The organism is Burkholderia sp. Ed8 (assembly GCF_040761425.1).
Taxonomy (GTDB): Bacteria; Pseudomonadota; Gammaproteobacteria; order Burkholderiales; family Burkholderiaceae; genus Burkholderia; species Burkholderia seminalis.
In genome coordinates, this window is the sequence record NZ_CP142885.1 from 1012643 (window position 1) to 1240910 (window position 228268).

Annotated in this window: 211 protein-coding genes, 1 pseudogene and 1 riboswitch (2 of these 213 cut by a window edge); of the genes and pseudogenes, 123 read left to right on the plus strand and 89 right to left on the minus strand. The window is 67.4% G+C overall.

Translation table 11 applies throughout. The annotated features are described in order from the left end of the window. The 6 genes from VXM69_RS04805 to VXM69_RS04830 all read right to left on the minus strand — a co-directional run. Positions 1 to 181, minus strand: partial view of an ABC transporter permease gene (locus tag VXM69_RS04805; RefSeq protein ID WP_034185572.1) — the 5' end (the start) only. It extends 662 nt beyond the left edge of the window; 181 of the gene's 843 nt are visible here — the first part of the coding sequence; its start codon is at positions 179 to 181; the stop codon falls past the left edge of the window. After that, positions 178 to 1098, minus strand: coding sequence for an ABC transporter permease (locus VXM69_RS04810; protein WP_069704541.1), 921 nt, complete (start codon positions 1096 to 1098; stop codon positions 178 to 180). The genes VXM69_RS04805 and VXM69_RS04810 overlap by 4 nt, the downstream gene beginning before the upstream one ends. A 4-nt stretch (positions 1099 to 1102) precedes the next feature. After that, on the minus strand, positions 1103 to 2200 hold the full coding sequence (locus VXM69_RS04815; RefSeq protein ID WP_034185574.1) for an extracellular solute-binding protein: 1098 nt from the start codon (positions 2198 to 2200) through the stop codon (positions 1103 to 1105). A gap of 150 nt (positions 2201 to 2350) precedes the next feature. After that, the gene (locus VXM69_RS04820) at positions 2351 to 3823 is read right to left on the minus strand and encodes an aldehyde dehydrogenase family protein (RefSeq protein ID WP_367189087.1); all 1473 of its coding nucleotides are present in this window, start codon (positions 3821 to 3823) and stop codon (positions 2351 to 2353) included. Beyond that, positions 3820 to 5514: a 5-guanidino-2-oxopentanoate decarboxylase gene (locus tag VXM69_RS04825; RefSeq protein WP_367189088.1), complete on the minus strand. Its 1695-nt coding sequence runs from the start codon at positions 5512 to 5514 to the stop codon at positions 3820 to 3822. The genes VXM69_RS04820 and VXM69_RS04825 overlap by 4 nt, the downstream gene beginning before the upstream one ends. Before the next feature lie 203 nt (positions 5515 to 5717). Next, entirely contained in the window at positions 5718 to 6653 is a 936-nt protein-coding gene (locus tag VXM69_RS04830; protein WP_034185575.1) for a LysR family transcriptional regulator, read from the minus strand. A 126-nt stretch (positions 6654 to 6779) separates the two neighbouring features. On the opposite strand from VXM69_RS04830, the gene VXM69_RS04835 reads away from it, so the two are divergent. The 11 genes from VXM69_RS04835 to VXM69_RS04885 all read left to right on the plus strand — a co-directional run bounded on the left by VXM69_RS04835 (position 6780) and on the right by VXM69_RS04885 (position 23091). Next, positions 6780 to 7424, plus strand: a complete 645-nt coding sequence (locus VXM69_RS04835; protein WP_034185576.1) for a glutathione S-transferase family protein — start codon at positions 6780 to 6782, stop codon at positions 7422 to 7424. Positions 7425 to 7459: 35 nt separating this feature from the next. Then, on the plus strand, positions 7460 to 9517 hold the full coding sequence (locus VXM69_RS04840; RefSeq protein ID WP_124668765.1) for a pyridoxamine 5'-phosphate oxidase family protein: 2058 nt from the start codon (positions 7460 to 7462) through the stop codon (positions 9515 to 9517). A gap of 122 nt (positions 9518 to 9639) precedes the next feature. Continuing rightward, positions 9640 to 9843: a DUF2970 domain-containing protein gene (locus VXM69_RS04845; protein ID WP_034185578.1), complete on the plus strand. Its 204-nt coding sequence runs from the start codon at positions 9640 to 9642 to the stop codon at positions 9841 to 9843. A 599-nt stretch (positions 9844 to 10442) separates the two neighbouring features. Further along, a complete protein-coding gene (locus VXM69_RS04850; protein ID WP_124668766.1) occupies positions 10443 to 12674 on the plus strand; it encodes a TonB-dependent siderophore receptor in 2232 nt (743 codons plus the stop codon). Positions 12675 to 12733: 59 nt separating this feature from the next. Beyond that, a complete protein-coding gene (gene pnuC / locus VXM69_RS04855) occupies positions 12734 to 13369 on the plus strand; it encodes a nicotinamide riboside transporter PnuC (protein WP_059558612.1) in 636 nt (211 codons plus the stop codon). A 36-nt stretch (positions 13370 to 13405) separates the two neighbouring features. Continuing rightward, positions 13406 to 14596 carry a phosphotransferase enzyme family protein gene (locus VXM69_RS04860; protein WP_367189089.1) on the plus strand — a complete coding sequence of 397 codons (1191 nt, stop codon included), beginning with the start codon at positions 13406 to 13408 and terminating at the stop codon, positions 14594 to 14596. A gap of 240 nt (positions 14597 to 14836) precedes the next feature. Then, positions 14837 to 16147, plus strand: coding sequence for a TolC family protein (locus tag VXM69_RS04865; RefSeq protein ID WP_059558606.1), 1311 nt, complete (start codon positions 14837 to 14839; stop codon positions 16145 to 16147). Between the two features lie 26 nt (positions 16148 to 16173). Beyond that, positions 16174 to 17643 (plus strand): efflux RND transporter periplasmic adaptor subunit, encoded by a 1470-nt coding sequence (locus VXM69_RS04870; protein ID WP_069704549.1) that lies wholly within the window; start codon positions 16174 to 16176, stop codon positions 17641 to 17643. A 125-nt stretch (positions 17644 to 17768) separates the two neighbouring features. After that, the gene (locus tag VXM69_RS04875) at positions 17769 to 20981 is read left to right on the plus strand and encodes an efflux RND transporter permease subunit (protein WP_367189090.1); all 3213 of its coding nucleotides are present in this window, start codon (positions 17769 to 17771) and stop codon (positions 20979 to 20981) included. Continuing rightward, positions 20981 to 21664: a heavy metal response regulator transcription factor IrlR gene (gene irlR, locus VXM69_RS04880; protein ID WP_006490455.1), complete on the plus strand. Its 684-nt coding sequence runs from the start codon at positions 20981 to 20983 to the stop codon at positions 21662 to 21664. Before VXM69_RS04875 ends, irlR begins: the two co-directional genes overlap by 1 nt. After that, a complete protein-coding gene (locus VXM69_RS04885; RefSeq protein WP_367189091.1) occupies positions 21661 to 23091 on the plus strand; it encodes a heavy metal sensor histidine kinase in 1431 nt (476 codons plus the stop codon). The genes irlR and VXM69_RS04885 overlap by 4 nt, the downstream gene beginning before the upstream one ends. 79 nt (positions 23092 to 23170) lie before the next feature. Here VXM69_RS04885 and VXM69_RS04890 read toward each other — a convergent pair whose 3' ends face one another. Continuing rightward, a complete protein-coding gene (locus VXM69_RS04890) occupies positions 23171 to 23458 on the minus strand; it encodes a DUF4148 domain-containing protein (RefSeq protein ID WP_034185587.1) in 288 nt (95 codons plus the stop codon). A 323-nt stretch (positions 23459 to 23781) separates the two neighbouring features. On the opposite strand from VXM69_RS04890, the gene VXM69_RS04895 reads away from it, so the two are divergent. After that, positions 23782 to 23994: a hypothetical protein gene (locus VXM69_RS04895; RefSeq protein ID WP_367189092.1), complete on the plus strand. Its 213-nt coding sequence runs from the start codon at positions 23782 to 23784 to the stop codon at positions 23992 to 23994. 201 nt (positions 23995 to 24195) lie between these two features. On the opposite strand, the gene VXM69_RS04900 is transcribed toward VXM69_RS04895, so the two are convergent. Further along, entirely contained in the window at positions 24196 to 25356 is a 1161-nt protein-coding gene (locus VXM69_RS04900) for a porin (RefSeq protein ID WP_034185955.1), read from the minus strand. Positions 25357 to 25672: 316 nt separating this feature from the next. Here VXM69_RS04900 and VXM69_RS04905 point away from each other — a divergent pair, with 316 nt between their 5' ends. Together VXM69_RS04905 and VXM69_RS04910 are read left to right on the plus strand one after the other, a co-directional pair. Further along, a complete protein-coding gene (locus tag VXM69_RS04905; protein WP_226251916.1) occupies positions 25673 to 25948 on the plus strand; it encodes a DUF4148 domain-containing protein in 276 nt (91 codons plus the stop codon). A gap of 84 nt (positions 25949 to 26032) precedes the next feature. Continuing rightward, a complete protein-coding gene (locus VXM69_RS04910; protein ID WP_069245859.1) occupies positions 26033 to 26536 on the plus strand; it encodes a hypothetical protein in 504 nt (167 codons plus the stop codon). A gap of 14 nt (positions 26537 to 26550) precedes the next feature. On the opposite strand, the gene VXM69_RS04915 is transcribed toward VXM69_RS04910, so the two are convergent. Together VXM69_RS04915 and VXM69_RS04920 are read right to left on the minus strand one after the other, a co-directional pair. After that, on the minus strand, positions 26551 to 27276 hold the full coding sequence (locus VXM69_RS04915) for a ZIP family metal transporter (RefSeq protein WP_034185591.1): 726 nt from the start codon (positions 27274 to 27276) through the stop codon (positions 26551 to 26553). 163 nt (positions 27277 to 27439) lie between these two features. Then, a complete protein-coding gene (locus VXM69_RS04920; protein ID WP_367189093.1) occupies positions 27440 to 28735 on the minus strand; it encodes an O-acetylhomoserine aminocarboxypropyltransferase/cysteine synthase family protein in 1296 nt (431 codons plus the stop codon). A gap of 148 nt (positions 28736 to 28883) precedes the next feature. Between VXM69_RS04920 and VXM69_RS04925 the strand changes: the two are divergent. Further along, positions 28884 to 29541: pseudogene (locus VXM69_RS04925) on the plus strand (O-methyltransferase). Positions 29542 to 29550: 9 nt separating this feature from the next. Here the strand turns inward: VXM69_RS04925 and VXM69_RS04930 are convergent. From VXM69_RS04930 to VXM69_RS04945, 4 genes are all read right to left on the minus strand, one after another. Next, positions 29551 to 30702: a DUF1176 domain-containing protein gene (locus VXM69_RS04930; RefSeq protein WP_367189094.1), complete on the minus strand. Its 1152-nt coding sequence runs from the start codon at positions 30700 to 30702 to the stop codon at positions 29551 to 29553. Positions 30703 to 30898: 196 nt separating this feature from the next. Then, positions 30899 to 31714: a nucleotidyltransferase domain-containing protein gene (locus tag VXM69_RS04935; RefSeq protein ID WP_367189095.1), complete on the minus strand. Its 816-nt coding sequence runs from the start codon at positions 31712 to 31714 to the stop codon at positions 30899 to 30901. 55 nt (positions 31715 to 31769) lie between these two features. Next, complete coding sequence (locus VXM69_RS04940; RefSeq protein ID WP_049036771.1) at positions 31770 to 32993, minus strand: RtcB family protein; 1224 nt, start codon at positions 32991 to 32993, stop codon at positions 31770 to 31772. A 62-nt stretch (positions 32994 to 33055) separates the two neighbouring features. Next, entirely contained in the window at positions 33056 to 34195 is a 1140-nt protein-coding gene (locus VXM69_RS04945) for a slipin family protein (RefSeq protein ID WP_034185957.1), read from the minus strand. Positions 34196 to 34860: 665 nt separating this feature from the next. Between VXM69_RS04945 and rtcR the strand changes: the two genes are divergently transcribed. After that, positions 34861 to 36477, plus strand: coding sequence for an RNA repair transcriptional activator RtcR (gene rtcR / locus VXM69_RS04950; protein ID WP_049036766.1), 1617 nt, complete (start codon positions 34861 to 34863; stop codon positions 36475 to 36477). A gap of 28 nt (positions 36478 to 36505) precedes the next feature. On the opposite strand, the gene VXM69_RS04955 is transcribed toward rtcR, so the two are convergent. After that, positions 36506 to 37099 (minus strand): nuclear transport factor 2 family protein, encoded by a 594-nt coding sequence (locus VXM69_RS04955; protein WP_049036765.1) that lies wholly within the window; start codon positions 37097 to 37099, stop codon positions 36506 to 36508. A 129-nt stretch (positions 37100 to 37228) separates the two neighbouring features. On the opposite strand from VXM69_RS04955, the gene VXM69_RS04960 reads away from it, so the two are divergent. Further along, positions 37229 to 37771, plus strand: coding sequence for a MarR family winged helix-turn-helix transcriptional regulator (locus tag VXM69_RS04960; protein WP_034185598.1), 543 nt, complete (start codon positions 37229 to 37231; stop codon positions 37769 to 37771). A 40-nt stretch (positions 37772 to 37811) separates the two neighbouring features. Here VXM69_RS04960 and VXM69_RS04965 read toward each other — a convergent pair whose 3' ends face one another. Further along, entirely contained in the window at positions 37812 to 39023 is a 1212-nt protein-coding gene (locus VXM69_RS04965) for an IscS subfamily cysteine desulfurase (RefSeq protein ID WP_059558576.1), read from the minus strand. A gap of 273 nt (positions 39024 to 39296) precedes the next feature. On the opposite strand from VXM69_RS04965, the gene VXM69_RS04970 reads away from it, so the two are divergent. The 4 genes from VXM69_RS04970 (at position 39297) to VXM69_RS04985 (ending at position 42533) form a co-directional block, all read left to right on the plus strand. Then, the gene (locus VXM69_RS04970) at positions 39297 to 39824 is read left to right on the plus strand and encodes a flavin reductase family protein (RefSeq protein WP_226193648.1); all 528 of its coding nucleotides are present in this window, start codon (positions 39297 to 39299) and stop codon (positions 39822 to 39824) included. A gap of 36 nt (positions 39825 to 39860) precedes the next feature. Continuing rightward, positions 39861 to 41339, plus strand: a complete 1479-nt coding sequence (locus VXM69_RS04975; RefSeq protein ID WP_367189096.1) for a 4-hydroxyphenylacetate 3-hydroxylase family protein — start codon at positions 39861 to 39863, stop codon at positions 41337 to 41339. Between the two features lie 45 nt (positions 41340 to 41384). Then, the gene (locus VXM69_RS04980; protein WP_011356002.1) at positions 41385 to 41771 is read left to right on the plus strand and encodes a hypothetical protein; all 387 of its coding nucleotides are present in this window, start codon (positions 41385 to 41387) and stop codon (positions 41769 to 41771) included. 72 nt (positions 41772 to 41843) lie between these two features. Continuing rightward, a complete protein-coding gene (locus tag VXM69_RS04985; RefSeq protein ID WP_049035523.1) occupies positions 41844 to 42533 on the plus strand; it encodes a DUF2848 domain-containing protein in 690 nt (229 codons plus the stop codon). Between the two features lie 20 nt (positions 42534 to 42553). Here VXM69_RS04985 and VXM69_RS04990 read toward each other — a convergent pair whose 3' ends face one another. Both VXM69_RS04990 and VXM69_RS04995 read right to left on the minus strand, forming a co-directional pair. After that, positions 42554 to 43306 carry a bifunctional 2-polyprenyl-6-hydroxyphenol methylase/3-demethylubiquinol 3-O-methyltransferase UbiG gene (locus VXM69_RS04990; RefSeq protein ID WP_049035525.1) on the minus strand — a complete coding sequence of 251 codons (753 nt, stop codon included), beginning with the start codon at positions 43304 to 43306 and terminating at the stop codon, positions 42554 to 42556. A 13-nt stretch (positions 43307 to 43319) separates the two neighbouring features. Beyond that, positions 43320 to 43946 (minus strand): LysE family translocator, encoded by a 627-nt coding sequence (locus VXM69_RS04995; RefSeq protein ID WP_049035527.1) that lies wholly within the window; start codon positions 43944 to 43946, stop codon positions 43320 to 43322. Positions 43947 to 44115: 169 nt separating this feature from the next. Here VXM69_RS04995 and VXM69_RS05000 point away from each other — a divergent pair, with 169 nt between their 5' ends. The 3 genes from VXM69_RS05000 (at position 44116) to VXM69_RS05010 (ending at position 46609) form a co-directional block, all read left to right on the plus strand. Continuing rightward, positions 44116 to 44916, plus strand: a complete 801-nt coding sequence (locus tag VXM69_RS05000; protein ID WP_034185606.1) for a helix-turn-helix domain-containing protein — start codon at positions 44116 to 44118, stop codon at positions 44914 to 44916. A gap of 124 nt (positions 44917 to 45040) precedes the next feature. Continuing rightward, on the plus strand, positions 45041 to 45460 hold the full coding sequence (locus VXM69_RS05005) for an ATP--cob(I)alamin adenosyltransferase (protein ID WP_034185607.1): 420 nt from the start codon (positions 45041 to 45043) through the stop codon (positions 45458 to 45460). Positions 45461 to 45559: 99 nt separating this feature from the next. Then, complete coding sequence (locus tag VXM69_RS05010; protein ID WP_080287694.1) at positions 45560 to 46609, plus strand: LysR family transcriptional regulator; 1050 nt, start codon at positions 45560 to 45562, stop codon at positions 46607 to 46609. 27 nt (positions 46610 to 46636) lie between these two features. Here the strand turns inward: VXM69_RS05010 and VXM69_RS05015 are convergent, their stop codons facing one another. The 6 genes from VXM69_RS05015 to VXM69_RS05040 all read right to left on the minus strand — a co-directional run bounded on the left by VXM69_RS05015 (position 46637) and on the right by VXM69_RS05040 (position 53466). Then, entirely contained in the window at positions 46637 to 47182 is a 546-nt protein-coding gene (locus tag VXM69_RS05015) for a LysR substrate-binding domain-containing protein (protein WP_124668780.1), read from the minus strand. 22 nt (positions 47183 to 47204) lie between these two features. Beyond that, complete coding sequence (locus tag VXM69_RS05020; RefSeq protein ID WP_367189097.1) at positions 47205 to 47999, minus strand: polysaccharide lyase family 7 protein; 795 nt, start codon at positions 47997 to 47999, stop codon at positions 47205 to 47207. Between the two features lie 357 nt (positions 48000 to 48356). Beyond that, positions 48357 to 48854: a shikimate kinase gene (locus VXM69_RS05025; RefSeq protein WP_367189098.1), complete on the minus strand. Its 498-nt coding sequence runs from the start codon at positions 48852 to 48854 to the stop codon at positions 48357 to 48359. A gap of 214 nt (positions 48855 to 49068) precedes the next feature. After that, positions 49069 to 50403, minus strand: a complete 1335-nt coding sequence (gene argG, locus VXM69_RS05030) for an argininosuccinate synthase (protein ID WP_034185610.1) — start codon at positions 50401 to 50403, stop codon at positions 49069 to 49071. Between the two features lie 330 nt (positions 50404 to 50733). After that, positions 50734 to 51804, minus strand: coding sequence for an FUSC family protein (locus tag VXM69_RS05035; protein WP_124609035.1), 1071 nt, complete (start codon positions 51802 to 51804; stop codon positions 50734 to 50736). Between the two features lie 129 nt (positions 51805 to 51933). Next, complete coding sequence (locus tag VXM69_RS05040; RefSeq protein ID WP_059558532.1) at positions 51934 to 53466, minus strand: sensor domain-containing diguanylate cyclase; 1533 nt, start codon at positions 53464 to 53466, stop codon at positions 51934 to 51936. A gap of 587 nt (positions 53467 to 54053) precedes the next feature. Here VXM69_RS05040 and VXM69_RS05045 point away from each other — a divergent pair. From VXM69_RS05045 to VXM69_RS05060, 4 genes are all read left to right on the plus strand, one after another. After that, entirely contained in the window at positions 54054 to 55589 is a 1536-nt protein-coding gene (locus VXM69_RS05045; protein ID WP_367189099.1) for an amino acid permease, read from the plus strand. 263 nt (positions 55590 to 55852) lie between these two features. Continuing rightward, positions 55853 to 56098 (plus strand): DUF3717 domain-containing protein, encoded by a 246-nt coding sequence (locus VXM69_RS05050; RefSeq protein WP_031399027.1) that lies wholly within the window; start codon positions 55853 to 55855, stop codon positions 56096 to 56098. 171 nt (positions 56099 to 56269) lie between these two features. Further along, on the plus strand, positions 56270 to 57187 hold the full coding sequence (locus VXM69_RS05055; RefSeq protein WP_021157347.1) for a LysR family transcriptional regulator: 918 nt from the start codon (positions 56270 to 56272) through the stop codon (positions 57185 to 57187). 109 nt (positions 57188 to 57296) lie between these two features. Next, positions 57297 to 58094 carry an alpha/beta hydrolase gene (locus VXM69_RS05060; RefSeq protein WP_059558527.1) on the plus strand — a complete coding sequence of 266 codons (798 nt, stop codon included), beginning with the start codon at positions 57297 to 57299 and terminating at the stop codon, positions 58092 to 58094. Positions 58095 to 58131: 37 nt separating this feature from the next. On the opposite strand, the gene VXM69_RS05065 is transcribed toward VXM69_RS05060, so the two are convergent. Both VXM69_RS05065 and VXM69_RS05070 read right to left on the minus strand, forming a co-directional pair. Beyond that, positions 58132 to 58485: a hypothetical protein gene (locus tag VXM69_RS05065; protein ID WP_367189100.1), complete on the minus strand. Its 354-nt coding sequence runs from the start codon at positions 58483 to 58485 to the stop codon at positions 58132 to 58134. Positions 58486 to 58677: 192 nt separating this feature from the next. After that, positions 58678 to 59298 (minus strand): TetR/AcrR family transcriptional regulator, encoded by a 621-nt coding sequence (locus VXM69_RS05070; protein WP_034185615.1) that lies wholly within the window; start codon positions 59296 to 59298, stop codon positions 58678 to 58680. A 93-nt stretch (positions 59299 to 59391) separates the two neighbouring features. Here VXM69_RS05070 and VXM69_RS05075 point away from each other — a divergent pair, with 93 nt between their 5' ends. Further along, on the plus strand, positions 59392 to 60633 hold the full coding sequence (locus VXM69_RS05075) for a glycosyltransferase (RefSeq protein WP_367189101.1): 1242 nt from the start codon (positions 59392 to 59394) through the stop codon (positions 60631 to 60633). Positions 60634 to 60648: 15 nt separating this feature from the next. Here VXM69_RS05075 and hutC read toward each other — a convergent pair whose 3' ends face one another. From hutC to VXM69_RS05090, 3 genes are all read right to left on the minus strand, one after another. Beyond that, positions 60649 to 61344, minus strand: coding sequence for a histidine utilization repressor (gene hutC / locus VXM69_RS05080; RefSeq protein ID WP_034185960.1), 696 nt, complete (start codon positions 61342 to 61344; stop codon positions 60649 to 60651). A gap of 182 nt (positions 61345 to 61526) precedes the next feature. Further along, complete coding sequence (locus VXM69_RS05085; RefSeq protein WP_059558519.1) at positions 61527 to 62654, minus strand: porin; 1128 nt, start codon at positions 62652 to 62654, stop codon at positions 61527 to 61529. A 127-nt stretch (positions 62655 to 62781) separates the two neighbouring features. After that, on the minus strand, positions 62782 to 63096 hold the full coding sequence (locus tag VXM69_RS05090) for a hypothetical protein (protein WP_367189102.1): 315 nt from the start codon (positions 63094 to 63096) through the stop codon (positions 62782 to 62784). Between the two features lie 549 nt (positions 63097 to 63645). Between VXM69_RS05090 and VXM69_RS05095 the strand changes: the two genes are divergently transcribed. The 4 genes from VXM69_RS05095 (at position 63646) to VXM69_RS05110 (ending at position 66793) form a co-directional block, all read left to right on the plus strand. Beyond that, entirely contained in the window at positions 63646 to 64419 is a 774-nt protein-coding gene (locus tag VXM69_RS05095) for an ABC transporter substrate-binding protein (protein WP_034185618.1), read from the plus strand. 173 nt (positions 64420 to 64592) lie between these two features. Beyond that, on the plus strand, positions 64593 to 65282 hold the full coding sequence (locus VXM69_RS05100) for an ABC transporter permease (protein ID WP_034185619.1): 690 nt from the start codon (positions 64593 to 64595) through the stop codon (positions 65280 to 65282). Next, positions 65279 to 65992 (plus strand): ABC transporter permease, encoded by a 714-nt coding sequence (locus VXM69_RS05105; RefSeq protein ID WP_034185620.1) that lies wholly within the window; start codon positions 65279 to 65281, stop codon positions 65990 to 65992. Before VXM69_RS05100 ends, VXM69_RS05105 begins: the two co-directional genes overlap by 4 nt. Before the next feature lie 33 nt (positions 65993 to 66025). Further along, on the plus strand, positions 66026 to 66793 hold the full coding sequence (locus VXM69_RS05110) for an ABC transporter ATP-binding protein (protein WP_034185621.1): 768 nt from the start codon (positions 66026 to 66028) through the stop codon (positions 66791 to 66793). A 45-nt stretch (positions 66794 to 66838) separates the two neighbouring features. Here VXM69_RS05110 and VXM69_RS05115 read toward each other — a convergent pair whose 3' ends face one another. Both VXM69_RS05115 and VXM69_RS05120 read right to left on the minus strand, forming a co-directional pair. Further along, positions 66839 to 68065 carry a Xaa-Pro peptidase family protein gene (locus tag VXM69_RS05115; protein ID WP_034185622.1) on the minus strand — a complete coding sequence of 409 codons (1227 nt, stop codon included), beginning with the start codon at positions 68063 to 68065 and terminating at the stop codon, positions 66839 to 66841. A gap of 75 nt (positions 68066 to 68140) precedes the next feature. After that, positions 68141 to 69028 (minus strand): hypothetical protein, encoded by an 888-nt coding sequence (locus VXM69_RS05120; protein WP_367189103.1) that lies wholly within the window; start codon positions 69026 to 69028, stop codon positions 68141 to 68143. 119 nt (positions 69029 to 69147) lie between these two features. Here VXM69_RS05120 and VXM69_RS05125 point away from each other — a divergent pair, with 119 nt between their 5' ends. From VXM69_RS05125 to VXM69_RS05150, 6 genes are all read left to right on the plus strand, one after another. Further along, complete coding sequence (locus tag VXM69_RS05125) at positions 69148 to 70065, plus strand: LysR substrate-binding domain-containing protein (RefSeq protein WP_049035786.1); 918 nt, start codon at positions 69148 to 69150, stop codon at positions 70063 to 70065. Positions 70066 to 70208: 143 nt separating this feature from the next. After that, positions 70209 to 71216, plus strand: coding sequence for a glycine betaine ABC transporter substrate-binding protein (locus VXM69_RS05130; RefSeq protein ID WP_367189104.1), 1008 nt, complete (start codon positions 70209 to 70211; stop codon positions 71214 to 71216). Between the two features lie 27 nt (positions 71217 to 71243). Then, positions 71244 to 71402 (plus strand): hypothetical protein, encoded by a 159-nt coding sequence (locus VXM69_RS05135; protein WP_185733030.1) that lies wholly within the window; start codon positions 71244 to 71246, stop codon positions 71400 to 71402. Between the two features lie 24 nt (positions 71403 to 71426). Next, positions 71427 to 71861: a cupin domain-containing protein gene (locus VXM69_RS05140; protein ID WP_049035781.1), complete on the plus strand. Its 435-nt coding sequence runs from the start codon at positions 71427 to 71429 to the stop codon at positions 71859 to 71861. A 304-nt stretch (positions 71862 to 72165) separates the two neighbouring features. Continuing rightward, on the plus strand, positions 72166 to 72303 hold the full coding sequence (locus VXM69_RS05145) for an HHHH-motif protein (RefSeq protein WP_006488624.1): 138 nt from the start codon (positions 72166 to 72168) through the stop codon (positions 72301 to 72303). Between the two features lie 62 nt (positions 72304 to 72365). After that, a complete protein-coding gene (locus VXM69_RS05150; RefSeq protein WP_034185626.1) occupies positions 72366 to 72830 on the plus strand; it encodes a DUF3761 domain-containing protein in 465 nt (154 codons plus the stop codon). 108 nt (positions 72831 to 72938) lie between these two features. Here VXM69_RS05150 and VXM69_RS05155 read toward each other — a convergent pair whose 3' ends face one another. Beyond that, positions 72939 to 74294, minus strand: a complete 1356-nt coding sequence (locus tag VXM69_RS05155) for a polyhydroxyalkanoate depolymerase (protein ID WP_367189105.1) — start codon at positions 74292 to 74294, stop codon at positions 72939 to 72941. Between the two features lie 287 nt (positions 74295 to 74581). On the opposite strand from VXM69_RS05155, the gene VXM69_RS05160 reads away from it, so the two are divergent. The 9 genes from VXM69_RS05160 (at position 74582) to VXM69_RS05200 (ending at position 85731) form a co-directional block, all read left to right on the plus strand. Further along, complete coding sequence (locus tag VXM69_RS05160) at positions 74582 to 75244, plus strand: glutathione S-transferase family protein (protein ID WP_034185628.1); 663 nt, start codon at positions 74582 to 74584, stop codon at positions 75242 to 75244. 236 nt (positions 75245 to 75480) lie between these two features. Beyond that, positions 75481 to 76731, plus strand: a complete 1251-nt coding sequence (locus VXM69_RS05165) for a cyclic nucleotide-binding domain-containing protein (protein ID WP_034185629.1) — start codon at positions 75481 to 75483, stop codon at positions 76729 to 76731. 13 nt (positions 76732 to 76744) lie between these two features. Next, positions 76745 to 77509, plus strand: a complete 765-nt coding sequence (locus VXM69_RS05170; protein ID WP_034185630.1) for a flagellar motor protein — start codon at positions 76745 to 76747, stop codon at positions 77507 to 77509. A 57-nt stretch (positions 77510 to 77566) separates the two neighbouring features. After that, the gene (locus VXM69_RS05175; RefSeq protein WP_367189106.1) at positions 77567 to 78238 is read left to right on the plus strand and encodes a flagellar motor protein MotB; all 672 of its coding nucleotides are present in this window, start codon (positions 77567 to 77569) and stop codon (positions 78236 to 78238) included. A gap of 152 nt (positions 78239 to 78390) precedes the next feature. Beyond that, complete coding sequence (locus tag VXM69_RS05180) at positions 78391 to 80253, plus strand: methyl-accepting chemotaxis protein (RefSeq protein WP_367189107.1); 1863 nt, start codon at positions 78391 to 78393, stop codon at positions 80251 to 80253. A 423-nt stretch (positions 80254 to 80676) separates the two neighbouring features. Beyond that, positions 80677 to 81654, plus strand: coding sequence for a hypothetical protein (locus tag VXM69_RS05185; protein ID WP_367189108.1), 978 nt, complete (start codon positions 80677 to 80679; stop codon positions 81652 to 81654). 57 nt (positions 81655 to 81711) lie between these two features. Then, the gene (locus tag VXM69_RS05190) at positions 81712 to 82551 is read left to right on the plus strand and encodes a hypothetical protein (protein WP_367189109.1); all 840 of its coding nucleotides are present in this window, start codon (positions 81712 to 81714) and stop codon (positions 82549 to 82551) included. 11 nt (positions 82552 to 82562) lie between these two features. Further along, a complete protein-coding gene (locus tag VXM69_RS05195) occupies positions 82563 to 84800 on the plus strand; it encodes a UvrD-helicase domain-containing protein (RefSeq protein WP_367189110.1) in 2238 nt (745 codons plus the stop codon). Between the two features lie 460 nt (positions 84801 to 85260). Beyond that, a complete protein-coding gene (locus VXM69_RS05200) occupies positions 85261 to 85731 on the plus strand; it encodes a hypothetical protein (protein ID WP_367189111.1) in 471 nt (156 codons plus the stop codon). Between the two features lie 297 nt (positions 85732 to 86028). Here the strand turns inward: VXM69_RS05200 and VXM69_RS05205 are convergent, their stop codons facing one another. The 3 genes from VXM69_RS05205 to VXM69_RS05215 all read right to left on the minus strand — a co-directional run bounded on the left by VXM69_RS05205 (position 86029) and on the right by VXM69_RS05215 (position 89642). After that, positions 86029 to 87270, minus strand: coding sequence for an amidohydrolase family protein (locus VXM69_RS05205; RefSeq protein WP_059558514.1), 1242 nt, complete (start codon positions 87268 to 87270; stop codon positions 86029 to 86031). A gap of 12 nt (positions 87271 to 87282) precedes the next feature. Next, complete coding sequence (locus VXM69_RS05210; protein WP_034185635.1) at positions 87283 to 88599, minus strand: MFS transporter; 1317 nt, start codon at positions 88597 to 88599, stop codon at positions 87283 to 87285. A gap of 131 nt (positions 88600 to 88730) precedes the next feature. Next, complete coding sequence (locus tag VXM69_RS05215; protein WP_069245868.1) at positions 88731 to 89642, minus strand: LysR substrate-binding domain-containing protein; 912 nt, start codon at positions 89640 to 89642, stop codon at positions 88731 to 88733. Positions 89643 to 90017: 375 nt separating this feature from the next. Between VXM69_RS05215 and VXM69_RS05220 the strand changes: the two genes are divergently transcribed. The 3 genes from VXM69_RS05220 (at position 90018) to VXM69_RS05230 (ending at position 91406) form a co-directional block, all read left to right on the plus strand. Further along, the gene (locus VXM69_RS05220; RefSeq protein ID WP_034185637.1) at positions 90018 to 90221 is read left to right on the plus strand and encodes a cold-shock protein; all 204 of its coding nucleotides are present in this window, start codon (positions 90018 to 90020) and stop codon (positions 90219 to 90221) included. 279 nt (positions 90222 to 90500) lie between these two features. Continuing rightward, positions 90501 to 90725: a hypothetical protein gene (locus tag VXM69_RS05225; protein ID WP_034185638.1), complete on the plus strand. Its 225-nt coding sequence runs from the start codon at positions 90501 to 90503 to the stop codon at positions 90723 to 90725. A gap of 270 nt (positions 90726 to 90995) precedes the next feature. Next, the gene (locus VXM69_RS05230; RefSeq protein ID WP_034185639.1) at positions 90996 to 91406 is read left to right on the plus strand and encodes a TIGR02594 family protein; all 411 of its coding nucleotides are present in this window, start codon (positions 90996 to 90998) and stop codon (positions 91404 to 91406) included. A gap of 145 nt (positions 91407 to 91551) precedes the next feature. Here the strand turns inward: VXM69_RS05230 and VXM69_RS05235 are convergent, their stop codons facing one another. From VXM69_RS05235 to VXM69_RS05255, 5 genes are all read right to left on the minus strand, one after another. Further along, a complete protein-coding gene (locus VXM69_RS05235; protein WP_059558509.1) occupies positions 91552 to 92982 on the minus strand; it encodes an efflux transporter outer membrane subunit in 1431 nt (476 codons plus the stop codon). 16 nt (positions 92983 to 92998) lie between these two features. After that, the gene (locus VXM69_RS05240) at positions 92999 to 94573 is read right to left on the minus strand and encodes a DHA2 family efflux MFS transporter permease subunit (RefSeq protein ID WP_034185641.1); all 1575 of its coding nucleotides are present in this window, start codon (positions 94571 to 94573) and stop codon (positions 92999 to 93001) included. 13 nt (positions 94574 to 94586) lie between these two features. Next, complete coding sequence (locus VXM69_RS05245; protein ID WP_059558506.1) at positions 94587 to 95681, minus strand: HlyD family secretion protein; 1095 nt, start codon at positions 95679 to 95681, stop codon at positions 94587 to 94589. Between the two features lie 68 nt (positions 95682 to 95749). Then, entirely contained in the window at positions 95750 to 96181 is a 432-nt protein-coding gene (locus VXM69_RS05250; RefSeq protein WP_034185643.1) for a MarR family winged helix-turn-helix transcriptional regulator, read from the minus strand. Positions 96182 to 96288: 107 nt separating this feature from the next. Beyond that, positions 96289 to 97209: a LysR family transcriptional regulator gene (locus tag VXM69_RS05255; RefSeq protein ID WP_034185644.1), complete on the minus strand. Its 921-nt coding sequence runs from the start codon at positions 97207 to 97209 to the stop codon at positions 96289 to 96291. Between the two features lie 91 nt (positions 97210 to 97300). On the opposite strand from VXM69_RS05255, the gene VXM69_RS05260 reads away from it, so the two are divergent. The 3 genes from VXM69_RS05260 to VXM69_RS05270 all read left to right on the plus strand — a co-directional run bounded on the left by VXM69_RS05260 (position 97301) and on the right by VXM69_RS05270 (position 99596). After that, entirely contained in the window at positions 97301 to 97729 is a 429-nt protein-coding gene (locus tag VXM69_RS05260; protein ID WP_226226866.1) for a MarR family winged helix-turn-helix transcriptional regulator, read from the plus strand. Positions 97730 to 97906: 177 nt separating this feature from the next. Next, positions 97907 to 99154 carry an aconitase X gene (locus tag VXM69_RS05265; RefSeq protein ID WP_367189112.1) on the plus strand — a complete coding sequence of 416 codons (1248 nt, stop codon included), beginning with the start codon at positions 97907 to 97909 and terminating at the stop codon, positions 99152 to 99154. Next, positions 99147 to 99596 carry a DUF126 domain-containing protein gene (locus VXM69_RS05270; RefSeq protein ID WP_034185647.1) on the plus strand — a complete coding sequence of 150 codons (450 nt, stop codon included), beginning with the start codon at positions 99147 to 99149 and terminating at the stop codon, positions 99594 to 99596. Before VXM69_RS05265 ends, VXM69_RS05270 begins: the two co-directional genes overlap by 8 nt. A gap of 20 nt (positions 99597 to 99616) precedes the next feature. On the opposite strand, the gene VXM69_RS05275 is transcribed toward VXM69_RS05270, so the two are convergent. The 3 genes from VXM69_RS05275 to VXM69_RS05285 form a co-directional block, all read right to left on the minus strand. Further along, entirely contained in the window at positions 99617 to 100099 is a 483-nt protein-coding gene (locus tag VXM69_RS05275; protein WP_226193645.1) for a hypothetical protein, read from the minus strand. Between the two features lie 116 nt (positions 100100 to 100215). Beyond that, entirely contained in the window at positions 100216 to 100761 is a 546-nt protein-coding gene (locus VXM69_RS05280) for a hypothetical protein (protein ID WP_301741963.1), read from the minus strand. Positions 100762 to 100853: 92 nt separating this feature from the next. After that, positions 100854 to 101936: an AraC family transcriptional regulator gene (locus VXM69_RS05285; RefSeq protein WP_367189113.1), complete on the minus strand. Its 1083-nt coding sequence runs from the start codon at positions 101934 to 101936 to the stop codon at positions 100854 to 100856. A gap of 75 nt (positions 101937 to 102011) precedes the next feature. Between VXM69_RS05285 and VXM69_RS05290 the strand changes: the two genes are divergently transcribed. After that, positions 102012 to 104045, plus strand: coding sequence for an NADPH-dependent 2,4-dienoyl-CoA reductase (locus tag VXM69_RS05290; protein WP_034185650.1), 2034 nt, complete (start codon positions 102012 to 102014; stop codon positions 104043 to 104045). Between the two features lie 24 nt (positions 104046 to 104069). On the opposite strand, the gene VXM69_RS05295 is transcribed toward VXM69_RS05290, so the two are convergent. Both VXM69_RS05295 and VXM69_RS05300 read right to left on the minus strand, forming a co-directional pair. Beyond that, positions 104070 to 104480: a DUF2471 family protein gene (locus VXM69_RS05295; protein WP_034185651.1), complete on the minus strand. Its 411-nt coding sequence runs from the start codon at positions 104478 to 104480 to the stop codon at positions 104070 to 104072. 138 nt (positions 104481 to 104618) lie between these two features. After that, positions 104619 to 105512, minus strand: coding sequence for a LysR family transcriptional regulator (locus tag VXM69_RS05300; RefSeq protein WP_034185652.1), 894 nt, complete (start codon positions 105510 to 105512; stop codon positions 104619 to 104621). An 86-nt stretch (positions 105513 to 105598) separates the two neighbouring features. On the opposite strand from VXM69_RS05300, the gene VXM69_RS05305 reads away from it, so the two are divergent. Further along, positions 105599 to 106378 (plus strand): NAD(P)H-dependent oxidoreductase, encoded by a 780-nt coding sequence (locus VXM69_RS05305; protein ID WP_124609058.1) that lies wholly within the window; start codon positions 105599 to 105601, stop codon positions 106376 to 106378. 139 nt (positions 106379 to 106517) lie between these two features. Here the strand turns inward: VXM69_RS05305 and catC are convergent, their stop codons facing one another. Genes catC through VXM69_RS05320 form a run of 3 tightly spaced genes read right to left on the minus strand, consistent with a single transcriptional unit; the run spans position 106518 to position 108920 of the window. Beyond that, positions 106518 to 106808: a muconolactone Delta-isomerase gene (gene catC, locus VXM69_RS05310; protein ID WP_034185653.1), complete on the minus strand. Its 291-nt coding sequence runs from the start codon at positions 106806 to 106808 to the stop codon at positions 106518 to 106520. Between the two features lie 43 nt (positions 106809 to 106851). After that, positions 106852 to 107754 (minus strand): catechol 1,2-dioxygenase, encoded by a 903-nt coding sequence (gene catA, locus VXM69_RS05315; RefSeq protein ID WP_034185654.1) that lies wholly within the window; start codon positions 107752 to 107754, stop codon positions 106852 to 106854. 32 nt (positions 107755 to 107786) lie between these two features. Continuing rightward, a complete protein-coding gene (locus tag VXM69_RS05320) occupies positions 107787 to 108920 on the minus strand; it encodes a muconate/chloromuconate family cycloisomerase (RefSeq protein WP_034185655.1) in 1134 nt (377 codons plus the stop codon). A gap of 91 nt (positions 108921 to 109011) precedes the next feature. On the opposite strand from VXM69_RS05320, the gene VXM69_RS05325 reads away from it, so the two are divergent. Then, the gene (locus VXM69_RS05325; RefSeq protein WP_034185656.1) at positions 109012 to 109905 is read left to right on the plus strand and encodes a LysR family transcriptional regulator; all 894 of its coding nucleotides are present in this window, start codon (positions 109012 to 109014) and stop codon (positions 109903 to 109905) included. Between the two features lie 129 nt (positions 109906 to 110034). Here VXM69_RS05325 and andR read toward each other — a convergent pair whose 3' ends face one another. After that, positions 110035 to 110994 carry an anthranilate 1,2-dioxygenase regulatory protein AndR gene (andR, locus tag VXM69_RS05330; RefSeq protein WP_034185657.1) on the minus strand — a complete coding sequence of 320 codons (960 nt, stop codon included), beginning with the start codon at positions 110992 to 110994 and terminating at the stop codon, positions 110035 to 110037. 213 nt (positions 110995 to 111207) lie between these two features. Here andR and andAc point away from each other — a divergent pair, with 213 nt between their 5' ends. The 5 genes from andAc (at position 111208) to VXM69_RS05355 (ending at position 115920) form a co-directional block, all read left to right on the plus strand. Beyond that, positions 111208 to 112479, plus strand: coding sequence for an anthranilate 1,2-dioxygenase large subunit AndAc (gene andAc, locus VXM69_RS05335; RefSeq protein ID WP_049029683.1), 1272 nt, complete (start codon positions 111208 to 111210; stop codon positions 112477 to 112479). Between the two features lie 14 nt (positions 112480 to 112493). Then, positions 112494 to 112970, plus strand: coding sequence for an anthranilate 1,2-dioxygenase small subunit AndAd (gene andAd, locus VXM69_RS05340; RefSeq protein ID WP_006490977.1), 477 nt, complete (start codon positions 112494 to 112496; stop codon positions 112968 to 112970). Positions 112971 to 112987: 17 nt separating this feature from the next. Further along, a complete protein-coding gene (andAb, locus tag VXM69_RS05345) occupies positions 112988 to 113314 on the plus strand; it encodes an anthranilate 1,2-dioxygenase ferredoxin subunit AndAb (protein ID WP_006479527.1) in 327 nt (108 codons plus the stop codon). Continuing rightward, positions 113304 to 114524, plus strand: a complete 1221-nt coding sequence (andAa, locus tag VXM69_RS05350) for an anthranilate 1,2-dioxygenase system ferredoxin--NAD(+) reductase (RefSeq protein WP_367189114.1) — start codon at positions 113304 to 113306, stop codon at positions 114522 to 114524. The genes andAb and andAa overlap by 11 nt, the downstream gene beginning before the upstream one ends. A 109-nt stretch (positions 114525 to 114633) precedes the next feature. Next, positions 114634 to 115920, plus strand: coding sequence for a DUF445 domain-containing protein (locus VXM69_RS05355; RefSeq protein WP_367189115.1), 1287 nt, complete (start codon positions 114634 to 114636; stop codon positions 115918 to 115920). An 83-nt stretch (positions 115921 to 116003) separates the two neighbouring features. On the opposite strand, the gene VXM69_RS05360 is transcribed toward VXM69_RS05355, so the two are convergent. Together VXM69_RS05360 and VXM69_RS05365 are read right to left on the minus strand one after the other, a co-directional pair. Further along, entirely contained in the window at positions 116004 to 116303 is a 300-nt protein-coding gene (locus VXM69_RS05360) for an addiction module antidote protein (RefSeq protein WP_034185660.1), read from the minus strand. Between the two features lie 3 nt (positions 116304 to 116306). Beyond that, a complete protein-coding gene (locus tag VXM69_RS05365; RefSeq protein ID WP_367189116.1) occupies positions 116307 to 116645 on the minus strand; it encodes a type II toxin-antitoxin system RelE/ParE family toxin in 339 nt (112 codons plus the stop codon). A 338-nt stretch (positions 116646 to 116983) separates the two neighbouring features. Here VXM69_RS05365 and VXM69_RS05370 point away from each other — a divergent pair, with 338 nt between their 5' ends. The 11 genes from VXM69_RS05370 (at position 116984) to VXM69_RS05420 (ending at position 132750) form a co-directional block, all read left to right on the plus strand. After that, complete coding sequence (locus VXM69_RS05370; RefSeq protein ID WP_034185662.1) at positions 116984 to 118624, plus strand: acetolactate synthase large subunit; 1641 nt, start codon at positions 116984 to 116986, stop codon at positions 118622 to 118624. A 29-nt stretch (positions 118625 to 118653) separates the two neighbouring features. Further along, entirely contained in the window at positions 118654 to 120087 is a 1434-nt protein-coding gene (locus VXM69_RS05375; protein ID WP_034185663.1) for an aldehyde dehydrogenase family protein, read from the plus strand. 233 nt (positions 120088 to 120320) lie between these two features. After that, positions 120321 to 121904: a Na+/H+ antiporter gene (locus tag VXM69_RS05380; RefSeq protein ID WP_034185664.1), complete on the plus strand. Its 1584-nt coding sequence runs from the start codon at positions 120321 to 120323 to the stop codon at positions 121902 to 121904. A gap of 476 nt (positions 121905 to 122380) precedes the next feature. Continuing rightward, complete coding sequence (locus VXM69_RS05385; protein WP_367189117.1) at positions 122381 to 123514, plus strand: response regulator; 1134 nt, start codon at positions 122381 to 122383, stop codon at positions 123512 to 123514. 126 nt (positions 123515 to 123640) lie between these two features. Beyond that, positions 123641 to 125317, plus strand: coding sequence for a methyl-accepting chemotaxis protein (locus tag VXM69_RS05390; protein ID WP_034185666.1), 1677 nt, complete (start codon positions 123641 to 123643; stop codon positions 125315 to 125317). Continuing rightward, the gene (locus VXM69_RS05395; RefSeq protein ID WP_034185667.1) at positions 125314 to 125826 is read left to right on the plus strand and encodes a chemotaxis protein CheW; all 513 of its coding nucleotides are present in this window, start codon (positions 125314 to 125316) and stop codon (positions 125824 to 125826) included. Before VXM69_RS05390 ends, VXM69_RS05395 begins: the two co-directional genes overlap by 4 nt. After that, positions 125823 to 127202 carry a CheR family methyltransferase gene (locus VXM69_RS05400; RefSeq protein ID WP_034185668.1) on the plus strand — a complete coding sequence of 460 codons (1380 nt, stop codon included), beginning with the start codon at positions 125823 to 125825 and terminating at the stop codon, positions 127200 to 127202. Before VXM69_RS05395 ends, VXM69_RS05400 begins: the two co-directional genes overlap by 4 nt. A 46-nt stretch (positions 127203 to 127248) precedes the next feature. Continuing rightward, positions 127249 to 127953, plus strand: a complete 705-nt coding sequence (locus VXM69_RS05405; protein ID WP_034185669.1) for a chemotaxis protein CheW — start codon at positions 127249 to 127251, stop codon at positions 127951 to 127953. Next, positions 127950 to 130259, plus strand: a complete 2310-nt coding sequence (locus VXM69_RS05410; RefSeq protein ID WP_059558466.1) for a hybrid sensor histidine kinase/response regulator — start codon at positions 127950 to 127952, stop codon at positions 130257 to 130259. Before VXM69_RS05405 ends, VXM69_RS05410 begins: the two co-directional genes overlap by 4 nt. After that, entirely contained in the window at positions 130256 to 131275 is a 1020-nt protein-coding gene (locus VXM69_RS05415) for a chemotaxis response regulator protein-glutamate methylesterase (RefSeq protein ID WP_034185671.1), read from the plus strand. Before VXM69_RS05410 ends, VXM69_RS05415 begins: the two co-directional genes overlap by 4 nt. Before the next feature lie 50 nt (positions 131276 to 131325). Continuing rightward, positions 131326 to 131429: riboswitch (Fluoride riboswitch) on the plus strand. Between the two features lie 79 nt (positions 131430 to 131508). After that, positions 131509 to 132750, plus strand: a complete 1242-nt coding sequence (locus tag VXM69_RS05420) for a voltage-gated chloride channel family protein (RefSeq protein WP_034185672.1) — start codon at positions 131509 to 131511, stop codon at positions 132748 to 132750. A 125-nt stretch (positions 132751 to 132875) separates the two neighbouring features. Here the strand turns inward: VXM69_RS05420 and VXM69_RS05425 are convergent, their stop codons facing one another. Beyond that, complete coding sequence (locus VXM69_RS05425; protein ID WP_367189118.1) at positions 132876 to 133589, minus strand: riboflavin synthase subunit alpha; 714 nt, start codon at positions 133587 to 133589, stop codon at positions 132876 to 132878. Positions 133590 to 133796: 207 nt separating this feature from the next. Next, complete coding sequence (locus tag VXM69_RS05430; RefSeq protein ID WP_367189119.1) at positions 133797 to 135659, minus strand: ABC transporter ATP-binding protein; 1863 nt, start codon at positions 135657 to 135659, stop codon at positions 133797 to 133799. 489 nt (positions 135660 to 136148) lie between these two features. Between VXM69_RS05430 and VXM69_RS05435 the strand changes: the two genes are divergently transcribed. After that, positions 136149 to 137030: a Dyp-type peroxidase gene (locus VXM69_RS05435; protein ID WP_049028163.1), complete on the plus strand. Its 882-nt coding sequence runs from the start codon at positions 136149 to 136151 to the stop codon at positions 137028 to 137030. A 97-nt stretch (positions 137031 to 137127) separates the two neighbouring features. On the opposite strand, the gene VXM69_RS05440 is transcribed toward VXM69_RS05435, so the two are convergent. Beyond that, complete coding sequence (locus tag VXM69_RS05440) at positions 137128 to 137529, minus strand: OsmC family protein (protein WP_034185676.1); 402 nt, start codon at positions 137527 to 137529, stop codon at positions 137128 to 137130. A gap of 81 nt (positions 137530 to 137610) precedes the next feature. Beyond that, positions 137611 to 138534, minus strand: coding sequence for a LysR family transcriptional regulator (locus tag VXM69_RS05445; protein WP_034185677.1), 924 nt, complete (start codon positions 138532 to 138534; stop codon positions 137611 to 137613). Positions 138535 to 138994: 460 nt separating this feature from the next. Between VXM69_RS05445 and VXM69_RS05450 the strand changes: the two genes are divergently transcribed. From VXM69_RS05450 to VXM69_RS05475, 6 genes are all read left to right on the plus strand, one after another. Further along, complete coding sequence (locus tag VXM69_RS05450; protein ID WP_226251889.1) at positions 138995 to 140059, plus strand: helix-turn-helix domain-containing protein; 1065 nt, start codon at positions 138995 to 138997, stop codon at positions 140057 to 140059. After that, positions 140008 to 141324, plus strand: coding sequence for an Nramp family divalent metal transporter (locus tag VXM69_RS05455; protein WP_049028188.1), 1317 nt, complete (start codon positions 140008 to 140010; stop codon positions 141322 to 141324). The genes VXM69_RS05450 and VXM69_RS05455 overlap by 52 nt, the downstream gene beginning before the upstream one ends. 81 nt (positions 141325 to 141405) lie before the next feature. Further along, a complete protein-coding gene (locus VXM69_RS05460) occupies positions 141406 to 141996 on the plus strand; it encodes a phosphatase PAP2 family protein (RefSeq protein WP_034185680.1) in 591 nt (196 codons plus the stop codon). Between the two features lie 435 nt (positions 141997 to 142431). Next, a complete protein-coding gene (locus tag VXM69_RS05465) occupies positions 142432 to 143220 on the plus strand; it encodes an SDR family oxidoreductase (RefSeq protein ID WP_034185681.1) in 789 nt (262 codons plus the stop codon). A 37-nt stretch (positions 143221 to 143257) separates the two neighbouring features. Further along, positions 143258 to 144274: an NADP-dependent oxidoreductase gene (locus VXM69_RS05470; RefSeq protein WP_367189120.1), complete on the plus strand. Its 1017-nt coding sequence runs from the start codon at positions 143258 to 143260 to the stop codon at positions 144272 to 144274. Between the two features lie 195 nt (positions 144275 to 144469). After that, a complete protein-coding gene (locus tag VXM69_RS05475; RefSeq protein ID WP_034185683.1) occupies positions 144470 to 144988 on the plus strand; it encodes a hypothetical protein in 519 nt (172 codons plus the stop codon). A 9-nt stretch (positions 144989 to 144997) separates the two neighbouring features. Here the strand turns inward: VXM69_RS05475 and VXM69_RS05480 are convergent, their stop codons facing one another. The 4 genes from VXM69_RS05480 to VXM69_RS05495 all read right to left on the minus strand — a co-directional run bounded on the left by VXM69_RS05480 (position 144998) and on the right by VXM69_RS05495 (position 149455). Next, on the minus strand, positions 144998 to 146050 hold the full coding sequence (locus tag VXM69_RS05480; RefSeq protein WP_034185684.1) for an AI-2E family transporter: 1053 nt from the start codon (positions 146048 to 146050) through the stop codon (positions 144998 to 145000). Between the two features lie 236 nt (positions 146051 to 146286). Continuing rightward, positions 146287 to 146871: a YSC84-related protein gene (locus VXM69_RS05485; protein WP_034185685.1), complete on the minus strand. Its 585-nt coding sequence runs from the start codon at positions 146869 to 146871 to the stop codon at positions 146287 to 146289. A 64-nt stretch (positions 146872 to 146935) separates the two neighbouring features. After that, positions 146936 to 147322 carry a YqjD family protein gene (locus VXM69_RS05490; protein ID WP_034185686.1) on the minus strand — a complete coding sequence of 129 codons (387 nt, stop codon included), beginning with the start codon at positions 147320 to 147322 and terminating at the stop codon, positions 146936 to 146938. A 285-nt stretch (positions 147323 to 147607) separates the two neighbouring features. Further along, positions 147608 to 149455, minus strand: coding sequence for an ExeM/NucH family extracellular endonuclease (locus tag VXM69_RS05495; RefSeq protein WP_367189121.1), 1848 nt, complete (start codon positions 149453 to 149455; stop codon positions 147608 to 147610). A gap of 207 nt (positions 149456 to 149662) precedes the next feature. On the opposite strand from VXM69_RS05495, the gene VXM69_RS05500 reads away from it, so the two are divergent. From VXM69_RS05500 to VXM69_RS05535, 8 genes are all read left to right on the plus strand, one after another. Then, entirely contained in the window at positions 149663 to 150016 is a 354-nt protein-coding gene (locus tag VXM69_RS05500) for a YciI family protein (protein ID WP_034185688.1), read from the plus strand. 125 nt (positions 150017 to 150141) lie between these two features. Beyond that, complete coding sequence (locus tag VXM69_RS05505; RefSeq protein ID WP_124609066.1) at positions 150142 to 150561, plus strand: YciI family protein; 420 nt, start codon at positions 150142 to 150144, stop codon at positions 150559 to 150561. 38 nt (positions 150562 to 150599) lie between these two features. Beyond that, the gene (locus tag VXM69_RS05510) at positions 150600 to 151016 is read left to right on the plus strand and encodes a VOC family protein (protein WP_367189123.1); all 417 of its coding nucleotides are present in this window, start codon (positions 150600 to 150602) and stop codon (positions 151014 to 151016) included. After that, positions 151013 to 152281, plus strand: a complete 1269-nt coding sequence (locus VXM69_RS05515) for an RNA polymerase sigma factor (protein ID WP_049029219.1) — start codon at positions 151013 to 151015, stop codon at positions 152279 to 152281. The genes VXM69_RS05510 and VXM69_RS05515 overlap by 4 nt, the downstream gene beginning before the upstream one ends. Before the next feature lie 225 nt (positions 152282 to 152506). Then, positions 152507 to 152929, plus strand: coding sequence for a rubrerythrin family protein (locus VXM69_RS05520; RefSeq protein ID WP_006497294.1), 423 nt, complete (start codon positions 152507 to 152509; stop codon positions 152927 to 152929). A 120-nt stretch (positions 152930 to 153049) separates the two neighbouring features. Next, positions 153050 to 154387, plus strand: a complete 1338-nt coding sequence (locus VXM69_RS05525; RefSeq protein ID WP_034185966.1) for a heterodisulfide reductase-related iron-sulfur binding cluster — start codon at positions 153050 to 153052, stop codon at positions 154385 to 154387. Between the two features lie 28 nt (positions 154388 to 154415). Continuing rightward, a complete protein-coding gene (locus VXM69_RS05530) occupies positions 154416 to 154997 on the plus strand; it encodes a DUF3501 family protein (RefSeq protein ID WP_367189124.1) in 582 nt (193 codons plus the stop codon). 700 nt (positions 154998 to 155697) lie between these two features. Next, on the plus strand, positions 155698 to 156639 hold the full coding sequence (locus tag VXM69_RS05535) for a DUF6566 family protein (RefSeq protein ID WP_034185693.1): 942 nt from the start codon (positions 155698 to 155700) through the stop codon (positions 156637 to 156639). 147 nt (positions 156640 to 156786) lie between these two features. On the opposite strand, the gene VXM69_RS05540 is transcribed toward VXM69_RS05535, so the two are convergent. After that, entirely contained in the window at positions 156787 to 158313 is a 1527-nt protein-coding gene (locus VXM69_RS05540; RefSeq protein ID WP_034185694.1) for a mannose-1-phosphate guanylyltransferase/mannose-6-phosphate isomerase, read from the minus strand. Positions 158314 to 158741: 428 nt separating this feature from the next. Here VXM69_RS05540 and VXM69_RS05545 point away from each other — a divergent pair, with 428 nt between their 5' ends. The 10 genes from VXM69_RS05545 to VXM69_RS05590 all read left to right on the plus strand — a co-directional run bounded on the left by VXM69_RS05545 (position 158742) and on the right by VXM69_RS05590 (position 171541). After that, positions 158742 to 160115: an undecaprenyl-phosphate glucose phosphotransferase gene (locus VXM69_RS05545; protein WP_034185967.1), complete on the plus strand. Its 1374-nt coding sequence runs from the start codon at positions 158742 to 158744 to the stop codon at positions 160113 to 160115. 63 nt (positions 160116 to 160178) lie between these two features. Next, positions 160179 to 161591, plus strand: coding sequence for a UDP-glucose/GDP-mannose dehydrogenase family protein (locus VXM69_RS05550; RefSeq protein ID WP_367189125.1), 1413 nt, complete (start codon positions 160179 to 160181; stop codon positions 161589 to 161591). Positions 161592 to 161621: 30 nt separating this feature from the next. Beyond that, complete coding sequence (locus VXM69_RS05555) at positions 161622 to 162065, plus strand: low molecular weight protein-tyrosine-phosphatase (RefSeq protein ID WP_034185696.1); 444 nt, start codon at positions 161622 to 161624, stop codon at positions 162063 to 162065. Next, entirely contained in the window at positions 162059 to 163237 is a 1179-nt protein-coding gene (locus tag VXM69_RS05560) for a polysaccharide biosynthesis/export family protein (protein ID WP_034185697.1), read from the plus strand. The genes VXM69_RS05555 and VXM69_RS05560 overlap by 7 nt, the downstream gene beginning before the upstream one ends. A 50-nt stretch (positions 163238 to 163287) precedes the next feature. Continuing rightward, positions 163288 to 165513, plus strand: a complete 2226-nt coding sequence (locus tag VXM69_RS05565) for a polysaccharide biosynthesis tyrosine autokinase (RefSeq protein ID WP_034185698.1) — start codon at positions 163288 to 163290, stop codon at positions 165511 to 165513. 64 nt (positions 165514 to 165577) lie between these two features. Beyond that, a complete protein-coding gene (locus VXM69_RS05570) occupies positions 165578 to 166537 on the plus strand; it encodes a glycosyltransferase family 2 protein (protein WP_367189126.1) in 960 nt (319 codons plus the stop codon). 43 nt (positions 166538 to 166580) lie between these two features. After that, on the plus strand, positions 166581 to 167717 hold the full coding sequence (locus VXM69_RS05575; RefSeq protein WP_367189127.1) for a glycosyltransferase family 4 protein: 1137 nt from the start codon (positions 166581 to 166583) through the stop codon (positions 167715 to 167717). Between the two features lie 10 nt (positions 167718 to 167727). After that, entirely contained in the window at positions 167728 to 169194 is a 1467-nt protein-coding gene (locus VXM69_RS05580) for an O-antigen ligase (RefSeq protein ID WP_034185701.1), read from the plus strand. After that, entirely contained in the window at positions 169191 to 170375 is a 1185-nt protein-coding gene (locus VXM69_RS05585) for a glycosyltransferase family 4 protein (RefSeq protein WP_034185702.1), read from the plus strand. The genes VXM69_RS05580 and VXM69_RS05585 overlap by 4 nt, the downstream gene beginning before the upstream one ends. Next, on the plus strand, positions 170375 to 171541 hold the full coding sequence (locus VXM69_RS05590; RefSeq protein ID WP_175900403.1) for a glycosyltransferase family 4 protein: 1167 nt from the start codon (positions 170375 to 170377) through the stop codon (positions 171539 to 171541). Before VXM69_RS05585 ends, VXM69_RS05590 begins: the two co-directional genes overlap by 1 nt. 129 nt (positions 171542 to 171670) lie before the next feature. Here VXM69_RS05590 and VXM69_RS05595 read toward each other — a convergent pair whose 3' ends face one another. Continuing rightward, a complete protein-coding gene (locus VXM69_RS05595) occupies positions 171671 to 172906 on the minus strand; it encodes an MFS transporter (RefSeq protein WP_367189128.1) in 1236 nt (411 codons plus the stop codon). A 154-nt stretch (positions 172907 to 173060) separates the two neighbouring features. On the opposite strand from VXM69_RS05595, the gene VXM69_RS05600 reads away from it, so the two are divergent. Then, positions 173061 to 173531: a winged helix-turn-helix transcriptional regulator gene (locus tag VXM69_RS05600; protein ID WP_367189129.1), complete on the plus strand. Its 471-nt coding sequence runs from the start codon at positions 173061 to 173063 to the stop codon at positions 173529 to 173531. Between the two features lie 144 nt (positions 173532 to 173675). Here VXM69_RS05600 and VXM69_RS05605 read toward each other — a convergent pair whose 3' ends face one another. The 3 genes from VXM69_RS05605 to VXM69_RS05615 form a co-directional block, all read right to left on the minus strand. Continuing rightward, on the minus strand, positions 173676 to 175115 hold the full coding sequence (locus VXM69_RS05605; protein ID WP_367189130.1) for an MFS transporter: 1440 nt from the start codon (positions 175113 to 175115) through the stop codon (positions 173676 to 173678). A 126-nt stretch (positions 175116 to 175241) separates the two neighbouring features. Next, positions 175242 to 176015, minus strand: a complete 774-nt coding sequence (locus VXM69_RS05610; protein WP_367189131.1) for an AraC family transcriptional regulator — start codon at positions 176013 to 176015, stop codon at positions 175242 to 175244. A 25-nt stretch (positions 176016 to 176040) separates the two neighbouring features. After that, complete coding sequence (locus VXM69_RS05615) at positions 176041 to 176382, minus strand: FKBP-type peptidyl-prolyl cis-trans isomerase (RefSeq protein WP_034185706.1); 342 nt, start codon at positions 176380 to 176382, stop codon at positions 176041 to 176043. A gap of 583 nt (positions 176383 to 176965) precedes the next feature. On the opposite strand from VXM69_RS05615, the gene VXM69_RS05620 reads away from it, so the two are divergent. Further along, a complete protein-coding gene (locus tag VXM69_RS05620; protein WP_034185970.1) occupies positions 176966 to 177883 on the plus strand; it encodes a metal-dependent hydrolase in 918 nt (305 codons plus the stop codon). A gap of 433 nt (positions 177884 to 178316) precedes the next feature. Beyond that, complete coding sequence (locus VXM69_RS05625; protein ID WP_034185707.1) at positions 178317 to 179798, plus strand: sigma-54 dependent transcriptional regulator; 1482 nt, start codon at positions 178317 to 178319, stop codon at positions 179796 to 179798. A gap of 1024 nt (positions 179799 to 180822) precedes the next feature. Here VXM69_RS05625 and VXM69_RS05630 read toward each other — a convergent pair. Then, positions 180823 to 181605, minus strand: a complete 783-nt coding sequence (locus VXM69_RS05630; RefSeq protein ID WP_034185708.1) for an ABC transporter substrate-binding protein — start codon at positions 181603 to 181605, stop codon at positions 180823 to 180825. A 234-nt stretch (positions 181606 to 181839) separates the two neighbouring features. Here VXM69_RS05630 and VXM69_RS05635 point away from each other — a divergent pair, with 234 nt between their 5' ends. Continuing rightward, positions 181840 to 182259, plus strand: a complete 420-nt coding sequence (locus VXM69_RS05635) for an antitoxin Xre/MbcA/ParS toxin-binding domain-containing protein (RefSeq protein ID WP_367189132.1) — start codon at positions 181840 to 181842, stop codon at positions 182257 to 182259. A 2-nt stretch (positions 182260 to 182261) separates the two neighbouring features. Next, complete coding sequence (locus VXM69_RS05640; RefSeq protein ID WP_080287698.1) at positions 182262 to 182957, plus strand: RES family NAD+ phosphorylase; 696 nt, start codon at positions 182262 to 182264, stop codon at positions 182955 to 182957. Between the two features lie 45 nt (positions 182958 to 183002). Here VXM69_RS05640 and VXM69_RS05645 read toward each other — a convergent pair whose 3' ends face one another. Beyond that, the gene (locus tag VXM69_RS05645) at positions 183003 to 183734 is read right to left on the minus strand and encodes a metallophosphoesterase (RefSeq protein ID WP_034185711.1); all 732 of its coding nucleotides are present in this window, start codon (positions 183732 to 183734) and stop codon (positions 183003 to 183005) included. A 137-nt stretch (positions 183735 to 183871) separates the two neighbouring features. On the opposite strand from VXM69_RS05645, the gene VXM69_RS05650 reads away from it, so the two are divergent. Continuing rightward, on the plus strand, positions 183872 to 184525 hold the full coding sequence (locus VXM69_RS05650; RefSeq protein WP_034185712.1) for a DUF1345 domain-containing protein: 654 nt from the start codon (positions 183872 to 183874) through the stop codon (positions 184523 to 184525). A gap of 6 nt (positions 184526 to 184531) precedes the next feature. Here the strand turns inward: VXM69_RS05650 and VXM69_RS05655 are convergent, their stop codons facing one another. Next, on the minus strand, positions 184532 to 185200 hold the full coding sequence (locus VXM69_RS05655) for a glutathione S-transferase (protein WP_367189133.1): 669 nt from the start codon (positions 185198 to 185200) through the stop codon (positions 184532 to 184534). 85 nt (positions 185201 to 185285) lie between these two features. Further along, on the minus strand, positions 185286 to 185993 hold the full coding sequence (locus VXM69_RS05660; protein ID WP_059558432.1) for a class I SAM-dependent methyltransferase: 708 nt from the start codon (positions 185991 to 185993) through the stop codon (positions 185286 to 185288). A 306-nt stretch (positions 185994 to 186299) separates the two neighbouring features. On the opposite strand from VXM69_RS05660, the gene VXM69_RS05665 reads away from it, so the two are divergent. Beyond that, on the plus strand, positions 186300 to 187952 hold the full coding sequence (locus tag VXM69_RS05665; RefSeq protein ID WP_200086684.1) for a DUF3459 domain-containing protein: 1653 nt from the start codon (positions 186300 to 186302) through the stop codon (positions 187950 to 187952). 70 nt (positions 187953 to 188022) lie between these two features. On the opposite strand, the gene VXM69_RS05670 is transcribed toward VXM69_RS05665, so the two are convergent. From VXM69_RS05670 to VXM69_RS05690, 5 genes are all read right to left on the minus strand, one after another. Next, a complete protein-coding gene (locus tag VXM69_RS05670) occupies positions 188023 to 188616 on the minus strand; it encodes a thiamine phosphate synthase (RefSeq protein ID WP_367189134.1) in 594 nt (197 codons plus the stop codon). Between the two features lie 22 nt (positions 188617 to 188638). Next, positions 188639 to 189982 carry a hemolysin family protein gene (locus VXM69_RS05675; RefSeq protein ID WP_034185715.1) on the minus strand — a complete coding sequence of 448 codons (1344 nt, stop codon included), beginning with the start codon at positions 189980 to 189982 and terminating at the stop codon, positions 188639 to 188641. A gap of 76 nt (positions 189983 to 190058) precedes the next feature. Further along, the gene (locus VXM69_RS05680) at positions 190059 to 190841 is read right to left on the minus strand and encodes a sensor histidine kinase (RefSeq protein ID WP_367189135.1); all 783 of its coding nucleotides are present in this window, start codon (positions 190839 to 190841) and stop codon (positions 190059 to 190061) included. A 67-nt stretch (positions 190842 to 190908) separates the two neighbouring features. Then, complete coding sequence (locus VXM69_RS05685) at positions 190909 to 191832, minus strand: DMT family transporter (protein ID WP_059558428.1); 924 nt, start codon at positions 191830 to 191832, stop codon at positions 190909 to 190911. A 41-nt stretch (positions 191833 to 191873) separates the two neighbouring features. After that, a complete protein-coding gene (locus VXM69_RS05690; RefSeq protein WP_175868104.1) occupies positions 191874 to 192731 on the minus strand; it encodes a LysR family transcriptional regulator in 858 nt (285 codons plus the stop codon). Positions 192732 to 192847: 116 nt separating this feature from the next. Between VXM69_RS05690 and VXM69_RS05695 the strand changes: the two genes are divergently transcribed. From VXM69_RS05695 to VXM69_RS05705, 3 genes are all read left to right on the plus strand, one after another. Further along, positions 192848 to 193231, plus strand: a complete 384-nt coding sequence (locus VXM69_RS05695) for a tautomerase family protein (protein ID WP_034185719.1) — start codon at positions 192848 to 192850, stop codon at positions 193229 to 193231. A gap of 125 nt (positions 193232 to 193356) precedes the next feature. Then, positions 193357 to 195003, plus strand: coding sequence for a CHAD domain-containing protein (locus VXM69_RS05700; RefSeq protein WP_367189136.1), 1647 nt, complete (start codon positions 193357 to 193359; stop codon positions 195001 to 195003). Positions 195004 to 195037: 34 nt separating this feature from the next. After that, on the plus strand, positions 195038 to 195874 hold the full coding sequence (locus tag VXM69_RS05705) for a TOBE domain-containing protein (protein WP_200086658.1): 837 nt from the start codon (positions 195038 to 195040) through the stop codon (positions 195872 to 195874). Positions 195875 to 196041: 167 nt separating this feature from the next. Here VXM69_RS05705 and VXM69_RS05710 read toward each other — a convergent pair whose 3' ends face one another. The 4 genes from VXM69_RS05710 to VXM69_RS05725 form a co-directional block, all read right to left on the minus strand. Then, positions 196042 to 196743: a sulfate/molybdate ABC transporter ATP-binding protein gene (locus VXM69_RS05710; protein WP_034185722.1), complete on the minus strand. Its 702-nt coding sequence runs from the start codon at positions 196741 to 196743 to the stop codon at positions 196042 to 196044. Positions 196744 to 196798: 55 nt separating this feature from the next. Beyond that, positions 196799 to 197476 (minus strand): molybdate ABC transporter permease subunit, encoded by a 678-nt coding sequence (gene modB / locus VXM69_RS05715; protein WP_034185723.1) that lies wholly within the window; start codon positions 197474 to 197476, stop codon positions 196799 to 196801. Between the two features lie 10 nt (positions 197477 to 197486). Further along, positions 197487 to 198287 carry a molybdate ABC transporter substrate-binding protein gene (gene modA / locus VXM69_RS05720; RefSeq protein ID WP_034185724.1) on the minus strand — a complete coding sequence of 267 codons (801 nt, stop codon included), beginning with the start codon at positions 198285 to 198287 and terminating at the stop codon, positions 197487 to 197489. 129 nt (positions 198288 to 198416) lie between these two features. Next, entirely contained in the window at positions 198417 to 199115 is a 699-nt protein-coding gene (locus VXM69_RS05725; protein WP_049028951.1) for a phosphatase PAP2 family protein, read from the minus strand. 259 nt (positions 199116 to 199374) lie between these two features. Here VXM69_RS05725 and VXM69_RS05730 point away from each other — a divergent pair, with 259 nt between their 5' ends. Together VXM69_RS05730 and VXM69_RS05735 are read left to right on the plus strand one after the other, a co-directional pair. After that, on the plus strand, positions 199375 to 200484 hold the full coding sequence (locus VXM69_RS05730) for a PHB depolymerase family esterase (protein ID WP_069705000.1): 1110 nt from the start codon (positions 199375 to 199377) through the stop codon (positions 200482 to 200484). Between the two features lie 78 nt (positions 200485 to 200562). After that, on the plus strand, positions 200563 to 200739 hold the full coding sequence (locus VXM69_RS05735) for a DUF3563 family protein (protein WP_069245880.1): 177 nt from the start codon (positions 200563 to 200565) through the stop codon (positions 200737 to 200739). A 107-nt stretch (positions 200740 to 200846) separates the two neighbouring features. On the opposite strand, the gene VXM69_RS05740 is transcribed toward VXM69_RS05735, so the two are convergent. From VXM69_RS05740 to VXM69_RS05760, 5 genes are all read right to left on the minus strand, one after another. Continuing rightward, on the minus strand, positions 200847 to 201266 hold the full coding sequence (locus tag VXM69_RS05740) for an organic hydroperoxide resistance protein (protein WP_034185184.1): 420 nt from the start codon (positions 201264 to 201266) through the stop codon (positions 200847 to 200849). 154 nt (positions 201267 to 201420) lie between these two features. Next, complete coding sequence (locus tag VXM69_RS05745; RefSeq protein ID WP_059558420.1) at positions 201421 to 201873, minus strand: MarR family winged helix-turn-helix transcriptional regulator; 453 nt, start codon at positions 201871 to 201873, stop codon at positions 201421 to 201423. Between the two features lie 197 nt (positions 201874 to 202070). Then, entirely contained in the window at positions 202071 to 202880 is an 810-nt protein-coding gene (locus VXM69_RS05750; RefSeq protein WP_034185728.1) for a BPSS1780 family membrane protein, read from the minus strand. Further along, positions 202871 to 203869: a homoserine kinase gene (locus VXM69_RS05755; protein WP_034185729.1), complete on the minus strand. Its 999-nt coding sequence runs from the start codon at positions 203867 to 203869 to the stop codon at positions 202871 to 202873. The genes VXM69_RS05750 and VXM69_RS05755 overlap by 10 nt, the downstream gene beginning before the upstream one ends. A gap of 101 nt (positions 203870 to 203970) precedes the next feature. Then, positions 203971 to 204366, minus strand: coding sequence for a hypothetical protein (locus VXM69_RS05760; protein ID WP_021160838.1), 396 nt, complete (start codon positions 204364 to 204366; stop codon positions 203971 to 203973). Between the two features lie 129 nt (positions 204367 to 204495). On the opposite strand from VXM69_RS05760, the gene VXM69_RS05765 reads away from it, so the two are divergent. Then, the gene (locus tag VXM69_RS05765) at positions 204496 to 206022 is read left to right on the plus strand and encodes an AMP nucleosidase (RefSeq protein ID WP_034185973.1); all 1527 of its coding nucleotides are present in this window, start codon (positions 204496 to 204498) and stop codon (positions 206020 to 206022) included. Positions 206023 to 206112: 90 nt separating this feature from the next. Here the strand turns inward: VXM69_RS05765 and VXM69_RS05770 are convergent, their stop codons facing one another. From VXM69_RS05770 to VXM69_RS05785, 4 genes are all read right to left on the minus strand, one after another. After that, positions 206113 to 206676, minus strand: a complete 564-nt coding sequence (locus tag VXM69_RS05770) for a Tautomerase enzyme (protein WP_367189137.1) — start codon at positions 206674 to 206676, stop codon at positions 206113 to 206115. Positions 206677 to 206825: 149 nt separating this feature from the next. Further along, positions 206826 to 207818, minus strand: coding sequence for a GlxA family transcriptional regulator (locus VXM69_RS05775; protein ID WP_367189138.1), 993 nt, complete (start codon positions 207816 to 207818; stop codon positions 206826 to 206828). 136 nt (positions 207819 to 207954) lie between these two features. Continuing rightward, the gene (locus tag VXM69_RS05780) at positions 207955 to 208254 is read right to left on the minus strand and encodes a hypothetical protein (protein ID WP_034185731.1); all 300 of its coding nucleotides are present in this window, start codon (positions 208252 to 208254) and stop codon (positions 207955 to 207957) included. Between the two features lie 390 nt (positions 208255 to 208644). Then, positions 208645 to 209403, minus strand: coding sequence for a TIGR00730 family Rossman fold protein (locus tag VXM69_RS05785; RefSeq protein ID WP_034185732.1), 759 nt, complete (start codon positions 209401 to 209403; stop codon positions 208645 to 208647). Position 209404: 1 nt separating this feature from the next. Between VXM69_RS05785 and polA the strand changes: the two genes are divergently transcribed. The 3 genes from polA to VXM69_RS05800 all read left to right on the plus strand — a co-directional run bounded on the left by polA (position 209405) and on the right by VXM69_RS05800 (position 215041). Further along, complete coding sequence (gene polA, locus VXM69_RS05790; RefSeq protein ID WP_367189139.1) at positions 209405 to 212158, plus strand: DNA polymerase I; 2754 nt, start codon at positions 209405 to 209407, stop codon at positions 212156 to 212158. Between the two features lie 277 nt (positions 212159 to 212435). Then, the gene (locus tag VXM69_RS05795; RefSeq protein ID WP_049036581.1) at positions 212436 to 213770 is read left to right on the plus strand and encodes an NAD(P)/FAD-dependent oxidoreductase; all 1335 of its coding nucleotides are present in this window, start codon (positions 212436 to 212438) and stop codon (positions 213768 to 213770) included. Positions 213771 to 214165: 395 nt separating this feature from the next. Beyond that, on the plus strand, positions 214166 to 215041 hold the full coding sequence (locus VXM69_RS05800; RefSeq protein ID WP_034185735.1) for a dienelactone hydrolase family protein: 876 nt from the start codon (positions 214166 to 214168) through the stop codon (positions 215039 to 215041). A 54-nt stretch (positions 215042 to 215095) separates the two neighbouring features. Here the strand turns inward: VXM69_RS05800 and VXM69_RS05805 are convergent, their stop codons facing one another. Both VXM69_RS05805 and VXM69_RS05810 read right to left on the minus strand, forming a co-directional pair. Next, positions 215096 to 215965 (minus strand): sulfurtransferase, encoded by an 870-nt coding sequence (locus VXM69_RS05805; protein ID WP_059558411.1) that lies wholly within the window; start codon positions 215963 to 215965, stop codon positions 215096 to 215098. A gap of 117 nt (positions 215966 to 216082) precedes the next feature. Then, the gene (locus tag VXM69_RS05810; protein WP_034185737.1) at positions 216083 to 217189 is read right to left on the minus strand and encodes an aromatic ring-hydroxylating dioxygenase subunit alpha; all 1107 of its coding nucleotides are present in this window, start codon (positions 217187 to 217189) and stop codon (positions 216083 to 216085) included. A 270-nt stretch (positions 217190 to 217459) separates the two neighbouring features. On the opposite strand from VXM69_RS05810, the gene VXM69_RS05815 reads away from it, so the two are divergent. The 4 genes from VXM69_RS05815 (at position 217460) to folE2 (ending at position 221584) form a co-directional block, all read left to right on the plus strand. Then, entirely contained in the window at positions 217460 to 217753 is a 294-nt protein-coding gene (locus VXM69_RS05815) for an exodeoxyribonuclease VII small subunit (RefSeq protein WP_034185738.1), read from the plus strand. Next, the gene (locus tag VXM69_RS05820) at positions 217750 to 218634 is read left to right on the plus strand and encodes a polyprenyl synthetase family protein (RefSeq protein ID WP_367189140.1); all 885 of its coding nucleotides are present in this window, start codon (positions 217750 to 217752) and stop codon (positions 218632 to 218634) included. The genes VXM69_RS05815 and VXM69_RS05820 overlap by 4 nt, the downstream gene beginning before the upstream one ends. An 81-nt stretch (positions 218635 to 218715) precedes the next feature. Further along, on the plus strand, positions 218716 to 220620 hold the full coding sequence (gene dxs, locus VXM69_RS05825; protein WP_034185740.1) for a 1-deoxy-D-xylulose-5-phosphate synthase: 1905 nt from the start codon (positions 218716 to 218718) through the stop codon (positions 220618 to 220620). Between the two features lie 154 nt (positions 220621 to 220774). Beyond that, a complete protein-coding gene (gene folE2 / locus VXM69_RS05830; RefSeq protein ID WP_011355803.1) occupies positions 220775 to 221584 on the plus strand; it encodes a GTP cyclohydrolase FolE2 in 810 nt (269 codons plus the stop codon). Positions 221585 to 221672: 88 nt separating this feature from the next. Here the strand turns inward: folE2 and tsaD are convergent, their stop codons facing one another. After that, a complete protein-coding gene (gene tsaD / locus VXM69_RS05835) occupies positions 221673 to 222713 on the minus strand; it encodes a tRNA (adenosine(37)-N6)-threonylcarbamoyltransferase complex transferase subunit TsaD (protein ID WP_367189141.1) in 1041 nt (346 codons plus the stop codon). 121 nt (positions 222714 to 222834) lie between these two features. Between tsaD and VXM69_RS05840 the strand changes: the two genes are divergently transcribed. From VXM69_RS05840 to rpoD, 5 genes are all read left to right on the plus strand, one after another. Beyond that, positions 222835 to 224064 (plus strand): NAD(P)/FAD-dependent oxidoreductase, encoded by a 1230-nt coding sequence (locus VXM69_RS05840; protein ID WP_367189226.1) that lies wholly within the window; start codon positions 222835 to 222837, stop codon positions 224062 to 224064. A 105-nt stretch (positions 224065 to 224169) separates the two neighbouring features. Then, positions 224170 to 224382, plus strand: a complete 213-nt coding sequence (rpsU, locus tag VXM69_RS05845) for a 30S ribosomal protein S21 (protein ID WP_006479415.1) — start codon at positions 224170 to 224172, stop codon at positions 224380 to 224382. A 194-nt stretch (positions 224383 to 224576) separates the two neighbouring features. Beyond that, positions 224577 to 225023, plus strand: coding sequence for a GatB/YqeY domain-containing protein (locus VXM69_RS05850; protein WP_006479409.1), 447 nt, complete (start codon positions 224577 to 224579; stop codon positions 225021 to 225023). A 70-nt stretch (positions 225024 to 225093) separates the two neighbouring features. After that, positions 225094 to 226959, plus strand: coding sequence for a DNA primase (gene dnaG, locus VXM69_RS05855; RefSeq protein WP_367189142.1), 1866 nt, complete (start codon positions 225094 to 225096; stop codon positions 226957 to 226959). 88 nt (positions 226960 to 227047) lie between these two features. Then, positions 227048 to 228268: the 5' portion of an RNA polymerase sigma factor RpoD gene (rpoD, locus tag VXM69_RS05860; protein ID WP_367189143.1), read on the plus strand. It continues 1200 nt past the right edge of the window; the window shows 1221 of its 2421 coding nt (coding positions 1–1221); the start codon lies at positions 227048 to 227050; the stop codon falls past the right edge of the window.

Below are 228268 nucleotides of genomic sequence, written 5' to 3' on the forward strand. Positions count from 1 at the left end.
CGCGGTACCAGTGCAGGCTGAAATCGCGCGGCGGGAATTCGAGCGTGCCGGACGAGCCGAACGACATCGTGATCATCGTCAGGATCGGCATCGCGGCGGCGAACAGCACGAGCGTCGCGAGCGCGCCGGTCGAGCGGCTCAGGCGGCCGGGCAGCGGCGCGCGCGGCGAAAGGGCATTCATCGGGTCACCTCGTCATGTTGCACGGCGCGCACGAGGCGCTGGGACACGGCCATCACGACCAGCGTCGCACCCATCAGCACGACACCCGACGCCGAAGCGGCCGGCCAGTTCAGCAGCGGCGCGACCTGGTCGTGCACGAGCACCGCGAGCATCGGCACGCGCCGGCCGCCGAGCAGGAGCGGCACCGCGAATGCGCTCGCGTTGTACGCGAACACGAGCAACGCCCCCGACACGAGCCCCGGCATCGCGAGCGGCAACGTCACGTGCCGCAGCGTTTGCCAGCGCGTCGCACCGAGCGTCGCGGCCGCTTCGTCGTACGAGCGGGACACGGCGCGCAGCGCGCTCGACAGCGGCAGCACGGCGAGCGGGAATGCCGTCTGGATCAGCCCGAGCAGCACGCCGTGTTCGCGGTACAGGAGCTGCAGCGGCCGTTCGACGATGCCGGCCGCCAGCAGCGAGCGGTTGAGCAAGCCTGCCGGGCCAAGCATCACGAGCCAGCCGTAGCCCTGCAGCAGCAGGTTGACGAGCAGCGGCAGCAGTACGCCGGCGAGCATGAGTCGCCGCGCGAGCCGCGATTCGGCGCGCGCCATCGCCAGCGCGACGGGGATCGCGAGCAGCATCGCGCACACCATGCTCTCGAACGCGAGGCGCAGCGTGAGCCACAGCGAATGCATGAAGTACGGATCGGCGAGATCGGCGTAGTTCTGCAGCGTGAATGTGCGCCATTCGTCGCCCGGCGTACCGACGCTCATCCGCAGCACGGTGAGCGTCGCGGCCGCGAGCACCGCGAGGAACGCGAGGACCGGCGCGAGCAGCAGCCACGGCGGCACGCCGGGCCGCGCGGCGGCGGCCTGAGCGCCGCCGGCCTGGCCGGCGGCGACCGGCTCCGCGTGACGGGAGGAGGGCAGCGAGGCCATGTCGTCAGGCCGCGAAGAGGCTGGTATAGCGTTTGATCCACGCCGGCTGGACGGCCGCGAGGGCCTTGTCGTCGTGCAGGATGGCCTTCTCCGCGATCTGCTGCGGCGACGGCACGAACGGGCGGCTTTCCGCCGGGATCACGGCCTTCGCGTTCACCGGCCCGTTCAGCACGTCCGCCGCCATCCGGCCCTGCACGCCCGCGTCGAGCGTGTGGTTGATGAACGCATGGATCAGATCGAGGTCGCCGGGGTGCGCTTTCGGAATGACCGTGAACATCAGTTGCGTCGCGAAGCCTTCCTTCATCCCGTACGTCACACCCATCTTGTAGTCGGGTTTGCGGATCTGGTCGGGGAAGAACGCGGGCGAATAGATGCCGCCGATGTCGAGCGAGCCGGTGCGGAACAGGTCGGCGATCTGGTTCGGGTTCTCGCCGAGCGTCATCACGCGATCCTTGAGCGCCGCGAGCTTGCGGAAGCCGGGCTCGATGTTCTGCTGCGAACCGCCGGCCAGCTTCGCGGCGACGATCGCGAGATCGACCGCCTCGGCCCATTCCGGCGGCGGCAGGAACAGGCGGCCCGCATATTTCGGATCCCACAGCGCTTCGTAGCTCGCGGGTGCGGTCTTGATGGTCGACGTGTTGTAGATCAGTCCGTCCGACCACAGCAGGTAGCCGATGCCGAACCCGTTCGCGCCCGTGCGGTACTGCGGCGCGACGTCCTTCAGGTTGGGCAGCCGGTTCAGGTCCGGCTTCGCGAGCAGGCCCGCGTCGGCGAGGCCCGCCGCACCCACGCCGGCCAGCGTGATCACGTCGTAGGTCGGCCGCTCGCCGGCGGCCTTGACCTTGGCGACCATGCCCGACGTGCCGTCCGCACGGTCGGCGATCACGCGCGCGCCGGTCTGCTTGCTGAAGGTTTCCGCGATGTTGCGCAGCGCGGCCGCGCCGGTATCGTCAGACCACGTGAGCAGCCGAAGTGTCTTTCCCGCGAAACTGCTCGACTGTGCTTTCGCAGTACTGATGAATGGCATCGGAAGGGCGGATGCGGCGAGTGCCGTGCCGAGGGTTTTGATCACCTGCCTTCTGCCCGCCTTGAAGTGTTGCATGGCCGTCTCCTGATGAACGATGCCGGGTGGTTCGATGCCGGTCGCCGAACGGCGGCGCGGGGTGTGGATGAACTGTAGGGAGGTCAAATTTCCGCAACAAACGAAATATCCGCATGCGCGGCATGAGATAAACGCATGAGCCGGGCGGCCTCAGCGGGCCGGCATCATGACCTGTTTGATCTCCTGGAACGCAGCCAGCCCGAACGGACCGAGCTCGCGCCCGACGCTGCTGCGCTTGTAGCCGCCCCATGAGGTTTGCGGATAGATCAGCTGCGGTGTGTTGATCCACACGACGCCTACCTCGAGTGCGTCGGCGACCCGCTTGCCGCGTGCCGTGTCGCGCGTGACGATGGTCGCGACGAGCCCGTATTCGGTATCGTTGGCGGCCGCGATCGCGTCGTCCTCGGTATCGAATGTGCGGACGCACAGCACCGGCCCGAAGATTTCGTCGCGCCACAGCGCGCTGTCGGTCGGCACGTCGGCGAACAGCGCGGGCCGGACGAAATAACCGGGGCCGGCGGGCACGTCGCCGCCCGCCACCAGCCGCGCGCCGTCGGCGCGGCCTTGCGCGAGGTAGTGCTTCACGCGTTCGTATTGCGCACGGTTCGTCAGCGGGCCCATCTGCACGCCCTCGGCGAACGGCGGGCCGACGACGGTCGCGTCGATCCGCCGCGCGAGACGCGCGATCAGGTCTTCGGCGAGCGGCGCGGCGACGAGCACGCGCGAGGTCGCCGAACACATCTGCCCGGCGTTGAACAGGCCGCCGCCGGCGATCAGCTCGACCGCCTGGTCGGGATCGGCGTCGTCGAACACGACGATCGACGACTTGCCGCCCAGTTCGAGGCCGATGCCCTTGATCGTGTCCGCGGCGGCTTTCATGACCTGCGCACCGACCCCCGTGCTGCCGGTAAACGACACCTTCGCGACGAGCGGATGCGCGCTCAGCGGGGCGCCGACGTCGTGACCGGTGCCCGTCACGACGTTCAGCACGCCGGGCGGCAGGCCCGCCGCGGCGGCGATCGCGGCGAGTTCGAGTTCGGGCAGCGGCGTGATCTCGGACGGCTTCAGCACGACGGTGCAGCCGGCTGCGAGCGCGGGCGCGAGCTTCCACGCCGTCGTCACCATCGGGAAATTCCACGGCACGATCAACGCGGCGACGCCGGCCGGTTCGCGCCGGATCCACGCGCGGTGGTGGTCGTCGGGTAGCGCGACCTCGGTTTCGCCGTCCATGTCGAGCCGTTCGGCGAGGCGGGCGTAGTAGTCGAACGTGGCGATCACGTCGGCGACGTCGATCTCCGCTTCCGCGAACGGCTTGCCGTTGTTGAGCGACTGCAGTGTCGCGAGCCGCGCGCGGTGCGCGTCGACGCCGCGTGCGATCGCGCGGAGCAGGGCCGCGCGCGCGGTGCCCGTCGTGCGTTTCCAGCGGGGAAACGCGCGGGCCGCGGCCCGGACGGCGCGCTCGACGTCCGCGTCGTCGCCGGCATCGACTCGCGCGAGGACCGCTTCGGTCGACGGATCGACGACGGGCAGCGTGGCGCCGCCGACGCCGGGTCCCCACACGCCATCGATGAGGAGCCCGGTATGCAGCGGCGGATCGAAACGAAACGCGGCGGCCGGACTCATGGCTGCACCTGACCGAACCACGCCGCTTCGTCGATCTCGATCACAGTCGGAATCGCGTGCGCGGCGGCGTCGCGCAACGCGGCGGCCAGTGCGGCGGGCGTCGCGGCCGCGTGCGCCGCGCAGCCGAAGGCGCGCGCGAGCGCCACGAAATCGGGCGCGTACGGATCGACGCCGACCGGCGTGATGTCGCGCGCGATCATGTATTTGCGGATCTCGCCGTAACCGCGGTTGTTCCAGACGATCACGATCACCGGCAGGCGGGCCTCGACCGCGCTCGCGAGCTCCGGCAAAGTGAACTGCAGGCCGCCATCGCCGATCAGGCAGACGACCGGGCGCGCCGGCGCGGCGAGCTTCGCGCCGATCGCGGCGGGCAGCCCGTAGCCGAGCGTGCCGTAGCCGGTCGACGAGTTGAACCAGCTGCGCGGCGCGGGCGCGTCGTGGGTGAAATTGCCGACGTAGACGGGGCTCGTCGAATCGCCGGCGACGATCACGCCCGGCAGCGTCGTGACGACCGTGTCGATCAGTCGCGCCTGCGCGCGCACGTGGCTGTCGTGGCCGGACGCGATCTCGGCGCGCACGGCCGCCACGCGTGAGGCACCCCAGCCGGCTTCCGGTGTCGGCGCGGGTTTTTCGTGCAGACGGGTCGACAGCGTGCCGAGCGCGAGCCGCGCATCGCCGGCGATGGCGATCTCCGCGCGGGCATTGCGCATCAGCTGCTGCGCATCGATGTCGATGCGAATCAGCCGTCCGTCGATCGCGAAGCGACCGTCGAACGTGACGTCGTAATCCGTTTCGCCGAGCTCGGTGCCGACGGCGAGCACCACGTCGGCATCGCGGATCGCCGCGCGGGTGGCCGGCAGCGACTGGGTGGAGCCGATCAGCAGCGGATGGCCGGGCGGCAGCAGGCCCTTCGCGTTGATCGTCAGCGCGACGGGCGCGTGCAGGCGTTCGGCGAGTTCGCGCAATTCGGCTGCCGCCTGCACGGCACCGCCGCCCGCCAGGATCAGCGGCCGGCGTGCGTGGGCGAGCAGGTCCGCGGCCGCCGCGAGCGCACCGGCATCAGGCGCGGGGCGCGCGGGCAGCGCGGGCGGGGTGGCGGGCAGCGCGGGCGCCGGCATCACGATCACGTCGAGCGGAATCTCGATATGCACGGGCCGTGGCCGCGCGCTTTCGAAGACGGCGAATGCGCGCGCGAGGACCTGCGGCAGGTCGGCCGCGTCCAGCAGCGTGTGCGAGAACGCGGTGAGCCCCGCGAAGACGTTGCGCTGCGACGGCAGCTCGTGCAGGCGGCCGTCGCCGCTGCCGAGCTCGCGCCGCGCGTTGACGCTCGAGATCACCAGCATCGGGATCGAATCCGCGTAGGCCTGTGCCATCGCGGTCGCGATATTGGTCATGCCGGGCCCGGTGATGATGAAGCAGACGCCCGGCCGGCCGGTGACGCGGGCATAACCGTCGGCCATGAAGCCGGCGCCCTGTTCGTGGCGCGGCGTCACATGGCGGATCGACGACTCGGCGAGCCCGCGATAGAGCTCGACGGTATGCACGCCGGGAATGCCGAACACGCATTCGACGTCGTAACGTTCGAGCAGGCCGACGAGTGCTTCGCCGCAAGTGCGGGGGCGCGCAAGGGACGGTGCCGGCGGGGCCGTGCGGGCCGCGGCGATGCAGGGAAGAGGGACTTGGCGGTTCATGGATCGTGACGTGCCGATTGGGAGGGTGAGTGGCCCGTACCGCAAACGAGGGGGCATGAAGCGGATTGTCGGCGTCGATCCGGGGCGCCAACAATCGATTAGTTTTCATGCCGCGCATGAGCGCCGTGCATGGCGGCGCCTGATCGCGGGGACGTCGTGATTCGTCGGATGAATGGCGTGCGCGGGCACGCAACCGGCGCGCGCTAGCGTTCGCGTTTCGTCTTGCGTGCCGGCCGTGTGTCGCCAATCCTCTCCTTCATCGCATCGATGAACGCCCGCACCTTCGGCGTAGGCAGCCGCGTCGACGGATACACCGCATGAATTCCGGCCGGTGCCGAGCGCCACGCGGGCAGCAGCCGCACGAGCCGGCCGGCCGCGACGTCGTCCGCGGTCGAGAAATCCGTCAGCAACCCGAAGCCGCCGCCCGCGAGCACGATCGCGCGGCATGCGGTCGCGGTGTTCGATACGACCGGTGCGGCACAGCGGACGGCCGCGCTGCCGCCGTTCGCGTTGTCGAGTTCGAGCGTGTGCGGGCGCGGCAGCGTCGACAGCATCACGAACGGCAGCGCGGCGAGCGCATCCGGATCGCGCGGCAGCCCGTGCCGGGCGACGAACGCCGGGCTCGCCACCAGCCATTTCTCGTACGTGCCGAGCTGCACCGCGCGATAGTTCGAATCGGCGAGGCGGCCGATGCGGATCGCGACGTCGAGATTGTCCGCGACGAGATCGACGACGCGGTCGTTCGCCACCAGTTCGACGTCGAGCCCCGGATGCCGGTCGCGCAACGCGACGACGGCCGGTGCGACGACCAAAGCGCCGTAGTCGATCGGCACGCTCACGCGCAGCGTGCCGCGCAGCGGCCCAGCGTCGGACGATACCGCGTCGAGCGCGGTTTCGGTCGCGCGCACGATGTCGCGGCACGCGTCGTAGAACACGCGCCCCGCATCCGTCACGCTCAGCCGCCGCGTCGTGCGCACCAGCAGGTTCGTGCCGACCTCGGATTCGAGGCGCTGCATGTGCGTGCTGACGACCGTCTTCGCGAGGCCGAGCCGCTCGGCCGCGGCCGTCAGCGAGCCGGCCTCGACCACCGCGACGAAGATCGCCAGCCGGTTCAGGTTCACGTCGCGCAGATCGGCCATCGTCGATTGTCCTATGAAAGAGGATAATGTTTCCGCGATTATCCGTCTTCTGGCGACGAACGGCGAGCGCTACGCTGGAGCCGTTCGTCGCCGATTCCCGGCGGCGCGAGAATCCGGAGTGTTTCCATGTCTGCCGCCCGCAAGCCTGCCTCGCCGATCCGCGTCTATTCGTTCCTGTTGTCCGGCCACGCGCACCGTGTCCGATTGTTCCTGTCGCTGCTCGGGTTGCCGTCCAAAACCATCGACGTCGATCTCGCGGTCGGCGCGCAGCGCGAACCGGCTTTTCTCGCGTTGAATCCGCTCGGGCAGGTACCGGTGATCGACGACGGCGGCACCGTGATCGCCGATTCGAACGCGATCCTCGTCTACCTCGCGAAGCGCTACGGCGACGCGCACTGGCTGCCCGACGATCCGGTCGGCGCGGCCGTCGTGCAGCGCTGGCTGTCGTATGCGGCCGGCCCGATCGCGTCGGGCCCGGCTGCCGCGCGGCTCGTGACCGTGTTCGGCGCGCAGCTCGATCCGGAGGCCGCCAAGCGCACGGCCGCGAAGGTGCTCGACGTGATCGATCGCGAGCTGGCCGGCAAGCCGTTCGCGGCCGGCGCGCAGCCGACGATCGCGGACATCGCCGCTTATACGTACATCGCGCACGCACCGGAAGGCGGCGTGTCGCTCGAACCGTATCCGCACGTGCGCGCATGGCTGGCGCGTATCGAGGCGCTGCCGGGCTTCGTCGCGATGCCGACGACTCGCGCGGGCCTGCTCGCCGCGTAACCTCTCCTTCAACCAAGCCTAGTCAGGAGCATGCGATGAACGCGCCGACCGCCGTCGTACCGGGTTGGGAACTCGACACCGTGCCGTTTCACGCGGGCGAGCTTGCCGTGCAGCAGCGCGCAGGCGTGACGGACGCGGCGGGTGCGGCCGGCCGGCGCGGCATCCGGCGCTTCATGCCGGACCAGCACCGCGCGTTCTTCGCGCAACTGCCGTTCTTCGTGCTCGGCGGCGTCGATGCGCACGGCCAGCCATGGGCGACGCTGCGCGCCGGTGCGCCGGGTTTCGTCACGTCGCCGGACCCGCGCACGCTGCGCATCGCGGCGCGCGCGCTGCCGGGCGATCCGCTGGCCGGTACCTGGCAACCGGGCGCGGCGCTCGGCGGGCTGGGGATCGAATTCGATACGCGGCGGCGCAATCGCGTGAACGGCGTCGTGCGCGCGGTCGATGGCGATGCGCTGACGATCGCCGTCGAGCAGAGCTTCGGCAACTGCGCGAAGTACATCCAGGGCCGCAAGCCCACGTTCATCGCACGCGAAGCCGATGCGGCCGTCGCGCCCGACGTGTCGGACGCATTGAGCGACGCCGACCGCGCGCTGCTCGCGCAGGCCGATACGTTCTTCGTCGCGAGCGCGAACACGTCGGCGGAGGCGGGCGCCGCGCGCGGCGCGGACGTGTCGCATCGCGGCGGGATGCCGGGCTTCGTGCGCGTCGACGATGCGAACACGCTGACGACGCCCGATTTCAGCGGCAACCGCTTCTTCAACACGCTCGGCAACCTGCAGCACGATCCGCGCGCGGGGCTGCTGTTCATCGATTTCGACAGCGGCGACTTGCTGGTTGTCGCCGCGCGCGCGGAGATCGTGTGGGACGGGCCGCTCGTCGCGTCGTTCGACGGCGCGCAGCGTGTCGTGCGGTTCCATGTGCGGGAAGTGCGGCGCCTGCGTGCGGTGCTGCCGTTCCGGTGGTCGGCGGTCGAGCGCGCGCCGCAGTTCGCGACGACGGCGGCGGCTTCGCCGGGCGCCGCGCAGGCGGTCCCGGTGCCGTCCGTCGTGCCTGCATCGGCACCCGCATGGCGGCCGTTGCGCATCGCGAAGATCGTCGACGAAGCGCGCGCGATCCGGTCGTTTCATTTCGAACCGGCGGACGGCGGCGTGCTGCCGGCCTACGAAGCCGGGCAGCACCTGACGTTGCGCGTCGCGCTGCCGGGCGGCGATGCGCCGGCGATTCGCAGCTACACGCTGTCGGATGCGCCGGGTGGCGCGCATTACCGGATCACCGTGAAGCGCGAAGGGCGCGTATCGGCGTGGCTGCACGATCATGCGCTGGCCGGCATGACGTTCGACGCGCAGATGCCGCGCGGCCGCTTCACGTTCGATCTCGCGAGCCCGCGCCCGGCCGTGCTCGTGTCGGCCGGCATCGGCATCACGCCGATGGTCGCGATGCTGCGCCGCGCACTGGTCGACGACACGCCGTCGCGCCGCGTGGTGTTCGTGCATGGCGCACGCGATGCGGCCGACCGGCCGTTCGCGGCGCAACTCGCGGCCATCGCGGCCGCCGACGCGCGCCTGTCGCTGCACTGGTTCGACAGTCATCCTGATGAACGCTCGGCCGCGCGGGCCGGCCGCATCGACGTCGCGCAGCTGAAGCGGATCCTGTCGTTCGACGACTACGACTTCTACCTGTGCGGGCCCGCGGCGTTCATGCGCGACCTGTACGACGGGCTGCGCGCACTGAACGTGCCGGACGAACGCATCCGCTTCGAGGCGTTCGGGCCGTCGAGCGTCTCGCGTCGTGTGGCGCGCGAGACGCTCGCGCGAGCGGCGCCGGGCGTGCCGGTCGTGTTCCGGCGCACGGCGCGCGAAACCGCGTGGACACCTGCCGACGGCACGCTGCTCGAATTCGCCGAGGGGCAGGGCGTGGCCGTGCCGTCCGAATGCCGTTCCGGCTCGTGCGGCACCTGCGCGACGCGCGTGCTGTCCGGCGCGGTCGACTATGCGCAAGCGCCCGACGCGCCGGTCGAACCGGGCTGCGCGCTGCTGTGCGTCGCGCGGCCCGCGCCAGGCGCCGCGGAGCCGCTCGTGCTCGACCGCTGACGCACCCTGCGACACGCCGCCGCAGACGGCCTGCTGCGCGAAAAGCGCGCGCAACTGCTTCTTTTTTCGGATGCCGGTCGGATCGACGATAGCGTTAACCGATTCGATGAAAGGAGCCCATCATGAAACTGCTCGGCATGGTCCGCCTGGTCCTGTGGAGTTTCTTCGGCGTGCGCAACAGCAAGTCGCACGCGACCGATCTCGCGAACGCCAACTTCACGTTGCTGCCGTTCGTGGCGATCCTGCTTGCGCTGCTGGTCGGCGCGGTGATCTACGGCGTCGTGCATCTCGTCGTCGATCCGACCGTGACGATGCAGGGGTTCTGAGCGGTGTCGAACCGGTAGCGGGCCGTGATTCCCGCGCCGGTTTTCGTCCGTTCGACCGGCGCGTGACCGCACCGGTCGTCGAGGTCGCCGCGCACGATGCGCGGCGCGATCGCGCCGCCGCCGCCGGCGCGCCCTCCGCAGCCTATTTCCCCCATCCCGCCGTTCCCGCCTCCCGTTCCGCCCGATTCCACGGCCATCGGTCCCGCCCGGGGTAAAATGCGCGCCACGCCGCGATGTCGCGCGCGACGGGCAGGCCGCCGTTCCGACGAACGGTCGGCGCAAGCGCCCGCCGCCCGCACCGGGGCGTTCGAAGCGTCCCCCGCATGACACGACCGCGCGATGCCGCCGGCCGCCCGCCCGCTCCCGACGAATCCGTCGGCGGCTGCGTCGGTGCCCGGCGCGTCACCTGAATCCGATGTCCCATCCCGCGTCTTCCTGGCTGACCGGCATGCGTGCGTGCCATATCGTCCGGTTCGTCTGATGAATGGCGTGTCGCCGCACGCGGCCGGTGACGGTGCGGATTGCGTCCGCGGGGGCATGCTTCGCAGCTTCGTAACGGGTTTCGACAGGGTCGAGTGGCGAGTTTTCCATCCAGAACAATGACGGTGAATCGAACAACAGCGGCGTCCGCACGGCGGCGGCGCACCAAGGTCGGGCTCGGAGTCGGCCTCGGCATCACGCTTTTCGCGGCGCAGGCCGCCGCGGCACCGGGTGACGCGCCCGCACCGGACGCCGACGCGGCCGGCACCGCGACGCTGCCCGCGATCACGGTGAGCGGCGAGCGCGGCGGCACGCTGCGCGCGCGCAATGCGTCGGTGGCCGGGCTCGACGACGCGCCGCTGCGCGACACGCCCGCGTCGGTGAACGTCGTCACGCGCGCGCTGATCGACGACCAGCAGGCGAAGCGGCTGAGCGACGTCGTGCGCAACGACGCATCGGTCGTCAACGACTACGCGCCGGTCGGCTATTTCGAAGGCTTCGCGATCCGCGGTTTTCCGGTCGATCTCGCGAGCGCGATCCGGATCGACGGGCTGACGGTGTCGGGCGAGCAGAACGTGCCGCTCGAGAACAAGGAGCGCGTCGAGATCCTGAAGGGGCTGGCCGGCATCGACAGCGGCGTCGTCGCGCCGGGCGGCGTGATCAACTTCGTGACCAAGCGCTCCGCGAACGTCGCGAGCGTGACGGGCGGCGTCGACAGCCGCGGCTCGACGTCGGCGGCCGTCGATCTCGGCCGCCGCTTCGGCCCCGACCATCAGTTCGGCTTCCGGATCAACGCCGCGAAGGAGAACATGCACGCCTACATCGACGGCACGAACGGACGGCGCACGTTCGGCTCGATCGCCGCCGACTGGGACATCAGCCCGCGCGCGAGCCTGCAGCTCAACGCCGAATTCCAGCAGTGGATCCAGCGCTCGGCGCCCGGCTACCAGTTGCTCGGCGGCACCGTCGTGCCGTCGGTCAAGACGACGTCGAAGGCGCTCGGCACGCAGCCGTGGGCGAAACCGGTGACGACCGATGCGCTGAACCTGAACGCCCGCTTCGACTACCAGTTCAACGACGACTGGAAGGCGTACGTCGCCGCGGGCCGCAGCCGCACGATGATCGACGACAACAGTGCGTTCGCGTACGGTTGCTATTACGCGGCAAGCTGCACGGCCGGCGCGACGTCGCCGTTTTTCTTCGGCGCGAACGGCGACTACGACGTGTACGACTTCCGCAGCCCCGGCGAATACCGGCGCAACGACGACCTGCGCGCCGTCACGACCGGCAAGTTCGCGACGGGACCGCTGCGGCACGAACTGACGCTCGGCGTAAGCGTGCAGCGTCGCGTCGTGCACATGGCGACCGCCGTGTACGACTATGTCGGCAGCGAGAACATCGACGGACCCGACGTCACGTTTGCACCGTCGCCGAATACGCCCGGGCCGTCGTATCCGCAGCTCGATTCGTGGCAGTACGGCGTGTTCGGGCTCGACCGCATCAGCATCGGCGAACACTGGCAGGTGCTCGCGGGCGGCAAGGAAGTGCTGCTGCGCCAGCGCAGCTGGAGCAGTCCCGACGGCGACACGACGCACACCGACCGCTCGGTGTTCCTGCCGCAGGTCGCGCTCGTCTACAAGCCGGTCAACGTGCTGTCGCTGTATGCGTCGTACAGCAAGGCGCTGTCGCTCGGCGACCAGGCGCCGGTGCGCGCGACCAATGCGTATGCGTTCCTGCCGCCGGTCGAATCGCACCAGATCGAGGTCGGCGCGAAATACGACTGGCTCGACCGGCTGAGCCTCACGGCCGCCGTGTTCTCGATCAGCAAGCCGTTCCAGTTCGCCGACCCGGATGCGTCGGGCACCGCCTACACGTTCGTGCAGCGCGGCACGCAGCGGCACCAGGGGATCGAGCTCGGCGCGGCCGGGCGCGTGACCGAGCGGCTGGGGCTGACGGCCAGCGTCGCGGCGATCCGCGCCCGCGCGTACGATTCGGGGTCGCCGGCCTACGAAGGGCACCAGATCATCAACGTGCCCGCGCTGCGCGCGTCGCTGTATGCGGATTACGCGGTGCCGGGCGTGGCAGGGCTGAACGTGCTCGGCGGTGTCGAGTACAGCGCGGCGCGCAACGCGAACGAGGAAGGCACCGCGCGCGTGCCGTCATGGTTCGTGTTCAATCTCGGCGCGCGCTATACGACGAAGATCGGCGGCCATCGCACGGTACTGCGCGTGTCGGTCGACAACCTGTTCAACAAGTTCTACTGGCGCGACGCGGGCGAGCAGCAGGGCGATGCGTACCTGTTCCCGGGGGCGCCGCGCACCGCGCGCGTGTCGTTGACCTATGATTTCTGATGACCGGGAACCGGCTGCGTGACGCGCGGCCCCGGCAGCCAACCAGGAGAGCACAGACGATGTCCCCACTCGAAATCGCCGGCGTGATCGTCAGCGCGCTCGCGATCTGGCTGACCGCGAAGCGCCGCATGCTGTGCTGGCCGGTCGGGCTCGCGTCTGTTGCGCTGTACGGCTGGATCTTCTTCGATGCGAAGCTGTATTCGGACATGCTGCTGCAGGGCGCGTTCGCGGTGCTGCAGGTGTACGGCTGGCAGCGCTGGCTCGCGCAGCGCGCGAGCGAAGCCGGCGGCGGCGGCGCGGCGCCGGCCGGCGACGTCGCGCCCGTCACCGGCGTGCGGCCGCGCCAGATGCTGCCCGACCTGGTCGCGGCCGTCATCGGCAGCGCGCTGCTCGGCGGCATGATGGCACGCTGGACCGACGCGGCGCTGCCGTTCGTCGACGCGTCGCTGACCGCGTTCAGCCTCGTCGCGCAATACTGGACCGCGCGGCGCTATATCGCGTCGTGGGGACTGTGGATCGTCGTGAACGTCGTCTACGTCGGGATGTTCGTGTTCAAGGAACTGTATCTGACGGCCGGACTCTATGCGCTGTTCATCGGGCTGGCCGTCGTCGGCTGGCGCGACTGGAGCCGGACCGCCGCCGCGTTGCGCGCGGCGGCCGGCGGCGCGCTGGCGCCGGGCGGCGGCGCGCGCTGATTCACGCACGGATTCAACCACGGAGCAACGTCGTTCATGTCATTCCCCCTCGAGCCGGACGGCCCCCTGTCGCGTGACGTCGCACCGCCGCAATTCGGCGTCGACGGCGAGCAGGCCGAACGCGACTGGCCGCTGATGACGCACGACGAGGTGGCGGCCATACTCGCGCGGATCGATGGTGCGGGCGAGCCGGCGCGGCTGACGTGGCACAGCCCGCGGCAGTTCGCGGCGGCGGTGCTCGTGCGGATGGCGGACGGGCGCGGATTGTTCGTCAAGCGTCATCATGCGAGCCTGCGCGATGTCGCGGGCCTCGAGGAAGAGCATCGCTTCATCGCGCATCTGCGCGAACGCGGCATCCCCGTGGTGGACGTGCTGGCCGGTCGCGACGGCGCGACCGCGTTTGCGTCCGGCGAGTGGACGTACGAGGTGCACGTGCTCGCGCCCGGCGTCGATCCGTATCGCGGCGTGATGTCGTGGCAACCGTTCATGCATCCTTCGCACGCCTACGCGGCCGGCCGCGCGCTGGCCGAGCTGCATCGCGCTTCGGCCGGTTACGCTGCGCCGGCGCGCCCCGTACGGACGCTGCTGTCGAGTTTTCGCGTGCTGTCGTCCGCCGATCTGGCCGGCGCGCTCGAACGCTGGGTCGAGGCGCAGCCGCTGCTCGTGCGTGCACTCGGTTCGCGCGACTGGCGCGGCGACGTGGCCGACGCGATCGGCCCGTATCACGCGCGCCTCGTGCCGCTGCTGACCGCGTTGCCGCCGTTGTGGACGCACGGCGACTGGCATGCGTCGAACCTGCTGTGGACCGGGGCGGGCCCCGGCGCACAGTTGCGGACCGTGCTCGATTTCGGCCTGTCGGATCGTACGTGCGCGGTGATGGACCTCGCGCTCGCGATCGAGCGCAATACGATCGACTGGATGGCGCCGGCCGATGCGCGGCGCATCGAGTACGACCAGATCGACGCGCTGCTCGACGGTTACGAAGCGCTCGAACCGCTGAACGACGACGCGTATGCCGCGCTGGTCGCGCTGCTGCCGATCGTGCATACGGAGTTCGCGCTGTCGGAAGTCGCGTATTTCGGCTGCATCATCGATGCGCCGGCGATCGTCGACATCGCGTACGACGGCTACCTGATCGGGCACGCGCGCTGGTTCGGCGAGCGCGACGGGCGGCAACTGCTCGACTGGCTCGTGCAACGCCGGCGCGCGAAACAACCCGTCACCTGATTCGCGTGCGGGGCGGCGGCCCGCGCGTGCCGAAGTCCCAAGCCTCCGCAGTCTTTCGCGCGGCCGTCGCGCCGCGCGCTCACCGAACTTTCCCGATCGTCAAAACGGGGCACCGTCCCCGCGGGGCGCCGCGCGTCTGCGTGCGGCTGCGTCCAACATGACGGAAATATCATCTTCGCCTCATGTTCGCACTGCGGCCCGACCGTAGCATCGGTCGCAACCGTTACCGCAGAACCGAACATGCTCAAGCTCCCTCTCTCCGCGGCCGTCGCCTTCGCGATGGCCGCGACGGCGTATGCGCAGCCGTCGCTGCCGCCGCCGGCGACAGCTGCCGCCGGCAGCGCCGCACCGATCGGCGCACCGCCGTCCGACGCACGTCCCGCCCCGTCGTTGACGCTTTCCGATGCACTCGCCGTCGCGGCCCGGAACAATCCGGCGCTGCGCGGCGCGCGCGCGGACGTCGATGCGTCGGCCGGCGCGCTGCTGCAGGCCGGCGCGCGCCCCAATCCCGAAGTGTCGTTCCTGCAGGAGAGCTTCCGCAGCAACGAACGTACGTCGACCGCGCTGATCAACCAGACCATCGAACTGGGCGGCAAGCGCCGCGCGCGGCTCGACGTCGCGTCGTACGGCCGCGAGTCGGCCGGCGCGTCGCTCGACGAGCAGGGTGCGGTCGTGCGCGCCGACGTGATCGCCGCGTTCTACGGGCTGCTCGCCGCGCAGCGGCAGCTCCAGGTCACCGAGGAATCGGCCGCGATCGCCGCGCGCTCCGCGGATCTCGCGGGGCGCCGCGCGCAGGCCGGCAAGGTGTCGCCGGTCGAGGCGACGAAGGCGCAGGTGGCGGCGGCCGGCGTGCAGATCGAAGTCGTGACGGCGCGCGGCAAGGTGGACGTCGCGCGCGAGAAGCTGAACGCGGTGATGGGCGAAGCGCGCGGCGACCGGCTCGCCGTGCTCGGCGACCTCGAAACCGTGCCGCCGGTCGAGCCGCTGCCCGCGCTGACCGCGCAGCTCGACGATGCGCCGCTCGCGCGGATCGCGCGCGCCGAGATGCTGCGCTCGAATGCGGCCGTGTCGCTCGAACGTGCGAGGCGCATTCCGGACGTGACGGTCAGCGCGGGCGTGAAGCGCGTGACGACGGGCGGCGTGCCCGACAACCAGGCCGTGGTCGGCGTATCGATCCCGATTCCGCTGTTCAACACGAACAAGGGCGCGCTGCTCGAGGCGACGCACAAGGCCGAGCGCGCGAATGCCGATCTCGATCGCGAACGCATGCGCCTGCGGCTGGCGCTCACGCAAGCCTACGCGAATTTCGAGGCCGCCGAGCAGGAAGCGCAGCGGCTGAAGTCCGATATCCTGCCGGCCGCGCGCGTCGCGCTCGACGCGATGTCGCGCGGCTACGAACTCGGGAAGTTCAGCTTCCTCGACGTGCTCGATGCACAGCGCACGCTGTTCCAGGGGCAGTCGCAATACGTGCGCGCGCTCGCCGACGCCCATTCGGCCCGCGCCGATATCGGCCGCCTCGTCGGCACGCCGCTCGCGGCCGTCGCGCAATAAGCGGCACTCTTACCGGAAGGATCATCATGTCACGCAGCAGAATCTTCGTTATCGCGGCGGCCGTGCTCGGCGGCGCAGGGATCGTGATCGGCGCGCTCGCCGTTACACGCGGCGGGAGCAACCCTTCGGCGCCCGCGGGCGCCGAAGCCGCGCAGCCGGCCGATGGCGCCGGCGCGCACGGCGGTGTCGTGCTGAAGCGCGGCAAGCTGTCCGTCGAGATCGTGATGACGGAAAAGCCCGGCGACGCGCGGCTCGTCGTCTATCCGTTCGTCGACGGCAAACCGGCCGACCAGGGCGTCACCGTGTCCGGCACGCTGGTGCGGTACGACCGCACGCGCGAGCCGTTGCGTTTCGACGCGTCGGGCCCGAAGTTCGTGTCCGCCCAGTCGATCGCGAAGCCGCACGTGTTCGACGCGACGATCGACGTGAAGGCCGGCAGCGACGCCGCATCGTTCCCGTTCGCGCGCGCCGACGGCGCGATCGCGCTGACCGACGCGCAACTGACGGCGTCGAGGATCGCACTCGCGAAGGCCGGCCCCGCGCAGATCGCGACGCCATTCCAGCTGCCGGGCGAGATCAAGTTCAACGAGGACCGCACCGCGCACGTCGTGCCGCGCGTGGCCGGCATCGTCGAGCAGGTGTCGGTATCGCTCGGGCAGAACATCGCGAAGGGGCAGGTGCTCGCGGTGATCGCCAGCACCGACCTGGCCGACCGCCGCAGCGAACTGCTGACGGCCGAGCGCCGGCTGTCGGGCGCGCGTGCGACCTACGCGCGCGAACGGACGCTGTGGCAGGAGCGCATCTCGGCCGAGCAGGACTACCAGCAGGCGCAGGTGCAGTTGCGCGAGGCCGAGATCGCCGTGCAGAACGCGCGGCAGAAGCTCGCCGCGCTGAATGCGCCGGCCGGCGCGGGGGCATTGAACCGCTACGAACTGCGTGCGCCGTTCGCGGGCACGATCGTCGAGAAACACGCGACGCCCGGCGAGGCGATCGCCGCGGATGCGAGCCTGTTCGTGATTTCCGACCTGTCGACCGTCTGGGCCGAGATGGCCGTGCCGGCGCAGCGGCTGAACGACGTGCGCGTCGGCCGCGACGCGACCGTCAGCGCGACCGCGTTCGAATCGCGTTCGAGCGGCCCGATCGCATACGTCGGCTCGCTGCTCGGCGAACAGACGCGTACCGCGCCCGCGCGTGTCGTGCTGCCGAACCCGGACGGCGTGTGGCGCCCGGGGATGTTCGTGAACGTGTCGGTCGACGCGGGCAAGCAGGGCGTACCGCTCGCGGTCGCGAGCGAGGCGCTGCAGGATGTCGACGGCGCGCCGTCGGTGTTCGTGCGCTCGCCGAAGGGGTTCGTCGCGCAGGCCGTCGAGACGGGGCGGCGCGACGAGCGCGCGACCGAGGTGCTGAAGGGGTTGAAGCCGGGCCAGGAATACGCGGCGTCGAACAGCTTCGTGCTGAAGGCCGAACTCGGCAAGGGGAGCGCCGAACATGAATGAGCGATATGTGTGCGCCATTGCGCGGATGGCGGCCCGACTGGCGGCCCGCTTTCCGGCGCGCCGCGTGACCGGCCGGGCGGCTCGTCCGGTGCGGGCGACCGTTCCCCGTTTCAAGGAATTCCGACATGTTTGAGCGCCTGATCCGCTTTGCGATTGCGCACCGCTGGCTCGTGATGCTGGCGATCGCGGCCGTGGCCGCACTGGGCGTGTTCAGCTACCAGAAGCTGCCGATCGACGCGGTGCCCGACATCACGAACGTGCAGGTCCAGATCAACACGTCCGCGCCCGGCTATTCGCCGCTCGAGGCCGAGCAGCGCATCACCTATCCGGTCGAGACCGTGATGGCCGGGCTGCCGGGCCTCGAGCAGACGCGCTCGATCTCGCGCTACGGGCTGTCGCAGGTCACCGTGATCTTCAAGGACGGCACCGACATCTACTTTGCGCGGCAGCTCGTCAACGAGCGCATCCAGGAGGCGAAGGACAAGCTGCCGGCCGGCATCGCGCCCGCGATGGGGCCGACGTCGACGGGCCTCGGCGAGATCTACCTGTGGACCGTCGAGGCCGACGCCGGCGCGCGCAAACCCGACGGCACGCGTTATACGGCGGCCGACCTGCGCGAATTGCAGGACTGGGTGGTCCGGCCGCAGCTGCGCAACGTGCGCGGCGTGACCGAGGTCAACTCGATCGGCGGCTACGTGAAGGAGTACCGCGTCGCGCCGAACCCGGCGAAGCTGATGTCGTACGGGCTGACGCTCGCCGACGTCGTGCGCGCGCTGGAACGCAACAACGACAACGTCGGCGCCGGCTACATCGAAAAACGCGGCGAGCAGTACCTGGTGCGCGTGCCGGGCCAGGCGCGCACCGTCGACGACATCGCGAACATCGTGCTGACCAACGTCGGCGGCGTGCCGGTGCGGATGAAGGACGTCGGCGTGGTCGACATCGGCCGCGAGCTGCGTACCGGCGCCGCGACGTCGAACGGCGAGGAGGTCGTGCTCGGCACGGTCTTCATGCTGATGGGCGAGAACAGCCGGACGGTGTCGAAGGCCGTCGCCGCGAAGATGGCGGACGTGAACCGCACGCTGCCGGCCGGCGTGAAGGCGATTCCCGTGTACGACCGCACCGTGCTCGTCGAGAAGGCCGTCGCGACGGTGAAGAAGAACCTGCTCGAAGGCGCGATCCTCGTGATCGCCGTGCTGTTCCTGTTCCTCGGCAATATCCGCGCCGCGCTGATCACCGCGCTCGTGATTCCGCTGTCGATGCTGATGACCTTCACCGGCATGGTCAACGCGAAGGTGAGCGCGAACCTGATGAGCCTGGGCGCGCTCGACTTCGGGATCATCGTCGACGGCGCGGTCGTGATCGTCGAGAACTGCGTGCGGCGGCTCGCGCATGCGCAGGCGGCGGCCGGGCGGCCGCTCACGCGCGAGGAGCGGTTCGCCGAGGTGTTCGGTGCATCGCAGGAAGCGCGCCGCGCGCTGATCTTCGGGCAACTGATCATCATGGTCGTGTACCTGCCGATCTTTGCGCTGACCGGCGTCGAAGGCAAGATGTTTCACCCGATGGCGATCACCGTCGTGATGGCGCTCGCCGCCGCGATGGTGCTCACCGTCACGTTCATCCCGGCGGCCGTCGCGCTGTTCATCGGCGAGCGGGTCGAGGAGAAGGAGAACCGGCTGATGGGCTGGGCGCGGCGCGCGTACGAACCGGTGCTTGCCGCGTTCATGATGCGCCCGGCGCGCGTGATGATCGGCGCCGGCGCGATCGTGCTGGTCACGCTCGGGCTGGCCACGCGGCTCGGCAGCGAGTTCATCCCGAGCCTCAACGAAGGCGACCTGGCCGTCTCCGCGCTGCGGATTCCCGGCACGAGCCTGTCGCAGTCGGTGGAGATGCAGAGATCGATCGAGAAGACGCTGAAGGCGCGCTTCCCCGAGATCGAGCGCGTGTTCGCGCGCACCGGCACGGCCGAGATCGCGGCCGACCCGATGCCGCCGAACCTGTCGGACGGCTACATCATGCTGAAGCCGGCCGACCGGTGGCCAGACCCGAAGAAGCCGCGCGACCAACTGGTGCGCGAGATCGAGGCCGCGCTCGCCGCGCTGCCGGGCAATGCGTACGAGTTCTCGCAGCCGATCCAGCTGCGCTTCAACGAACTGATCTCGGGCGTGCGCAGCGACGTCGCGGTGAAGATCTTCGGCGACGACATGGCCGTGCTGAACCAGACCGGCGAGCAGATCGCGGCCGCGCTGCGGAAGGTGCCGGGCGCGTCGGAGGTGAAGGTCGAGCAGACGACCGGGCTGCCGGTGCTGACCGTCAACCTCGACCGCGACAAGCTCGCGCGCTACGGCGTGAGCGTCGCCGACCTGCAGGACTCGGTGGCCGCGGCCGTCGGCGGCCAGAAGGCCGGCACGCTGTTCCAGGGCGACCGCCGCTTCGACATCGTCGTACGGCTGCCCGACGAGCTGCGTTCCGACATCGAGGCGATCAAGCGGCTGCCGATCGCGCTGCCCGCGCCGGCGGCGGGCGCCAGCGGGCCGATTGCGGCGGCGCCGTACGTGCCGCTCGCGGAGCTCGCGACGATCGACGTCGCGCCGGGCCCGAACCAGATCAGCCGCGAGGACGGCAAGCGGCGCGTCGTCGTCAGCGCGAACGTACGCGGCCGCGACGTCGGCTCGTTCGTCGCCGATGCGCGCGAGCAGCTGCAGCAGGACGTGCGCGTGCCGGCCGGTTACTGGGTGTCGTGGGGCGGCCAGTTCGAGCAGCTGCAGAGCGCGAGCGAGCGCCTGAAGCTCGTCGTGCCGCTCGCGCTGTTCATGGTGTTCGTGCTGCTGTTCGTGATGTTCAACAACGTGAAGGACGGGCTGCTCGTGTTCACCGGCATTCCGTTCGCGCTGAGCGGCGGCGTGGTGTCGCTGTGGCTGCGCGGGATTCCGCTGTCGATCACGGCGGCGGTCGGCTTCATCGCGCTGTCGGGCGTCGCCGTGCTCAACGGTCTCGTGATGATCTCGTTCATCCGCAACCTGCGCGACGAGGGGATGCCGCTCGACGCCGCGGTGCGCGACGGCGCGCTGACGCGGCTGCGGCCGGTGCTGATGACCGCGCTCGTCGCATCGCTCGGCTTCCTGCCGATGGCGTTCGCGACCGGCACCGGCGCCGAGGTGCAGCGGCCGCTCGCGACGGTCGTGATCGGCGGTATCCTGTCGTCCACGGCGCTGACGCTGCTGGTGCTGCCCGTGCTGTACCGCGTCAGCCATGCGGTGTCGTGGCGCGCCGCGTTTCGCGGCGGCCTCGGTGCGGGCGTGCTGCGCCGGCTGGGTTTCTTCAAGGGTCATGCGTGATGCGAATTCTGATTGTCGAGGATGAACCGAAGACGGGCGCGTATCTGCGCAAGGGTCTCACCGAGGCCGGCTATGTCGTCGACTGGGTAGAGGACGGCATCACGGGCCAGCATCAGGCCGAGACCGAGGAGTACGACCTGCTCGTGCTCGACGTGATGCTGCCCGGCCAGGATGGCTGGACGCTGCTGCAGAACCTGCGGCGCAGCAAGTCGACGCCGGTGCTGTTCCTCACCGCGCGCGACGATGTCGGCGATCGCGTGAAGGGGCTCGAGCTTGGCGCCGACGACTATCTCGCGAAGCCGTTCGACTTCGTCGAGCTGACCGCGCGCATCAAGTCGATCCTGCGGCGCGGCCAGCCGCGCGACTCGAACACGCTGCGCGTGGCCGATCTCGAGCTCGACCTGACGCGCCGCAAGGCCACGCGGCAGGGCGACACGATTCTGCTGACCGCGAAGGAGTTCGCGCTGCTGTGGCTGCTGATGCGCCGCGAAGGCGAAATCCTGCCGCGCGCGACGATCGCGTCGCAAGTGTGGGACATGAACTTCAACAGCGACACGAACGTCGTCGATTCGGCGATCAGGCGGCTGCGCTCGAAGATCGACGACGCGTACGAGCCGAAACTGATCCACACGGTGCGCGGCATGGGCTACGTGCTCGAAGCGCGCGGCGGCGCGGCCGCATGATCGCGCATCTGCTGCCGCGTACGCTGCGCGGACGCCTGACCGCGCTGATCATCCTGTCGACGTCGGTGATCCTCGCGTCGAGCGGTGTTGCGCTCTACGAGGCGCTGAGCAATCGCGTCGAAACGACGGCGGCCGAGCAGATGGCCGGCACGTCTGCCGCGCTGGGCGCCCACCTGGCCGGGGTGCGCACGCCGGCCGACGTCGCGCGCAACGCCGACATCTGGATCGACCAGTTGCACGGCCATCCGAACATGGATCTCGCGATCTTCGACGCCATGGGCACGCGCCTCGTCGGCACGCCCGGTTTCCGCCCGTATGCACCGCTGATGTCGCTGGAGGCCGGGCGCGTGCCGGTCGGCATCGCGCCGCTCGGCGCGCGGCACCAGTACCTCGTGACGAACGTGCCGCTCGCCGGCGCGGGGGCCGGTGGCCCGGTGGTGCGCGTCGCGGTGCAGTACGACCGCAGCGCCGACCTGCTGCTGCTGCGCACGCATGCCTATACGATCGTCGTGATCGAGGTGTTCGGCGTGGTGCTCGCCGCCGCGATGGCCTACGGTATCGCCGCGCTCGGCTTGAGCCCGCTGCGGCGGTTCGCGGCGCGGGCCGAGCAGATGTCGACGAGCCGGCTCGCGCATCCGCTGCCGGAACTCGATACGTCCGGCGAGCTGAAGGAACTCGAGCATGCGTTCAACGGGATGCTCGAACGCCTGAACGAGTCGTTTACGCGGCTGAGCCAGTTCTCGTCGAATCTCGCGCACGACATGCGCACGCCGCTCACGAACCTGCAGGCGGCCGCGCAGGTCGTGCTGTCGCAGCCGCGCGGCGCGGACGAATACCGGAGCGTGATCGAGTCGAGTATCGACGAATACCAGCGGCTGTCGCGGATGATCGAGGACATGCTGTTTCTCGCGCGCTCGGAACAGGCCGGCACGTCGATCGGCGTGCGGCGCCTGAATGCGGCCGAGGAGGCGGAGCGGGTGGCCGGCTACTACGAGTCGCTTGCGGAAGACGAGGGGGTGACGGTGAAGGTCGATGGCCACGCGTGGGTCGACGCGGACCTCACGCTGTACCAGCGTGCGCTGAGCAACCTGCTGTCCAATGCGCTGACCTATGCGCCGCGCGGCAGCGTCGTGACGATCGATTGCGTCGAGCAGGGCGGCGCGACGACGATCGCCGTGTCGGATACGGGGCCCGGCATCGCGGCCGAGCATGTCGGGCGGATCTTCGAGCGCTTCTATCGTGTCGATCCGTCACGGCACAATTCCGCGTCGGGCACCGGGCTCGGCCTCGCGATCGTCCGGTCGATCATGGACAATCACGGCGGCGAATGCGGCGTCGACAGCGATCCCGGCCGCCGCACGACGTTCTGGCTGCGCTTTCCGCGCCGGCCGGCCGAGCCGAACCGACCGGCGGCCATCGGCACCTGACAGCGCGGGCGGCCACGTTCGCGCGTTCGCCCGGTGGCGGCCGCGCGCGGCGTGCTGCCCGCACGCGTGTGGCCGAGCGTCATTGCCGTGCGGTCAGGTTGTCGTGGTTGTCGGTCTGCGGCTTCTTCTCGCCGCCGTGCACCGAAATCCCGTGAAGCTCCTTGTTGCGCGCGACGATCTCGCCGGTCGGCGGGTATTGCGTCTTGCCCGTCGGCACGACGCCGTCGTGCTGCGCCTGCTTCAGTTCGTTGACGACCTGCGTGCGGCTCTTGCCCTGCGGTTGCGTTTGCGCGAACGCGGCCTGCGTGGCCATGCCGAGCGACAGCGTGGCGGTGACGAACAGTGCTGCGAGTTTTGCCGTTTTCATCGAGTGTTCTCCTTGATCAGGTCGCCGGGTGGCGAACCATGGACCCAGTATGCGAAAGCGGCCGTGCGTCATCGTGATCGCGAGATGAAAAAAACGTCAGATTGCGCGAGCAGGCAGCGTGCCGTCGGGATCCGGCCGGCATGATGCAACCGTCATGTTCGCGTCATGGGCGCGACGAGCGGGAAGCGGAACATGAAGCCTGCCGATGGCCGACGTGGCCGGCGGCATGCGTGCCGTTCGCGACAGCAGCATGGAAAGCGGGCGGTCCTGTTCAGACATTCATTCCGGACCGAAAAGTGCATCGTCCCGCCATCCGTCTAGCCTTGATCGCAGTCCTGATCGTCCCGCTGTTCGCGGGCTGCGTGTCGACACGTTCCGGCACGACCGAGGCCAGGCCCACCGCTGCGCGCAAGGCGGTGCCGGCCGACCTCATGCCGGGCGAGCAGATCGACTATGCGGGCCACCGCTGCGGCAATCCGAATCTGTACGTGAAAACGCATCCGTGCCTGTTCCCGCGACCCGATCCCGCACCGTGATCGTCCGGCTGGCGACAAAAAGAGGCCCGGCACTCAGCGAGTCCGGGCCTAATGCGTGATCGTGCCGTGCGGCAGCGACCCGCTGCGTGGGTGGTAACGGGCGCGGCCCGTCACGTCTTCGATCGTAGCGGCGCGATGCGTCGCGAACCTGATTGCAACATGAAATTTCCGTCACGTTGCGCGCAAGGATGGCGGCCGCGATCAGAACCGGTGCCGCAACCCGAGATTGACGATGCCCTGCGTGCGCGTGCCGCCATAGCCGTACGAGCCGATCGATGCCTGCGCCGTTTGCGTGCCGCCGTCGAGCGTGCGCTGTTCGCCGTTCGCACGCTGCCAGGCGCCGACCGCATAGAGATCGGTGCGCTTCGACAGCATGTAGTCGGCGCCGGCGGACACCTGGTGGTAGGTGGCGCTCGTATCGCCGCGGGCGCGCGTGTAGCTGTAACCGACGCCGACGAGCAGGCCGGGCGTCGCCTGGAAGTTGAAGAAACCGCGCGCGGTGTCGTATTTCTGCGTGCTGCGGAACGCGGACATCGCATCGGCCTTGTACTGCGCATTGCTGTAATCGATGCCGACCGCGAACGGCGCGAAGTTGTAGCGCAACGCGCCGCGCGCGATGTCGATCGATTTCGCGGAGAGGTAGCCGCCGTTGACCAGCGATCCGTCGAACGTGCCGTCCGACGTGCCGTTCCAGCTGGTCCGGATGCCGTTCTCGAGCGACGAGCGGTTGGCTGCGGAGTAGTAGCCGCCCGCGACGTCGAGCGGGCCGTAGCTGTACGACAGGCCGGCCGACCAGGTCTGGCCCGCACCGCTCTTGCCGGCCACGCCGCCGAGCGCATACATGCCGACGAACTGGAAACCGCCGATCACGGGCGACGTGTATTTCACGGCGTTGTCGGTGCGCGACGACGTGTCGTAGTTGTCGACGTCGCCGGGCGTCGCGTACACGCTGCCGAAATAGAAATCGCCGGTCACGGGCCAGGCGACGTCCGCGAGCGCGTCGTACTGGCGGCCGAGCGTCAAGGTGCCCCAGCGTGCGCTTTCCAGGCCGACGAACGCCTGCCGGCCGAACATCCGGTTGCCTTGCCCGAGCGCGCCCGTGTTCGGATTGAAGCCGTTTTCCAGCGTGAAGATCGCTTTCAGGCCGCCGCCCAGATCCTCGGCGCCTTTCAGCCCGAAACGGTTGCCGAGCAGGTTGCCGTTGCCGAGGCCGACGAGGTTCTTGCCGTCGGCATTGGCGTTCCAGACATAGGTCAGCGACGTATCGAACAGGCCGTAGAGGCTGACTTCCGCGGCATGGGCCGGTTGGGCAGTGGCGAGCAGCGCCCCCGAGAGCATGGCGAGCCGAACTGGATATTTCATGGTGCTTCCCCTGAAGTTCAAGATGATCGTTTCGCGCATCGTTCGACTCCGGTGCCCGGGCTTGCGGCGGCGGCCCGGAATATCGCGATCGCGCTGGCGATTCTGGAAAGCGTTCGGATCGTGGAGGTGAGGGACAAATGAGAAAAATGTCATCGCGGTGTCATGCACGCCCGAACATTCGAATTATTTAATGTGTACTGCGATGCAGAAGTCGCTCGCATGGTGACGAAACCGTCATGCGGCGATCACGCATCCGCACCAGCGCGGGATCAAAGTGAAGGCACCTGTCACGCCTTTTCAGCAAGGAGCACACCCCATGAACATTCCGCGCCCGATGATCGTCGCCGTCATTGCCGCACTGTCGGCCGCAGCCCTCTCGCAGACCGTGTCGGCACAGCCGAAGAGTCGTCAGGAAGTGGTTCGGGAACTGGTGCGCGCGCGTCACGACGGCGTGATCCCGAGCCCGAATCACGACTATCCGGCGAGCCCGGCCGTTGTCGCGCGCAATCGGGAAATCCATCGTTCGACGGTGCATCGCGGCGAGAAAGCGCCGATGGTCGATGCGCACGACAACGGTTTCGCGGTGCTTTGATCAACGATTCACGGCCGGCCGGGGCCGTATCCGTCGGCCGGCTTCATCCATGCAGAGGAGCGAGTCATGCCAGAGGAGCGAGTCATGCGTCATATCGCGAAAGGAATCGTGCTGGCGGGGTGCCTGATGACGACGGCTGCGATGGCGGCCGGCTGGCCCGAGCGTGCGCTGTCGCACGCGCCCGCCCACGACGTCGGCCCGCGGGCGAACGAGCGGATGCGGTGCGAATTCGCGGCCGTGCCTGCCGGCGCGTGGACGGCAACGTTCACGCAGGGGCAATGCGAGGTCGACAACGGGCGGCTGACGTTCGTGCCGGCCGAAGCGGGGAGCGGGGCGGCTGCGACGGAGAGGCGTATCGTGCTCGGCGAGGTCCGTACCGCGTCGCATCAGTCGCGCAAGTTGAAGGAACAACTGCAGTTGACGACGCGCGACACGGTCATCGCGCTGAACGTGCTGACCGACGACGGCAGCCGCAAGTCGCGCGAACATGCGATCGACCTGTGGACTGCGTTGCGCAACGAGGGCGTCACGCCCGTGAATGGCACGCGCGTCGTCGATACGTATCCGGCCGGCGCGACGACGTGGTAGCCGCCGCGCGCGGCTTATCCCGCCTTGACCGACCCTTCGATCAGGAAGAACACGATGAAGCCGATGAAGAACGCGGCCGTCGCGAACGGCGTTTCGGGCACCTCGTGCGCTTCGACGAGCAGTTCCTCGGTCACGAGGTACAGCAGCGCGACGGTGCCGAGCCCCAGCAGGGCCGCGTAGATGTTCGCCGGCAGGCCGGCGAATGCCGCATTGCCGGCCACGGCCGAGAGGCTCAGCAGTGCGGCCAGCCCGACCGGTACGACGATCGACAGCGTCCGGCCGATGCCTGCCGCGGCAAGCGCCGCGCTGACCGACAGCGCGAGGAACAACACTTCGAGCGTCAGCGCGACGGTCAGGATGATGCCGCTTTCGTCGCTGGCGGAGAACGCGATGCCGAGCACGAGGCCGTCGACGACGAGGTCGATCGCGGTAACGATGATCAGGCTCACGGGCAGCCGCGCGTCCTCGAAGCGTGCCTCGATCGTGCCCGACAGCGCGCGGATCGCGAGCATCAGCGCGAGGCCGAGCACGAACCCGACGACGACCGGAAACAGCGCATGCGCGCGGTCCTGCGGCAGCAGTTCGAGCGCCGCGGCCGCGAACACGATGCCGCCGGTGAAATGCTGGATGACGCTCGACGTTTTCGGGCCGGGCGCCCGCCATGCGGCCGCAAGCGCGCCGAAACAGGCCGCCAGCACGGGCGGTAAGGTGAGCAGCGCAAGCTTCGCGGTCGGTGTCATGGGGCCTCTCGGTCGGTCGGCGTGCCGCGCGGGAGCGGCATTGCACGGATCGTACGTGCCGGGCTGTGCCGCGGCATCAACCGGGGATTGAACACCTTGAAGCCGCTTCAGAGTCAAGCGGCTTGATGCAGGGCGCACCGGCCAGCCGGCACGCCCGTTCGCGTCAAAGCTGCGCGAGCGCCTGGTCGAGGTCGGCGAGCAGGTCGTCGACATGCTCGATACCGATCGACAGTCGCACCGTTTCTTCCTTCACGCCGGCCTTCGCGAGTTCGGCGGGCGACAGTTGCCGGTGCGTCGTCGAGGCCGGGTGCGTCGCGAGCGACTTCGTGTCGCCGATGTTGACGAGTCGCGTGAACAGCTTCAGCGCGTCCTGGAACTTCGCGCCGCCGTCGCGGCCGCCCTTCACGCCGAACGTCAGGATGCCCGGCGCGCGGCCCGACAGGTAGCGGGCGACGAGTGCGTGGTCGGGGTGATCGGGCAGGCCCGCATGGTTCACCCATTCGACGTGTTCGTGGCGCGCGAGATGCCGCGCGATCTTCAGCGCGTTGTCGCTGATCCGCTCGATGCGCAGCGCCAGCGTCTCGATGCCCTGCAGGATCTGGAACGCGTTGAACGGCGAGATCGCCGCGCCCATGTTGCGCAGCGGCACGACGCGCGCGCGGCCGATGTACGCGGCCGGCCCGAACGCTTCCGTATAGACGACGCCGTGGTAGCTGACGTCCGGCTCGTTCAGCCGCTTGAAGCGGTCGGCGTGTTCGGCCCACGGAAACTTGCCCGCATCCACGATCGCGCCGCCGAGGCTCGTGCCGTGCCCGCCGAGATACTTCGTCAGCGAGTGCACGACGATGTCCGCGCCGTGCTCGAACGGGCGCAGCAGGTACGGCGACGGCACCGTGTTGTCGACGATCAGCGGAATGCCGTGCCGATGCGCGACGTCCGCGAGCGCGGCGATGTCGGTGACGTTGCCGAGCGGGTTGCCGACCGATTCCGCGAAGATCGCCTTCGTGCGTGCGTCGATCAGCGGTTCGAACGACGCGGGGTCGCGCGGGTCGGCGAAGCGCGTGGTGATCCCGTATTGCGGCAGCGTATGCGCGAACAGGTTGTAGGTGCCGCCGTACAGCGAACTTGCGGACACGATGTTGTCGCCGGCTTCGGCGATAGTCTGGATCGCGTAGGTGACCGCGGATTGCCCCGATGCAAGCGCCAGCGCGCCGATGCCGCCCTCGAGCGCGGCGATCCGCTGCTCGAGCACGTCCGTCGTCGGGTTCATGATGCGCGTGTAGATGTTGCCCTGGACCTTCAGGTCGAACAGGTCCGCACCGTGCTGCGTGTCGTCGAATGCGTACGCAACGGTCTGGTAGATCGGGACGGCGACCGCGCGCGTGGTCGGGTCGGGGCGATAACCGCCGTGCACGGCGATCGTTTCGAGGCGCCAGTTCGGCTTGGTCTGATCGGTCATGGGTGCTCCGCTTGTTGTTGTGAAGGTCGAGGGGCCTGCCGTCCGGCGATTATAGGAGCACGTGCGCTGCGGTTCTTAGAACGAATGGTGGGTTGCTTATGCGAGCGTCGCGCATAGAATGCCTTTTTCCGCAGACGAAAGGTGCGCGATGGATCAGGATCGGTGGAGCCAGGTGGATGCGTATTTCTCCGCGACGCTCGTGCCGTCGGACGACGCGCTCGACGCCGCGCGACGCGGCCGGGCTGCCGGCGATCAACGTCGCGCCGAACCAGGGCAAGCTGCTGCAGTTGCTGGCGACGATCCGCGGCGCGCGGCGGATTCTCGAAGTCGGTACGCTCGGCGGCTACAGCACGATCTGGCTCGCGCGCGCGTTGCCGCCCGGCGGCACGCTCGTGACGCTCGAACTGAACCCCGCGCATGCGAAGGTCGCGACGCAGAACATCGCGCGCGCCGGGTTCGCGTCGGTCGTGTCGGTGGTGGTCGGCAACGCGAAGGACAGCCTCGCGCGGCTCGTCGACGCCGGCGAGGCGCCGTTCGATTTCGTCTTCATCGATGCGGACAAGGACAACAACGCGGTCTATCTCGACGCGGCGCTGAAGCTGTCGCGGCCCGGCACGGTGATCGTCGTCGACAACGTGGTGCGGGGCGGGCGCGTGGCCGATCCGGACAATCGCGAGCCCGACGTGATCGGCGTGCGCGACGGGTTCGCACGCCTCGTGGCCGAGCCGGCGCTCACGACGACGGCCGTGCAGACGGTCGGGCAGAAGGGCTGGGACGGCTTCTCGATCTCGATCGTCGGCGCGTGACCGGATGCGTCAGTGCGCGCTTGCGGTCGCGTCGGCGCGCCGATACAGGCGCGGCCACTGGTCCTGGAACAGGCCGTTGCAGGTGCCGTGCGTCGCGATGTCGGCGAGCTGGAAGCGCCGGCCGTCGAAGATCCACGACGCGGTCGACCCGCAATCGCCGGCACTGCGCAACCGGACCTTGCTCGACAGCATCGCGCTGGCCGGATCGTAGCCGGCGTCGGTCAGTTCGTTCGGGAAAGACGCCGAATCGAGGCCCGCATTCGCGTTCTCGCCGAAGTTCATGGCCGTCGGCGTGTACGGTGCGGCGCGGCGAATGCGATACCACAGGTCGGTGTGGTTATACATGCTGCTGGTCTGGCACGGGATCGCGACGAGCGCCTCGTCGGCCGAGATCGCGACGGCGGTCGACGCCTTCCTGCGATCGCTCGCCGACATTTCGTCTTCGACATCGGCCGCGCACTGCTTCACGTCGGCGCCGAATTTCGCGAGCACCGCGTCGACGAGCGGGCGCTGTTCGGCGGCCGACAGGTTCGCGACGGGCGGCGGCGCCGGCGTGACGGCGGGCGGGAGCGCCGGCGCGAGCGGGACCGACGACGCGGGCCGGGTGCCCGGGCGCAGCAGCGCGGTGACGGTGCCGACGCGGCCCTGCGTATCGTCGATCAGCAGCAGCGCGGCATTCAACCCCGACAACGGCGTGCGCGCGGTGTGCGCGGAAGCCGGATCGCCGAAGCTCAGCGCCTGTGCATTGCGCGATGCAGACAGCCACGCGGCGACCGTTGCCGGATCGTTCGTGCGGATCCGGAACGGGTGGGCCTGGTCGTCGTTCGGGTCGCCGAAGGCATGCCATTGGGCCGGCACCGCATCGAACGGGCGGCCGTCGACGCGTGCGGTACGCAAGTCCAGCGGTGCCGACGCGTAGAGGTCGAGCGACGGTTGCGCATCGGGGCCGGCATCGCGCGTCACGCGCAGGATCAGGCTGGGGCGTGCATCGTCGGTATCGTCGGCGTGACTCTCCGCGACGCAGCGATTGCCGTTGTCGCAGACGACCGACCAGCTCTTGAAGTCACGCTCGACCGGCGGCCGCGCGAGCGGACGAGCCTGCGTGACGATCGGGGAAACGGCGAGGAGCACGGCGAGGGCAAGCGGAAAACGGTGCGACATGACGGTTCGTATCGACTGGGAAAGGGCGGGCGGAAGATGCCGGACTGCAAGCGCATCGTCAGCAAGCGGTGCAGGTCGAGTGCAGTGGCGCGAACGGTATCCAGTATACCGCTGCAACGGGCGGCACTTGACGCGGCGACGCGTCAGGCGGATGGACGAACGGCGCGATGCCCGCCGGCACCGCGCCGTTCGTTTGTCATCGGCTGTCGACCACGTCGCGCAGGAACGTATCGAGCGTCGCCACGTCGCCCCACGGCCGCTTGTATGCGCGATCGTGTTCCGCATCGGCGAGCATCGACTCGACGAGCGCGTGGATCGCGGGCCGGCGCGGCCCGTACTCGCTTTCGTTCGCGCGCATCTTCAGTGCGAGCAATGCATCGAGTTCCGCGCGCACCGCCGGCTCGTGCACGGTGCCTTCGACGAGATCCGCGAAGCGCATCGGCGGCATGCCGAGCCCCATGTCGATCCAGCGCACCGCGAGCAGCGGCCGCAGTACGTACAGGTACTTCTTGTAACGCACCGTGTCGCCTTGCAGATAGCCACGAAAGTTCTTCTTCGCCATCGCAAGGTAGTGGTGGCGTCCGCGCACCGGAGAGAAGAACGCCGCCGCCAGCGACCGCAGTCGCGGCGCCCAGCGCGCGTCTTCGCGATACACGACCGGCGAGTCGAGCCATTCGAGCAGCGTGGGATTCGAGCGGCGCAGCAGTTGCAATGCCTTGCGCAGCTCCCAGCCGTTCACGTCGAGTTCGTCGTCGAGCGGCCGTTCGATCACGTCGCGTCGTGCTTCGACGCTCAGGTACCAGTCGCGCCGGTGCACATACACGAAGCGGACGTCGTAGTCGCTGTCCGGCGACGCGAACCCCCAGCCGCGGCTGCCCGATTCGCACGCGAACAGGACGCTCACATCGTGGCGACGCTCGACTTCCGCGAGTTCCGCCATCACGCGCGCCCGCACGGCCGGGGCGACCGGGTGCGCGCTGCGCACGGGCGTCAGGTTTTTTTCCGTTTTCATGATTGTCGTTTCCGTTTCGTTGCGCGCGGCCGCCGGCCATCGGCCGCGCACCGCGCTATCCTTTCACGCACACCACCTGGCGCAGCGTGTGCACCACTTCGACGAGGCTGCGCTGGGCCGCCATCACCGCGTCGATGTCCTTGTAGGCCATCGGGATTTCGTCGACGACGCCCGCGTCCTTCCGGCATTCGACGCCCTGGGTGGCCTTGACCTGGTCGTCGGCCGTGAAGCGGCGCTTCGCTTCGGTGCGGCTCATCGTCCGGCCCGCGCCGTGGCTGCACGAGCAGAAGCTTTCCGGGTTGCCGAGCCCGCGCACGATGAAGCTTTTCGCGCCCATCGAGCCCGGGATGATCCCCAGTTGCCCCTTCTGCGCGGACACCGCCCCCTTGCGCGTCACGAGCACGTCTTCGCCGAAGTGGCGTTCGCGCTGCACGTAGTTGTGGTGACAGTTCACCGCGTGTTCTTCGAGCGCGAACGGCTTCGCGATCACGCCGCGTGCTGCCGCGATCACCGCGTCCATCATCGCCTGCCGGTTGCGCCGCGCGTAGTCCTGCGCCCAGCCGACGGCCTCGACGTAATCGTCGAAGTGCCGGCTGCCTTCGGTGAAATACGCGAGGTTGCGGTCCGGCAGGTTCGCGATGTGCTGGCGCATGTCGGCCTGCGCGAGTTCGATGAACAGGCTGCCGATCGCATTGCCGACGCCGCGCGAGCCGCTGTGCAGCATGAACCACACGTGGTCCGCTTCGTCGACGCACACTTCGATGAAGTGATTGCCGGTGCCGAGCGTGCCGAGATGCGCGTAGTGGTTCGTCTTTTCCAGCTTCGGATACTTGTCGACGATCCGCTGGAAGCCCGGCTGCAGCGACTTCCACGAGTCGGTCACGGCGGCCGGCGTGCGATCGCCCCACGCGCCGGGATCGCGGCGCCCGGGCGCGCGGCCGTGCGGTACCGCGCGTTCGATCGCGCCGCGCAGCCCCGCGAGCGAATCCGGCAGATCCGACGCCGTCAGCGTCGTGCGCGCGGCCATCATCCCGCAGCCGATGTCGACGCCGACCGCGGCCGGGATGATCGCGCCCTTCGTCGGAATCACGCTGCCGATCGTCGACCCCTTGCCGAGGTGGACGTCCGGCATCACCGCGATGTGGCGGAAGACGAACGGCATCTGCGCGGTGTTGCGCAACTGCGCGCGCGCTTCGTCCTCGACGGCGACGCCTTGCGTCCACATCTTCACCGGCTTGCCGTTGGCCAGTTCCATCACCTGATAGTCCATGTTGCTCATTTGCTTCACCTGATTCATTCGATTGTCCGGCGCGACACACGCGTGCCGCGCCGTGTCCTGCATTACGTGCCCTTGATGCTGACGAGTCCGTTCAGCACCTGGTCGAGACCGCCGAACACCGAGATGCGGTCGATCCGTTCCGCGACGCGCTCGAGCGTTTCCAGCTCCTTGAGCCGCAGCGCGGTCGGGTTTTCCTCCATCACCTTCGCGGTGTTCAGCAGCGAACGCGTGGCCGCCGTTTCCTCGCGGCGGCGAATCACGTTCGCCTGGGCGGATTTCTCCGCTTCGACCACCTGCGCGAGGATCGTCTTCATGTCGCCCGGCAGCACGATGTCCTTCACGCCGACGCTGCGCACGTCCACGCCCGAATCGCCGAGACGGGCGCGCACCTGCGCGATCACGACCGCGTCGATCGACTGCTTGTCCTCCAGCAGCTCGTCGAGCGAGCGTGTGCCGACCGCCGAGCGCAGCGCGAACTGCAGCTCGCGATACAAGTGCTCGACCGGTTTTTGCAGCTGGCCGAACGCATGCAGCACGTCCGCGTAACACCACGTCGCCGACAGGTTCAGCCGCAGCGCAACCTTGTCGCGCGTCAGGATTTCCTGCCCGCCGACTTCGATCGCCTGCAGGCGCAGATCGACGAGTTCGACCGCGACGTCGCGGTTGAAGCGCCAGAACGCCGACGTACCCGCGTCCAGCAACCGCTCGATCTTGCCGTCGATCTTCAGCACGCCGACGTGGTACGCCGGCACCTGCGCCACCAGCACGCCCGTCAGGCCCGCCACGCCGCGCGCCCGCAGCGCCGGTTGCGCGATGCGTTTGACGAGCGCGGCCGGCAGCATGCTGTCCTGCGTGAGATCGACGCGTTCGAGACGATGCGCGGCCAGGCCGCGCCAGTACAGCCGGCGCGTGCCCGGTGCCAGGATCTCGACGAGCACGTCGTCTTCATAGCGCAGGCCCGCTTCGTCGTCGGCGAGATCCATCGCGACGAAGTATCGCGCGAGCACGTCGGGCGCGTCGTGGCGCAGATAGTCGGCCAGCGCGGTGTCGGCGAGCGGCGCGTCGAGACGCGCGGTCTGCACCGACAGACGCTTGAACGGATCGAAGGCCTTGAACACGCCCGGTTCCAGCACCTTCACGAAATCGCCTTCGCTCATCAGCAGCGCGCGTTCGTTCTTTTTCACTACATGACGCTTCCACATATTTTTGTCCTTTTTTTCAACGACCGCCGGATCGCGCATCGTGCGGATCGCGGTGCGACGCAACCGGGCGGACGGCGCGCTGGCCGGCGCCGACGCACACGGTGACGCATCCTGCATCGCGTCGTCGTGCGCATTCGCGCGGGCCATGCGGCCGCCCGGCCGATCGCGCGGAACCGCAACCGGTCCGACGCGCGGCGGGCCTGTCGGCCCGCACCGGCGGGTACTGCTTTCATCACGAGACTGTCCTTGCGGACAGGGTTCGAGCGGGATTCGAACCCGCCACCGGCCGGCTTTCGCCGGCTGCTCCACCTGACTGAGCTTCCGAACGACGGGCGCTCCGGGATTCGAACCCGGACGAGGCATCCTGGCGCGCGCCCCTTTGCCTTCATCTGTCCATGGCGGCATGCGCTGCCGCGACGAACGAGGTTCGGCGGCGGCGCACCAGCAGGGCGTGTGAACCCTGGCTCGCGGGCCAGCGGGACATCCGGCGTCTTCTATTTAGCGAGGAGCGTGCCAGTGGCTGCCTTGATGCTCGAATAATTTTTCAAGTGGTTGAAAACAAATGGGAATTTATTTCATTAACCGATTTTCGGTGATGCCGGGCGTGCGGATTCATCATGGAAATCCGATACAATCGGATCGCTTCTTATCCCATGAGATAAAAAATGCGCAAGACCGTCGCGATCGGTTTTCTCGGCACCGTGCTGGACCAGGGCGGCCGCGCGCCGCGCCGTTACCGCAAATGGCGGCCGACGATTTCGCTGTGCGAGCAGCCCGACCTGCCGATCGACCGGCTCGAACTGCTGCATGCGCCGGGCTACACGCGTCTCGCCCACCAGGTGCGGGACGATCTCGCGCGCCTGTCGCCGCATACCGACGTGCGGCTCGTGCCGGTCACGATCCACGATCCGTGGGATTTCGAGGAGGTCTACGCGACGCTGCACGACTACGCACGCGCGTATCCGTTCGACCTCGAGCATGAGGATTACCTGATCCACATCACGACCGGCACGCACGTCGCGCAGATCTGCTGGTTCCTGCTGGCGGAGGCGCGCTACCTGCCCGCGCGCCTCGTGCAGACGGGGCCGCCGCAGCGGACCGACGAAGGGCCGAGCGGGCCGGGCACGATATCGGTGATCGACCTCGACCTGTCGCGCTACAACCGCATCGCGCAGCGCTTCACGCGCGAGCGCGACGAAACGGTGTCGTTCCTGAAGGCCGGCATCGCAACGCGCAACGCGCGCTTCAATGCGCTGATCGAGCAACTGGAGCGCGTCGCCGTGCGGTCGCGCGCGCCGATGCTGCTGGTCGGGCCGACGGGCGCCGGCAAATCGTTTCTCGCGAAGCGCGTGTACGAGCTGAAGCGCGGCCGCCATCGGCTCGCGGGGGCGTTCATCGAGATCAACTGCGCGACGCTGCGCGGCGACGCGGCGATGTCGACGCTGTTCGGTCACGTGAAGGGCGCGTTCACGGGCGCGCAGTCGGCACGGGCGGGGCTGCTGCGCGCGGCCGACGGCGGGCTGCTGTTCCTCGACGAAATCGGCGAACTCGGGCTCGACGAGCAGGCGATGCTGCTGAAGGCGATCGAGGAGAAGCGCTTCCTGCCGGTCGGCGCGGACGTCGAGGCGAGCAGCGATTTCGAGTTGATCGCGGGCACGCATCGCGACCTGCGGCAGATGGTGGCGGCCGGCACGTTCCGCGAGGATCTCTATGCGCGGATCAATCTGTGGACGTACGAATTGCCGGGACTGGCCGAGCGCCGCGAGGACATCGAGCCGAACCTCGAATTCGAACTCGACCGTTTCGGCCGCGAGCAGGGCGAGCAGGTGCGATTCAACGTGGAGGCGAAGCGGCGCTATCTCGCGTTCGCGGCGTCCCCGCGCGCGGTGTGGGCCGGCAACTTCCGCGAACTGTCGGCCTCGGTCACGCGGATGGCGACGCTGGCCGATGCGGGGCGGATTACCGAGGCACTCGCCGAGCAGGAAGTCGAGCGGTTGACGCGCACCTGGTCGTCGCCGCGCGACGCGGGCGCGGCCGACCCGTGCGTCGACGCGGTGTTCGGTGCGCGCGCCGCGGATCTCGACCTGTTCGACCGTGCGCAGCTCGAACGCGTGCTCGACGTGTGCCGCGCGTCGGCGAGCCTGTCGGAGGCGGGGCGCACGCTGTTCGCGGTGTCGCGGCGGAGCAAGAAGCAACCGAACGATGCGGACCGGCTGCGCAAGTATCTCGCGCGGTTCGGGCTCGATTGGGAGGCGGTGCGGCAGGCGCTTGACGCGGCATGACGCGCGGCGGCGCGGCCGGCGCGATCGGTCAGGCCGCCGCCGCCGCCGCGTCGTGAAACGGTGCCAGGAATCCCCAATCCGGGTGTGCCGCCGCGATATCCGCCAGCCCGCGCGCGAACGCATGCGCCGGCAGCCACGGATACCCGAACGCCGCATGCAGCCCGTCGAGCTTCGACGACCGCGGATCGTCGATCGTGTCCATTCGCGCGATGTGGATGTGCAGCGCGGCGATCCGGGCCGCGTCGTCGCGGGTGTCGTCGCCCGCGAACTGCCAGCGGTACGTGCCATGCCCGATCCGCAGCGCGCCGGTGTCCTTCTGCCGCATCACGACGAGCCACGGCATGTTGGCGACGCGATGCGCGTCGACGTCCGGCTCCGCGCAGACGTAACAGGTCCGGCACCGCTCGAACCGCTCGCCGAATTCCTCGACCAGCGTGCGCGCGATGGCGGCCGCGCCCGTCACGCGCGGCGGAAAATCGATATCGTCGCTGGCGAGCGAAAAGCTCAGTTCGGCATCGGCTGCGAAGCAGTCGGCGATCAGTGACGGACGGTTCAGGTCTTTCGCGCGCAGATAACATTCGAGCAGCGCGCGGACCGTCGCGGGATGAAGCGGAAAGGACATGATCGAGTCTCCGGTGCCGGACAATCGGGCAGCATGCGGGTCGCCGGACCCGGCCGGGAGCGCATGTGCCTTTACCGTATAATTTCGTTTCAAAGCTAAATTCGCATGACTGCACGGAGCGTCGACGTCATGGCCAAGCAGCAAGAGGAGTCCGTTCTGACCATTACCAACCCGGCCTGCCTGATCGACGGCACGGACACGGAATTTCGTCACCTGATCAACGGGTTGCTGCCGTTCGCGGCGCGCCTGCTGTCGGTCCGCGACGGTTTCGGCTCGATCGCCGGGCTGACCGGCATCCAGTATTCGTTGCTCGTGTCGGTCGCGCACCTGTCCCACGACGACGTCGTGACCGTCAACCGCCTGGCCGATCACCTGCACCTGAGCGGCGCGTTCGTGACGATCGAAACCGGCAAGCTCAAGAAGCTCGGCCTGATCGACAAGCGGGCGGACCCGGACGACAAGCGCAAGATGCGCGTCACGGTCACGCCGGCCGGCACGAAGCTGCTGAAAGCGCTGGCGCCCACCCAGCAGCGAATCAACAACGTGCTGTTCGAGGGCGTGACCAAGACCGAGTTCAAGGTGCTGTGCTCGGTGATCGACCGCCTCGTCACCAACGGCGATCGCGCAACGCTCGATCTCGCGCACATGATCGCGCGCCAGGAAAAAAGCTGACGCACGCCGGCCGCGGGCCGGCGCGACGCGTCGGCCATGCTCAGTGCGCGGCCCACTCGATCGTATCGAGGTCGACCCCTTCCAGATGCATGTCCCATAGCGGGCTCAGCGCGCGCAGCTTGTCGACCGTGTCGCGCACCTGCGCGATCACGCTGTCCACTTCGGCTTCGGTCGTGAAGCGGCCGAGCGTGAAGCGGATCGAGCTGTGCGCGAGTTCGTCGCTTCGGCCGAGCGCACGCAGCACGTAAGACGGTTCCAGCGACGCCGACGTGCACGCGGAGCCTGACGATACCGCGACGCCCTTGATCCCCATGATCAGCGATTCGCCCTCGACGAAGTTGAAGCTCACGTTCAGGTTGTGCGGAATCCGGCGCGCCAGGTCGCCGTTCACGTAAACCTCGTCGAGCGTCGACAGGCCGGCCAGCAGCCGGTCGCGCAACGCGCCGACGCGGCGGCTTTCTTCCTCCATCTCTTCCTTCGCAAGCCGAAACGCTTCGCCCATCCCGACGATCTGGTGTGTCGGCAGGGTGCCCGAGCGCATCCCGCGCTCGTGGCCGCCGCCGTGCATCTGCGCTTCGATGCGCACGCGCGGCTTGCGGCGCACGTACAGCGCGCCGATTCCCTTCGGGCCGTACACCTTGTGCGCGGTCACCGTCAGCAGGTCGACGTTCAGTGCATTCACGTCCACCGGAATCTTGCCGGCCGCCTGTACGGCGTCGCAGTGGAACACGATGCCGCGGGCGCGGCACAGCGCGCCGATCTCGGCGATCGGCTGGATCACGCCCGTTTCGTTGTTCGCGAGCATCACCGACACCAGAATCGTGTCGGCGCGCAGCGCCCGCCGCAGCGCATCGAGATCGAGCAGACCGTTTTCCTCCACGTCGAGGTAGGTGACGTCGAAGCCCTGGCGTTCGAGTTCGCGGCACGTATCGAGCACGGCCTTGTGTTCGGTCTTCACCGTGACGAGGTGCTTGCCCGTGCCTTGATAGAAGTGCGCGGCGCCCTTGATCGCGAGGTTGTTGCCTTCGGTGGCACCCGATGTCCACACGATTTCGCGCGGGTCCGCGCCGAGCAGCGCGGCGACGTGCGCGCGCGCTTCCTCGACCGCTTGCTCGGCGTCCCAGCCGTGGCTGTGGCTGCGCGAAGCGGGGTTGCCGAACTGCTCGTGCAGGAACGGCACCATTTTGTCGACCACGCGCGGATCGACGGGCGTCGTCGCGCTGTAGTCCATGTAGATCGGGCGGGATGGCATCGAATGGGCTCCGGGAAGCGGGATCTCTCGCGGGTCGCTAAAGCCGCAGGATACGGTTGCCGCAGTGTACGTGGACATTCGCGGGCGTCGCGCAACATCCATCACGCCAGTAGGGTTGTCTTTTAAACAAAGCTTTCAAGATCAGGGTTTACGACAGCTTGAACCGGCTTTTGTGTTTACATTCAATAAAAGCTAAATCACAAAGCTAAATTGAAGTGATTCGTTGGTCGGATTCCGCCGCGGAATCCGGCGATGCAACCCCAGGAGAACGAGATGAGCGAGAACCATGCCGGAACCGGCGCGGGCGCCGACGAGCAGCGACGCTTTCGTACCGCGTTGTCGATGTTCGCGACGGGCGTCGCGGTGATTACCGCCCCGCGCAAAGAGGGGATGCCGGTCGGCATCACGGTCGCGTCATTCAATTCGGTGTCGCTGGATCCGCCGCTGATCCTGTTCTCGGTCGACCGCCGCAGCCTGAGCCTCGGCGACCTGGCCGGCGCGGACGGCTACGCGGTCAACGTGCTCGACGAGACGCAGCAGCACCTGTCGAACTGTTTCGCGAAGGCGAACGGCGACAAGTGGGGCTGGCGCGCCGGCGCGGCGCCCGCCGACGGCGCGGTGCTGCTGCCCGACGCACTCGCGACGTTCGAATGCGAGCCCTATGCGCAATACGACGGCGGCGACCACGTGATCTTCGTCGGCCGCGTGACGCGGCACCGCGCGCGCTCGGAAGGGCGCCCGCTGATCTTCTTTGGCGGTCGCTACCGCGCGCTCGACGGCGCGCATGCGCCGTCCGTGTGAACGCAACCCACGATTCATTCCACCCAGGAGGACATCATGATCAAGAACGGGACTCAGCACATCGCGTCGCTGCGCGACGGGCGGCAGGTCTACCTGAACGGCCAGCCGGCCGGCGACGTGACCGCGCATGCGGCATTCCGCAATTCGATTCGCAGCTACGCGAGCCTGTACGACCACCAGGCGCGCGACGAGAACGTCGAGAAGATGACGTTCGTGTCGCCCGGCACGGGCAACCGCGTGAGCCGGATCTGGCAGCTGCCGACGTCCTATGACGAACTCGTCGAGCGCCGTGCCGCGCTGGAAGCGTGGTCGGAGCTGCATTACGGCTTCATGGGCCGCTCGCCCGACCACGTCGCGTCGTGTCTTTCCGGCATGTATATGGGCGCCGACGTGTTCGAACAATACGACCCGGCGCGCGCCGGCGCGCTGCGCGACTACTACCGTTATGCACGCGACAACGACCTGTTCCTGACCTACGTGATCGTGAATCCGCAGGCGAACCAGTCGAAGGCCGCACACGAGCAGGAGGACAAGTACCTCGCGGTCGGCATCGTCGATCAGGATGCCGAAGGCATCACGGTGCGCGGCGCGAAGATGCTCGCGACGAGCGGGATCATGGCGAACGAGGTGTTCTGCAGCTGCATCCAGCCGCTGCGCGAAGGCGACGAGATGTACGCGCTGTCGTTCGCGGTGCCGATGAACGCGAAGGGTATGAAGATCCTGTCGCGCAAGTCGTACGAGGAGCACGCGACGTCGGTGTTCGACAACCCGCTGTCCAGCCGCTTCGACGAGAACGACGCGGTGCTGTACTTCGACGACGTGAAGGTGCCGTGGGAACGGATCTTCGTCGCCGGCAACACGGCGATGTGCGCGAAGCAGTTTCATGCGACGCCCGCGCACGTGTACCAGAACTATCAGTGCCAGGTGCGCCTGATGACGAAGCTGCGCTTTCTCGTCGGGCTCGGCCTGAAGATTTCCGAGGTCAACGGCACGAACACGTTCCCGCAGGTACGCGAGACGCTGGGCCAGCTCGCGGCCGAAGCGTCGATGGTCGAGGCGTGGGTCTACGGGATGGAAGCGAAGGGCACGGTCGTCAACGGCTTCTACGTGCCCGACCGCAACATGCTGTACGGCTCGCAGGTCGTCACGCAGCAGCTGTATTCGAAGGTGCTCAACACGCTGCGCGAGCTCGCGGGCGGCGGAATGATCATGCTGCCGTCCAGCGTGCGCGATTTCGAGAACCCCGACCTGCTGCGCATCATCGAGAAGACGCAGAAGTCGCCGGTGTGTTCGTCCGAGGAGCGCGTGAAGTTCTTCAAGCTCGCATGGGACGCGGTCGGCTCCGAATTCGCGTCGCGCCACAACCAGTACGAGCTGTTCTACGCCGGCGCGTCGTTCGTCACGAAGGGCCACGCATACCGCACGTACGACTGGCAGCGCGCGTCGCATCTCGTCGATTCGATGCTCGGCAGCTATTCGCTGAACCAGGAACGGTCGACGCCGCACGCCGCTTGACGCGTCGTGCCCGACTTCACCCGCTATCGCATTCAGGAGAGACAGATGGCCATCAACAAGCTTCACGACGAATTCCATACGCTGGACATGCAGCGCGACTGGCGGCTGCCGGAAGGGTATGACCCGGCATCCGGCGCACAGGAGCTGATTCTGTCCGGCGCGCTCGATACCGAGCGCAAGCGCGGCAGCCGCACGCGCCTGCTGCGCCTGCCGGCGGGGCTGCATACGAAGAAGCCGTTCGTGCACGACTACTGGGAAGAGGTGTTCCTGGTCGAGGGCGACCTGACCGTCGGCAACGACGAGCACGGCAACGGCGGCACGCCGTTCAAGGGCTACACGTATGCGGTGCGGCCGCCCGGCGCATGGCACGGCCCGTTCAAGTCGAACGGCGGCTGCGTGCTGCTCGAGATCCACTACTACGACCCGGCCTGAGCGCGGCCGGTCGACGACACACGGCGAGCGGCGCCGCGCGACGCGTGCGCGCCCCGCCACAAGGAGCATTCGATGAAAACCATTACGTTCGCGATCGACGGTCGCGACGGCCGCACCGAGCGCGCGATCGCGATCGACACGCTCGTGATCGCGGGCTGGACCGGCCGTGACACGGCGGCCATGGAGCGGCACATCCGCGAGCTGGAGGCGCTCGGCGTCAGGCGCCCGGCGGCGACGCCGGTTTTCTACCGCGTTGCGGCCGACCGCCTCGACCCGTCGCCCGCGATCCAGGTATCGGGCGGGCAGAGCAGCGGCGAAGCGGAATTCGTGCTGGTGCGCGCCGGCGGCGAGACCTTCGTCGGCATCGCATCCGACCACACCGACCGCGAAGTCGAGACATACGGGATCACCGTGTCGAAGCAGATGTGCGGCAAGCCGTGCGCGAGCACGCTGTGGAAGTTCGACGACGTGGCCGGTCACTGGGATCAGCTCGTGCTGCGCGCGTACGCGACGATCGACGGCGAGCGCGTGCTGTATCAGGAAGGCCAGGTGACGGCGATGCGCGCGCCGGACGATCTGCTCGCGCAGTTCGCGCGCCACGGCGGCCGTTTCGAGAACGGCACCGCGATGCTGTGCGGAACGCTGGCCGCGATCGGCGGCATCCGGCCGGCCGAGCGGTTCGAGATCGAGCTGGAGGATCCGGTGCTGGGCCGCACGATCCGGCATGCGTATGCGGTGGACACGCTACCGGTCGCGGGCTGACGCCACCGGCACACGCGCGCTCATGCGCGGCAGATCGCGATGATCTCCGCGCTGATCGTTTCGTCGAAAGGCGCGCGTTGCCAGTCGCCGCACCACTCGGCCGATGCGAAACCGGCTGCCGACACGCGCGCCTGCAGGGCGGGCTGCGCGATGAAACGCAGCCGGCTCGTGTTCGTCAGCACCGTGTCGTCGCGGCGGAAGCGGTAGTGCGTGTCGAACGTCACGATCGCGTCGTCGACCGCACGCACCGCGTGATGGAGATCGACGCGGCCGAAGTCGCGCGATTCGACGCTGCATGCCGAACGCGCGGGCGTCCACGCGCGCCACGGTGCGACGTGCGGGTTGCGGGTGTCGAACAGGAAGCGGCCGCCGTTGGCGAGCACGCGTCGCACGCCGCGCAGCGTCGCGTCGATTTCATCATCGGACAGCAGGCACTGGAACGCATGCCCGGTCATCACGACCGCATCGAACGGTGCGGCGGGCGGCAGGCTGCCGAGTTCGCATGCGTGCCAGCGCACGGTGTCGGCGCGCGGCTGGCGTCGTGCGTAATCGATCATTGCCGGCGCCGGATCGATCGCGACGACCTCGTGCCCGGCCGACGCGAGCCGGCGTGCGAACGTGCCGGTGCCGCATCCGAGATCGAGGATGCGCTGCGGCGCGGGGCCGATCACGGCTGCATAGAACACGAAGTCGCGATCGCCCGCGTTGAACAGGTCGTAGACCGCGACGAGGCGCGGGTCGATGTAGAGGCGGTCCGCGTCGGCAGGCGTCATGCGGCCGTGCTTATCAGCGCTGCTGCACGGCCACGCGCAGCCCGAGCGCGATGAAGATCGACCCGATGATCTTCCCCTGCCAGCGCGTGAGCCACGTGAGCCGCTTCATGACGCGGCCGAGCGGGCGGATCGAGCACGCGATCAGCGTCGTATAGAGCGAGCTGAGCACGACGAAGATCAGCCCGAGCACCGCGAACTGCACGAACGTCGAGCCGCGCTCCGGGTGCACGAACTGCGGCATGAACGCGAGGAAGAACAGCGCGGTCTTCGGATTCAGCACTTCGGCGGGAATGGCCTGCAGGTACGCGACGAGCGGCGTGACGGGCGCCACCTGCGGCAGCGACGGATCCGACGGTTTTTCCAGCAGCGCACGCGCGCCGAGATAGAGCAGGTACGCGGCGCCGACCAGCTTCACGACGTTGAATGCGAGCGCCGACGTCATCAGCAGCGCGGACAACCCGACGGCCGCGAACAGCGTATGCACGAAGTCGCCGCTCGCGACGCCGAGGCCGGTCAGGATGCCGGTCTTGCGCCCGCCCTGCACGGTGCGGCTCAGCACGAGCAGCACGGCCGGGCCGGGGATCAGGAACAGGCCCAGGACGACGGCGGTGAAAGTGCTCAGCGTGGTCAGGTCGAACATGGCGGCTCCGGCAGGTTGGCGCAGCGGCGGGGGATCGGGGCATTGTATTCGGTTCGGCGGGCGGCCGCTGACGCGCGCTTGAACGGCCCGGCCGTGCCGGCGCCTTTCTGGTATAAGCACGAAACGACGTGCGGCACGGCGTCCGGCTTCTTCCACCGCCTATCGTTTCATGCGCGAGCTTCCACCGACCACCCATCCCGCCGCGGACGCCGACGTCTATCACGTGCCGCGTCCGCTCGTCGTGTTCGGCGGCTCGGTCGTCGAGCCCGAATGGCGGCTGGAGCGGCACAGCCATCGCCAGGCGCAGCTGCTCTACACGCTGAGCGGCGTCGTCTATTGCGAGATCGACGGCGGCGTGTGGAGCGCGCCCCCGCAATGCACGGTGTGGATTCCCGGCGATGTTCCGCACGCGGCGCGCGGCTCGGCCGGCGCGACCTTCTACGCGGTGCTGGTCGAACCCGACGCCGCGCTCGACCTGCCCGCGCGCTGCTGCACGCTGTCCGTGTCGCCGCTGCTGCGCGAACTGCTGCTGAAGGCCGCGAGCTTTCCGAACCTGTACGACGTCGACGGGCCGCAGGGGCGGCTGATGGCGACGCTGCTCGACGAACTCGTCGCGGCGCCGGTCGAGGACCTGTACCTGCCGATGCCGACCGACCGCCGGCTGCGCAAGCTGATCGACCATCTGCTCGACGATCCGGCCGACAAGTCGCCGCTGGCCGAACTCGCACGGCGCGCGGGCATCAGCGAGCGCAGCCTCACACGGCTCGCGACGAAGGAGCTCGGGATGAGCCTCGGCGACTGGCGCCGGCGGCTGCACGTCGCGCTGTCGCTGCGGATGCTGACGACCGGCCGCCGCGTGCACCAGATCGCGATCGACCTCGGCTACGAGAGCGCGAGCAGTTTCGTGACGATGTTCCGCAAGGCGACCGGCAAGTCGCCGACGCAATTCCTGACCGACCGGCAACGCTGAACGCGCCGGCCGCGCCCGCGGATGCGCAGGTTTGGCCAGATTGAAAAAGCAGTTGGCCGGGATGAGAAATGACGCGTTTGGCCTCGATCCATAAAATGAGAATCGTTCTCATCTGGAGGTTGACATGCAAATCACCACGACTGAATTCCCGTTCGTCTGGCTGCGTTACCGCGGTTCGACGCACTTCGAACCGGCCCGGTTGATCGCCGAGCTCGACGCGTTGCTGGCGCGCGGCGAACGCTTCGTTCTTCTGACCGACGACGCGCCGTCCGGCGACGATCGCGGCGATACCGACCACGAGATGCGCAAGCAGCTCGCGAAGTGGAGCAAGGCCAACCGTGCGCAGTCGCGCGAATGGATCCCGGCGATGATCGCGATCGAGCCCGATGCGGCCCGGCGTGCCGCGCTCGATGCATTCTCGGGCACGTTCGAGAAGGTCTGGGGCTATCCGCTGAACGCGGCGGCGAGCCGCGAAGACGCGCTGGCGCTCGCGCAACGGCTGCTCGCCGAACCCGCGCGCCGCATCGCCGCGGCGAACGCCTGACCCGGCCGCCGCGCGGCGCGCGGCTTTCGTCGACATCGACAACCGTGTACGGTGCGCGCACGCGCGCCGCGGCCTGTCGCAACCACGCAGGGGTGACCGGTGGACAATCCGATCCGCGCGATGCGCATCTTCACGCGCATCGTCGAAATGAACAGCTTTACACGCGCGGCGCAGGCGCTCGGCATTTCGCGCGCTACCGCGACGCGGACCGTGCAGGAGCTCGAGGCGGCGCTCGGCACGCCGCTGCTGGTGCGCACGACGCGCGCGCTGCGGACGACGTCCGAAGGCGACGCGTATTACCGGCGCTGCGTGAGCATCACGGCGGACGTCGACGAGCTCGAAGCCAGCATGCGCGGCGCCGCGCGGCATCCGGGCGGGCCGCTGCGCGTCGAGGTGCCGGCGTCGGTGGCCGGTGCGATCGTGCTGCCGGCGCTCGACGCGTTTCACGCCCGGCATCCCGATCTCGTGCTGATGCTGGGCGTGGCCGGGCGCGCGGGCGATCGCGACGCCGACACGGTCGACTGCGGCATCCGGCTGGGCGCGCTGCCCGATTCGTCGCTCGTCGCGCGCCGGCTCGGCACGCTCGAACGCGTGACGTGCGCGAGCCCGGCGTATCTCGACCGCTTCGGCGTTCCGCGCACGCTCGACGCGCTCACGGCGCACCGCGCGGTCAGCGGTGCGCGGGTACCCGGCCAGCGCTCGGCCGAACTCGATTTCGTCGCGGACGACGGCGTGCGCAAGGTCCGGCTCGACAGCATCGTCAGCGTGGACGACGAGCAGGCGTACCTGGCCTGCGGCGTGCACGGCCTCGGGCTGATCCAGCCGACGCGCATCGCCGCGCAGCCGCTGATCGACGCGGGCCGGCTGCGGGAAGTGCTGCCGTGCTGGCAACCCGAGCCGGCCGCCGTGTCGGCGGTCTACGTGAAGCGCCCGCATGTGTCGCCCGGCGTGCGCGCGTTCGTCGACTGGATCGCCGAGCGTTTCGTGCAGGCCGCGCACGAGCATGAAGGGCTGGCGGCGGCGGGGGCGGCAGGGTGGCGGGCGCGAGAGGCAGCTGTGACGCGTGAGCCTGTTGCGAGCAGCGTGCGCGCGGCGCCGGCAACGACCGGCATCGATCTTGAACACGTCGCGCTGGTCGCCGCGAGCTGAGTGGCCGGCGGATCGGCTTCCGGCGCGTTATCCGCCTCTCGACCGCCCCAGCGCTTCCGCCAGAAAATCCACGAACGCGCGAATCCGCGCGGACGTCTGGTGACGCTGCGCATACACTGCGTAGACATCGGCGCTCGGCATTTCGTGATCGGGCAGCACGACGGCGAGACGCCCGTCCGCGAGGTAGTCGCGCAGGTCCCGTTCCGCGTGCATCAGAATTCCGTGTCCGTCGAGCGCCCACTTCACCGCGATCTTGCCGTCGTTCGTCGTCCGGTTGCCGTTGATCCGAACGGCTTCCGTGTGGCGTGTCGAGCCGTGTCCGTTCGTCAGGCGCCGTACTCTTCGTCGCCTTGCCGGATGCCGATGCAGGTGTGCCGCGTGAGGTCGTGCCGCGCGAGATGCGCACAGAAGCCGGCGGTTCGATGCGAGCCGTCGCGCGACGACGCGCGTGTCGGGCGGCTCGCCGAAGCGGATGCATACGTCGAATGAGTCGTCAGTGAGCGGCACCACTCGTAAGCGCGAGGTGCGCCGAAACGGCGGACGGGTGCGCATCGCGTACCCGTCCGGCTTCATGCGTCGTGACGCGCGACCGGCTTCAGCTGTGCGTGAGCGTCAACGCATGGAACTTCACGACGGTGCCGGGCGTCGTCAGCGGCGTACCGGACACCGCCGTCTGGTCGTAGTCGCCGGCCTTGAAGTAGAAGCCTTCGCCGTCGAAGCTCGAATCCATCGTGAAGGTCCTGGTCGTGCCGTTCGCGGTGACGGTGATCGTCGTGCCGCTCAGGCTCAGCGCATAACTGAACTTCTTGCCGACGCCGACCGTCGTGATCGGCGTGGTCGTCGACTTGCCGCCCTGGTTGGTGCTTTCGAGCAGCAACTGGACGACCCCGCCGGACGTGAACTGCAGCTCGCACAGCGGCTTGCTCGGGCCGGTGCCCTGGAAGATCTGGCCGATCGTCGTGTGATCGGGCACCTGCATGACGGTCACTGTCGCGTTCAGCCGGTTGGTGCCGGAGGTCGGCCAGATCGCGTTCTCGCGCAGCTCAGTGCGCGGATGCAGCGAGCCGGACGTCGTCCAGCCCTGCGTCGGGTCCATCATCACCATCGAGCCGTCGCTGCCGTCCGTATAGAAATACGTCGGGTTCACGTAGCCGCCCGCGAGCGACGAACCGCTCACGGTATCGACCTTGCCGGGCGCGCCGGTCGGCAACTGCAGCGTGAACGGTGCGAGGTTGAAGTTCGAGCCGGGCGGATTCGACGGACTGAGCGCCATGACGGTGGCCTGCTGGCGCGCGGCGGCGGCCGGGCTGGCCGGGTCGTCACCGCCGCAGGCGGAAAGGAACGCAACGGACAGCACGGCGGCGACGCACGGGATGATCCGGTTCTTCATGATGTCTCTCTCTCTGATGGTCCGTGGCTGGGTGCCACGTCGTGGATAACGTTTTCCTTTTTTGGCATGAGATCGCCGGGAAGGCGGTCGACAGCCTGTAGAAAGCACGCCAAAACACAGAAAGCAGGTGCGGTTCGAAAGCGACTGCAGAAACTGCAAAGCGGGGAATGCTGATATTTCACGAGGCTTGCGATCGGCTTTCCGGATGGCACTTGGCGGCCGATCGGGAACGATGCTAGCAAGAAGCCTTGGAAGAGTAAACGTTTTCCTATCCGGGTATGGCAACGCCACATGGCGTCGAGCCGCGGCGAGCATCATTCGGGTTTCGGTACCGCGGCGTGCGTGCTGGCATGGGCGTTACGACGCCACGGTAGCGACGTGCCGCGCGATGCGCGCCGCACATGCATCGGGCGTCGTACCGGCCGTGTCCAGCACCATCTGGCTGAACGGCCGCGACGCATAGCCTTCGCGATACATCTCGGCGATCCGGCTGCGCTCCCAGTCCGTCAGCGCGCGCGTGCCGCGATTCGACGCCGCGATCGCTTCGGGCGGTGCTAGCGTGACGACGAACAACCTTGCATCACGCGCGTCGCAGGCGGCGCGCAGCCGCGCGTGTTCCGCTTCGTCGATCGGATAGGCGATGACCAGATGGCGTTCGCGCGCGGCCGCGATCTGCGCGACGAGACGTTCGAGCGCGAGTGCCCACTGCACGTCCAACGGCGCGTCGTCGGGCGCATCGTGATCGTCGCCGTCGATGAAGCACGCATCGGGCAGCACGCGTGCGAGCGCGAGGCCGATCGTCGTCTTGCCGCTGTTGATCGGGCCGTTCAGATGGATGACGGTAAGGGCGGTCATGGATCGAGGCAGGAATCGGACGACTCGCAGCTTGCCATGACGAACGTGGCGGTGCAGTGCCGTGAGGGCGTCGCGCGGCGCGATGTAAAAAGAGAGGGAAGGCGGGCAGGCAGGAAGGGGAGGCGGCAGGCTGCGTGCGCGACGAGGCGTCGCACATGCAGCCTGCCCGACCGTGCCGCATGCAGCGATGCGGCACGGCGTCGAGCGAGACGGCTTACTTGTCGTCGCCCTTGATCTGCGGCAGTGCCGACGCTTCGCCCGGCGTCAGCAGGCCGACTTGCGCATACACGCGCAGCTTGTCGCGCGTATCGGTGATGTCGAGGTTGCGCATCGTCAGCTGGCCGATCCGGTCGCGCGGCGAGAACGTCGATGCAACCTTTTCCATCGACAGGCGTTCCGGCTGGTACGTGAGGTTCGGCGACTTCGTGCTCAGGATCGAGTAGTCGTTGCCGCGGCGCAGTTCGATCTTCACTTCGCCGGTGATCGCGCGTGCGACCCAGCGTTGCGCGGTTTCGCGCAGCATGATCGCCTGCGGGTCGAACCAGCGGCCCTGGTACAGCAGGCGGCCGAGGCGGCGGCCGTTCTCGCGGTACTGCTCGATCGTGTCTTCGTTGTGGATGCCGGTAACGAGGCGCTCGTACGCGATGTACAGCAGCGCGAGGCCCGGGGCTTCGTAGATGCCGCGGCTCTTCGCCTCGATGATCCGGTTCTCGATCTGGTCGCTCATGCCGAGGCCGTGGCGGCCGCCGATGCGGTTCGCTTCCAGCAGCAGCTCGACCTGATCCTTGAACTCGACGCCGTTCAGCGCGACCGGCTGGCCGGCTTCGAAGCGCACCGTCACTTCTTCCGCGGCGATCTTCACGTCGTCGCGCCAGAACGCGACGCCCATGATCGGGTTCACGATCTTGATGCCGCTTTCGAGGCTTTCCAGATCCTTCGCTTCGTGCGTCGCGCCGAGCAGGTTCGAGTCGGTCGAATACGCCTTCTCGGCCGACATCTTGTACGCGAAACCCGCCTGGTTCATGAACTCGGACATTTCGGCACGGCCGCCGAGCTCGTCGATGAAGGTCTGGTCGAGCCACGGCTTGTAGATCTTCAGATCCGGGTTCACGAGCAGGCCGTAGCGGTAGAAGCGCTCGATGTCGTTGCCCTTGTACGTGCTGCCGTCGCCCCAGATGTTGACGCCGTCTTCCTTCATCGCGGCGACGAGCATCGTGCCCGTCACGGCGCGGCCGATCGGCGTCGTGTTGAAGTACGTGACGCCGGCCGTCGTGATGTGGAACGCGCCGCTTTGCAGCGCCGCGATGCCTTCGGCGACGAGCTGCGCACGGCAGTCGATCAGGCGGGCGCCGGCTGCGCCGTATTCGATCGCGCGTTTCGGGATCGCGTCGTAATCGTCTTCGTCGGGCTGGCCGAGGTTCGCCGTGTATGCGTACGGGACGGCGCCCTTCAGTTTCATCCAGTGCAGCGCAGCGCTGGTGTCCAGGCCGCCGGAGAAGGCGATACCGACCTTCTGGCCGGTCGGGAGGCTTTCGAGAATCGTGCTCATAGGAATTACCGTGGATTGAAGCCGGTGGGATCGTATTTCGCGGAATATGCGAGTATCGGCTGTCCGGGAAGTTGGGGCAAGGGCTGATTTTCGTGCGGAATCGTCGTCCGGCCCGTCGGGCGGGCCGGACGGCCGGTTAACCGGACGGAGAACGCGAGGCCGAAAGGCGCGAAATCGCGGCTGAAACCGCCGGTGCCGGGTCCGGTCGCGGGGCCGATTTGCGGGGCCGGATCGACCGAAACATGCGGCAGCCGTTATGGAAATGCCGGTCGATTATTCCGAAAGGATTATGAAAGACTGCCGCCCGACACCCGGAATCCGCCTGGAACCTCAGATATTCCACGACTGCGCGGTATCCAGCAGCTTCTCGCGCAACTGGTCGACTTCGCCGGCCAGCTTGGCCGTGATCGACACATAGCCGGACAGCTGCGGCGGCGGCACGTCGTGCGGCGGGTCGGCCGGCCGGCGGCGCGGCGCAAGCCGGCTCGGCGTGCCGAACTTGAGCGCGCGGCTGGCGCCGACCAGCGTGTCGCGGATGCGCCGGTTCACGGCCTTCATCTCGGCGCGCATGTATTCGCGGGCCGCCACGTCGTCGCGGGCCGGCACCGCGCTCGACAGGATCTCCAGGTAGCCGATGCACAGGCGCAGGCTGCGCTGGATCGCCTCGAGCTGCGCCATCGACGTCTCGCATTCCTTCGACACCGACGGCATCAGCGAACGCAGCTGCACGAGCAGCGCGCTCAGCGCGGCCATTTCCTTCAGGTGCGCGTCGTCGCTGACCGGGCGGTCGCCCGCGAGCCGGGCATGCACGGCCGCGCACGCGCGCAGCGCGTCGGCGAGCTTGTAGCGCCACGAATAGGTGGCGTAGAGCGGCAGCGCGAACGAGAACGCCAGCGCGATCGCGATGCCGGTCAGCACGTTCACCGCGCGCCACAGGCCGTCGACGATCTCGTTGTCGCCGTGCCCGGCGACGATCACCATCGTGATCGCCGACAGCAGCGCGATGTAGCCGGCCTTGCCGATCGCGTGATACGCGCAGATGCCGCATGCGACGGCCATCAGCAGGTAGATCGCGACGGGCGCATGCAAGACGGAATACAGCACGATCAGCCCGAGCCCCGCGAGCGCGCCGATCGACGTGCCGAGCGCGCGCTCGGCCGCTTTCTTGCGGATGTTGCCGTGATGCTGCAGCCCGCCGACGACGATCAGCACGGTGATCGTCGACCACTCGCCGTGCGGCACGTTCAGGCCGGTGGACAGCGCGATCGACACGAGAATCGCGAGCGCGACGCGCGCCGCATGGATCAGCTTCGCGTGCCGGTAGCGGCGATACGGGTCGAGCAGCGGGCGGAGCGCATTGCGCAGCAGGGGCGGCAGTCGGGTAGGGAGCGGGGTGGTCATGACGAAACGGAGGTGGCCGGAACGCGCACGGCGGCGTGCGCGGGCAGGCGCGACGCCGCTGGCGCAGCAGACGTCACGCTAACCGAACGCGCGCGGGCTGTCCACGGCGCGGCCGGGCGGCACGCGACGTCACGCGTCGGCCGGAGTCGGCAGCGCTTCCAGCACGCGGTTGCGGCCGCCGGACTTCGCGCGGTACAGCGCTTCGTCGGCGCGACGCAGCAGCGTCGCGGCGTTCATCCGGCCGTCGGCGGTGGTCGCGGTGCCGATGCTGGCCGTGACGCGCCCGTACGGGCTCTTCACGTGCTCGATGCCGAGCTCCGCGATCGCGTACCGGATGGCTTCGGCGACGGTGGCCGCGCCTTGCGCGTCGGTGTCGGGCAGCGTGACGACGAATTCCTCGCCGCCGTAGCGCGCGACATGGTCGCTGTTGCGGCGCAGGCAGCCCGACGCGGATTGCGCGACGCGGCGCAGCACGTCGTCGCCGGCCGGGTGGCCGTAGTAGTCGTTGAATGCCTTGAAGTGATCGACGTCGACGAACAGCACGGACAGCGGCCGGCCGTTGCGTGCCGCGCGCTGCGCTTCTTTCGCGAGCACCGTGTCGAACGTGCCGCGGTTGTCGAGGCCCGTCAGCGAATCGGTGTGCGCGAGCCGGTACAGCTTCGATTCGGCGACCTGCCGGCGCTTCAGTTCGCGCGACAGCGCGAGCGATCCCCACGCGATGAATCCGGTGAACAGGCACATCAGCACGACGGTCCAGACCGCGCGGTAGTGCCACGACGCGTAGATGTCGAGCTCGGCCGGTGCGACGTCGACGATCAGCGGCAGGCCGGCGAGATGCTTGTAGACGTAGATGCGCCGGACGCCGTCGATCGCGCCGATGCCGGTCAGCTCGCCGATGCGGCTGCGCTGCGACTCGATGAACAGCGGCGAGTCGTGCAAGTCGAGGCCGACCACGCGGGTGTCGTACGGCAGGCGCGATACGAGCGTGCCGTTGTCCTCGACGATCGCCGCGCTGCCGTGCCGGCCGACCGCGAGGCCGTCGAGCAGCGCGCGGAAGTAGTCGATGCTGAGCGTGCCGACGACGATGCCGCCGAAACTGCCGTCGGGCAGGGTGATCCGGCGGCTGAGCGCGATCGTCAGTGCGCCGCCGCGCAGCCGGGAAGCGTACGGGCGGCTGATGTAGAGGCCGCGGGCGAGGCCGTCGCGATGCACGGCGAAATAGTCGCGGTCGGCGAAATTGCCTTGCCGGGCAGGCGACGCACTCGAATCGATCATGATATTGCCGTGCGGATCCATCACGAAAATCGAGCCGAGATACTCGCCGGTTGCCGCGCGGTCGAACAGCAGCCGGTGGCGCTGGCGCGGCGGCAATGTCATCAGCTCGGGATCGGTGACGCCGTCGACGACGTTTTGCAGCGACAAATCGTAGAGTTCGATATTGCGCGCGATATCGCGCTCGATCAGCAGCATCAGGTTGCGCGCATTTTCGACCGCATGGTCATACGCGTCGCGCCTTGCCTCGATTAATAGCGACGTGGAAAGTCCCCAACTGAACATCAGCAGCAAGATGCCCGCAACGAGCACGCCGCGGGGCGACAGAACGCGTGCCACGATCGACGCGGTGTGGCGGCGCAGCGTGGCGGGCAGCGGGAGTGACTTCATCCTCGGGCGTGGCGGGCGGCGGATATTCGCGTGACTGGCGGTTCCGCGCGCGGATTATTTCGAATTAATCCGCATTATCTCGCGAAATCATGATTTTCGCGTGCGCATGCAAAACATGCATGCGGAAACGGCGATTCGAAACCGTTACGCGCCATTACCGCATCGCGCGCGGGCAGGTTGATTTGAATCAATTATCAGACCAGGTCATTTTGTCTGATTAATGGAGTGAAGAAGTGTCGATTTTGCGCGTCGGCGCGGTATTTGGCGGATCGCGACAGGATTGGCTGCTTTCGGGCCGGAATGAAAAACCGGATAACCACGAGTAACGCGTGGGTTTTTGGGGCGGCATGCGGTTGCGACCGCGCCGACGCAGCCAACGCCCCGACGGCGCGACATCTCCCCGCGCTGGCAAGCGTGCCGGGCCGACCGGTCCCGTTGGCGAATCAGGTAGAATCCGCGCTTCGCCGCAGGCGCCCGCCGCGCAACGCGTATCGGGGCCGCATCGAATGCATCGCCGGACGCGCACCGCGCTCCGGTTCCGCATGCGCCGGCTACGGATGCCGGCCCGCTCAACGTTCGTCTCGTTTATGTCCGCAATTCCGAATTCCGACCCACCCGGTTCGTCCGCGAACCCACCCAAGCTTCATCGCGCGCTGAAGGCGCGCCACCTGACGATGATCGCCATCGGCGGCTCGATCGGCACGGGCCTGTTCGTCGCGTCCGGCGCGTCGATCTCGCAGGCCGGCCCCGGCGGCGCGATGGTCGCGTACATGCTGATCGGCCTGATGGTGTACTTCCTGATGACGAGCCTCGGCGAGATGGCCGCGTTCATGCCGGTGTCGGGTTCGTTCGCGACCTACGGCGCGAAATACGTGGACGAAGGCTTCGGCTTCGCGCTCGGCTGGAACTACTGGTACAACTGGGCCGTGACGATCGCGGTCGAACTCGTCGCCGCGCAGCTCGTGATGCACTACTGGTTTCCGGACGTGCCGGGCGTGTGGTGGAGCGCGGCCTTCCTCGGCGTGATGTTCCTGCTCAACGCGCTCACTGTGCGCGGTTTCGGCGAAGCCGAATACTGGTTCGCGCTGATCAAGGTCGTCACCGTGGTCGCGTTCATCGGCGTCGGGCTGCTGATGATCTTCGGCATTCTGAAGGGCGCGCCGGGCAACGGCTGGGGCAATCTGACGATCGGCGACGCGCCGTTCGCGGGCGGGCTGCCGGCGTTGATGGGCGTCGCGATGATCGCGGGCTTCTCGTTCCAGGGCACCGAGCTGATCGGCGTCGCGGCCGGCGAATCGGAGAACCCGCGCACGACGATCCCGCGCGCGGTGCGCCAGGTGTTCTGGCGGATCCTGCTGTTCTACGTGTTCGCGATCTTCGTGATCGGCGTGCTGATTCCCTACACCGACCCGAACCTGCTGAAGACGGACGTGACCGACATCGGCGTGAGCCCGTTTACGCTCGTGTTCCGCCACGCGGGCCTCGCGTTCGCGGCCGGCGTGATGAACGCGGTGATCCTGACGGCCGTGCTGTCGGCCGGCAACTCGGGCATGTACGCGTCGACGCGCATGCTCTACACCCTCGCGACCGAAGGCCGCGCGCCGAGGGTCTTCGCGAAGCTGTCGCGGGGCGGCGTGCCGCGCAACGCGCTGTATGCGACGACCGCCGTCGGCGCGCTGTGTTTCTTCACGTCGCTGTACGGCGACAAGACCGTGTACCTGTGGCTCCTGAACACGTCGGGGATGACGGGCTTCATCGCGTGGCTCGGCATCGCGGTCAGCCATTACCGCTTCCGCAAGGGCTACGTGAAGCAGGGTTATGTGCTCGACCAGCTGCCGTACCAGTCGAAGTGGTTCCCGTTCGGCCCGCTGTTCGCGTTCGTGCTGTGCCTCGTGATCGCGCTCGGCCAGGATTACCAGGCGTTCCTCGCGAACCGGATCGACTGGGCCGGCGTCGCCGCGACCTACGTCGGCATTCCGCTGTTCCTCATCGTGTGGCTCGGCTACCGGTTCCTGAAGAAGAGCCGCTTCGTGCGCTACGAAGACATGGAGATCGCGCCGTGGATCGCCGCGAACCGCGGCGCGCAGCGCCAGCCGGTGGCGAACCGCGAAACCGCGGGCTGACGCGGGCGCGGCAGGCGGCCGCGCGACGGACGTTGAAACGGGAAGCCGCGTGCTTCCCGTTTTTTTTGCCCGGCTTTCGCCTGCACGGGGTCAAAGCCGGTTATATTGCCCGACCCTACCGGGCCACGGCCCGGCCGGCGCGACACGCGCGGCGCGGATCGGCATCCGGCGTGCGCGGCGCGCGGCGGCCGGCGAGATGCCCGGCGTTTTCATCGTTCCATCCGGGCCGCCTGGCCCGCGGAGCGCGCAACCCAGAGGAATCCATGAGCGCATCACCCGCCGAGCGGAAGGCCGGACCCGTTTCCATCGTGCGAATCGAAGCCGCGATCAACGCGTGGCGCGAAGTGTACCCGCCGGCGCCGGACGGCGAGGACGGCTACGCGCTGGACGCCGGCAGCAACTGCCTCGCCGAGCTGTACGGCACGATGATCTGCTATCGGTTGCCGGACGTGCCGCTCGACACGCTGAGCGACGCGCAGCGCGACGCGCTCTACGCGACCGAGGTGTGATGCGCGGTCGCGACGTCATCGCGATGCCACCGCGATGAAACGACGGGAAGCCCGCGGGCTTCCCGTTTTGCTTTGCGCGGTGCGGCGCGTGGCGGCGGGCGCCGCCTGCGGTATCGTGACGACATCGTCCGGCCGGGGTGTGCGCCGGATGGCTGTCCGGGAGACATCAACATGGAGTTGAGACATCTCCGCTACTTCGTCGCGGTGGCCGAAGAGCGGAATTTCACGCGGGCGGCGGAACGGCTGCACATCGCGCAGCCGCCGCTGAGCCGGCAGATCCAGCAGCTCGAGGAGGCGCTCGGCGTGCCGCTGTTCGAGCGCAACGCGCGGCCGCTGAAGCTGACCGACGCGGGGCGCTTCTTCTATTCGCACGCGGTGCAGTTGCTCGCGCAGACGACCGAGCTCGAATCGATGACGAAGCGGGTCGGCAAGATCGAGCGCAGCATGTCGGTCGGCTTCGTCGGCTCGACGTTGTACGGGATGCTGCCGAAGATCATCCGGCGCTTTCGCAGCGAGTATCCGGCGGTCGAGCTGAGCCTGCACGAGATGTCGACGATGGACCAGATCAAGGCGCTGAAGGAAGGGCGCATCGACGTCGGGTTCGGCCGCATCCGCCACGAGGATCCGAGCGTGCGGCGCGTCGTGCTGCGCGAGGAGCGGATGATCGTCGCGCTGCCGGTCGGCCATGTGCTCGACAGCGCGAAGCCCGTGCTGTCGCTGCACGATCTCGTGAACGACACGCTGATCATCTTCCCGAAGGCGCCGCGCCCGAGTTATGCGGACCAGGTGCTCGCGGCCTTCCACGATCGCGCCTTGCAGCCGCGCAAGATCTACGAGACGCGCGAGCTGCAGATCGCGCTCGGCCTCGTCGCGATGGGCGAGGGCGTGTCGGTCGTGCCGCACAGCGTGTACGGGCTGAAGCGCGACGACATCAGCTACAAGCCGCTCGACGATCCGAACCTCGTGTCGCCGATCATCATGAGCATGCGGATGCTCGACGAATCGGAGGACATCCGTGCGATGCAGGCACTGATCTACCGGCTGTACGACGAAGCGCAGATGGAGTACCTGCCGCCGCAGCCCGAATGAGCGCGCGGGCGGTAGGGGCTTGCTTGACGCGGTGCGCGCCGGCAGGCCACCATGACCCGATTCGATGCGGCCGCCGGTGTGCGGCCGCTTTCACGCAGACGACCGACCCATGACCGATATCGTGACCGAGGAGACGACCGTCGGGACGCCGCAAGGGCGTCTCTTCGCGAAACGCTGGCGTGCGCGTGCGGCGCACGACGCGTCCGCGCCGATCGTGCTGCTGCACGATTCGCTCGGCTGCGTCGATCTGTGGCGCGATTTCCCCGCGCAGCTCGCCCGCGCGACGCAACGCGACGTGATCGCCTACGACCGCCTCGGGTTCGGCCGCTCGGATCGCCATCCGGGGGCGCTCGGCACGACATTCGTGCGCGACGAGGCCGACCATGCGTTCCCAGCGGTGCTCGCGCAACTGGGTGTCGATGCGTTCGTCGCGTTCGGGCACAGCGTCGGCGGCGGGATGGCGGTGGGCTGTGCGGCCGCGCATCCGGAGCGTTGCCGTGCGCTCGTGACGGTCGCCGCGCAGGCGTTCGTCGAGGATCGCACGCTCGCCGGCATTCGCGAGGCGGCGCGGCAGTTCGACGAACCGGGGCAACTCGACCGGCTCGCGCGCTATCACGGCGACAAGGCCGAATGGGTGCTGCGCGCGTGGGTCGACACGTGGCTGTCGCCGGCGTTTCGCGACTGGCGTCTCGACGACGAACTGCCGCGCGTGCGATGCGCGACGCTCGCGATTCACGGCGAGGACGACGAATACGGCTCCGACGTGCATCCGAAGCGGATCGCCGCGCGCGTCGCGGGGCCGTCGTCGTTCCTGTTGCTCGCTCGATGCGGGCACATGCCGCACCGCGAGCGGCCGGACGACGTCCTGGCCGCCGTCGCGACGCTCCTGCGCGACGCGGGCGCCTGAGCACGCCCGCCCCCGGCGGGCGGGTGCCCGCCGGACGTCAGAACGACAACTGGATCGCGAGATCGATCGCGAGCAGCGCGATCGAGCAGCCGATCCCGAGGATCACGTTCGGCAGCCGGTGCTCGAAGTCGCGATTGTCGCGGCGCATCGCGGCGCCGAGCAGGAAGATCGCCTCGACGACGATCTGCAGCCCGACGAACAGCAGCATCAGCAGGTACTCGTAGCCCATCTGCTTGAACGCGGCGAAGTGCATCCCGTGATCGCGAATCCACTGGCCGACGCGCAGCAGTTCGTACGCGAACAGCAACGCAGGGAACAGGTAACTGATGAAGTAGGTCGGCGCGGTGGCGTGCCGTAGTTCGAGGTGGAAGTGCTGATGCGTGGTAGCCATCACAACCCTCCTTGCAACGCATGATTGCGGTCGCGACGGCGGCGCGAGTCCAGGCAGACTACGGGATTGCCCTATGCACAGTGCGCTGCCGTACGACATCAGCATACTGCCGCGCGGGAAATTTGGCATGCGGTGCGTGTGTTCGCCGCAAAAAGGTGTGTACATCGCACGACGCGGGGCGGCCGCGGCCCGTCAGCGTTTTGCTTCCGCTCCTTCGATGAACAGCTTCGCGACCGACTGAAACTCCCGTTTCAGCGACAACCCCGGCACGGTCAGCCAGCGCAGCATCGCCGCGAGATACAGGTGATGGAACCACGTCGCGAGCTGATCGGCCCGCAGCGTGCCGTTCAGTTCGCCGGCCTGCTGCGCGGCGACGATCAGTTGCTGCCACACCCGCGCGATGTCGCTGCCATTTTGTCCCGCGCTTTCCGGTTCGGCCGCCCCGATGCTCAGGAGCCGATGCCGCAGATACGCGAGCAGGTACGCGGGATGCCGCTCGCACCACGCGGCCGATGCGTCGAGCACGCAACCGATGCGCGACGCGAAGGTCCTGCGCCGCGCGACGTCGCGCTGAAGAGGCGCGAGATCGCGCGCGAGTTCGCCTTCGAGCCAGTGCGCGAGCACGGCTTCCTTCGTCGGAAAGTGGTTGTACAGCGTGCGCTTCGCGACATCGGCCTCGGCGGCGATCTGCTCCATCGTGACAGCCTCGTAGCCGTGCGCGTCGAACAGGCGCGCGGCGGTGGCGGCGAGATGCGCGAGCATCTGGATGCGCTTGCGTGCGCGGCGGCCCGGATCGTCGGTCTGAATCGGCATGGTGGGGGATTGGCTGAAAATGCACGAATTACATTAGTATACGACGTGCATTTTTGTGAATCCACCCCGTTTTCGCCGTGCAAGGAGTCGTGCATGAAGCTCGTCATCGCCACCTATGGCACCGAAGGCGATACGCGCCCGCTCGCGGCGCTTGGCCGCGCGCTGATGGACGCCGGCCACGACGTCCGGTTGCTCGCGGACGCCGCGACACTCGGGGCGGCCGCGGCGCTCGGCGTGCCGTCGGCGCCGTTGTCCGGCAAGATCCGCCGCGCGATCGCGCCGCAAGGCGCGCTGGCCGACGCGGTGCGCGGGCGCGGCGGCTTCCACGACACGTCGAAGGCGCTCGCGGCAATCGCGAATGCGAATACGGCCGCGTGGATGCGCGAAGTCGCGGATGCATCGGACGGCTGCGACGCGCTCCTCGTGTCGGGGCTTGCGTCGTTCGTCGGGCTGTCGGTCGCCGAATATCGCCGCGTGCCGGCGATCGGCACCGGCATGATCCCGATCACGCCGACCGCCGGATTCGCGTCGCCGTTCCTGCCGCCGGGGAAGGTGCCGGGCTGGCTGAATCGTGCGAGCCATCGGTTCGTGAATGCGCTGTTGTGGCAGGCGTTCCGGAACTCGACGAACGCGGCACGTGCCGGCGTGTGCGGGTTGCCGCCGCGCAAGCATGTGTGGACCGATCATCCGATGCTGTATGGCGTGTCGCCGGCGCTGCTGTCAGGCCCGGCCGACTGGCCGCCGAATGTGCGGGCATGCGGGCAATGGCGGGTCGACGGGCGTGCGTGGGCGCCGCCGTGCGATCTGTCGGCGTTTCTCGAATCGGGCGATCCGCCCGTGTACATCGGCTTCGGCAGCATGGCCGGCTTCGACCGGGCCGCCATGGCCGACGCGCTGACCCGTGCGCTCGCGGGCCGGCGCGCGCTGTTCTATCCGGGCTGGAGCGGCATCGAGGCGTCGATGCTGCCGGCACACGTTCGCGTGATCGGCGACACGCCGCACGACTGGCTGTTTCCGCGCGTATCGATGGCGATTCATCATGGCGGGTCGGGCACCACGCATTCGGCCGCACGGGCCGGCATTCCGTCGGTCGTCGTGCCGTTTGCGGGCGATCAGTTCTTCTGGGCGAACCGGTTGCAGCGGCTCGGCGTGGCCGATGCGCCCGTGGCGGGACGGCGCGTGGATGCCGCCGCGCTGGCGCGGGCCATTGCGTTCGCCGAACGGAGCGAGACGCAGGCGCGCGCGACGGAGCTTGGCACGCGCATCGCGCAAGAGGACGGTCTGGCGCTGGCCGTCAGCGCGATCGAACGATGGGCGCGTGCCGGTGCGCGGTGAACCCGCGCACCGGCATCAGAAATGCCCGGTGAACCGGTAACGGCTGCCCGGGTGCCACAGATTGGCGACCGACGCGACCAATCCCTGCGACCACGTGCGCCGATGCAGCATCAGGCATGGTTCGCGGTCGTCCATCGTCAGGTGGCGGCGCGTTTCGGCGTCGGGCATCGCGGCCTCGATCCGGTACTCGACGCGCTGCAGCGGCGCGACGCGCGTCAGGTACTGGTTCGGCGTCGTCGTCGTGAAGTCCTGCAGCGCGTATTCCGGCGCGCAGGCCGGATTGACCCAGCGTTCCTCGAGCTGCACGGGCGTGTCGTTCTCGAAATGCAGCACGCGCGAATGAAAGATCGGGCGGCCGGTATCGAGCTGCAGTTCGTCGGCGAGCTTCGCGTCGGCGACGGCCGCGCCGACCTGCAGCACCTGCGCGCGATAACCGTGGCCGCGCGCGGCGACTTCGTCCGAGATGCTGCGGATCGCGACGAGCGTCGATTCGTATTTCGGCGACGCGACATACGTGCCGGAGCCGCGCGTGCGCGTGAGCACCTGCTCGGCCGTCAGCTCGCGCAGCGCGCGGTTGACGGTCATCCGCGCGACGTTGAATTCGCGCGCAAGCTCGTTCTCCGACGGCACCTGGTCGCCTTCCGCCCATTCGCCGGCATGGATGCGCGCGAGGATGAAGTCCTTGATTTCCTGATAGATCGGTGTGGTCATGGGATCACGATTCCAGAGTCGGCAGCGGCCCGCCGCCGAATGCCGATCCGGCGCGCGCCCGGCGCCGAGTGTACCGGTTTCGCGGACGCGCCGGCCCGGATGCCCCGAATGATCCCTGTTCGGCCGGCGCGCGTCCATGCGGGATTGCACAGAGCGGCCGGCCCGCGACAGCCGGCGCGCGGTCAGAACCGATGCCGGATGCCGACCGTCGCGACGACCTGCGTATTCGTCGACGATGCCGCGAGCCCCGTCACGTTCGCGAACCCGAGCGTCGCGCCCGACGGCACGCCGAACTGGTGCTGGTACACGGTTTCCGCATACACGTCGGTGCGCTTGCTCAGCGCGTAATCGGCCATCAGCGTCACCTGCTGCCATTTCGGCCGGTGGCTGCCGGCCGCGTCGTCGTAGCGGCCGTCGGTGAACGTATAGGCGCCCGCGAGCGAGACGGCCGGCGTCAGCGTATAACGCGCGTTGACCTCGTAGTTGTCGAACCGCAGCGCATTCAGTGCACCGGGCAGCGACGACGCGGCCGTTTCGTCGAACATCGAATGCGTCCACAGCGCGCCAACCGTCAGCCGGTCGAACGCGTAGCTGCCGCCGGCGCCCATCACGCGCTGGCGCACGGCCGGGAAGTTCGCGCCGTCGTTGGTCGACAGCGCGCCGCTCGCCGTCAGCCCGCCGCGATCGAGCTGCAGGTAAGCGGCGCCGAGGCTGACCGGCCCGTTCGCATACGACACGCCCGCGCTGTACGCGCGGTTATTCGCGAAGCCGCCGGCCGCGTTGCTGAACCCGTACAGGCCGCCGAACTGCCAGCCCGCGAGCGTCGGGCTCGTGTATTTCACCGCGTTGTCGATGTAGAACGAATCGTCGATGTTGTCGTTGTCGAACGGGTGCGACGCGAGGTTGTTGCCGTCGCCGTTGTTGGCCATCGCGAGCGGGCCGAGATAGTCGACCACGGCGTCGTACTGGCGGCCGAGCGTCAGCGCGCCGTATCGGTCGCTCTGCAGGCCGACGTACGCGCGGCGCCCGAACATCGTGTTCTTGTAGGACTGCGTGCCGTTGTTCAGGTTGAAGCCGTTCTCGAGGCGGAACAGCGCATGCAGGCCGCCGCCGAGATCCTCGTTGCCGCTCAGGCCGAAGACCGTGTTCGACAGCAGGCCGCTGCCTTGCTGCCACGCGCTTTTGCCCGACTGGTTGTTCGTATAGGCGATACCGGCATCCAGCATCCCGTAGAGCGTGACGCTGCCTTGCGCATGCGCGGCGGCGCCGAAGAACGCGAGGGAGAGGGTGCCGACGACTGCTTTTTTCATTGCGTGTGCTTCCTGGAAAGGCCCGTCGAGACGGGAACGACGATTCGCCGCGCGGGTCCGTGCGGATCCGCGCGTTCGAATCGATGAAAGGCGCGTGACGCGAGTCACGCGCGGCGGCGAACGCCGGTTAGTGCTGCAACAGGCGGATCGTGCCGAACTCGGCGGCCGGCAGTTCGCGCAGGATCGACAGGATGGCCGGCGACGCCTGCGATCGCGCGACTTCGAACTCGATGCACGCGCGCCCGGTGCGGCGGTCGATCACGGCCGTATAGAAATTGAGCGCGGCGCCGACGGCCCGATGCAGCTGGCGCCGCACGGCCGCGAGGTTGTCCGATTCGACGCGGATCGACAGCAGCACGAGGTCGTCGTCGGGACACGTGCGCCGCGAACGCACGGGCAGCAGATCGTGTGAAGCGGCGGATTCGGTTCTGGTCGGTTTCATGCATGCATCCCCGGGTCGCCTCGTGCCGTGCAGCGTGGCGATCTCGTCTTTGACATGACGCCCATTCTAGGAATCGCGGTGACGATACGGTGTATAGACTCGCGCCGGGCCTGAAAAGAACGCATAAAAACGGCATTGGCCGGCCCCGGATCGATCCCCGCGATGCGTCGACGCGCCCCGCCCTCGGCCGTGGCACCCGTTGACGGAGCTGCTGTCCGGTTACCGGCTGGTCGGGTTGGGAAGCGGACGGCATGCGGCACGAGGTCTAGACAGGTTTCGCGCGGCTCCAGGCTGGGGCAGTCTGCCGCGAGAAAGCCTTCATTCAACATCGTGTAATCGTTAATTAATTGAAAGTTAAGGAAAATTCCGGACCACGACCATAATCAGCCGACAATTAGAGATAAACACGGATTGCTGGCACCTTCCCGAAAAAGGCAAAGTTGTATGTACAACTTGGAGCGCCGCCGAAAGGGGCATATCCGGGTTGGAAGGGTTCGCGGCGGGCAGTCCGGCCGGAACCCGGCCCAGTTCGCCTTTGACAGGAACACGATGAAGAAACTCGCGCTCAGTATTGCCCTTGCCTGCATCGCGGTCGGTGCTCACGCCAAGGATTGGTCGACGATCCGGTTCGGCGTCGACGCCAGCTACCCGCCGTTCGAATCGAAGGATGCAAGCGGCAAGGTCGTCGGCTTCGACGTCGATCTCGGCAACGAGATCTGCGCCCGCCTGAAGGCGAAATGCGTATGGATCGAGAACGACTTCGACGGGATGATCCCGGCGCTGAAGGCGAAGAAATTCGACGGCGTGCTGTCGTCGATGTCGATGACGCCGGCGCGCGCCGAGCAGATCGCGTTCTCCGACAAGCTGTTCAACACGCCGACGCGCCTCGTCGCGAGGAAGGGCGCGAATCTGCAGCCGACGGCCGAATCGCTGAAGGGCAAGTCGGTCGGCGTCGAGCAGGGCACGATCCAGGAAACCTATGCGAAGGCCTACTGGGCACCGAAGGGCGTGCAGGTCGTGCCGTACCAGAACCAGGACGGCGTGTACCAGGACCTGATGTCGGGCCGTCTCGACGCGGCGCTGCAGGACGCGGTGCAGGCGGACATCGGCTTCCTGAAGACGCCGCGCGGCGCGAACTTCGCATTCGCCGGCAAGGACATCGACGATCCGAAGACGCTCGGCAACGGCGCCGGCATCGGCCTGCGCAAGGACGACGCCGACCTGAAGGCGAAGATCGACCATGCGATCGCCGACATCATCAAGGACGGCACGTACAGGAAGCTCGAGAAGAAGTACTTCGCGTTCGACGTCTACGGCGGCTGAACGTCCATGCGGCGCGCATCGGTTGTGGCGCGCCGCGTTAGTGACCGGGTGCAACCCGCGTCGCGCGATGCGTCCGACTTGATGAGCAGCGTGCATCAGGTTGTGCGCAGATATCGTTTGATACACGGCTAATGGCTATTGACAATCCAGCCACCTCGCTCTGGACCCCACATATGATCTTCCAAGGATTTGGCCCGCTGCTGTGGGCCGGCACGGTCGAGACCGTGAAGCTCGCGGTGCTGTCGCTCGCCGCGTCGCTCGTGCTGGGCCTCATCGGCGCGAGCGCGAAACTGTCGACGAACCGCATGCTCAAGTCGATCGGCACCTTCTACACGACGCTGATCCGCGCGGTGCCGGACCTCGTGCTGATGCTGCTGCTGTTCTACGGGATCCAGATCCTGCTGAACAACTTCACCGACATGCTTGGCTGGGACCAGATCGACATCGACCCGTTCGTGGCGGGCGTCATCACGCTCGGCTTCATCTACGGCGCGTACTTCACCGAGACGTTTCGCGGCGCGTTCCTCGCGGTGCCGCGCGGCCAGCTCGAAGCCGGCTTCGCGTACGGGATGAGCGGCTGGCGCGTGTTCCATCGCATCCTGTTTCCGCAAATGATGCGCTTCGCGCTGCCCGGCATCGGCAACAACTGGCAGGTGCTCGTCAAGGCGACCGCGCTCGTGTCGATCATCGGCCTGGCCGACGTCGTGAAGGCGTCGCAGGACGCGGGCAAGAGCACGCTCGATTTCTTCTTCTTCACGCTGGCTGCGGGCGCGATCTACCTCGCGATCACGACGGTGTCGAACGTCGTGCTGCATCACCTCGAGAAGCGTTATTCCGTCGGTGTCCGGAGGCTCGCACTGTGATCGAACTCGTCAGCCAGTACTGGCAAAGCTATCTCTATTCCGACGGCTACCGCTTCAGCGGCCTCGCGATCACGCTGTGGCTGCTGGTCGTGTCGATCGCGCTCGGTTTCGCGCTCGCCGTGCCGCTCGCGATCGCGCGTGCGTCGTCGAACCGCTGGATCTCGGGCCCCGTCTGGCTCTACACGTACGTGTTCCGCGGCACACCGCTCTACGTGCAGTTGCTGATGTGCTACACGGGCATCTACAGCCTGCAGGTCGTGCACGACCACGTGCTGCTCGACACGTTCTTCCGCAACGCGATGAACTGCACGCTGCTCGCGTTCGTGCTGAACGAATGCGCGTATGCGACGGAGATCTTCGCGGGCGCGATCAAGGCGACCTCGGCCGGCGAGATCGAGGCCGGGATGGCCTACGGGATGTCGCGCTTCAAGCTGTATACGCGCATCATCCTGCCGTCCGCGCTGCGCCGCTCGCTGCCGAGCTACAGCAACGAAGTGATCCTGATGCTGCACGCGACGACACTCGCGTTCACCGCCACCGTGCCCGATATCCTGAAGGTCACGCGCGACGTCAATTCGGCGACTTACATGTCGTTCCAGGCCTACGGCATCGCTGCCGTGCTGTATGCCGCCGTCGTGTTCACGCTCATCTGGGCGTTCCGCAAGCTCGAGACGCGCTGGCTCGCGTACCTCGCGCCGCGCAGCCATTAACGCATCCGCACGATTCGCAACGAAGGACCCAGCATGTACAAGCTTACCGTTGACAACCTGCACAAGAAATTCGGCGACAACGAGGTGTTGAAGGGCGTGTCGATGAAGGCGAAGGCCGGCGACGTGATCAGCATCATCGGTTCGAGCGGCTCCGGCAAGAGCACGTTCCTGCGCTGCATCAACTTCCTCGAGCAGCCGTGCTCGGGGCAGATCACGATCGGCAGCGAGCCGATCCAGACCACCCGCGACCGCAACGGCGCGCTGCGCGTGGCCGACCAGAAGCAGCTGCAACGGATGCGCACGAAGCTGTCGATGGTGTTCCAGCACTTCAACCTGTGGGCGCACATGACGGTGCTCGAGAACGTGATCGAGGCGCCGATGGCCGTGCTCGGGATCGGCAAGGACGAAGCGATCGCACGCGCGCGCACGTATCTGGAGAAGGTCGGGCTCGCGCCGCGCGTCGAGGGCATGTATCCGTCGCACCTGTCGGGCGGCCAGCAGCAGCGCGTCGCGATCGCGCGTGCGCTCGCGATGGAGCCGGAGGTGATGCTGTTCGACGAACCGACGTCGGCGCTCGATCCCGAACTGGTGGGCGAAGTGCTGAAGGTGATGCAGAAGCTCGCCGAGGAAGGCCGCACGATGGTCGTCGTCACGCACGAGATGGGCTTCGCGCGCAACGTGTCGAATCACGTGATCTTCCTGCATCAGGGGAAGATCGAGGAGGAAGGCGATCCGCAGGAGATTCTCGTGAATCCGAAGAGCGAGCGGCTCGGGCAGTTTCTGTCGGGGCGCTTGAAGTAGGAGACGGCTTCATAAAGGCCCCGTGGGATCGGTCTCGCGCGGCGTTCAGGCGAGCAGGCGGCGCTCGAACGGGTAGTCGGACAGCAGTTCGAGCTGGCCGTCGTCGCGGACGTAGACCTGTTCCTCGAGCTTCACGCCTTCGCCTCCGTCCTCGTGGCCGATGTAGCTCTCGATGCACAGCGTCATGCCGGGTTCGATCACGCCGTCGTAGCCCTTTGCATCGTTGTCCTCGCGATGACAGATATACGGGTATTCGCCTGTCATCCCGACGCCGTGGGCCAGCGCGAAATAGCGGCGTGCGCGATACGGCTGCGGGATCTGCCACGCCTTCGCGATGAATTCCTGGAACGTGGTGCCGGCCCTTACGTTCTCCATGTTCGTGTGGATCTGCTCATAGGCGAGGCGGTACAGCGTCTTTTGCGCGGCGGACGCGGGACCGTCGCCGCAAAGAAAAGTGCGCGAGAAATCCGCGTAGTAGCCGAAGCGGCCCACCACGTCGGTATCGAGCCCGACCAGTTCTCCCGCCTGGATCTTGCGTGGGCTGCTTTCCTGGAACCATGGATTCGTGCGCGGGCCCGAGCTTATCAAGCGGGTCTCGACATAGTCACCGTCGGTCTCGATCACATGCTGATGCAGGTACGACCACAGCTCGTTCTCGCTGATGCCGGGCACGAGGGCGGCCTCGAGCTTGCGCACACCCGCTTCCGCCGCGCGCAGTGACGCGCGGATCATCTTGATCTCGTTCGGCACCTTGATTGCACGGGCGCGTTCGAGCGGCTCCTGGGCGTCCGAAATCTCATAGCCGCGCGCTTGCAACGCAAATGCGGCCGCCGATGTCGCACTTTCGATCGCGATCCGCTTGCCGCCACCGCACGAGCGAACCAGATCGTCAATCTCGTCCGCCCAGCGCTCCGTGATCTGACGCAGCATGTCGTCACAAAAGTAGTACGAAATCGCGGTCGCGGGCCGGACTTCATCCACGGTATCGAGTCCGTCGGCCAGGAATTCGCATCCCGCGTATTCGAACAGCACGACTTTTCCCTCGGCCGGCACGAACAGATAGCGTGCGGGATTGCGCATCGAATACACCTGCATGTTGCGAGAGCCGGTGGCGTATCGCATGTGGGTAGGGTCGAACAGGATAGCGGCGGTCAGGTCGCGTTTCTTCAGTTCGCGGCGAACCGCGGCAAGCCGGTCGCGCTGGATCTGGGCGATTTCGTCGGCGGTAGGCTCGCAATCTTCCGGGCGGTGAGTCGGTCGAAGCATCGTCATGATGGCAGGGGTAACGTTATAAGTGTCAGTACAGCGAAGTAATGGGATGGGTCTACCCATCGGGAAATCGCATCGTCAGTCGACCAGGTTGTCCGCGCGGACCAGTGTCTGTTCGGCTTCCAGATGTATTTCGGATACGCGGCCGTACAGCTGGCGGGTTCGCTCGAGGCGGCCGACCACCCCGGGCTTCTTCGAATAGGCGAAGATCGTAGTGTGACGATCGATGTCGCCGCGCACCTGGGTCACGCGGTGCAGCGAGAAACGGCCCTTGAACAGTTGCAGATCGCCCGGCTGCAGCGTAATCACGCTGATCGGCGTGCGCGTCTCTCCGCGCACCACTGCGCCGACCGCATCGTAGTTTTCACCCTCGGGCGACCGGATGTTCGGGCAGTACTCGAAATCGCCGCCTGCCGTGGGCTGCTGCGTCATCATCGACACGATGAATTCGTTGGTGTCGTAGTGCCACGGCTGTTCGGTGCCGGGCGGCATGACGTTCTGAACCAGTCCGGCGTACGGGTCCGCGTATTCCCAGATCTGCGTTTCGCCGAGACATGCAGCGACGAATTGCTTCATCGCACGCGCCACGTAAATCCGGTGAACGATTGCATCGGCCGGGATCACGTCGCGCGTGACGAAGCCGCTCGTGCGATCCATAAAGATGCGGCGCGGATCCGTGGCGGGCAACGACGGATCGTCGGCGGTGAAATACGCATTGACCTTGCGGCTCGAGAAATAAGTTTTTTTCGCGAAGCCGAGCCCTTCGACGCGCGCCTGTTCCAGTGCGGTGGGGCGCAGGAAGCCGCGCAACACCGCGCTGCCGCTGGCGGTCAGCTGGGCCCGGCACGTTGCGAGCAGGTCGCGCATTCCGGCGTGCCCGGGGTCATGCAACGGATAGTGGTCGGTATCGACGATGTCGCTCAGATCAGTACATTCTGCGTCGGCGAGAGGCGGGCTTGCTTGCACGGTTGGCTCCAGTTTCGAGGGGTGAGGCGTTTGTGGCCTGAATTGTTTTCGACAACAATCGGCCTATCGATGCGTCAATGATTCGATCGAAAAATTCCCTTGGATAACGAGTAATTTCGATGACTGACATCAGCGAACCCGATTGGTCTCAACTCAGCTCGCTCGACGGAGAACTGGTGCGCGCGTTCATCACGGTGGTCGACAGCGGCGGTGTGACCGCCGCAGCCAGGCAGATGCACCGGACGCAATCGACGATCAGCCTTCGCATCCGTACGCTCGAAGAGCGGCTGGAAACGCACCTGTTTCTGCGCGACAGTCGCCGTCTGGCATTGTCGCGAGACGGGGAAAACTTCCTGATCCATGCGCGCCGCATCATTCAGGTGCAGAACGAAGCGATAGCGGCACTCAAACGCACGAGCGCTCATGGCGTGATTCGCTTCGGCTTGCCTGAGGATTACGCGGAGCTCTGGTTGCCCGATCTGCTCGAAAAGTTCTATCGCCTGCGGCCGGATGCGCGCCCGCATATCGATTGCAGAATGTCGCTGGAGCTGATCGAGCGCCTGCAGGCGGGCGAACTCGATCTGGCACTGGTCGTCAGGCACGGCGCGCAAAGCGGTGGGCGTCATCTCGGCCGCGAGGACGTGGTGTGGGCCGCGCATCGCGATTTCGTGTTACCGGGCGGCGCGTCCGTGCCGCTCGCGCTGTTTCCGGAAACATGCTGCTACCGTCAGCGTGGACTCGCGGCACTGGCGGCACTCGGGCGGCAGTATCACGTGATCTACACGAGCCAGAGCCCGACCGGCATCAAGGTCGCCGTCAATCACGGTGCGGCGGTGACGATCATCGACCGCTGCACGCTGCCCGCGAACTGGCGCGTGCTGGACATGGAAGACGGCTTGCCGGCGCTGCCGCCCGCAGATCTCGAGCTGCTGCGCTCACCCGGCAGTCGCAATCCTGCAGCCGACGATCTGGCTCTGCTGATCGAGACGATGGTCGAGGAGCGCCGCCGCGCGGCGAGCGCGCCGTCGCCGGCCTGAATGATCGTGCATCGCATCCCGTAGCCTCGCGGGAGCCGGGCCCAACGCAACGACGCGATCGTTCGGCCTCTCCGATGGTCCCTATCGGAATTCCTCGCTGTCAAAACGAAATTGGCGCAATAAATATATCTGTGAGCGAACGGATGACCGTTGCCACGGATGCCGGTGTCCGCGCGATCGCTCCCGCCCGGTTCCATCGGCCGCGTTATGCCTTGCCTCAGTGCATTCCCCATTCAATAGGAGCCCTTCTCATGATCCTGTCGTTGCTTGCCCGCCTGTTTATTGTCACCATGCGTCGCCCGGTACTCGGGCGGTTCATGCTTTTCTTCGCGCTATCGGTTTCGGCGTCGGCGCACGCCGCCGGCAACGGAACGGTGGTGATCGGAGTGAACAACTGGGCCGAGAATATCGCGGTCGCGAATCTGTGGAAGGCGCTGCTTGCGGAAAAAGGCTACGACGTCACGCTGCAGTCGGGCGACAAGGCGATCATCTATAACGGCGTCGCGCAGGGCAAGCTCGATCTGACGTTCGAAGTCTGGCTGCCATCCGCGGACGGCCCGCCGTACGATGCGATCAAGTCGCGCGTCGAGAAGATCGGCCCGTGGTTTCCCCGCGCTCAGCTGGGCCTCGCGGTGCCCGATTACGTCGCGATCGACAGCATCGACCAGTTGAACGCACATGCCGCCCAGTTCAGCCACGACGGCAAGCCGACGATTTTCGGCATCGAACCTGGCAGCGGCCTGATGAAACTGACGGGCGAGGCGCGCACCGCTTATGCGCTCGACGCGACTGTGTTGCCGTCATCGGAGGCTGCGATGTTGCTCGCGCTGGATCGCGCGGCAAAGCGTCGCCAGCCGATCGTCGTCACGCTGTGGAATCCGCATTGGGTGTGGGCGAAGTATCCGATGCACTACCTGAAAGACCCGAAGCAGGTGTTCGGTCAACCCGATGCGATCTATGCAATCGCGAAGGCCGGCTTCAGTCAGACACGTCCGGATGTCGCGCGCTGGCTCGGTGCATGGAAGATGGACGACCAGACGCTCGGCTCGCTGATGAACGATATCCGTGCCGCCGGTGAATCCGATCCGCAGAAGGGTGTCGCGCGATGGATCGCGTCGAATCGCGCCCGGGTGGGTGAATGGCTACGCTAAGAGCCGGTTTCTCGAAGACTGCTTTGCATGCCGGGTATTCCTGCGGATCAGGCGGCAACCCAGTTTGAGAAACGCGCCATGAATGTCGGCGCGGCGATGATCGCGCAAACGCTGCTGACGGGCAGGGCTGCGCACGCGGGCGTCGCGCCGCTGCAAACTGGAACGCTAAATGCTTGTCACGCGTGATCCTTTCGATGAAGGAGCACAGCGATGAGCGAGCAGACCACCACCGCTTTTTCCCACGTGAAGCCGCAGGACACCGCCTATCAAGGCGAGGGCCTGCGCGACTTCTTCCTGTACCGCGATCTCGGCATCGCGGCCGCGACGAACGGCAAGGTCGTCGCGCAACTCGTCAGGGCAAACCATGCACCGGAGGCGGGCACCGGCTGGCACCGTCACGAGGCCGAGTTCCATATCGTGATCATGCTGAAGGGCTGGGCACGCTTCATGTATGGCGAACAGGAAACGCTGGTAGCCGCCGGCGACTGCGTGCACCAGGCGCCGGGGATCGTCCACTACCTGTTCGACTATTCGCCGGACATGGAGTACCTGGAGATCGTCGGGCCCGCCGATTTCAAGTCGATCGACGTCGACGGGCCGTGCGCGGTACCCGCGCCGACGCCGTGGGGCGAGGCGGGCGCATAGCTTGCCGGGTTTCCGGCGCGCGCCGGGCGCATGCTCGAGACCAACCGCCTTCGGGCGGTTTTTTATTGAGCTGTGGACTGCTGCGACCCGCCTCCCGCTTCGGAACGTTGCTTCGAATTCCAAACCGTTGCGGCGCTGAAGATCCGGAAAGAATAGAAAGACATTCGTCAGCTTCGGGCGCCGATTCGCGACGCGATGTCAAAGATCGTCAATTGCGCGGCCGCGCGGTGCACGGCCGGTCGACGACCGGCGTTAAGGAGTGACCAGCCGGATCACCGGCTGATTTATCCGGGAGAGTTTCACCATGAACCGCATCGCGAAGATCCTGACGGCAACCGCACTGGCTTGCGCCGTGCTCGTGCCGGCACTGGCCGAAGCGCATTCGCACCGCGTGTGCCATTTCGATCATCACCACCATCGCGTGTGCCGCTGGGTGCGGTAACCGTGGCTTTGCCCGGGGATGCCCGGGACGTTTTCATCATTCAGGCAAATCAGGAGAGGACCATGAAAAAAACGATGTTGATCGCCGCGCTGGTCGCCGGCATGGGTGTGTCGATCGGTGCGTTCGCGCAGGTTCCGGCCAGCGCGCCGGCCGGCACGACCGGGCTGTGCAAGGACGGCTCGTTCTACTCGGGCGCATCGAAGAAGGGCGCCTGTGCGGGCCACAAGGGTGTGAAGACGTGGTACGGCGCATCGGCCGCCGCTGCAGCGAGCGCACCGGCCGCGGCGCCGGCCACGGCGGCGTCCGCCGCGCCGGCATCGGGCACGGCACCCGCGAAGAGCGCCGCCGCGACGACGGCAGCCGCGCCGGGCGGCGGTGCGGGCAAGGTATGGGCGAACGACAGCACGAAGGTCTACCACTGCTCGACCGACAAGTACTACGGCAAGACGAAGCACGGCAGCTACATGTCGGAAGCCGACGCGAAGGCGAAGGGCTACCACGCGTCGCACGGCAAGGCCTGCTCGTAACGCGCGGTGCCGGCGCGCGAGTGCCTTCGCTCGCGCGTCGTCCGAACGCCGCAGCAAACGTCGCCCCGCCTCTTCGGCGGGGCGATTCGTTTGCGGCGACGCGCACGCTCAGTGCGCGTGATGCGATCGTGTTTCCGTCGTTGCGTCGCTCCCGGTTGCGCGCGCATCGAGCAGGGCGCGCAGCGTGACGTAGTGGGTGCCGCTTGGGTCGCCTTCCGCATTCGCGGTGCGATCGTACGGCTCGTTGTCGTGGATCGTCGCCCGCACGATCGGATAGATCTGCGTTTCCCACCGGCTGCCGTTGAACACGCCGTAGTGCCCCACACCCGTCTGAACGTGGTGCGTCTTCAGATACGACGGTAACCCCGAACACAGTTCCTGCGCGGCCACCGTCTGGCCCACCGCGCAGATATCGTCCTTCTCGCCTTCGACCGTCAACAGCGCGGTGCGATGAATCGCCGCCGGTTCGACGAGCCGGTCGCCGACCGTCAGCTCCCCGCGCGCGAGCGCGTATTGCTGGAACACCTTCTCGACCGTTTCCAGATAGAACTCCGCGGTGAGGTCGGCCGTCGCGAAATATTCGCCGTAGAAATGCCGCAGCGTGTCGGCTTTCGCCGGGTCGCCTTTCGCGCGCTGGTAGTACAGATCGGCGAACGACGCCGCGTGCCGGTCCGGGTTCATCGACATGAACGCGCCGACCTGCACGAAGCCCGGATACACGCACCGCTGCGCGCCGACGAAGCCCGCCGGCACGACGCTGATCAGGTTGCGCGCGAACCATTCGATCGGCTGGCTCGTCGCGAGCGCGTTGACCTTCGTCGGATTCACGCGGCAGTCGATCGGGCCGGCCATCAGCGTCAGGCTCGCGGGCTGCGCCGGATCGCCGCCGGCCGCCATCAGCGAAACCGCCGCGAGCGCGGCGACCGTCGGCTGGCAGATCGCGAGCACGTGCGCGTCCGGGCCGATCTGGCGGATGAAGTCGATCACGTGCGCCACGTATTCGTCGAAGCCGAAGCGCCCGGCCGTCAGCGGGATGTCGCGCGGGTTGTGCCAGTCGGTGATGTACACGTCGTGATCGGCCAGCATCGTCTGCACGGTGCCGCGCAACAGCGTCGCGAAGTGTCCGGACATCGGCGCGACGATCAGCACGCGCGGCTGGCGTGCGACGGGCCGCGCCTTGCGGAAGTGCAGCAGCGTCGCGAAGGGCGTGACGGCCGCCGCTTCCTCGACGATCGGCACCGTGTCGCCGTCGACGGCGATCGATTCGATTCCGAACGGCGGACGCCGGTGCGAGAATGCGCAGCATTCGAGCAGTTCGCACAGCGCGTCGAGCATGCGGCCGGTCGGCGTCGACGTCGAGGGCGGCCACAGCGACATCGTCGCACGGGTGGCGGCCGCCCATGCGCGCGCCGGGCGCACGCATTCGGCAGACCATTGGTAAAACGGATAGGCAAGCAGGTTCATGGCCGTCGCTCGTTGCGCCGCGTTGCAAGGAACGAGGCAAGCCGTGTGCCAGCATGCGGCTGGCACGCGCGTTGCACGCGGTTCGGAAACGCGGCGGCGCGGGCGGCGCAAGACGACGGGCAGGTGCGGTCGATGCGTGGCCGCACCGCTCCGGCGTGCGATGCGTGTCGCGACACCGTGCGGCGCTGCGCCAGTTCGGCGAATGGGCCGCACAGGCGTGGTGCGGATCACGGCGTGATGCATCCGTTTCGGTGCAGGGGCACGAACGGCAACCAGCAGGGAGCAACATGGAATCCACCGGACTGACGACGCTGACCATCAGCAGCCGCAATTACTCGTCGTGGTCGATGCGCGGCTGGCTGCTCGCGAAGCTGAGCGGCCTCGCGTTCGAGACGGTCAGCGTGCCGATCGATGCGGCGTCGCGCGCGGAACTGCTGTTGCTGTCGCCGTCGATCCTCGTGCCGTGCCTGACGCATGACGGCAGCAAGGTATGGGATACGCTCGCGATCGCCGAGTACCTGAACGAGATCCGGCCGCAGGCGCGGCTGCTGCCCGACGACCGGCATGCGCGCGCACATTGCCGCTCGATCTGCGGCGAGATGCATTCCGGCTTCAGCGCGTTGCGCTCCGCGCTGCCGATGAACCTGCGCGCGCATTTTCCCGGCTTCCGGATCTGGTCACGCGCGCAGCACGATATCGAGCGGATCGTCACGATCTGGCGCGAGTGCCTCGCCGCGTACGGGGGCCCCTGGCTGTTCGGCGCGCAGATCGGGATCGCCGATGCGATGTACGCGCCGGTCGTCACGCGCTTCCTGACCTACGACGTCAAGCTCGAGCCGGACATCGCCGAATACTGCATGCGCGTGCTCGCGCAGCCGTTCGTCGCGGAATGGATCGATGCGGCGAAGGCCGAGCATGAAGACATCGACGAACTCGACATGGAGTTCTGACGCACACGGCCGCCGTACGCTTTCAATTTCACTACACGCGCAAGCGGCGAAACGAACATTCGACGCGCTTGCGCCACTCGCAAACGTTTTACCTTGATTTCGGTCGGAAACGAGGACGAATTCCCTAAAGGATGTTGAGCCCAATGACGTAAACGAGTCACGGGGACGACTCGCGATCGCGCGCTTTCGACGGGCGACGCGCAGTCCGCAACAACCAGCGCAGCAGGGGAATCGACTTGAATCGTCAGCAATCGTGGACGCGTACGGCGGCGCCCGGAGAAATCATTTATTCCGAGGGCTTCGCCGGCGAGCCCGTCATCTTCCTCATTACCGACGGCAAGGTCGAGCTGTCCACGCGCTGCGACGACAAGCGCGTGATCGTCGCGACGCTCGGCCGCGGCGAGTTCTTCGGCGAATCGGCGCTGCTCGCGGCCGAGCCGCGCGCGCATACCGCGAAGGCGCTGTCGTTCTGTCAGCTCACGGTCGTGCCGGCCGGCATGCTTGACGATGAAATCGAGCGCGTGTCCGCGCTGCTGCGCCATATCGTGCGAACGATGATCCGCCGCGTGAAGCGCAAGGACGACCAGCTTGCGACTTACACGCATGCCGACTTCATGCCGGGCGTGCTGTCGTATGCGCACGTGCTGTCGCTGATGGCGGGCGCCGACACGCGCGACGCGGGCGATACATGGGCGCGCCGGCCGATGCAGGCGCATGCCGCCGAAGCTTCCGTGCCGCTCGCCGAGGTGATCCGCAAATGCCGCGCGATTGCCGGCCACTCGCGCCCGCACGTGCTCGCGATGCTGCGCCGCATGGAAAAACTCAATCTCGTCACGATCGAAGCCGCGCAATCCGACGGTGCCGGCGGTGCCGTCGACTACGCGGCTTCGTCGGACGCGCGCCAGGTCGTCACGTTCGACGCCGCGCGCATCATCGATCGCGCGCAGCAGGTCGCCGATCACGATCTCGACCTGTCGATCAACAGCGAACTCGAACTCATCGAACTGGCCGATCTCGAATCGCTGATCGGCGTCGACAAGACGCTGCTGCTCAACAAGCTGTCGAACGGCGAGATCGCCGACGAAGTGTTCGCGTTCCGCAAATCGAAGGTGCTCAGTTACGTCGAGCAGAAGGGCGTTGCGTACTTCTCGCGGCGCAACGCGCGGCGCGGCGGCGACGTGCGCGCGCTGGAGGATCTCGTGTGGGTCGACCAGCGCACGTTGTTCGACGTGATCAGCGCGTTCGACACGTACGATCTCGCGAAGCTGATCGCGAACCTCGACGATCGCGCGGTGGCCGACAAGCTGTTTTCCGTGATGACCGAGGCGCGGCGCAACGAGGTGTCATGGGTGATGCGCCGCGAGATCAAGCTCGACCCGATCGAGGTCGAGGAAATCGAGCAGCGCGTGCTGGATGCCGTGCGTGCGGCGAAGGCGCCTGCGGCGGGCGTGGCGCCGGTGGCGTCCACGTCGTCGTCGGATGCATGAGACGGGGAGGCGTATGGATCTGTTGACCCTGGCCGGTGTGGTGCTCGGCGGCGCGGCGATCGTGTTCGGTTTCGCGCTGGAAGGCGGTCATTTCTCGATGCTGTTCCAGTTCGAGGCGCTCGTGATCGTGCTCGGCGGCACGCTCGGCGCGGTGATGATCCAGAACACGTGGGCGCGCTTCTTCGACGCGGTGAAGCAACTGCGGCTCGCGTTCGTGCGCGCGCGCGAGGTCGATCGCAAGAACCTGTCCGACCTGCTCGAATGGGGCGACCGCGCGAAGCTCGACGGGCTGCTCGCGTTCGAGTCGATGGACGTGAGCGGCATTCATCCATTCGCGCGCCGCGGGCTCGAACTGCTGGCGAACGGCGTGTCGACCGCCGTGCTCGAGGATGCGTTGCAGCGCGAACTCGATGCGTACGAGCGCAGCCGCCTCGCCGCCGTGCGCGTGTGGCAGCAGGCCGGCGGCTATGCGCCGACGTTCGGCATTCTCGGCTCGGTGCTCGGGCTCGTGCAGGTGACGAGCCATATTCTCGAACCGGCGCAGCTTGGGCCGGGCATCGCGGTGGCGTTCGTCGCGACGCTGTACGGGCTCGCGTTTGCAAACCTCGTGTTCCTGCCGCTGTACGGCAAGCTGCGTGCGCAGATCGACAGCGAGATGCGGTTCCGCAAGCTGTATCTCGACGGTTTGCTCGCGATTTCGCGCAGGGAGTCGCCGCACACGATCGAAACGCGCCTGACCGGCGACGTGCGTGGGCGGGCGGCCGAATCGCTTGCTTGATGGACGTGTGCGCGTTCAGGTGCCAGCGCCATATGACGAACCGGGATTCTCGACCGCATGACTGCTCGAACTGACGGCGCTTCCGCTGCCGATCGCGACGATGACGAACTCGAAGGCGCGCAGTCCGGACGCTGGCTGATTTCGTACGCGGATCTCATCACGACGCTGATGGTGCTGTTTCTTGCGCTGTATGTGCCGCAGCTCGCGAAATACAACGCGCTCGATGCACGCTTCCAGACGCTAGCGCGGCAGGCCGGAAGCGCTGCCAGTGCTGCCAACGTAGTGAAACCCGACTCCGCGCCGCCGCCGTGGCTCGCGCTGCTCGATTCGTTGAAGTCGAATGGCCGGATCTCGCTGGTGAAGGCGCCGCACGGCGTCGAGATCGGCATCGATGCGAAGATCCTGTTCAATGTCGGCGATGCGCGCCTGCTGCCCGATTCGTCGCCGGTGCTGAACCAGATCGCGCAGGCACTGAGCGCGCACGCAACCGGCGACATCCTCGTCGAAGGCCACACGGACAATGTGCCGATTGCCAACGCCAAATACGAATCGAACTGGGAGCTATCGTCGGCGCGTGCGGGGAGTGTGGTGCGCTACCTGACGGAGCGCGGTGTGGCGCCGCATCGGCTGGCGGCGATCGGGCGGGCCGATACGCAGCCGCTCGTTGTGGGGGACGACGCCGCATCAAGGGCAAGGAATCGGCGCGTCACGATTTTCGTTGCGTACTGATCCGATCCTTGCGTATGGGTCGACGCTTATGTCCGCCCGTCATCAACATAACGAATCTCGCATGGTCGATATCTGAAATCAGCGATGCGATTCCGCGCGTGCATGCCGATAACCCAAACTGGCTCAGACCGAGCGGTTACCGAGGGTTCCCCATGCACTTCTGGCGCAAGCTTTCCATTCAGAACAAGCTGATTCTCAGCATGACGAGTTGCCTGCTCGTGTTTGTCGCGATTTCGAGCGGGCTCAGCGTTCGTCTGATCGGCAACGCGGTGCGCGATCGCGTCGTCCGTGAAGAGTTGCCGACCGCCGTGAACGGCATTCGTGCCGACGTGCAGCGCCAGATGGCCGGCCCGATCGCCGCGTCGCGCATTCTCGCGCGCGATGCGTTCCTGCTGCAATGGGAAGCCGACGGCGAACCCGACGCCGGCACGCGCAACTGGATCCAGCTCGCGAAGAACGTGAAGGACGAGCAGAAGGCCGCGTCCGTGCAGTGGGTGTCGGTGAAGAGCGGCAACTACTACAACGAAGCCGGCCTGCAGCGGAAGGTGACCGACAAGGATCAGTGGCTGACGCGTTTCCTGTCGTCGGGCAAGGCATTCGACGTGAACATGGATCGCGAGGTGACCGTCGGCGGCTACATGATGTTCATCAACAGCCGCGTGGAACTCGACGGCGTGCCGATCGGCGCGGCGAGCATGAGCTTGTCCGTGGATGCGCTTGCGAAGGGCATCTCGGCCTACCGGATCGGCCAGACTGGGTTCGCGTATCTCGTGCGTCCCGACGGCGCGTTCATGATGCATCGCGATACGTCGCTGATCGACGGCAAGCATTTCCTGAAGGATCAGCCAGGGCTGCCGGGCGATGCGTCGTCGACGCTGCTCGCCGGCAAGCCGTACGCGTACCTCAGTTACGACGGCGACGGCGGCGCGCGCTTCATCGCGACGTCGTTCATTCCGGAGCTGAATGCGTATGTGGTCGTCGAAGTACCGCAGGCTGAATTGCTCGGGCCGGTGACGCGGGCCATTCGCAGCGCGGCGCTGGTTGCGGCGGTGGTGGGCCTCGCGGTTGCGCTGCTGGTGATCTGGCTGGTGGGCCGTGCGATTGCCGCGCCGATTCGTCGGGCGGCGACGCTTCTGTCGGAGATCGCCAGTGGTCAGGGCGATTTGACGCGCCGGATGACGGTCGAGAGCCAGGACGAGATCGGGCAGTTGTCGGATGCGTTCAACCGGTTCGTGTCGTCGCTGTCGACGCTCGTGCACCGGATTCGCGCGGCGTCGGCGTCGATTGCGACCGGGTCGGCGCAGATTGCTTCGGGGAATGCGGATCTGAGCGAGCGTACCGAAGGGCAGTCGAGCAACCTGGAGCGGACGGCTTCGTCGATGGAAGAGATCACGGCCGTGGTGCGCAATAACACCGAGACGGCGACGACGGCCGCGAAGATGATCAACGGCGCATCGGATACGGCGGCGCGTGGCGGGCAGGTGGTGGGCGAGGTCGTGACGACGATGGAGCAGATCAGCAACGCGTCGCAGCGTATCTCCGAGATCATCGTGATGATCGACAGTATTTCGTTTCAGACGAATATTCTGGCGCTGAATGCCGCTGTGGAGGCGGCGCGGGCGGGGGAGCAGGGGCGCGGGTTTGCTGTTGTTGCTTCGGAGGTGCGAAATCTGGCGCAGCGCAGTGCGCAGGCGGCGAAGGAGATCAAGACGCTGATCGAGCATAGCGCGGGGACGGTGAATACCGGGTCGCGGCTGGTGAGCGAGGCGGGGAAGGTGATGAGCGACGTTGTCTCGCAGGTTCAAGGCGTGAGCGCGATGATGAGCGAGATTGCCGAGGCCAGCCTGGAGCAGAGTGCCGGGATCGATCAGATCGGGGATGCGGTGCAGTCGCTCGATCAGATGACGCAGCAGAATGCGGCTTTGGTCGAGGAAAGTGCGGCCGCGGCGGAGAGTTTGAAGCAGCAGGCGGCGGAATTGACCAAGTTGGTTTCGGCTTTTAAGGTGGATGCGTAAGGGGTGGTTTGGGGTTTGGGGTTGGGACGTTTCTGAGGACGGCTGCCGTGGGGCTGCGGCAGCCGTTTTGCTTGTTGGTGCCGGATTTGTGGCGATTATGGAAATGAAACGCATTTTCAGATCGAAGGGCTGAGGTGGATGTGGTGGTGTTTGTCACTGTGATTGCTGCGATGGTGGCGAAAGTCGCCGCCGGATTCTTATCTTGAGTGACATTGTTCAATAGGAAGCACAGTTTTGGTACCGGATTGTCGGGCGCATTGTCTGCGTTCGGCCAACATGCGATGGTCGCGAGAGACAACGCTCGGACATTCAGATGTCGGCAACATACTCCAAAGCGGCCATCCATCTCATTTCTCAAGTTTGGCGCGCGGTTGCCGTTGAAGCAGCTAGGGCGGTCAACCGCTAGGGCGCTAAGGGGGATTGATGGAGATACTGGACGCATATTGTGCGGAGCTCGGCAAAGTCGTTGATATCTACGATGCACAGAAAGCATACTTTGCCTTGCCGGAAAATCGCCGAAAGCGATTCATTTTTCGATGTTCCGATGATGCTTGTCGAGCAGAAAAAAACCCGCTCGTGTCAGGTGTCAACTATGACAAGTTGATCGAGGAAACCGAGAAATATCGTCAGATTCACTTTCGAGCGCCGGCCGGAAATCCGCATCTCGAAACGTGCATTTGGGTGCAGGGGCATCCGCAGCGTCGAGCTAACGGCGGTGACACTGACGGCGATCCGCACCCTCGGGTGGAGCGATCCAAGTCGACCAACGTGATCGACGTATTCCGACCGAAAACCTCTGACTCGACGGCTGATGCGCCATCCGGCAAACAGATAACCAATTCTCCAGTAGATCGCGAACCACTGGATGCGAATCCATCGTCAGGCGGCGGTGCCCGTGCACGCGATGGCTACACCAGTACGTCGCGTCTGGAACGCTTCATCGATTGCTGGGCACGGTATGAAGGCGATGAGCTCAAGGAGCATCAGGTAGTCATTGAGGGAAAAACACTCAGCTATCGTCAAGCCGTTTTACGCCCGGATTGGATTACGCCGGACGAGAACGGTCGCCGGATCGTGTACGGTGGCGCACGCGCCAAGCTTTGGCCCGAAGACGCGCCGAAGCGGCTATACATCAATTTCATGGACGAGTGCGAAAAGTTCGATGAAAACGAAGGCGGCCGTTCGCTTACGATTGACTTACCTCTGTCGCGTATTCATGCTTACGGCGGAGGCGCCTTGCTGATGAAAAAAATCGAACAGGCCCAAGCCCCTAACCATTATTTGAAAGCTTATTTTTGGGGAACAATTAATGCGCGTAATCAACGATCAGGTTACGTCGTCGAAATTGAGGCGCTCGACAATCTGGTACTCAAGGCTATCGCACGACAATCTGACTCTTGATTTTCTCCACCTCGCATAACCGTTCGTACTAAATCAATGATTTTCGCAGGCAGACCAATGGATGAAACTCAACGTTGCAGCCAACAAGAAGAGATAAGACAAGGTGATATCCTAAGCATTGAGTGTAATGATCCCTCTCAGGATTTTCCTCGCCTTGGCGTTGTCATAAACGCCGACTGCGATTTGGCGCACAAGAAGATCGACGGCACGATAGCCTTTTTGCCTTTATACTCGTTCGCAGACTACCTCACACGCTTCTGGATCCCGTCATTTGTTATCAGCCGAAAAAATGAATTAGCGGCCGAGATCGCCAGATTTTGCAAACTAGACTCCACAGCTCAAGACGATCTTCTCCGTTGGCTCGTCACAGAAGAACCCGATGCGGTATCCGATAAGCTTCAGACAACACTCGCACTAAAGCCTAAAACTTATGAAGATGTTTCTCTCCGAATGCGGAAGTTGCACCGATGCCTGCAACCTGGGGCTAAATCCCTCTCGACATTGGCGGAATTTGCGAGAGATGAGAAAGACGAGAAGACCGCTAAGCGTTACCTTAAAGAACAAATTGAAAAAGCCAAGAAGAATTTAGGGGATGGTCACTTCTTCATCAGCGATGTAAAAGGGGAGGAAGATATCGGCTTTATCGTCAGAATGCGAAGGATTTACACGCTGGATGCATCCTGCTGCTTTACCGGAGTTGCCCAGCAAAGGACTCAGACCAAACTGGGTAGTGTTAGTGCCGCCCGACTTTGTCGCCTAACGCCATTATATCAATTCAAGGTCGCACAATTGTTCGCTCATCAATTTTCTCGAATTGGGCTTCCAGATGAAACGACCGCATTGGGCGATATTGCAATCGACGACATGGCCACCAAACTTATGGCGCTTAAAAAATAATGAAAGCTCTAGTGTTCACCCCCTCTTCGCTCTTTCGATTTTCACAATTCTCGATATCCGAGCAATGGTTCTCTGACTATCTGCTACCCACCGGAGCCAGCGGACTCAAACGTGTGGTGATAGACGACATCGCTTATCTCATAGACGAAGGTTTGGACGATGATAGTGGTCCTATCGTTGTCGTAAATCTTGAGGGCGATGACACAGTCTTTTCAGTAGATCGGGAAAATGTACCTATTTTCGAGAGGATCATAACTGTTGCACGAGCGACCTTTACAGAAAGCGTCAAAATTCCTGCCGCATGGCGTCAATACCATGAGCATAGTTTGCTCTCAATCGCCGCCTCACCAAAGATTAGGAACCGCAACTCGCGGCTTCACTTTGACATGCGACCAAATGGGGTGGATGCATTGTTTGCATTCTCCGTTACGGAAGATACGGTCGACTTTTCTTCGCTGCCGCGACCAAAGAAATTATTTGAAACCGCGCTATCTGGCTTAACCGATGCTGTGTTAACCCATCAGGAAGCAAAAGTCCAAGAAGACAATGGGGCGGCGGGGATCCTTTTGGCTGAGAGACTGCCCCAAGGTTTTGTGCAAGGAGCGACCTTGGACCAATGGTACTCATCCAAGTTGACTACCGCGCAGCGCCTATTCGTTGACAAACCACATGACGGCCCAGTTAGACTGCGCGGGTCAGCCGGAACGGGCAAAACACTGTCTCTTGTCGTCAAGTTCTTGCGCGACGGTCAGCAAGCCGAGAAAAATCAGAGTGTGACTAAGCTCGGCTTTATCACACACAGCCTAGCCTCCGTCGACCTAGTCGGATCGATGACAGAGAGCCTCGACACCGTCGGCCTACTTGCCGGAGTGGGAAAGCATTGCAAACTAGAACTTCGCACTCTGTACGATCTCGCGTATGAAAATCTGCGTTTCGCACTAGATGATCTAGAGCCATTGTCATTGGATGGGCGGGAAGGCAAAAGGCTTCAGTTTGAACTGATTGAGTCCGTTCTTAAGGAAATGCACAGATCGCCCATAGCTCGGGCACAGTATTCAGACATTACGTCGCTGTTGAAGACTCGGTGGGAGGCTGCAACTCAGGGCAACGATCGGCCGTTCATTTCGGAGGTAATGAACGAATTTGCGAGTATTTTGGATGCGGAAAGTATAAGATCAGGTGAGGAACGCGGAGAGAAGTATGCAAAAAACTCTACTCAACGCGCCGGATGGTTGATGCATCTACCTAGGGAAGAAGATCGGCGCTTTCTTCTTGAAATCCATCGACGCTACCGCTCCCTTCTTGCCGATATGAACACCCTCAGCGTCGATCAAATGGTAGCCGACTTTAATACCTTTTTAGATTCTAATCGATGGGCTAGCGTCCGCGGTCGTAATGGATACGACGCATTGTTCGTTGATGAGCTTCATCTATTTACAGCAGTTGAGCGTCAGATTCTCCACAAGCTGATACGCCGCACAACCGACGATTCTGGGGTGCCAAAAAGGCCTGCAATATTCATGGCTTATGACCTCAAGCAGAGCCCGAACGACGCTGCAACGCAAAGCTCCGACGGTAGTAATCAAATTTTTACTGCAACCAGCGGACTGCAGAACTCTGACCTAGTACAACTCGACAAGGTGTTTCGCTATACCCCTCAAATTGCAGAATTTCTGTCGGATTTGGATGCATCGTTCCCAGCGTTGAATATCCCGGGCGAATGGGATCTCTATAGCGGAACGCCTCAACTCGATGATGGTCACAAACCGGAATTGACCGTTTTTAAGGATGAAAGAAGTCTCTTCAAGAGTGTTCTAGACTCCGCCGTGACAATAGCCCGTTCCGCCAAAGGCGGGGGGCGCCGTGTCGCGGTCTTGTGTGCAAGCGAGGAAATGTTTGATCGATATCTTCCCATCGCCAACGGGCAGTACGAAGGGAAAATATTTCCAATATCCGGACGTGATCCATCCTCCGAGCTCCGGCATGCAGGTAAGAGATTTATTTTTAGCATGCCAGAGTATGTCGCGGGCTTGCAATTTGATACTGTATTTCTAATTCATGTTGATGTTGCGGACGCTCCAACGAACGCGTCACTTGGCATGCGAAGGCGTTTCATTTCGAACATATATCTTGGGTCTAGTCGCGCAGAAAACGTACTGAAAATTTCAGCATGTGATAATCGTGGTGGATATTCAGATGTTCTACAGATGGCAGTCGATCGCGGTAGCCTGACGTTTATCCAAAAATGACAGACGATCCGAAGAAATTTTAATCGCATTTTTTATGATTTAGGCAATGCTTTCATCAAAATATACCGGCGAAAGCATTGCCACAGTAATTATAGTGAAATGGAAAAAAGGTCGCTGCTTACACACCAGTGCAACGTATGCGTCAACTTGCAGCGTATCCGTGCGCTCGCTTGCGAACCCGAAGCGGTCGTTCATCTGGCGACGCGATCAAGGAAGGCAATGGGTCGAAAGTAGCCGACCATGACCGCCCGCGTTCGAACCGTTCTGGTCCTTCGGCGCCATCAAGATTTGGGTATCCTTGATCCGCAAAGCGGGCGATCACGATTAGTGGGGCCGGGAATTCCCGGTAAGAAAGGTTGCCTCTCGCCCGAGCGAGTCTTCGTCCCCACACTGCACGAGTGGTCGGCAACCTGCACCCGACGAAGCGATTCATAGGGGGTGCGTCCTAACGCCACGGAATATGCTCGATACCATCCGATTTATCTTCGTCGCAATTGTTTTCTTTGGTTCCGGGCTCCAGGTGTTGCGGTGGCTGTCCGGCTGGAAGGATCTTGAGCAGTACAAGACGAGGCGGGATGCCCCGAACGAGAGGCCAGTCTCCAATGGCTCCTATCGCTGGGCTTCATGCCGAGCAAAATGGACGAGCTTCACCGTGGCCGTTGAACTCTATCCTCAACACTTGTGGATACGCCCCGGCTTTCCCTTGAACTTGCGACTTCCCGCGATTTCCATACCCTGGGATGCAATCAGCGCATCTCAAAGAAAGATATTCCTTTTACGCACGGTCACGTTACGTATCCGCGGTTGCTCTACTGGGCTGCGCTTTTACGGCGCGGTAGGCAAGCGAATTCTGGCGGAAGTCGAAACACAAAGGGCAAGGAGCGTAGCGCCTAACCGTGTTGATCGCGCCGAGGGGGCCACCGACCTTTGAGTTTGCTGGCAACGCAGATAAGGCATCGACAATGGCTGGCGCCGGCACTCCAAGAGCAGCCATACCACGAACCTGGCCGGGGGCCGTCGCCGCTATAACACCTGCACGGGCCGTTTGATGCGGCTCTGGCGAATGGAAGGCAAGCGTCGCATGAACACGACGGCCGGCCGGGGCGACGCCGCCCGGCCATTGCCGCAAACGCCGTGACTCACACCCACTGCCGTCTTCGACAACTGTCACGACCGCGTGGTCCGTGAGGCCGCACCGCGCCTGCCGAAGTCGCGGCATGAATTCACATCAACACCCGCCGGCACGCCGCTTCACAACGGCCCCCCGCTGCAACACATACTCGACCCGCGCGCCTTCATCAGCCACGACCCCAATATCCTCAAGCGGATTCCCATCCAGCACGACGAGGTCGGCGATCGCCCCCACGGCAACCACCCCAAGCTGCCCCTGCATATTCACAATCTCCGCCGCCACCGTCGTCGCCGACCTGAGCGCTTCCAGATTCCCGAGCACTTCCGCGCGAATCCGAAACTCCCCAGACTGAAACGCATGCATCTCGCCAAGCAGGTCCGACCCGAACCCCATCTTCACGCCGGCCTTCGCATAAATCTCAAGCGACTCGCGTCCCTTCTGCTGGACGGAAGCCACCTTCGCGATGGAATCCGCCGGCATCCCGAACTCCGCCCCATGTTTGGCCAGTGCGTCATAAGTGACGAGCGTCGGCACCACGAACGCCCCATGCTCATGCATGATCTTCGCGGCCGCTTCATCGACGAGATTCCCATGTTCGATCGTCCGCACGCCGCATCGCACGGCCCGCGCAATCGCTCGCCCCGTATAGGCATGCGCCATCACGTACGTATTCGCGGCCTCGGCCTCGTCGACGATCGCCCGAATCTCGTCCTCCGAATACTGCGTGTTCGCAATCGGATCGGTCGGCGAAGCCACGCCGCCTGACGCCATGATCTTGATCTGCGTCGCGCCTTTCTGAATCTCCTCACGCACGGCAAGCCGTACACCTTCAACCCCATCGACGACCCGCGCAATCGCCCCCGTTCTGAAACAGCAGGAGCAGGGCTCCAGCAAATCCCCCCGAGGCCGAAAATCCCCATGCCCGCCGGTCTGCGACAACGCCTTCCCCGACGGAAAAATCCGCGGCCCCGGAATCAGCCCCGTCTCGACCGCCTGCATCAAACTCCAGTCCGCGCCCCCGGCATCCCGCACGCTGGTAAACCCACGCGACAACATCGCATCGAGAATCGGCAGCGACCGGATCGCCGCAAGAATATTCGGCTGCGTCGCATTCGCGCCAAGATTCGCATTCGAAGCCAGCACATGCACATGGCAATCGATGAACCCCGGCATCACGGTTTTGCCGCGCACGTCGATCACCTGCGCATTCGGCAAATCCACCGGCCGATCGGTGATTTCGACGATCCGTTCGCCTTCGATCACGACATGATGATGTTCGAGCAACACGCCTCGTTCGAGGTCGAGCACGTCGCCGCCTTGCAGCACGGTAATGGTCATATGGAAAAATCCTTATCGAGTCGTGGAGGCCGCACGCTTCGCATCCTTCACGAAGCGCGTGCCGACGAAACTGACGGCCGCCGCGAGCATCACGTAGAACGCCGGCGCCATGTTGCTGCCCGTGCGGGCGATGAGCCACGTGATCAGGAACGGCGCGAACCCGCCGAAGATCGTCACCGCGAAGTTGTACGCAACGGAGAGCCCGGTCGACAGCACCTTGGTCGGAAACAGCTCAGCGAACGCCGCGAGGATCGGCCCCGTATAGGTCGCGATCAGCACGCCGAACACGGCCTGGAACACGATCAGCGACGCGAACCCGGGCGCATGGTTGATCCACGCGAACATCGGCCACGCGAGCACGAGGATCGCGAGCGCCGAGCCGGACAGGAACACGCGCCGTCCCCACACGTCGGCGAGCCGGCCGACGATCGGCGAGCAGCACATGATCATCAGCCCGCCGATCATGCCGGCCACGAAGCCGGTCGATTGCGGCAGATGCAGCGTGCGCACGGAATAGGTCGGCATGTAGAACAGCAGCACGTAGGTGCAGACGGTCCACAGGATGACCATCGAGAAACTCGCGAACGTCTCGCGCGGGTAGGTGGACAGCACCTCCTTCAGCGGCGAGCTTTCCTTCACCTGCGATTCGACGGCGCTGAACGCGGGCGTCTCGTCGATGTGGCTGCGGATGAAGTAACCGACCGGCCCGACGATGATTCCGAGCAGGAACGGCAACCGCCAGCCCCAGCTGTGCAGTGCCTGCGTGTCGAGCGATGTCGTGACGAACGTGCCGGTCGCCGCGCCGAGCAGCACCGCGAAGCCGATGCTCGACTGGATCCAGCTGGAGTAATACGCGCGCTTCTCCGGCGGCGCGTATTCGGTAAGGAACGCGGTGGCGCCGCCCATCTCGCCGCCGGCCGAGAAACCTTGCAGCAGCCGCGCGACGACGATCAGGAGCGGCGCGGCGATGCCGGCCTGCTCGTAGGTCGGCGCGATCCCGATGAGCGCCGTGCCGGCCGCCATCAGCAGGATCGTGAGCGACAGCGCGGCCTTGCGTCCGACCTTGTCCGCATACACGCCGAGGACGATCCCGCCCACCGGCCGCATGAAGAAGCCGACGCCGAACGTCGCGACGGTCAGCAGCACGGACGTCAGTTCGTTGCCGGTCGGGAAGAACAGCTTCGCGATGATCACCGCGAAGAAGCTGTAGACGGTGAAGTCGAACCATTCGAGGCCGTTGCCGATCACGGTCGCGACGATGGCGCGGCGGCGTTGCTGCACGGCCGCATCGACGGCAGGCGCGGCGCGCGGGGAAAGCGTTCCTTGCATGGTCTTTTCCTTTGTCAGAAGCCGGGACGACTGCCCCGCGTGAATCCCATGCTACGGACAGCCGGATTTTTTTCTGAAACGAAAGATTCGCATGCACGCATGCGCTGTACGCATGCATCGCGCCCGGAGCGTCAGGGCGCGGTCTGCTGCTCCGCCTGTTCGAACAGCCAGCGCGTGAACAGGCGGGCGGCCTGGTTCTGCACGCGGTCGTTCGGCGAGATCACGTAATAGCCGCCGCCATGGCTCGCGGACGCTTCCGTCACGCGCACGAGCAGGCCCGCTTCGATGCATGCGTCGATCATGTAGCGCCAGCCGAGCGACACGCCCTGGCCGAGAATCGTCATCTGCACGATCTGCGGATAGGAGTTGATCGTGATGTCCTGCGGTTGCGCCTTCTGCCGGTCGACGTCGTTCATGTCGAACCATTCGGACCACGACATCCATTGGCGCTGGCCGTCCTCGAGGCGCAGCAGCGTTTCGTTCGCGAGATCGGCCGCGTCCAGCGTGCGGCCGGCCAGATAACCCGGAGCGCAGACGGGAAACACTTCCTCGTCGAACAGCCGGCGCGCGGTGTATTCGGCCGGCGTCTGCTGACGCACGTAGTAGACGCCGACGTCGAATTCCGCCGGCGACATCGATGCGAGCGCATCGCGCACGATCAGGCGCAGCTTGATGTTCGGATACGCGGCGCGAAAGTGCGGCAGCCGCGGCGTCAGCCACAGCACCGCGACGCCGGACGAGCACGCGATCGTCAGTTCGAGATCGCCGTATGGCTTCATCACGTCGTGCGTGGCTTCCGCGCATTGCGTGAGCAGGTGGTGGACCTGTGCCGCGTATTGTTCGCCGGCGATCGTCAGCCGCAGCGAGCGGTGCTCGCGCACGAACAGCGAGCGGCCGAGGAATTCCTCGAGTTGTTGAATCTGGCGGCTGATCGCGCTTTGGGTCAGGTGCAGTTCGGCGGCGGCTTTGGTGAAGCTCGCATGCCGCACGGCGGCTTCGAACGCGACGAGGCATTGCAGTGGGGGGAGAGGCGTGATGCGCATGGCAGGCGGGAATCGGAGGCGGCTACCGACATGATACGGTTGGATCGAGCGGAAATCATCCGGCGGGAAGGGTGTTGCCGATCGGCGTATTCGCGTGAGGACCGTGTGCCATTCGCGCCAGGCCAGCCAAGGCGCGCAGCCGGTTGGGGCCACATCGATTCGCCCGAAAAGCGGATCGCGAGATGAAACAGTTACAAGTTATCTGTTGACGCGCACCTGCCCGGCGGTTAGTGTGTGCATCGAAGTCCAAGAAGTCCGATTGCTGTTCATCAATTGCTCGCTCTCCACAGCGGTATTCGTTGTCCTCTCCCTCCTTGACGCTTCACGCGCTCTTCAACAGAGCAAATCTCTCTATTTTTTTCTCAAGGAATCTTCATGGATACCGGTATCGTCAAGTGGTTCAACGACAGCAAAGGCTTTGGCTTCATCACGCCGGACAACGGCGGCGACGACCTGTTCGCTCATTTCTCGGAAATTCGTGCCGACGGCTTCAAGACGCTGGCTGAAAACCAGAAAGTGAGCTTCGAGACGAAGCAAGGCCCGAAGGGTCTGCAAGCGGCCAACATCCAGCCGCTGTAAAGTTTGAAGGGCCCGGCCATCCCACGATGGGCGCCGGGTCGCAGCGACATCCTCACGGAGCCTGGTCTCCTAAAGTTGGCGCGCGTGTTCGTGGCTGCTTCTGTTCATTCAGCGGCCAACCCGGCGTCACACGTCTCGTTGCACTTCATTCCCCCTCCGGCCGCAGCGCCTTATTTTCGCTTTCCGACTGCTTGAGATTCAGCGCGCAATGGCGTTGAATCGGCGCATCCGTGCACGTTCGCACGGCACGCGTGCAGTCGAACATTATTAAAATTAGAAATGCAAAACATACAAAATCATCGATATAACGGCTATGCCGTCCAGCCCTCGGCGCATCGTCTGCCCGACGGCAGTTTTTCAGCCAACCTGCTGCTCGAGCGCGTCGATAGCGCGTCCGCGGAAGGCCGCTACCGGTTCTATTCGCTCGACTACTTCGAGAGTGAAGCGCAGGCACTGCGGCACTCGGCACACTGGGCACGCAACTGGGTCGATACGCGCGGCTAACCACAACGCCGTGGTGCCCACCCGGCGCATGTAGTTACCCGGGCGCGCAACAGCGCGCGCCCGAACCTCGCGTGCGATCGATTCTCTACCTTCCGATTGCATCCGCGCGCCCGGTTCGGGCTGCCGGATTTTCCTTTTTCGACGTCGTCGGTGAGTGGCGCTGCCAACCTTCGGATTCGTGCGAAGATTGCACGCACATCACACTCGCCCGAGAACGACGTGACCCTGTCCAATCCTGAGCGCAGCCCGGAGGCCGCCCATCCGCCATGGATGGCCGTCGCGCTGGCCGAACTCGGCATCCGCCGCCATCCGCCCGGCAGCATCAACCCGCGCATCGTCGAGTACAACAACCACACGAACCTGGTCGGCTACGACGACAAGATTTCCTGGTGTTCGTCCTTCGTCAACTGGTGCATGACGCACGCGGGATTCCGCGGCACCGGCTCCGCACTGGCGCGCTCATGGCTCGAATGGGGCCGGCCGCTGGAGCGGCCGGTCTACGGCTGCATCGCGATCCTGACGCGCGACGATCCGGCGAGCTGGAAAGGGCATGTCGGGTTCTATCTGCGTCACGACGACGAATACGTGCATCTGTTCGGTGGCAATCAGCTGGAAGAGGTGCGCGAGCTTGCGTATCCGCTGAACGAAGTGATCGGTTATCGTTGGCCCGATGCGGGATGACCGCGTCGCGGTGGCATGTGCGAATTCGCAATCGCGTGATGGCGGTTGACTCGATCGGGTTGTCGTCGATCAAGTGTCCGGAATCGTGCTGCTGATGCACGGCGCGCCGGCCAATGTAGCGGCCGGCACCGTATCGCGATCGCGCCTAGTTCTTCGCCACCGCCTCCACCTCCCCGGCCGCGTCATTCCTGCTCCACCCACCCCCCAGCGACCGATACAACGCCACCGCCGCCAGCGCATGCTCACGCTTGACCTGGTTGAGCGAATCCGAATCCCGCAGATACACCTCCTGCGCCGACAACACATCCAGAAAATCCGTCGCACCGCCCTTGTAGAGTTGATTCGCCAATCCGAGCGCCTTGTCCGACGCGGAAAGCGCGCTACCGAGCTTCCGTGTCGCCTCGTCGGAGCTGACGAGATTCGCGCGCGCATCCTCGACTTCCCGCAATGCCTGCAGCATCGTCTGCCGCAACCCGAGTTCCGACTCGCGCATCCGGCTTTCGCTCTGCGAGATATCCGCGGTAATCCGCCCCGCATTGAAAATCGGGCTCGTCGCACTCAGCGCCGCGCTGAACAGGTTGTCGGTCAACGTCGGCAACCCGAGATAGGACGCGGCCAGGATCCCGTCCGTCAGGTTCAACGAAAACTTCGGATACCGCTCGGCCTTCGCCACACCGACTTGCGCCGCACGCCGTTCGACCTGCGCATAGGCGGTCAGCACGTCCGGCCGCCGCAACAACGCCTGCGAAGGCAGCGTCCCCGGCGCCCCGATCGGCGGCGCCGGGATCTCCCCGGCCTGCGCCAGCACGAGCCGGTCGACCGCTTCCGGCGTGCGCCCCGAATACACGGCAATCAGGTTGAGCTGATGCGAGATCTGCGCCTGCGTCGGCGGAATCCGCGCTTCGAGCGCATCGAGCTGGTTCTGCGCGCGGGTCACGTCGAGTTCGGTCGACAACCCGAACGCCTGCCGCTTGCGCGTGAGTTCGAGCGCATGCTGGCGAATCCTCGCGTTGTCCTGCAGGATCTTCAGTTCCTGCTGCGCCCAGCGCAGATCGACATACGCGGATGCCGCATCGGCCGCCAGCGCGAGCCGCATCGCGTCTTCCGCATGCTTCTGCCCGACGAGTTCCGCTTGCGCGGCGAGCAGGTCGAGGCGTTCGCCGCCGAACACGTCGGGCGACCAGCTCAGCGCGAGCCCGGCACCTGCCTGCCGCACGTAGCCGAGCGGCGGCGGCGTGTTCTGCCGCGCGTCGGACGCGTGCGCGGTCGCGTCGAGTTCGGGCAGCAGCACCGCACGTTTCTGCACGGTCAGCGCCTGTGCCTGCTTCACGCGTTCGGCCGCGGCCTGCAGATCGAGGTTGCCGTCGAGCACGGTCGCGATCAGTTGATCGAGCACGGGATCGTGGAATTGCGCCCACCAGCCGGCGGCGTCGATGTCCGCGCGCGGCACGTCGGTATCCCATGCGGTGGGCGCGAGCGTCTGGACGGATTCGGACAGCGCCGGATGCTGCGCGGGCTGCACCGCGCACCCGGCGGCGAATGCGCTGACGGCCAGCGCGACGAGTAGCTTTTTCATGATGATGACCTTGGCCTCAGTGCGCGTCCGGCGGCGGCGCGTTCAACGTAATGGGTTTGGAAAACACGACGGCGAGCAGCGCGACGACGAAACACAGCGACAGCGCGTAATACGCATCCGCATAAGTGAGCGTCAGCGCTTCGCGATAGATCAGCCGATGCAGGTTCGCGAGCCCGGCCTGCGCGGTATTCAGCGTATTGCCTGCGACGGAGCCCCAGTACGCGGCCTGTCGATCGAGCAGCGACGCGATCTGCGGTTCGCCGGCGCTCACGTGCTCGTTCAGGCGCAGATAGTGAAAATTCAGCCGGTCGTTGAGCATCGTCGCGCTCACCGCGATGCCGATCGCGCCGCCGAGGTTGCGCATCAGGTTGAACAGGCCGCTCGCCGATTTGAGCCGCGACTGCGGCAGCGAGCCGAGCGCCATCGTCACGATCGGCGGCACGCTGAACTGCTGGCCGATGCCGCGCAGCGCTTGCGGCAGCAGCAATTCGCGCCAGCCCCAGTCGTGCGTGATCGGCGTGTACAGGTAGCAGCCGAGGCCGAAACAGATCAGCCCGAACACGAGCAGCGCGCGCAGGCTGAAGAAGCGCGCGGCGAACGCATAGGCGCAGAGCGCGACCAGCTGGAACGCCCCGACCGACAGCAGCGCGATGCCGATCTGCAGCGAGCTGAATGCGCGCACCTGCGCAAGAAACAGCGGCGTCAGGAACACGGTCACGAAGATCCCGATACCGGTCACGAACGACAGCAGGCTGCCGATGCCGAAGTTGCGCACGGCGAGCGCGCGCAGGTCGACGATCGGATCCTTCGCGGTCAGCGCATGCACGAGGAACAGGAAGCCGCAGATGCCGGAGATCCATGCGCAGATGATGATCACGTCGTCCCCGAACCAGTTCTTGCGCGGGCCTTCCTCGAGCACGTATTCGAGGCAGCCGAGAAAGCCGGACATCAGCACGATGCCGAGATAGTCGCCGCGCTTGATGAGGCTCAGGTCGGGCTCGTCGATATGCACGTAGCGCGGCACGAGCACGGCCACCGCGATGCCCGGCACGAGGTTCAGATAGAACAGCCAGTGCCACGACCATTGGTCGGTGATCCAGCCGCCGATCACCGGGCCGATCGCCGGGGCGAGCGATGCAAGCGCGCCGATGGTCGTCGACGCGATCAGCCGCTGCTTGCCGGGGAACAGCACGAACGCGGTGGTGAACACGGTCGGGATCATCGCGGCGCCGAGCGCGCCTTGCAGCCCGCGAAACAGGATCATCGAGTTGATGTCCCACGCGAGCCCGCACAGCATGCTGGTGATCGTGAAGCCGACGGCCGACGCAACGAACAGCCAGCGCGTCGACATCACCTTCGACAGCCAGCCCGACATCGGGATCACGATGATCTCGGCGATCAGGTAGGCCGTCTGCACCCACGACAGTTCGTCCTGGCTCGCGGAAAGCCCGCCGCCGATGTCGCGCAGCGACGACGCGACGATCTGGATGTCGAGCGTCGCCATGAAGAAGCCGACGCACATCAGCGCGAACGCGAATACGCGCTGCTTCGTCGGTTGCGACGCGGGGTCGCCGGAAAACGCGGTGGTCATCGTCGGCTCCCGCTCAGTTCGCGTGGTCGGTGTGCACGGTCACGACCGCGGAGAGGCCGGGGCGCAGCACGTGATCGATACCGGGTTGCGGATCGAGATGCACGCGCACGGGCACGCGCTGGACGATCTTCGTGAAGTTGCCGGTCGCGTTCTCGGGCGGCAGCACGCTGAAGGTCGCGCCGGTCGCGGGCGCGAGGCTGTCGACGCGGCCATGCAGTTTCGTGCTCGACGCATCGAGCGACACGTCGACGCGATCGCCCGCGCGCATCTTGCGCAGCTGGTCTTCCTTGAAGTTCGCATCGACCCACAGTCCGGAAGCCGGCACGACGGTCAGCAGCGGCACGCCGACGTTCGCGAGCATGCCGACGCGGCCCGTGCGGTTGCCGACGTAGCCGTCGACGGGCGAGCGGATCGTCGTGTATTCGACGTTGAGCGCCGCGACGCGCTGCGCGGCCAGCGCGGTGTTCACGCGGGCCCGTGCATCGGCGAGCTGCGCGCCGAGCACGTCGAGCTGCCGCTTCGAGGCGAGCAGCGCGGCGTCGCTGCGTTCGACGGCCGCGCCGGCTTTCGAGTAATCGGCGTCGGCGCGCTCGACGATCTGGTTCGATACGGCGTCGGATTTGACGAGTTCGCGGTAGCGCACGCGGTCCGATGCGGCACGCGTCAGTTCGGCCGACGACGCGTTCTTGTCCGCCGCGTGCTGGCCGATCACCGCGAATTGCAGTTGCTGCTTCGCTTCGAGTTCGGTGACGGCGGAGCGCGCGCTATCGACTTCGGCGCTCGCTTGAGCGAGCTTCGCGTCGTAGTCGCGTGCGTCGAGCTGCACGAGCACGTCGCCGGCCTTCACGCGCTGGTTGTCGGTCACGAGGATCTTGTCGACGAAACCGCTGACCTTCGGCGCGAGCACGGTCACGTCGCCGCCGACGTACGCATCGTCGGTGCTCTCCTGGAAGCGCAGCACGAACAGCCAGTCGAGCGCGGCCGCGGCCACGACGACGACGACGGCGCCTACCGCGATTCGCATCCACGGCACGCGGCGTTGCTGCTTCGCGGGCTGCTCGGTTGTGGCTGCTTCGCGTGACGCGGCAGCGGCTTGGGTCGTTTCCATCGATTCACCTATGTATATGCACTTATCAAAACGAAAGACGGCGTGCCGTCCGTCGGGGAAGTCGTCGATCAGCGTTCCGGCAGGTTGTGCGTGATCCGGAACAATTCGTCTCTGAGGCGGGCCGCCTGTGCCGACCCGAAACACCGCTCGAATGCTTCCTGCGCGGCGAGCCAGTGCACGTGCGCATCGGCGACCTTGGTTTCGCCGTGCGCGGTGAGCGCGAACGTCTGGCCGCGGCACGGCGGCTCGATCCGGCCCGTCACCAGCGCCGCGCCGACGAGCGGCTTGAGCGCGCGCAGCAGCGCGGTGCGTTCGATCACCAGCACGCTCGACAAGGTTGCCATCGTGAGGCCGGGCTGGTCGCGCAGCAGCGCGAGAATGCTGTACTGCGACGGCGTGACGCCCGCGCGCGACAGATAGCGCTCGTAGAACTGCGAGATTCGCCGGGCGGCCTGGCGGACCGCAAAGCAATCGTCGTCGGTGAGCGTGGTCTTGTGCATGTGCACATGTTAGGGCGGAGGATCGCGTGAAGCGATGGGCGGGGCGGGATCAGATTGGTGTCGTGGCTGTACCAATCGACTGCAACATGGCGCGTTCGCGCGCCCGGTCAGGCCGCGGCGGGAACGATCCAGCCTTCGCGGTCGCAATAGGCGGCCGTGTAGTCGATGAACGCCTTCACCTTCGCGGGCAGCAGCACGCGGTTCGCGTACGCGAGCTTGATCTCGACGGATGCGTCGACGAGGTCGGCGTCGGGCAGCAGTTGCACGAGCGCGCCCGACGCGAGTTCGGCCTGGACGAGCGTTTTCGGGACGACGCCGATGCCGAAGTCGTTCATCACCATTTCGCGGTTGAAGACGGGGCTGTTCGACGAGATGTCGAAGCGGAACGGCACGGTCAGCAGGTCGCCGTCGACGCGAAACGACAGGGCGGGGCGGCGCAGCGAAGGCGAGATCGGCACGAACGGATGATCGGCCAGGTCGGCCGGCGTTTCGGGGCGCGCATGCGCTTGCAGATACGCGGGCGTCGCGACGATCACGACCGGAATGCGCTCGATCAGCCGCACGACGGTCGATTCGCTCGTCAGCATGTACGGCACGACAATGCCGATGTCGTAGCCTTCGCCGACGAGATCGACCGGGCGCTCGGTCAGCGTGACGTCGAGGCGCACCTTCGGATGCGCGCTCTTGAAGCCGGCGATCAGCGGCACGAGGCGGTTCAGCGCGGCCGTCGTGTGCGCGACGAGGCGCAGCAGCCCTTCGGGTTCGCGGTTCTGCGTCTGCGCTTCGACCTCGAGCGCGTCGAGTTCGTCGAGCACGGCCGCGCAGCGTTCATAGATGCGCTCGGCCGTTTCGGTCAGCGACACCTGGCGCGTGGTCCGGTGCAGTAGCCGGCTGCCGAAACGCGCTTCCAGATCCGCGACCGCGCGCGACACGACCGGCCGCGCGAGACCGTGCATGTCGGCGGCGCGCGTGAAGCTGCGCATCTCCACCACCGACCGGAAAATCCGCAGCTTGTCGATGTAGTCCATGTCCGTCTCCTTGACGCGAGGGCCGGCAGCCGGCCGCGTTACGGCGGAGTGTACATTGACTTTATGCATATGCACATATAAATTGCGGAGCATGAACGACACCTCGATTGCCCAGGCGTGCCACTGCCTCGCGCTGCGTCAGGCGGCGCGCTTCGTCACGCAACTGTACGAACGCCATCTGGCCCCGGTTGGCGTCACGCCCGCGCAGTTCTCGATCATGGCGAATCTCACGCGCCGGCCCGGCCAGCTGATGAGCGAACTCGCCGAGACGCTCGTGATGGATCGGACGACCTTGCTGCGCGGGCTGAAACCGCTGCAGCGCGACGGTTTCGTCATGACGACCGCGTCCGAGCACGATGCGCGCGCGCATGTGCTGCACCTGACGAAGCTCGGCGAGCGCACGTTCGCACGCGCGCGGGTCGCGTGGCAGGCCGCGCAGGACGAATACGAGGCGCAGGTCGGCCGCGATCGCGCGAACGCCTTGCGCGACGAGCTGTTCGGCCTGACGGCGGAACGCTAGGCGAACTGGAGCGGAGTTCGAGCCAATGGTCGCTTTGGTGGTCTTTTCTGGCGAAAAGTGGTTTTGAAACTGTCCGGATCGATCTCGATCTGGACAGTTTTGGTTTCCAGTTGTAGAGTCCTCTGACGGATTACACGGGCCGGCGCACTGCCGGGCACGAGTCACGAGGAGCAACCGATGCTGCAGTTGAGCGACCGCGACGACGCGATGTTGCGCGGGGATTTCGGCGACGGCGTCGCGCGCGCGATGCGGATCGTCGTGCGTACCGCGCACGTGATGTCCGCGCCGCACCTGATCGACATCACGTCCGCCCACATCGACGGCTGTCTTTACCACGGCCGGACGAGCCTCGATTTCGTCGAGTATTTCGTCGACACCGGCACGAAGGTCGCGGTGCCCACCACGCTGAACGTCGGGTCGCTCGACCTGATCCATCCCGAGCTGTACCACGGCGACCGCGCGATCCAGCGCGACGCGCAGCGCCTGATGGATGCGCATCTGCAGCTCGGTTGCGAATCGAGCTTCACGTGCGCGCCGTATCAGCTGAAGCATCGTCCCGCGAAGGGCGAGCAGATTGCGTGGGCCGAATCGAATGCGATCGTGTTCGCGAACTCGGTGCTCGGCGCGCGCACGAGCCGGTACGGCGATTTTCTCGACCTGGCCGCCGCGATCACCGGGCGCGCGCCGTATGCGGGGCTCCATGTCGAAGCGAACCGCGCCGCGCGGCTCGTGTTCAACGCGCCGGATTTCACCGGCCTGCCGTCGCGCGACATCTACTTTGCCGCGCTGGGTCTGCTGATCGGCCGGATCGCGGGCGCGGTCGTGCCGGCGATCGTCGGGTTGCCGGCGGACGCCACCGAGGACGAACTCAAGGCACTCGGCGCGGCCGCCGCGTCGAGCGGTGCGGTCGCGCTGTTTCATGCGGTGGGCATCACGCCGGAAGCGCCGACGCTCGACGTCGCATTGCACGGGCAAGCGGCGCAACGCACGGTCGACGTCGCGATGGCCGATCTCGACGCGATTCGCCGCACGCTGAACCACGGCGCGGCCGGCGATCCCCTCGTCGCGGTCGCGCTCGGCACGCCGCATTTCTCGCTGGCTGAATTCCGCACGCTCGACACGTTGCTCGACGCGTTCGACGGCAAGCCGGCGTGCGATTTCTACGTGAACACGAGCCGCTTCATCCTGTGGGAGCTGGAGGAGGCCGGCCTCGCGCGCAAGTTCGCCGCGCGCGGCATCCAGATCGTCGTCGATACCTGCACGTACATCACGCCCGTGATGAAGCAGATGTCGGGGCTCGTGATGACCAATTCGGGGAAATGGGCGTCGTATGCGCCCGCGAACATCGGCGTGACGGTCGCGTACGGCAGCATGCGCGAATGCGTGCGCTCGGCGTACGAAGGAAAGGTGCGATTCGATGACTGAAGCCGTGGGCAAGGGTCTGACGGGCGACACGCTCGTGCCGGGCAGCGCGTGCGCGCGCCCGTTCGTGCTCGACAAGCCGCTCAGCTTCTGGGGCGGCTACGACTCGGGCGCGGGCAGGATCGTCGATCGCGGCCATCCGCAGGCCGGCGCGAGCCTCGCCGGCAAGGTGATGGTGATGCCGCACGCGAAGGGCTCGAGTTCGAGCAGCAGCGTGCTCGCGGAAGCCGTGCGCAACGGCACGGGGCCGGTCGGGATCGTGCTGAAGGAGCGTGACTTGATCCTCTCGATCGGTGCGATCGTGGCGGCCGAACTGTATGCGATCGCGGTGCCGGTGGTGTGCGTGAGCGACGACGTGTACGACGCGATCGCCGCCGCGACCGGGGAGGTGCGGATCGAGGCGGGCGAGGGGGAAGGGGGCGCGCGGATCGTCGTCGGGGGCTGACGCGTCGTGCGCGTATCGTGTCAGAGAAAGCGGATGTTCGGCGTATCGTCATGCGTGAGCGACAGCGCGTGCCGGGCGGCATTCATCTCGCGTTTGCCGCCGGGCTGCGTGAGCCGCCGGATTTCCGGCCACGCGATCACGCCGAACATGGTGCGCAGGATCGTACTCAGCACGAAGAGGCCAATCGCGGTGCTGCCGAACCACGCCACCATGTCGAGCATGCCGTCCGTGCTGCGTTGCAGTGCGGACATGATGCCGGTGACGAAGGCCATGGCGACCAGAATGGCGATCGTCACGAATACGTCGGTGCGGGCACCGGCGACTTCGGCGGTGCGAACGAGATACACCGAACCGTCAGTGACGTTGCGAATGCCGTAGATGGCGGCGCGATCCGGGCTTCGGACGTAAGCAACATTCAGCCGGTCGCCGGCGCCGATGAACAGGCTTCGCGCGCTGTCCGTCCTGACCGTGAGCGGTGCGTCGAACGTGTCGAGCTGCAGCACGATTTCCTCGATGCCTTGCGTGGTCCAGCCGAGGTTGTTGCTCCAGACTTTCGTACGGATCGTATTCTGGCTCACGGACGTCACGGCGCCGGTCGCGATCTGCATCACACGATCGGTCATCCGTTGCTCCGTTCCGCCTTGAATCCGGCGGGTTCGTCTCGCCACTTTTCCTGGGCCTCGCGCCGCTGGGGCCGGAAGACCCGTTCGGACAGGCCGGCGATCGCGAGCAGGGTGCCCAGCAGGCTGATGATGCTCACGAGCACGGCCAGCGCGATGACGAGCGCCCAGCCCGCTTTGAACGCAGCCGCGCCGATCAGCAGGCTCAGCATGAACAGGCACGACGCCCATGCCAGCAGCGACAGGTTGCGGCGCTTTTGTCCGAGCGCATCGTAAGGCGCGATCGCCAGATCGCCGCTTCTGAGCCACGCGATCCGGTGGCGGCCGCGATCGTCGAAGACGCACGCGCGCACGGCCATCCCGGGCTTCAATCGATCGATCTGCCTGAAGGCCGCCGCGTCGATATCGCCGGCGCCGATGAAGTAGCAGACGTTCTGCATCGTGAGTCGGTAAAGCGGCACCTTCGCGATACTGGCCTCGACCCGGACGAGGTTCGTATCGATACGGTCGATCGTCGCTTCGATCAGCGTGGTCTGATTGGACATGGGGCGGGAGAGTGCGCCGGTGGCGCCGCTTTGGCTTGGCATTGATCATACCGATGAAACCGCGGGCCGGCACCTCGTGCCGGGGCCCGGCATCAGTCGCGCGCCGCGCCCGCCGCCGCCTCCCGGTACGCGCTCGGTGTCTGCCCGGCCCAGCGCCGGAACGCGCGCGTGAAGTTCGCCGGGTCGGTGAATTGCAGCCGTTCGGCGATCGTCTTCAGGTCGAGATCCGACGCCGCGAGCAACTGCTTCGCGTCGCGAAACCGCGCTTCGTCGAGCAACTGCCGGTAGCTCGACCCGGCTTCCTCCAGCCGGCGCCGCAGCGTGCGCGTCGACACGAGCAACGCGTGGGCGAGCGATTCCGGCCCCGGGTAGTCGCCGGCTGCGCGCGCCAGCTCCGCGCGCACGCGCCCGACCAGGTCGCCTTCTTCCTGCCGCACCTGCGCATACTCGCGCTCGACCTGCACGAGCGCCTGCCGGTGCGCGACTTCATCGGCGAGCGGCAACGGCCAGTCGAGCACGTCGCGCGCGATCCATAGCGCGTTCGCCGCGCAACCGAATTCCACCGGCGGCAACGAGTCGCGATAGCGCGCGAAATACGCAGGCTCCGGCCACGCGAACCGCAGCTCGATCGGCGGCGATGCGCGCCCGGCCCATTGCGAGATGTTCTGCGCGAGCCCCGTCAGCACGAATTCGAACATCACGTGATGCTGCAATACGGGGCTCGCCTGCACGCCGTGCAGTTCGAGCGTCGCGCCACGATCGTCTTCCGCATAGGTCAGCCGGTACTGGCGGTTGCGCATCCGGAAGTAGCGCTGCGTGACCGACAATGCTTCGCGGATGTCCCGCGCGGTCAGCGTCGCGTAGCCGAGAAAGCCGTGCACGGTCGGCTTCAGCAGCAGCCCGAACGCGAGCCCGATGCCGGGATCGCCGCCGATCTCGATCGCATTGAGCACCAGCCGCCCCCATTGCGCCGGCGCGACGCGCGCGTCCGGTTCGGCCAACACGGCGTCGCGCAGGCCCGTGCCGGCGCGCACGGCGGCCAGGTCGACGCCGCGCGCGGCCAGTGCCTGCAGTAACAGGCGCGTATAGGCGACCGGAATCGTCGGCCGGCGCAGCCCGAGGCGGTCTTTGGCGAGAGGGGAGGTCATGTCTGTTTGGCCGAAAATGACAAGCATTATGGCTGTTTGCCCCCTCACGCTCAAGGCGGCGCGCGCCTACGATGGCAAGCATCGCTTATAGGCTCGACCATCATGACCACCTCCTTTCCCCACCTGCTCGCGCCGCTCGACTTGGGCTTCACGACGCTGAAGAACCGCGTGCTGATGGGCTCGATGCACACCGGCCTCGAAGACAGCCGCAAGACGTTGCCGCGCCTCGCCGAATATTTCGCCGAACGGGCGCGCGGCGGCGTCGGCCTGATCGTGACGGGCGGTTTCGCGCCGAACGTGGCCGGCTGGACCAAGCCGTTCGGCGGCACGCTGATGACGTCGGCCGCCGCGCGGCGGCACCGCGAGATCACGGAGGCCGTGCATGCGGAGGACGGCAAGATCGCGCTGCAGATCCTGCATACGGGCCGCTACGGTTATCACCCGTTCGCGGTCGCGCCGTCGAAGATCAAGTCGCCGATCTCGCCGTTCGCGCCGCACGAGCTGAGCGCGCGCGGCGTCGAGCGGCAGATCCGCGCGTTCGTGCGCTGCGCGAAGCTCGCGCGCGAGGCCGGTTACGACGGCGTCGAGATCATGGGCTCCGAGGGCTACCTGATCAACCAGTTCATCTCGATGCACACGAACAAGCGCACCGATCAGTGGGGCGGTTCGTACGAGAACCGCATCCGCTTGCCGATCGAGATCATCGAGCGCACGCGCGAAGCGGTCGGCCGCGATTTCATCCTGATCTACCGGCTGTCGATGCTCGACCTGATTCCGGACGGCAGCGACTGGAGCGAAACCGTGCAGCTCGCGAAGGCCGTCGAGCGCGCGGGCGCGACGATCATCAACACGGGGATCGGCTGGCACGAGGCGCGTGTGCCGACGATCGCGACGTCGGTGCCGCGCGGCGCGTTCGCGTGGGTGACGAAGAAGATGAAGGGCGAGGTCGGCATTCCGCTCGTGACGACCAACCGGATCAACCGGCCCGAAGTGGCCGAGCAGATTCTCGCGGACGGCTGCGCGGACATGGTGTCGATGGCGCGCCCGCTGCTCGCCGATGCCGAATTCGTCGTCAAGGCCGCGCAGGGCCGCGCCGACGAGATCAACACCTGCATCGGCTGCAACCAGGCGTGTCTCGATCACGCGTTCAGGAACAAGATCGCGTCGTGCCTGCTGAATCCGCGCGCATGCCACGAGACGGAGCTGAAATACACGCCCGCACCGCAGCCGAAGCGCATCGCGGTGGTGGGCGCCGGGCCGGCCGGGCTCGCATGCTCGACCGTGCTCGCGCAGCGCGGCCATCACGTCGACCTGTTCGACGGCGCGGCCGAGATCGGCGGTCAGTTCAACATGGCGAAGCAGGTGCCGGGCAAGGAGGAGTTTCACGAGGCGCTGCGCTACTTCGGCCGCCAGGTCGAGCTGACCGGCGTGAACCTGCACCTGAACCGCCGCGTCGACGCGAGCGACCTGATCGCGGGCGGCTACGACGAGATCGTGCTCGCGACCGGCGTCGCGCCGCGCGACCCGAAGATTCCGGGGCAGGACGGGCCGAACGTGCTCAGCTATATCGACGTGCTCGCGGGCAAGCAGCCGGTCGGGCGGCGCGTCGCGGTGGTCGGCGCGGGCGGGATCGGCTTCGACGTGGCCGAATACCTGGTGCAGGACGGCGAATCGCCGGCGCTCGATCTGCCGGCGTGGAAGGCCGAGTGGGGCGTGACCGACCCCGCCGCGACGCGCGGCGGCGTGACGCGCGCGCAGGTCCCCGCGCCCGCGCGTGAAGTGACGCTGCTGCAGCGCAAGGCCGCGCCGCTCGGCAAGGGGCTCGGCAAGACGACCGGCTGGATTCACCGCGCGACGCTGAAGATGAAGCAGGTGAAGATGATCGGCGGCGTGAACTACGAATTGATCGACGCGCGCGGGCTGCACGTGTCGTACGGCGAGCAGCGCACCGATCACGAACTGATCGAAGCCGACACGATCGTGCTCTGCACGGGGCAGGAGCCGCAGCGCGCGCTGCTCGCGCCGTTGCAGGCGGCCGGGCGCCCGGTGCACCTGATCGGCGGCGCGGAGCTGGCCGCCGAACTCGATGCGAAGCGTGCGATCGACCAGGGCGCGCGGCTCGCGGCGCGGCTGTAACGGGACGGCCGCGCGTCGCGGCGGTCACTCCATCTCGACGCGTTGCGCCTCGCGCTCTTCCGCTTCCAGCATCGCCTTGACGATCAGGTAGACGGCGGGCAGATCGTCGTCGTCGCGTTTCCAGTCGACGGCTTCCTCGATGTCCGCGGCGACCATCCGGCTGTCGCGCAGCCGGATGAAGGCATCGACGACGGCCGGATCGTTGCGGTTCAGGAAGCCGGCGTTCGAGAACGCCAGCTCCTCGACATTCAGCAGCGCCTGCCAGCTCATCGTGCGGACGGCGGCCGGATGGCTGCGGCGCCGCAAGCCGAGCGCCCGCTGTGCGGGGCCGCCGACGACACGCTGAAGATCGACGACCGCCTGCCGCGCGGCGCGCTCGAAGTGGACGGGATTGAAGCCGGGTTGCTCGGGATCGAATGCGGATGACTGGAACATGGTCGCCTCACTAAAGACCGTCTCGGGTGACGGAATTCGGGTCAAATGACGCAGAAACACTGTAAATATATACAGTGATCGACGCACTTTCAAGCCCCCGATGACAGCAGGCGGCAGCCGTCCGGCAACCGGGCCGGTTCAGACCGCCGCCGCGATCGTCTCCCGCAGCCACCGATGCGCCGGGTCGCGATGCACGCGTTCATGCCACAGCATCGACATTTCATAGCCGGGCACCTCGACCGGTGCGTCCACCACGCGCAACGCGGGCACGTCGCGCACCAGCCGCTCGGGCAGCATCGCGACGAGATCGGTGCTCGCGACGGCCGACATCACGAACAGGAAGTGCGGTACCGACAGCACGACGCGCCGCGTGGCGCCGACCCTCGCGAGCACTTCGTCCGTCACGCCGAAGAAGCCGCCGCCGTCGGGCGACACGATCACGTGTTCGAGCGTGCCGAACTGCGCGAGCGTCGGGCGCCGCTTCAGCTTCGGATGCCCGGCGCGGCCGATGAGCACGTAGCGTTCGACGAACAGCGGCAGGCGCCGCATGCCGGCCGGCGACCCGTCGCTCGTATGGAACACGAGGTCGATGCCGTTTCGTTCGGTATCCTGCTCGATGCGCGGCGGTACGAGTTCGACCACGGCGAGCCGCGTACCGGGCGCGGCCGAGCGCAGCGTATTCAGCGCGGGCAGCACGATCGTCGATTCGCCGTAGTCGGTCGCGGCCACGCGCCACGTGTTCGTCGCGGTCGCGGGATCGAACGGCGTGGCCGGCACCACCGCGCGCTCGATCGCTTCGAGCGCATCGCGCAACGGCTCGCGCAGCGCTTCCGCACGCGCGGTCGGCCGCATCCCGCGCGGCCCCGGCAGCAGCAGCGGATCGCCGAACAGGTCGCGCAGCTTCTGCAGCTGCACGCTGACCGACGGCTGCGACATGTTCAGCTTCCCGGCCGCGCGCGTGACGTTGTGCTCGGCCAGCAGCACGTCCAGCGTGACGAGCAGGTTCAGATCGAGCCGTCTGAGATTGTCCATGGCTATACCTGGAATATCAGGAATTCATTTCAAATATACCTTCGGCAGGCGCATCCTGCAGTCATTCAATCGACGGAGTGACGAACATGAATGTGCTGATCGTGTATGCCCATCCCGAACCGCGGTCTCTGAACGGCGCGTTGCGCGACTTTGCCGTCGGGCATCTCGAGGCGGCCGGCCACGCGGTGCAGGTGAGCGACCTGTACGCGATGAACTGGAAGGCGGCATTCGATGCGAACGACGTGACCGACCGTGCGCCCGGCGCGCGTTTCGATCCGTCGCTCGATTCGAAGCGCGCATTCGCGGCGGGCACGCAAAGCGACGACATCGCGCGCGAGCAGGAGAAGCTGAAGTGGGCCGACGCGGTGATCCTGCAGTTTCCGCTGTGGTGGTTCTCGATGCCGGCGATCATGAAGGGCTGGTTCGAGCGCGTGTATGCATACGGCTTTGCGTACGGGGTCGGCGAGCATTCCGATACGCACTGGGGCGATCGCTACGGCGAAGGCAGGATGACCGGCAAGCGGGCGATGGTGGTCGTCACGACGGGCGGGTGGGAGTCGCACTACAGCCCGCGCGGCATCAACGGGCCGATCGACGACGTGCTGTTCCCGATCCATCACGGTGTGCTGTATTACCCGGGGTTCGACGTGCTGCCGCCGTTCGTGATCTACCGGACGGGGAAGATGAACGACGCGCGCTTCGACGAAACGCGCGCGGCGCTCGGCCGGCGTCTCGACGATCTGTGGACCACGCCGCCGATTCCGTTCCGTCGGCAGAACGCGGGGGAATACGCGATTCCGGCGCTGACACTGAAGGACGACATCGCGCCGGGGCAGGCGGGATTCGCGGTTCATCTGGCCGCATGACGGCTGCCGCGCACCGCGTGCGCGGCGACACGGACGACCGTTCCCAAACGCAAAGCGACACGAGCGGCCCGCGAGACTTCGCCGGCCGCTCGTGTCGTACATCGCGCGGCCGTGGGTCACGGCCGCGATTCATCGTGGCTCAGCGATCGTCGTCCCGGATCGACGAAGGGTGCCGGCACAGCGCCCGCACGTCCATCTCCATGTACGGGAACAGCGGCAACTGGCTCAGCAGGTCATGCAGCTGCTGCACGCTTTCGACGTCGAAGATGCTGACGTTCGCGTACTGCCCGGCGATCCGCCACAGATGCCGCCAGACGCCTTCGTTCATCAGCCGCTGGCACATCGCCTTTTCTTCCGCCTTCAGCGTGGCCGCCTTGACCGGATCCATGTCCGCCGGCAGACGAACGGTCATTTCCACATGAAACAGCATCCTGCACTCCTTGAATGATCGATGCGTCGAACGCGGTGCGCGCTCAGGCCTGTGCGCGTGCGCGCTCGACTTCGCTGCCCGGCACGTGCTGCTTGTCCTTGAGCAGCGAGAAATCGAAGTCGATCAGCGCGAACTGCCCGTCGACGCCATACGGCTTGCCTTCCGCGCCTTCGGCCTGCTTGACCGGCGGGATCAGCCCGTCGCGCGTCGCGAACGCGAAGTCGTCCCACAGATGCGGATCGCCGTCGATGTTGATCTGCGTCGTCAGCTTACGATAACCGTCGGCCGAAACGAAGAAGTGAATGTGCGCCGGACGGTGGCCGTGGCGGCCGAGCTGGTCGAGCAGCTGCTCGGTCTTGCTGCCCGGCGGCACGCTGTAGCCGACCGGCAGCACGCTGCGGAAGCTGTAGCGGCCGTCGGCGTCGGTCCGGATCGAGCGGCGCAGGTTGAACGCGGGCTGCGACTGATCGAAGTACGAGTAGTTGCCCAGATGGTTCGCGTGCCACACCTCGACGAGCGCGTTCGCGAGCGGCGCGCCGTTCTCGCCGAGTACCCGGCCGCGCATGATCAGCGTCTGGCCCGGATCGGTGCCGTCGTCGAGACGCGCGTGGCCGACCGATTCCGGCGCACCGGCGACGTACAGCGGCCCTTCGATCGTGCGCGGCGTGCCGCCCTGGATGCCGGCCTTTTCCTCGGCCTCGTCCATCCGCACGTCGAGGAAGCGCTCGAGGCCGAGGCCCGCGGCAATCAGCCCGAATTCGCGGCCGGCTTCGTTCAGGTAGTTCAGCGCGGTCCAGAACTCGCTCGGCTGCACGTCGAAGTCCTCGATCGTGTAGCAGATGTCCTTCACGATCCGGTTGACGATCGCGCGCACGCGCGGGTTGCCGGGTTTCTCGGCGGCGTCGTCGAAGGTCTTCAGCAGTGCGTCGATGGCTTGCTTGTTCATCTGTGTCTCCGGTTTCGGTTGTCGTGTGGGGATCAGCGGGCGTCGCGTCGCATCCGTTCGATGCGGGCCCAGTCGAAGGTGATGCCGAGGCCGGGCGCGGCCGGCAGATGCAGCTTGAAATCCTGGTAGCGCAGCGGCTCGACGAGGATTTCCTCGGTGAGCAGCAGCGGGCCGAACAGTTCGGTGCCCCATTTCAGCGAATCGAACGTGCTGAACAGCTGCGCGGACGCCATCGTGCCGGCCGCGCCTTCGAGCATCGTGCCGCCGTACAGCTCGATGCCGGCCGCCGCGGCGATCGACGCGACGCTCGCCGCGCCCTGCAGGCCGCCCGACTGCGCGATCTTCACCGCGAACACGTCGGCCGCGCGATCCTGCGCGAGTGCGAACGCGTCGACCGGGCCGTGCAGCGCCTCGTCGGCCATGATCGGCACCTGCGCGAGCTGCGTGAGGCGTTTGAGCCCCGCGCGGTTGGTCGCGGCGATCGGCTGCTCGACGAGGCTCACGCCGGCTTCGGCCAGCCGCGCGCCGGCCCAGATCGCATCGGTTTCGCTCCAGGCCTGGTTCACGTCGACGCGCACGTCGCCGCGCTCGCCGAGCGCACGCTTGATCGCGACCACGTGCGCCACGTCGTCGGCAACCGCGTTCGAGCCGATCTTCAGCTTGAACGCACGATGGCGGCGCGCGTCGAGCATCGCTTCGGCCTCCGCGATGTCGCGCTGCGTGTCGCCGCTCGCGAGCGTCCAGGCGACATCGACCGCATCGGTCCGGCGGCCGCCGAACAGCTCGGACAGCGGCACGCCGAGGCGCCGCGCCTGTGCGTCGAACAGCGCGGTCTCGATCGCGCACTTCGCGAAACGGTTGCCCTGGAACAGCTTGCGCGCACGCGCCAGCGCGGCGCCGGGGCGTGTCGCGTCCATGCCCTGCAGCAGCGGCGCGAAGTAGGTGTCGATGTTGACCTTGATGCTTTCGGGGCTCTCCTCGCCGTAGGCGAGGCCGCCGATGGTCGTCGCCTCGCCGACGCCTTCGATACCGTCCGTGCATCGAACCCGGACCAGCACGAGGGTCTGGCAATTCATCGTCGCGACCGACAGTTTGTGGGGCCGGATCGTCGGCACGTCGACGAGCAGCGTGTCGATGCGTTCGATGGTGGCGGCAGTTGCTATCATGCGATTCCTCCTGTTGGTGCACATGGTAGGAATTCCCGCCCCGCGTCGTCCAACACTCTTTCCGACTACTTCCATACCTTTGAGGCATGAAATGGAATTGCGTCAGCTCCGCTACTTCATCGCCGTCGCCGAGGAAATGAACATCACGCGGGCGGCGGAGCGGCTGCACATGACGCAGCCGCCGCTGAGCCGCCAGCTCCAGGCGATCGAGGACGAAATCGGGTTGCCGCTGTTCGAGCGCGGCGCGCGGCCGCTGAAGCTGACCGATGCGGGGCGCGTGTTCTATGCGCAGGCGAAGCGCCTCGTCGACCAGGCCGACGAGCTCGGCCCGCTGACGCGGCGGCTTGCGCAGCTGTCGGAGCGGATCGTGATCGGCTTCGTGCCGTCGACGCTGTACGGCGCGCTGCCGGACGTGATCCGCGCGTTTCGCGAGGCGCAGCCGGACGTCGAGCTGTCGCTGATCGAAATGTTCACGCTCGAACAGCTCGGCGCGCTGAAGGGCGGGCGGATCGACGTCGGGTTCGGCCGCCTGCGCTTCGACGACGACCAGCTGGTGCGCGAGGCGCTGATCGAGGAAAAGCTGATCGCGGCGCTGCCGGTCGGGCATCCGCTCGCCGATCCGGCCCGGCCGCTGACGCTCGCGGATATCGCGAACGAGACGATGATCGTCTACCCGAGCACGCCGCGGCCGAGCTTCGCCGATCAGCAGCTGTCCGCGCTGCGCGACGGCGCGGTCGTGCCGGCGGCCGTTCACGAGGTACGCGAGTTGCAGACGGCGCTCGGGCTCGTCGCCGCGCAGGTCGGCGTGTCGCTGGTGCCGGAGAGTGTGGAGGGCGTGCGCGTGCGGGGCGTCGTCTACCGGCGGCTGCCGGAGCCGGCCGCGACGTCGCCGATCATCATGAGTCGCCGGCTGCACGGCGAAAGCGCGGCCACGGCGGCGTTCTGCGCGATTGCGCGGGAGATGATCGCGCCGGCGGCGCAATGACCGCCGTGGGTGCGATGAATCGCAACTAACGGTCTGTTTGGGCGGGCACCGCCGAATGGGGCGAGGGCGGTGCGGCGCGATGCCGTTGCGGCTTGCGCGACAGCCGGCCGATCAGCCTGGCGGTCGCGGCTACCGCTTCGCGTCGAGTGTCTCCGACGGCGATTCGCCGAACTTTTCCCGATACGCGATCGCGAAGCGTCCGAGGTGCGTAAACCCGCAATCGAGCGCGACTTCGGCGATCCGCCGGCCGGCCGCCGCGCCGCGCAGCAGCTCGCGCGCATGGTCGAGCCGCGTCGCGCGCAGGTATTGCATCGGGCTCATGCCGCGGAACTGCAGGAAAGCGTCGCGCAGCGTCCGTTCGGGCACGTTGGCCGCCTGGACGATATCGGCGAGCTGCAGCGGCTGCGCATAGTGCGCGTTCACGAACTCCTGCGCGCGCCGCACGAAGCCCGGCGCGGGGTCGCGGTGCGTCGCGCGCAGCACCGACGGCGGATGGCCTTCGATCAGCAGGTCGATCAGCAAATGCTCGAGCTGCGACGCGACACGCGGGTTCGCGTTCGCGCGCTCGAGCAGTTCGGGCGATCGCGCGACGAGCATCAGTTGCTGGCGCCACGCGGAAAGCGCGGCGTCGCTGATGTGCAGCACGGGGTCGAGCGTCGCGCGCGGGTCGCCGGTCAGCGCGCCGACGGTCGCCGCGTCGATGCGCAGCACGAACTGCTCGCAATCGGCCGACAGCACCGCGTCGAAGCGCTCGCCGGGCGCGCACAGCACGCCGGTCTGGCCGTCGACGCCGAGCTGCCGCCCCATCGCGCGCACCTCGGCCTGGCCGGACAGGCAGAACATCAGCAGGTAATAGCCGTCGACCGCGTCGACCTGCACGCGCATCGCGTCGCCGAATGCGATCGTGCCGATCCCGAGCCCGCCCAGCTTGACGAAATCCATGTGCGACGCGCCGTGCACGCGGCCGTTCGGCAGCAGTGCATGCGGCTGCATCACGCGCGAGATGCGCTCGCGCGTCTCGTCGAGATCGCGGGATTCGAACAGCCGGTGCGCGCGCAGCGCGGACGGCTCGAACGACGTTGGGGACATGGGCCTCAGCCTTGGTATGGGCGACGCGCGCTTCGATCCGACGAATGGGTCGCGATCGTGCGCTGGGTCGCGTGTGCCGTCATGCTAGCGCAGAAATCCGCCGAAAGTGGATATTGCGCCGCCGCAATCGCACTTTCCGGATAGACGACGAATATTAGCTTTTCAAAAATCGGCTCCATGCATTCAACGAAATCGATCGACAAGGAGTCCGACATGGAGCAGACAGAATCGCCCGTCGTTTTCGCCGAGCGCGGCGACGCATCCGATGTGACCTTTCCGCACGACGACGGCTCACGCGTGCCGTACAAGGTGTTCAGCTCGCGTGCGGTCTACGATCGCGAGCAGGAGCGCATCTTCCGCGGACCGACATGGAACTTCGTCGCGCTCGAAGCGGAAATCCCGAAGGCCGGCGACTTCAAGAGCACGTTCGTCGGCGACACGCCGGTGGTCGTCACGCGCGCCGAGGACGGCACGCTCTCGGCGTGGGTGAACCGCTGCGCGCATCGCGGCGCGCAGGTGTGCCGCAAGTCGCGCGGCAACGCGAGTTCGCACACGTGCGTGTATCACCAGTGGAGCTTCGACAGCCAGGGCAACCTGCTCGGCGTGCCGTTCCGGCGCGGCCAGAAGGGGATGACCGGGATGCCGGCCGACTTCGACCCGAAGCAGCACGGGCTGCGCAAGCTGCGCGTCGACAGCTATCGCGGGCTCGTGTTCGCGACCTTCAGCGACGCCGTCGCGCCGCTGCCCGAGTATCTCGGCGAGCAGATGCGCCCGTGGATCGACCGGATCTTCCACAAGCCGATCGAGTATCTCGGCTGCACGCGCCAGTATTCGAAGTCGAACTGGAAGCTGTACATGGAGAACGTGAAGGACCCGTATCACGCGAGCATGCTGCACCTGTTCCATACGACCTTCAACATCTTCCGCGTCGGGATGAAGGCGCGTTCGATTCCGGACGCGAACCACGGGCTGCACAGCATCATCACCGTGACGAAGACGAACGACGACACGTCGGCCGCGTACAAGCAGCAGAACATCCGGTCGTTCGACGAGGGTTTCCATCTCGAGGACGAATCGATCCTCGATCTCGTGTCGGAATACGACGAGGACTGCACCAACCATATCCAGCCGATCTTCCCGCAGCTCGTGATCCAGCAGATCCACAACACGCTGGTCGCGCGGCAGATCCTGCCGAAGGGTCCCGACAACTTCGAGCTGATCTTCCACTTCTTCGGGTACGCGGACGACACGCCCGAGCTGCGCGCATTGCGCATCAAGCAGGCGAACCTCGTCGGGCCGGCCGGCTACATCTCGATGGAAGACACCGAAGCGACCGAACTCGTGCAGCGCGGCACGATACGCGATGCCGATGCGACGTCGGTGATCGAGATGTCGCGCGGCAATCCGGACCAGCAGGACACGGTGATCACCGAAAGCCTGATCCGCAAGTTCTGGGTCGGCTACCAGAAGCTGATGGGCTATTGAGGCGGGAGCGAAAAATGACGGAAGACATGAAGACCTGGTTCGAGATTTACATGCTCCAGAACCGCTATATCGGGCACCTCGACAACGACCGGCTCGAACACTGGCCGGAGATGTTCACCGAGGACTGCACGTACGAGATCGTGCCGAAGGAGAACGCCGATCTCGGGCTGCCGGTCGGGATCGTCCATTGCACGAACCAGCGGATGCTGCGCGATCGCGTGGTGTCGCTGCGGCACGCGAACATCTACGAGGAGCACACGTACCGGCACATGACGTCGGGCCTGACGATCGTCGCGGAACGCGACGGCGAGATCGACACCGAGAGCAACTACGTCGTCGTGCAGACGCGCAGCAACGGCGAGTCGAACGTGTACCAGGCCGGCAAGTACTACGACACGGTCGTGCGCACGCCCGACGGGCTGCGCTACAAGACCAAGCGGGTGATCTACGACACGTCGCGCGTGCAGACGCTGCTCGCGACGCCGATCTGACGAAGCAAGGAAACGACATGACCGAAGCAACGCTGGCCGAGTGGCATCCGCTCGGCGCTTTCGACGAATTCTCCGAAGACGAACCGGCGGCGCGCGTCGCCGGCCAGAAGCCGATCGCCGTGTTCCGGATCGGCGACGAACTGTTCGCGATGCACGACCTCTGCACGCACGGCCATGCGCGGCTGTCCGAGGGTTACGTGGAGGACGGCTGCGTCGAGTGCCCGCTGCACCAGGGGCTGATCGACATCCGCACCGGTGCGCCGAAATGCGCGCCGATCACCGAGCCGGTACGGACCTATCCGATCCGGATCGTCGACGGGCAGGTGGAAGTCAATGTCGGCTGATCCGTTCGTGATCGTCGGCGCCGGCCATGCGGCGCGGCGCACGGCTGAAGCGCTGCGCGAGCGCGATGCGGCGGCGCGCATCGTGATGATCGGCGCGGAGCGCGCGCTGCCGTACGACCGGCCGGCGCTGTCGAAGGATGCGCTGCTGACGGACGGCGGCGAGCAGCGTGCGTTCGTGCGCGACGCGGCGTGGTACGACGCGCAGCGCATCGAGCTGCGGCACGGCACGCGCGTCGACGCGATCGAGCGTGAGGCGCTGCGCGTACGGCTCGACGACGGCACGACGCTGCCGTACGCGCGGCTCGTGCTCGCGACGGGGTCGCGCGTGCGCACGTTCGGCGGGGCGGTCGACGAAGGCGTCGTGCCGCACTACGTCCGCACGGTCGACGATGCGCGTGCGTTGCGTGCACGACTGGCGCCGGGCCGCCGCGTGGCGGTGCTCGGCGGCGGTTTCATCGGCCTCGAGGTCGCGGCGGCGGCACGCCAGCTCGGCTGCGACGTGACGGTGATCGATCCGGCGCCGCGCTTGCTGCAGCGCGCGCTGCCGGAGGTGGTCGGTGCGTATGCGCGTCGGTTGCACGACGCGCGTGGCGTGGCGTTCCGGATGGCGACGCTGCCGCGTGCGATCCGCCGCGCGCCGGGCGGCGGCGCGATCGTCGAGACCGATCGCGGCGACGTGCCGGCCGATATCGTCGTGGTCGGCATCGGCGTGGTACCGAACGTCGAGCTTGCGCAGGCGGCGGGGCTCGACGTCGACAACGGGATACGCGTCGACGCGGGTTGCCGTACGGCCGATCCGGCGATCTTCGCGGCGGGCGAGGTGACGATGCACTTCAATCCGCTGCTGGGGCGCCACGTACGGATCGAGTCGTGGCAGGTGGCCGAAAACCAGCCGGCCGTCGCGGCGGCGAACCTGCTCGGTGCCGACGAAACCTATGGCGAGCTGCCGTGGCTGTGGTCCGATCAGTACGACTGCAACCTGCAGATGCTCGGGCTGTTCGGCGGCGAACGCACGATCGTCGTGCGCGGCGATCCGGCGAGCGGGCCGTTCACGGTGTTCGGGCTTGGCGACGACGGCAGGATCGTCGCGGTGGCCGCGGCGAACCTCGGGCGCGACATCGGCGCATCGCGCCGGCTGATCGCGGCAGGGGCGGTGCCCGACCCGGCGAAGCTGGCCGATCCGGCGGTGAACCTGAAGACATTCCTGTAACGGCGGCGCGCGCGGTGTGCGTGCACCGCATGCGCCTGCGCGGCCCGCGCGTTTGTCGGTTGCGGCGAAATCGGGGATATTAGCGGCATCGCCGATCCGCCGGTCCGCCATGACGCCAGACAAAGCCCTCGAACTGAAACGTAGCAAGCGCCGCGCGCTGTGGCTGCTGCTGGCCGCCGTCGCGGTGTTCGTCACGACGATCCTGCTGCCGCGCGGCCCGTGGGTCGACGGCTTCAAGGCCGTGGCCGAAGCCGCGATGGTCGGCGCGCTCGCCGACTGGTTCGCGGTCGTCGCGCTGTTCCGCCGCGTGCCGATTCCGTTCGTGTCGCGCCATACCGAGATCATTCCGAAGAACAAGGACAAGATCGCCGACAACCTCGCGGTGTTCGTGCGCGAGAAGTTCCTCGGCCCCGACGCGCTCGCCGCGCAGATCCGCCAGCACGATCCCGCGCGGAAACTCGGTGCGTGGCTCGGCGAGCCGGCGAACACCGATGCGCTCGGCGGCTACGTGACGAGGCTGATGAGTTTCGCGCTCGACATGACCGATGACGCGCGGATCCAGACGTTCGTGCACGACGCGTTCCGCGCGGTGCTCGACCGGGTCGACCTGTCGCAGTCGGCCGGCGCGATCCTCGATACGCTGACGAAGGACGGCCGCCACCAGGCGCTGCTCGACGACGCGATCGAACAGGTGGTGGACGTGCTCGACAAGGAGGAGAACCGCGAGGTGATCGCGGGCTTCATCGTCGAATGGCTGAAGACGCAATACCCGAAGGTCGAGAAGATCATGCCGACGCAATGGTTCGGCGAGAACGGCGCGCGGATGCTCGCGAGCGCGGTGAGCCGCGTGCTCGAAGGCGTGGCGGCCGACCCCGAGCACGAGCTGCGGCAGCGCTTCGACCGGACGGTCGCGCGACTGACCGAGCGGCTGAAGCACGATCCGGCGTTCGTCGCGAAGGGCGAGGAGATCAAGCGCTATATCCGCGACGGCGATGCATTCAACGAGTATGCGCGCGACTTGTGGGACCAGTTGCGCGCGTGGCTGAAGGCCGATCTTGCCCGCGCCGATTCGGCGCTGCACCGGCAGGCCGCGACGCTGGGCGGCTGGCTCGGCGCGCGGCTGTCGGAGAGCCCGGCGCTGCGCGCGTCGCTGAACGAGCATGTCGAGAAGGCCGTGCACGAGATGGCGCCGGATTTCGCCGATTTCCTGATGCGCCACATTCGCGATACGGTGCGCAACTGGGATGCGCGCGAGATGTCGCGGCAGATCGAATTGAACATCGGCAAGGATCTGCAGTACATCCGCATCAACGGCACGCTGGTCGGCGGGCTGATCGGGCTCGGGCTGTATCTGGTGTCGCTGGTGCCGCGCTGGGCGGCGGGGTGGCTGCATTGACGCGCCCATGCCGTTGAACGGCGGCGCCGGCGCGGCCACGAGCACCGCACAACGGGCGCGATGCCGGGCACGCGCTTTTTTTGTCATGCGTGCGCTTTCGCGCCGTGCAGCTGCAGGCCGAGCGCCTTGATGACTTTCAGGATCGTGCCGAAGCTCGGATTGCCGTCGTGCGACAGCGCCTTGTACAACCCTTCGCGCGACAGGCCCGCATCGCGCGCGACCTGCGACATGCCGCGTGCGCGTGCGATCACGCCGAGCGCGTGCGCGATGAAGGCCGGATCGTCGCCGGCCTCCTGCAGGCAGGCCTCGAAGTAGTCGGCCATGTCGTCTTCGGTTTTCAGGGGTTCGGCCGAATCCCACGGTCGGGTGCGGATCTTGTCCATCGATCATTCCATGTCGAGGCGCGCGAGCATCGCGTGCGCGGCGCGTATGTCGGCCTGTTGCGTCGATTGATCGCCGCCGCAGCGCAGGATGACCCGGATCGGTCCGCGCCGGACGGAGTAGACGCGATAGCCGGGGCCATGGTCGATCCGCATTTCGACGACCGGCGAGCCGGCGGACTTCCGGTCGCCGGGGTTGCCCATCGACAGGCGGTCGATGCGAGCCTGGATGCGGCGCTTCGCGACGCGATCCTGCCGGCCGGCAAACCAGGCGTCGAAGACGTCGGTGGTTCGGGCGCTGAACGTAGGCGCACGGTAGGGCGTCGATGGCAGTATGTCAACCATGGTTCACAGAAAAAAGGGGCGGTGGCAGGTCGTTTCGCGGCTGCTGCGGTAGGGCCGTCCGCCTCGCTAGGGTGCCGATTGGCCGTTCGGCCAAAGTCGAAATCTTTCGAATCCGTCTACAATCAAACACGTCCTTGCCGCTCGTGCATGCTCGTCGTGCACGGGTGGGTCCGTTCGTCCTCCGGCATCCGGGGGCGCCGCCGCGCATCGTTCGTCGCGCGGCGGGAAGTGCCGTGGTCTGTGTCCAGTAGGTAGAGCGTCCGCGTGCCGTAGGCCGGCGCGCGTCATGTACGCCGCGCGCCCGTAGGCCGGGCAGGCGGCATAACCGAGAGTCCCCCATGAAAGCATCGGATCTGTTCGTGAAGGCGCTGGAAGCCGAAGGCGTCGAGTACGTGTTCGGTATTCCCGGCGAAGAAAACCTCGATCTGCTCGAATCGCTGCGGCGATCGAAGATCAAGCTCGTGCTGACCCGGCACGAGCAGGCGGCCGGGTTCATGGCCGCCACCTACGGCCGCCTGACGGGCCGCACCGGCGTGTGTCTCGCGACGCTCGGGCCGGGTGCGACGAACTTCGTCACGGCCGCCGCGTATGCGCAGCTCGGCGGCATGCCGATGCTGATGATCACCGGGCAGAAGCCGATCAAGTCGAGCAAGCAGGGCCACTTCCAGATCGTCGACGTGGTGGACATGATGCAGCCGCTCACGAAATTCACGCGGCAGATCGTGTCGATCGGCAATATCCCGTCGGCCGTGCGCGAGGCGTTCCGCCGCGCGGAGGAGGAGCGCCCGGGCGCGGCGCACCTCGAATTGCCGGAAGACATCGCGCACGAGGAGGGCGACGGCAAGCCGATCCCGCGCAGCTACAGCCGGCGGCCGGTGGCCGAGGAGAAAGCGGTCGCGCGTGCGGTCGACGCGATCCAGGCCGCCCGCCATCCGCTGCTGATGATCGGCGCGGGCGGCAACCGCAAGACCACCTGCAAGATGCTGCTCGAATTCGTCGACAAGACGGGCATCCCGTTCTTCACCACGCAGATGGGCAAGGGCGTGATCGACGAGACCCATCCGCTGTGGCTCGGCAATGCGACGCTGTCCGACGGCGATTTCGTGCATCGCGCGATCGAGCATGCGGACTGCATCATCAACGTCGGCCACGACGTGATCGAGAAGCCGCCGTTCTTCATGCGCACCGACGACAAGACGGTGATCCACGTGAACTTCCTCGGCGCGCAGGTCGATCCCGTCTATTTCCCGCAGATCGAAGTGGTCGGCGACATCGCGAATGCCGTGTGGCAAATGAAAGAGGCCATGTCGCCGCAGCCGCACTGGGATTTCGCGCGCTTCGCGATGATCAAGGAGCATTTCGACGCCCATCTGGAGAAGGGCCAGCACGATCCGCGCTTCCCGATGTACCCGGTGCGGATCGTCAACGACCTGTACAACGCGCTGCCGGTCGACGGCATCGTCTGTCTCGACAACGGGATGTACAAGATCTGGTTCGCGCGCTACTGGCGTGCGCACGAGCCGAATTCGCTGCTGCTCGACAACGCGCTCGCGTCGATGGGCGCCGGCCTGCCGTCTGCGATCGCCACGAAGATCGTGCATCCGCAGCGCAAGGTGATCGCCGTGTGCGGCGACGGCGGCTTCATGATGAATTCGCAGGAGCTCGAGACGGCCGTGCGGCTGAAGCTCGACCTCGTCGTGATGATCTTGCGCGACGACGCGTTCGGGATGATTCGCTGGAAGCAGGAGAACATGAATTTCCCCGATTACGCGATGACGCTGCAGAACCCCGATTTCGTGTCGTATGCGCAAAGCTACGGCGCGCACGGGCATCGTGTCGAATCGGCCGACGATCTCGAGCCGCTGCTGCGCGAGTGCTTCTCGTCGCCGGGCGTGCACGTGATCGACGTGCCGATCGATTACTCGGACAACGAGCGCGTGCTGAACCGCGAGATCAAGCGCCTGTCGGCACAGCTCTGAATACCCCGTTCACCGGAAGGAGTCGTTCCATGTTGAAGGAAACCTATCCGTACTACCTCGCCAACGAAGCCGTCTACGCGAACACCGATCTGGAGGTCACGGACAAGTTCAGCGGCAAGGTCGCGACGCGCGTCGCGCTGGCCGATGCGAAGGCGATCGATGCGGCGATCGGCGCGGCGGTCGCCGCCGCGAAGCCGATGCGCGAGATGCCGGCCTTCAGGCGGCAGGCCGTGCTCGACCATTGCGTCGCGCGCTTTCGCGAGCGCTTCGACGAGCTGGCCGAGGCGTTGTGCATCGAGGCCGGCAAGCCGATCAACGATTCGAAGGGCGAAGTGACGCGGCTGATCGACACGTTCCGCGTCGCCGCGGAGGAATCGGTGCGGATCGACGGCGAGATCGTCAACCTCGAAATTTCCGCGCGTGCGCAGGGTTATACGGGGTACGTGAAGCGGGTGCCGATCGGCCCGTGTTCGTTCATCTCGCCGTTCAACTTCCCGCTGAACCTTGCCGCGCACAAGGTCGCGCCCGCGCTCGCGGCCGGCTGCCCGTTCGTGCTGAAGCCCGCGAGCCGCACGCCGATCGGCGCGTTGATCATCGGCGAGGTGCTCGCGGAAACCGACCTGCCGAAGGGCGCGTTCTCCGTGCTGCCCGCGCATCGCGACGGCGCCGACCTGTTTACGACCGACGAGCGTTTCAAGCTGCTGTCGTTCACGGGTTCGCCGGCCGTCGGCTGGGCACTGAAGGAGAAGGCGGGCAAGAAGAAAGTCGTGCTGGAACTGGGCGGCAACGCGGCCGCGATCGTCGATGCGGATCAGCGCGACCGGCTCGACTACGTGGTCGAGCGTCTCGCGTTCGGCGCGTACTACCAGTCGGGCCAGAGCTGCATCGGCGTGCAGCGGATCCTCGTGCATGCCGATCTTTACGACGCGCTGCGCGAGAAGCTGATCGCGAAGACGCGTTCGCTGAAGATGGGCGACCCGAAGGATCCGTCGACGTTCGTCGGCCCGATGATCTCCGAATCGGAGTCGCGCCGGCTGTCGGGCTGGATGGACGCGGCCGTCGCGGCGGGCGCGAAGATCGTCGCGGGCGGCAAGGTCGACGGCGCGATGTTCGAGGCGACGCTGCTGGAAAACGTCGGGCACGAGCAGGACCTGTACCGGAAGGAGGCATTCGGCCCGGTCGCGATCCTCGAGAAGTTCGACCGCTTCGACGATGCGCTCGCCCGCGTGAACGACAGCGACTTCGGGCTTCAGGCCGGCGTGTTCACCGATTCGCTCACGCATGCGCAGCGCGCGTGGGATGAACTGGAAGTCGGCGGCGTCGTGATCAACGACGTGCCGTCGTTCCGCGTCGACAACATGCCGTACGGCGGCGTGAAGGATTCGGGCCTCGGCCGCGAAGGGGTCCGCTACGCGATCGAGGACATGACCGAACCGCGGCTGATGGTCGTGCGGCGCCGGTAACGCGCCGGCCGCGGCGTCAGTCCGCAACGGCACGCAGGCAGGCGATCGGGCCGGCCTGCGTGCCGTTTTCATTGCGCCGCGCGCATCGGTCCGGCATCGCGCGCGTACCGCCGCGCGGCGGGCCGCCCGACGCGCGCTCGACTGCGGGCCTCGCCTCGTGATGTAATCGCGCCAAACCGCCGACCGGGGCACGGCACCGGAAAGCGCGAATTCATTCTTCACGAGGTCGATTCATGTCCCCCGTCTCGGCATTCAAGCTGGTTCTGTTGTCATTCCTGGCGATCGTCGCGCTCGAATGCATCGCCAAGCGGTTGCGGTTGCCGCCCGCGGCCGCGCTGCTGATCGGCGGTATCGGGATCGCATTCATTCCCGGCCTGCCGCCGATCAACCTCGATCCCGAGCTGGTGCTGCTGGTGTTCCTGCCGCCGCTGCTGATGGACGGCGCGTACTTCTCCGTATGGGAAGAGTTCAAGCGTAACGTCGGCGGTATCCTGATGCTCGCGATCGGCGCGGTCGTCTTCACGACGTTCGCGGTCGGTTTCGCCGTGCACTGGGTCGTGCCGGCGCTGCCGTGGGCCGCGTGCTTCGCGCTCGGCGCGATCGTGTCGCCGCCCGACGCGGTCGCCGCGAAAGCCGTGCTCGAACGCGTCGCGCTGCCGCGCCGGCTGATGGTGCTGCTCGAAGGCGAGAGCCTGCTGAACGACGCGGCCGGCCTCGTGCTGTTCCGCTTCGCGGTCGCGGCCGCCCTCACCGGTGCGTTCAGCCTCGAGCATGCGGTCGTGCGTTTCGCGGAACTCGGGCTCGGCGGCGTGGTGGTCGGCTTCGTGATCGGCCGGCTCGTCGTGTGGTTCCTGAAGCTGCTCGACGACGACTATCTCGTGATCACCGTCGCGGTGATCGCCGGCTGGATCGCGTACATCGCGGGCGAAATGGTCGAGGTGTCGGGCGTGATCGCGACGGTCACGGCCGGCATGATCATCGGCTGGCATCAGCACGAGGTGTTCTCGGCCGCCGTGCGCACGCGCGGCACCGCATTCTGGCAGGTCATCGTGTTCCTGCTCGAAGCGATGGTGTTCGTGCTGATCGGGCTGTCGCTGCGCGGCGCGATTCACCGGCTCGGCGGTTTCGAGCAGGTGCTCGCCACGATGGTGCCGCCGGTGGTCGCGGTGCTGGCGGCGGTGATCGTGTCGCGCTTCGTGTGGATCTACGCGGTCGAGGCGCTGAAGTGGCCGGTGCGCGGGATCGCCCGGCGCGGCGAAGCGCCCGACTGGAAGGCCGCGACGATCATGAGCTGGGCCGGGATGCGCGGGGTCGTGACGCTCGCGATCGCGCTGTCGCTGCCCGAGGCGTTGCCCGGCCGCGACGTGATCCTGGTCGCGTCGTTCGCGGTGATCCTCGTCACCGTGCTGCTGCAGGGCACGACGATCGGGCCGTTGATCCGGCTGCTGCGCCTGCCGCAGCGCGAGGAGCGCGCCGCGCACCATCTGACCGAGCCGCAGACGTGGGCGCACGTCGAGGCCGCGCAGCTCGCGGCGATCCAGCCGCTCGTGCGCGACGAGCACGGCGTCGTGATCCATCCGCGCCTGCTCGAGCAGTACACGTATCGCGCGGAGCTGACCGAACGCTCGAAGAACGAACCCGAGTACCCGGCGGAAGTGCGCACCGCGCACTACGACGTCGTGCTGGCCGCGATCAGGGCCGGGCGTGCCGAACTGTTGCGCCTGCATCGGTCGGGGCGCATCCACGACGAGATGCTGCACACGCTCGAACGCGATCTCGACCTGCAGGAAGTGTCCGCGCAGCACGCGCGCGGGTAAGCGGGCGCGACCCGTCATCCCACGGGCCGGCGTTCTGCCGGCCCTGCACCGCGCGCGGCCGATCCTTCCCCGCCGCGCGATGTTGCTCCCGCCCACCAGCCGATTCGACCTGTCGGAATCCGGCCCTCAATACCACCGGCAAACAGCCTTGCAGACCATGCAAGCCTTATGGCGCCGGTCTCGCAAACGTTATCGTCTTTCGAATCCGGAAATGATCAGATTTATCTGATTCTGTCTCTTTCTGCATATTTGGCAAAACTAAACCGGAAGGAGATAGATGCTGTGTTCTAATTTCATTTAGAATCAGCCGGTTATCTTTATTGAGAGAAAGAATGCGGAGGTAATGCGGTCGCCGATGAGGAAGGAATCGGCGTCTCAAGCCCCGCAAGGCAGTGCCGACAGGCCAAATCGGCGGAATCAGGCGGGTTTTTCAACCGCCAAAATAAGATAGTGTCCAAGTCGGATAAACAACTCCTATGAAAGAATCGATTGGAGATTCGGCGTTTGAAACTGTATTTATGAAAGAATCGAGCAGTGATAATGCCTTGGATTGCCTTGAATCGGGGTTATCGGTCCTTCTGGTCGACGATCAACCGTTCGTCGGCGAGGTGATCCGCCGCGCGCTGCGCAGCGAGCACGACATCGATCTGCACGTGTGTACCGACGCGCACCGGGCGATGGCGGTCGCGCGCGACGTGAAGCCGACGGTGATCCTGCAGGACCTCGTGATGCCGGAGATCGACGGCCTCGATCTCGTCCGCGCGTGGCGCGCCGACGCCGGCACCGCGCGGGTGCCGATCATCGTGCTGTCCGCGAAGGAGGAGCCGATCGTCAAGCGCGAGGCGTTCATCGCCGGCGCGAACGACTATCTGGTGAAGCTCCCCGACGCGATGGAGCTGACCGCGCGCATCCGCTATCACTCGAATTCGTACCTGATGTCCCGGCAGCGCGACGAGGCGCTCGATTTCCTGTCGCACGACATGCGTTCCCCGCAGACGTCGATCCTCGCGCTGCTCGACGTCTACCGCGCCGAACACGGCGACATGCCGGCGATCATGGAGCGCATCGCCGGCCATGCGCGGCGTGCGCTGGCGCTTGCCGACGGCTTCATCCACCTGACCCGCGCGCAGTCCGAGCGCCGTGCGCACGAGGTCTTGAGCCTCAACGAGATCGTGGTCGATGCCGTCGACCAGCTGTGGGAGAAAGCGGCCGGGCTCGGCTGCCGGGTCGTCGCGCACGTGCCCGACACCGAGTGCGTGACGATGGGCGACCGCATGATGCTCACGCGCGCGGTCGCGAACCTGATCGACAACGGGCTGAAGTACGGCCCGGCCGGCACGGACGTGCACTGCACGCTGAGCAGCGAGGACGGCGCCTGGCTGATCGGCGTCGAGGATGGCGGCGCCGGCATCGCGCCCGAGCAGCGCACGGCCGCGACCGAGTCGTTCGTGCAGCTCGAAACCGTGAACGGCGCGGCGCGCGGCGGCTTCGGCCTCGGGCTTGCGTTCGTGCGCGCGACGGCGGCGCGGCATCGCGGCCAGATCCTGATGCGCAATACGGCGCGCGGCTTCATGGTCGCGCTTCGGCTGCCGGCGCAAGCGGAGCGGTGATTTCGCGGCGCGGCCTGCCGGCGCCGCGTCGTCCGCATCCGACCCCGATGCGCTCGTGGCGCGCCGACCGGCGCGCAGGCGGGCGCGGATTTTTTCAACGCTGATTTTAGAAAGCCCATAACGAACATGGCCACCGTGACGCCCCGCGCGACCAATGAAAGCCTGCATCCGACGATCGGCGCTGCCCGGCTGACGCTCGGCAATCGCATCCTGCTCAGCTTCGGCGTGTTGTTCGTGCTGATGCTGGTGACAGCCGGCGTGTCCTACGAGCGACTGCGCGCGATCAACGCCGAAGCCATCAGCATCGAGCGCGACTCGCTGCCCGGCGTGTACCTCGCGTCATCGCTGCGCGGCTCGGTCAACGAATCGTTCATGCTGCTGCAGCAGGCAACGTTCGTCGATACCGACCCCGACAGCGTGCATCGCGATCTCGCGAAGATCGCCGACGCGATGAAGGAAGTCGAGGCGCTGTCGGTCGACTATCAGGCCACGACGTTCCGCGACGACGACCGGCAGCGGTTCGCCGCGTTCCGCGGCGCATACGATCGTTACCTGCCGCTCCTGAGCGACGCGATTCAGAAGACCCGCGCGTCGCACGACGACGCGGTCGCGGCATACACCAAGGCGCAACCGGCCTGGGCCGAGGTCGTGCGCAACGCCAACGTCCTGGTCCAGGAGAACCGCAAGTTCGCCGAGCAGTCCGCGAAGCTGATCCGCGAATCCGTGCAGGACACCGAGGTCGTGCTCGCGACCGCGCTCGCGTTCGTGCTGCTGTCCGCGCTTGGGCTCGGCTACGTGCTGTACCGTTCGGTGACCGTTCCGATGGCGCGCCTGGTGGAAGTGCACGACGTGATGCGCACCGGAAACCTCACGCGCCGCCTCGACCTGCGTCGCCGCGACGAATTCGGCACGCTCGAGACGGGCTTCAACCGGATGGCCGACGAGCTGACCGAACTCGTCGCGCGCGCGCAGCAGTCGTCGCTGCAGGTGACCACGTCGGTGGCCGAGATCGCGGCGACGTCGCGCGAGCAGCAGGCGACCGCGAACGAAACCGCGGCGACGACGACCGAGATCGGCGCGACCTCGCGCGAGATCTTCGCGACCTCGCGCGATCTGCTGCGCACGATGAACGAGGTGGCCGGCGTGGCCGAGCAGTCGGCGACGCTCGCCGGCGTGAGCCAGAGCGGGCTCACGCGGATGGGCGAGACGATGCGCAGCGTGATGGACGCGGCCGGCTCGGTGAACGCGAAGCTCGCGATCCTCAACGAGAAGGCGCTGAACATCAACCAGGTGGTCGCGACCATCACCAAGGTGGCCGACCAGACCAACCTGCTGTCGCTGAACGCGGCGATCGAGGCCGAGAAGGCCGGCGAGTACGGCCGCGGCTTCGCGGTCGTCGCGACCGAGATCCGTCGCCTGGCCGACCAGACGGCCGTCGCGACCTACGACATCGAGCAGACGGTGAAGGAAATCCAGTCGGCCGTGTCGGCGGGGGTGATGGGGATGGACAAGTTCTCCGAGGAGGTGCGCCGCGGGATGCTCGACGTGCAGCAGGTCGGCGGGCAGCTGTCGCAGATCATCGCCGAGGTGCAGACGCTCGCACCGCGCTTCCAGATGGTCAACGAGGGGATGCAGACGCAGGCGAACGGCGCCGAGCAGATCACGCAGGCGCTGTCGCAACTGTCGGAGGCCGCGCAGCAGACGGCCGAGTCGCTGCGCCAGTCGTCGCAGGCGATCGACGACCTGACGCTGGTGGCGAACCAGTTGCGCACCAGTGTGTCGCGCTTCAAGGTCGACGCGTGACGCGCGCCGATCCGCAGAACGGCGCGCAGGCGCTGTTCCTGATGTTCGAGCTCGACGGCGAGCGTTATGCGCTCGACGCGGCCGGCATCGACGAGGTGCTGCCGCTCGCGGACACGAAGGCAGTGCCCGGCGCGCCCGACTGGATCGCCGGGCTGTTGATGCGCGCCGGCCAGCCGGTGCCGGTGATCGACGTGCCGATGCTGGCGCTCGGGCGGCGCGCGCACGCGCTGCGCTCGACGCGGCTCGTGATGGTCCGCTACCGCGCGGGCGAGGCCGGCGTCGAGCGCACGCTCGGCCTGATCGTCGAACGTGCGACGCAGACGATGCGGATCGACCGCGCGGCGTTCCACGCGAGCGGCATCTCGACCGCGCGCACGCGCTGGCTCGGGCACGTCGCCAATACGCCTGACGGCATCGTGCAGCAGGTGTCGGTGTCCGACCTGATCGATGACGTGGCGCGCCTGTATCTGTTCGATGGCCTGCCGGGCCACGGGGGGGAGTTCGCATGAAAGCGTCCGAATCGCGATTTCGCGGCTGGCTGTTGCGCGAGACCGGCATCGACCCCGATTCGCTCGGCAACGATTTTCTGACGCGGGCGCTGACGGAGCGCGTGCATGCGCTGCAGGCGGACGGCGAGCGGCTGCCGTCGGCGGCGCGGCCGCCGGTCACGCCGGAGGCGCTCGACGCGTACTGGCAGCAGTTGAATGCATCGGCCGACGAGCGGCGCGCGCTGATCGAGCTGTTCGTCGTGCCCGAGACGTGGTTCTTCCGCGACCGCGAGGCGTTCGCGACGCTCGCGCGGCTGGCGGCCGAACGGCTTGCCGCGCTGCCCGGCCGGGTGATCCGCGTGCTGAGCGCGCCGTGCTCGACGGGCGAGGAGCCGTATTCGGCGGCGATGGCGCTGCTCGACGCGGGGCTCGAGCCGGCCAGCTTCACGATCGACGCGATCGATCTCAGCGCGCGCGCGATCGAGTACGCGCGGCTCGGCTGTTACGGACGCAACGCGTTTCGCGGCACGGCGACGGAGTTTCGTTCACGGTACTTCACCCCGGCCAGCGACGGCTGGCTGCTCGACGAGCGCGTGCGCGCCTGCGTGCAGTTTCGTCACGCGAATCTCGTCGAACCGGCCGCGGATACGGGCATTCGCTACGATTTCGTGTTCTGCCGCAACGTGCTGATCTATTTCGACCGCGACGCGCAGGATCGCGTGATCCGCTCGCTCGACGCGCTGCTCGTCGACGACGGCATGCTGTTCGTCGGGCCGGCCGAAACGGGCGTCGCGATGCGGCACGGAATGCGCTCGGCGCGCGTGCCGCTGGCATTCGCGTTTCATCGCGAGCCGGCCGGCACGGCGGCCGACGCGGCCGCGGCTGCGGCGGCGCCGTACCGGCGCACCGAGCGCTTCACGGTCGCGCCGCTCGCCGCGACGCGCTCGGTGCTGGCCGTTGCGCCGCCGTCCTGGCCGGGTGATGCGCGTCAGCCGTTCGCGGTGCCGCCGCCGGCCGTGAACACGGCCACCTTCGATGCGCGGGCCGACCTGTCGGCCGCGACGGCCGAAGCGGTCGCGCCGGTTGCCGAAGCCGTCGCGCCGACGCTCGAGGATGCGCAGGCGCTCGCGAACGCCGGCGCATTCGACGAGGCCGAGCGCGTGCTCGCGCAGTTCTCGGCGCGCGTCGGCCCGCATGCCGATGCGTTCTACCTGAACGGATTGATCGCGGATGCGCGCGGGCGCGCCGCGGAAGCGGGCGACTTCTACCGGAAGGCGCTGTACCTGCGACCCACGCACCACGAAGCGCTGACCCATCTCGCGACGCTGCTCGACGTCGGCGGCGATCGTGCGGGCGCGCAATGGCTGCTCGAGCGCGCACGGCGCTCGGCCGGCTGACACGATGACGGAATCGGGACCGACACCGCGATGACCAGAGGAATTCATGAACCGCGCCGCCGCTGCCATTGACGACACGACGATCGACGTCGACGATTGCTGGAACCGGATCGGCACGCGCGGCGACCGCTCGTGCGAGCGGCTGAACGACTGCCTGCGCTGCCTGAACTGTCCGGTCTACGCGTATCACGCGGCGAAGCTGCTCGAGCGCCCGCTCGACGTGGCCGAGATGGCCGACGCGACGCGCCGGATCAGTGCGTTCGGCGCGACGCGCGCGGGCGACGACGGCGACACGCACCACGCGGCGCTGGCGTTCCGCGTGGCCGACGAATGGCTTGCGCTGCCGATCGGCGTGCTGCGCGAGATCGCCGGCACGCGCCCGATCCATTCGCTGCCGCATCGCCGCCATTCGGCCGTGCGCGGCGTGGTCAACATCCGCGGCACGCTGCGCATCGCGATCTCGATCGGCGCGTTGCTCGGACTCGATGCCGGCAAGGGCGGCGACCGCGACGGCGACGGCCGCTTCACGCGGCTGCTGGTCGCCGCGCACCAGGGCGAGCCGGTCGTGTTTCCGGTCGATGAAGTCGAGGGCGTGCTGCGCTACGGCGCGTCCGACTGGGTGCCCGTGCCGGCGACCGTCGGGCGCGCGAGCGCCGGGCTGTCGCGCGGCGTGCTGTCGTGGCGCGGCAAGTCGGTGGGCCTGCTCGACGACGACCGTCTGTTCGACGCCGTGACACGGAGCATGCGATGAGCGGTGATGACGACCTGAGCCACCTGTCGCTGCTCGAGCTGTATCGCGAGGAGACGCGCACGCAGACCCAGGCGCTGTCCGAGCGGCTGCTCGCGCTCGAATCGGGCGAGCCCGACTCGGTCGCGCTTGAAGCCTGCATGCGCGCCGCGCATTCGCTGAAGGGGGCCGCGCGCATCGTCGGCGTGCCGCTCGGCGTCGACATCGCGGGGCGGATGGAGGAGTGCTTCGTCGCCGCGCAGGCCGGCACGATCTCGCTGACGGCCACGCACGTCGACGTGCTGCTCGCCGGCGTCGATCTGCTGGTGCGCGTCGGCGATCCGCAGGCGCAGCCCGTCACGTCGACCGAGATCGACGTGTTCGCGGCCGCGCTCGCGGGCGCCGACGGCGCGCAGACGATGCAGGCGCCTGCCGGGATGCCGCCGCCGGTGCCGCCGCCCGCCATGCCGTATCGCGACCACGACGGCGCGGCGAACGAGCCGGTCGGCGCGAGCGCCGCGGTGCCGCCGCTCGCGGTGTCGGGCGCGGCGCCCGATCCGGCGCAGGCCGGCCGCGTGGCCGGCGCCGGCGCGATGCGCCGCGTGCGGGCCGATACGCTGAACCGGCTGCTGAGCCTGTCCGGCGAATCGCTGGTCGAATCGCGCTGGCTCAAGCCGTTCGCCGAATCGATGCTGCGCGTGAAGCGCGCGCAGCGCGACGCGGCCCGTTCGCTCGATCTGATGTACGAACAATTCGCCGACGATCTCGACGCGGGCATGCTCGCGTCGATGAACGAAGTGCGGCACATGCTCAACGACCTGCAGCGTTCGCTGGCCGAGCGCATGGACGAATTCGACCGCTTCGAGCGGCGCAGCACGCATATCGCCGAGCAGCTGTACGACGAGGCGTTGCAGTGCCGGATGCGGCCGTTCGGCGACGCGACGCGCGCGTATCCGCGCATCGTCCGCGACCTCGCGCGTTCGCTCGGCAAGCAGGTGCGCTTTTCGATCGTCGGCGAGAGCACGCAGGTCGATCGCGACATCCTCGACCTGCTCGACGCGCCGCTCGGCCATCTGCTGCGCAACGCGATCGATCACGGCGTCGATTCGCCCGATGCGCGGCGTGCGCGCGGCAAGCCGGCCGAGGCCAGCGTGACGCTGGAGGCGCGCCACAGCGCCGGCTCGCTGCTCGTCAGCGTGATCGACGACGGGCCGGGCGTCGACATGGACGCGCTGCGCGCGGCCGTCGTGCGCCAGCGCCTGACCGACGACGAGACGGCCGCGCGGCTGTCCGACCCCGAGCTGCTCGAATTCCTGCTGCTGCCGGGCTTCTCGATGCGCGATGCGGTGACCGACGTGTCGGGGCGCGGCGTCGGCCTCGATGCGGTGCAGGAGATGGTGCGCGGCGTGCGCGGCGCGGTGCGGATCTTCAACGAACCGGGCGCGGGCATGCGCTTCGTGCTGCAGCTGCCGCTCACGCTGTCGGTGATCCGCAGCCTGCTCGTCGAAGTCGGCGGCGAGCCGTACGCGTTCCCGCTCGCGCATGTGCGCCGCACGCTCGAACTCGCGCACGACGACATCGACGTGCTCGAAGGGCAGCCGCATTTTCCGTTCGACGGCCGGCGCGCGGGCCTGGTCGCCGCGCACCAGCTGCTCGACGCGGGCGAACCCGACGTCGCGCGCACGAGCACGGCCGTCGTGGTCGTCGGCGGCGAGCCCGAGCTGTACGGCGTCGCGGTCGACCGTTTCCTCGGCGAGCGGATGCTCGTCGTGCAGCCGCTCGACAGCCGCCTGAACAAGATCCAGAACATCGCGGCCGGCGCGCTGCTCGAGAACGGCGACCCGGTGCTGATCGTCGACGTCGAGGACCTGATCCGCTCGGTCGACAAGCTCGTGCGCGGCGGGCAGCTTGCGCGGGTCACGCGCGACCCGCAACTCGCGTTCGCCGATCGCCGCCGCCGCGTGCTCGTCGTCGACGATTCGCTGACGGTGCGCGAGCTCGAACGCAAGCTGCTGGAAAAGCGCGGTTACGACGTGACGGTCGCGGTCGACGGGATGGAGGGCTGGAACGCGGTGCGCAGCGATACGTTCGATCTCGTCGTGACCGACGTCGACATGCCGCGCATGGACGGCATCGAACTCGTCACGCTGATCAAGGGCGATCCGATGCTCAAGCGCGTGCCGGTGATGATCGTGTCGTACAAGGATCGAGACGAGGATCGCCGTCGCGGGCTCGATGCCGGCGCCGACTACTACCTCGCGAAGAGCAGCTTCCACGACGAGGCGCTGCTCGATGCCGTGCACGACCTGATCGGGGGTGCACGCGGATGAACATCGGTATCGTCAACGACCTGCCGCTGGCCGTGGAGGCGCTGCGCCGCGTGATCGCGCTGCGCGCGGACCACCGCGTGCTGTGGGTCGCGACCGATGGCGACGAGGCCGTGGATTTCTGCGTCGCGCAGCCGCCCGACGTCGTGCTGATGGATCTCGTGATGCCGAAGGTCGACGGCGTCGCGGCGACGCGCCGGATCATGGCGCGCGCGCCGTGCGCGATCCTGATCGTCACGGCGAGCGTCAGCGCGAACACGTCGTCGGTGTACGAGGCGATGGGAGCCGGTGCGCTCGATGCGGTCGACACGCCGACCCTCGCGCTCGGGCTGTCGACCGACGCGTCGCCGCAGGCGCTGCTCGCGAAGATCGACCAGATCGGCCGGCTGCTCGAAAGCCGGACGGCCGCGCTCGTGCCGCCGGGGCCGGCGCCCGCGCGCGGCCAGCCCACGCTCGTCGCGATCGGCGCGTCGGCGGGCGGACCGACCGCGCTCACCGCGCTGTTGCGCGCGCTGCCGGCCGATTTCCCGGCCGCGCTCGTGATCGTCCAGCACGTCGACCAGGCGTTCGCGTACGGGATGGCCGAGTGGCTCGACGGCTATACGCGGCTGCCGGTGCGCGTCGCGCGGCAAGGCAGCGTGCCGCAGGCCGGCGAGGTACTGCTGGCGGCCACCAACGATCACCTTTACCTGTCGCCGCGCGGCGTGCTCGGCTATACGCAGCATCCGGTCGAGACGCCGTACCGGCCGTCGATCGACGTGTTCTTCAACAGCGTCGCCGACGGCTGGCAGGGCGACGCGCTCGGCGTGCTGCTGACCGGCATGGGACGCGACGGTGCGCTCGGCCTGAAGGCGATGCGCGCGAAGGGGTGCTACACGATCGCGCAGGACGAGGCGACCAGCGCCGTCTACGGGATGCCGAAGGCGGCCGCGGCGATCGGCGCGGCGTCGGCGATCCTGCCGCTCGAGCGGATCGCGCCCCAGCTGATCTCGCGCATCACGCGCCCGCTGCGCGACTGACGGCACGCGGCGGGCCGCATTGCGGGCGATGCGCGGCGTCGCGTACAATGGCGGCCTGCGGAGATGGCATGCCTCCCTGCGGCCGTTGCCGGCGCGTTGCGCGCGGGGCGGCCCTCAACCGCCGGTTTGCCCGGCTGATGATGCCTGCGTGTTCCTGGGTCGTCAGGAGGTCGCAGGCCGTCCATGCGGTATTCTGCCGCCCAGGTTTTGATGTTCCGTCGAATCTGGAAATCATGTTTTTCACGACTTCTTCCGATCTTCTCGCGACCGTGCGCTACGTATGCCGCTGGCTCGCGCTCTCGGCGCTGCTCGGCGCGCTCGCGGGCACGGCTTCCGCGTTGTTCCTGATCGCGCTCGACTGGGCGACCGGCACGCGCGTCGCGCATCCGTGGCTGCTGTGGGGGCTGCCGGCCGCCGGTTTCGCCACTGGCTGGACCTATCACCGTTTCGGCCAGTCGGTCGCGCGCGGCAACAACCTGCTGATCGACGAGATCCACGATCCGAAGGCGCTCGTGCCGAAGCGGATGGCGCCGCTCGTGCTCGTCGCGACCGTCGTCACGCATCTGTTCGGCGGCTCGGCCGGCCGCGAGGGCACGGCCGTGCAGATGGGCGGCGCGCTGGCCGATCGCATCACGCACGTGTTCAGGCTCGATCGCGAGCATCGCCGCGTGCTGCTGATGGGCGGCATCGCGGCCGGTTTCGCGTCGGTGTTCGGCACGCCGCTCGCGGGTGCCGTGTTCGGGCTCGAGGTGCTCGCGATCGGGCGCGTGCGGTACGACGCGCTGCTGACCTGCGTCGCGTCGGCGATCGTCGCGGACGTCGTGTGCCGCGCGTGGGGCGTGCATCACACGGCCTATGCGATTCCGTTCGTGCCGGCCGTGTCGGCGACGGGGCTGGTCGTGACGATCGTCGCGGGCGTCGCGTTCGGCGTCGTCGGGCGGCTGTTCGCGTTCGCGACGCATGCGCTGACCGCGTGGTTCCGCCGCGTCGTCCGCCATGCGCCGCTGCAGCCGGTGCTCGGCGGCCTGCTGGTCGCGGTGGCGGCCACCGTGCTGAACGTGCCGCAGTACCTCGGCCTCGGCATCCCGACGATCGAAGCGGCATTTCACGGCCCGCTGCCGCTCTACGATTTCGCGGGCAAGTTCGCGTTCACGGTCGTCACGCTCGCGTCGGGATTCAAGGGCGGCGAAGTGACGCCGCTGTTCTATATCGGCGCGACGCTCGGCAACGCGCTCGGCCAGGTGCTGGCGCTGCCGGTGCCGGTACTCGCGGGGCTCGGGTTCGTCGCGGTGTTCGCGGGCGCGGCCAACACGCCGATCGCGTCGACGATCATGGCGATCGAACTGTTCGGCGCGGACATCGGCGTGTATGCGATCGTCGCGTGTGTCGTCGCGTACCTGTTTTCGGGGCACGCGGGGATTTATCGCGCGCAGCGCGTGGCGGTGGGCAAGGGGACACAGGCCGGGGCGGAGTGAGGCGCGCAAGCGGCTGCGGTCGAAGCCGTTCGAGCGTGCCGTTTGACGAACCGGAACCCCGGATCGAGGTGTGCTTCGACGAAAACCGGGTTCCGGTGATCCGGCGGATCACCGGACACGCGGCTTTACTGCTTCGGCAGCCGCGCGACGTTGCGCGCGAGCAGTTCCTCGATGTCGATGCCTTTTTCCGCCAGCAGCGCGGTGACGACGCCGTTGAGTTCGCCGAGCGTTTCCTTGACCGCTTCGCGGATCGTATCGACGACCACCTGCGTGCTGCGCTCGATCTCGATGTTGACCTTGTCGTTGACGCCCTTCGCATCGAAGGTCGTCGCGCGGCGCGTTTCGGGAATCAGCCAGATATCGAACCAGCCTTCGTCGCGGTTCACGTCCGAGACCGTGAGGCTGCAGCCGTTGATCGCGATATAGCCCTTCGCGAACACATAACGCTTGAACTCGGCGGGCACGCCGATGCGGATCATCCGGTTGTGTTCGGACGTCGCGATGTGCAGGATGGTGCCCGGGAAGTCGACATGGCCCGACAGCGGATGCCCGCCGATTTCCGCGCCGTCCTTCGCGGCCCGTTCGACGTTGATCCGCGAGCCGATCGCGAGATCGGCCAGCGTCGTGATTTTCAGGCTCGGCAGCATCACGTCGAAGTCGACCAGCGTCGGCGAATGGATGGTCGTCACCGTCAGGCAGACGCCGTCGACCGAGACGCTGGCCCCGATTTCGATGTCGTCGGTGAACCGCTCGGGGAATTCGATGCTGAACGTTCTCAGCTCCCCGTGATCCTTGGTGGCCTTGATGACGCCAACGCCCTGGACAATTCCTGTAAACATCGTCGATCCCTCGTCGCTAATTTCCTGGCCGACATGATAAGTGATCCCGCAAGAGGCGGTGCCGCCGCGCGCGATTCGGGGGAGGCCCCGCGATATTCGGGGACATGAAAAAGGCCGTGCACACGGCACGACCTCGAACCGGATCTCGTGGGCGCCCCGTCCCGGCAGTCCCGCCGGCATCACCGGGCCGGGGCGCGGCGGGCTGCGTCAGGCTTCCGCCGGCTCCCCCAGCGGCCCGGCTGCGTCGTTCGCCATGCGCCGCGGCGCATCGGCGAGCCCCTTCGCGAGCTCCAGCGCCTGCCGCTCGAACAGCCGGCGGTAGATGCCGCCCTCGATGCGGATCAGCGCGTCGTGGTTGCCTTCCTCGATCACCTTGCCGCGATCGAGCACGAGCAGCCGGTCGAGCGCGCGCACCGTCGACAGCCGATGCGCGACCACGAGCGTCGTGCGGCCGACCATCAGCCGCTCCATCGCCTGCTGGATCAGCAGCTCGCTTTCGCTGTCGAGGCTCGACGTCGCTTCGTCGAGGATCAGGATCGGCGCGTCGGCGAGGAACGCACGCGCGATCGCGACGCGCTGGCGTTCGCCGCCCGACAGCTTGATCCCGCGTTCGCCGACGAGCGTGTCATAGCCGTCCGGCAGCGCGGCGATGAAGTCGTGCGCGCTGGCGAGACGCGCGGCGCGCTCGATGTCGGCGCGGCTCGCGTCGGGGCGCGCGTAGGCGATGTTCTCCGCGAGCGTCCGGTGGAACAGCACGGGCTCCTGCTGCACGATCGCGATCTGGCTGCGCAGCGAATCCTGCCGCACGCGCGCGATGTCCTGGCCGTCGATCGTGATGCGGCCGCCCGATACGTCGTACAGCCGCTGGATCAGCTTGATGAACGTCGTCTTGCCCGACCCCGAGTGGCCGACGAGGCCCACGCGCTCGCCCGGAGCGATGCGCATCGAGAAGTTGTCGTACAGCGGCACCGGATGGTTGCCGTAGCGGAACGTCACGTGCTCGAAGCGGATCTCGCCTTGTCCGATCCGGATGGCCGGCGCGTCGGGGCGGTCGTCGATGCCGAGCGGCTGGCGTTCGAGCGCGACGAGCTCTTCCATGTCGTTCACCGAGCGCTGCAGGTTGCGGATGTGCATGCCGACGTCGCGCAGGTAGCCCTGCAGCATGAAGAACATCGTCAGCGCGAACGCGATGTCGCCGACGCTCGCCTCGTCGTTCGCCCACAGCCGCAGAGCGACGCCGATCATCGCGGCCTGCATCGCGACGAGCATCGCGCCCTGCAGCCCGCCGTTGAACGTGCCGCGCACCCACGTGCGGCGCGTGCGCTGCCGCCACTTGCCGATCACGCGCGCGAGCCGCGCTTCCTCGCGCGTTTCCGCGCCGAAGGCCTTGACCACGGCGTTGCAGCTGACGGCGTCGGCGAGCGCGCCGCCCATGCGCGTATCCCACAGGTTGCCGAGCCGCGCGGCCGGCGCGACGATGCCGAGCGACACCGCGACCGTCACCGAGATGTACAGCAACGAGCCCGCGCCAACGACGAGCCCCATCACGGGCCAGTGCGTACCGAGCAGCACGGTGGCGCCGACCAGCATCGTGACCGACGGCAGCAGCGCGATCAGCACCGTGTCGTTCAGCAGGTCGAGCGCCCAGATGCCGCGCGTGATCTTGCGTACGGTCGAGCCCGCGAAGCTGTTCGCGTGCCAGTCGGTCGAGAAGCGCTGCACGCGATGGAACGACGCGGCGGCGATCTCGCTCATCATCTTCAGCGTGAGCGTGATGATGTTCAGGTACACGCCCTGGCGCAGCACCGTCGCGCCGATGCCGAGCGCCGCGAGCATGCCGAACGCGGCGAGGGCCGAATGCCACGCGGCGGCACGGTCGGTGAGGCCGGTCGACAGTGCGTCGACGAGGCGGCCGGCGAACAGCGGCGTGAGGACGTCCGCGAGCGCGGCGAACAGCGCGAGGCCCGCGACCGTGGCGGTGCGTGCCGGCTGCTTGCGCCAGTAACGAAGGGTGAAGCCGAAGACGGCCCGGAATGCGTGGCCGCCCAGATGGGAGGTTTTTCTGGTCATTTATCGTTGCCCGGCGCATCGCGCGACGGGACTTTCCGGTTCGGAGAACGTCGAAAACGCAACAGCCGGGCCGCGCGGAAAACGCGGGCGGAGCGAAAAACGGGCTGTCGGGAAAAGCGCGGCGGACGGGTTAGCGGAAAACTCGGGAGCCGGCGCGGACGGCGGGCTGGATCAGCCGCGCCGTGGGACCACGTTCGAGAAGGTGGCTGGCATTCGGAACATCTGCACCTCCTCTGAAGTGAACGTTGAAAGGACGCCGAAAAGACGTGAAAAGATTCTATCAGCAGTGTACGGCGCGCTGCAACGTCTGACGAATGCGGCGTTGCGGCGTCGATACGGTTAGTATTCAGGGTTTCGGCCCTGCTTTCGCGGGCGTCTCGCGGCGCGGCAGCGCAGGGGCCGGCAGGGGCATCGATTACACTTCGGCGTCCACGGCGCACGATGGTGCGACCCTTGCAGATTCACCCCCGATACACTCCTGAGGAAACGATGAGCGACGTTCAGCAAGGCATCCTGGCTCCGATCGACACGGCAGCCCGGTACCTCACTTTCACGATTTCGAATGACGGCAACGTGGCGGCGGCACTGGCCGCGCTGCGCGAGATCGTCGACGGACGCGACACGGTCGTCGGTTTCGGACAGTCGCTGGCCGCTCACCTCGGGCGTCCGGTGCCGGGCCTGACCGACTTTCCTGCGTTCGCCGTGAAGGATCGCACGCTGCCGGCCACGCCGGCCGACGTATGGGTCTGGCTGCGCGCCGACGACCGCGGCGAGATCGTGCTGCGTGCGCGGGCGATCGAGCGCGCGCTCGCGCCGGCATTTGCGCTGCAGGATGCCGTCGACGGTTTCCGCTATTCGAACGACCGCGACCTGTCCGGTTACGAGGACGGCACCGAGAACCCGGAAGGCGACGACGCGGTGGCCGCGGCGATCGTCACGGGGCAGGGGGCGGGGCTCGACGGTGCGAGCTTCGTCGCGGTGCAGCAATGGCTGCACGACTTCGACCAGATGGAGCGCATTCCGTCGGGCGACATGGACAACATCGTCGGGCGCCGCCGCTCGGACAACGAGGAACTCGACGACGCACCCGAGTTCGCGCACGTGAAGCGTACCGCGCAGGAAAGCTTCGAGCCCGAGGCGTTCATGCTGCGCCGTTCTTCGCCGTGGTCGGACGCGCGTCGCGCGGGCCTCTACTTCGTCGCGTTCGGCTGCTCGTTCCGCGCGTTCGACGTGCAGATGCGGAGGATGAGCGGCGCGGACGACGGGATCGTCGACGGCCTGTTCCGCTTCACGCGGCCGCTGACGGGCGCGTATTTCTGGTGTCCGCCGATGAAGGGCGGCAAGCTGGACCTGTCCGCGCTCGGACTGTAAGCGCGCGGCGGTATCGATGAACGGGCGGGTCGCGCATCATGCGCGGCCCGCCCGTTTTGCATGTCGGGCGGCGATCGCGTGTCGCTCGCCGCGTGCATCAGTTCAACGTCGTTTCGATCCGCGTGCCGCGCTTGATGAACTGCGTCACCGGCGTCTTCTCGCAGATTTCCGCGAGACGCTGGCGTTGCGCGTCGTCGAGCGGGCCGTCGAGCGTCACGACGCGCCGCACGTACTGCACGCCTTCGCGATCGGCATGCAGCTCGGTGCGCACGGCGATGCGCACGGCCGGCCACGTCTTGCGCTGCATGTACATGCGCAGCGTCGCGGCCGTGCATTGCGCGAGACCGGCCAGGACGAACTCGTACGGCGCCGGCCCGCGATCCTGGCCGCCTTCGCGCGGCGCTTCGTCGCCGGTCAGCGCGTGCGTGCCGGCCTGCAGCTGGACGACGTAGTCGGGTGCGTTCGCGTCGAGCACGGCGGCGGCATGGATGAGCGACATGGCAAGTCTCCGGTAAGCGGGAAGTAAAAGGCGGGCGCCGCGTGACGGCGCGCAGCCGTCAGCATACCGTCCCGGCCTGGGCTATGCGTTGGCGGCGCCGGCGCTGCTGCGCACGAGTGCGGCGATGCGTTCGCGTACCCACTGGTGCGCGCGATCGGTGTCGCGCGATTCATGCCAGTACGCGAGCAGCGGAAACGGCTTGAGCCGCAACGGCAGCGGCCGCACGACGATCGGCAGCAGTGCGGCCATCCGCAGCGCATACGTGTGCGGCAGCGTGACCAGCAGGTCGCCCGTCGCGGCGATCTGGCACGCGGCGAAATAGTGCTGGCAGGTGAGGCGGATATCGCGGAAGCGCCCGTCGTTGCCGAGCAGCACGTCGAGCGATTGCGGTTCGCCGAGCGACGACACCGCGATATGTCGGGCCGCGAAATAGTCGCTGCGCCGCAGCGGGTCGCCCGCCAGCGGATGATCGCGGCGCAGCGCGACGACGAGCGAATCGTCGAGCAGGTGTTCGGTGGCGATGCGCGGGCCTGTCTGCACGCGACGATCGACGACGAGGTCGGTATTGCCCGACGCGAGTTCGCGCTCGATGTCGGCCACCGCGACACGGCGGCTCACGAGTCGCAGGCCCGGCGCTTCGTCGGCGAATGCCGCGACGATCCGCGGCAACGCAATGGATTCCAGCACGTCTCGAATGCCGACGGCGATGCTCAGGTCGAGCGTCGCGGGATCGAAGGCCGACGGATCGCGCACGGTGCGTTGCAGGCCCTTCAGGTGCAGCTGCACGTCCGCGATGATCGCGCGCGTGCGTTCGGTCGGCACGACGCGATTGCCCTGGCGCACGAACAGCGGATCGTCGAAATGCGCGCGCAGCCGGTTGAGCGCGTGCGTGACGGCCGGCTGCGTGAGATGCAGCGCGCGGGCGGCCGCGCCGATGCCGCCGTATACGTACACGGCGTCGAGCACGCGAAACAGGTTCAGGTCGAGGCGATGATCGGCAGGCACGGCGCGCGGTGGGGGTGGTGAACGGTGGATCGATTCTAAGGGATGCGCAGGCAACGGATGCGCCGCGTGTGGTGCGTGACGTGCGTGCCGATCGAACACGTTCGATGCGTATCGATGCCGTTCGGACCGGTACGCGCGTGCGGCTTCGCCCGCAGTGCGGCACGCCACGATGCGTGCCTCGCATGCGTGATTCTGCATGGGCATACCGGCAATACGTGAGAGCCTGTAGTAATCCGCCATCATGCTGTCCACGTCGGCCATTTCGTGCCAAAGGCGCTACCCGTTCGGCTAAGATGCCGTCGCTTCATATTTCGGGATAGCCGTCCTGTCGCACGCATTCAAACCAAATATAAGCCTGACAGTTCGACGGTATTAGAAGAAGTCGAACAAGTCGGGGGCTTGGCCAGTGAATGCAGCAGATCAGCGGTGGGTCGTTATCTATTTGAGTACGGGGTTTTCGTTGGCCCAGGCCGCGCGTCTTGGCGAGGCCTTCAACCTGGCGAATCGCCTGCATGCGTACAGTGCGGATTACCAACTGAAGTACGTATCCGAAAGCGGGGGACTGTTGCAGTCGTCGTCCGGCGTGAGAATCGCGGCCGAGCCGCTCGGTGACGAGCATGGCCGTCGCGCACTCGCGTTCTTTCATCTTCACGGCGAGCGCGCGGCCGTCAACTGGGACGACGCGTTGCAGCGGCGCCTGACCGACATTCGACGGCATGCGCGCTGGATCGTCGATGCGATGGACCTGCCCGCGCTCGCGGCCACGCGGCGGCCGTCGGCGTCGATCGACGTGCGGCCGGGCCGGGGGGCGCGTCGTGGCGCGACGACGGTCGAGTTGCAGGCCGGCGAGACCGACGTGTTCGCCGCCGCGCTCGACATGTTCCGCGTCGACCTCGGCGACAGCGCCGCGCAGGAGATCGCCAGCAACATGATGCGGCCGGTCGAGCAGCGCTACGCGCAGTCGATGTGGGCGTTTCGCGAACTGAGCGCGAGCCCGCCGATCCGGATGTCGGCGCAGCGGCTGCGCGCGCAGAGCGTGAACCGCGTGTCGATCGCGAACGCCGCGCAGGTCGCCGCGATGAGCGAGCGCAATTTCCTGCGGCGCTTCAAGAAGGAGATCGGCGTGACGCCGACCGAGTTCGTTCAGCACGTGCGGCTCGAGCGTGCGTGCCACATGCTGATCCACACGACGCTGCCGGCCGACAAGGTCGCGCGGCGCACCGGGTTCGGCAGCGGCGAGCGGCTCGCGAAGCTGTTTCGGCAGCGCCTGCTGATCTCGCCGACCGAATTTCGCGTCGCCGAGCGGGACCGGCTGCTGAATCGCGGCACCATGTCGACCGAGGCGGACGAGGGTTCCGGCGCCGCGTACCGCGCCGGCGACGGGGCGAGTTGGGACGCGTGTATCGACGCGCACGAGAAAACGGGACGGATACCCGTAAAATCGCCCTGTCGCGATCTCGATTCCCGGTTTCCATGCCCTTCCTCCCCACTACCGCCACCGCCCCTTTCTGCCCGTCGGAAGTAAAGGGCAGCATCACGATCGACGCCGGCGCGCCGCGCTGGCAGAAGCTCAAGCGCTTTTTCGGCCCCGGCCTGCTCGTCGCGATCGGCTACATGGATCCCGGCAACTGGGCGACCGACATCCAGGCCGGCTCGCAGTTCGGCTATTCGCTGCTGTGGGTCGTCGCGTTCTCGAGCCTCGCGGCGATCTTCCTGCAGATGCTCGCGGCGCGGCTCGGCCTCGTCGCGGGCAAGGATCTCGCGCAGGCCAGCTACGAACGCTACGGCCGGTTCGGCCGCATCGTGCAGTGGATCACCGCCGAAATATCGATCATCGCGTGCGACATCGCGGAAGTGCTCGGCTGCGCGCTGGCGTTCAAGCTGCTGCTCGGCGTGCCGCTCGCGTGGGGCGTCGTGCTGACCGCGCTCGACACGGTGATCGTGCTCGGCCTGCAGGGCAAGGGCTTCCGGCAGATCGAGGCGATCGTGCTCGGGCTGATCGCGACGATGGCGTTCTGCTTCGTCGCGCAGGTCGCGATCACGCCGCCCGACTGGCATGCGGTGGTCGGCGGGCTCGTGCCGGGCGATCCGGGCCATGACCGCAAGGACGCGATCGTGCTCGCGCTCGGCATCGTCGGCGCGACGATCATGCCGCACAACCTGTACCTGCATTCGTCGGTCGTGCAGACGCGGCATGTCGTCGGCGGCGCGCGCGGCATGATTCGCGACACGCTCGCGCTCGTGCGCATCGATACCTGCGTGTCGCTGTTCGTCGCGATGCTCGTCAATGCGGCGATCCTGATCGTCGCCGGTGCGGCGTTCCACGCGACCGGCCTGCACAACGTGACCGACATCGAGCAGGCCTACAAGCTGATTACGCCGATCGCGGGCGGCGCGGCCGCGTTGCTGTTCGGCATCGCGCTGCTCGCGTCGGGGCAAAGCTCGACGCTGACCGGCACGATCGCCGGCCAGGTGATCATGGACGGCTTCCTGCATACGAAGATCCCGTGCTACCAGCGCCGGCTGATCACGCGCGGGCTCGCGCTCGTGCCGGCGCTGATCGGCGTGCTGTGGCTCGGCGACGGGTCGGTCGGGCAACTGCTCGTGTGGAGCCAGGTGCTGCTGAGCCTGCAGCTGCCGTTCGCGATGTGGCCGCTGATCCGCTCGGTCAGCGACCGCGACACGATGGGCGAGCACACGATCGGCCGCGGGATGCAGGTCGCCGCGTGGGCGCTGTTCGTCGTCATCACCGGCACGAACCTGTTGTTGATTACCGGTGTCGCGGGCTGATACAGCCTGTCACAGGCTGACACAGCCGCGCGGCGCGCATACGGTAAACTGCGGCCTTTCCATCGTTGTCCGAAGTCCGTTATGTGGAGTGAAATCAGCAACATCGGCGACGCCGCGCTGACCTTGCCGATCGCGCTGACCTGCGCGGCCTGGCTGGCGATGGCCGACTGGCGCCTCGCCGCCCGCTGGGGCATGCTGCTCGCCGCCGGCATGGGCGTCGTTGGCGCGACGAAGATCCTGTATGCCGGGTGCGGCATCGAGCTGCCGCAATTCGATTTCCGCGTGATCAGCGGCCATACGATGCTGTCGACGTCCGTGTGGACGGTTGCGCTGTCGATGCTGTGGCAGGCGTTCCGGCCCGGCAAGGCGCCCGGCATCGCGGCCGGGCTGGCCGTCGGCGCGATCACGGCCGTCGCGCGTGTGTTCGACCACTCGCACACGCTGCCTGAAGTCGTCGTCGGCTGGATGCTCGGCGCGCTGGTCGCGCTGGTGTTCCTGCGCGGCTACGACGGCGCGCGGCAGCGCGCGTTCTCGCCGCGCATCGCGGCGGTTTGCCTGCTGCTCGTGTCGGGCATCGCGTACGGGCATCGCGCGCCGTTCCAGCAGATGATCGACATGCATTCGCCGCAGCTCTGCGCGTTCGTGCGCGCGCCGTCGGGCGACGGATTCTGACGGCTGGCGGTTTCCCGCCGGCGTTCGTCCGGCGGTTCCCCGATCGATTGTCCCGAGCGCCATTGCGCGTCCCGCGTCGCGGAACGTCACCCTTGCCATTCCCCGAATCGGCGCATCGGCCGGCCCGCCGGATCGTCCGTGTCGGCTCGCGCGTTCGCGCAGGGGCGCGAAGGTCATGAACGGTGCCTATGACCGGGTATAACGAATATTCATTTCATCGATTGGCGGCATTCGCGTACGCTGGCTGACGTTCAACCGGGGCAGGCCGCCGGACTGACCGATGCGCGTCACGATCATCTCGATATACTCGCGGAAACCGTGCGGTGCGTCGTCACGACCGCGCACGGTCGACCGGCCCGTGTCGGCCGGGATAGGCACGGAAAAACCCGTCGCGGCAGCGTTCCGCGACGACGAACCACGACAGGAGCCCGTCACATGACAGCCGTTTCATCGCGCCTCGCAGGCAAGTGCGCATACATTACCGGCGCCGCTGGCGGCCTCGGCCGCGCGATCGCGCGCCGGATGGTCGAGCAGGGCGCGCGCGTGTTCGTGACCGACATCGCCGAGGCGGCGGTGCTCGATGCGTTCGCGCAGGAACTCAACGCGGGCCACGCCACGCCGGTCGCGTTCGCCGCGACGCAGGACGTGCGCGACGAAGCGCGCTGGCAGGCGCTGCTGGCGCAGGCGGTCGATGCGATGGGCGGGTTGTCGGTGCTCGTCAACAACGCGGGCGTCGGCTCGATCGGTTCGCCCGCGCAGATCGAGCTGGACGAATGGCGGCGCGTGATGGCGATCAACGTCGAGAGCATCGTGCTCGGCTGCAAGCATGCGCTGTCGTATCTGGCCGAGAGCCATCCCGCGTCGATCATCAACATCTCGTCGGTCGCCGCGTTCAAGGTCGAACCGGATTTCACCGCGTACAACGCGTCGAAGGCGGCGGTCGCGTCGCTGACGAAGTCGGTCGCGATCGACTGCGCGCGCCGCGAAATCGACGTGCGCTGCAATTCCATTCACCCGGCGTTCATCCGCACGGGGATCGTCGAGCCGCTGTTCCAGTCGCTCGGCGAACGCGACGCGACGCGCAAGCTCGCGCGCGGCATTCCGCTGCGCCGGCTCGGCGAGCCGGACGACGTCGCGCACGCGGCGGTGTATCTCGCCTCCGACGAGAGCCGCTTCGTGACGGCCGCCGAACTCGTGATCGACGGCGGCATGTGCGCGGTCTGACGCGCATCCCGAACCACAACGACTGGAGGAGAACATCGTGTCGACACCCGTGAACCGCCAACTGCTGCTGAAGACACGCCCCGAGGGGCGCGTCGGCCGCGAACATTTTTCGCTCGTCGAGACGCCGGTGCCGGCGCTCGCGGACGGCGAGGTGCTCGTGCGCGTGCTGTACCTGTCGATGGACCCGACCAACCGCGTGTGGATGAGCGACGTGCCGCAGTACCTGCCGCCCGTCGCGATCGGCGAGGTGATGCGCGCGCTCGGCATCGGGCGCGTGGTCGCGTCGCGTCATGCGGGGTTCGCGCCCGGCGATCTCGTGCAGGGGCTCGTCGGCTGGCAGGACTATGCGGTCGTGCCGGCCGACCAGGCCGCGCAGCTCGTGAAGCTGCCCGCGCAGTCGGGCCTGCCGCTGCCGACGCTGCTCGGCGCGTGCGGGATGAGCGGGCTGACCGCGTACTACGGGCTGACCGACATCGCGCCGGTGCAGCCGGGCGAGACGCTTGTCGTGTCGGCGGCGGCCGGATCGGTCGGCTCGATCGCCGGACAGATCGGCAAGATCCACGGCGCGCGCGTGGTCGGCATCGCGGGCGGCGCGGACAAGTGCCGCTATCTGACCGAGACGCTCGGCTTCGACGCGGCCGTCGACTACAAGGCCGACGATTTCCGTCAGCAACTGAAGGCGGCGACGCCGGACGGCGTGCACGTGAACTTCGAGAACGTCGGCGGCGAGGTGATGCGGGCAGTGCTGTCGCGAATGGTGATCGGCGGGCGCGTCGCGCTGTGCGGCGTGATCTCGAACTACAACAGCGGCCGCGCGGCCGACGACGTCGGCGTGCTGATCTCGAAGCGGTTGACGATGCGCGGCTTCCTGATCCTGGACTACCGCAAGAGCCGCGAAGCCGTGCAGACGCTTGCCGGCTGGCTGCGCGACGGCCGGCTCAAGGCCGAGGAAACCGTGGCGGATGGTCTCGAGAATGCGCCCGAGGTGCTCAATCGCCTGTTCGACGGCGACCATCGCGGCAAGCTCGTGCTGCGCGTCGATCCGGATGCGTGACGAGGCGGAGAGGCAAGTCGCCGGTTGCCGGCGACCGGTGCCGACTACAGTGAGTTCGATTAACCGGGCCGTATTTTAGGACTTGTCCCATATATTGTCCCGGCCGCTCTCCCTAAAGTGATTGCCAGCAGACAGGCGGCGTGACCGACGCGTCACGCCGCCTTTTTTTGGGTCACGCGAAAGGGGAGAGGGAACATGCGAAACGACGCGAAACGGGGGGCATCGGCATCGGGCGCGGTGCGCAATCGAACGGCGTCGCGTACGGGTGGCGTGCAGCGGATCGCTGTCGGGCTCGGTGTCGCGCTGGCCATGTCGAGTGCGATGGCAAACGGGCAGGCGACGTCGGACGGCGTCGTGCATTTCACGGGCGCCCTCGTCGATCTCTACGACGTGACGCTCGATGCGCCGTCCGGCGCGTTCGTCGAAGGGCGGGAGATGACCGGCAGCGCGGTGGCGACACTGCGGTTCGAAGCGCACGGCCGGCGCTTGCCGGGCGCGCAGGTGACGCTGGCCGCGGCCGATGGCACGCCGTTCGAGCCGGATGCCGGTTCGGGGGTACGCGCCACGTGGCGCGATGCGCGCGACGATCGAAGCGTGCCGCTGGTATCGGGGCGCGCGTATCGCGTCGGCCCGTACGGCGGTGTGATGACGGTTGCGGCGGATGACGAAACGGGCGCCGTGGCGCCCGTCGTCATCAACATCCGTCATCCTTGACGGCGCGCGTCACTCGCCCTGTTCCGAGCGTGCATAGATGTCCCAGCTCGCCATGAACAGCGCCGCCACGAGCGGCCCGATCACGAAGCCGTTGATGCCGAACAGCGCCATCCCGCCGAGCGTCGAGATCAGCACGACCCAGTCGGGCATCTTCGTGTCCTTGCCGACGAGGATCGGGCGCAGCAGGTTGTCGACGAGGCCGATCACGCCGACGCAGAACGCGACGAGGATCACGCATTTCCAGACCGCGCCGATCATCAGGAAGTAGAGCGCCGCCGGTACCCACACGAGGCCCGCGCCGATCGCGGGCAGCAGCGACAGGAACGCCATCAGCGCGCCCCACAGCACGACGCCCTCGATGCCGAGGATCCAGAAGATCAGGCCGCCGAGCGCGCCCTGCACGAGCGCGACCGCGATGTTGCCCTTCACGGTGGCGCGCACGACCGTCGTGAATTTCGCGAGCAGCAGGTTCTTGTGCTCGTCGTCGAGCGGCAGCGCGCGGCGCACGCGGCGGCCGATCTCGCCGCCGTCGCGCAGCAGGAAGAACACCATGTACAGCATCACGCCGAAGCTCACGATGAACTGGAACGTGTTCTGGCCGATGCTGAGCGCCTGGGTGGCCGCGAACTGGCTGATCTGCGCGGCGCCGTCGGTCAGCTTCTTCTGGATGCCCGGGATGTTGGTCAACCCGTATTTCTGCAGCAGGTGCTGGATCGACGACGGCAGCGCGTGAATGATGTCCTGGAAGTACTGCGAATAATTCGGCGGCGCCGACTTGATTTCCTGGTAGACATACGCGATTTCCTGCACGAGCGTCGCGGCGACGAACACGAGCGGCAGGATCACGATCAGGATGATCAGCGACAACGTGAGGAGCGCGGCCAGGTTGCGCCGCTTGCCGAAGCGCGCGGCGAGCCAGCGCTGCACGGGCTGGAACAGGATCGCGAGAATGGTGCCCCAGAACACGGCGCCGGAGAACGGCGCGAGGATCCAGCAGAGTCCGACGGTGACCGCGGCCAGCAGGAAATAGAAGAATTTTTGGTGATCGTGTCCGCTATCCATGGGTGGCGTTCGCGCAGATTGTTGCTTCGTTTGATTGAATTGCGTGGCCCGGCGCGCGATCGGCTCGCGAACGTCACGGGTTCGCGGCGGAGCGCGGCGCGGGGCGGCCCGAACGGGAGTATGCCCGCAAAGGCCCCGCGATCATAGCGGCCGCGTGTGACCCATGCGAAAACGCCGCGGCCGGGGCCGCGGCGCTGCCGGGAAGCGGGCGCGGCCCGAGGCCGCGTGCCGCATCGTCAGATGTTGAGCTTCGTCACCTTGGTGCCGTTCACCGACAGGTCGCCCATCAGGCCCGCGTTGGTCAGGACCAGCACCTCGACCGGTGCGGTGGCCGTGTTGGAGTCGACCGCGCCGTTCGCGCCGACCTTCACGACCGCGACCGACGCGTCGGCGCCGGCCGACCAGCCTTCGGACTTGCGGAACGAGTCGAGCGCATCCTGCGTCATGAACAGGAACACGATCGCCTTCGACTGCGCGCCGGCCTGCAGGCCGACCGACAGCGACGACGTGTTGTAGTAGCCGACGGTGCTGCCGCCGACGCGCAGCGCGCCATTGCCGGACTGGCCGCCGACGATGAAACCGGCCTGCAGCACGTTCGGGAACACGAGCGTGCCGCGCGATTTCGCGACGAGCTCACGCGAACCCGGCACCGTCGAATAGAGGCGCGACAGCGTGGCGTTCACGCTGGCGTCGATCGACTGGCGCTTCGATGCGCTGGCGGCGGGGCTGTCGGGTTTGTCGGGCGTGGTCGTGCAGCCGGCGAGCGCGAGGCTGCCGAGCATCACGGCGGCGGCGGCCTTCATGGCGAGAGACTTCTGCATGGCGGTTCTCCTTCGTTGTCTGATTGAAGATGGGCGGTGCGGGCAGCGGGGCGGCTGGCCGCGGTCAACGGCGGGACAGCAGCAGGCCCGCAACGAATGCGAGACCGGCCACGACGCCGGCGGTTTGCCACGGGTTGTCGTGCACGACCTGCGACACGCGTTCCGCCGACTCGCGCAGCCGGGCGGCCGCGCTGCCCGACGCGTAGTCGAGCGCGCCGCGTGCTTCGTCGAGCTTGGACTGCACGCGCTTGCGCAGGGCGGCGATATCGCCGTCGCCATCGTTTTTCAACAGGTCTTCCAGTTCGTCGACCAGCCCGCGCAGATCGTCGGTCACGTCCGCGTGCAGGTCGCGGGCGGCCGAGCGTGTCGTACGTCCCACGCGCCGGCCGGTGCGACGGATGTCGGAGAGGCCGCGGTCCAGCTTGTGTTCGATCGAGTCGGTGAGCGCCATGATGTTTATCCTCCTTCGATTCAAGGCCAATTTGAAGATAAGACGAATCCCAGCAACCAATGTGATTCACTTGACCCGATTGAGTTTCGAGACAATTTTTCAATTCGTCGGCGGAATTGCCGGGAAGCCCCGCCACGCGGGGCCGCGCGAAGATTGAAAAAAATTCTCAATTGGGCGAAACGCGTGCAGCTCAAAGCGATACGAAGTGAATGTGCGGTAAATATGGCGTCGCCCGGGGTACCAGGTAAATAGTGCCATTGCAGGCGATGGGCTGATGCAAATGCACTAATCGACGCCGTACGGGCGAGCAGGGTTTGTGCCTGCGCCCGGCATTCGCGGGCCGTTGCCCAGTGCGAGGTCGACGACGACGGGATCGTGGTCTGATGACCGATACGCGTCGGGTGCGTAATAGGACGACCGATGCGCGACCGTTTTGTAATCGGGCACCGGTTGCAGGGCAAACGGTTCATCGGCGTTGATGTGCCAGACGTGCACGGCCCTGACGCGCGCGGCCACGCCCGGCGTCGCGAGCGCGTGATCGAGGCTGCCGGCCTCGCCGCCGAATACGTAGCTGTACGCAGTATCGCCGACGAAGCGTGCCACCAGGTTCGTATAGCCGCGCGCTTCGAGCGCACGAACGGGGTCTTCCTTCGCATAGCTGTTCAGGTCGCCGATCAGCAGCACGCCGTCGGCCGCGGCGCCCGTCGGCGACGTGGCGAGCCAGTCGGCGACGCGCACGGCTGCCCGCGTGCGGGCCGCATTCCAGCAGCCCTGGCCGTCCGACTGGTCGCGATCGGCGCCGCTCGCGTTCGGGCAGTTCTTCGACTTCAGGTGATTGACCGCGACCGTGAACGCACGTGTGCCGCCGACGCGCCGGAATGTCTGCGCGAGCGGCGGCCGGTGCCGGCCGCCCAGCGTGACGGTGGCGGCGCGCCCGACCGGCTCGACCGCGCGGCTGTCGTACAGCAGCGCCACCGCGATCGCATCGTCGCCGAGCCGCGCGGTACCGGGATCGACCGCGCGCCAGCCGTCGCCGAGTTGCGTGGCGAGACGCCGCACGGCGCTCGTGTCGCCGTGGCCGTTGTTCGCGATTTCCATCAGCCCGATCACGTCGGCGTCCAGCGCGCGCAACGCCGCGACGATCTTTGCTTCCTGCCGCGCGAATGCCGCGGGTGATTTTGCGCCGCGATCGGCCGCTGCGCCGAATCCGCCGCCGTGGCCGTCGCCGTTGAAGTAGTTGAAAACGTTGAACGACACGATGCGCACGTCGGCGTCGGGATGCCGGCGTGGCGCATCGGTACGCGGATTCGTCGCGGCGTCGAACACCGGTGGTGCACCGGTGGCCGGTTGCAGGCGCCACGCGCCGTAGCGCAGCTCGAGCACGCCTTCGACGCCGCGCACCGTGTAGCCCGCGCGCAGCGTGTTGGCGGCGCTCAGTGCGGGCGGCGGATAGCGGACTGCCGTGCGATCGAGGCGGTTCGAGCCGTCGTCGAGCACGATGCGGTTGCGCGCGTTGGCCGCCGCGCGCGCCGCGGCCTCGGCGGGCGGCGCGACCTGGGTCGGGATGCGCAGCCGGCCGTTGCTGAGCACGACGCTGCCGTAGCGGCCGAGTTCGTGCGTGTCGCTGACGGTCAGCGTTTGCGGCAGGCGCACCAGCATGCTTTCGTGCGCGGCCAGCACGTCCGGCGTGGCGACCGGCAGCGTGAGCGTGGCGGGCGTGACCGTCTGCCCGCGTGCGCAGACGGCGATGCCGCCCGTCAGCGTGAATTGCGTGCGGCCGTATCGATCGTCGACCCGGCCGGTGAGATGCACGAGATCGCCGGCGTTCGCGCGTGCGTTCGGCGCGTATACGAACAGGCCTTCCGGGACGCCTGGCGTGCGCTTGCGCCGCGCGTCGGCCTGCTGGACGAAGAAGCCGCCGAGGCCGTCGGCCCCGCCGAACGCCGCCGTGACGACGGCCTCGATCGACGTCGTGTGCCCTGCCGCCGGCGACGGGCCGCCGGCGCGGCGCAGTTCGGCAATCGCCGAGGTCGCGCCGCCGCAGCCGGCGCTGACCGGCAGCGCGGCCCCGGCCGGGCGGACGAAGAGGGCGGGCAACAGCGCAACGGCAAGCAGCGGCGGCAGGCGTGACATGGGGCGGTCCTCGGGAAGAAAATCCGACAGTTCGGGCCTGCATCCTGAAGGCAAAATGTCAGGAAGCGGCCGAATTGGCCGTCAGGCCAGTGCCGATCGGCCAACGATGTCGGCCGGCCGCATCGCGGCTGTTACGCTTTCGCATCGGGTGCCGCGTGCCGATCGCGCGGCGAACGCTGCCGCGCCCCGTCCCCACAGGAGAAATCCATGTCTTACATGCTGTTGATTGTCGAACCGACCGAACAGCGCGCCGAGCGCACGCTCGACGAAGGTCAGGCGCTGTACGCGCGGATGGTCGATTTCGCCGAGACGTTGAAGGCGCGCGGCGTGCTGCGCGGCGTCGAGTCGCTGGAGCGCTCCGAGCGCGGCACGCGCGTGCAGGTGCGCGACGGCGAGACGCGCCTGCTCGACGGCCCGTTCGCGGAGGCAAAGGAAATGGTCGGCGGCTTCTTCCTCGTCGATGTCGACACGCGCGAAGAGGCGATCGAGATCGCGCGCCAGTGCCCGGCCGCGCAATGGTGCACGGTCGAGGTTCGGGCGGTGGGGCCGTGCTTCCTGTAACGACGGCGACTCGGTATTTACCCTGATGCGTCGCGGCGCGTGTCGATCCGGCCGTCTTTCGTCCGTCGTCCGGATAAGGCCCCGATGAACGGGCGCCTCCTGCCATCGACGACAAGGAGTACACGATGCGATTCATGATCATGATCCGGGCGAACGCCGTCAGCGAATCCGACGCGTTGCCGGACAACCGGCTGGTCGAGGCCATGACCGTCTATCACGAGGAACTGGCCAGGGCCGGCGTGCTGCTCGACGCGAACGGGCTGCGGCCGAGCGCGCGCGGCTGGCGCGTGCGCTACACGGGCGGCAAGGGCACGGTGGTCGACGGGCCGTTTGCCGAAACGAAGGAACTGATCGCCGGTTACACGCTGATCCAGGTGCGTTCGCGCGACGAGGCGCTCGAATGGACGCGGCGGTTTCCCGCGCCGTTCGGTGCCGAGATGGATTGCGAGATCGAGGTGCGGCCGCTGTTCGAACTCGACGACCTCACGCCGAGCGATGCGGTCGAGCGGTTCCGCGATCTCCACGTCGGCCGCGCCGGCGCCTGAGCGTCCACGTCGATCCAACTTCACCGGGAGCACCCGTCATGCACAAGATGGTCTTCATCAACCTGCCCGTGGCCGACCTGCCGCGCTCGAAGGCGTTCTACCAGGCCCTCGGCTTCGAAGTCGTGCCGGCCTATACCAACGACCAGGCCGCCTGCATCAAGATCAGCGACACGATCTTCGCGATGCTGCTCGTGCGGTCGTTCTTCCAGACCTTTACCGGCAAGACGATCATCGATCCGGCGACGCAGGTGCAGGTGCTGTCGTGCCTGTCGTGCGACAGCCGCGCCGAGGTCGACGCGATCGTCGCGAAGGCGCTCGCGGCCGGCGGCTCCGCGCCGCAGGCCCCGCGCGAGTATCCGAACATGTACGGCCACGGGTTCGACGATCCGGACGGCCACGCATGGGAGCTGATGGCCATGCCGCTGGACGCGTCGGGCCAGGGGCAGGCGTCGTGACGCTTGAGGCGACGCATCGTGCGATCGAAGCGGTCTGGCGGATCGAGGCGCCGAAGATCATCGCGCGTGCCGCGCGCGTGGTGCGCGACGTCGGCGTGGCCGAGGAACTGGCGCAGGACACGCTCGTCGCGGCGCTCGAACACTGGCCCGTCGACGGCGTGCCCGACAATCCGGCCGCGTGGCTGATGACGGCCGTGAAGCGCCGCGCGCTCGACCGTGTCCGGCAGGAGTCGCTGCATGCGGCGAAGCGCGACCAGCTCGGTCACGAGATGGACGCGCTCGAAGCGCACGTCGTCCCCGACATCGCGGAGGCGCTCGCCGACGCGAGCGAGGACGACATCGGCGACGACCTGCTGCGGCTGATCTTCACGTCGTGCCACCCGGTGCTGTCGACCGATGCGCGGGTCGCGCTGACGCTGCGGCTGCTCGGCGGGCTGACGACCGGCGAGATCGCGCGTGCGTTCCTGACGCCCGAGCCGACGATCGCGCAGCGGATCGTGCGGGCGAAGCGCACGCTGTCGGCCGCGCACGTGCCGTTCGAGGTGCCGGCCGCCGATGCACGGCCGGCACGGCTCGCGTCGGTGCTCGAAGTGATCTACCTCGTGTTCAACGAAGGCCATGCGGCGACCGCCGGCGACGACTGGACGCGTCCGGCGCTGTGCGACGAAGCGCTGCGGCTCGGCCGCGTGCTGGCCGGACTCGCGCCGGACGAGAGCGAAGTGCTCGGGCTCGTCGCGCTGATGGAACTGCAGGCGTCGCGCATGCATGCGCGCACCGATGCGCAGGGCCGGCCGGTGCTGCTGCTCGATCAGGATCGCAGCCGCTGGGATCCGCTGCTGATCCGGCGCGGCCTCGCGGCGCTGGAGCGGGCGACCAAGCTCGGCGGCGTGCGCGGGCCGTATGCGCTGCAGGCCGCGCTGGCGGCCTGCCATGCGCGTGCGCGGCAGGCGTCGGATACCGACTGGGCGCAGATCGTCGCGCTGTACGACGCGCTCGCCGAGGTTGCCCCGTCGCCGGTCGTCGAGTTGAATCGCGCGGTGGCGGTGGGGATGGCGTTCGGGCCGGCCGCGGCACTCGACATCGTCGATGCGTTGCGCGACGATCCCGCGCTCGCGCGTTATCACTGGCTGCCGAGCGTGCGCGGCGACCTGCTGGCCAAGCTCGGCCGCACCGACGAAGCCCGGCTGGAGTTCCGGCGCGCGGCGGACATGACGCGCAACGCGCGCGAACGCGAATTACTGCTCAAGCGCGCGACCGATGCCTGACGCATGAGGCATGACCCACGCGGAGCGCGCCGAACGCATGGTCCCGACGCCACCCGCGCCCCCACCCGACACTATCGCGCGCATTGAAAAAGCCTATTGGGGGATGCGAACGCGAGCGCCTAGATTGAAGAGCACGATGTGCGCGCCCCGGCACACGCATCGTTCCCCACATACTTCATCGGCCCGGCTTCGCACGCGGCCGCGCCGACTCGAACGGAGGCGCAAATGGCTCAACTCAAGGGCAGCAAAACCGAAGAGAACCTGAAGGCCGCATTCGCGGGTGAATCGCAGGCGAACCGGCGCTATCTGTATTTCGCTTCGAAGGCCGACGTCGAAGGGCAGAACGACGTCGCCGCGCTGTTCCGCTCGACCGCCGAAGGCGAAACGGGCCATGCGCACGGCCATCTCGAATACCTGGAAGCGGTCGGCGATCCGGCCACGGGCTTGCCGTTCGGTTCGTCGCGGCTGAATCTCGAATCGGCGATCGCCGGCGAGACGCACGAATACACCGACATGTATCCGGGCATGGCGAAGACCGCGCGGGACGAAGGCTTCGACGAAATCGCGAACTGGTTCGAAACGCTGGCGAAAGCCGAACGCAGCCACGCGAACCGCTATACGAAGGCGCTGGACAGCCTCGTCGACTGACGGGCCGCCGCGGGCCGCACGGCATCGCCGCGCGTCCGGCATGCGGCCGGCCGTTCGTTCATCGCTGCCCGCCGCGCGGGCGGCGCGCTCGCGCGCATGCGCGCCACGCTGGAGCGCCCCATGCCCCACAAGGAAGGCAGTCTCGAAGCCCCGACCCGGCATCCGCTCGACTGGCAGTCCGATGCGTTCTACGACCAGGCCGCGATCGATGCGGAAATGACGCGCGTGTTCGACATCTGCGCCGGGTGCCGGCGTTGCGTGTCGCTGTGCGGCGCGTTTCCGGCGCTGTTCGACCTGGTCGACGACACGCCGATGGGCGATATCGAGGAAGTGCCGAAGGCAGCGTTCGGCAAGGTCGTCGACCAGTGTTATTTGTGCGACCTCTGCTACATGACGAAATGCCCGTACGTGCCGCCGCACGCATGGAACGTCGACTTCCCGCACCTGATGCTGCGCGGCAAGGCCGCGCGCTACCGGCGCGGCGAAGTGGCGTTGCGCGACAAGGTGCTGTCGAATACCGATGCGCTCGGTCATTTCGCGGGCATTCCGATCGTCACGCAGGCCGTCAACGCGGTGAACCGCACGCCGCCCGCCCGCCACGCGCTCGAAGCGGCGCTCGGCGTCGATCGCGACGCATGGCTGCCGGAGTTCGCGCCGCGCAAGTTCCGGCGCGCCGCGCAGCGCTCCGGCAACCCGCCCGTGCGCGACGGTGAACGCACGCCTGGCAAGGTCGCGATCTACGCGACGTGCTACGTGAATTTCAACGAACCGGGCATCGGCCACGATCTGCTCGCGATCCTCGCGCATAACGACATCCCGTACGAACTCGTCGCGCGCGAAGCCTGCTGCGGCATGCCACTGCTCGAGCAGGGCAACCTCGCGGGCGTGGCCGCGAAGAAGGCCGCGAACATCCCGGTGCTCGAACGCTATGCGCGCGAAGGCTACGCGCTGATCGGCGCGATTCCGAGCTGCGTGCTGATGTACAAGAGCGAGCTGCCGCTGATGTTCCCCGGCGACGACGCGGTGCGCGCGGTGGCCGATGCGTTCTGGGATCCGTTCGAATACGTGATCGCGCGCCATCGCGACGGGCTGCTGAAGACCGATTTCAAGACCGGCCTCGGCACCGTGTCGTATCACGTGCCGTGCCATGCGCGCGTGCAGAACATCGGCCGCAAGACCGCCGACGCGCTGTCGCTCGTGCCCGATACGCGCGTGAACGTCGTCGAGCGTTGCTCGGGGCATGCGGGCACGTTCGGCGTGAAGAAGGAATTCCATGCGGACGCGATGCGGATCGGCGCACCCGTGTTCAAGGCGATGGCCGAGCCGCGGCCGGACGTCGTGTCGTCCGACTGCGCGCTGGCCGGCCATCACATCGTGCAGGGCATCGACGAGAAGGGGCTGCCGTCCGCGCCGCTCGCGCATCCGCTCACGCTGCTGCGCCGCGCCTACGGCGTCTGACGACGCCCGCCATCCTCGAGGACCTCTCATGACGCTGACCCGCGACTCCCTGCTGACGCTCGAGGCGTACGCGAAAATCCGCCGGGCCGAACACGCGCGGCTCGTCGCGTACAAGCGCCGCCGCGCGGTGGCGCTCGGCAACCATCTGCGCTTCCTGTTCGAGGACGAGACGACGATCCGCTATCAGATCCAGGAGATGCTGCACATCGAGAAGATCTTCGACGAGGCAGGCATCGACGGCGAGCTGGACGCGTATCTGCCGCTGATACCCGACGGCACCAACCTGAAGGCGACGATGCAGATCGAATACGAGCACGAGGCCGAGCGGCGCGCGGCGCTCGCGCGGCTGATCGGCGTCGAGGATCGCGTGTACGTGCGGGTCGACGGGCATGCGAGCGTCTACGCGATCGCCGACGAGGATCTCGAGCGCGACACCGCCGAGAAGACGTCGGCCGTGCACTTCGTGCGTTTCGAACTCGACGCGCCGATGCGCGCGGCGCTCAAGGGCGGGGCGGCGCTGTCGATCGGCTGCGATCATCCTGCCTATACGATGCCGCCGCAGCGCGTCGACGCGGACGTGACCGCATCGCTGGCCGGCGACCTGCGCTGACCGACGCGCGTCCCGCGCGCCCGGTTTCCGCCGTTCCATTCCGACCCGAAACAGGGGGCTGCCCGGCTGTCGCCGCGAAGATGTAACACGCGTCACGAATTTGCACGCGGAGACATACCGTGCATCGCGCGTCACCGCCCTTTCATCACTCGCAGAGAAACAATATCAAGATTGTGTACGAAGATAATCACGGCGAACGGAAATTGAATGATTTACCGATTCGTGAATCTCTCGTTACGAATTTTCCCATGATTTACCGATTTTAGGCAGCAGTTCCGGCGATTGTTGCCGGCAAGGGTCGGACCAGCCTGTAACCGGTTATTTCAAGCCATTCTTCATACCCTGTAGAGCCCCGCCAGGCGGGCCTTTGCAGCGACGGGCATAAAGATCTCGCAAAAAAATTCAAGCGTAAATGGATTGCGCATCAATGGCAGGTTGTTTCAGTGCGTAACATTAAGTCATTGTCATATTGAGATAAACCCTGAGGATGGTATGCTTCGTGCACAAAAATTCCCACATTGGAGTGAGACCGTGATTTGTGCGCCATTGCCGGGAATCACGGCACCGTAAAAGTGCGGTGCCGAGCCGGCATGCACAACACCGGATAACCATAATGTGCAACCTGGCCGCCCCCGCGACGCGAAGTGTCGCAATGGCGCCGCCAATCGCAGCCCGGCCTGGCTGCGTGGAGAGATCTACTATGTTCTTCGATGAGCTTAACGATGAAGAGTGGTTTCGTCTTTCAACGCTGATCGCCGATGAACCCATCCGGCTGAATCGTCGTGGGCGTCCGCGCGCCGAACCGCGCGTCGTCGCCAATGCGGTGCTCTGGATCCTGACGACCGGTGAAGCCTGGTCCAAGCTGCCCGGCCGCTATCCGTCCGGGCCGACGTGCCGACGCCGCTACGAGGAGTGGCTTGCGAACGGCACGCTGCTGCAGATGATCGACGTGCTGACCCAGTTCAGCGGGCGCACGTTCGCGTATATTCCGCCGCCGCCGGTGCCTGTGGTTCCCGCGCGCCGTGTGGAATCCGTGCCCGACAACGATCGCTTGCGCGGCGTGTTCTGGCAAAACCCCGAGTCGTGGCAATTGCCGGTCGCTCAGGCAAACGTTTGGGAGGGCGAAGGCGCGTCGGTCAGCGCGAGGCAGGACGATGCGGTGATCGACCGGTCCGACGCATCGTTCGTGGTGCCCGGCGCGCCGTCGACGGAGTTGCGTCATGCGCATGTGTCGTCGGCGAGCTTCGCCGCGGCCGAACCGCAAGTCGACTCGTATCGCGGCTATACGATCAGCGGCACCGCGCAGCCGGTGCAGAACCTGATGTATCGCGCGTGGGCCGAGATCTCGCAGGACGACCGGCGCGTGGAACGCTCGGGCCTGATCGGCCCGCGCTTTACCGACGCCGAGGAAGCCGAGCAGTACGCGCTCGACTGGGCGCGCCAGTGGATCGATCGCCACGGCGCGAGCGACGAGCCGGCGCGCGCGCCGCAAAGCGAGGTGCTGGCCGGTCTGTCGGCGCTGTCGCGTGCGGAGTCCGACATCAAGCGCTTCATCGCCGAGCGTCATACCGGTGCGCTGACCGAAAGCCGCAACGATCCGGTGCAGTCGGAACGTCGCGAGTACGCGTACCGCGTCGGCTGATCGCGGTGCCGATGCGAGGCGCGGGCCGTCGTGTGCCACGACGCCCGCGCGTGCTTGCCCGGGTACGTTCGCGAGACCGTTGTCGGTGTGAACGGGCCTGGCCCCCGGGGCGCCGCCGTCGAAGCGGCGCCCCGGGCGTTTGATGCATCACTGGCGGCCGTAGGTATCGTCGAAGCGGACGATGTCGTCCTCGCCGAGGTACGCGCCCGATTGCACTTCGATCAGTTCGAGCGGCATCTTGCCCGGGTTCTCCAGGCGGTGCGAGACGCCGAGCGGGATGTAGGTCGATTCGTTTTCGGACAGCAGGAACGTTTCGTCGCCGCGCGTGATGCGCGCGGTGCCGCGCACGACGATCCAGTGTTCGGCGCGGTGGTGATGCATCTGCAGCGACAGTTGCGCGCCCGGCTTCACGACGATGCGTTTCACCTGGAAGCGCTCGCCCATGTCGACCGAGTCGTAGTGGCCCCACGGGCGATGCACCTTGCGGTGATCGGTGGCTTCCGCGCCGCGTTGCGCCTTGATGCGGCCGACGATTTTCTTCACGTCCTGCACGCGCGACTTGTCCGCGACGAGCACCGCGTCGGGCGTTTCGACGACGACGAGGTTCTGCGTGCCGACGCAGGCGACGAGCCGGCTTTCCGAATGCGCGAAAGTCGATTCGGCGCCTTCGAACAGCACATGGCCGCGGCCGACGTTCTGCGCATCGTCCTTCGGCGAGATCTGCCAGATCGCGTCCCACGACCCGACGTCCGACCAGCCGGCGTCGAGCGGCACGACCACGCTTTCGCACAGTTGCGGCAGGCTCGCGAGCGGCTCCATCACCGCGTAGTCGATCGAGTTCGACGGCGACGCGGCGAACGCCTCGCGATCGACACGGAAGAAATCGCCGTCGTCCTTGCCCTGGGCGACGGCCGTTTCGCACGCGGCGTAGATCGCCGGCTCGAGCTGGCGGATCGCCTTCAGCCAGACCGACGCGCGCACGATGAAGATCCCGCTGTTCCACCAGTATTCGCCCGATGCGACGTACTGCTGGGCGAGTTCGAGGTGCGGCTTCTCGACGAAACGGTCGAGGCGGCGCACGTCGAGGCTGCCGGTCGCGGCGTCGCCGAGCGGCGCGCCCACGCGGATGTAGCCGTAGCCGGTCTCCGCGTGCTTCGGCACGATGCCCATCGTCGCGATCTTGCCTTGCGCGGCGCAGTGCACGCCGGCCGCGACCGCTGCGTGAAAGCGCGGCAGGTCGGCGACCGCGTGGTCGGCCGGCATCACCGTCATCACCGCATCGTTGCCGCCGGCGACGAGCCGCAGCGCGGCCAGCGTGAGCGCGGGCGCGGTGTCGCGGCCGAGCGGCTCGAGCATGATCGTCGCGCGCTTGGCCGTCAGGCGCAGCTGTTCGGCGGTCGTGAAGCGGTGATCCTCGCCGCACACGATCAGCACGTCGTCGTTCAGCGGATGGTCGGCCGCGAGGCCGTCGAGGCGCAGGGCGGTCGACTGCAGCAGCGAATGATCGCCGAGCAGGCCGATCAGCTGTTTCGGAAAACGTTCGCGCGACATCGGCCACAGGCGTGTGCCGGAGCCGCCGGCAAGAATCACCGGTTGCACCGCGAGGCGCGTGCCGGCGGCGGGGGCGGCGGAAGAAGCATGGCGCGTTTCGGCTGCCACGGCCGGAGCATTCATGATGGCACTCTCCACGGTTGAAGTCAGTGCCTGTCGTTGTAGCATGAAGTAAATCGACAATAAAACCGGGCCCATTGCCTGATATTCATCGGGCATTCATCTGGAAAAATTTTCCGCGCTAGCATCGGATGCAAATAAAAAAATAAAAAATAATTCCGTGCACCGGCAGCTGGCGCTTGCCTGTAAAGGGATTGCGCCGAACGGAAAGTTTCAGAAAAATTCTCGATTTCAGATCGATTCGGGAAAACGTGCCGAATTAATTCAAAAAGTTCGCGGCAAGAATTTCCGATTATTTTTCGAAATACTTGTGCGCTTGAGGGGGGATTTTCTTGTCGCTTCAATAGCGTCATGCAACGTTTGAATCGAAGGTGCGGCACGGGTCGCACGAGGAGCTGTTCGGCAAACGCCTGTTCAAAGAGGAAGCAGACATGTTGAGCGTGCTGGCGAGAGTCATCGATATCGCGATGGTCGTAGCGGGGGCGCTGATCGCCGCCGCGCTGCACGACGGCAGTATCTGGCTCAACGACCTGCAGCGCACGACGGTGCTGTTCGACTGCCTGCTCGTCGTCGTGTTCTTTCCGGCCATCGGCATTTACCAGTCGTGGCGCGGCAAGCGTCTCGTCGGGCTGGTGGGCCGGGTCGCGTTCGCGTGGCTCGTGGTCGAGCTCGCGGGCATCCTGATGAGCTTCAGCTTTCACCAGTCGGGCGAACTGTCGCGGCTGTGGCTCGGCTACTGGGCGCTCGTGACGATGGCGCTGCTCGCCGGCTCGAAGACGTGCGTGCACGTCGTGCTGCGGCAGCTGCGTCGCGGCGGCTACAACCTGAAGGCGGTCGCGATCGTCGGCGGTACGCCGGCGGCGCGGCGGCTGATCGCGCAGATGCGGGCGCGGCCGGAAGCCGGTTTCAACCCGGTGTGCGTGTACGACGAAAGCGAGGCGCCGGGCGAAGTGGCGCTCGACGACGTGCGCATCGAGCGGCAGTTCGAATCGCTGGTGTGGCTGGTGCGCAGCCGCGCGATCAGCGAGCTGTGGCTCACGCTGCCGATCACGGAGGAGCGCCGGATTCACCAGATCGTGACGGTGTTCCGCCACGACTTCGTGAATATCCGCTTCATCCCGGACGTGCGCACGCTGTCGTTCTTCAACCAGGAAGTGGTCGAGGTGCTCGGCGTGCCGGCGATCAACCTCGCGGCGTCGCCGATCACCGACGTGCGGATCCTGCCGAAGTTCGTGTTCGACCGGCTGTTCGCGCTGGCGGCGCTCACGGCGCTCGCGCCGGTGATGGTGCTGATCGCGGCCCTGATCAAGCTGACGTCGCGCGGGCCGGTGTTCTTTCGCCAGAAGCGCAAGGGCATCGACGGGCACGAGTTCGAGATCTACAAGTTTCGCTCGATGAAGGTGCATCAGGAAGTGGCCGGGCAAGTCACGCAGGCGACGAAGAACGACACGCGCGTGACGCCGGTCGGCCGGTTCCTGCGCCGCACGAGCCTCGACGAGCTGCCGCAGTTCATCAACGTGCTGAAGGGCGAGATGTCGGTCGTCGGCCCGCGCCCGCATGCGCTCGCGCACGACGACATCTACAAGGATCTGGTCAAGGGCTACATGTTCCGCTACCGGATCAAGCCGGGCATCACCGGGTGGGCGCAGATCAACGGGTATCGCGGCGAGACCGACCAGATCGAGAAGATGATGGGGCGCGTGAAGCTCGATCTGTACTACATGCAGAACTGGTCGTTCTGGCTCGACATCAAGATCGTCGTGCTGACGCTCTGGAAAGGCTTTACCGGCAGCAACGCGTACTGACGCGCCGCGCAGGCGTTCCGGTTTTACGAATTTCGAATCATTGGTCACGAGGTCCGACACATCATGAATCTGACTATCATCGGCAGCGGTTACGTAGGTCTTGTCACCGGCGCCTGTCTCGCCGACATCGGGCACGACGTGTTCTGTCTCGACGTCGACCAGGCAAAGATCGACGTCCTGAACAACGGCGGCGTGCCGATCCACGAGCCGGGCCTGAAGGAAGTCATCGCGCGCAACCGCGCGGCCGGCCGCCTGCGCTTCTCGACCGACGTCGAGGCCGCGGTCGCGCACGGCGATGTGCAGTTCATCGCGGTCGGCACGCCGCCCGACGAGGACGGCTCGGCGGACCTGCAGTACGTGCTCGCCGCCGCGCGCAACATCGGCCGCTACATGACGGGCTTCAAGGTGATCGTCGACAAGTCGACGGTGCCGGTCGGCACGGCCGAGCGCGTGCGCGCGGCGGTTGCCGACGAGCTCGCGAAGCGCGGCGGCGACCAGATGTTCTCGGTCGTGTCGAATCCGGAATTCCTGAAGGAAGGCGCGGCCGTCGACGATTTCACGCGTCCGGACCGCATCGTGATCGGCTGCGACGACGACGTGCCGGGCGAGCGCGCCCGCGAACTGATGAAGAAGCTGTACGCGCCGTTCAACCGCAACCACGAACGCACGCTGTACATGGACGTGCGCTCGGCCGAGTTCACGAAGTACGCGGCCAACGCGATGCTCGCGACGCGCATCTCGTTCATGAACGAGCTGGCGAACCTCGCGGACCGCTTCGGCGCGGACATCGAGGCCGTGCGCCGCGGGATCGGCTCCGATCCGCGCATCGGCTATCACTTCCTGTATGCCGGCTGCGGCTACGGCGGCTCGTGCTTCCCGAAGGACGTCGAGGCGCTGATCCGCACGGCCGACGAGCACGGGCAGGCGCTGCAGATCCTGAAGGCCGTGTCGTCGGTCAACGCGACGCAAAAGCGCGTGCTCGCCGACAAGATCGTCGCGCGTTTCGGCGAGGACCTGACGGGCCGCACGTTCGCGATCTGGGGCCTGGCGTTCAAGCCGAACACCGACGACATGCGCGAAGCGCCGAGCCGCGAGCTGATCGCCGAGCTGCTGTCGCGCGGTGCGCGCATCGCCGCGTACGACCCGGTCGCGCAGCAGGAAGCGCGCCGCGTGATCGCGCTCGATCTCGCCGATCACCCGAGCTGGCTGGCGCGCCTGACCTTCGTCGACGACGAGGCGCAGGCCGCGCGCGACGCCGACGCGCTCGTGATCGTCACCGAATGGAAGATCTTCAAGAGCCCCGACTTCGTCGCGCTCGGCCGCCTGTGGAAAGCGCCGGTGATCTTCGACGGCCGCAACCTGTACGAGCCGGAGACGATGAGCGAGCAGGGCATCGAGTACCACCCGATCGGCCGGCCGGGCTCGCGCCAGGCCGTCGCCGCCCGCGTGCCCGGCGCCGCGCGCGCGAGTGCGTAACCCGTTTCCCGTCACTCGTTACGAGGCGCCATGTTCCGGAACATCCTGATCGTCTGCCACGCGAACGTCTGCCGCAGCCCGGCAGCGGAAATGCTGTTCAAGTCGCACGCCGCGTCGCGCGGCGGCCCGCGCCCGACCTTTCACTCGGCCGGCGTGCACGCGAATGACGGCGACGGCATCGATCCGGTGATGCGGCAACTGCTCGCCGAGCGGGGCGTCGATGCGACGACCCACCGCTCGCGGCGGCTGTCGCGCCGGCTGGTGCGCGACGCCGACCTGATTCTCGTCAGCGAGCGCGGACAGATCGCGGCCGTCGAATCGGTCGATCCGTTCGCGCGCGGCAAGGTCCACCTGCTCGGCAAGTGGGAAGGGGCCGAGATTGCCGACCCGCACGGCGGCCCCGAGGCCGACTACCGCGAGAGCTACTCACTGATCGAACGTCTGGTTCAAGGATGGCTACAGAAACTATGCTGAAACGCCCGATGCGCCCGGTGGCGCTTGCCGTCGCGCTGACGACTTTCCTGTCGGCCTGTGCAACCGCTCCCGGCAACTACCTCGACTCGTCGAACCTGAAGGACGAAGGCCGGCAGCAAGCCGCCGAAACCTATCCGGTGCATTACATCGACGCCAAAGTGGTGATGGACCAGCTGCAGAAGGCGCAGGTCGACCATCCGCTGCCGCCGGGACGTTACACCGACCCGTCGCAGTACACCTATCGCGTGGGCCCGCAGGACATCCTCGGCGTCACCGTGTGGGACCACCCCGAGCTGACGACGCCGCAGGGCCAGTCGTTCTCGAGCGGCGGCAACACGACGCAATCGGTCGCGGGCGCGCTGCAGCAGCCGTATACGACCGCGCTGCCGGGCCAGGCCGATCCGTATGGCCAGACGGTGGGCGCCGACGGCACGATCTTCTTCCCGTTCGTCGGCCGGGTGCGCGTGGCGGGCAAGACCGTCGCGCAGATCCGCGACGAGATGGCGTCCGGCCTGTCGCGCTACGTGAAGAATCCGCAGCTCGACGTGCGCGTGCTGTCGTTCCGCAGCCAGAAGGTGCAGGTGACGGGCGAGGTGAAGCAGCCGGGCCCGCTCGCGATGAGCGACGTGCCGCTGACGCTCGTCGACGCGATCTCGCGCTCGGGCGGCTCGACCAACGAGGCCGACCTGCAGCGCGTGCGCCTGACCCGCGACGGCAAGCTCTACACGCTCGACGCGAACGGCGTGCTCGATCGCGGCGAAGTCAACAAGAACGTGATGCTGCAGGCGGGCGACATCATCAACGTGCCGGACCGCAGCGACAGCCGCGTGTTCATCATGGGCGAGGTCAAGACGCCGGTCACGGTGCCGATGCTCAAGGGCCGGCTGACCATCGCCGACGCGCTGACCGCGGGCGGCGGCATCCTCGACACCGACGCGAACCCGCGCAAGATCTACGTGATGCGCGGGATGCGCGACAACCCGACGAAGCCCGAAGTGTTCCGTCTCGACATGACGCAACCCGATGCGCTGATGCTGTCGAGCCGCTTCCCGCTTCAACCGCTCGACGTCGTCTACGTCAGCACGGCCAGCTCGGTGCAGTTCAACCGTGTGCTGCAGCAGGTGCTGCCGACGATCCAGACGATCTTCTACATGCGGCAAATCACGCGCTGATAGCCCGCCGGGGCGGCGCCTCCGCCCCGGCACCACTCAAGCGGGAACGAATGGTGAACACGCAAGCGAAACACTCCTACGCGGATCTGTCCGTGAAAACCGAGGAAGAGGACGTCGTCCTCGGCCAGTTGCTCCAGGTGATCATGGACGACATCTGGCTGCTGCTCGGCATCGCGGTGACGGTCGTCGCGCTCGCCGGCCTCTACTGCTACGTGGCGAAGCCGGTGTACCAGGCCGACGTCCACGTGCGGGTCGAGAGCAACGACAACACGTCGCAGGCGCTCACGCAGACGCAGACCGGCGCGACGATCAACACCGGTCCGCAGCAGGCGCAGACCGATGCGGAAATCGAGATCATCAAGAGCCGCGGCGTCGTCGCGCCGGTGGTCGATCAGTTCAAGCTGAATTTCTCGATCGCGCCGAAGACGCTGCCGGTGATCGGCAGCCTCGCCGCGCGCCTCGCGACGGCGGGCGTGCCGTCGCGGCCGTGGCTCGGCCTGAAGTCGTATGCGTGGGGCGGCGAAGTCGCCGACGTCGATTCGATCAGCGTCGTGCCGGCGCTCGAAGGCAAGAAGCTGACGCTGACGGCCGGCCCGGACGGCACCTATTCGCTGGTCGACCCGAACGGGACGCGGCTGCTGTCGGGCCATGTCGGCGAAGCGGCGCAGGGCGGCGGCGTGACGCTGCTCGTGCAGAAGCTCGTCGCGCGCCCCGGCACGCAGTTCACGGTGGTCCGCTACAACGATCTCGACGCCATCAGCGGCTTCCAGGCCGGCATCCAGGTGACCGAGCAGGGCAAGCAGACGGGCGTCGTGCAGATCTCGCTCGAAGGCAAGGACCCGGACCAGACCGCCGCGATCGCGAACGCGCTCGCGCAGTCGTACCTGAACCAGCACGTGGTCGCGAAGCAGGCCGAGGCGACCAAGATGCTCGACTTCCTGAAGGGCGAGGAACCGCGCCTGAAGGCCGACCTCGAACGCGCGGAAGCGGCGCTGACGCAGTACCAGCGCACGTCGGGCTCGATCAACGCGAGCGACGAGGCGAAGGTCTACCTCGAAGGCAGCGTGCAGTACGAACAGCAGATCGCCGCGCAGCGCCTGCAGCTCGCGTCGCTCGCGCAGCGCTTCACCGATTCGCACCCGATGGTGATCGCGGCCAAGCAGCAGCTCGCGGAACTGCAGGGCGAGAAGGACAAGTTCAGCAACCGCTTCCGCAGCCTGCCGGCCACCGAAGTGAAGGCCGTCCAGCTCCAGCGCGACGCGAAGGTCGCCGAGGACATCTACGTGCTGCTGCTGAACCGCGTGCAGGAACTGTCGGTGCAGAAGGCCGGCACGGGCGGCAACATCCACCTCGTCGATTCGGCGCTGCGTCCGGGCGATCCGGTCAAGCCGAAGAAGGTGCTGATCCTGTCGGCGGCCGTGTTCCTGGGCCTGATCCTCGGCACGGGCGTGGTGTTCCTGCGCCGCAACCTGTTCCAGGGCATCGAGGATCCGGACCGCATCGAGCGCACGTTCAACCTGCCGCTGTACGGGCTGGTGCCGCAAAGCGCCGAGCAGGTGAAGCTCGACGCGGCGGCCGAGAAGGGCGGCGGCCGCGCGCGGCCGATCCTCGCGAGCCTGCGTCCGAAGGATCTCAGCGTCGAGAGCCTGCGCAGCCTGCGCACCGCGATGCAGTTCGCGATGATGGACGCGAAGAACCGCGTGATCGTGCTGACGGGCCCGACGCCGGGCATCGGCAAGAGTTTCCTGACGGTCAACCTCGCGGTGCTGCTCGCCCATTCGGGCAAGCGCGTGCTGCTGATCGACGCCGACATGCGCCGCGGCCTGCTCGACCGCTATTTCGGCCTGACCGCGCAGCCGGGCCTGTCCGAGTTGCTGAGCGACCAGGCGCCGCTCGAGGATGCCGTGCGCGAAACGCCGGTGCAGGGCCTGTCGTTCATCGCGGCCGGCACGCGTCCGCCGAACCCGTCGGAGCTGCTGATGTCGTCGCGCCTGCCGCAATACCTCGAAGGGCTCGGCAAGCGCTACGACGTCGTGCTGATCGATTCGCCGCCGGTGCTGGCGGTGACCGACGCGACCATCATCGGCCGCATGGCCGGCTCGACGTTCCTCGTGCTGCGCTCGGGCATGCATACCGAAGGCGAGATCGCCGATGCGATCAAGCGCCTGCGCACCGCGGGTGTCGACCTGGAAGGCGGGATCTTCAACGGCGTGCCGCCGAAGGCGCGCGGCTACGGCCGCGGTTATGCGGCCGTGCATGAATACCTGAGCGCCTGATCCGTCGGGCGCGTAACCGGGCGGGCGGCGCGTGCTGCCCGCCCGGCCGACTGGAGAACCATCGATGAAAATTTCCGTGCTCGTTCCGACTTACCGGCGTCCCGCCGACCTCGCGCGCTGCCTGCTGGCGCTGCAGCGCCAGCAGCGGCTGCCCGACGAGGTGATCGTCGTCGCGCGCCCGGAGGATGACGCCACGCACGAGCGGCTCGCCGATCCGGCGGTCGGCGGCGCGCTGCCGCTGCGCGTCGTGCCGGTCGACGTGCCGGGGCAGGTCGCCGCGCTGAACAAGGGGCTCGATTCCGCGACCGGCGACATCGTGGCCATCACCGACGACGATGCGGCGCCGCATCGCGACTGGCTCGCCCGCGTCGAAGCGGTATTCGAGGCCGATCCGCGCGTGGGCGCGGTCGGCGGGCGCGACTGGGTCCACGAGAAAGGCCGCGTGCTCGACGAATCGCGCGAACGCGTCGGCCAGCTCACGCTGTCCGGCAAGATCGTCGGCAATCATCACCTCGGCGTCGGCGGCGCGCGCGAAGTCGACATGCTGAAAGGCGCGAACATGAGCTACCGCCGCGCCGCGATCGAGCGGCTGCGCTTCGACACGCGGCTGCGCGGCGCCGGTGCGCAGGTGCACAACGACATGGGCTTCAGCATGCGCGTGCAGCGCGACGGCTGGACGCTCGTCTACGACCCGGCGATCGCGGTCGATCATTTTCCGGCCGAGCGTTTCGACGACGACCGGCGCGATGCCGCGTCGCTGAATGCGATCAGCAACGGCGCGTACAACATGCACCTGATCCTGCGCGAGCACCTGCCGCCGCTGCGGCGCGAGATCGCATGGTGGTGGTGGACGCTGGTCGGCACGCGCGTCTACCCGGGCTTCGCGCACGTGCTGCTGTCGCTGCATACGGCGAAGCGCGAGCGGATCCGCGAGCACTGGCGCGCGGTGCGCCGTGGCGCGCGCGATGCCCGCCGCGCGAACCTTGCCCCCCACCATGCGGCGATGCCGTCGGTGACGTCTTGAACGGCCCGCGCGCCTCGCGCGCGGCCACCCCCGGAGGGCTCGCATGACTGCAACGAACGTCCATGTCCATCTGTTTTACGGCGCCGATCCGCGTACCTACCGGAAAGGCGAGAACATCGGCTGTCTGTACGGCTATCACCACGCCGAATCCGACGAGTTCCGGCTGACCTATTCGCAGGACGGCGGCGAGAACCGCGTCGCCAGCCTTGCACGCCGCGCGCTGAAGGCGGCGCTCGGCTTCGACGTCGTGCATGCGTGGCGCAATCGCGCCGCGCTGCTGAACACCGACGTGATCTGGACGCATACGGAACAGGAGCATCTGGCGGCGGCGCTGGTCCTCAAGCTCGCCGGTACGCGGGGCAAGCGGCCGCTGCTGCTCGCGCAGAGCGTGTGGCTGTTCGACAAGTGGGACAGTTTCGGCGGTCCGCGCCGCTGGCTGTACCGCAAGCTGCTCAAGCGCGCCGACGCGCTGACCACGCTGGCGCGCGACAACGCCGAGCTGTGCCGTCGTTATCTCGGTCGCGAAGCCGAGTTCGTCTACTACGGGCTGAACACCCAGGATTTTCCGCCGGCAGAGCCGCGGCAGTGGACACCGAACCAGCCGCTGCGGATCGCGGCGATCGGCAACGACCGCGACCGCGACTGGCGCACGTTCCTCGCCGCGTTCGGCGGCGACGCGCGCTACGACGTGCGGCTCGCGACGCGCCGCCGCGTGCCGCGCGAGTGGCATGCGCCGAACGTGAAGATCGGCTCGGCGTCGGGGCTGGCGAAGCAGCATGAGCTGTACGCGTGGGCCGACGTGATCGTCGTGCCGTTGCGGCCGAATTTCCATGCGTCGGGTATCACCGTGATGCTCGAGGCGGCGGCCGTCGGCAAGCCGATGATCGTGTCCAACGTCGGCGGGCTCAGCGACTACTTCCCGCACGATACGGCCGCGTATGTGCCGGCGTTCGACGCGCCGGCGATGCGCCAGGCCGCGGACCGCTTCGTCGCCGATCCGGCGGCGGCGCTCGATTGCGCGCGGGCCGCCGCCGCGTGCCTGCGCGATCGCGACCTGACCACGCAGGCGTTCGCCGAGCAGCACGTGCGGATCACGCGCGACATGCTGCGCCGGCGCCGCACGCCGGCCGCCGCGGGGCTGGCGATGCCGCTCGCCGATTCGCGCCCGTCGTCGCGGTGAGAGCGGATCGATGAGTACGATTGCCGCCGAGCGTGCACCGTCGCCCAAGCGCAGCCGGCTTCCCGAGCCGAAGCACTGGGTCGGGCAGGCCGCGCTGTGGTCCTTCACCGCCGCGCTGATCGCCGTGCATCAGGGCAAGGTGCTGACGCTCGCGTTTCCGGTGCTGGCCATCGCGGTCGGCTTCTGGCTGTATTTCAAGAGCCCGGCGCGCTATGTCGGCTTCATGTGGTGGGTGTGGTTCCTGAGCCCCGAGGTGCGGCGGCTGGCCGACTGGTCGAAGGGCGCGTTCACGCCGACGAGCCTGATCCAGGTCGCGCCGCTCGCGGTGACGATGATCGCCGGCTTCGGGCTGATCCGGCATTACCGCGTGCTCGCGCAGCGGCGCGGGATTCCCGTGCTGCTGATGCTGTTCGGGCTCGCGTATGCGTATCTCGTCGGGATCGTGTCGAGCGGCGTGATGGCCGCGACCTACGACCTGGCGAACTGGGTGTACCCGGTGCTGATCGGCTTTCACATCATGGTCAACGCGCGCGACTATCCCGAGTACCGCGACGTGCTGCTGTCCACGTTCATGTGGGGCATGCTGGTGATGGGCCTGTACGGCGTCGTGCAGTACTTCGTGATGCCGCAGTGGGACGTGCTGTGGATGATCGGGTCCGACATGGGCTCGCAGGGCGAGCCGGTGCCGTACGGCGTGCGCGTGTTCAGCACGATGAATTCGTCGGGGCCGTTCGCGTTCGCGATCATGGGCGCGCTGGTGTTCGTGTTCGCCGCGCCGCAGAAGATCCGCTGGTTCGCGGGGGCGGCCGGTTTCGTGTCGTTCGCGCTGTGTCTCGTGCGCTCGACGTGGGGCGGCTGGGTGATCGCGCTCGCGATCCAGCTCGCGCAGTCGAACAACCGCCTGCGGATGCGGATCCTCATCAGCGGCGTCGTGCTGGTCGGGCTGTGCGTGCCGCTCCTGACCGTCGGGCCGGTGGCCGACCGTCTCGGCGCGCGCCTGCAGTCGATCACGAACCTGAAGGACGACCGCAGCTACGACGACCGCAACAAGTTCTATGCCACCTTCGCGCAGACGGCGTTTACCGACGTCGCCGGCGAAGGAATGGGCGCGACGGGCGCATCCACGAAGCTGTCGAGCGACAGCGGCGAGCTCGGCAAGTACGGCAGCTTCGACAGCGGCGTGATGAACGTGCCGTTCGTGCTCGGCTGGCCCGGCACGCTGCTGTATCTCGCCGGCGTCGTGATGCTGTTCGGCCGCACGCTGCGCGCGGCATTCCGGCTGCGCAAGGACAAGTTCGTCGGCGCGTGCCTGAGCCTGTGCCTGTCGACCTTCGCGATGCTCGTGTTCACGAACTCGCTGATCGGCACGGGCGGCCTGCTGATGTTCACAGCCATTTTTTCGATACTTGCCGCGGCGCACTGGCAAAAGGCACAACGCCTGCTGGCCGCCGCGCGTTCACGGGGAGGCGACCATTGAGAATCGCGATCGTCACGCACGTCGTGCGACATAACGACGGGCAGGGCCGCGTCAATTACGAAATCGCGCGCGCGGCGCTGGCCGAAAACTACGAGGTCACGCTGGTCGCGTCGCATGTCGCGCCGGAGCTGCTGGCCGACCCGCGCGTGCGCTGGGTGCCCGTCAAGGTCGGCGGCTTCTGGCCGTCGAATCTCGTCAAGCAGCAGGTGTTCGCGCTGAAGAGCGCGGCCTGGCTGCGCGCGCATCGCGGCGAATACGACGTGCTGCACGTGAACGGCTTCATCTCGTGGATCAAGGCCGACGTGAATACCGCGCACTTCGTGCACGGCGGCTGGTTCAAGAGTCCGTACTATCCGTTCGGGCCGACGAAGGGCATCTGGTCGGCTTACCAGTACGTCTATACGCGCGTGAACACCACGCTCGAGCGCTGGGCGTACCGGCGTTCGCGCGCGATCACGGCCGTGTCGCAGAAGGTGGCCGACGAGATTGCCGGGCTCGGCATCGACAGCCGCAAGATCAGCGTGATCTACAACGGCGTCGACGGCAGCGCGTTCGCGCACGCGCAGGCCGACCGCGCGGCGTTCAAGCTGCCGGACGACGCGTTCCTGCTGCTGTTCGTCGGCGACCTGCGCACGCCGCGCAAGAACCTCGGCACCGTGCTGAAGGCGCTGACGAAGCTGCCGGCGAACGTGCATCTGGCGGTGGCCGGCTATTTGCCCGGCAGCCCGTATCCGGAAGAGGCGCGCGCGCTCGGCATCGATGCGCGCGTGCATTTCCTCGGCCTCGTGAAAAACATGCCGACGCTGATGCGCTCGGTCGACGCGTATGTCTTTCCGTCGCGCTACGAAGCGATGAGCCTGTCGCTGCTGGAAGCGATGGCGGCCGGCTTGCCGGTCGTCACTGCGCGCACGGCGGGCGGCGCGGAGATCATCACGCGCGAATGCGGGATCGTGCTGGAGGATCCGGACGATCCGGCCGCGCTCGCGCAGGCGATCGGCTCGCTCGCGGCCTCGCGCGACACCTGTCGCGCGATGGGCGACGCGGCCCGCGAACTGATGACCCGTTTCGGCTGGGCGCACATGGGTGCCCAGTACGTCGCGCTTTACCGGCGCATCGGTCAACCCACGCAGCCGTCCGCCTTCGAGCGGGTCGAGCATGCAGTCACGCAGGAGCAGTCGTGATGTCCCAAACTTCCCGGCCGATCAAATCGTTGCAAATCGGCATGCACTGGTTCCCCGAACGCGCGGGCGGCCTCGACCGGATGTACTACTCGCTCGTCGGCGCGCTGCCGGGGGCCGGTGTCGAGGTGCGCGGGCTCGTTGCCGGCTCGCCGAAGGTCGCCGACGACACGGGCGGCGCGATCCAGGGCTTCGGTCCCGCGTCGGAGCCGCTCGCGCGCCGGATGCTCGCCGCGCGGCGCGCGCTGCGCGACGAGATCCGCAGCGAACGGCCGGACGTGATCTCGTCGCACTTCGCGCTGTACACGTTTCCGGGGCTCGACGTCACGCGCGGGATTCCGCAGGTGTCGCACTTCCAGGGGCCGTGGGCCGACGAAAGCCAGGTCGAGGGCGCGGCGTCGCTCGGGCAGCGCGCGAAGCGCTATCTCGAACAGGCCGTCTATACGCGCTCGTCGCGGCTGATCGTGCTGTCGCAGGCGTTTGGCCAGATCCTGACGAACCGCTACGGGATCGATCCGTCGCGCGTGCGCGTGATTCCCGGCTGCGTCGACACCGCGCAGTTCGATACGCCGCTGACGCCCGCCGAGGCGCGGCACAAGCTGCAGTTGCCGCAGGACCGGCCGATCGTGCTGGCCGTGCGCCGGCTCGTGCGGCGCATGGGGCTGGAGGACCTGATCGACGCGATCGGTCTCGTCAAGCAACGCCACCCGGACGTGCTGCTGCTGATCGCCGGCAAGGGCAAGATCGGCGAGGAACTGCAGCAGCGCATCGACGCCGCCGGGCTGCAGGACAACGTGAAACTGCTCGGCTTCGTGCCCGACAACCATCTCGCGGCGCTGTACCGCGCGGCGACGGTCAGCGTCGTGCCGACGGTCGCCCTCGAGGGGTTCGGGCTGATCACCGTCGAATCGCTCGCGTCCGGCACGCCCGTGCTGGTGACGCCGGTCGGCGGGCTGCCGGAGGCGGTGGCCGGGCTGTCGAACGATCTCGTGCTGCCGTCGACGGGCGCCGATGCGATCGCGGAAGGGCTCGGCGGCGCACTGTCGGGTACGATCGCGCTGCCCGACGAGGCCGCATGCAAGCGCTACGCGCGTGACCATTTCGACAACGCGGTGATCGCGCGACGCGTCGCCGGCGTGTACGAAGAGGCGATCCAGGCGGCCGGCTGAACGCTCGCGGCGCGCAACCGGCGCGCCGACCAGGAAACCGGACCGGCGCAGGCACGTGGCCGGTGCGCGTGCCGGCCGCCCGACGCGGGTGCGCCGGCTTTTTTGCTCGATCCCGATGACCGGCGCGCATCACGCGCGCCTGAGCGTCGCGACCCATACGCCGAGCGCGGCGATGCTGACGGCCGCGCCGAGCACGCAGACGCCGGTCCATCCGGCGCGCGCATACATCATCGTCGACGCGATCGCACCGAGCCCGCTGCCGGCCGAGTAGAACAGCATGTAGCAGCCGACGAGGCGCGCGTGCGCATCGGGCCGCGCGCCGAGAATCATGCTCTGGTTGACGACGTGGACGGCCTGCCCGCCGACGTCGAGCAGCACGATGCCGACGATCAGCCACGCAATCGACGTGACGCCGAACGCGAGCGGCAGCCACGCGCACGCGAGCAGCGCGAGCGCGGCGCCGGTCGTCGCTTCGCCGCGCCCGCGATCCGCGAGCCGGCCCGCGCGGGCGGCGGCCGCCGCACCCAGCGCGCCGACGAGCCCGAATGCGCCGATCTGCGTATGCGACATCGCGTGCGGCGGCGCGCTCAGCGGCAGCACGAGCGCGCTCCAGAAGATGCTGAACGCCGCGAACATCAGCAGCGCGATCGCACCGCGCACGCGCAGCACGCGTTCATCGCGCAACAGCGACACCATCGACCGCAGCAGCGCCGCATAACCGATGCGCTCGCGCGGCGCGTCCGTGTCGGGCAACAGCCGCGACAGCACGGCGAGCATCGCGATCGCGAGCGCCCCCGACACGAGGTAGACGGCCCGCCAGCCGGCGAGATCGGTGACGACGCCGGCCAGCGAACGCGCGGCCAGCAGCCCGACCACGACGCCGCCTTGCGCGGCGCCCACCACGCGCCCGCGTTCGCCGGCGCCAGCGAGCGCGGCCGAGCACGCGATCAGCCCTTGCGTCATCGCGGTGCCGAGCAGCCCGACCGCGACCATCCCCGCGAGCAGCGCGATGCGCGTCGGCGACACGGCGACACCGATGCAGGCCGCCGTCAGCAGCAGAAGCTGCGCGGTGATCAGGCGCTTGCGGTTCAGCAGGTCGCCGAGCGGCACGACGAACAGCAGTGCGAGTGCGCAGCCGAGCTGCGTCGCGGTGATCACGCCGCCGACGGCGGCCTGCGACACACCGAAATCGCGCGCGATCGAATCGAGCAGCGGCTGCGCGTAGTAGACGTTCGCGACGCTCGCCGCACAGCAGACGGCCAGCCACGCGACGCGCGCCGAGGACAGGCGGCCGCCATCGGCCGCATGCGTTGCACGGGGCGGCACGTTCGATGCCGCGACGCCGGAATGACAGGAAGACTCCATGGGTTCCCTTGCGCAAAGTAGTTGCAAATTAAAACTGGTATGAAGTGTAGGAAAAGTAGTTTTAAAATGCAACTTGTTGTGCGGCGGGCGACGGGCCCGCGCACGGATGGCCGGCGCTGCCGAGCGCGCGGCCGGCACGAGGGCGGAGAGGAACATGGCCAGGCAGAAAAGTCTTGCGGATTCGCCGTGCCCGGTGGCGCGGGCGACCGATATCGTCGGCGATCGCTGGGCGTTGCTGATCGTGCGCGATGCGTTCGACGGCGTGCGCCGGTTCGGCGATTTCCGCGCGAGCCTCGGCGTCGCGAGCAACATCCTGTCCGATCGGCTGAAGATGCTGGTGGACGCCGGCGTGTTCGACGTCGTGCCGGCGTCGGACGGCACCGCGTATCAGGAATACGCGCTGACGAAAAAGGGCGAGGGGTTGTTTCCGGTGATCGTGATGCTGCGGCAATGGGGCGAGGCGAACCTGTTCGCCCGCGGCGAGCCGCATTCGGTGCTGGTCGATCGCGGCACGGGGCGTGCGATCCGCAAGCTCGCGCTGCGCCACGAGGACGGCCGGCCCTTGAAGGCGGCCGAGACGGTCGTGAAGAAGACCGGCGACGAAGCGGGCGCGCCCCGGCGGTGAGCGCGTTGCGCGGCGGGCGGCCGGTCGGCTGGACTGTCGCGATCGTCGTTGACCGGAGCCGCGTCGCCATGACCCGTCCGCTGGATGCCGCGGGTTACCGGCGGCTGCTCCAGCGCGATCCCGGCGACGCGTGAGCACACGCGTTCAATCGGCCGCCGGCATTGCCCGATGCACGGGCGCCGCGCCGCGATGCGCATCGGGCCGCACGCGCGTCGCGAGCAGCGCGGCCGCGACCAGCAATGCGACCGATACGGCCGTTTCGATCCGCAATCCGTCCACGACCTGCCGCGCGCCGCCGCCGCCCGCGAGCGCGCCGAACGCCGCGACACCCATCGCGCCGCCGGCTTGCCGCGCGGTATTCAGCACGGCCGATGCGATGCCGGCCCGCTCGGGCGCGACGCACGCGAGCACGGCCGTCGTCATCGCGGGCACCGCGAACCCCATCCCCGACGGAATCAGCAGGAACGGCACGAGCAGCGCGGCGAGCGGCGTCGACGCATCGACGAAGTGCAGCGACCCGTAGCCTAGCGCGGCGACCAGCGCGCCCGCCAGCATCGGCCGTCGCGGGCCGTGACGCGCGACGACGCGGCCGCTCGCGAGATTCGACAGCAGGAAGCCGCCCGTCAGCGGCAGGAACGCCAGGCCGGCCTGCAACGCCGTTTCGCCGCGCGCACGCTGCAGGTAGAGCGCCAGCACGAATACGGTGCCGTAGTACGTGAGGTTCACGCAGATCCCGAACAGCACGGCCGCGCTGAACGTGCGATGACGAAACAGCGACAGCGGCAGCATCGGCGTGGCCGTGCGCGATTCGATCGCGACGAAGGCGAGCGCGGCGAGCGCCGCGAATGCGAAGCCGCCGGCAACGACCGGGTGCGCGATGCCGAGCGGCCGCCATTCGATCACGGCGCCGGTCAGCGCGGTCAGCATCGCGATCGCGATGAGCTGGCCGCGCAGGTCGAGCGCGCGGACCGGGCGCGATGGCGCGGCCTGCGCGCGGCGTGCCGGCACCCAGGCCAACGTGGCGGCAAGCCCCGCCGCGCACAGCGGCAGGTTCACGAGGAAGATGCCGCGCCAGCCCCACGTGGCGGTCAGCAGGCCGCCGACCACCGGGCCGGCGGCGATCGAGACCGACCCGGCCGCCGTCCACCCGCCGACGGCCCGCGCGCGCAGGTGCGGGTCGTGCCGGCACGCGTCGTTCAGCAGCGCGAGCGAATTGGGCAGCATCGCCGCGGCGCCGATGCCCTGCCACGCACGGGCCGCGATCAGCATCGCGGGCGCGCGTGCGGCGCCGCACGCGAGCGACGCGAGTGCGAACAGCGCGAGGCCCGCGACGTACAGGCGGCGCGCGCCGAAGCGGTCCCCGAGCGCCCCGCCCGACAGCATCAGCACCGCGAACGCGAGCGTGTACGCATCGACGATCCACTGCAGGCCGGCGACCGGCAGATGCAGGTCCGCCGCGAGAGGCGCAAGCGCGATGTTGACGATCGTCACGTCGAGCTGCGTGACGACGAAACCGATGCTGACGGTCGCGACGACGCGGGCGAGCGCGGGCGGGAAAGCGGAGGCGGGGGTGGTCGTATTCATGCGTCCATCGTAGGACGCGGCGGACGGGCGATGTTTCAGCGGGAGGTGAAGCGTCGATACGCAGGCCGACGCGGCGGCGTCGTTCCTGCTACGCGCGTCGAGGCGTGTCCGGCGAGGCCGATGCGTTCAGTGCCGTTCGCCGCGCCAGCGTCCGGGCGCGACGCCGAAGCGCTTCGTGAACGCATGCGTGAACGTGCTCTGGTCCGCGAAGCCGACCATGCCCGCGATGTCGACGAGCGCATGCCGGCCGTCGGCGAGCAGCACGACCGCCGCGTCGAGCCGCAGCCGCTGCAGGTAGCGATGGGGCGTTTCGCCGAAAGCTTCGACGAACAATTGATGGAACCGGCGCATCCCGTAATCGCAGTGCGCGGCGAGATCGGCGATGCGCAGCGGCTCCGCGAGCCGTGCGCGCAGCCAGCGGTCGATGCGCGCGAAATCGAGGCCCGACGCGGGCGCGGCGATGCCGGCGTCGTCGAGCAGCGCGTCGCACAGGCGCGCGGCGGCCTGCCACTGGAAGCGGTGCGCGGCGGCGTGCCGTGCGTCGCCGGCCGGCGCATCGTGTTGCACGGCGGCGGCCGCGACCTGCGCGACGAGCGACGTCAGCGCCGGGTCGATCGATACGGCGCGCGCCTGGTCGAACAGCCGCTGCGGCACCGCGAGCGATGCCGCGGGCAGGTCGATCACGAGCTGACGATTGTCGCCGAGGCCCGCGTAGTCGTGGCGCGCGCCGGCCGGAATCAGCCAGGCCGCGTGCCGGTCGATGCGCTGGCCGATCCCGTCCACCGCCATCACCATCGCGCCATCGACGCCGAGCACGACCTGGTGGAAGTCGTGCACGTCCGACGCTTCGCACGTGTCGTAGCGGCGCAGCGCGATGGCGGGGGAGGCGATGCGTTCCATCGGAAGGAAACGGCCGGGTGCGCGATCAGACGTCGAGCAGTTCGACTTCGAACACGAGCGTCGCATTCGGCGGAATCACGCCGCCTGCGCCGCGCGGGCCGTAGCCGAGTTGCGGCGGGATCGTCAGCCGGCGCACGCCGCCGACCTTCATGCCCTGCACGCCTTCGTCCCAGCCCTTGATGACCATGCCGCCGCCGAGCACGAACGCGAACGGGTCGTTGCGGTCCTTGCTCGAATCGAATTTCTGGCCGTCGGTCAGCCAGCCCGTGTAGTGGACGCTGACGGTCTTGCCGGCTTGCGCTTCCGTGCCGGTGCCTTCGGTCAGGTCTTCGTATTTGAGACCCGATTCGGTCGTGATGACAGACATGACTTCTCCTGAAAGAGGGTTGCGTAAAACCGCTATTGTAGGCGAGCGCGCCGCGGGCCGGCGCGGGTGGTTTTCGCGGCGCGGCGTGCGGTGCGGGAGCGGCGATGGACCATCCTCGCCGCGCTCGCCCGAAACACGATTGGAACGCGCGTTTGAATGGTTGCGCGGGCCGCCTCGCCGCGGTTGCACCACGCGGGTGCGCCATGCGTATGAATCGGCGTGGCTGCAGGGGCCGAGGTGCGTCGTGCGGCATCCGTCCGATGCCGCGAAATGCCCGCCCGACGGGGCTTTCAGGTCGCCGACAGCAGGCGCGGCCGGGCGTCATGCCTCGCGTGCCGGCCGGACGTCGCGTTCGAATCGCGGCTTGTCCCCACGCCGTTCGGGCGCCGTTTTTTCCGCCTGTTCGACCGTGCCCTGTTTGGAAGCGCGCATCTACCGCGCGGCTTGCGCGTGTCAGTGCGGGCGGCCTATCTTTACATTTGTCGATGTCAAGATTTTGGCGGCGCGGGACGCGCCGCCCGGGCCTGCGCCGGCCGCGTCGGATGACGCGCCGCGCCGCGCCGGAACCAGGAGAACCATGAACATGAAGTCAGCCGCTTCCGCCACCGCAGCCGGGATCATGCCGGTGCGCCGCGACCTGCGCTTCGACCTGCCGGTCGAACGCGCGAAGGACTGGCATGGCCTCGGGTCGCACGTGACCCATTTCTTCAACGCGCTGTCGCTGCTGTTTCCGGCCGGCGAGCGCTTCTTCATGGATTCGGTGCGCAACTACCGCGACCGGATCGACGATCCCGTGCTGAAGCAGCAGGTGCTCGGTTTCATCGGCCAGGAGGCGATGCACACGCGCGAGCACATCGAATACAACGAACTGATGCAGGCGAACCGCCTGCCCGCGCGCAAGCTCGACAAGCGCGTCTGGACGGTGCTGGCCTTCATGAAGCGCAAGCTGCCGCACTCGGTGCAGCTCGCGCATACGGTCGCGGCGGAACACTACACGGCGATGCTCGCCGACTGGCTGCTGCGCGACCCGACGCGCCTGGATGGCTCGGTCGAAGGCTACCGCCAGATGTGGATCTGGCATGCGCTCGAGGAAACCGAGCACAAGGCCGTGTCGTTCGATGTGTGGAATACCGTGATGAAGCCGGGGCCGCGCCGCTATCTGATCCGCATCGGCGTGTATCTGCTGACGACGCTCACGTTCTGGCCGACCGTGTTCCTGATGCACGCGACGCTGCTGTGGCGCGATCGCGGCGCCGGTCATCACGTGCGCGGCATGCTGCGGATGATCGCGTTCCTGTACGGGCCGCGCCGCGGCCTGTTCCCGCGCATCGCGGGCGAATGGCTGAGCTTTTTCCGGCCGGGCTTCCATCCGTGGGATCACGACAACCATCACCATCTCGCGCGCGTCGACGCGCTCGCCGCCACCTACGGCGAACCGGCCGGCGCGCCCGCCGGGCGCGGCCGCGCGAACGCGCCGGCATCGCTCGCGTCGGGCCGCTGACACGACCCGCCGCGCGGCGCATGTTGCGTTCCTGCATCAACCGGCTTCCTATGACGATTGACCGAAGTCAACGGGAACCGGTTGCGCGGGCGCATGCGTGGCCGGCCGGCCGCTTTCGCCTACCCGCGCCGGCCTGCCGATCCGGTCTGCACGGCATCGCACGCAAACGCCGTGCGCCAGCACCGGCGCGGCTCGGCGCCCGGCGCGCCCGCCTGTTTCGGGGTCTCGCCGCGCGCGCCACCGGGATAACACCCATCTAGTCGCCCGCCTGCCGCATCGATATACCGTTCATGACGGCGCCCACCTCGCGCGCGATTCGTGCGCGGGGGGATTTTATTCGGACGGAAATGCGGCCAATATGTCGGTTCAATCGTGGTCCGTCGGAGACGGCGGCGAGCCGGCGCACGATACCAACGCCAAGCGGGGAACAACGATGGTTGCAAGGTCACCCGACGCAAACGGGCAGGCGGCGCCCGAGATGACGGATGTAGCCGTCACCGCTCCCGAGGCCGGACGCAAGCTGTTCGCGATCATGCGGACGCCCGACGAGCCGCTGCTGGCGCAACTGCGCGGGCTCGGCTGGGAGATCGCGGTCGCGAAGACGGCCGGCGCCGCGCAGAACATGACCTCCGGCATGAGCGTCGCGGCCGGGCTGGTCGATTTCACGGGCTTCACGTCGCGCGACTATCCGGCGCTGAAAGCGTGCCTGAGCCAGCCGGCGATCGGCTGGATATCCATCGCGCAGGCCGGCATCACGATCAGCCCTGCCGTGCGCGAACTGATCCGCAGCTATTGTTTCGACTACGTCACGCTGCCGCTGCCCTACGAGTGGATTTCGCACGTGCTCGGTCATGCTCGCGGGATGGCCGCGCTCGATCGCGTCGATGGCGCGGCCTACGCGGCGTCGATCGGCGAACACGGGATGATCGGCAACTGCGAGGCGATGCAGCAGCTGTTCAGCACGATCCGCAAGGTCGCGAAGACCGATGCGAGCGTGTTCATCTCGGGCGAGTCGGGCACCGGCAAGGAGTTGACGGCGCTCGCGATTCACGAGCGCTCCGGCCGCGGCAAGGGGCCATTCGTCGCGATCAATTGCGGTGCGATTCCGCATCACCTGCTGCAGTCTGAACTGTTCGGCTACGAGCGCGGCGCATTCACCGGCGCGAACCAGCGGCGCGCGGGCCGGATCGAATCGGCGAACGGCGGCACGCTGTTTCTCGACGAGATCGGCGACATGCCGGTCGAAAGCCAGGCAAGCCTGCTGCGCTTCCTGCAGGAAGGGAAGATCGAGCGGCTCGGCGGGCAGGAATCGATCGCGGTCGACGTGCGGATCATCTCGGCCACGCACGTGGATCTCGACGGTGCGGTCGAGGCCGGGCGCTTCCGCGCGGATCTCTATCACCGGCTGTGCGTGCTGCGCATCCACGAGCCGCCGCTGCGCGCGCGCGGCAAGGACATCGATATCCTCGCGCACTACGTGCTGCAGAAATTCAAGTCCGACAGCGGTCGCAAGATCAGCGGCTTCACATCGGCCGCGCTCGATGCGATGCGTCGCTACGAATGGCCCGGCAACGTGCGCGAGCTGATCAACCGTGTGCGGCGCGCGATCGTGATGGCCGAGAGCCGGCTGCTGACGCCGCACGATCTCGGGCTCGACACACCCGGCGAAACCGAGCCCGTGACGCTCGAACAGGCGAGGGCGCTCGCCGAGCGCACCGCGATCGAGAATGCGCTGCTGCGCAACGATCACCGGATCAACAAGGCTGCGGCCGAACTCGGCATCTCGCGCGTGACGCTCTACCGGATGATGATCGAGCACGGGCTGAACGATCACGACAACAACGGCGGAAACGGCGACAACGGCGGGCACGACGGCGCGCCGTCCGGCGACGCGGGGCATCAGCGGGTCGGCTGAGGCCGGCGCCGGTGCCGCACGCACGTAGCGATTGTCGCGTGCCGCCGGGCGATCGTCCGTTCGGCACTTGCCGATTCGTCCCGCCGACGGGCATGTAAAGCGCATGAAACATTTCGCCTCGGCAACCGGGCGAATTCTCGCGGGAAACCGGGCTGAACGGGCCGGCACGTGTCGGTAAAAACGCCGCGCTCCATTGTTCAGCCTTATCCCGCAAGGGTGGGCCGCGACCGGTCCGACGCGTGCCGCGCGCCGCATGTTTCAGATTCGCAACTTCCGCCCATCCGCCCCCGTTCCGGTTGCCTGTCGGCCGCGCCAAACCCTTGCCCGGACAGGCGCGCGCGCGGCTGGCCCGCTCCTTGCGAAGAGTGTCGTGCGACAGTCGACGACGCGAGGTCCGGCCGGTTCCAGCGGCCTGGACGCACTCCGCGGGGATGCGGCGGCGGAGCGCGGCACGGCAGCCGCGTTCCGGCGGGCACGGAACGTCTTCGGCCGATCGTCGGGGCACCGGCAGGGTCCGGTTGCCGGAATAAACATCACACTGCAAACGGGGTAGAAAAATGAACGATCGCCACACGCCGCGGCCGGCAGGCCGCGATCGCAGTGATGCGGGGCATCGCCGGTCGAACGTCGCACTTGCAGCCGGCCGGCATGCGTCGACAGGCCATCTCTCCGCGCCCGGGGCGAGGCGGATCCGGCTGGTTGCCGGTCATCCGCGCCGGGTCGGTACTTTCCTGCACGCCAACCCGAGTCGCATGGGCATGTGCGCACGGGCGCCGATACCGCGGCGCCCGATCTTCGCCTATTGATTCGCGCAGCACCGCATCCGTTCGCGTGGCCGGTCGTTCCTTGATCAATCGATCTGCAATCCGAACGATGTGCGAGGTGACGCGCCGCGCACGCGACGCAAGACGAGCAGCATTCGATGCAACGGCGAGCCGCGCGGTGCCGTTGCCATCCGGTTAAAGGGGAGGGGCGGTCGGACGCGCGCGACGGGAAGTGGTACCCGTACGCGCGCGACGCCGTTTCAGCCGCCGTAGATGTCGAAGTCGAAGTACTTCGACGCGAGCCGCTTGTAGGTGCCGTCCTTGACCATGTCGGCGATCGCGCGATCGATCTTCGCCTTCAGGTCGGTGTCTTCCTTGCGCAGCCCGATGCCGGCGCCGATGCCGAGCACTTTCTCGTCGACGAGTTCGGGCCCGACGAACGTGTAGTTCGCGCCGCGCGGCGATTTCAGGAACCCGATCGCGGCCTGCACTTCATCCTGGAGCGCCGCGTCGAGGCGGCCCGACGTCAGGTCTGCGTACACGCCGTCCTGGTTCTGGTACGACACGACGTTCGCGCCTTGCTTGCCCCAGTACGCCTTCGCATACGTCTCCTGCGTCGTGCCCTGCTCGACGCCGATAGACTTGCCCTTCAGCGATTCGGCCGTCGGCAGCAGCGGCGAGCCCTTCTTCACGACGAGCCGCGTCGGCTGGTTGTAGATCTTGGTCGTGAAGCCGATCTGCTCCGCGCGCTGCGGCGTGATCGACATCGACGACAGCACCGCGTCGAACTTCTTCGCCTTCAGCGCCGGGATCATCCCGTCGAAATCGTTCTCGAGCCACACGCACTTTGCCTTCAGGCGCGCGCAGATCTCGTTGCCGAGGTCGATGTCGAAGCCGACGAGCTTGCCGTCGGGCGCCTTCGACTCGAACGGCGCATAGCTGGCGTCGGTGCCGAAGCGGATCGTGGTCCAGTCCTTCGCGACGGCGGGGCCTGCGGATACCGCGAGCAGGGCGATCGAAACAGCGGCAATCAGTCTCTTCATGGTGCGTTCCTTGGCGGGTGCTTCCGGGTTCTGTGCGACACGGTTCTTACGGATACGGGCCGCGTCCGGGCGCGGTGTCCGCACGGCCATTAACGCAGAAAATAAAATAAGAGTCCAGAATGGACAAAAAATATCGTTTCGTCTCAAACCATCGCCGGTCGACGGGTGTCGACCCTTGCAAAAATGCGAAAATGGACTAATCTTGTTAGTAAATTCGTTTCGAGACTAACGATCATGTCACAGCCCGCCTACGATTCGCATTCCGCCCCGCCGCAGGCCTCGGTCGCGCAGATGTCGGCGGCCGGCCTGCGTGCGTTTTTCAACATCGCGCGCGACTGGGAACTGACGATCGACGAGCAGATCGTGCTGCTCGGATCGCCCGGCCGTTCGACGTTCTTCAAGTGGAAGGCCGCGCCGGCATCGGCGCGGCTGCCGCGCGACACGCTCGAGCGACTGTCGCTGCTGCTCGGCATCTACAAGGCGCTGCAGATCCTGTTGCCGCAGCCCGCCGCGGCCGACGCATGGGTCAAGCGGCCCAACGACGCGGCGCCGTTCGGCGGCAAGCGCGCACTCGACCGGATGCTCGCCGGCAACGTCGGCGATCTGGTCGCCGTCCGGCAATATCTCGACGCGATGCGAGGTGGCTGGGCGTGACGATGCCGATCGAGACACAACAATGGCCCACGACCACGGTCGACTGGGTGCCTGCCTACCGAGTCATCCCCACCCGTTTCCCGGCGATCAACCTGTTCGACCGCGTGGCATCGGCGGACGATTTCGACGCGCTGTACGCGCTCGAATCGCTGACCAACGACCGCATCCGCAACGAAATCGGTGCACTTGATCTCGTGCCGCCCGCCGAGCGCCGCTACGGGCTGGGCTGGGGGCCGATCATGGCCGCCTTCACGCACCTGAATCCGCAGGGCAGCCGCTTTTCCGACGGCAGCTACGGCGTGTTCTACTGCACCCGTTCACGCGATACGGCGATCGCCGAAACGCGCTACCACAGCGCGCTGTTCCTGGCCGCGACGAAGGAGCCGCCGATGCGCCAGCAGATGCGGCTCTACACGGTGATCGCGCAAGGCAGCGTGGTCGACGTGCGCACGTGGCCGCAGCGCGATCCGGCCTTGCTGCATCCGCTCGACTACGGCGCGGGGCAGGCGTTCGGCCGCGCGGTGCGCAACGCGGGCGGTGCGGGGATCGTCTATCCGTCGGTGCGCGACCCGCGCGGCGAATGCCTGGCCGCGTTTCGCACCGCGCTGCTGCGCGATTGCCATCACGCGGCCTATCTCGAATACAACTGGAACGGCTCGGTTGTCGACGCGGTGTTCGAGCTGAACCAGGTCGGCTAGCGTTCGCCGTTTCGCGAGCCGTTCCGGCACTAAGGCGCGAACGCGTTACGGCAACGGCCAGTCGCCCGCATGGCGCTCGCGCGCCTCGGCCTGCGTCATCGACCACGTGCCGCCGGTACGCGGCTCGGCGAGCGTGAGCCGACCGGACGGTGCGAACGCACCCGTGTCGATGAACCATTGCGCACCGATCCGCTGCGGCGCACGCACGGGCGTATGCCCGGTGCAGGTCAGCGACAGCCCCGCCTGCCGCGCCGGATCGGCGAGCCCCTGGACGAGATCGCGGCCCCAGATCAACCGCTCGCGCACGTCGTGCGAGTAGCTGCCGGCATCGAGGTCGGCGTCCGAGCCGAAGAATTCCGCATGCAGCACGTTGAAGCGCCCGGGGCCGTCGCCGATCACGCGCACCAGCGGCAGTGCGTCGACGCGCGCCGCATGCGCGTGCAGCCGCTCCGGCGGCAGGTCGGCGCCCCAGTCGCCGCCGATTCCGCGCCACGCATCGGGCGACAGCTTGCCGCGCGACACGAGGCTCAGCACTTCCTCGTGGTTGCCGCGCACGACATGGCACCACGGGCGGTCGAGCAGGTCGAGCGCGGTTTCGGAGGCCGGGCCGCGATCGACCAGGTCGCCGACCGAGAACAGGCGGTCGCGGGCCGGATCGAAGCGGATGTCGTGCAGCAGCGCGCGCAGCACGTCCACACACCCGTGCAGGTCGCCGACGACGAAGTCGCGGCCGGCGGCGTTCGCGGGGTGGCAGCAGAGGGGGGCGGTGGCGGTCATCCCCTCATCTTAGGCGCTCCTGCCCATCGCCACGTCACGAGGGAATGGCGATAATCGGGGCACGGCACCCACCCGAGGCGCAACGGGCCGTCCCGCGCGCCGTTCGAATCCTTTCCATCCGCTTTCGGAATCACACGATGACGCTTTATCCGCAGGTATTACGCAACCGGCCGCGCATGGTCGCGGCATTCGTCGCAGGCGTGCTGTGCGCGGTGCTGCTGCCGTTTGCGCTGCGCCCGGCCGTGCGTGCGCTGATCGGCTGGGATTGCGCGATCTGGCTGTATCTCGTGCTGATGTGGGTGCGCATGGTCACCGCGCACCATCACAAGGTGCGCGAAGTCGCGATCCGCGAAGACGAAAACGCGACGACCGTGCTGACCGTCGTGTGCTCCGCGACCGTCGCGAGCGTCGCCGCGATCGCGATCGAACTGGCCACGGCCAAGAGCGTGGGCTTCAGCGCGGGGCTCAGTCACTACGCGATCACGGCTGCGACGCTGTTCGGCGCGTGGTTCCTGATTCCGACGATCTTCACGCTGCACTACGCGCGGCTCTATTACGGTTCGCCGGGCAACGATCGCGCGCTGCGCTTTCCGGACCGCAACCCCGAGCCCGATTACTGGGATTTTCTGTATTTCGCGTTCACGATCGCGGTCGCGTCGCAAACGGCCGACGTGTCGCTCGCGAACCGTTCCGCGCGGCGCTCGGTGCTCGCGCAGTCGATCCTGTCGTTCTACTTCAACATGGCCGTGCTCGGGCTGTCGATCAACGTCGCGGCCGGCCTGCTGAGCTGACGCCGCTTACTTGAGCAGGTCGTACGGGCCGCCGCGCTCCAGCGCCCGCTGGTACGCCGGCCGTGCGTGGATCGCGTCGAGGAAGCGCGCGATCGCGGGATACCGGTTGCCGCCGCCGCGTGCGGTCGCGGCTTCGAGCGGGAAGCTCATCTGGATGTCGGCCGCGCTGAAGCTGTCGCCGACGAACCAGCCGGTGCGTTGCAGCGCGCCGTCGACATGGCCGAGATGCAGCGCGATCTGCGGATCGACGAAGCCCGACTGCAGCGTGTCGGCGATCTTGCGTGCGATCGGCCGCGCGAAGAACGGCATCGGTGCCTGGGCGATCCGCCAGGCGACGAGCTTGAGCAGCAGCGGCGGCATCGCCGACCCTTCCGCGTAGTGCAGCCAGTACGTGTAGTCGTGCCGCTCGGGCGTGCCGGGCGGCGGCGCGAGACGCCCTTTGCCGTAGCGTTCGGCGAGGTACTCGATGATCGCACCCGATTCGGCGAACGTGCGGCCGTCGTCGGTGACGACCGGCGACTTGCCGAGCGGATGGATCGCGCGCAGTTCGGGCGGCGCGAGCATCGTTTTCGGATCGCGCGCGTAGCGCACGATTTCGTACGGTACATCCAGTTCTTCGAGCAGCCAGAGCACGCGCTGCGAGCGCGAGTTGTTCAGGTGATGGACGGTGAGCATGTCAAGGCCGGAAGGGGACGGAACCGACATCATACCCAGCGCGCGCGGCACGCACGCGCATCCGGTCGCACGCCGTGCCGAACCGCTATGCGCGCCGCACCGCGACCCACGCGCCCCAGAACAGGCTCGCGAAAAAGCGCAGCGGCGCATCGAAGCCCGCATCGCGCAGCAGGTCGAACACGGCTTCTTCGGTGGCCGGCGGATCGGCGCCCTGCAGGATCTTCGCGAGTTGCACGCGCACGGCGTCGGGCGTGGCGCCCTTCATGCGCCAGCGCTGCTGCCACGCGTCGAGCAAGCGAGGGTGGTCCGCGTAACGGCGATGGTTGCCGGCCAGCACGAGCGGCGCGCCGGGTTTCAGGCGCCGCGCGATCGCGTGCAGCAACGCGGCCTTCGCCGCGTCCCCCGGCACGTGATGCAGCACGCCGATCAGCGTGGCGCCGTCGAATGCGGGGGCATCGGGCAGTGCATCGACGCCGTCCTCGACGAATGCCGTGCGCGACCCGAAGCCCGCGGCCTCGACGTTCGAACGCGCAAGCGCCAGCATCGGCGCGGACGGGTCGACGGCCGTGAATTGCCAGCCCGGTTCGAGCGCGGCGGCCACGCAGATTTCCTGGCCCGTGCCGCCCGCGCCCGCGACGAGGATCCGCGCATCGGTCGCCCCGATCGTCGACGCGAGCATGCAGGCGGTGAGTTCGTGACACGCATCGTAGCCGGCGAGCGCGATGCGCGATTGCGCGGCATAGTCCTGCGCGCGCGAGGGATCGAATTTCGCGGCACTGGCGGGAAGCGACATGGCGGGCTCCTGGGGTCGAGGGCGGACGACGGGTCCGCGAGCATGACGTGGAGCGTAGGGGCGCGCGGCCCGCGCAACAAGGCGGGCAGACATTCCGGTATGCCGACTACCCGGCTTGCGGGCCCAGGCCCGCCAGCCCGTTTTCGCAGGGTCGATTCGCATTTAAAAATGTCTGATCAGCGTATATCGCGATGGCGAATCCGGCGCATACTCGGTGCTCTCCCCCGCCTGGCCGTCGCATGCCGGGCCCCGATGCGCCGCGCCACGGGCGCGGCCATGCCGCTCGGCACGCACGAGGAGCGCATGATGTCCGATTGTCCGCACGATCCGTACGCGCAGCACTACATTCATTGCTTGCCGTTTGGCGCCCAGCCCTGTGGCGCGCTCTGCGCGACACCGCGCACGCATTTCCGCGTGTGGGCGCCGGGCAGTACGCAGGTTCAACTCGAACTCGATTCCGGCTCCGACCCGACGCTCGTGCCGATGGCGGCCGCCGGCCCGCACTGGTTCGAAGTCTTCGCCGACTGCGGTGCGGGTACGCGTTACCGCTATCGCCTCGACGATGCCGTGTCGATTCCCGATCCCGCGTCGCGCTCGCAACCCGACGGGCTCAACGGCCCGAGCGAGGTCGTCGATCCGCGCGCGTTCACGTGGCGCAACACGTTCTGGCGCGGGCGTGCATGGGAAGACATCGCGCTCTACGCGATCCGGCCGCATGCGGTGGGCGGTTTCGACGGCGTGCGCCGCCGCCTGCCGCGGCTCGCGCGGCTCGGCGTGACCGCGCTGGAGCTGCTCGCGTCGCCGCACGACAGCCTGCCGTTCGCGCCGCTCGCGGCCGAAGGCGGCCCCGACGCGCTGAAGGCGCTGATCGACGACGCGCACGGCTACGGGCTCGCGGTGCTGCTGGAACTCGACTACGCGCGCTTCGGCAGCGGCACCGATGCGCTGCGCCACTACGCTGCGCCGTTCTTCCATACGCGCGACGATCCGCTGCAGGCCGCGCCGCTGGCGCTCGATCATCCGGAAGTCTGCGATTTCTTCTGCGACAACGCGCTGTACTGGATCGACGAATACCGTTGCGACGGGCTGCGCCTGCGCGAGGCCGACCGGATCGGCGTGTCGTGGCTGCGCGAGATTGCGGACCGCGTGCGCGCGGCCGTGCCGGCCGACCGGCTCATCCATCTCGTGCTCGGCAGCGAGCGGCATCCCGCGCACCTCGCCGATACCCATTTCGATGCGCAGTGGAACGGCTGCGGCGAACGCGCGCTGCACCGTCTGACGGGGCGCGATCCGTCGGCCCGCGAAGGCATTTCCGCGCGCCAGTCGATCCACACGCTCGCGCGTGCGCTGACCGCGGCCGGCGCGGCGTTCCAGCCGGCCGCGTCGGGAGAGGGCATCGCGGCCGACAGCGGGCTGGCCCTGACGTCGCTCGTGCTGTCCGATGGGGCGTGGCGCGACGGCGGCCCGGGCGACCCCGCGCAGGCGTCCGGCCTCGCGGCGCTCGCGCTGTCGCTGCTCACGCCGCAGATTCCGCTGATCTTCGATGAAACCGCGCGCGACGCCGATCGTGCGCATGTCGTGCAGTCGGCGCTCGCGGTGCGCGCGAAGCTGATCGCGCCGCGGTTGTCCGATTGCCGGCCGCAGGACGCGCATGCGCTGAAGGCGGACGGCGACGGCGATGCCGACGCGCTGCTCGCGTCGTGGCGGCTCGCCGACGACGAGACGCTGACGATCGCATTGAACCTGTCGCCCGACGCGGTGCGGTTCCACGCGCCGCGAGGGCGCGTCGTGTTCGAGACGCCGGCACGTGCGCGCGACCGCGTCGATGAAGGGGAATTGCCGCCATATTCGCTCGTTGCGTGGCTCACGGGCGACGTCAACCACTATGCGCTGACGCACGACGCGCGGCGTATCGACGACGGTTCGTGGCGCGGCATGCGTCCGAACCTGAACGCATGAGCGGATGACGGCGTGAGGGTTGGAAGGCCGGGCGCATGCGCACCCGGCTGCGCGGCAGGCGATCCCGGACTTACCAGAACCCGCGAATGCCCGCGATGCCGTAGGCGCCGTGGCGGCGCGCGTCGTCGAGATGCGTGCGCGTCATCCCGCCGAGCGCGAAAACGGGCATCGTGGCCTGCGCGGCCAGCGCATCGAACCGCGCCCAGCCGAGCGTTGCCGCGCCGGGGTGGCTGAGCGTCGGCAACACCGGCGACAGCGTGACGAAATCCGCGCCGATGCGGGCGGCAAGCAGCAGATCGTCGAGCGTGTGACAGGCGGCGGACACCCATCGTCCGGCCGGCAGCGGCCGCTGCGCGGCGGCGCGCAACGCGGTGCCGTCGAGATGCCAGCCGGCGCCGTCGAGCCGCATCACGCCGGCTGCATCGATCGGCCCGTTGAGCATCAGCTGCGCGCCGGCGGCGTCGCAGCGCGCGAGCGCGGCGGCGGCGAGTGGCGCGAACGCGGCCGCATCGAGCGACTTCACGCGCAGTTGCACGAGCGTTTCGCCGCGCGCGAGCACGGCCGACAGCCGGTCGAGGAACGCCGCGCAATCGGCCGCCGACGCGGACGCCGGTTCCGGCGTGATCACGCAGCAGCGCGGCAGCGGCGCGGCCGTGCCGTTCATCGCGTGCGGCACTGTAGGGCCATCATTCGTCGGCCTCTTTCGCGACCTTCGGATAGACGCGCACGAGCACGATGCGCGGCCCGTTCATTTTCTTCACGACCACGTCGAAGCGGTCGAACGACACGCGTTGCCCTTCGGTCGGCAGGTCGCTCAACGCCTGGATCACGAGGCCGCCGACCGATTCCGCGCGGCCTTCGTCGATATCGATGCCGAGCGCCTGCTCGAGCGACACGACGGGCAGGCTGCCCTTGCCCATCAGCGTGCCGTCGTCGAGGCGGCTCCAGTCGGCATCGCCCTGGCGGAACTCGTCGTGGATCTGGCCGACCAGCGCGCCGAGCAGGTTGTCGAGCGTCAGGAAGCCGATCGGCTTCTCGCCCTTGTTGCCGACCAGCGCGAAGTGCGGCGCGCCCTTGCGGAAGCGGCGGAACAGGTCGAGCGCCGGCGTGTCGGGCCGCACGTACTGCACGGGGCGCACGTAGTCGGACAGGTCTTCGAGCGCGGCGCCGGCATGACGCGCGAGCAGCAGGTCCTTCAGGTGGATCAGCCCGCTCACCTGTTCGCGCGACGCATCCTCGAACAGCGGATAGCGGCTGAAGCGGTGCCGCGCGACGATCTCCATGTTGTCGGGCAGCGGCAGGTCGCGCCGCAGGCCGATCATTTCATGGGCCGGCCGCATCAGGTCCGACACGGTCATCGACGAGAAATCGAGCGAATGCGCGAGCGTGTTCCACTCGTCGTCGCTGTACGTGCCGCGCGCCGGTTGGGCGGCATTGCCGGCCGTGCTGCGGCGGCTGCGCAGGATCAGCTTCAGCTCGTCGGTCGAGTAGTGCGCGTCGCTGCCGTGGTCGGCCGACAGCCCGGCGAGCCGCAGCACCGCGTTGGCGCTGGAGTTGAGCACCCAGATCGCCGGATACATCGCCCAGTAGAACGCATACAGCGGCAGCGCGACCCACAGGCCGACCTTCTCGGACTGGCGGATCGCCATCGATTTCGGCGCAAGCTCGCCGACGACGATATGCAGGAACGAGATCAGCGAGAACGCGAATATCAGCGAGATCAGGTGCACGACGCGTTCGGACTGCACGCCGATCAGGTCGAGCACCGGGGCGAGCAGTTGCGCGAACGCCGGTTCGCCGACCCAGCCGAGGCCGAGCGACGCGAGCGTGATGCCGAGCTGGCACGCGGAAAGGTACGCGTCGAGGCGGCCGTGCACGATGCCGAGGATGCGCCCGCGCAGGCCGTGCTTGCGGGCCAGTGTCTTGACGCGCGTGGCGCGCAGTTTGACGAGGCCGAATTCGGCCGCGACGAAGAACCCGTTGAGGGCCACCAGGAACAACGCGCCGATGAGCGCGAAGATCTGTAACAAAGAATCGCTCCGGTTATGACAGGCCCATCAGTATAGAGCCGGAAAGGAATTTGTAATGTACTGGACGGCCGAATACTTACACCGGCGCCTCGCAGGGGACGGAGAAGGTGAGGGTGGCCGCCGCACCGTCGGCGAACGCGGTATGCGAGAACGTGCCGCCGTGCGCGAGCGCGACGCGCTGGCACAGCGCGAGGGTCCATGCGACCCGCTTCGCGTCGCGCTCGCGCAGCATCTCGCGCCGGGCGAACGCCTCGAACGCGTGCGGTTGCGCGGGATCGGCGAGGGCGGCGGCATTCACGGTGCAGGCGGCGCGCGCGGTGAACCGGGCGCCGTCGCGCGCGCATTCGAACGTCACGCGTGAGCCGGCGGCGCTGGCTTCGACGGCGGTCGTCAGCATCGTCCACAGCGCCTGCGCGATGCGCTCGCGGTCGGCGGACAGCGACGGCGCGCCGTCGTCCGGCAGCGTCGCGTCGAGCGCGACCTGCCGCGCGTCGGCGAGTGTCGCGCGTACGAGCGCGAGCGTGTCGTCGAGCAGCGCGCGCAGCGCGAACGGCCGCGGCTCGAGGGCGAGCGTGCGGGTTTCCGCGCGCGGCGCGTCGAGCACGTCGTCGATCAGCGCAACCTGCTGGTCGATGCCCGTGCGGATGCCCGCGAGCGCGCGCTGCAGGTTTGGATCGGCATTGGCGAGCTGGCGCTCGAGCACGTACGCCCAGCTGTGCATCGCGTTGAGCGGGCTGCGCAGGTCATGCGACGCGGTGGAGAGCGCCTGATCGCGCAGGAACAGCGCCGCCTGGGCGGCGTAATGCGCTGCGCGTTCGCGCAGCAGGTCGGCGGCGGGATCGACGGAAGTGGACGTCACGGAGCTGGCCTGTCGGAAACGGTTGGCGTGGAAGTCACGCGAATCGCCATTATAGGGACGGTGCGTGTCACGCCGGCAGCGCGTCCTCGTCCTTTTTCCGGGCGTCGCCGTTCGGCAGCAACTGGCAGGCGAGCAGGCCGGCCAGCATCAGCGCGCAGCCGACGAGCGCGCGCAGCGTCAGCGTTTCGCCGAGCGCGGCCCAGCCGGCGAGCGCCGCGAACACGCCTTCCATGCTGAAGATCACGGCCGCGTGCGCGGGCGCCGCGTCGCGCTGCGCGACGACCTGCAGCGTATAACCGACGCCGACCGACAGCAGCCCGCCGTACAGCAGCGTCGGCAGCGCGCCGCGCAGCATCGCGACGCTGACCGGCTCGACGGCGACGCCGACCGCGAGGCACGCGATGCCGCACACGAGGAACTGCAGGAACGCGAGCACGAGCGGATCGTGCCGTTTCGCGAGATGGCCGACGGCCATCACGTGCGCGGCGATGATGACGGCGCCCGCGAGCTGGAACCAGTCGCCGTAGAGCACCGAGAAATGCTCGTCGATGCTGAGGAAATACAGGCCGATCGCCGCGAGCAGCGCGCCGAACCACGTGCCCGCGCCGATCCGGTGGCGCGCGAACACGCCCATCAGCGGCACGATCACGACGTACAGCGAGCTGATGAAGCCGGCGTTGGCGATTCGCGTGTATTGCAGGCCGAATTGCTGCAGCGAGATCGATACCGCCAGCAGCCCGCCGAGCACGACGCCCGGCAGCAGCAACGCCGGTTCGCGGCGGATCGCCGCGCACTGCGCGCGCGACGCCGCGTTGAGCATCAGCAGCGGCACCAGCACCAGCGCGCCGAGCAGGAAGCGCAGCCCGGTGAACAGGAACGGCCCGATCACGTCGAGGCTCAGCCGCTGCGCGACGAAAGCCGAGCCCCAGATCGCGGCGGCGGCGAGCATCAGCAGGTTGGCGCGGAGGTGCTGGCGGGCTTCGGGCTTCATCGGAATTCTTCTGGAGATTGCGGACGGCGAAACCCGCTAGTTTACGCCGAGATTGCAAGGCTGTCGGCGAACCGGTGCAGCGCGGCCGCGGCCCGGGCGTCGCGTACGCGCGAATACAGCACGACCTGCGATTGCGGCAGCGGCGGCAGCCCGAATTTCGCGCCGACGTCGACCAGCGTGCGCGGTGCGACGCGCCGCGCGAGCGGGCAGACGGCGAGCCCGGCCGCGGCCGCCGCCGTGACCGCCGCGACGCCGCCGCCGATGAAGCGTTCGCGCCACGGCCGCGCCGCACGGTCGAGCGCGCGCAGCGCGGCGGCCCGCACGCCGCACGGGCCGGCCAGCACCGCGAGCGGCAGCGGCTCGCCCGCGCGCGGTGCCCAGTCCGGTGCGGCGAGCCAGGCCAGCGGTTCGGTGAACAGCAGCGTGCCGTCTTCGCGCGGCGGATCCTCGCCCGGCTCGTGCCGCACGATCGCCGCGTCGAGCCGGCGTTCGTCGTATTGCGCGAGCAGGTTCGTCGACGTCCCGAGATGCATTTCCAGCGACAGCCCGGGGTCCTGCCGGTGCAGGCTCGTGAGCACCGCCGGCAGGTCGGGCACCGCGACGTGCTCGCTGACGCCGAGCGACAGGCGATACGTACCGGCCGAAATCGCGCCGAGCGCGTGCTCGTGCGCGTCGAGCAGCGCGCGGGCGGCCGGCAGGAAGTTCTCGCCGTCGGCCGCCAGCTTGACGACGCGCGGCGTGCGCGCGAGCAGCGGCTTGCCGAGGTGGGCCTCCAGGCGCTTCAGCTTCAGGCTGACGGCCGATTGCGTGGTGCCGAGCGCATCGGCGGCGCGCGTGAAGCTGGCGAGATCGGCGACCAGCACGAATGCACGGACCGCATCGAGATCGAGTACTTTCATTTCAAGTGTAAATGAATGAAATATCCGTCAATGACTGTTCATTATAGTTCGGCGCACCTAACCTGATGTCGTGTTTCCGTTTCTTCCACGTCAACTTCACCGACAGGAGCAGGACCATGCCATTCACCCGTATCGCCGTACGCGAAGGCAAACCGGCCGCCTACCGCGCGGCGCTCGTCGACGGCGTGCATCGCGCGCTGATGCAGACCTTCAACGTGCCCGAGGACGACATCTTCATGGTCGTGACCGAGCATGCGGCCGAGAACTTCGTGTACGGCCGCCATTACCTCGACATCGAGCGTAGCGACGATCTCGTGATGATCCAGATCACCGCGAACAACACGCGCACCCTCGAGCAGAAGCGGGCGCTGTACCGGACGATCGCAGAGAACCTCTCGCAGCAGCCCGGCGTGCGCCAGCAGGACGTATTCATCAGTCTCGTCGAGGTGCTGAAGGAGGACTGGTCGTTCGGCAACGGCCTCGCGCAATACGCCGTTTGATATCCGACAGGCGACAGGGCCAGATCGCCGCCGGCACGATTTGACGGCGTGTACTATGGAAGCTGCTTCACGGGCGACGCCGGCGCGGTCGATGCGCCGGCGATTCTTCTTGTGCAGGAGCCTTCATGTCGCGTGTGCTGGAAATCGTGTTGTCGCTGTCGCTGGAAGGGTGGCCGGTCAAGCCCGCGGGTCGCGCCCGCGGCACGCAGCGCGACTTCGGCGCCGAGCTCGTGCGTGCGTGGCGGATCTGCCCGCAGGTGCGGATGCGGCGCGGCCACGAACGCGTGACGATCGAGCCGTGCCGGATCGAGGAGGCCGAGGCGAGCCCCGGCGCCAACTGGTGGACCTGGGTCGAATCGAACGCGCACGGCAGGCGTGTCGTCGCGTCGCGCACGAAGGCGTTCGCGCCCGGCGTCACCGCGCGCGAACTGTTCGACGCGGAACATGCGGGCATCGTCGTCGCGATGCCGCTGCCCGTACCCGTGGCGACGGCCGCCGCCGATGCCGATGCACCGACGGACGAAGTCGACGGCGTCGCGCCTGACGCTGCCGCGCCCCCGGCGGCGGGCGAGCAGCCCGATGCGCCGGCGCTGCGCCTCGTCAGCGAACGGCGACGCGGGCGGTGGGCCGACGACAGCGGCGTCGTGGTCGAGATGACGCTCGACGACATCACGCTGTCCGGCGGCGGCGAGCCGCCGCGCCGCTACGTCGAGTTGCGGCTTGCCGCACCCGACTGGGAAACCGTCGCCGCGCGCACGGCCGCGCTGCACGCGTTGTTTGCCGCGGCGCGCGAGCTGAGCGGCGCGTGGCCCGCCTTCGTGCAACTGACGAGCGTGATCGACCGCGCCTGCGCGGGCGGCCCGGTGGCCGGCGGGCTGGTCAAGGCGCAACCGGTCGACCTGACCGGCATCCGCACGCAACGCGCCGCGCTGTTCGCGCTGTCCGGCGACATCACCGCGCAGTGGCTCGGCAACGAGGGCGGCGTGCTCGAGCGCGACGATCCCGAATTCGTCCACCAGATGCGCGTCGCGCTGCGCCGCCTGCGCACGCTGATGCGCTTCTTCCCGCGTTTTGCCGACCGCCAGTGGCGCGACACGCTCGGCGTTGACCTGCGCTGGCTCGCCGGGCTGCTCGGCACGGTGCGCGACTGGGACGTGTTTTCGACCGAAAGCCTGCCCGCGCTGATCGCGGCCGACGGCGGCGACGGCGACTGGGACGGCACGCTCGACGCGGCACGCGCGCAGTCGACGACCGCGCGTGTCGAGCTGCGTCAGGCGTTGCATTCGGCCCGCTACGCGCGGCTGACGCTCGGCTGGCTCGAATGGCTGAGCACGCTCGCGCTGCCGGCAGCCGAGGGCGGCGATGCGCCGCCGCTGCGGCGGCATGCGGCCAAGCGCGTGCGCCGGCTGTTCGGCCATCTCTATGCGTCGCCGTCGCTCACGTCGCTCGATACGGCCGCGCGCCACCAGGTGCGGATCGACGCGAAGCGGCTGCGCTATGCGCTCGAATTCTTCGCGTCGCTGGCGTCGCGCCGCACGCGCAGCGAAACGGTCAAGACGCTCACGCGCGTGCAGAGCGTGCTCGGTGAAGCGAACGACGCGATGGTCGCGCTGCATCACCTCGAGCAACTGGGCGCGCCGCCGTACCAGCTCGGTTTCGTGCGCGGCTATGGCGCGGCGCTCGAACAGCGCGCGGCGCGCGACGCCGAGGCGCTGCTGGCCGGCCTGCGGCCGCCGAAGCTCGACGGCAAGCCGGGCCGAGCGGCGCGCTGACTATAATGACCGCCCGTTTCCCATACGCCGCCCGATGACCGACGCACCGCACGCTTCCCCATCCGCCGAACCGCTCGAACTGGGCGGCGAGCTGTGGCTGCGCGCCGGCGAGCAGACGCTCGGCGGCGCAACGCGCATCGCGCTGCTCGCGGCGATCGGCGACACCGGTTCGATCACGCGAGCGGCGAAGGCCGTCGGCCTTAGCTACAAGGCCGCGTGGGATGCGGTCGACACAATGAACAATCTTGCCGGCGAACCGCTCGTCGCGCGTTCGACGGGCGGCAAGGGCGGCGGCGGCACGACGCTGACGCCGCGCGCGACGTCGCTGATCGCCGCGTTCCGCACGATCGAGCGCGAGCATCGCCGCTTCATCGAGGCCGCGAGCGCGGCCGTCGCCGGTTTCGACGTCGACTGGGCGCTGATCGGCCGGATCGGGATGAAGACCAGCGCGCGCAACCAGTTGTTCGGCAAGGTTGCGTCGATCGTGCGCGGCACGGTCAACGACGAGGTGACGCTGACGCTGCCCGGCGGGCAGCCGGTCGTTGCCGTGCTCACGCACGAAAGCGCCGAGGCGCTCGGCCTGCGCGAAGGCGCGGAGGCCTGCGCACTGGTGAAGGCGTCGTGGGTCGTGCTGGCGGTGGACGATGACGGGCCCGACCTGAAGGTGTCCGCGCGCAACCAGCTGAGGGGCCGCGTGGAAGCCGTCGTGGCGGGTGCGGTGAACAGCGAGGTGACGCTGGCGCTCGACGGTGGCGGGACGCTGACGGCGGTTGTCACCCACGACAGCGTCGCGGCGCTGCAACTCGACGCGGGCCGGCCGGCGATCGCGCTGTTCAAGGCGTCGAGCGTGATTCTCGCGGTGACGGGCTGACGCAGCGGCTCGGGCGGCGCGCGTCGAAGATCGCGCGACGGACGGGGCGAAGCCGGCGTCGCACGGCACGTGCACGGCACCGACTTCGTTTCCGTTTTCAGCCGGTGCCGCGCCGCGCGGCTTCTCTCAGGCGCCCACCCGCCTGCCGCGACCACGGCCTCGCGCGCTCAGCTGACGCGCGTCGGCCACCCGGCGTGCGGCGGGGCCGCCTGCACGCGTCCTTCGCTCAACTGCACGACCTGGTCGCCGAATGCGGCGACGTCGTCGGGGTCGTGCGAGATCAGCACCATCGGGATATCGAGCCGCGCCTGCAGCTCGGCGAGCTCGTGGCGCATGCGCTGGCGCATCGCGCCGTCGAGCGCCGCGAACGGCTCGTCGAGCAGCAGGATCCGCGGCTGCGCGACCAGCGCGCGCGCCAGCGCGACGCGCTGCTTCTGCCCGCCCGACAGCTGCGACGGATACTGCCCCGCGAGCGTTTCCAGGTCGAACGCGCGCAGCCAGTACGCGACCTCGGGCGGCACCGTCTTCGCGCGCGGATTGCGCAGCCCCGACGTGAGCCCGAACGCGATGTTCTGGCGCACGTTCAGATGCGGAAACAGCGCGTAGTCCTGGAACAGGTAGGCGACGCGGCGGTCGCGGGTCGGCACGTCGATGCGGCGCGCGGCGTCGAACAGCGCCTCGCCGTTCAGCGTGATCGCGCCTTCGTCGGGCGACAGCAGTCCGGCGATCGCCTGCAGCGTCATGCTCTTGCCCGCGCCGGACGGCCCGAACAGCACGACGCGCTGCGTCGTCGCGGTGAACGACACGTCGAGCGTGAAGCGGCGCTCGGCGTTTGCGTAGGTCTTGCGGATATCGACGACGAGGCTCATGCGGGCCTCCGCCGCAACGATCGGGCCGCGGAGCGAGACGGACGGCGCATGCGCTTCATGTCGGCTGGCTCCGTCGGGCGCGCGACGGCACGAGCCAGCCGGTCGCGAGCAGCACGAGCATGCAGGTGATCGACGTCACGAGCACGAGGAAGTTGGCCGTGTGGTCGTCGCCGGCCTGCACGGCCGCGTAGATGGCGACCGACAGTGTCTGCGTGCGGCCGGGCAGGTTGCCCGCGATCATCAGCGTCGCGCCGAACTCGCCGAGCGCGCGTGCGAACGCGAGCAGCGCGCCCGCGAGAATGCCGCGCGTGGCAAGCGGCAGCGTCACGCGGAAGAACACCGCGACCTCGCCGAGCCCGAGCGTGCGCGCGGCGCGCTCGAGATGCGGATCGACACCCTCGAACGCGGCGCGTGCCGACTTCAGGATCAGCGGAAACGCGACGACCATCGACGCGATCACCGCGCCTTGCCACGTGAAGACCAGCTCGATGCCGAGATCGTCGAGCCACGCGCCGAACACGCCGCGCCGGCCGAGCAGCACGAGCAGGTAATAGCCGAGTACCGTCGGCGGCAGCACGAGCGGCAGCGTCAGGATGGAATCGACGACATCGCGCAGCGGCGAGCGCCAGCGCGCGAGCACGAACGCGGCCGCGACGCCGAGCACGATGTCGAGCGCGGTTGCCCAGCCGGCAACCTTCAGCGACAGCAGCAGCGGTACCCAGGCGTCTTGCATCGCGCGCCGCTCACTTGCCCGCGGGCTTGAAGCCGAACGTCGACAGCACGGCCTGGCCCTGCGGCGACGCGACGAAGTCGATGAACGACTGCGCCTGCGCGGCGTGCCGGCTGTCCTTCACCACGGCGATCGGGTAGGTGATGGCCGTCCTGGTCGGCACCGTCAGCGCGACCTTCACGCGGCCCGGCATGATCGCGGCGTCCGTGCCGAACACGAAGCCCGCGTCGACCTCGCCGCGCGCGACGTAGTCGAGGCTCTGGCGCACGTTGGCGGCCAGTACGCCCTTCGCGCTGACGGCGTCCCACACGCCGGCCGCGCGCAACGCGCCTTCGGTGTAGCGGCCGACCGGCACCGATGCCGGGTCGCCGTACGCGATGCGCTTCACGCCGGGGGCCGTCAGGTCGTTCAGCGACGCCGGTGCCGCCGTGCGGCTGTCCGCCGGCACGATCAGCACGAGCGAGTTCGCCGCGAAATCGCGGCGCGTGCCGGGCGCGATCACCTTTTCGTCCACCGCGCGATCCATCGCCTTCTGGTCGGCCGACGCAAACACGTCGGCCGGCGCCCCCTTGGCGATCTGCTGCATCAACACGTCCGACGCGCCGAAGTTGAACAGCACCTTGGTGTCCGGGTGTTGCTTCTCGTACGCCTCGCCGACGGCCTTGAATGCATTCGTCAGGCTGGCGGCCGCCGATACGACCAGTTCGTCGGCGGCGGAAGCGGGCGCGCTGAACGCGATGCCGGCGGCGGCAAGCGTGGCGATCGGCAGCAGGCGGAGCAGGGTGCGGCGAAGCGGACGGACGGTCGGGCGCATGGCGGATTCGTTTTTGAATGGGTGGAAACCGTAATCGTAATATAGGGCGGGTTATAACGCTCGACATACCGCTCATGCGACGGCGCGCATGAAATGGTCAGACCTGGAACGGGGCGGCCGGGCGGCCCGTCACGTGCGCAGCGCGTGCGCCGACGATTCGGTGCGCTGCAGCGACGACGGCTGCGACGCGGGATGGTAGTTCGGGTTGGCCTTCCAGCGCGCGCGGACGAACGGGCGCTCGTGGCCGGACAGTTGCAGCGCGACCTTGGTGACCCAGCGATGCGACGGCACCGTGATGCCGTGCAGCGCGACGGTGACGATCGCGAGGCTCGCGACGACCGCCGGCACGGACCAGCGGTGCGGCACCGCGCGCCACGACCCGGCAACGAACGCGAGCGCGGCGATCGCGCCGACGATGCAGCCGGTGATCGATTCGGACGGCGAATGCGCGTCGAGTGCGACGCGCGACACGCCGACCGCGATGCCGGCCGCGAGCCCGAGTGCGATGCCGGCGATTCTCACCGGCGTGCGCGTGCGGATCAGCGCGAGGAAGATCGCGACCGGATACACCGACGTCGACAGCATCGCGTGGCCGCTGAACCCCGTGAAATCCCACGCGCGGATGCCGATGCCCCAGCCGAGGAACGCGATCTTCGTGAGCGCCACCACGCCGATCGCGGCCGCCAGCACGGCGAGCCATGCGGCCGCGCGCCGCCACGAGTAACCGAGCGCCAGCCAGACGGCGATCGTGATCGCGAGCGGCAAGGTCAGGCCGGCGCCGCCGAACGCGGTGATCATGATCCACAGGTGAGACGACAGGTCGAACATCGGGAAGGGGACGGACGAAGGCGGGGAGAATGCTTAAATCAACGCGCGAGCCTGGAAGAACGACTACAACGGATACAAGCGGCGAAACCCCAGTATAGCGCCGCATGTGCATGCGGCCCGTTTTTTGCGCCGCCGGGAACGATGCGCATGCAGGAAAAATCCTGGAAACAATGTTATGGTGCATTGCACAAAGTCGAACGATGCATCCGTTGCGGCGCCTTCATGGTGCCCCTATTTTTCCTGACTGCGAGCCCGATCGATGACCAAAAGTCTGACCAAGGTGTGGCTGGGCGGCATGAAACGCATGCTCTCTCCGGCCGCGAAGCGCGCGGCGCGCGATGCACAGCGCATCACACGCGACGCACTCGAGGCTGCGGCTTCTCCCGCCGCATCCGATCTGTCCCCGCCACGCGAATCGCGCGTGCGCCCGCGTGCCGCCGCATGGGCGGCGGGCGAGTGGACGCGCGGCGAATACCCGATGGCGCCCGCGCTCGGGCGCCTCGTCCAGCATCTCGCGTACGGCCTGTACGTGCCGCCCGGCCGCCGGCGCGGCGCGATGCCGCTCGTCGTGATGCTGCACGGCTGCCAGCAGTCCGTCGACGAATTCGTGCAGGGCACGCGGATGAACCTGCTGGCCGACAAGCACGGTTTCGCGGTGCTGTATCCGGAGCAGTCGCTGCGGGCGCACGCGCACGGCTGCTGGCACTGGTATGAAGATACCGACCGCGCGGGCCGCGGCGAGGCGAACGCGGTGGCGTCGCTGGTCGATGCGCTCGTCGACGAACACGGTTTCGATGCGTCGCGCGTCTACGTGGCGGGGCTGTCGGCCGGCGCGGGGCTCGCGTCGCTTCTTGCGCTGCACCATCCGGACCGCTTCGCGGCGGTGGCGCTGCACTCGGGCCCCGCGCTCGGCGAGGCGAATTCCGGCATCACGGCGATGGACGTGATGCGGCGCGGCCTGCGGCAGAACCCGGCCGCGGTGATCGACGCCCTGGTCGATGTGGCCGCGTATCCCGGCATGCCCGCCCTGATCGTCCAGGGCGACGGCGATCACGTCGTCGCGCCGAAGAACGCCGACCAGCTGACGGTGCAGTTCATGCGCCTGAACGGGCTGGCCGATGCCCGCGGCGCACTGCGCGGCGGCGAGCGCGTCGAGACGCGCGAAGCAGGCGCGCAGATCACCGACGTCTGCCGCGACGGCGAGCCGGTCGTGCGGCTTTGTCACGTAAAAGGGCTCGATCATGCGTGGGCCGGCGGCGACGACGCCGTGGCGTTTCATGCGGCGGTCGGCCCCGATGCGAGCGCGATGATCTGGGCTTTTTTCGAGGCGAATCAACGGACTGTGGCGACCGAACGACGCATCGTCTAAGCAACGCTGGCCAAAGCATAGGGTTTTCCCTATAATTCGGGAAAACCCTAGTCCAAGACCATTGAAAGCGAGATCGCCATGTACCTGCTGAGCCACCTCTTCCTGATGCTGACCAAGAACGCCGAAAAGGCCGCGAAAGAGCGCGCCGACGCGTACCTGGCCGATGCCACCGACATCTACGATCTCGAATTCCGCATGCGCAAGATCGATCGCGAAGCGGCGATGAATCGCCCGTACTCGATCGGCTCGCGCTAAGCAGCGCAGGCGGGCACGCTGGCCCGCCGTTTCGACGAATCGCGCAAAAGGGCGCGTGCGGCAAGTGGCCGCACGCGCCCTTTTTGCGTGGGCGGTCCTGCGTCGCGTCAGACGACCGTCAGGCGCACCGGCACGTTGTTGCGCGTGGCGTTCGAATACGGGCACACGTGGTGGGCCTTTTCGACCAGCGCCTGCGCGTCGGCCTTGTCGAGGCCGGGCAGCGATACGCGCAGCTCGATGTCGAGCCCGAAGCCGCCGGCGTCGTTCGGGCCGATACCCACTTCCGCCGTGACCTGCGTATCGGCCGGCAGCGCCTGCTTGTTCTGGCCGGCGACGAATTTCATCGCACTCAGGAAACAGGCCGAGTAACCTGCGGCAAACAGCTGCTCCGGATTCGTGCCTTCCGCACCCGTGCCGCCGAGTTCACGCGGCGCGGCCAGCTTCACTTCCAGCTTGTTGTCGGCGGAAACCGCGCGGCCGTCGCGGCCGCCCGTGCTCGTGGCGCTGGTCTTGTACAGAATGTTCATCGTGCAGCTCCTTGTCGGGAAAAGAGGAAAAGCGGTCCGGTCAAACGGGATGTCGCCGGCCACGCACAAAATATAGAACACTAATCATTAGTGTGCAAATGAAATTTGCAAGAAAAACCCGGCAGCGCCGGGCCGGTCGGTCGGCGTGCGCGTATCAGCGTTCGTTGGCGGCCGACAGCGCGTCGCGCAACTGCTGGAGGTCGGCGCGCAGCCGGATCAGGAATTCGGGCGTCTGCTGCATGGCGCAAAAGAGATCGGCGGGCACCGAGCGTGCGCGATCCTTCAGTGCGCGGCCCTGCGGCGTGACGCGCACGTTCACGACGCGTTCGTCGGCTGCGCTGCGCACGCGTTCGATGTAACCGAGCGCCTCCAGCCGCTTGAGCAGCGGCGTGACGGTCGCCGGGTCGAGATCGAGCCGCGCGGCGATGTCCTTCACCGCGATGTCGTCGCGTTCCCACAGCACGAGCATCGCCAGATATTGGGGATAGGTCAGCGACAGCTTGTCGAGCAGCGGCTTGTACGCCTTCGTCATCGCGTGCGAAGTCGAGTACAGCGCGAAGCACAGTTGCTCGTCGAGCGTCTGGGGCAGGGCGGGTAGGCGGTCCATGAGTCGAAGGGCGCGGTAGACGCGCAAACAATTTGTACACAAATTATTTTGCGCGCAAAAAATCGCATTGAACAGGGGGCGCCCGGCGAGGGTTTGCCGGTAGTGGAGGCGGGAAAGGGGAGATCGGCGGTGCGCCGGGGTGGCGACCCGGCGCGATGAACGGCGTGCCGGCCGGCGCCGTGCGCCGGCCAGGGGTGTCAGCGGCCCGACGTGGCCGTCGGCGCGCCCGGCTCCTGCACGCCGAAGCAGCCGCGATAGGTCGCGTAGAACGAGCAGTACAGCATCGTGACGATGATGATCGTCACCGGCATCATGATCGTCAGCGCGTAGGCGCCGGCGCCGAGCGCCTGCAGCAGCAGCGACAGCGCGAGCGACGTGCCGAGCGCGACGGCGAACCACAGCATGCCGTACACGACGAACGCGCCGCGATTGCGCCAGCAGCTGACGACGCTGAAGAACAGCGCCTTCGCGGGCGGCACGTCATGCCATGCGACCAGCACCGGCGCGAACCAGAACAGCATCGCGACCGGCAGATAGAGCAGCGTCGCGAAAAACAGCGCGCCGAGCGTGCCTTGCGCGGCCAGCGATTCCGGCGTCGCGCTGGCTTCGTCGGCCGCGCCCATCATCACGTGGAACAGCGCGCCGCCGTCGACGAACGACGAAGCGGCGAACACCAGCACCATCGACGCGACGTAGATCAGGCCGAGCACCAGCAGCCGCTGGGTCGCGACGGTGCCGTACGAGCGGAAGCCGTCGACGAGGATCGTCGGCATCACGGGTTTGCCGGCCACCGTGTCGCGGCACGCGGCCATGAAGCCGACCGCGATGCCGGGGATGAAGACCAGCGGCAGCGCCGAGCCGATCACGGGCACCATCGACACCAGCGTGATCGCCAGCAGGTACGTGAAGAACAGCGTGATGAAGGCGAGCGGATTCCGGCGGAACAGCCAGACGCCTTGACGGAACCAGACATAGCCCGTTTTGGCGGGCACTTCGATCAGTTGCATGCGGTTTGGATCTCGGGAAGCGCGGGCGTATGCGCGATGCGCTCGCGCAGGATGCGTTCGAAATGACCGGGGTCGTGCGGCTTGAGCATTTCGGCCGCACGCGGCAGGTAGAAGTCGTACAGGCGCGATACCCAGAAGCGGTACGCGCCCGCGCGGAGCATGTCGCTCCAGTGGCGCCGCTCCTCGGCCGTGAACGGTCGCACGGTCTGGTACGCGCGCAGCAGCGCATCGGCGCGCGCAGCGTCGAGCACGCCGGTCGCGAGGTCGACGCACCAGTCGTTGACCGTCACCGCGACGTCGAACAGCCACTTGTCGCAGCCGGCGAAATAGAAGTCGAAGAAGCCGCCGAGCCGCACGTCGTGGCCGGTGCCGGGCGCCGCGTGCGCGAACAGCACGTTGTCGCGGAACAGGTCGCAATGGCAAGGGCCGGCCGGCAGCGCCGCGTAGTCGTCCGACGCGAAGAAGGCCGCCTGGTGCGCGAGCTCGCCTTCGAGCAGCGCGCGTTGCGCGTCGGTGATGAACGGCACGATCGCCGGCACGTTTTCCTGCCACCACGGCAGGCTGCGCAGGTTCGGCTGGTGGTTCGGATAGTCGCGCCCGGCGAGGTGCAGGCGCGCGAGCATCTGCCCGACCTCGATGCAGTGTTCGACCCCCGGCGCGAGTTCCGCCGCGCCGTCGAGCTTCGTGACGATCGCGGCCGGCTTGCCGTGCAGCTCGCCGAACAACGCGCCGTCGTCACGCGGAATCGGGTCCGGCACCGGCACGCCGTGGCCGGCCAGGTGGCGCATCAGGTCGAGGTAGAACGGCAGCTGTTGCGCCGAGAGCTTTTCGAAGATCGTGAGGACGTACTCGCCGCGCGTCGTCGTCAGGAAGAAATTGCTGTTTTCGATACCGGACGGAATGCCGCGGAACGCAAGCACGTCGCCCAGTTCGTAGTGGCGCATCCATTGCGCGAGATCGGAGTCGGAAACAGCAGTGAAAACGGCCATGCGGGATGCGTCAGGTCAGGGTGTCGGCACGCGGGCGGCGTGCGTCGCGACAGCAGGTGAAGGGAGGCGGCGTGCCGCGAACGATGCGGCGGGCCACGGAATCAGTAGCGCAGATTCAGCGACGGCAGCCGCGTGATCGGGATGCCCGCGTCGTGCGGCTTCGGCGACGTGTCCGGCGTCGAGCTCATCTGGTAGCGCGTGCCGAAATTCGACTTCACGTCGATCTCGACCGGCTTGCCGCGGTCGCGGTACTCGGTGACCTCGGTGCCGTTCTTGCTCTTTTCGTGGAAGCTCGGCGTGCGGCGGATGTCCGCGAAGTCCACTTTCGACGTGACTTCGGCGCCCGGCCGGTTGATCTTGCGGAGATCGGGCAGGCCGGCGGCCTCGTTGGCCTCGGCCCGGGCCTGCGCGTCGGCGTCAGGCGTGCCGCCGGCGGCGTAAGCGGCGCTGGCGGCGGCAAACGCGGCGGCAGCGACGACGAGAATGAGCGGCTTCATGATGAGTCTCCAGTGAACCTACCGATTTTAGCAAATACTGCGCGCCATCCGGCCTTGGCGTGCGCAGGGCCGGCCACAAGGGTGACCGGGTTCCGTGGTAATGTCGTTCGATCAGACGAGGTGATGAAAATGAAGAACGATTTGAGCCGCCGGCACCGCGTGCTGTCGCCCGACAGCCCGTCGGTCGAGGCTTTCGACGACCCGATCGCCGCCGTTGCGCGGCTGTCCGCGATTTACGACACGAATACCGGTTTCCTGCGCGACGCCTTCGCGCGCTATCGCCGCCACGAACCGATTACCGAGCACGTGCGCGCGTGTTATCCGTTCGTGCGGATCCGCACCGACGTCAACACGCACGTCGATTCGCGCCGCTCGTACGGTTTCGTCGCGGGCCCGGGCGTGTTCGAGACGACGGTCACGCGCCCCGATCTCTTCGCGAACTACTATCGCGAGCAGTTGCGCCTGCTGTCGAAGAACCATCATGTCAAGATCGAGATCGGCGTGTCGTCGCAGCCGATTCCGATTCATTTCGCGTTTCCGGAAGGCATCCATCTCGAGGGCGAGCTCGACCGCGACCGCCTGCTCGCGATGCGCGACATCTTCGACACGCCCGACCTGTCGTATCTCGACGACCGTATCGTCAACGGCACGTTCGAGCCGGCGCCGGGCGAGCCGCATCCGCTCGCGCTGTTCACGGCCGCGCGCGTCGATTTCTCGCTGCACCGGTTGCGTCACTACACGGCGACGTCGCCCACGCACTTCCAGAACTACGTGCTCTACACGAACTATCAGTTCTACATCGACGAATTCGTGAAGCTGGGCCGCACGGTGATGACGGAAAGCGACGATCCCGAGGTGCGCGCCTACCGCAGCCAGTACAGCGCGTTCGTCGAGCCGGGCGATGTCGTCACGTACAACGCGAACCTCGGCAGCGAGCCGTCCGAGGGCGCCGCGCCGCCGCGCCTGCCGCAGATGCCCGCCTATCACCTGAAGCGCGCGGACGGCAGCGGGATCACGATGGTCAACATCGGTGTCGGTCCGTCGAACGCGAAGACGATCACCGATCACATCGCGGTGCTGCGTCCGCACGCGTGGGTGATGCTCGGCCACTGCGCGGGGCTGCGCAACACGCAGCGTCTCGGCGATTACGTGCTCGCGCACGGTTACGTGCGCGAGGATCACGTGCTCGACGACGACCTGCCGCTGTGGGTGCCGATTCCGGCGCTGGCCGAAGTGCAGCTCGCACTCGAGCGCGGGGTGGCCGACGTCACGCGGCTGGAGGGCGCGGAACTGAAGCGCGTGATGCGCACGGGTACGGTCGCGAGCGTCGACAACCGCAACTGGGAACTGCGCGATCATCGCGAGCCGGTGCAGCGGCTGTCGCAGAGCCGAGCGATCGCGCTCGACATGGAAAGCGCGACGATCGCCGCGAACGGCTTCCGCTTCCGCGTGCCGTACGGCACGCTGCTGTGCGTGTCGGACAAGCCGCTGCACGGCGAGCTGAAGCTGCCCGGCATGGCCGACACGTTCTATCGCGGGCAGGTCGATCAGCATCTGCAGATCGGCGTGAGGGCGATGGAGATCCTGCGGACCAACGGGCTCGACAAGCTGCATAGCCGCAAGCTGCGGAGCTTTGCGGAAGTGGCGTTTCAGTGACGTAAATGCCGGCCCCGGCCAGGATGCGCGTCGCGATGGTCGACGCAACCGCCTACCGGGGCACGGCCGCTTTCCTTCTGCCAACCGCCGTCAGCACACGACGCCGGCAGCCGGTTCGTGAAACCCGTTCCGATCCGTTTCCCGCATCGAATCGCGCACGGCATCGACGACCCGGCCCGCATCCGCGCGCCGCTTGGTCGCCAGGCGTCGTTCCCCGAGCGCCCGCAATGTCGTGCCACCGAAATACTCCATGATGTCCGGCAGGCGACGCACCGTGCCGCGGCTGCCCCAGCAGCCGTCGTCGATTTCCGTTGGAAAGACCCACACGCGTGTCGCGACGGCGTCGACCGCCGCACCTTCCGCGCGTGCGACGGCGGCGGTCACGTCGGCGATCAGCGCCGCACGCGCGGCGTCCGTGTACTGTCCTTCGGGCACGGTCGGCACGATCCGGTAGAGCGGCGCAGGCGCGACGGCACCGGCGCGATATACGGCCGCCGGCCGATGGACGAAGATCCAGGTCACGTCCCGCACGCGCGGATCGTCGGGATCGAGTCCTTCGTGACGGATCAGTGTCCCGGTCAGCTCGTTCATCAGTTGCGCTTCGGCGTGCGGCGCGAGTGCCCCTTCGGGGAGGGTGACGTCGATCATCGGCATGGCGGTGTCCTGGTTCGGTGGAGGCGGCGTCGCTCCGGTTCCGGCGACGTGAATCCAGTGTATGAACCGCATGCCGACGCGCGAAGTGGCGAAACTGCCATTCGACGATGCCATTCCCGACAGCGTGTCCCGCGCCCGTTCCAGTCGGGCTAGCGCGCGAAACGACGACGATATTCGCCGGGAGAGATGCCGGTTTCGCGCTTGAACAGTTGCCGGAAACCGCTGATGTCCGCGTACCCGACGCGTTCGCACACCGCATCGATCGCGAGCTTCGTTTCCGCGAGCAGCCGCTTCGCGACTTCGATCCTGAGCGTCTGCAGATACCGGAGCGGCGGGGCGCCGACCGCATCCCGGAAGCGGCGATGCAGCGTGCGTTCGCTCATCGCGACGTGGTCGCTCAACCGCGCGAGGCTGAACGGCTCGCGCAGATGCTTTTCCATCCAGCGTTGCGCGCGCGCGATGGCCGGATCGTCGTGTCGATGGTGGCCCATCCGGTCGAGGTCGATGAACGAGTCCTGCGAGTCGCGGTTCACGTCGATCAGCATGAGCCGGGCGACGGACGCGGCCAGGCGCGCGTTCGCCAGCTTGTCGACGACCCGCAGCGCGAGAGTCTGGTACGACGTGACGGCGCCGCCGCACAGGATGCCATCCTGTTCGGTCAGGACGTCCGACGCGCGTAGCGCCACGTCCGGATAACGCGCGCGGAAGCTCGAGGCTTTCGACCAGTGCGTCGTGGCGACGCGGCCGTCGAGCAATCCGGCTTCCGCGAGCAGGAACGCACCGGTGCAGTACGTCGCGATCAGCGTGCCGCGCGCGTGTTGCCGGCGCAGTGCATCGAGCAGCGGGGCGAGCGGTGCGGGCCGGTCCAGCAGCCGGTCGAGATCGGCGACGAACGGACCCGTGAGCCAGATCGCGTCGGCGCGGCTGCCGCCGTCGATTGCGCCGTCGACCGGAAGGAGCTGGCCGGAGGCCGTGCGCACGGGCCGTCCATCGACCGATTCGACGCGCCAGCGGAACGGCGCGGCCGCGTGGCCGGGCGGCATCGACGACGCGAGATGGTTGGCCGCCGTCAGGATGTCGGTCGGCGCGGCGATGCCGGACGCGAGGGCGTAGTCGACGGCCCAGATTCGGATGAGCGGCATGAGTGGCGGAAGGGGCCCTGGACGAGGGCAATCCTACCATTCGGCCTCATGCGATATCGGCTGCCGAAAATCAAACGGCCGCCCGGCGGCGAAGCGCGCGGACGGCCGTGCGTAGCGGGTGAACGTGCAGTGTCGCTCAGCACTCGCCCTTTTTCGCGTGTCCCGGCGGGCAGTGATAACCGCGACGATCGTCATGACCGCGATAGCGCTGGTGATCTTCCCACTCGCGACGTTCCCAGTAGCGGCGGCCGTCCCAGTAGCGGTCGCCGTGCCAGCCGACGATGACCGCCGGCGCCGGGGCGACCACGACGGGCGCGGGCGCGACGACGACCGGCGCGGGTGTGCCGATGTTGACGTCGACGTTGACGGCATGGGCGAGGCCGGACAGCGAAAGGCCGAGGCCGGCGAAAGCGAGGGCGATCAGCGAGCGTTGCATGTTCTTTTCCGTGATGTCGTTGTAAAGAGGCCGGCACGACGCGATGGAAGCGAGGGGGATCGTTCCACCGGGGGGAACGCCGCGCCGACAGAATGCAGTGTGCGGGCACGCGACGGAAAAGGCGAGACGGGTTTGTTACGGAGGGTTGCCGGCCGGCAGCGGCGGGGTGCGGGTATGCGCCAGCGCCATTTGACAATGGCGAGCCGCGGGTGCGGACAGGCGCTCCGCAACGTGGCACGCGGGCCGTGCGAATTTGACATTCGGCGGCACGCGGCCGCAAAGCGGGATTAACGGTGCGTTACAAACTGACACGCGGCAGGCAGCCGAGGCGCCGCCTGCCGCGTGGCGAACCGCACGCCGGCCGTCGGGCCGGCGGCTGCCAAGGATGCGTTACAGATAGAACATCCGGTCTTCTTCCGGCCGCGGCGGATGACCGTCGTCGTCCGAGCCTTCTTCCTCGCCGCTGTCCTCGTAGAACGCGAGCACCGCGTCGAGCACCTGGTCGGGATCGTCGATCACCTGCATCAGATCCATGTCGTCCGGATTGATCAGGCCCATCGGGATCAGCTGGTCGCGGAACCACTGCAGCAGCCCCTTCCAGAACTCGCTGCCGACCAGAATGATCGGCACGAGGCGCGACTTCTTCGTCTGGATCAGCGTGAGCACTTCGGACAGCTCGTCGAGCGTGCCGAAGCCGCCCGGCATCACGATCACCGCATCCGAGTTCTTCACGAACGTGACCTTGCGCGTGAAGAAGTGGCGGAAGCGCAGCGAGATGTCCTGGTAGTGGTTGCCGGCCTGCTCGTGCGGCAACTCGATGTTCAGCCCGACCGATGGCGCCTTGCCGGCGTGCGCGCCCTTGTTCGCGGCTTCCATGATGCCGGGGCCGCCGCCGGAGATCACGGCGAAGCCGGCGTCGGACAGCTTGCGCGCGATCTGCACCGCGAGCTTGTAGTGCGGCGTGTCGGGTTTGAGGCGGGCAGAACCGTAGATGCTGACAGCCGGGCGGATCTCCGACAGGTACTCGGTCGCCTCGATAAACTCTGCCATAATCGTGAACATCTGCCACGATGCGCGCGCCTTCTTGGCCGTCGCGCGTTCTTGATCTGCGAGCGAACGCAGACTCGGAATCACTTTTCTCTTGTTCATAATGCCTGAAGAACGAAATCTGGAAGGTAAGACCCTGCTATTGGTTGACGGTTCGAGCTATCTGTATCGGGCTTACCATGCGATGCCTGATTTGCGTGGCCCTGGCGGGGAGCCGACCGGAGCGCTCTACGGAATCATCAACATGCTGCGCCGTATGCGCAAGGAAGTCAGTGCAGAGTATAGCGCTTGCGTGTTCGATGCAAAGGGCAAGACGTTCCGTGACGACCTTTATGCCGACTATAAGGCAAACCGTCCGTCGATGCCGCCCGATCTTGCATTGCAGGTCGAGCCGATCCACGGCGCGGTGCGCGCGCTCGGCTGGCCGCTGCTGATGGTCGAAGGCGTCGAGGCCGACGACGTGATCGGCACGCTCGCGCGCGAAGCCGAGCGGCACGGGATGAACGTGATCGTGTCGACCGGCGACAAGGATCTCGCGCAGCTCGTGACCGACCGCGTCACGCTCGTCAACACGATGACCAACGAAACGCTCGACCGCGACGGCGTGATCGCGAAGTTCGGCGTGCCGCCCGAGCGCATCATCGACTACCTCGCACTGATCGGCGATACCGTCGACAACGTGCCCGGCGTCGAGAAGTGCGGGCCGAAGACGGCCGTGAAATGGCTCGCGCAATACGACAGCCTCGACGGCGTCATCGAGCACGCGGGCGAGATCAAGGGCGTGGTCGGCGACAACCTGCGCCGCGCGCTCGATTTCCTGCCGCTCGGCCGCAAGCTCGTGACCGTCGAGACGGCCTGCGATCTCGCGCCGCATCTCGAGTCGATCGAAGCGTCGCTGAAGAGCGACGGCGAAGCGCGCGACATGATGCGTGACATCTTCGCGCGCTACGGCTTCAAGACCTGGCTGCGCGAAGTCGACAGCGCGCCGGCGGAAGGCGGCGGCGCCGATGCGCCGGAAGGCGAGCCGGCACCGGTGGTGGCGGCCGACATCGTGCGCGAATACGACACGATCCAGACCTGGGAGCAGTTCGACGCCTGGTTCGCGAAGATCAACGGCGCGAAGCTGACCGCGTTCGACACCGAGACGACCGCGCTCGACCCGATGCTCGCGCGCCTCGTCGGCCTGTCGTTCTCGGTCGAGCCGGGCAAGGCCGCGTATCTGCCGGTCGCGCACCGCGGCCCCGACATGCCCGAGCAACTGCCGATCGACGAGGTGCTCGCGCGCCTGAAGCCGTGGCTCGAATCGGCCGACCGCAAGAAGGTCGGCCAGCACCTGAAGTACGACGCGCAGGTGCTCGCGAACTACGACATCGAACTGAACGGCATCGAGCACGACACGCTGCTCGAATCGTACGTCGTCGAATCGCACCGCACGCACGACATGGACAGCCTCGCGCTGCGTCATCTGGGCGTCAAGACGATCAAGTACGAAGACGTCGCGGGCAAGGGGGCGAAGCAGATCGGCTTCGACGAAGTGGCGCTTGCGCAAGCCGCCGAATACGCGGCCGAAGATGCGGACATCACGCTGCAGCTTCATCACGTGCTGTATCCGCAGGTCGCGCGCGAGCCGGGCCTCGAGCGCGTGTATCGCGAGATCGAGATGCCGGTCTCGCGCGTGCTGCGCAAGATGGAGCGCACGGGCGTGCTGATCGACGATGCGCGGCTGCACGCGCAGAGCACCGAAATCGCGACGCGCCTGATCGAGCTCGAGGGGCAGGCGTACGAGCTGGCGGGCGGCGAATTCAATCTCGGCTCGCCGAAGCAGATCGGGCAGATCTTCTTCGAGAAGCTGCAGTTGCCCGTCGTGAAGAAGACGCCGAGCGGTGCGCCGTCGACCGACGAAGAGGTGCTGCAGAAGCTGGCGGAGGACTACCCGCTGCCGAAGCTGCTGCTCGAGCATCGCGGGCTGTCGAAGCTGAAGTCGACCTATACCGACAAGCTGCCGCGCATGGTGAACCCTTCGACGGGGCGCGTGCACACGAACTATGCGCAGGCCGTCGCGGTGACAGGCCGCCTCGCATCGAACGACCCGAATCTTCAGAACATTCCGGTGCGCACGGCCGAAGGCCGGCGCATCCGCGAGGCGTTCATCGCGTCGCCGGGTCACCGGATCGTGTCGGCCGACTATTCGCAGATCGAACTGCGGATCATGGCGCATATCTCCGGCGACGCGTCGCTGCTGCGCGCGTTCTCGCAGGGCGAGGACATCCACCGTGCGACGGCCGCCGAGGTGTTCGGCGTGACGCCGCTGGAGGTCAATTCCGACCAGCGCCGGATCGCGAAGGTGATCAACTTCGGGCTCATCTACGGGATGAGCGCGTTCGGCCTCGCGTCGAACCTCGGCATCACGCGTGACGCGGCGAAGCTCTATATCGACCGTTATTTCGCCCGCTACCCGGGCGTCGCGCAGTACATGGAGGACACGCGCTCGCTGGCGAAGGAAAAGGGCTACGTCGAAACCGTTTTCGGCCGCCGCCTGTGGCTGCCGGAAATCAACGGCGGCAACGGCCCGCGCCGCCAGGCGGCCGAGCGCGCGGCCATCAACGCGCCGATGCAGGGCACGGCCGCCGACCTGATCAAGCTGTCGATGATCGCGGTGGACGACTGGCTCACGCGCGACAAGCTCGCGTCGCGCATGATCATGCAGGTGCACGATGAACTGGTGCTCGAGGTGCCCGACGACGAGCTGTCGCTGGTGCGCGAGAAACTGCCGGAAATGATGTGCGGCGTCGCGAAGCTGAAGGTGCCGCTCGTCGCCGAGGTCGGTGCCGGCGCGAACTGGGAAGAGGCACACTGACGCACCCCCGTGCGGTTCGCGTTTCCCGCGGCATATTGTTGCAGGGATGCTGAATATCGAGATGGTTTGCTTGTGGTCAACGCGCAAGCTCCCGGACAATGCATGTCAGTCATGTCATTGACGCGGGGCCGCGCGCCCCGCGTTCCGGTCGGTCGCATCGAAGTGCTTCGAACTGCACAACGATGGTGTCCGAACCGGTTAATCCACCGGGCGGCGCGAATGCATCGCATTGGCTTTGCCCGGCGGCAGCAGTTTCGAATCGCAAAGGGGGAATCAGATGCATCGGATCATCATCGTAGGCGGAGGCGCGGGCGGCCTGGAACTGGCGACGCGGCTCGGCGACCGTTACGGCGCGCGCGGCAATCGTCCCGCGCGTGCGCTTGTCACGCTCGTCGACCGCAATCCGACCCACATCTGGAAACCGCTGCTGCACGAGGTTGCGGCCGGCAGCATGGACCCGTTCACGCAGGAGCTCGAATACGCGGCGCAGGCGCGCTGGCACGGCTTCGAGTTTCAGCAGGGCGAGCTCACCGGGCTCGACCGCACGGCGAAGCGCGTCACGTTGTCGCCCCTCAACGACAGCGACGGCGCGGAACTGCTGCCGGCGCGCGAGCTGGAATACGACACGCTCGTGATCGCGATCGGCAGTACGACCCACTTCTTCGGCGTGCAGGGCGCACCGGAAAACGCGATCGCGCTCGATACGGTCGGGGAGGCCGAGCGCTTCCGCAAGCGGCTGATCGCCGCGTGCATGCGCGCCGAACACCAGGCGCCTGCGCCGACCGCCCCGGGCGAAACGGCCGAGCCGCGCATCCAGGTCGTGATCGTCGGCGGCGGCGCGACGGGCGTCGAGTTGTCCGCGGAACTGCGCAACACGGCGCAGGTGCTGTCCGTGTACGGGCTGCACAAGCTCGATCCGCGCCACGACGTCGGCATCGTGCTGATCGAATCGGGACCGCGGATCCTGCCGGCATTGCAGGAGCGCGTGTCGACCGCGACGGCCGAACTGCTCGAGAAGCTGGGCGTGCGATTGATGCTCGGCGAGCGCGTGACCGAGGTCGCGCCGGGGTTCGTGCATACCGCGAGCGGCAAGGCGGTGCGTGCGGACCTGACGGTCTGGGCGGCCGGCATCAAGGCGCCGTCGGTGCTGTCGCATCTCGACGGCCTGCAGGTCAACAAGCTCGGCCAGCTCGACGTGCGCCGCACGCTGCAGACCTTCACCGACGACAACGTGTTCGCGCTCGGCGACTGCGCGGCGTGCGTGTGGCCCGGCAACGAACGCAACGTGCCGCCGCGCGCGCAGGCTGCGCACCAGCAGGCGAGCTTCCTGCTGAAGGCGATCGGCTGCCGGCTCGAAGGGCGTCCGCTGCCCGAGTTCACGTACAAGGATTTCGGCTCGCTCGTGTCGCTCGGCCACTTCAGCGCGGTCGGCAACCTGATGGGCGGGCTGATCGGCGGCAACATGCTGATCGAAGGGCTGTTCGCGCGCTTCATGTACATGTCGCTGTACCGGCTGCACATCGCGGCGCTGCACGGCTATCCGCGGATGATCCTCGACACGGTCGCGCACTGGCTGCGGCGCACGACGCTGCCGCGCGTCAAGCTGCACTGATCGCGCGTTCGCGCGGGTCGGGCGGGTAGCGTGCGCGTCGCGCAGGTTCCCCGCCCGTTGTTTTTGCAGGAGGCGACGGCATCGCCCGCGGGATTTTCTTTTCAATCGGCAAGCATCCGGCGAGTCGCGACGGCCGGCAGGCGACGGGCCGGGCGATGATCCGACAGGCCACCAGCGGGCTTGTGCGTGGGGATCGAGGCGGTCGACGCAACACGTCGTAATCGAGTCTTACACATCTGACAGTTGACGCGACAACGGATTATTGGGCATCTTGTCCGGGTTTCCGTCCGCGGCGGGGGTGCCCACCGCCGCGACGTCCGCGCCGTGCGCCGGCGCGATGCCCCGTCATACGCATCCGGAATCGTGACGGCGGCGCCCAATCGAGGAGTGCATTCATGTTGAAACCCGAAGTCGACAGCCTGGTCCCCCACGTTCCGTTCTCGCGCCGCAAGTTCATGCAGGCCGCGCTGGGCGGCACCTTCGCGGCGGCCGTGCTGCCCGTTTCGGCGCAGACGGTCACGACCGACAGCGCCGGGCTGGACGTCGACACCGTCGAGATCCGCTCGGGCGACGCGAGCGTGCCGGCTTATCGCGCGCAACCGGCCGACAAGACGAACCTGCCGGTCGTGATCGTGATCCACGAGATCTTCGGCGTGCACGCGCATATCGCCGACGTCTGCCGCCGTTTCGCGAAGCTCGGTTATCTTGCGATCGCGCCCGACCTGTTCGCGCGGCAGGGCAATGCGGCGAAGTATCCGACGATGAAGGAGCTGTACGACCACATCATCAGCAAGGTGCCGGACCGCCAGGTCACCGAGGATCTCGATGCGACGGTGGCGTGGGCCGGCAAGAACGGCGGCGACCTGACGCGTCTCGGCGTGACGGGCTTCTGCTGGGGCGGGCGCCAGGCGTGGCTCTATGCCGAGCACGATCCGCACGTGCGCGCGGCCGTTGCATGGTATGGCTTCGTCGAGGGCAAGACCGACGAGATGACGCCGTTCAACCCGGTCGATCATGCGTCGTCGCTGAAGGTGCCGGTACTCGGGCTGTACGGCGAGAAGGATACGAACATCACGCAGGCGTCGCTCGCGGACATGCGCAAGGCGATCCAGGCGAGCGACTCGAAGCTCGCGCGCGAATCGGAGATCGTCGTGTATCCGGATGCCGGTCACGCGTTCTTCGCCGACTACCGGCCGAGCTACGTCAAGGGCGATGCCGAGGACGGCTGGAAGCGCGCGATCGCGTGGTTCCACAAGTACGGCGTGATGTAAACGAGCAGCGGCGGCCCATGCCGCCGCTTCGTCATTGCTGCGTGACGCCGGTGCTTACGGTGTCGGGCCGGTGGCGATCGGCCGCGACGGATCGGCGCTCCATTCGCTCCACGAGCCCGGGTACAGCGATGCGCCGTGCAGCCCCGCCACCTCCATCGCCAGCGCGTTGTGGCACGCGGTCACGCCGGAGCCGCATTGCAGGATCACGCGGTTCGGCTCGGTGCCGGCCAGTACGGTCGAGAACGCTTCGCGCAATTCATGGCCGGTCTTGAAGCGGCCGTCGGCATTCAGGTTGTCCTTGAAGAAGCGGTTGCGCGCGCCGGGGATGTGGCCGCCGACACGATCGATCGTTTCGTTTTCGCCGCGGTAGCGGTCCGGTGCGCGCGCATCGATCACGATGCGCGTGGGCGACGTCACGTTCGCGAGCACGGCTGCCGCGTCGACCGTCGATTCGAGCGGCGCTGCCGCGCGGAAATCGCCGGCGGCCGGTTGCGGCACGTCGGCCGTCAGCGGCTGGCCCGCTGCTTCCCAGGCCTGCAGGCCGCCGTCGAGCACGGCGACCGAATCGTGGCCGAGCCAGCGTAGCAGCCACCACAGGCGCGCCGCATACGCGCCGCCTTGCGCGTCGTATGCGACTACCTGCTGGCCTTGCTTGACGCCGCGGCTGGCGAGCAGCGTGGCGAATGCGTCGCGGGTCGGCAGCGGATGGCGGCCGTTGGTGCCGGTCTTGCGGCCCGACAGGTCGCGGTCGAGATGAAGGTAGTGTGCGCCGGGGAGGTGGCCGGCCGCATAGGCCGCTTCGCCTGCGCCGGGATCGGCGAGATCGAAGCGGCAGTCGAACAGGACGACGCTGCCGGGCGCCGCGGCCAGGCGCTCGGCGAGGTTGGCGGCGGAGATGAGCGTGGTGTAATGAGTGTGTGGCATGACGACTCCCTGGAGTGCAATTGGCCTGACACTCCAAGTCTAAACAAAAAAAGACGGGCCGAAGCCCGTCTTTTCGTCTGCCGGATACCATGCGGCGTCAAGGCGCCGCACCGGCCGTCAGAGGTCGCCGAGGTGGCGGCGCAGGAATTCGTGGAAGTGCTGCATGCCGTCTTCCATCGGGCTCTGGTACGGGCCGACCTGCGACTCGCCGCGTGCCATCAGCGCACGGCGGCCTGCGTCCATCCGCATGGCGATCTCGTCGTCCTCGACGGCCGTTTCCATATAGGCGGCGCGCTCGGCCTCGACGAATTCGCGTTCGAACAGCGCGATTTCCTCGGGGTAATAGAACTCGACGATGTTGGTCGTCTTCTGCGGGCCGCGCGGGATCAGCCACGACACGACGAGCACGTGCGGGTACCACTCGATCATCAGGCCCGGGTAGTAGACCATCCAGATCGCGCCGAACTCCGGCGGCACGCCGTTGCGGAACTTCAGCACCTGCTCGTGCCATTTCTGGTAAGTCGCGCTGCCCGGTTTCGCGAGCGCGTTGTGCACGCCGACCGTCTGCACGCTGTACCAGTCGCCGAACTCCCACTTGAGGTCGTCGCACGACACGAAGCTGCCGAGACCCGGGTGGAACGGGACGACGTGGTAATCCTCAAGGTAGACCTCGATGAACGTCTTCCAGTTGTAATCGCACTCGTGCACTTCGACGTGATCGAAGTGGTACTCGGAGAAGTCGAAGTGATGCTTGGTGCCGAGGTGGGCAAGATCGCGCGCGACGTTGCGGCCTTCGGCCTCGAACAGCAGCCCCTGCCAGTTTTGCAGCGGGCTCTTGCCGAGGTTCAGGCACGGCTTGTCGGGGAAGTGCGGTGCGCCGAGCAACTCGCCTTCCAGGTCGTACGTCCAGCGGTGCAGCGGGCACACGATGTTCTGCGTGCGGCCGCGCCCGTTGAGCATGATCGCCTGACGGTGGCGGCAGACGTTCGACAGCAGTTCGATCTGGTTCGTCTGGTTGCGGACCAGCACGCGGCCTTCCTGCTCGGACGGCAGCGCGAAATAATCCCCCGCCTCGGGCACCATCAATTCGTGCCCGACGTAACGAGGTCCTTTCTTGAAGAGGGTTTCGATCTCGCGCTCGAGTAGCGCCTCATCGAAATATGCAGTGACTGGAAGCTGGCTGTGGGCCGACTTCAACTGAAGCGCATCGCTCAGATTGGACATTCCCACTCCCGGTGTTAGCGTGAAAGCAGTGAACAACCCAACCATCGAAAAATCGATTTAGGGAAACGGGGAATTATACCCGGTTCGCCTCGCAAGGCTAGGATTAAGTGCCTGATTTGTGTCAATTTTTTGTCGGGCGACCCGCGGGAGGCGCACAATGTGCGTCGGAGATGGGGCCGGAATATGTACCGGGGTGCCCACGACGGCAGGTCGGAAAATTCTCTTTTGCCGTAGAATGTCCGACTTGTTTTGAAATTTGACACCTCGTCCATGGCGAAAACCGCATCCCCAGGCGCCACGCCGCCCGGCAATGGCACCGAACCGTTGCCGGACAATTACGAGATGGCGCTCGCGGAACTCGAGACGCTGGTTGCCCGGATGGAAGGCGGCGCGTTGAGCCTCGAGGATTCACTGACGGCATACCGCCGCGGTGCGGCCCTCGTTGCGTTTTGCCAACAGCAGCTCGAGAAAGTGGAGCAGCAGGTTCGCGTGCTCGACGGCGCGACGCTGAAGCCGCTTTCGTCCGGAACGGCCGCCACGGACGGCGAAGACGACGATCTATGACATTCGAACAATGGATGCGGTCCGTGCTTGACCGTGTCGAGAACGCACTCGGCCACTATCTGCCCGCCGATACCGCGATGCCCGCGAAACTTCACGAGGCGATGCGCTACGCGGTCCTCGGTGGCGGCAAGCGGGTTCGTCCGCTGCTGTGCCATGCAGCAGGCGAACTGACCGGCGCGACGGAAGCGGCACGCAATGCGGCGGCGGCGGCGCTGGAGATGATCCACGTCTATTCGCTCGTGCACGACGACATGCCGTGCATGGACGACGATGCGTTGCGCCGCGGCAAGCCGACCGTGCACGTGCAGTACGACGAGCCGACGGCCCTGCTGGTCGGCGACGCGCTGCAGTCGCAGGCGTTCGTCGCGCTGACCGACGCCGAGGCGCTGTCGCCGGTGCAGCAGGCCGCGCTCGTGCGTGAACTGGCGCTTGCGAGCGGCTCGATCGGCATGGCGGGCGGGCAGGCGATCGACCTGGCGAGCGTCGGCCTCAAGCTGACGCGCGAACAGCTCGAAACGATGCACCGGATGAAGACCGGCGCACTGCTGCGCGCGGCCGTGCGGATGGGCGCGCTGGCCGGCGAGACGCCGTCGGTGGAAACGATGGCCGCGCTCGACGTCTATGCGGGGGCCGTGGGTCTGGCCTTCCAGGTCGTCGACGACATTCTCGACGTCACGACCGATTCGGCGACGCTCGGCAAGACGGCCGGCAAGGACGCGGCGAACGACAAGCCGACCTACGTATCGATCCTCGGCCTCGAGGCGTCGCGCGAGCTGGCAGCGCAGCTGCGCGCCGAAGCGCACGACGCGCTGAAACCGTTCGGCGCACGCGCACAGCGTCTCGCCGAACTTGCCGACCTGGTAGTGAACCGGGTCAGCTGACGCGAAAGCCCGCCGCCGCGCACACGCTACGGTGCGTGCAATAGAATGCGGGCGCGTTTGATTTCCTACAATGGAACGACGATGTACGACTTGCTGAAAACCATCGACGATCCGGCGGATTTGCGCCGCCTCGATCGTCGCCAACTGCAACCGCTCGCGGATGAACTGCGTGCGTTCGTGCTCGACAGCGTGTCGAAGACGGGCGGCCATTTGTCGTCCAACCTCGGGACGGTCGAGCTGACGATCGCGTTGCACTACGTGTTCAACACGCCGAACGATCGCATCGTCTGGGACGTGGGCCACCAGACCTACCCGCACAAGATCCTGACGGGCCGCCGCGACCAGATGCATTCGCTGCGTCAGCAGGACGGCATCTCGGGCTTCCCGCGCCGCAGCGAATCCGAATACGACACGTTCGGCACCGCGCACTCGAGCACGTCGATCTCGGCCGCGCTGGGCATGGCGATCGGCAGCCAGCTGAACGGCGACGACCGCTTCTCGATCGCCGTGATCGGCGACGGCGCGATGACGGCCGGCATGGCGTTCGAGGCGATGAACAACGCGGGCGTGTCGGAAGATGCGAAGGTGCTCGTGATCCTGAACGACAACGACATGTCGATCTCGCCGCCGGTCGGCGCGCTGAATCGTCATCTCGCCCGCCTGATGTCGGGCCGCTTCTATGCGGCCGCGCGTGCCGGTGTCGAGCGCGTGCTGAGCGTGGCGCCGCCGGTGCTCGAACTCGCGCGCAAGCTCGAGGAGCACGCGAAGGGCATGGTCGTGCCGGCCACGCTGTTCGAGGAGTTCGGCTTCAACTACATCGGCCCGATCGACGGTCACGATCTCGATTCGCTGATCCCGACGCTGCAGAACATCCGCGAACTGCGCGGCCCGCAGTTCCTGCACGTGGTGACGAAGAAAGGCCAGGGCTACAAGCTCGCCGAAGCCGATCCCGTGCTCTATCACGGTCCCGGCAAGTTCAACCCGGCCGAAGGCATCAAGCCGTCGACCACGCCCGCGAAGAAGACCTACACGCAGGTGTTCGGCGAATGGCTGTGCGATGAAGCCGAGCGCGATACGCGCGTCGTCGGCATCACGCCCGCGATGCGCGAAGGCTCGGGCATGGTCGAGTTCGAGAAGCGTTTCAAGGATCGCTACTACGACGTCGGCATCGCCGAGCAGCACGCGGTGACGTTCGCGGGCGGCCTCGCAACCGAAGGGCTTAAGCCGGTCGTCGCGATCTATTCGACGTTCCTGCAACGGGCATACGACCAGCTGATTCACGACGTCGCGCTGCAGAACCTGCCGGTCGTGTTCGCGATCGACCGCGCGGGCCTCGTCGGCGCGGACGGCGCGACGCACGCGGGTGCGTACGATCTCGCGTTCATGCGCTGCATCCCGAACATGACGATCATGGCGGCATCCGACGAGAACGAATGCCGCCAGATGCTGCACACGGCGCTGCAGCAGCCGAACCCGACCGCGGTGCGTTATCCGCGCGGCGCGGGCACCGGGGTGGCGACGGTGAAGGAATTCACCGAGATCCCGGTCGGCAAGGGCGAAGTGCGTCGCCGCACGTCGCAGCCGGAAGGCAAGCGCGTCGCGATCCTCGCATTCGGCACGATGGTCGCACCGTCGCTGGCGGCGGGCGAGGAGCTCGACGCAACGGTCGCGAACATGCGCTTCGTGAAGCCGGTCGACGCGGCGCTCGTGCGCGAGCTCGCCGAAACGCACGACTACCTCGTCACGGTCGAGGAAGGTTGCGTGATGGGGGGCGCGGGCTCGGCCTGCGTGGAAGCCCTGATGGAGAGTGGGGTTATCCGACCCGTACTACAATTGGGCCTCCCTGACCTGTTCATCGATCACGGCGATCCCGCGAAGCTGCTGTCGCAATGCGGCCTCGACGGCGCGGGCATCGCGAAATCGATTCGCGAACGCTTTCTGAGCCCGGCGGCCGATGTCGCCGGTCAGGCGAAGCGCGTCGCATAAGCTGGCGCCGCCCGTGGGCGGTGCCGGTGCGACTGGCGCAACCGGTCTTCATTGATGCGGAAAACATGGGCCTGCGGGCCCATGTTGCTTTTCCGGCTGCCGCATGACGCGGCGTGCGCGTCGTCGGACGCGCGGCTTACAAGGATTGAACAAGATGAACCAGATGAATCCCGCCTTCGTGATGCCCGACGTGCAGAGCACGGTGGATACCCGTCAGATCCCGATTCAGCGCGTGGGCGTGAAGGCGGTCCGGCATCCGTTGACGGTGTGCACCGAAAGCGGCGACGTGCAGCCGACCGTCGGTGTCTGGAACCTCGACGTTCGCCTGCCTGCCGACCAGAAAGGCACGCACATGTCGCGCTTCGTCGCGCTGCTCGAAGAGAACCGCGCGCCGCTGACGGTCGAGCGTTTCCGCGCGATGCTCGCGTCGATGCTCGAGAAGCTCGAAGCCGAAGCCGGCCGCATCGAGGTCACGTTCCCGTACTTCGTGAACAAGACGGCGCCGGTGTCGGGCGTGCAGAGCCTGCTCGACTACGAAGTGACGCTCGCGGGCGAAAGCCGCAACGGCGACACGCGCCTGTTCCTGAAGGTGCTCGTGCCGGTGACGAGCCTGTGCCCGTGCTCGAAGAAGATCTCGCAGTACGGCGCGCACAACCAGCGCTCGCATGTGACGATCGATGCGGAGCTTGCAGCCGACCTGCCGGTCGAGGCGCTGATCCGTATCGCGGAAGAAGAGGCGTCGTGCGAACTGTGGGGCCTGTTGAAGCGTCCGGACGAGAAGTTCGTCACCGAGCGCGCCTACGAGAATCCGAAGTTCGTCGAGGATCTCGTGCGCGACGTCGCGCAGCGTCTCGATGCGGACGAGCGCGTGGCCGCCTACGTGCTCGAGGCCGAGAACTTCGAGTCGATCCACAATCACAGCGCGTACGCGCTGATCGAGCGCGACAAGCGTCAGGCTGCATGACGCCGCGTCTTTTTGTCGCGCCATGAAGAAGGCCGCTCGAACGAGCGGCCTTTTTGTTGTCTTGCGTGCGGTGTCGCGTTGCGGGGAGTCAGCGGGCGAGCGACGCGAGATCCCAGCGCGGCTTCACCGTGAATGCGTAGTCCGCATTCGCCTGCTCGGGCCAGCGGCCGAGCCGCAGTGCGCCCGCGAGCGCGATCATCGCGCCGTTGTCGGTGCAGAGCGCGAGATCGGGGTAGTGCACGTCGAAGCCGCGCTTGGCCGCGGCGGCCGACAATGCCGCACGCAACTGGCGGTTCGCGCCGACGCCGCCCGCGACCACGAGGCGCTTGAGTCGGGTCTGCTTCAGCGCGGCGAGCGACTTCGCAACGAGCACGTCGACGGCCGCGTCGACGAAGCCGCGCGCAAGATCGGCTTTCGCGCGATCGAGTGCTTCGCCTTCCAGCTTCGCCGCCTCGAACTTCTTCATCTGCGTGAGCACGGCCGTCTTCAGGCCGCTGAAGCTGAAGTCGAGATCGCCCGAATGCAGCATCGGGCGCGGCAGCACGACCGCGCCCGGCGTGCCCGTCTCGGCGAGCTTCGACACTTCCGGGCCGCCCGGGTAGCCGAGGCCGATCAGCTTCGCCGTCTTGTCGAACGCTTCGCCGGCCGCGTCGTCGAGCGTTTCGCCGAGCGTCTCGTACACGCCGACGTCGGTCACGCGCATCAGCTGCGTGTGGCCGCCGGATACCAGCAGCGCGATGAACGGAAACGGCGGCGGCGCGTCGACGAGCAGCGGCGACAGCAGGTGGCCTTCGAGGTGATGGATGCCGACGGTCGGCTTGTTCCATGCGAGGGCGAGCGCATTCGCGATGCTCGCGCCGACCAGCAGCGCGCCGGCGAGGCCGGGGCCCTGCGTGAACGCGATCGCATCGATGTCGTCGCGGCGCGTGCCGCTTTGCGCCATCACTTCCTCGAGCAGCGGCAGCGCGCGGCGGATGTGGTCGCGCGACGCGAGCTCGGGCACGACGCCGCCGTAGTCGCGGTGCATAGCGATCTGCGAATGGAGCGCGTGCGCGAGCAGGCCGCGCTGCGTGTCGTAGAGCGCGAGGCCGGTTTCGTCGCAGGAGCTTTCGATGCCGAGAACGAGCATGGGTGCGGGCAGGGCGCGCGGTGTCGGGCGCGCCGCGGGAAGGTCAACGTAACCGGAAAGTATAGCAGGCGAGGGCCGGCCGGCGCAGGCGGCGGCCCGGGCCCGATGCCGGGCAGGTACAATCCGCGCCATGGAAACCTATGACATCGCCGTGATCGGCGCGGGCGCCGCCGGGATGATGAGCGCCGCGGTCGCCGGGCAGCTCGGCCGCCGCGTCGTGCTGATCGATCACGCGCCGCGGCTCGCCGAGAAGATCCGCATCTCGGGCGGCGGCCGCTGCAACTTCACGAACCTGTACGCCGGCCCCGACAACTATCTGTCGTCGAATCCGCATTTCGCGCGCTCGGCGCTGGCGCGCTATACGCCGCGCGACTTCCTCGGGCTGCTCAAGCGCCATCACGTGACCTGGCACGAAAAGCACAAGGGCCAGCTCTTCTGCGACCACGGCAGCGACGCGATCATCGACGTGCTGAAGCACGAGTGCGACGCGGGCGGCATCGCGTGGCGCCGGCCCGTCGTCGTCGATGCGGTGCGCCACGCGCCGGCCGACGGCTTCGTGCTCGACACGCAGCAGGCCGGCGCGATCGGTGCGCGCGCCCTGATCGTCGCGACGGGCGGCCTGTCGATTCCGAAGATCGGCGCGACCGACTTCGGCTACCGGCTGGCGAAGCAGTTCGGCCACAAGCTCGTCGATACGCGGCCCGCGCTCGTGCCGCTGACGTTCGCGCCGCAGGACTGGGAGCCGTTCGCGGCGCTGTCGGGCGTGTCGCTCGAGGTACGCGTGTCGACCGGCGACAGGAAGCGCGGCGGCGAATTCGTCGAGGATCTGCTGTTGACCCATCGCGGCCTGTCCGGGCCCGGCATCCTGCAGATCTCGAGCTACTGGCAGCCCGGCGACCCGATCCGCGTCGACCTGCTGCCGCAGCGCGACACGGTGGCCGACCTGCTCGATGCGAAGCGCACGTCGAAGCGCCAGATCGGTTCGCTGCTGGCAGACTGGGTGCCGTCGCGCCTCGCGCATGCATGGCTCGACACGCATCGCATCGCGGCCGACGCGCGGCTCGCGGACCTGCCCGACAAGACGCTGCGCCAGATCGGCGACGCGCTCGCCGGCTGGACGCTGACGCCGAACGGCACCGAAGGCTACAAGAAGGCCGAGGTGACGAAGGGCGGGATCGATACGCGGGAGCTGTCGTCGGCGTCGATGATGAGCGCGCGCGTGCCGGGGCTGTTCTTCGTCGGCGAGGCCGTGGACGTGACGGGCTGGCTCGGCGGCTACAACTTCCAGTGGGCGTGGGCGTCCGGCACGGCGGCCGGGCAGGCCGCGGCGGAATATGCGCGCGGCACCTGACGGGCCGGCCAGCCTGGTTTTAGCGGGACCAAGCCCCGTGCCTTTGAACAATCGCTCTGCTATACTCGGTAGTCTTTCCCTGCAAACCTTTATTCGTGTCGGATCATGACGATCATTCGCGTTAAAGAGAACGAGCCGTTCGAAGTTGCAATGCGTCGCTTCAAGCGCACGATCGAGAAGAATGGTCTGCTGACCGAGCTTCGCGCGCGCGAGTTTTACGAGAAGCCGACCGCGGAGCGCAAGCGCAAGAAGGCCGCTGCGGTGAAGCGTCATTACAAGCGGATTCGCAGCCAGACGCTGCCGAAGAAGCTGTACTGAACGATTGGGCGCCGCGCGGTTCGCTGAGCGGCGCACCGGCGACTCCGTGCGATCGGGTGCGATCGCACAGCCGATCAGGCGGCGAGTCGCCGATGCCGGATTCGAGCAACCCGCTTGAGACACTGTCCCAAGCGGGTTTTTGTGTTGACGCCCGTTCACGGGCGTCGGATTCACGTTTCCATCCCGGGTGAAAGATGAGTTTGAAAGAGCAGATCAGCGAAGACATGAAGGCCGCGATGCGCGCGAAGGAAAGCGAGCGCCTGGCGACGATTCGCCTGCTGATGGCCGCGATCAAGCAGCGTGAGGTCGATGATCGCGTGACGCTCGACGACGCGGGCATCACGGCCGTGATCGACAAGATGATCAAGCAGCGCAAGGATTCGATCAGCCAGTTCCAGGCCGCCGGCCGCGACGACCTCGTCGCGAAGGAGCAGGCCGAGCTGACCGTGCTGGGCGGTTACATGCCCGCGCAACTGTCGGACGCCGAAGTGGCGGCCGAAGTCCAGGCGGCGGTCGCGCAAACCGGCGCAGCCGGTCCGCAGGACATGGGCAAGGTGATGGGCGTGCTGAAAGGCAAGCTCGCCGGTCGTGCCGACATGACGGCCGTTTCCGCGCAGGTCAAGGCCGCGCTCACGAAGTAAAACCCGTTCCCGGCGCGCCCAGCGATGCGTGCGCCGGGCGTCGTATTGTCTTTTTTCGTTCGATCCCACGGTGATTCCGCATTCGTTCCTGCAGGACTTGCTGAACCGCGTCGATATCGTCGACGTGGTGGGTCGGTACGTGCAGCTCAAGAAGGGCGGCGCCAACTTCATGGGGTTGTGCCCGTTCCATAACGAGAAGAGCCCGTCGTTTACCGTCAGCCCGACCAAGCAGTTCTATCACTGCTTCGGTTGCGGCGCGCACGGCACGGCAATCGGCTTCCTGATGGAGCACGCGGGGCTCACGTTCCCGGAAGCCGTGCAGGAACTCGCGCAGTCCGTCGGGCTGACCGTGCCGCACGAGCCGTCGATGCGCGGCGGGGGCGGTGGCGGCGACTATCCGGCGCCGGTGTCGAAATCGGTCGCGACCGCGCTGTCCGATGCGATGACGGCCGCGTGCGACTACTACCGCAAGCAGTTGCGCGGTGCGACCGTCGCGATCCAGTACCTGAAGAATCGGGGCCTGACCGGCGAGATCGCCGCGCGTTTCGGCCTCGGCTACGCGCCGGACGGCTGGCAGAACCTCGAAGCCGCGTTCCCGGACTATCGCGACGAGTCGCTCGTCGAGTCGGGGCTCGTGATCGTCAGCGAGAAGACCGACGCGCAGGGCGTCGCGCGCCGCTACGACCGGTTCCGCGAGCGGATCATGTTCCCGATCCGCAACGTGAAGGGACAGGTGATCGGCTTCGGCGGCCGCGTGCTCGGCAGCGGCGAACCGAAATACCTGAACTCCCCCGAAACGCCGCTGTTCAACAAGGGCAGCGAGCTGTACGGGTTGTTCGAGGCGCGGCTCGCGATTCGCGAGCGCAAGTACGTGCTGGTCGTCGAAGGCTACATGGACGTCGTCGCGCTCGCGCAGCTCGGGTTCCCGAACGCGGTCGCGACGCTCGGCACCGCGTGCACGCCGATTCACGTGCAGAAGCTGCTGCGCCAGACCGACACGGTCATTTTCAGTTTCGACGGCGATTCGGCCGGGCGGCGGGCGGCGCGGCGCGCGCTCGAGGCTTGCCTGCCGCATGCGGGCGACAACCGCACGATCCGGTTCCTTTTTCTGCCGACCGAGCACGATCCGGACAGCTATGTGCGCGAGTTCGGCGCCGAAGCGTTCTCCGAGCAGGTCGAGCGCGCGATGCCGCTGTCACAATTTCTGTTGAACGAAGCAATTTCGGGCAAGGCGCTCGATCAGCCGGAAGGCCGCGCGAAGGCGCTGTTCGATGCGAAGCCGCTGCTGCAGGCGCTTCCCGCGAACGCATTGCGCGCGCAGATCATGCACATGTTCGCGGACCGCCTCGATATTCCGTTCGAAGAGGTCGCGGCGCTGTCCGACGTCGATACGCGGATCGCGGCGCCGCCGCGCCAGGCGCCCGCGCGCAGCGAGCGGCGCCGCGTGACGGACAGCGAAAAGCGCGCACTGCGCACGCTGGTGATGCATCCGCGCATCGCGTCGCAGCTCGACGACGAGCAGATTGCGACCCTGCGCACCTTGCCGCGCATCGGCGAGCTGTTCGCGGAAGTCGTCGACCATGCGCGCGCGCTGGGCGACGGCGCGGAGTTCCGGTTGCTGTCGGATGTCCTGCGGACGTCCTCGAACGGGGCGACTTACGAGGAAATCTTCCGCGAAATTCTGGACTATGATGAAAACGTCCGCGATTTGCTGTTACAGAATCCGGCAGACGAGACGGTGCCCGAGCGGCAGCGTGAGCAGGAACGGATCGCGGGGGAGGAGCTGCAGGCGGCGGTGCTCAAGATGCGTTATGACGCCTGCTGCGACCGGCTTGACCGGCTGGCGCGGCAATCCACCTTCACACCCGAGGAGTTGGCCGAATTGACGGAATTGAACCAGCAGCGAACCGACATGAAACGTCGGCTCGGGCTGTAGGCGGCCGGGGCGCTTAGAGAGGGCTCCCCAGCGTGCTATAATATAAGGTTTCCAGCGGTTTGTTTTCCAAGCAAAGGCGAGATTCGCGATGGCAAAGACGACAGGCGGAAAGAAAGCAACAGGCAAGGGCTCGACGGAGCCGACCAAGAAGGTCACAGCGGCCAAGTCTGCTTCTTCCTCCGGGACAACGTCTTCAGCCACGTCAGCCCCAGCAGGAAAGAAAACCGCGGCCGGCACTGCTCAGGCTGCGCCGGCACCGGCAGCCAGAACACGGGCTGCCGCGAGACCCGACTCCGGGCCGGCCAAGCCGGCGGCGAAGCGGGCAAGTGCGAAAAGCGCAAGGGACACGACTGCCGACGCGGACGAAACGGCAGTACGTACTACTCATGCACCCACGGTTCAACCGGCTGTCGTCCAGCAGCCGCGAGTCGATATAGCCGGTACGGCGAACTCCATGACCAAAAAGCTGAACGAAGTATCCGTCGAAGACGACGCAAATCAGAGCGACGAGCAGCCCGCCGCAGCCGCGGCTGCTCCGGGCAAATCCAAGGTGCGCGATCGTCGCGCCAAGGAAAAGGCGCTGCTGAAGGAAGCGTTCGCGACGAGCACGCCGGGCACGGCCGAGGAGCTCGAAGAGCGCCGCGTGAAACTGCGCGCGCTGATCAAGCTCGGCAAGGAGCGCGGCTTCCTGACGTACGCCGAAATCAACGACCACCTGCCGGACAACTTCACCGAGACCGAAGCCCTCGAAGGCATCATCGGCACGTTCAACGACATGGGCGTGGCGGTTTACGAGCAGGCGCCGGACGCGGAAACGCTGCTCCTGAACGACAACGCACCCGCTGCGTCGTCGGACGATGAAGTCGAGGAGGAAGCGGAAGTCGCGCTGTCCACCGTCGATTCGGAATTCGGCCGCACGACCGATCCGGTCCGGATGTACATGCGCGAAATGGGCACGGTCGAGCTGCTCACGCGCGAAGGCGAAATCGAGATCGCGAAGCGGATCGAGGACGGCCTGCGCCACATGGTGATGGCCATCTCCGCGTGCCCGACGACGATCGCCGACATCCTCGCGATGGCCGAACGCGTCGCGAACGAAGAGATCCGCGTCGACGAACTCGTCGACGGCCTGCTCGATCCGAATGCGTCGGACTCCGCCGATACCGACGGTTTCTCCGCGAAGGAAGCGGAAGCGATCGAGAACGAGGACGAGGAAGCCGAAGAGGAAGAGGAAGAAGAGGAAGAGGAGGAAGACGACGGTGCCGCGCAGGCATCGGCGAACGCCGCCCAGCTCGAAGCCCTCAAGCGC

Coding starts and splice junctions, on each gene's coding strand:
- VXM69_RS04810 (WP_069704541.1), bottom strand. CDS start 1,098: ATGGCCTCGCTGCCCTCCTCCCGTCACGCGGAGCCGGTCGCCGCCGGC.
- VXM69_RS04815 (WP_034185574.1), bottom strand. CDS start 2,200: ATGCAACACTTCAAGGCGGGCAGAAGGCAGGTGATCAAAACCCTCGGC.
- VXM69_RS04820 (WP_367189087.1), bottom strand. CDS start 3,823: ATGAGTCCGGCCGCCGCGTTTCGTTTCGATCCGCCGCTGCATACCGGG.
- VXM69_RS04825 (WP_367189088.1), bottom strand. CDS start 5,514: ATGAACCGCCAAGTCCCTCTTCCCTGCATCGCCGCGGCCCGCACGGCC.
- VXM69_RS04830 (WP_034185575.1), bottom strand. CDS start 6,653: ATGGCCGATCTGCGCGACGTGAACCTGAACCGGCTGGCGATCTTCGTC.
- VXM69_RS04835 (WP_034185576.1), top strand. CDS start 6,780: ATGTCTGCCGCCCGCAAGCCTGCCTCGCCGATCCGCGTCTATTCGTTC.
- VXM69_RS04840 (WP_124668765.1), top strand. CDS start 7,460: ATGAACGCGCCGACCGCCGTCGTACCGGGTTGGGAACTCGACACCGTG.
- VXM69_RS04845 (WP_034185578.1), top strand. CDS start 9,640: ATGAAACTGCTCGGCATGGTCCGCCTGGTCCTGTGGAGTTTCTTCGGC.
- VXM69_RS04850 (WP_124668766.1), top strand. CDS start 10,443: ATGACGGTGAATCGAACAACAGCGGCGTCCGCACGGCGGCGGCGCACC.
- pnuC (WP_059558612.1), top strand. CDS start 12,734: ATGTCCCCACTCGAAATCGCCGGCGTGATCGTCAGCGCGCTCGCGATC.
- VXM69_RS04860 (WP_367189089.1), top strand. CDS start 13,406: ATGTCATTCCCCCTCGAGCCGGACGGCCCCCTGTCGCGTGACGTCGCA.
- VXM69_RS04865 (WP_059558606.1), top strand. CDS start 14,837: ATGCTCAAGCTCCCTCTCTCCGCGGCCGTCGCCTTCGCGATGGCCGCG.
- VXM69_RS04870 (WP_069704549.1), top strand. CDS start 16,174: ATGTCACGCAGCAGAATCTTCGTTATCGCGGCGGCCGTGCTCGGCGGC.
- VXM69_RS04875 (WP_367189090.1), top strand. CDS start 17,769: ATGTTTGAGCGCCTGATCCGCTTTGCGATTGCGCACCGCTGGCTCGTG.
- irlR (WP_006490455.1), top strand. CDS start 20,981: ATGCGAATTCTGATTGTCGAGGATGAACCGAAGACGGGCGCGTATCTG.
- VXM69_RS04885 (WP_367189091.1), top strand. CDS start 21,661: ATGATCGCGCATCTGCTGCCGCGTACGCTGCGCGGACGCCTGACCGCG.
- VXM69_RS04890 (WP_034185587.1), bottom strand. CDS start 23,458: ATGAAAACGGCAAAACTCGCAGCACTGTTCGTCACCGCCACGCTGTCG.
- VXM69_RS04900 (WP_034185955.1), bottom strand. CDS start 25,356: ATGAAATATCCAGTTCGGCTCGCCATGCTCTCGGGGGCGCTGCTCGCC.
- VXM69_RS04905 (WP_226251916.1), top strand. CDS start 25,673: ATGAACATTCCGCGCCCGATGATCGTCGCCGTCATTGCCGCACTGTCG.
- VXM69_RS04910 (WP_069245859.1), top strand. CDS start 26,033: ATGCGTCATATCGCGAAAGGAATCGTGCTGGCGGGGTGCCTGATGACG.
- VXM69_RS04915 (WP_034185591.1), bottom strand. CDS start 27,276: ATGACACCGACCGCGAAGCTTGCGCTGCTCACCTTACCGCCCGTGCTG.
- VXM69_RS04920 (WP_367189093.1), bottom strand. CDS start 28,735: ATGACCGATCAGACCAAGCCGAACTGGCGCCTCGAAACGATCGCCGTG.
- VXM69_RS04930 (WP_367189094.1), bottom strand. CDS start 30,702: ATGTCGCACCGTTTTCCGCTTGCCCTCGCCGTGCTCCTCGCCGTTTCC.
- VXM69_RS04935 (WP_367189095.1), bottom strand. CDS start 31,714: ATGAAAACGGAAAAAAACCTGACGCCCGTGCGCAGCGCGCACCCGGTC.
- VXM69_RS04940 (WP_049036771.1), bottom strand. CDS start 32,993: ATGAGCAACATGGACTATCAGGTGATGGAACTGGCCAACGGCAAGCCG.
- VXM69_RS04945 (WP_034185957.1), bottom strand. CDS start 34,195: ATGTGGAAGCGTCATGTAGTGAAAAAGAACGAACGCGCGCTGCTGATG.
- rtcR (WP_049036766.1), top strand. CDS start 34,861: ATGCGCAAGACCGTCGCGATCGGTTTTCTCGGCACCGTGCTGGACCAG.
- VXM69_RS04955 (WP_049036765.1), bottom strand. CDS start 37,099: ATGTCCTTTCCGCTTCATCCCGCGACGGTCCGCGCGCTGCTCGAATGT.
- VXM69_RS04960 (WP_034185598.1), top strand. CDS start 37,229: ATGGCCAAGCAGCAAGAGGAGTCCGTTCTGACCATTACCAACCCGGCC.
- VXM69_RS04965 (WP_059558576.1), bottom strand. CDS start 39,023: ATGCCATCCCGCCCGATCTACATGGACTACAGCGCGACGACGCCCGTC.
- VXM69_RS04970 (WP_226193648.1), top strand. CDS start 39,297: ATGAGCGAGAACCATGCCGGAACCGGCGCGGGCGCCGACGAGCAGCGA.
- VXM69_RS04975 (WP_367189096.1), top strand. CDS start 39,861: ATGATCAAGAACGGGACTCAGCACATCGCGTCGCTGCGCGACGGGCGG.
- VXM69_RS04980 (WP_011356002.1), top strand. CDS start 41,385: ATGGCCATCAACAAGCTTCACGACGAATTCCATACGCTGGACATGCAG.
- VXM69_RS04985 (WP_049035523.1), top strand. CDS start 41,844: ATGAAAACCATTACGTTCGCGATCGACGGTCGCGACGGCCGCACCGAG.
- VXM69_RS04990 (WP_049035525.1), bottom strand. CDS start 43,306: ATGACGCCTGCCGACGCGGACCGCCTCTACATCGACCCGCGCCTCGTC.
- VXM69_RS04995 (WP_049035527.1), bottom strand. CDS start 43,946: ATGTTCGACCTGACCACGCTGAGCACTTTCACCGCCGTCGTCCTGGGC.
- VXM69_RS05000 (WP_034185606.1), top strand. CDS start 44,116: ATGCGCGAGCTTCCACCGACCACCCATCCCGCCGCGGACGCCGACGTC.
- VXM69_RS05005 (WP_034185607.1), top strand. CDS start 45,041: ATGCAAATCACCACGACTGAATTCCCGTTCGTCTGGCTGCGTTACCGC.
- VXM69_RS05015 (WP_124668780.1), bottom strand. CDS start 47,182: ATGAAGCCGGACGGGTACGCGATGCGCACCCGTCCGCCGTTTCGGCGC.
- VXM69_RS05020 (WP_367189097.1), bottom strand. CDS start 47,999: ATGAAGAACCGGATCATCCCGTGCGTCGCCGCCGTGCTGTCCGTTGCG.
- VXM69_RS05025 (WP_367189098.1), bottom strand. CDS start 48,854: ATGACCGCCCTTACCGTCATCCATCTGAACGGCCCGATCAACAGCGGC.
- argG (WP_034185610.1), bottom strand. CDS start 50,403: ATGAGCACGATTCTCGAAAGCCTCCCGACCGGCCAGAAGGTCGGTATC.
- VXM69_RS05035 (WP_124609035.1), bottom strand. CDS start 51,804: ATGACCACCCCGCTCCCTACCCGACTGCCGCCCCTGCTGCGCAATGCG.
- VXM69_RS05040 (WP_059558532.1), bottom strand. CDS start 53,466: ATGAAGTCACTCCCGCTGCCCGCCACGCTGCGCCGCCACACCGCGTCG.
- VXM69_RS05045 (WP_367189099.1), top strand. CDS start 54,054: ATGTCCGCAATTCCGAATTCCGACCCACCCGGTTCGTCCGCGAACCCA.
- VXM69_RS05050 (WP_031399027.1), top strand. CDS start 55,853: ATGAGCGCATCACCCGCCGAGCGGAAGGCCGGACCCGTTTCCATCGTG.
- VXM69_RS05055 (WP_021157347.1), top strand. CDS start 56,270: ATGGAGTTGAGACATCTCCGCTACTTCGTCGCGGTGGCCGAAGAGCGG.
- VXM69_RS05060 (WP_059558527.1), top strand. CDS start 57,297: ATGACCGATATCGTGACCGAGGAGACGACCGTCGGGACGCCGCAAGGG.
- VXM69_RS05065 (WP_367189100.1), bottom strand. CDS start 58,485: ATGGCTACCACGCATCAGCACTTCCACCTCGAACTACGGCACGCCACC.
- VXM69_RS05070 (WP_034185615.1), bottom strand. CDS start 59,298: ATGCCGATTCAGACCGACGATCCGGGCCGCCGCGCACGCAAGCGCATC.
- VXM69_RS05075 (WP_367189101.1), top strand. CDS start 59,392: ATGAAGCTCGTCATCGCCACCTATGGCACCGAAGGCGATACGCGCCCG.
- hutC (WP_034185960.1), bottom strand. CDS start 61,344: ATGACCACACCGATCTATCAGGAAATCAAGGACTTCATCCTCGCGCGC.
- VXM69_RS05085 (WP_059558519.1), bottom strand. CDS start 62,654: ATGAAAAAAGCAGTCGTCGGCACCCTCTCCCTCGCGTTCTTCGGCGCC.
- VXM69_RS05090 (WP_367189102.1), bottom strand. CDS start 63,096: ATGAAACCGACCAGAACCGAATCCGCCGCTTCACACGATCTGCTGCCC.
- VXM69_RS05095 (WP_034185618.1), top strand. CDS start 63,646: ATGAAGAAACTCGCGCTCAGTATTGCCCTTGCCTGCATCGCGGTCGGT.
- VXM69_RS05100 (WP_034185619.1), top strand. CDS start 64,593: ATGATCTTCCAAGGATTTGGCCCGCTGCTGTGGGCCGGCACGGTCGAG.
- VXM69_RS05110 (WP_034185621.1), top strand. CDS start 66,026: ATGTACAAGCTTACCGTTGACAACCTGCACAAGAAATTCGGCGACAAC.
- VXM69_RS05115 (WP_034185622.1), bottom strand. CDS start 68,065: ATGACGATGCTTCGACCGACTCACCGCCCGGAAGATTGCGAGCCTACC.
- VXM69_RS05125 (WP_049035786.1), top strand. CDS start 69,148: ATGACTGACATCAGCGAACCCGATTGGTCTCAACTCAGCTCGCTCGAC.
- VXM69_RS05130 (WP_367189104.1), top strand. CDS start 70,209: ATGACCGTTGCCACGGATGCCGGTGTCCGCGCGATCGCTCCCGCCCGG.
- VXM69_RS05135 (WP_185733030.1), top strand. CDS start 71,244: ATGCCGGGTATTCCTGCGGATCAGGCGGCAACCCAGTTTGAGAAACGC.
- VXM69_RS05140 (WP_049035781.1), top strand. CDS start 71,427: ATGAGCGAGCAGACCACCACCGCTTTTTCCCACGTGAAGCCGCAGGAC.
- VXM69_RS05145 (WP_006488624.1), top strand. CDS start 72,166: ATGAACCGCATCGCGAAGATCCTGACGGCAACCGCACTGGCTTGCGCC.
- VXM69_RS05150 (WP_034185626.1), top strand. CDS start 72,366: ATGAAAAAAACGATGTTGATCGCCGCGCTGGTCGCCGGCATGGGTGTG.
- VXM69_RS05155 (WP_367189105.1), bottom strand. CDS start 74,294: ATGAACCTGCTTGCCTATCCGTTTTACCAATGGTCTGCCGAATGCGTG.
- VXM69_RS05160 (WP_034185628.1), top strand. CDS start 74,582: ATGGAATCCACCGGACTGACGACGCTGACCATCAGCAGCCGCAATTAC.
- VXM69_RS05170 (WP_034185630.1), top strand. CDS start 76,745: ATGGATCTGTTGACCCTGGCCGGTGTGGTGCTCGGCGGCGCGGCGATC.
- VXM69_RS05175 (WP_367189106.1), top strand. CDS start 77,567: ATGACTGCTCGAACTGACGGCGCTTCCGCTGCCGATCGCGACGATGAC.
- VXM69_RS05180 (WP_367189107.1), top strand. CDS start 78,391: ATGCACTTCTGGCGCAAGCTTTCCATTCAGAACAAGCTGATTCTCAGC.
- VXM69_RS05185 (WP_367189108.1), top strand. CDS start 80,677: ATGGAGATACTGGACGCATATTGTGCGGAGCTCGGCAAAGTCGTTGAT.
- VXM69_RS05190 (WP_367189109.1), top strand. CDS start 81,712: ATGGATGAAACTCAACGTTGCAGCCAACAAGAAGAGATAAGACAAGGT.
- VXM69_RS05200 (WP_367189111.1), top strand. CDS start 85,261: ATGCTCGATACCATCCGATTTATCTTCGTCGCAATTGTTTTCTTTGGT.
- VXM69_RS05205 (WP_059558514.1), bottom strand. CDS start 87,270: ATGACCATTACCGTGCTGCAAGGCGGCGACGTGCTCGACCTCGAACGA.
- VXM69_RS05210 (WP_034185635.1), bottom strand. CDS start 88,599: ATGCAAGGAACGCTTTCCCCGCGCGCCGCGCCTGCCGTCGATGCGGCC.
- VXM69_RS05215 (WP_069245868.1), bottom strand. CDS start 89,642: ATGCGCATCACGCCTCTCCCCCCACTGCAATGCCTCGTCGCGTTCGAA.
- VXM69_RS05220 (WP_034185637.1), top strand. CDS start 90,018: ATGGATACCGGTATCGTCAAGTGGTTCAACGACAGCAAAGGCTTTGGC.
- VXM69_RS05225 (WP_034185638.1), top strand. CDS start 90,501: ATGCAAAACATACAAAATCATCGATATAACGGCTATGCCGTCCAGCCC.
- VXM69_RS05230 (WP_034185639.1), top strand. CDS start 90,996: ATGGCCGTCGCGCTGGCCGAACTCGGCATCCGCCGCCATCCGCCCGGC.
- VXM69_RS05235 (WP_059558509.1), bottom strand. CDS start 92,982: ATGAAAAAGCTACTCGTCGCGCTGGCCGTCAGCGCATTCGCCGCCGGG.
- VXM69_RS05240 (WP_034185641.1), bottom strand. CDS start 94,573: ATGACCACCGCGTTTTCCGGCGACCCCGCGTCGCAACCGACGAAGCAG.
- VXM69_RS05245 (WP_059558506.1), bottom strand. CDS start 95,681: ATGGAAACGACCCAAGCCGCTGCCGCGTCACGCGAAGCAGCCACAACC.
- VXM69_RS05250 (WP_034185643.1), bottom strand. CDS start 96,181: ATGCACAAGACCACGCTCACCGACGACGATTGCTTTGCGGTCCGCCAG.
- VXM69_RS05255 (WP_034185644.1), bottom strand. CDS start 97,209: ATGGACTACATCGACAAGCTGCGGATTTTCCGGTCGGTGGTGGAGATG.
- VXM69_RS05260 (WP_226226866.1), top strand. CDS start 97,301: ATGAACGACACCTCGATTGCCCAGGCGTGCCACTGCCTCGCGCTGCGT.
- VXM69_RS05265 (WP_367189112.1), top strand. CDS start 97,907: ATGCTGCAGTTGAGCGACCGCGACGACGCGATGTTGCGCGGGGATTTC.
- VXM69_RS05270 (WP_034185647.1), top strand. CDS start 99,147: ATGACTGAAGCCGTGGGCAAGGGTCTGACGGGCGACACGCTCGTGCCG.
- VXM69_RS05280 (WP_301741963.1), bottom strand. CDS start 100,761: ATGTCCAATCAGACCACGCTGATCGAAGCGACGATCGACCGTATCGAT.
- VXM69_RS05285 (WP_367189113.1), bottom strand. CDS start 101,936: ATGCTTGTCATTTTCGGCCAAACAGACATGACCTCCCCTCTCGCCAAA.
- VXM69_RS05290 (WP_034185650.1), top strand. CDS start 102,012: ATGACCACCTCCTTTCCCCACCTGCTCGCGCCGCTCGACTTGGGCTTC.
- VXM69_RS05295 (WP_034185651.1), bottom strand. CDS start 104,480: ATGTTCCAGTCATCCGCATTCGATCCCGAGCAACCCGGCTTCAATCCC.
- VXM69_RS05300 (WP_034185652.1), bottom strand. CDS start 105,512: ATGGACAATCTCAGACGGCTCGATCTGAACCTGCTCGTCACGCTGGAC.
- VXM69_RS05305 (WP_124609058.1), top strand. CDS start 105,599: ATGAATGTGCTGATCGTGTATGCCCATCCCGAACCGCGGTCTCTGAAC.
- catC (WP_034185653.1), bottom strand. CDS start 106,808: ATGCTGTTTCATGTGGAAATGACCGTTCGTCTGCCGGCGGACATGGAT.
- catA (WP_034185654.1), bottom strand. CDS start 107,754: ATGAACAAGCAAGCCATCGACGCACTGCTGAAGACCTTCGACGACGCC.
- VXM69_RS05320 (WP_034185655.1), bottom strand. CDS start 108,920: ATGATAGCAACTGCCGCCACCATCGAACGCATCGACACGCTGCTCGTC.
- VXM69_RS05325 (WP_034185656.1), top strand. CDS start 109,012: ATGGAATTGCGTCAGCTCCGCTACTTCATCGCCGTCGCCGAGGAAATG.
- andR (WP_034185657.1), bottom strand. CDS start 110,994: ATGTCCCCAACGTCGTTCGAGCCGTCCGCGCTGCGCGCGCACCGGCTG.
- andAc (WP_049029683.1), top strand. CDS start 111,208: ATGGAGCAGACAGAATCGCCCGTCGTTTTCGCCGAGCGCGGCGACGCA.
- andAd (WP_006490977.1), top strand. CDS start 112,494: ATGACGGAAGACATGAAGACCTGGTTCGAGATTTACATGCTCCAGAAC.
- andAb (WP_006479527.1), top strand. CDS start 112,988: ATGACCGAAGCAACGCTGGCCGAGTGGCATCCGCTCGGCGCTTTCGAC.
- andAa (WP_367189114.1), top strand. CDS start 113,304: ATGTCGGCTGATCCGTTCGTGATCGTCGGCGCCGGCCATGCGGCGCGG.
- VXM69_RS05355 (WP_367189115.1), top strand. CDS start 114,634: ATGACGCCAGACAAAGCCCTCGAACTGAAACGTAGCAAGCGCCGCGCG.
- VXM69_RS05360 (WP_034185660.1), bottom strand. CDS start 116,303: ATGGACAAGATCCGCACCCGACCGTGGGATTCGGCCGAACCCCTGAAA.
- VXM69_RS05365 (WP_367189116.1), bottom strand. CDS start 116,645: ATGGTTGACATACTGCCATCGACGCCCTACCGTGCGCCTACGTTCAGC.
- VXM69_RS05370 (WP_034185662.1), top strand. CDS start 116,984: ATGAAAGCATCGGATCTGTTCGTGAAGGCGCTGGAAGCCGAAGGCGTC.
- VXM69_RS05375 (WP_034185663.1), top strand. CDS start 118,654: ATGTTGAAGGAAACCTATCCGTACTACCTCGCCAACGAAGCCGTCTAC.
- VXM69_RS05380 (WP_034185664.1), top strand. CDS start 120,321: ATGTCCCCCGTCTCGGCATTCAAGCTGGTTCTGTTGTCATTCCTGGCG.
- VXM69_RS05385 (WP_367189117.1), top strand. CDS start 122,381: ATGAAAGAATCGATTGGAGATTCGGCGTTTGAAACTGTATTTATGAAA.
- VXM69_RS05390 (WP_034185666.1), top strand. CDS start 123,641: ATGGCCACCGTGACGCCCCGCGCGACCAATGAAAGCCTGCATCCGACG.
- VXM69_RS05400 (WP_034185668.1), top strand. CDS start 125,823: ATGAAAGCGTCCGAATCGCGATTTCGCGGCTGGCTGTTGCGCGAGACC.
- VXM69_RS05405 (WP_034185669.1), top strand. CDS start 127,249: ATGAACCGCGCCGCCGCTGCCATTGACGACACGACGATCGACGTCGAC.
- VXM69_RS05410 (WP_059558466.1), top strand. CDS start 127,950: ATGAGCGGTGATGACGACCTGAGCCACCTGTCGCTGCTCGAGCTGTAT.
- VXM69_RS05415 (WP_034185671.1), top strand. CDS start 130,256: ATGAACATCGGTATCGTCAACGACCTGCCGCTGGCCGTGGAGGCGCTG.
- VXM69_RS05420 (WP_034185672.1), top strand. CDS start 131,509: ATGTTTTTCACGACTTCTTCCGATCTTCTCGCGACCGTGCGCTACGTA.
- VXM69_RS05425 (WP_367189118.1), bottom strand. CDS start 133,589: ATGTTTACAGGAATTGTCCAGGGCGTTGGCGTCATCAAGGCCACCAAG.
- VXM69_RS05430 (WP_367189119.1), bottom strand. CDS start 135,659: ATGACCAGAAAAACCTCCCATCTGGGCGGCCACGCATTCCGGGCCGTC.
- VXM69_RS05435 (WP_049028163.1), top strand. CDS start 136,149: ATGAGCGACGTTCAGCAAGGCATCCTGGCTCCGATCGACACGGCAGCC.
- VXM69_RS05440 (WP_034185676.1), bottom strand. CDS start 137,529: ATGTCGCTCATCCATGCCGCCGCCGTGCTCGACGCGAACGCACCCGAC.
- VXM69_RS05455 (WP_049028188.1), top strand. CDS start 140,008: ATGCCCTTCCTCCCCACTACCGCCACCGCCCCTTTCTGCCCGTCGGAA.
- VXM69_RS05460 (WP_034185680.1), top strand. CDS start 141,406: ATGTGGAGTGAAATCAGCAACATCGGCGACGCCGCGCTGACCTTGCCG.
- VXM69_RS05465 (WP_034185681.1), top strand. CDS start 142,432: ATGACAGCCGTTTCATCGCGCCTCGCAGGCAAGTGCGCATACATTACC.
- VXM69_RS05475 (WP_034185683.1), top strand. CDS start 144,470: ATGCGAAACGACGCGAAACGGGGGGCATCGGCATCGGGCGCGGTGCGC.
- VXM69_RS05480 (WP_034185684.1), bottom strand. CDS start 146,050: ATGGATAGCGGACACGATCACCAAAAATTCTTCTATTTCCTGCTGGCC.
- VXM69_RS05485 (WP_034185685.1), bottom strand. CDS start 146,871: ATGCAGAAGTCTCTCGCCATGAAGGCCGCCGCCGCCGTGATGCTCGGC.
- VXM69_RS05490 (WP_034185686.1), bottom strand. CDS start 147,322: ATGGCGCTCACCGACTCGATCGAACACAAGCTGGACCGCGGCCTCTCC.
- VXM69_RS05495 (WP_367189121.1), bottom strand. CDS start 149,455: ATGTCACGCCTGCCGCCGCTGCTTGCCGTTGCGCTGTTGCCCGCCCTC.
- VXM69_RS05500 (WP_034185688.1), top strand. CDS start 149,663: ATGTCTTACATGCTGTTGATTGTCGAACCGACCGAACAGCGCGCCGAG.
- VXM69_RS05505 (WP_124609066.1), top strand. CDS start 150,142: ATGCGATTCATGATCATGATCCGGGCGAACGCCGTCAGCGAATCCGAC.
- VXM69_RS05510 (WP_367189123.1), top strand. CDS start 150,600: ATGCACAAGATGGTCTTCATCAACCTGCCCGTGGCCGACCTGCCGCGC.
- VXM69_RS05520 (WP_006497294.1), top strand. CDS start 152,507: ATGGCTCAACTCAAGGGCAGCAAAACCGAAGAGAACCTGAAGGCCGCA.
- VXM69_RS05525 (WP_034185966.1), top strand. CDS start 153,050: ATGCCCCACAAGGAAGGCAGTCTCGAAGCCCCGACCCGGCATCCGCTC.
- VXM69_RS05530 (WP_367189124.1), top strand. CDS start 154,416: ATGACGCTGACCCGCGACTCCCTGCTGACGCTCGAGGCGTACGCGAAA.
- VXM69_RS05535 (WP_034185693.1), top strand. CDS start 155,698: ATGTTCTTCGATGAGCTTAACGATGAAGAGTGGTTTCGTCTTTCAACG.
- VXM69_RS05540 (WP_034185694.1), bottom strand. CDS start 158,313: ATGAATGCTCCGGCCGTGGCAGCCGAAACGCGCCATGCTTCTTCCGCC.
- VXM69_RS05545 (WP_034185967.1), top strand. CDS start 158,742: ATGTTGAGCGTGCTGGCGAGAGTCATCGATATCGCGATGGTCGTAGCG.
- VXM69_RS05550 (WP_367189125.1), top strand. CDS start 160,179: ATGAATCTGACTATCATCGGCAGCGGTTACGTAGGTCTTGTCACCGGC.
- VXM69_RS05555 (WP_034185696.1), top strand. CDS start 161,622: ATGTTCCGGAACATCCTGATCGTCTGCCACGCGAACGTCTGCCGCAGC.
- VXM69_RS05560 (WP_034185697.1), top strand. CDS start 162,059: ATGCTGAAACGCCCGATGCGCCCGGTGGCGCTTGCCGTCGCGCTGACG.
- VXM69_RS05565 (WP_034185698.1), top strand. CDS start 163,288: ATGGTGAACACGCAAGCGAAACACTCCTACGCGGATCTGTCCGTGAAA.
- VXM69_RS05570 (WP_367189126.1), top strand. CDS start 165,578: ATGAAAATTTCCGTGCTCGTTCCGACTTACCGGCGTCCCGCCGACCTC.
- VXM69_RS05575 (WP_367189127.1), top strand. CDS start 166,581: ATGACTGCAACGAACGTCCATGTCCATCTGTTTTACGGCGCCGATCCG.
- VXM69_RS05580 (WP_034185701.1), top strand. CDS start 167,728: ATGAGTACGATTGCCGCCGAGCGTGCACCGTCGCCCAAGCGCAGCCGG.
- VXM69_RS05590 (WP_175900403.1), top strand. CDS start 170,375: ATGTCCCAAACTTCCCGGCCGATCAAATCGTTGCAAATCGGCATGCAC.
- VXM69_RS05595 (WP_367189128.1), bottom strand. CDS start 172,906: ATGGAGTCTTCCTGTCATTCCGGCGTCGCGGCATCGAACGTGCCGCCC.
- VXM69_RS05600 (WP_367189129.1), top strand. CDS start 173,061: ATGGCCAGGCAGAAAAGTCTTGCGGATTCGCCGTGCCCGGTGGCGCGG.
- VXM69_RS05605 (WP_367189130.1), bottom strand. CDS start 175,115: ATGAATACGACCACCCCCGCCTCCGCTTTCCCGCCCGCGCTCGCCCGC.
- VXM69_RS05610 (WP_367189131.1), bottom strand. CDS start 176,015: ATGGAACGCATCGCCTCCCCCGCCATCGCGCTGCGCCGCTACGACACG.
- VXM69_RS05615 (WP_034185706.1), bottom strand. CDS start 176,382: ATGTCTGTCATCACGACCGAATCGGGTCTCAAATACGAAGACCTGACC.
- VXM69_RS05620 (WP_034185970.1), top strand. CDS start 176,966: ATGAAGTCAGCCGCTTCCGCCACCGCAGCCGGGATCATGCCGGTGCGC.
- VXM69_RS05625 (WP_034185707.1), top strand. CDS start 178,317: ATGGTTGCAAGGTCACCCGACGCAAACGGGCAGGCGGCGCCCGAGATG.
- VXM69_RS05630 (WP_034185708.1), bottom strand. CDS start 181,605: ATGAAGAGACTGATTGCCGCTGTTTCGATCGCCCTGCTCGCGGTATCC.
- VXM69_RS05635 (WP_367189132.1), top strand. CDS start 181,840: ATGTCACAGCCCGCCTACGATTCGCATTCCGCCCCGCCGCAGGCCTCG.
- VXM69_RS05640 (WP_080287698.1), top strand. CDS start 182,262: ATGCCGATCGAGACACAACAATGGCCCACGACCACGGTCGACTGGGTG.
- VXM69_RS05645 (WP_034185711.1), bottom strand. CDS start 183,734: ATGACCGCCACCGCCCCCCTCTGCTGCCACCCCGCGAACGCCGCCGGC.
- VXM69_RS05650 (WP_034185712.1), top strand. CDS start 183,872: ATGACGCTTTATCCGCAGGTATTACGCAACCGGCCGCGCATGGTCGCG.
- VXM69_RS05655 (WP_367189133.1), bottom strand. CDS start 185,200: ATGCTCACCGTCCATCACCTGAACAACTCGCGCTCGCAGCGCGTGCTC.
- VXM69_RS05660 (WP_059558432.1), bottom strand. CDS start 185,993: ATGTCGCTTCCCGCCAGTGCCGCGAAATTCGATCCCTCGCGCGCGCAG.
- VXM69_RS05665 (WP_200086684.1), top strand. CDS start 186,300: ATGTCCGATTGTCCGCACGATCCGTACGCGCAGCACTACATTCATTGC.
- VXM69_RS05670 (WP_367189134.1), bottom strand. CDS start 188,616: ATGAACGGCACGGCCGCGCCGCTGCCGCGCTGCTGCGTGATCACGCCG.
- VXM69_RS05685 (WP_059558428.1), bottom strand. CDS start 191,832: ATGAAGCCCGAAGCCCGCCAGCACCTCCGCGCCAACCTGCTGATGCTC.
- VXM69_RS05690 (WP_175868104.1), bottom strand. CDS start 192,731: ATGAAAGTACTCGATCTCGATGCGGTCCGTGCATTCGTGCTGGTCGCC.
- VXM69_RS05695 (WP_034185719.1), top strand. CDS start 192,848: ATGCCATTCACCCGTATCGCCGTACGCGAAGGCAAACCGGCCGCCTAC.
- VXM69_RS05700 (WP_367189136.1), top strand. CDS start 193,357: ATGTCGCGTGTGCTGGAAATCGTGTTGTCGCTGTCGCTGGAAGGGTGG.
- VXM69_RS05705 (WP_200086658.1), top strand. CDS start 195,038: ATGACCGACGCACCGCACGCTTCCCCATCCGCCGAACCGCTCGAACTG.
- VXM69_RS05710 (WP_034185722.1), bottom strand. CDS start 196,743: ATGAGCCTCGTCGTCGATATCCGCAAGACCTACGCAAACGCCGAGCGC.
- modB (WP_034185723.1), bottom strand. CDS start 197,476: ATGCAAGACGCCTGGGTACCGCTGCTGCTGTCGCTGAAGGTTGCCGGC.
- modA (WP_034185724.1), bottom strand. CDS start 198,287: ATGCGCCCGACCGTCCGTCCGCTTCGCCGCACCCTGCTCCGCCTGCTG.
- VXM69_RS05725 (WP_049028951.1), bottom strand. CDS start 199,115: ATGTTCGACCTGTCGTCTCACCTGTGGATCATGATCACCGCGTTCGGC.
- VXM69_RS05730 (WP_069705000.1), top strand. CDS start 199,375: ATGACCAAAAGTCTGACCAAGGTGTGGCTGGGCGGCATGAAACGCATG.
- VXM69_RS05735 (WP_069245880.1), top strand. CDS start 200,563: ATGTACCTGCTGAGCCACCTCTTCCTGATGCTGACCAAGAACGCCGAA.
- VXM69_RS05740 (WP_034185184.1), bottom strand. CDS start 201,266: ATGAACATTCTGTACAAGACCAGCGCCACGAGCACGGGCGGCCGCGAC.
- VXM69_RS05745 (WP_059558420.1), bottom strand. CDS start 201,873: ATGGACCGCCTACCCGCCCTGCCCCAGACGCTCGACGAGCAACTGTGC.
- VXM69_RS05750 (WP_034185728.1), bottom strand. CDS start 202,880: ATGCAACTGATCGAAGTGCCCGCCAAAACGGGCTATGTCTGGTTCCGT.
- VXM69_RS05755 (WP_034185729.1), bottom strand. CDS start 203,869: ATGGCCGTTTTCACTGCTGTTTCCGACTCCGATCTCGCGCAATGGATG.
- VXM69_RS05760 (WP_021160838.1), bottom strand. CDS start 204,366: ATGAAGCCGCTCATTCTCGTCGTCGCTGCCGCCGCGTTTGCCGCCGCC.
- VXM69_RS05765 (WP_034185973.1), top strand. CDS start 204,496: ATGAAGAACGATTTGAGCCGCCGGCACCGCGTGCTGTCGCCCGACAGC.
- VXM69_RS05770 (WP_367189137.1), bottom strand. CDS start 206,676: ATGCCGATGATCGACGTCACCCTCCCCGAAGGGGCACTCGCGCCGCAC.
- VXM69_RS05775 (WP_367189138.1), bottom strand. CDS start 207,818: ATGCCGCTCATCCGAATCTGGGCCGTCGACTACGCCCTCGCGTCCGGC.
- VXM69_RS05780 (WP_034185731.1), bottom strand. CDS start 208,254: ATGCAACGCTCGCTGATCGCCCTCGCTTTCGCCGGCCTCGGCCTTTCG.
- VXM69_RS05785 (WP_034185732.1), bottom strand. CDS start 209,403: ATGAACAAGAGAAAAGTGATTCCGAGTCTGCGTTCGCTCGCAGATCAA.
- polA (WP_367189139.1), top strand. CDS start 209,405: ATGCCTGAAGAACGAAATCTGGAAGGTAAGACCCTGCTATTGGTTGAC.
- VXM69_RS05795 (WP_049036581.1), top strand. CDS start 212,436: ATGCATCGGATCATCATCGTAGGCGGAGGCGCGGGCGGCCTGGAACTG.
- VXM69_RS05800 (WP_034185735.1), top strand. CDS start 214,166: ATGTTGAAACCCGAAGTCGACAGCCTGGTCCCCCACGTTCCGTTCTCG.
- VXM69_RS05805 (WP_059558411.1), bottom strand. CDS start 215,965: ATGCCACACACTCATTACACCACGCTCATCTCCGCCGCCAACCTCGCC.
- VXM69_RS05810 (WP_034185737.1), bottom strand. CDS start 217,189: ATGTCCAATCTGAGCGATGCGCTTCAGTTGAAGTCGGCCCACAGCCAG.
- VXM69_RS05815 (WP_034185738.1), top strand. CDS start 217,460: ATGGCGAAAACCGCATCCCCAGGCGCCACGCCGCCCGGCAATGGCACC.
- VXM69_RS05820 (WP_367189140.1), top strand. CDS start 217,750: ATGACATTCGAACAATGGATGCGGTCCGTGCTTGACCGTGTCGAGAAC.
- dxs (WP_034185740.1), top strand. CDS start 218,716: ATGTACGACTTGCTGAAAACCATCGACGATCCGGCGGATTTGCGCCGC.
- folE2 (WP_011355803.1), top strand. CDS start 220,775: ATGAACCAGATGAATCCCGCCTTCGTGATGCCCGACGTGCAGAGCACG.
- tsaD (WP_367189141.1), bottom strand. CDS start 222,713: ATGCTCGTTCTCGGCATCGAAAGCTCCTGCGACGAAACCGGCCTCGCG.
- rpsU (WP_006479415.1), top strand. CDS start 224,170: ATGACGATCATTCGCGTTAAAGAGAACGAGCCGTTCGAAGTTGCAATG.
- VXM69_RS05850 (WP_006479409.1), top strand. CDS start 224,577: ATGAGTTTGAAAGAGCAGATCAGCGAAGACATGAAGGCCGCGATGCGC.